Below are 230,686 nucleotides of genomic sequence, written 5' to 3'. Positions count from 1 at the left end.
AAATACAGCTATAGATGCATTGAAGACTACTGTCAAAGATGATTATAATCATCCTATATTTGATAAAATAGGAAATGATAGAATGATTCTTTTAACTGCTCATAGACGTGAAAATTTAGGAAATCCTATGAAGAATATGTTTAGAGCTATTAAAAGGATAATAGCGGAGTTTGATGATATACAGGTTGTTTATCCTGTCCATCTAAATCCAGCGGTTAGAGAAGCTGCTGATGAGGTTTTAGGTGACAACCAAAAGGTACATCTTATAGAACCACTTGAAGTATTTGATTTTCATAATTTTTTAAATAAGTCATATATAATAATGACTGACAGCGGTGGAATACAAGAAGAAGCTCCATCATTAGGTAAGCCAGTTCTTGTGCTAAGAGATACTACTGAAAGACCAGAGGGTGTATCTGCAGGAACTTTAAAGTTGGCTGGTACAGATGAAGAGGAAATATATAAGTTGACAAAAGAGTTGTTAACTAGTGATATAGAGTACAGCAAAATGAGTAAGGCATCTAATCCTTATGGAGATGGAAATTCAAGTAAGTATATAGTAGATGCTATAATAAAAAAGTTTATATAAAACAAAAAAACTTCTAGATTTTAAATCTAGAAGTTTTTTGTGTTTAATTATATTAGTTTAGTTTGTCTTCGTAAATAAAGTCGTGAAGTATTGGTAGGTTAGCATCTTCATCCCATTGTAATACCCATCCATCATTTCCAACTATACCACCAGTACTATGTTCTAATACAGGGAATTGTAATTGTTTTATATCAAACCCTATTTTATATACTGTAAATCCTAAGTTTAGCATTTGTGATGGGCTAAAGCTTGTTTTTACATAAGGAAGTACAGAGTTCATAATATCTGGATATTTTGTAATTGGTGCTGAAGATACTTTCTTCATCATAGATTGTATAACTTCTCTTTGTCTTTCATCTCTACCAAATGCACTATCGTTATATCTTATTCTAGTATAAGCCAATGCTTGATATCCTTTTAGCGTATGAGTACCTTCAGAATCTATATATTCTATAGAATCATTATCTTTATTTTGGTCAAACTTAGAAGATTCTCTAATATACTTATTTAATTCTTTTATTTCTCCAGAATCTACAGTTACATCTACTCCATCTAATGTGTCTATTATATCTATAAATGTAAAGAAGTTAACTATAGCATAACCGTCTATATCTATTTCAAAATTTTGTTCAACAGTATCTAATAAAGTATTTATACCATCATAAGCATATGCATGGGTAAGTTTTTGCATTCCTTGACCTGGGATATCTACATATGAATCTCTTGCAAGTGATGTAAGCTTAAGGCTATTATTAGCTTTATCAATTGTTAGTATCATCATAGAGTCAGATCTACTACCACTTTCATTTAAGTCTCTAGCATCAATACCTACAAGTAATATGTTTGTAATTCCATTTACTTGTTTGAAATCTGTTTCAGTGGATATTCCACCTTCATGCATTGTACCTAATTTATAATATATATATCCAAAACCGGCAGCAGGTATAAGAACAACTAGAGCAAATAGGGTAGCTACAATCTTTTTTAATTTCGACATTTTATCCCTTCTTTCTTTTATATTATGTCTTAACTATATAATTATATTGAAAATCAAAGATATATTCAATACACAATATGAAAAATAAAATATAATTATTGAAATAATATGCTGTATTAGTTTATAATTATAAAGATAATGTAGAATTATATTTGAATTTGTAAAAAAATAATAGTTGTAATTAATGGGAATACTAATTAAGGTGAATATTCCCAAGTAAAAAATAGCGCTAAGGTATTGAGTTATATAGTTTAAGTATGTATAATTTAAAAAGAATTAGCACATGATTATTTAGAAATGTATAAACTTATAATAGGAATGATAAATAATAGGCAAATAATAATTATAGGGGGCCGTTTAATGGAAGATTATAGATTAAAACTTAAAGATGTTAATAATAGATCTGAATTTAATTTAGATTATAGAGAACTTGTATCTAATACTTCAGCTATATACTTATTCTTTAAGAGATTAATTGATATTATAGGATCTTTATTTGGAATTATACTTTTATCACCAGTACTTATAATAGTATCAATATTAATAAAGTTAGAAGATCCTAAAGGTGGTATAGTTTTTGCCCAAGAGAGAAATGGAAAAGATGCCAAAGTTTTTAAAATGTACAAGTTTAGATCTATGGTATATAATGCAGAAGAATTATTAAAAGATTTACAAGATAAAAACGAGATGGATGGTCCTGTATTCAAAATTAAGGATGATCCAAGAATAACTAAGATGGGTAAATTCATAAGAAAGACTAGTATTGATGAGCTACCTCAGTTATTCAATATATTAAAGGGTGAGATGAGCTTAGTAGGGCCAAGACCACCGTTACCTAGGGAAGTAGAGCTATATAATGAATACCAAATGCAAAGATTATCAATTACTCCAGGGCTTACTTGTTACTGGCAAGTAGGTGGAAGAAATGATATAGATTTTGATCAATGGGTAGAACTAGATCTTAAGTATATAAGAGAAAGAAATTTATGGATAGATATAAAACTTATATTCAAAACAGCTCTTGTATTATTTGGAGACAAAAATGCACATTAATTAAATCAAATCCCTTTTGGAAGATTAATTTATCTTACCAAGAGGGATTTTTTTTATTTAAAAAATTTTTTAGATAATTCTAAGAAAATCAATATTGTAAAACAGTGTCGAAATACCGAGACATTAAGTTGTTGAAAAATGTACGATAGTTGGTTATACTTTTAAAGGGGAAAAGGTCGTATTATTTAAAAAAATGTCTGATTTTATATATAAAACTTAAATAGTTATAAATGGAACTAAGAAACATATTCTGTATCTGGGCACCTGGAATATGTGGAGTTAGTGGTGCACCCACCCATTCAAGTTATACTAGTATTACTAGTTTAATTGGATAGGTGGGTATTTTTTTGTGCAGAACTAATGTTTTTTGAAAATAGGGCGATATAAAATAATATAAAGTACTGTATAATTAAAAATTTATTAAAAAATATTATGTGATTTAGAATAGGAGGAAGAATTATGGAAGAAACAATAGACTTAAGAGAATATGTAGACATTATCAAGAAAAGATTTTGGATAATAGCATTGCTAACTGTTGTAGCTGCACTAGTTAGTGGAGTTGTAAGTTTTTATGTATTAGAACCAACATATGAAACTGGTACAACATTAATGGTTAACAAATCTAAAAGTGATGAAAATAAGGAAATTACAAGTGACGATATAATGGTAAATCAAAAGTTAGCATTAACTTATGGTGAAATAGCAAGATCAAGAAAGGTATTAGATAGAGTTAGAAACGATTTAAATCTTAGCCTTACATATGAAGAATTATCAAAAGCTGTTACAATTTCTTCTGTTAAAGACACAGAGATAATAAACATTAAAGTTCAAAATACAAATCCACAATTAGCCTACAAAATAGCAAACAAAATACCTGAAATATTTGCCAAAGAAGTTAGAAGAATAGCCAAGGCAGATAGTGTTGAGGTTTTAGACTATGCTGTAGTTCCTAATGATCCTATTAAACCAAACAAAATGATGAATGTTGCTATAGCAGCAGTATTAGGAATGATGATTGGTTTATTCTTAACATTTTTATTAGAATATATGAACAACAAAATAAAGACTCCTAATGATATAGAAAAATATTTAGATTTACCTGTTTTAGGAGTAGTTCCGAGTATGGAAGGTAAAAGAAAGTAGGGGATGAAGTGAATAATATAACATCTTATGTTGACCAAAAATCTCATGTATCAGAAGCATACAAAACTATAAGAACCAATATAGCATTTTCTAATGTAGATACTAATATCAGAACTATACTTGTAACTAGCGCTCAGCCAAATGAGGGTAAAACTACTACAGTATCTAATTTAGCTGTATCATTTGCAGGACTTGACAAAAAGGTTATAGTTATAGATTGTGATTTAAGAAGACCGTCATTACATAAGCAATTTAATATAAGTAATTTACATGGTTTAACTGATGCACTTATAGGATCGAGACCATATTTCCAGTGTATACAAAAAACTGAGATAGAAAGATTAGATATATTAACGGCAGGTCAAATATCTCCAAATCCTTCAGAAATACTGAGTTCTAATAATATGAAGACGTTAATAAAGGGACTTTCAGAGTACTACGACTATGTTTTTATAGATTCACCTCCAATTGGCTCTGTTACTGATGCAGCTATTATATCTTCTTATGCTGATGGAGTTATATTAGTATGTGCATCTAATGAAGTAGATACTGAACTAGCAAGAGTAGCTAAGGAAAGGCTACAAAGTGTAAATGCAAAAACACTTGGAGTAATTCTTAATAAGTTTGATATTGATACAAGTAAGTATTATGGATATTACTATTATAGCTATGGAGAAGGTGATAAAAAATCAAAGAAAAGAAAGAAAAAATAGTTAGTGAAACAGGGGGGATAAGATGGAAGCGATTAAATCTTTAGAGTATGAAGAAGGCAATCATACCATTGGTAATTTTTTTGATAGATATAGGGTAAGACAACTTGTTTTAGTTACATTAGATATAATCTTGATTAATTTAGTAGCAATAATGTCTATTGTACTTACTTTTAATTTGGCGCCACCTATAGAGTATATTGAACTACTGAAAAAAAGCTTACTTATTTATACAATATTAACTGTATGTGTACTTTATCTATTTAAGTGCTACAAAAGCTTATGGAGATATGCAGGCGTAGAAGAGTTAAACACTATATTTTTAGCAACAATAGCTTGTGCAATTATAATATATCCTTTATCTATAGTATTAGAGTTTAACTTTCCAATAAGTTTTTATATAGTAAATACACTAGGTTTAATTTTGGCAACTGGAGGAGTTAGATTAGGTTATAGAACAATAAGAAGACTAAAGACTAAATATAGCCTATCAAAAACAGCATCTAGGGTTTTGGTTATAGGTGGTGGAAGTGCTGGTGCTATGGTAGTAAAAGAGTTATTTGCTAACCCTCAGATTAATAAGTTACCAGTAGGTATAATAGATGACGATATAAGTAAGGTTGGAAGAAGCATACATAATATACCTATACTAGGTATAAGTAATGATATAAAAGACATAGTAAAACAAAAGAATATTGATGAGATAATATTTGCAATATCTTCGGCATCTCAAAAAGAAAAAAAGAGGATTATAGATATATGCAAAGAGTCTAAATGTAAATTGAAAACTCTTCCAGGTGTATATGAAATTATAGATGGTAAAGTAGATATAAAGAAAATAAGAGATGTAGATATAGAAGATTTACTAGGAAGAGACCCTATAAAGGTAAACTTAGAAGAAATATCTGGGTACTTGACTAACCATGTAGTTTTGGTAACTGGTGGTGGTGGATCTATAGGATCTGAGTTATGTAGACAAATAGCTAAATTTAAGCCAAAGGAGCTTATAATACTTGACATATATGAAAATAATGCGTATGAAATACAACAACAACTTATAAGAAAGTATGGAAATAAGCTAAGTCTTAAGACAATAATAGCTTCCGTAAGAGATACAAAGCGTATGGATGAGATATTTAGCACATACAAACCTAATGTAGTATTTCATGCAGCTGCACATAAGCATGTTCCACTTATGGAAAAGAGCCCAAGTGAAGCAATTAAAAATAATATATTTGGAACGTTAAATGTGGCAAAATTAGCAGATAAATATGAAGTAAAAAGATTTGTACTTATATCTACAGATAAAGCAGTTAATCCAACTAATATAATGGGAGCAACTAAAAGAGCTGCTGAGATGATAATACAAACTATAAACAAAGAAAGCAAAACTGAGTTTGTCGCTGTTAGATTTGGAAATGTCTTAGGAAGTAATGGAAGTGTTATACCGTTATTCAAGAAACAAATTGAAGAAGGTGGACCTATAACAGTAACTCATCCAGATATTATAAGGTATTTTATGACTATATCAGAAGCAGTTCAACTAGTTATACAAGCTGGAGCAATGGCTAAAGGTGGAGAAATATTTGTATTAGATATGGGAGATCCAGTTAAGATAACAGATTTGGCAAAGGATCTTATAAAACTATCGGGATTTGAACCTGATGAGGATATAAAAATAGAATTTACTGGGCTTAGACCAGGAGAAAAGTTATATGAAGAGCTGTTAATGGCTGAGGAAGGGTTGACTGATACTAAGCACAAGAAGATATTTATAGGTAAGCCTATAAATATAGACGTAGAAAGAATAAATATGAATTTAAATGTATTAAGAGAAATAGTTGAAAAACAAAAGGATGATTTAATTGAAGTAGCTATTAAATCGTTAGTACCTACGTACGTAAAGGAGAAAAGAGATGCAAAAGTTTCTTAAAAGATTTATTGATATAATTTGTTCACTATTTGGACTTATAATTCTTTCTCCTATTTTAGTAATTATAAGTATATTGGTTTATACAAAGTTAGGTTATCCTATATTTTTTACACAGGATAGAGTAGGTAAGAATGGCAAAATATTTAAAATGATAAAATTTAGAACTATGATTGATGCTACTGATAAATGGGGCGATCCATTACCTGATGAAGAAAGACTTACTTATTTAGGTAGGTTTTTAAGAAGTACTAGTTTAGATGAATTCCCAGAACTTATAAATGTAATAAAAGGAGATATGAGTCTAGTTGGACCAAGACCGCTTTTAGTAGAATATATTCCTTTATATAGTAAAGAAGAATTTAGAAGGCATGAAGTAAGACCAGGTATAACTGGATGGGCTCAGGTAAATGGAAGAAATAGTTTAAACTGGGAATATAGATTTAAACTAGATGTAGAATATGTAGATAATTGTAGCTTATTTATGGATATAAAGATCCTTTTTATAACAGTATTAAAAGTTGTAAAAAGAGATGGAATAAGCCAGGAAGGTCATGTTACTATGGAAAAGTTTAACGGAAATAACTAGTGGGTGATATTATGAAGAATATAGTCATTATCGGAGCTGGAGGTCATGCTTCAGTAATAATAGGTATTATAGAAAGTATGATTAATCAAGGTAGTAAATTGAAAATAACAGGACTATTAGATGATAGTCAAGGCCAAAAAGAGTTTATGGGATATAAGATATTAGATAAAGTTGATAATGCAAGATTGTATTATAGTAAAGATACTGAATTTATAGTTGCTATAGGAAGTAATCACATTAGAAAAAAAATAGCTGATAAACTAGGTAATATCAAGTATTTTACAGCTATTCATACGACTTCTATTATAGGAAGTAATGTAGATATTGAAGAGGGAACTGTTATTATGCCTAGAGTGGTTATAAATGCTAACTCAACTATAGGAAAACATGTAATTATAAACACAGGTGCTATAGTAGAACATGACAATGTAATATCAGATTTTTCTCATATATCACCAGGAACTGTTCTTTGTGGCCGAGTTCATGTAGGAGATAGTACCCATATAGGAGCAAATTCTACTGTAATACCATGTATAAAAATAGGAAGTAGTAGTATTATTGGAGCAGGATCTACTGTAATAAATGATATACCTTCACATTGTGTTGCAGTAGGAAATCCAGCTAAAATTATAAAAGATTATGATAAATAGAGGGTGAATATTAATGAAGAAAAGAATATATCTTGCTTCACCACATATGGGTGGAGAAGAGTTAAAGTATATAAATGAAGCTTTCGACACAAATTGGATAGCACCTCTTGGACCAAATGTTAATAATTTTGAAAAGGAACTTGCGGAGTATGTCAGATGTAATTCAGCTGCAGCTTTATCAAGTGGAACAGCAGCTATACATTTAGCACTTAAGTGTTTAGGAGTAATACAAGGAGATTTTGTATTTTGTTCAACATTAACTTTCTCAGCTACTGCAAATCCTATAATATATCAAGGAGCAGAGCCAGTATTTATAGACTCAAATTATGAAACTTGGAATATGTGCCCTATAGCTTTACAAAAAGCGTTTGATGATGCAGAGAAAAATAATAAGATGCCAAAGGCTGTTATAGTAGTTAATTTATATGGTCAAAGTGCAGATTATGATAAATTAAAAGCTATATGTGATAAATACAATGTACCTATAATTGAAGATGCTGCTGAATCTTTAGGAGCAACGTATAGAGGAAATCAAAGTGGAACAATTGGTGACGTAGGAATATTCTCATTTAATGGAAATAAGATAATTACTACTTCTGGTGGGGGCATGATGGTTTCTAATAATGAAGAATATACTAATAAGGCTCTTTTCTGGGCTACCCAATCTAGAGAAACTGAGAGACATTATGAACATAAAGAATTAGGATTTAACTATAGGATGAGTAATGTTATAGCTGGAATAGGTAGAGGTCAGCTTAAAGTATTAGACAAAAGAATAGCTAAGAAAAAAGAAATATATGAAGCTTATAAAGAAGCTTTCAAAGATATCGATAATATAGAAATGATGAATATATGTGATTTTGGCGAGCCGAATTATTGGCTATCAGTTATAGCTATAAAGGAAAATTCTAAGGTTAAACCAATAGATATAATGTTAGCTTTAGAAAATGAAAATATAGAATCAAGACCTGTATGGAAACCAATGCATTTACAGCCATTTTTTAAAAAATATAAGTTTTTTACACCTTTAGAAGAAGGAAGTACATCAGAGGACTTATTTAATAGAGGTATATGTTTGCCATCTGATACTAAAAACTCTATTGAAGAATTTAAAATTGTTATAAATATAATAAAAAGAGAATTTGATAAGTAGACAATTAATTTGCTGAGGTGTTTATTGTGAATATACTATTTCTTACTCTAGTTTTTTCAGAATCTAGGGGAATATATACTGACTTAATGAAAGAGATGAAATCTAAAGGAAATGAAGTATATGTAGTTACTCCTATTGAAAAAAGACGCAATATAAATACTAGTTTAGCCGAGATAAATGAATTAAATGTTTTGAAAGTGAAGACTGGGAATATACAAAAAGTTAATAAAATAGAAAAAGGAATATCTACGTTGATGTTAGAAAGACAATTTATAAAAGCTATAGATAAATATTTAAGTCACGTAAGGTTTGATTTAGTAGTTTATTCTACGCCACCTATTACATTCTCAAATGTAGTATCTTATATAAAAAAAAGAGATAAGGCTAGTTCATATCTTATGTTAAAGGATATTTTTCCTCAAAATGCAGTAGATATAGAAATGATGAAAAAAGATGGATTAATATATAAATTTTTTAGAAAAAAAGAAATTAGCTTATATAATGAGTCAGATTATATAGGATGTATGTCTCAAGGAAATGTAGACTTTATATTAAATCATAATGATTTTATATCTGGATATAAAGTAGAAGTATTACCTAATACTATAACTCCGCTGAAGTTAGAAAAATTAAGCAATGGGAATATTTATACAATAAGAAACAAATATAACATACCAATAAATAAAACCATATTTGTTTATGGTGGAAATCTAGGAAAGCCTCAAGGTGTAGATTTTATAATAGATTGTATTAAAGAAAATGAAAAAAGAGAAGATAGTTTCTTTTTAATAATAGGTTCAGGAACAGAGTTTACGAAGTTAAATAATTATGTAAAAGAAAATAATATTAAAAATTCATTAATATATTCATATATGCCAAAAGAAGATTATGATAAAGTAGTTAGGGCTTGTAATGTAGGTCTAGTATTTTTAGATAGGCGATTTACTATACCAAATATACCTTCAAGAATACTAACGTACATGGAATTTGGTATGCCTGTAATTGCAGCTATAGATAAAAATACAGATTTAGGAAGTATATTAGAATCTGGCAAATTTGGACTATGGAGTGAAAGCTTAGAAGTAGAAGACTTCTTTAAAAACCTAGATAAGCTATGTAGTGATAGAACACTATTAAAACAAATGGGGCTTAACGGAAGAAAATATTTAGAACAACATTATACATCTGATATTGCTTACAAAATAATAATAAATAATTTCAAAAAAAGGCTTCAAGAATATAGAGTTAACAAAACTTAATCAACGACTTTAGTAAGGAGATGAAGATATGTTTAAAAACAAGATACTATTAATCACTGGTGGAACGGGTTCTTTTGGCAATGCTGTAATGAAAAGGTTCTTAGATACAGATATAAAAGAAATTCGTATCTTCTCTAGAGATGAGAAGAAGCAAGATGACATGAGAAAACTGTATAAAAATGATAAATTAAAGTTTTATATTGGCGATGTTAGAGATCTAGCTAGCGTAAAAAATGCTATGTATGGAGTAGACTATATTTTTCATGCTGCAGCTTTAAAACAAGTGCCGTCATGTGAGTTTTTCCCACTAGAAGCTGTTAAAACAAATATACTAGGTACAGATAATGTATTAACAGCTTCTATAGAATGTAATGTAAAAAAAGTTATTTGCCTTTCAACAGATAAAGCAGCATATCCTGTCAATGCTATGGGAATTTCAAAAGCTATGATGGAAAAGGTGTTTGTTGCTAAATCAAAAACAGTATCTCCAGATAAAACTTTAATATGTGGAACTAGATACGGAAATGTTATGGCTTCTAGAGGATCTGTTATACCACTATTCATTGAGCAAATAAAAAATGGACAGCCACTTACAGTTACTGATCCTAATATGACAAGATTTTTAATGAGTTTAGCGGAAGCTGTAGAATTAGTTGTTTTTGCATTTAAAAATGCTAAGGCGGGAGATATTATGGTTCAAAAATCCTCGGCTTCTACTATAGGTGACTTAGCTAAAGCATTAAAAGAACTGTTTAATGTAGACAATGAAATCAAAGTTATTGGAACTCGTCATGGAGAGAAAAGATATGAAACTCTTCTTACCAAAGAAGAATATGTGGTAGCACAAGATATGGGAGGATTCTTTAGAGTTCCAGCTGATAAAAGAGACCTTAACTATAATAAGTATTTTGTAGAAGGAAATTATAAACTATCAACTGAAGATGAGTACAACTCCGATAATACAGAAAGGCTAAATATAGATCAGATTAAAGAAAAATTACTTGAGCTTGACTATGTAAGAGAAGAGTTGAGAAATATATCAATTATGAATGAAGCGGCTATGTCCTTCGAATAAGGTGTTAAATGTGTAAGTAAAAATATGACATGAAGGCATATAGATTTATTTTATAGGTTAGAAATTTATATCCAAGCCTAAGACAGATTAAAAGTACTAATGAGTATTTTTATATAAAATTACATAGAGAGTGGTGAAGTCGTGATTTCTATCTTTTCATTTGGAAAAGAACTGCTAGATAAATATCCTTCTTTAACAAATATATCCTCTTTTGCTTATAAATTAACAAGCCTTAATATGACAAGAGTAAAAGGCAACAACAATATAATTAAAAACAATACGAGTTTCTTAAAGAAAACAACTACTATAATTATGGGAAAAAATAATATTATAGAGCTAGGAGATAAGTGTTTTTTAAATAATTGTAGGATATTTATAAATGGTAATAATAACAAGATTATCATAGGAAATAAGGTGTTTTTAAAAGATACTGAATTGCATATGGAGGATGATAATAACGAGATTATCATAGGCGAAAAGACCACTATATTTGGTAAAACACATTTAGCTTGTATTGAGGGAAAAAGCATTAACATAGGAAGTGACTGTATGTTTTCAACAGATGTGGTTTTTCGCACAGGTGATAGTCACTCAATTATTGATTCTTATGGTAAACGAATAAATGTTTCACAAGATATTATAGTAGGAAGTCATGTGTGGATAGGTAATAAGACAATTATAAATAAAGGAGCTCATATAGCAGACAATTCAATTGTAGGGACAGGTGCTATTGTAACAAAATGTTTTGATCAACAAGGAGTAATATTGGCTGGAAATCCAGCAAGAGTTATAAAGGAAGATATTAATTGGTTAAGAGAAAGAATATAAAGAGGTGGTACTATGAAGATACTTATTACAGGTTCAAAAGGATTTGTAGGAAAAAATCTTATTGCTGAGCTTAGAAACCAAGGATACACAGATATTTTTGAATACCATAGAGATACTGAAAAATCACTTCTTAATGAATATACTAAGGACTGTGAATTTATATTTCACCTTGCTGGAGTAAATAGACCTAAAGATGAGAGCGAGTTTATGGAAGGTAACTTTGGATTCACATCAGAATTACTATACTTACTTAAAAAACATAATAATAGAGCTCCTATATTAATTACATCCTCGGTACAAGCAGAAATGAATAACTCTTATGGTAGAAGCAAAAAAGCAGGAGAAGATTTAATATTTGACTATAGCAAAGAAACAGGTGCAGAAGTTTTTGTATATAGATTACCAAATTTATTTGGAAAGTGGAGTAGACCTAATTATAATACAGTTGTAGCTACGTATTGTCATAACATTGCTAGGGATTTAGATATCCAAATAAACAATCCAGATGCAGAATTAGTTCTATGCTATATAGATGACGTGGTAAGTGAATTTATAAAAGGATTAAAAGAAAGTTCTCGAAAAAATGAATTACAACTTGTAAGTATTACAGGTGAATATATAACTGGAGTTAAACAGTATGGATTAAGAGAAAAAAGTTTCTCATATATACCAATAACACACAAAATTAAGCTTGGAGAACTAGCGAAACTTATTAAATCATTTAAAGAAAGTAGGTCAAACTTAAATATTCCTAATATGGAAGATGACTTGACTAAAAAGCTTTATAGCACATATTTAAGCTTTTTACCAGAAGATGAATTTTCATATTCTTTAAAAATGAATTGTGACCATAGGGGTTCTTTTACAGAATTTATTAGAACCTCTGATAGAGGACAAGTTTCAATAAATGTATCCAAGTCTGGAATTACAAAAGGTAACCATTGGCATCACACAAAGAATGAGAAATTTCTTGTGGTGAGTGGTAACGGGGTTATCCGTTTCAGAAAAATTGACTCAGATGAAGTCATAGAATACTTTGTAAGTGGAGAAAAAATGAAAGTAGTAGATATACCAACTGGATATACACATAATATAGAGAACCTTGGAGATACAGATATGGTCACCATAATGTGGGTAAATGAATGTTTTAATTCTGAAAAGCCGGATACTTATTATATGGAGGTATAATTTTTATGAAGAAATTGAAAGTTATGACAGTGGTTGGCACCAGACCAGAGATTATAAGACTGTCGGCTGTTATCAATAAATTAGAAGAATCAAAAGCAATTGAACATACACTTGTTCATACGGGACAAAATTATGATTATGAATTAAATGAAGTATTTTTTGAAGATTTTAAATTAAAAAAACCAGATTATTTTCTAAATGCCGCTTTTGGTACAGCAATAGAAACTATAGGAAATATTCTTATAAAAATAGATCCAATTATGGAAAAAGTAAAACCTGATGCTTTGCTAGTTCTTGGAGATACAAATAGCTGTTTATGTGCTATAGCAGCAAAAAGAAGACACATACCAATATTCCATATGGAAGCAGGAAACAGGTGTTTTGATCAAAGAGTACCAGAAGAAACAAATAGAAAAATTGTAGATCACATATCAGATATAAACTTAACTTACAGTGATATTGCAAGAGAATACTTGTTAAGAGAAGGGATACCTGCAGATAGAGTTATTAAAACAGGAAGTCCGATGTTTGAGGTAATTAATTCGAGAAGAGATGATATTGAGAAATCAGATGTATTAGAGAGACTAAAATTGGAAGAAGGAAAATATTTTGTGGTATCTGCTCACAGAGAAGAAAATATTAACTCTGAAACTAATTTCTTAGACTTGGTCGATACTCTTAATGCAATTGCTGAAAAGTACAATGTACCTTTGATTGTGAGTACCCATCCTAGAACTAGAAATATGATTAATGCTAAGGGTATTAAGTTTAATCCACTGGTAAGAACTATGAAACCTCTTGGGTTTAACGACTATGTAAAACTTGAAATGAAGGCAAAAGCGGTACTTAGTGATAGTGGAACGATTAGCGAAGAATCATCAATTCTTGGATTTAGAGCACTTAATATTAGACAAGCCCATGAAAGACCAGAAGCAATGGAAGAAGCAACTACAATGATGGTAGGCCTAAAAAAAGAAAGGGTACTTCAGGGGCTAGAAGTTTTAGAAATACAAGACAAGGACATGATTAGGCTAGTAAATGACTATAGTATGCCAAATGTATCTGAAAAGGTGCTTAGAATCCTATTATCTTATACTGATTATGTGAATAGGGTTGTCTGGGAGGAGTAAATTTTTGTGAATATTATAGTTTTTGATGTGCCAGCAGAAAATGGAGGGGCGCTATCTGTATTAAAAGAGTTTTTTAAGGAAGTAAAAGAACATAAAGATAAGACGATTAATTGGATTTTTGTTGTAAGTACACCTGAGTTTAAAGAAACAGATAATATAAAAATAGTAAGATATCCGTGGGTAAAGAATAGTTGGTTTCATAGGTTATATTTTGACCAAATTATTGCTCCAAATATAGTGAATAAGTACAAAGTGGATAAAGTATTTTCTTTGCAAAATGTTATAGTTCCTAGAATCAGTGTAAAACAGATAGTTTATATACACCAATCGCTACCATTTGTAGAGTATAAGTTTACATTTAGAGAAAATAAATTATTCTGGATATATCAAAATATAATAAGTAAAAGCATTATTAGATCAATTAGAAAAGCAGATAAAGTTATTGTTCAGACAAGATGGTTTAAGAAAGCTTGCATGGAAAAGGCAAAGGTATCAGCATCAAAGATAGATGTGATACCTCCACAAATTAATATTAATATTGAAAAAAATTTTGAAATGAATAAAGAAAACTGTAATATCTTTTTCTATCCAGCGGGCTCAAGTTTTTACAAAAACCACAGAATTATTGTTGAAGCTAGCCAAATAGTTAAAGAGAAAAGCAAGAAAGACTTCCAAGTGATTTTCACATTAACAGGATTTGAAAATGAACATATATTAAATCTATTTAAACAAGTGGAAAAAAATCACTTGCCTATAGAATTTATAGGAAGCATTTCTAGAGAAGAAGTCTTTCATTATTATACAAAATCAATTCTAATATTTCCATCGTATATAGAAACCTTTGGGCTTCCTATACTAGAAGCAAAACTACATAGAAGCGTTGTTTTAGCCTCAGATTGTACATTTTCACATGAAATATTAGACAACTATGAAAATGCATATTTATTTAATCCTTTTGACAAGTATGAACTTGCTGAATTAATGTTAAGGAGTATAAATAAAAAAATTGAATACAAAAAAACAAATAACTCAAAGACTATGTTGAATTTATCAAAAAAGTCTTTGGTAGATTACGTCATAGATAAAAACCTTCATATAGTTTGATTAGTTAGAAAGAACTAGATACTTTAAAATTTTATTCATAGTAAGTTATGCAAGAAATATATCATATATAAAAAAATTTAGAGTATAATGCAAATGTATTTTATATATGAGATGTTTTATTAAAATGACGTAAGTATTTTGAGAGTAGTAGAATATGGGAGAGTGAGCGTCTATGGAAATTAAAAAATTTGATGAGCGTAAATTTATTTATCTCGTAAAATCATTTGCTGTACTTTCAATTATCTCTGCACACTGTAGTTATATCAGTTCAGACTTTTCATATACCAATAGGATAGTTGCCAATTTAGTTTCTTCAATTGGAGCAATAGGTGTAGGGATTTTTTACCTTATCTCAGGATTTTTAATGGGTAAAAATGAAAAGTCATTTATAGTATTTTTTAAAAGAAAAATAAGTTCAATTATTATTCCATGGGTATGTACTGGAACAATGATTTATTTTTATACAATGACTCGCAAAGATGGAATATCTTTTAGTGGATGGGCTAACTGGATAATAGGAAACGGAAGTTACTTATATTTTTTGACTGTTTTAATTACTTTATACTGTATCTATTTCTTTTTTCTAAGTAAAAATTTATTTTTATTTTTAACAATCATTATATCTATTATAAGCAATATATTGACAAGTCTTGACCAATTTAAAATAGTAGGTTATGAAATTAATGGATATCTAAATCCTTTAAATTGGATGATATTCTTTTCTATGGGGCTCTTAATTTATAACTATAAATTTTTAGGAATTTTTTGTTTGTTCATAAAGAAATATATTATTTATATTGCTATTTTGTTTATAGGATGTTTGAGTAGTATACTTTATTTTGGTGAATTCTTAACTTACAGTAAACTCTACTTTTTACCTGTAGAGTTTTTAGCTATTTTTCTATTTTTTGGATTATCTTTTTTATTACTTTCTAAGAAAACAAATCAGTTAAACATTTGGGGACAAGAATCCTTCTCAATTTACTTGCTTCATATGCCTGTAGCTGGATTGATAACAAATTTGTTTAATCGTTTTGATATTTGGTGGACAACCCTAACAAGGCCTTTTATTGTTTTATATATAACATTATTGTTTATTCACCTATATAAAATTATCATAGAAAAAATAGGATTAGAAAAGATCGGAAATATTGTTATTGGTTCAAATAGGTACACAACTTCAAAATCTAAATATAATTCAATTTTGAAAAGGAATATAGATTATAGCTAAAGGAGGTTAAAATCATTGAAGATATTGTTTGTCACAAATGTGCCATCTCCATATAGAGTGAATTTTTTTAATGAACTTGGAAAATACTGTGAGTTAACGGTCTTATTTGAGAAAAATACTTCTTCTGAACGTCATGAAAGTTGGAAAGAACAAAACTTTATAAACTTTAAGGGAATTACTTTAAACGGAAAATCTTTTTGGGTAGATAAAGCTTTAGATATTAATATTGTAAAGTACTTAAGGAAAAACTTTTACGATTACATTATTATATCAAATCCCTTAACTCCAACGGGCATTATTGCTATTAAATATATGAACTTAAAAAGAATAGAGTATTTAATTGAGAGTGATGGAGGTTTTCCTAAAAGTGGTAAAGGATTTAAAGAGAAGCTAAAGAAACACATCCTAAGTAGGTCAAAAGGGTGGCTCAGCACGGCAAGAACTCACGATGAATATTATCTGGCTTACGGAGCTAATAAGAAATGTATATATAGGTATCCTTTTACATCATTATATAATAGTGATATCTTACAAAGTCCAATCGATAGTTTTGAAAAAAAGAAAATAAGAGATTCATTAGAAATCAAAGAGGATAAGATAGTTCTTGCAATTGGGCAATTTATTTATCGTAAAGGATTTGATGTATTATTGCAAGCATGCTTGAAACTTGAAAATAATATCGGGGTATATATTATTGGAGGTGAACCTCCAAAAGAGTATATAGATATTAAGGAGAAGTTGAGCCTAAATAATGTTCATTTTGTTGATTTTAAGTTGAAAGAAGAGTTATCTAATTATTACAAAGCTACAGATGTATTTGTTTTACCTACAAGAGAGGATATATGGGGTCTTGTGATTAATGAAGCAATGGGTTATGGGTTGCCAGTTATTACTACTGATAAATGTATTGCAGGACTTGAACTTGTAACAGATTATGAAAATGGTTTTATCATACCTGTGAATAATAGTGATATGCTGGCTAAAAGGATAAATGAAATCTTAGAAGATGAAATCTTAGCAGAAAAAATGTCCAGAAGTAGTTTAAATAAAATACAAAGATATACAATTGAAAATATGGCAAAAGTTCATATTTCAATATTGAAAAATATAAAATTTTAGGAATATTAATAAATTTTAAATACAAAACATACGTTATTGTTTTATATGTTTTCTATAAAAATCTTTATTTAGCTATGTGTCATATTAATAAAAACTTTTAAAAACTATTAACTTGTTGGTCGGGGGTGAATTTATTTGAAAATACTTTTTTTAGGCTATGCGGTAAATAAACACATTGCAGAAAATTTATCTGGAGTTTCAATTGCTGGTAATAAAATGCAGTTGAATCTTCTTAAAAATCTAATTAAATATCAGGATATTGAGTTGAAATCTATTACAGTATATCCTGTAGCAACATATCCGTGCGATAAAAATATTTATATAAAAAAAGAAGAAATATCTATATTTCAAAATTTACAATCAACGAGAATAGGATTTTTAAATGTTAAAATAATAAAGCAAATATGGCAAACTTTCTCAGTATACTTTCAAGCAAAAAGATTTGTAGATAAAGATACGATAATATTAACTTTTAACTTGTTTCCACAAGTAGGATTGCCACTTAGATGGCTAAAAAATAAATATGACTGTAAAACTGTTGCTTTACTTGCTGACTTACCTATAGACGATAAAGTTAATAGAAAAGGAGTATCTGTGTTTTTAAGAAGAATTTTTGATAACTTAACACGCAAATCTATATTGAATTGTGATAAATTAATTGTTCTGAATAAATATGCAGCTGAAATTTATGCTCCTAATACTGAATATCTAGTTGTTGAAGGTGGTATTGAAATAAATGAAGTGCAGGAGATGAAAAATTTAAAAAAGGCAAAAAAAAATATTGTATATTCAGGAGCATTAACAGAATATAGTGGAGTTATAAATCTAATAGAATCCATGAAATATTTAAAAGACAATGAAGTATTTCTAGAAATTTACGGAGCCGGACAATTAGAACAATATATAGTAAAATGTTCTAAAGAAATGAACAATGTCTTTTTTTATGGCAGAGTTGATAATGAGACCATGAAAAAAATACAAAGCGAAGCTTATTTGCTAGTAAATCCAAGGCCAATAGAGGATCCAATTTCAATGGTCACATTTCCATCTAAAATATTCGAATATATGACTAGTGGAACACCGGTTTTAACAACAAAGCTGAGCGGATTCACAGAAGAGTATTTAGATAAAATGTTTTTTGTCGAGTCAAATGATCCCATTGAATTAGCAAAAGGTATTGACCAAATTATGAAGAAAAATCCCTCGGAATTGAAAAAGAAGGCTAATGATGCTATTACATTCGTATTAGCCAATAAAACTTGGGATAAACAAGGTGAAGATATATATTATTTCTTAAAGAAATTAGCATATGAACAGTAACTGGTTGGAGTAATGCCATAGAGTATAATATAAATATAAGACGTTATTCACAAAATACAACGAATCAATTGGTTGTAGAGCAATATGAGATAGATATTTAATTGTTTCAAAAAAATATTCGACGATAAAATAATACTCAAATCTTTAGAAATTATAAAAAATGGTTCTTATAAACTTAGTAATCATTGTTATTAATATTTCTAACACAAACGGCTAGCATAATTGAGAACCTCATTATATGATCAGTATCATATGATCACACTTACATGCACGTTCGTATGAGCATCTTTTTATAAAAATAAATATATCGTAAGTTAGAAGTATTGAGGGAATAAGTTTAGTAATATTATGCATTGAGAACCGTGAAAGGAAAAAATATAGGATGAATAAATTAGGAAAGATACCAGTAGGGAATATTTTTGCATTATATATTGTAATTTATTTTTCGTGTAGATTTGCAAGTTTCGTACCGGTTTTTAATATTATTTTTGCTTATGTAGCAGGCTTATTTTTAATAGTAGTAAGTATAAAAAACAAATATTTTGCTTCTCAGATATTTAGTTTTGAGGTTGTTGCTAGTGTATTATTTGTGTTAGTTGGCACATTGATAATTAGTCAAGTGGATTTGAATTATTATTGGCATACTATTGATAATATTATAAAAATTATATTAGTATATGTTATATTTATATATCTAAAATTTGTATCACCGAAATTTAAAATAATTTTATTGAAAACTTCCTTGTTTGGTTTTTTTGTAACCATGCTGTCAACTTTAGTTAATGTAATAATGGACCCAAATATTTTGAGAGCGACAGCTTCGACGCAAGTAAACAGTAAAATCATTCTTGGCTTTGGTGGCTATGATTTTATTTATGGTTTAATTATACTAAACGTAATATTAGAGGTGCTATTATTAAGAGGTATAATAACAAAGAATAGATGTTTTTTCTGGATATTTATTATATTAAACACGCTCACTATTACAGTTTCTGGTTATTCTACCGCATTGTATTTAAATATAATTTTCTTATTTATGTCATTTATGTTTACAAAGAAAATTAACCTAATAATTGGAATTGTGACATTAATTGTACTATTGATGTCTCAAACAATTTTATCAACGGCAATGATTAATTTTTCAAAATTCAATTTATTACCACCAATAGTAAGTGAACGAATGATAGAAGTGGCTCAAACAATTGATGGAACTGATAATATGAGTTATTTAAGCGAAGAAGGGGAGCGTGGAGCTAGATTTAAAACTTCGGTATATTTATTTTTAAAACACCCGCTTTTAGGCAATCTACTTATTGACAAAAACACAGTTTTTGGAATGCATACAGAATGGGTTGACAGATTAGCTCAATATGGAATTTTTATATGTTCATTATTATTAATATTATGGGTAAGTATATATAAAAAATCAAAGTTATACTTATACAAAAAAGATGTGCCCTTAACGACTTTGCGACTGAGTTATTTTTACTTTTTTGTTTTGGGATTTCTTAATCCATCGACATACTCAATGACAGTTTTTCCATTGATTATTTTTGTTCCATACTTAGATGAACTGTTTGAAAGGAGATAGTATGAAGATATTAACTATAAACTGCGTAACTGAGATTGGAAGTACAGGAAAGATAATTTCGGATATCTCCAAGTGTCTGGCAGACAGATGTATGTTTGTTAATTGTTATGAAACTGGACCGAAAACTAATAAGAACAACTATCTTATTGCAAGCAGATACGAACAATTGTTCTATTATATATTAGCAAGAATTTTGGGATTAAAATACTCAACAGGTTACACCTCAACAATACGATTAATCTCTTTTATAAAAAGACAAAAACCAGATGTAGTACACATACATTGTCCAAATATAAATACTATAAATTATTATTGGTTGTTAAAATTTTTAAAGAGGGCTGAAATTCCTACTGTTGTGACAAATCATGCAGAGTTTTATTATACTGGTAACTGTGCTCATTCATACGATTGTGAAAAGTTTTTAACGGGATGTGGAAACTGCTCCATGGTTTTCGATCCATACAGACCGTATATGCATGACAGAACTGCGTATGAATGGAAAAGGATGAAAAAATCATTCGATGGGTTTAAATATATAAAAATGATTGCAGTATCTCCTTGGATGTATGATCGATTAAAAGTGTCACCAATTAGTAAAAAATTACCAATCCAAGTAATACAAAATGGGATTGACACCCGTAATATATTTCATAAAAAGCAAGATTATAATCTGAGAAAAAATCTAGGTATACTTGAAAATGAAAAAATTTTATTACATGTAACTGCTAATTTTACTGATTTAGATGATGATTTAAAGGGGGGGCGATATATAATAGAACTTGCCAAAAACCTCAAAAATATCAAGGTAGTGGTTGTTGGTCCATACAGATTCGAAAATGATACAAAGATTAGCAATAATATTATTTTAATCGGGCCGGTACGTGATCAACAATTGCTTTCACAATACTATTCAATGGCTGACTTAACCGTTATTAGCAGCCGTCGTGAAACCTTTGGGATGGTTTGTGCTGAAAGCTTATCATGTGGAACTCCAGTTGTTGGATTCAAGGCAGGTGGACCAGAGTCAATTTCTATTGCTGAATACAGTGAGTTTGTTGGCTATCCTGATGTTGAGCAATTAACAAATAGAGTTAAACATTGGATAGATAAAAAAGTGCAGATACAAGAAAATCTGCTTAAAGTAGCATCGGTACATTATTCTATGGAAAAAATGGCAGAGGAGTACTATAAAGTTTATTGTGATGTGAAGAAAAAGCAGGAGGTTTTTTAATACTTATAGTTTCAGTACAATTTACAAAAAATATGCTTTGTAATGTATAGCATCAATTTGATGAAAAAAACTAGCGTTGGTTAATATCTAATTTGTAGATTCATTATTATATTAGAGTGATTTCTAAAGATAAATTTAAAAGTGAATAAATTAATTCAAAATTACTTATGTGAAAGATAATACATGCTTCTGACTCTAGGGGTGCAAATATAATAAATAAACTATTATCATAAGATTATATCTGGCTAGGGTAAAAAAATTTTATTTAAATACTTGCGATTATTTTTTTCTAATACACGATATCGTTGTATTTTATTTTATAAAAAAGTCAGATACTAAGCGAACACAAAGTTAATAAAATATCAATGAAGTTAAAGAATTGAGAAACTGAGCGTAACTGTAGGATTTGTGTCTACTTAATTTAATTAGGTTGTGTAAAAATTCAATTAAAAGAAGATATTTTTTTCTATATTCTTTATAAAGCATGTATGGAGGAGTTTTAAGATTTGATTAGCTCAAAAATTTAGGTTTAGTAAGGAGATTGATGACTTATGCGTAAGATTGGAATATTAACATTTCATTATTCAAATAATTATGGTGGTGTATTGCAAGCTTTATCATTACAAAAAGCAATAGAGACAATGGGGTATGATGTAGAAGTAATAAATTTTGTACCATCAAGCTATAGAGCAACTACAATAAAGGATAACTTAGGTCTTCATAATAACCTATTTAGAAACAAAGCGAAAGATTTGAATTTAGCTAATATATTAAAAAAAATTAGCATTATGAAAAAATATAGTGATAGTATAACTAATAAATTTAATGAATTTAGAACAGAAGAGATGAAATTGAGTAAAGAAGTTGATGAAAATTCCTTAGAAACAATACTAAATAATTATGAAACTATCATAGTCGGCAGTGATCAAGTTTGGAATCCGAGCCAAAGAAAGAGCCCAACGTATTTTTTGAATTTTGATGATAGCATTAAAGTAAAGAAGATTAGTTATGCGGCAGACTCTACAATAAAAGATATTGCTATTGAAGATATAGATGATTTAAAGAGGGCTTTAGATGCATTTACTTTTATTTCTGTAAGAAACGTACACAGTTTTGACTTTGTGAAATCTATTACTAATAAAGAAGCAACTATAGTTGCAGATCCTACAATAATTTATGATTTTAAATATAATCCTACTAATATAATGAAAAAAGAGGATTATATTTTAACTTATATATTAGGAGAAGAAATTGAGGGTACACACGTTAAAGCGTTAGAGCGAATTAAAAAAAATTATGGTGATTTACCCATATATTCAATAAAAATACCTACAATGAATTTTGAATTAGCAAATTTTGCAGATAAGGTTTTTTATGATCTTAATCCTAGCGAATGGTTAGATATGTTCAGAAATGCTAAGTTTATTTATACGGATTCTTTTCATGGAGTTTTATTTTCTTTAAAATATAATAAGCCATTTTTAGCTTATTACACCGAGAAGATGAGATCAACACGCTTTATTGACTTAGGCAAAAGGTATAATATTGAAAGATATATTGTGCAGAATGTTGAAGAAATAGATAAAAAGGATAGCATTGGAGTTAAGCCTGATTACAATACTATTGACAAAAAAATAGAAAATCAAAAATATTATTCTTTGAAGTTTTTAGAAAAAGCCTTAGGAAAAATTTAATTTTGAGCAAGGGTAAGGTGAACAGGTTGAGTTCAAATGAAAAAAGTAATCAATTAAAAATGGGAGCTATTTTATCATATATATCTATGGGGCTCGGATATATTATATCAATAGCATATACACCCATTATGCTCCGTTTATTGGGACAAAGTGAGTATGGTCTATATAGTTTAGTGGCTTCTGTAGTAAGCTATTTGGGATTACTTAGTTTTGGATTTGGGAGTGCCTATATGAGGTACTATTCTCGGTATAAGGTCAATAATGAACAACAGAATATTGCTAAGTTAAATGGTATGTTCCTTGTTGTTTTTTTAGTAATTGGATTTATTTCTATATTAGCAGGTACCATACTTGTTTTAAATATAGAGTTAATATTTACTGAGACCCTTAGTGTGAGTGAGCTTTATACAGCTAAGATTTTGATGGCAATAATGGTATTTAATATAGCATTATCATTTCCAGCTAGTGTATTTAATTCACATATTACTGCAAATGAAGAATATATTTTCCAAAAATTGTTACAGGTGATAAAAATTGTAGTAAATCCTTTTGTTATGTTGCCTATCCTATTGATGGGCTATAAGTCAATAGGAATGGTAGTTGTTACAACAATTTTTACTATTATTGTTGAGTTGAGTAATATAGTATTTTGTTTTAAGAAATTAAAAATGAAATTTCAATTTCGCCAGTTTGATTTTACTTTAATGAAAGAAATAACAGTTTTTTCATCTTATATATTTATAAATATGATTATTGACCAAATTAATTGGAATGTAGATAAATTTATATTAGGTAAATTTACAGGCACCATAGCGGTGGCTATATATGGTTTAGCAGCACAAATAAATGGTTATTATTTATCACTATCATCTGCTATTTCAAATGTTTTCATACCTAGGGTTAATAGAATGGTAGTCGTTACCAATGATAATAAAGAATTGACAGATTTATTTACACGTGTAGGTCGAATTCAATTTATGCTACTTTCGATGATTTGTTCAGGACTTGTATTTTTTGGACAGCCATTTATTAATATGTGGGCTGGAACTAACTACAGCGAAGCATACCCAATTATGTTGATACTAATTATCCCAGTAACAATACCGCTAATACAAAACCTAGGAATAGAAATTCAAAAGGCGAAGAATATGCATAAATTTCGTTCATGGGTATATTTAATTATTGCAATAGGTAATGTGTGTTTGAGTATACCACTTGTTAAACTGTATGGTGGTATTGGAGCTGCAATAGGTACAGCAATTTCTCTATTAATAGGTAACGGTATGATTATGAATTGGTATTATCATAAAAGAGTTGGTCTTAATATGAAATATTTTTGGAGTCAAATATTTAACTTTAAAAAAGCTATTGTATTATCTGCGGCAATAGGTACATTAATGAATATATTTGTAGATTTGTACCATATTATACCATTTTTATTATGCGGAATTATTTATGTAATAATATTTTGTGTTTGTATGTGGATATTAGGAATGAATCAATATGAAAAAGACTTGATAGGGAAACCAATATTAAGAATTATAGAAAGACTTACCAGAGGATGCAAAAATGAAAAGTATATCGAATAATCAAAATATTAAAATTTAGGATAGTTATTGGCAATATGTACGAGGAATATGTATAATCTGTGTTGTTTAAATTCATAGTCACAACGGAATAAGTTATTATAATCAATCAATTGGTTCTTGGAATTTTGATTATTGGTTGATACTTAGGCAGGTTATTAATTTTCCGATGGCGATATTTGTTTTTCTTGCAGGATATTTTACGAACATAGAAAATACGAAAAACTATGCTTCTCAATATATATTAAGTAGGGTAAAAAGGCTTCTTATACCATTTATTACTTGATCAGCTTTTTATACATTGATACTGAAAATCTTTTCGAACGGAGATATAAATATTATTAAGCTATTAACCAAGCTTGTGCTAGGTCTATCTTCAGCACAGCTTTATTTTATATTAGTAATCATACAATTAACAATATTAACACCATTCTTAATAAGAATTATAACTCTTAAAGTAAAGGCAAAATATTTGTTTTTATTAACACCATTATATTTACTAGGTTTATACTCTTATGCAATAGTTTTTAAGGTGCAAATTCCTTTTTATCAGACATTTTTTCCAGCTTGGTTTATTTTTTACTATGCTGGTTTGTGGATTAAAATTAGGGTTTATACATCTATATTTAGTAGAAGACCGTTATTAAAGGCTATTGTAGCTATGATATTAGGGTTAACACTAAGTGTTTTTGAAGGCTATATATTATTGAGATTAGATTTTTCTGTTGGCTTTGCATATAGCTAGATAAAAATATCATCATTCTTTTATACATTTTCAATAATAAATATTCTATTTATTATTAAATCTATTTGGAAAAACAAATGAAATGTTAAGTGGTTAGAAAAAATCGGAAATCAATCTTATGGTATATACTATATTCATATGATATTTATTATAATTAGCAATAAAATATTATCTTCTATCGGTATTATAAGAGATGTATTACAACTATATCAATTTGTTCAAGTAGCTATAGTAATAATACTGAGTTGTTGTAGTATTTATTTAGCAAAAAAATAATTGGAGAAAAACTTTCTAAAGTATTTTTAGGGTTTTAATTTGGAGGTGAAAATGATGATAGATATAGAAATTAAAGAAAAAAAAGATTGTACTGGATGCTATGCTTGTAAAAATATATGCACTACAAATTGCATTTTTATGGAAATTGATAGTGAAGGTTTTTGGTATCCGAAAGTTGATTATAATAAATGTATAAAATGTGGTAAATGCATTAAAGTTTGTCCTATTATAAATAAAATAAGTGTTAGTAATAACCCTGTTGCATATTCTTGTATAAACAAAGATGAGTTCATTCGATTAGAAAGTTCTTCTGGTGGTATCTTTACTTTGATCGCAGAACATATAATAGACAGTAATGGAGCTGTTTTTGGGGCAGCTTTTGATGAAAAATTTGAAGTATTACACAGTTATGTAGAAGTAAAGAAAGAACTTGATAAACTTCGTGGATCAAAATATGTTCAAAGTAAGATTAATGATACGTACAAACAGGTTAATGACCTATTAAAACAAGGTAGACAGGTCTTATTTTCAGGAACACCATGTCAGATTAGTGGATTAAAATCTTATTTAGGACAATCATATAGTAATTTATTTTGTATTGATATTGTGTGCCATGGAGTACCATCTCCAAAGGTTTGGAAAAAGTATATATCTTATCAGGAAAATCGAGCGAGAGCAACAATTCGAAAAATCAATTTCAGACAAAAGAATGAAGGATGGAAACGATATTCTGTATTATTCTCATTTAAGAATGACACAGAATATATACAAAGCTTTAATAATGATTTGTATATGAAAGCATTTTTAACTGATATATGTCTTCGTCCTTCCTGTTATGATTGTAATTTTAAAACGTTACATAGGCAAAGTGATATCACACTTGCAGATTTTTGGGGAATCCAGAATGTATTGCCTGAAATGGATGATGATAAAGGAACATCACTTATTTTTATTAATAGTGCTAAAGGAAAATTTATGTTAGAGCAGATAAAGGATAAAATTCTATATAAGAAAGTTGATATAAATCAAGCTGTGTTATATAACTCAGCAGCCATAAAATCTGTTGAATACAATTCGAAAAGAGAGAAATTTTTAAATGAATTAAATCAATTTTCTTTTGAGGAATTGGTTAAGAAGTACTGCATGGATAGTATATTTATGAGAATAAAAAGAAAAGGAAAGTCTGTATTGCATATATTACTAAAAAACACATAAATATTTAATCTAGCAAAGAAATTATTAAAAATTAAAATAAATAACAATACTAATTGAGCTATTAGTTAAATGTAGTTATAAAATAAGGAAAATAAATACAGCTATAGAACTAAATAGTAAATAAATTATATTCTAATAAAGAGTTTATGTAAATAGGAGAAATGAAGGAATTATTTTTAAAAGAAATATTTAATGTTTTAATAATAGAGTTAGAAGTTTTTTCAACAAAATTTTTACTAATAATAGAAAGTAGAAGAAAAATTCTTCCAGGTATTTTACTTGAATCAATCATTGTTATATTACTAGTGTAAGTTTTATAGTTAATATTACTTTGGTATCTTTTATTTTATTTTGCTATTAAGCTAATATTTAATTATTTTAAGTAAATAAAATTATAAGTAAAACTCTAAATAATGGAGGAAAAATATAAAACTATAGTGTAGGAGAGTTGTTGCATTTGCAACTGTCTTAATATAGGGCACTAGAAGTGGAATTGGTAATCTCTAGTACCAAAATAAACTGATTCTAAGTACAGGAATAACAGCGGTTATTGTAAGAACATTAAAGCGTGTTTTTCTAAATTAGAATTCTTATATAGAAAGCTTTAATCACATATTAAGAAAGCATTCTTATTTCTTCATCTATTTTAATCATGATTTTGAGTAATAGTTTCAATGTAATTAGAGTATCTGAAGTCTCAAATCTAATTATGAATTTATTGAATTGATATTTATTTTTATATCGTATTAGGTGGAGTTCATTGGATATCTGCTTAAGGTAGGAATAATATTCAAAAAAAGCAATTATATTTAATATATTATTGGGAATTTTAATTCAATAGTCAATCGTTCAATGGTTAGAAAAATTAAATATATTGTAAATGGATTTATATTAAAAAGTTATATGAAATGAGTGAAATATAATGAATTTTTTATCAGATTTTATAAAAGGGATGGTAATTGGAATAGGAGCTGTTGCTCCTGGTGTAAGTGGAGGAACATTTGCTGTAATACTTGGAATATACAAGAAGCTTACAGATGCAATTGCAAATATCTTCAAGGATTTTAGAAAAAAGGTAATAATGCTTTTACCTCTAGGGCTTGGGGCTGGTATTGGAGTTATATTATTTAGCAAGATTATGAAATATCTATTTGAAAACTATAATACTGAGGTTAAGTATCTTTTTATTGGTCTTATGATAGGTACACTTCCTGCGGTTTTTAAGGAAGCTAACAGAAAGGGATTTAAAAAATCATATATTCTGCCTTGTATAATTACATTTGGAATAACAATATTATTTATAATATTAGAAAATGGTGTTATTAATATAATACATGAAGGAAAACCCGGACTAATTGAGCTTCTTACATATGGTGCAATTACGGGATTTGGGACTATAGTACCTGGAATTAGTTCTTCATTTATATTAATGTATATTGGGGCATATGAAGTTATGCTTGATGCTATTGTAGATTTTGATTTAATGTTACTTATACCTATAGGGGTAGGATTTGCACTAAGTATTTTGATATTTGCAAAGTTAATTAGTTTATTGTTTAAAAGGTTTTATGGGTATACATATTATGCTGTATTGGGATTTGTAATAGGATCGATAATTACTATATTCCCAGGGATAGAATTTAACTTAGAATATTTAATAGGGTTATTGCTTTGTGTTATAGGGTTCTATTTGTCTTTTGGCTTAAGCAAATATACAAAGGATGAAGAACAAGCCAATTATATCTAGTTTTGTAATAGGTTAATAGAGCCTAATTTTACTTCTTTTGCAAAATTGTATAAAGAAATAAGATCCATATAGGACATATTTGTATCTATATATGGTTTTATACTATTAAATATATTTATATAATCACTTGTAGAATAATTAGCTGTTTTATCTAAGTTAGATAAAACAGCTGTAGTTTTTTCTAAATCAATGTTTATGTAGTTTCCACAAGCTTTATTAGAATCTTTAATAATGTTGATATTTTCATTGGTTTTATCTATTTCTAAAGCAAAGGTTGTATTATTAGATAGGTTAACACTTATGGTTTCAATTTCAGATTTGTTGAGCTTATCAGCATAACTAGAATCTAAGCCTTTTAAAAGATATATAGATAGAAAGATAATAAAAAAAGGAAAAAATAAAATCAGTATAGTTTTTTTCATAATTCAGATCCTTTCATTAACAACATATAATTATTAGTTTTAGCTTTCTATATCACTAATTTTTGTATTCTTTAATATTAGATTTGAAAATAAGTTTAGTGAATAAGCAATAAAAGAACCGAAAGTACCACCTGATGTGTTAAGTAATACATCATCTATTTCACAAAATCTATAAGGAATAAATCCTTGTATAAATTCTATACTTAAGGTCATAGCTAGTGACAATAATAAAGCCTTTTTTACACTTTTAAGTTTGCAATAACTAAAAAATCCAAATGGAATAAATAACATAAAGTTGCCTACAGATTGATATAAAAAGTATTCTAATGAGTAATTGGTGTAAATATCAATAAGTACTTTAAATGGAATTAAGTTATATATTTCAAATTCTCTAAATCCTACACCAAGGTTTCTAGGAAGTATAGTTGCTGCTATTATAATTAGGGTAGAAATAAATAAAGAAAGGTTTAAAATTTCTTTTTTTGTATCTATGTAGTTTTTATTTTTATTTATAATAACTCTAAGCAATATATAAAGTAATATAAGTGAACTAATAATTAGTAGGTTAAATCTTAAGATCAAGTTGTTACCTCCATATATAATAGTTTTTGAAAGACTATAACATATGGATTATTGACAAATAAATTAAATATAAACATAGATAAATATAAGGCGTAGCGAAGATTTTAGGTTTAGTAATGTTATATTTAGACATAGTTAAACTAGAAGTAGTATAAAGTAATATTAAAATAATATAAAGGAGAATTGATATGAGGGATAAAAAAAGTATTAAAATTATACTGACTATTATAATTTTTGTTGGAACTATATTTTTTGCTCCAATAGAAGCTAAAGCAGAGGGTTATACAAGTATTAAGGCAGCTGTAGTAAATAAGGTATCTGTACCATCATCAGTAAAAGCAGTATCATCATCGTATAATAGTATTAAAACAAGCTGGGGAGCAGTAACGGGGGCAAATGGATATCAGGTTTATAGGGCAACATCTAGTACAGGAACTTATACTTTAGTATCAACAACTACTGCAACAAGCTATAATAACACTGGACTTACAACAAATAGTACATATTACTATAAAGTTAGAGCATATAAAAATTCTGGAACTTCAAAAGTATACAGTAGTTTTTCATCAGTAGTAAGTTCAAAACCAGTACCATCTGTACCATCATCAGTAAAAGCAGTATCATCATCATATACAAGTATTAAAACAAGTTGGGCAGCAGTAACTGGAGCAAATGGATATGAGGTTTATAGAGCGACATCTAGTACAGGAACTTATACCTTAGTAACAACAACTACTTCAACAAGTTACAATAACACTGGACTTAAAACAAATAGTGCATATTACTATAAAGTTAGAGCATATAGAATGGTTGGAAAAGTAAAAATATATAGTGGTTTTTCATCAGTAGTAAGTTCAAAATCGATAACACCTGTACCAACATCAGTAAACGCAGCATCAGCATCATCAACAGTACAAAAACGTATTAGTGTAAGATGGGATCAAGTAACTGGAGCAGGTGGATATGAGATTTATAGAGCAACATCTAGTACAGGAGTATATACTTTAAAATTGACAACTGATTCAGGACATGAAACACTTTATGAAGATATTGATGTTAAAGAATATAGTACATATTACTATAAGGTTAGGGCATTTACTAGGGTTGGAGATGTAAAATTATACAGTAACTTTTCACCAGTAGTAAGTTCAAAAACAGAAATAACTGTACCAGAATCAGTTAATCTAGTTTCATCATCAAGTAATAGTAATGTTAAGGCTAATATAAAATGGGAGCCATCAATAGGAGCAAGTGGATATGAAGTGTATAGGTTTTCATTCAGTACAGGAACCTATAGCTTAATAGCAACAACTACTTCAACAAGTTACAATGATACTGGACTTAAAATAAATAGTACATATGGCTATAAAGTTAGAGCATACCAAACAGTTGGAACTACAAAAATGTATAGTGATTTTTCGCGTGAATCAACACTAAAAACCCCTAAACATGCTAATGCATTATTTAGGAAAAATGAGGGCGAATATATGGTTGTTCGTACAGATGATCCTTTTCAGGGGCTGCCTGATTTTAGTAGTGATTTAGAAATTTATATAGAGAATTCAAAGGTTTATATTTCATTTTATAATGGAGGTAGCACTTCAACTAACTATTTTAATCTTAATGTAGAAATTGATGTAATGGTACAAGATACAGGAGAGATTCTTTACCACAAAGATAAAACAGGTTTTTTAAAGTAACTGAGAAATTTTATTCATGAAGAATACAAAGAACCTCTAACTTAATTTGTTAATGTTAGAGGTTTTTGTATGCAAAAACAAATAAAAATTGATATAAGATTAATTGGGGATATAACTTTTATTTATATAATGCTATTATATAAATAAAAGTTATAGAGAAAGGGGTTTATCTTGAAAAAGATATTTTATTTTATTTTTATTATTATAGTGATTTTATCTATATACATAATTAATAATAACTTAAATAGTTCATCACAAGGGAAAACAGTGAATTTAATAGTATCTACAAAGAATGTAAAAAGTGAAGATGATATTTATAAATTAATTTTTGATAAATTAAAAACTATAGATTCAAAGGTAGATGTTAAAGTTAAGAAGATTGAGAGCGATACATTTACTGTAGATATAAATACAAAGTTAAATGAAGATAAAGTTATAGATAAGTTATCTAATGTTAAAGATTTTAAATATGTTCAAGTTAACTATGACTTGAAAGCTAAATCAAAATAGGAATTCGGGGGAATTATTATGAGCAATTATTTTAAGAAATTAATTAGTGTATTTATGGTATTTGTATTTGTTTTTATTCAGTCATCTATATCATTATCAAAGATATATGGAGAAGAAAGTAATAACACTTATGAAGATCCTAGTAATGCATTAAACATTGAAATAGGAGATAGTATAGATCAAGATGTAATTGATGGACAAACTTTATGGTTTAAATTTAATCCTAATTTTTACATTGGGAAGCAGACTCATATAAGTTTTGAAGTTACAGGGGTTAATAATGAGATAACTTTTTATAGTAACTATAATAATGCTATCGATAATAAAACAAATAAAGAATATGTAAATAAAAACGATTTAATTGATATTCCAATTGCTTGGGAGGGAACTTATTATATAAAGGTAAATTTACATGGTAACGGAAATATTAATATAAAATCTTCTGTATCTAATAGAGAACCTTCATTGCCAGATTATTCGGATAGCTTTTGCACAGCTGAAGCCTTAGCAACATCTAATACTAGTATAAGAAGTTTGCTTCCAACATTAAGAAAGTTTAGAGACAATGTATTAAGTAACAGTGATACAGGTAGGCATATTACTAAGCTGTATTATGAAACTTCCTTAGAAATTAGTGGAGATATATTATTTAATAGTAAGCTTAGAAGTAGTTTATCTAAAGATATAAATAATATCTCTGGTCTTATGGGTGAACTTAAAAATATATCTGATGATAAAGATAGTAAATATATATTGTCAAGTAATGACTATAATTCACTTTTAGAAATTAAGAACTTAATTACTTCTAATGTAGATGAAGAAGTTAAAATTAAAATTGATAAAATGTGGGATGAGCTTGATATTGAAAATATGGTGGGAAAAGATTTAGATACTATACTTAATATTTATGGACTTGATTCTAATAAATTTTATAATAACGAAGTTATTGTAACTGATAAAACTGTATCTAATATAAATGATATGGAAGAAAAAGTTGAAGATGTATTAGATGAAAAAGGATTAAATACTGATGTTTCAATAGAAGAAGCTGAAAATTCAAAGGTCAACCTAGACGATACATATATAATAAAATTTGATGATCTAAATGTAACTCCTGATTTATTAAAATCTATAAAGAATATAGAAGGATTTAAAAATACTTCTCAAAACTATGAGACTTATTCTTTGGATAACGATATTTCATATGAAAAGCAATGGAATCTTGAAAATAAAGGTCAACAAATACCTTACAAGACATCAAATGGTGAAGAATATGTAGTTGGTACTAAAGGATCAGATATAAATTATATTAATATGAAAAAGTTGCTTAATGGGAAGAATATGCCTAAAACAAGTGTTGCGGTAATTGATACAGGAATAAATTATGAACTAGCTGATTTTTCTGGTGTAGTAGATTATAAAAATGGATATGACTTCATAAATGAAGATAATGATGCTATGGATGACAATGACCATGGTACTCATGTGGCTGGTATAATAGGAGCAAGAAATAACAATGGGTACTCTATTAGTGGTATAAATTCTAATACTACAATACTTCCGATAAAGGCTTTAGATGAAAACGGTGGAGGATCTACTGAAAAATTAGGACTTGCAATAGAGTATGCCGTTAACAAAGGTGCAAAGGTTATTAACTTAAGTCTTGGAATAAGAAAAGAAGATGGATCTCCAGTTCTTCCTAGTGAGGTTCCATTTATTGAAGAAAAATTAAAATATGCTAAAGATAAAGGAGTTACAGTAGTTGTTGCAGCAGGTAATGAAGAGATGGATAATTTATCGTATCCAGCTAATTCATCTTATGTTATAAGTGTTGGAGCAACAAATAATAAAGATAATCTTGCAAATTTCTCAAACTACGGTAAAGGACTAGATATAGTAGCTCCAGGTGTTTCTATACCTAGTTTAATTGCAAACGGAGAAACAGCATATTTAAGTGGAACATCAATGTCTGCTCCACATGTAACTGCTGTAGCAGGTTTGATATACTCAATAAATAAATCAGTTACACCCGATAAGGTTAGAGATATTTTGCATAAAAGTTCAAAGGATTTAGGCACTAAGGGATATGATACTAAATTTGGATATGGAAGATTGGATACAGAAAAGGTTGTAGCGTTATTAATACCTAAGGTAACTAAAGTTACATTGCCATCTTCAAAGACAGTAATTTTGGGGAAATCTATAAAATTAAATGCAACGATACTGCCAAGTAATGCAACAAACAAAACTCTTAAATGGACTAGTTCTAACTCAAAAATTGCTATAGTTGATAAATACGGAAGTGTATCTAGTAAAGGTGTAGGAAAAGTTGTTATTAAAGCAGAAAGTATAGATGGAAGTAAAAAATATTCTTCATGTAATATTAATGTAATTAAGGATATTATAGTTAGCAAGGTGACAAATAAATCAAGCTATATTACTGGAACTTCTCAGTCAGACACTAATATTGAAATCAAAGTAAAAGAAAAGGTTATTGGTAAAGCTAAATCAAGTAGTACAGGATCATTTAACATTAAAATACCAACACAAAGATTATGGACAAAAATATCAGTAGTAGTAAAAGATTCAAATGGAAAGGTAATTAAAACTAAGATTGTTACTGTAGTTAGATAAAAATACGGGGGCGTGAAACACGCCCCCGTGTATTTTTTTATACATTAAATCTAAATAATATAACGTCTCCGTCTTTAACTATATATTCTTTTCCTTCTAGTCTTACTAGTCCTTTTTCTTTTGCTGCATTCATTGTTCCGTGGTTAACTAAGTCATTAAATGCTATAGTTTCTGCTCTTATGAATCCTCTTTCTATATCAGAGTGGATCTTTCCACCAGCTTGTGGAGCTTTAGTTCCCATTTTTATAGTCCATGCTCTTACTTCTTTTGGTCCTGCTGTTAAGAATGACATAAGACCTAGTAATGCATATGAAGACTTTATAAGTTTATCAAGTCCTGATTGTGCTAGTCCTAGTGTTTCTAAGAATTCTTTCTTTTCTTCATCTGTTTCAAGTTCTGCTATTTCTGCTTCTATTTGTGCAGATACAACAACAACCTGTGCTTCTTCTGTAGCTGCGAATTCTCTTACTCTTTGAACGTATGGATTGTCTTCACCTTCGTTTGCAAGATCTTCTTCTGCAACGTTAGTAACATATATAACTGGTTTTGAAGTAAGTAGAGTTAACTGATTAACAAAATTTGTTTCATCTTCTGTAAACTCCATAGTTCTTACAGATTTTCCGTCTTCAAGTGTAGTCATTATTCTATTAAGTATATCAAGCTCTCCCTGAAGTGACTTATCAGATTTAGCACCTTTTTGAGTTTTTTGTATTCTTCTTTCTAATATTTCTATATCAGAGAATATTAACTCTAAGTTTATTGTTTCTATATCTCTAAGTGGATCTACAGAACCGTCAACGTGTACTACGTTTTCATCTTCAAAACATCTAACAACGTGAACTATAGAGTCAACTTCTCTTATGTGAGATAAGAACTTGTTTCCTAATCCTTCTCCTTTAGATGCTCCTCTAACTAAACCTGCTATATCGCAAAATTCTATAGCTGTTGGAACTACTTTCTCAGAGTTGTATAGTTCTTTAAGCTTGTCTAATCTTTCATCTGGAACTGCTACAACACCTACGTTTGGGTCTATCGTACAAAATGGGTAGTTGGCTGATTCTGCTCCAGCTTGTGTTATTGCATTAAATAGTGTACTTTTACCAACGTTAGGTAATCCTACTATACCTAATTTCATAATTTTATCTTCCTTTCATATATATAATATTGTTGTAATATCGTACTAATTTATCTTAAATAGACATACCTATTAATTATACATTATATATAAATAGTGTGCAAATTTTATGTAGTTGGAGGTGATTTTTATATTTAAAAAGATATTACTAGGCTTATGTTTATGTTCTATTTTTATTTTCCGAGGCGTTTTGGAAAATACATTTATAATTATATTTACTTTAGCTATGTATAAGTACATTAAGGATAAAGATACTAAAAATATTGTAGTTTGTTTTATTATTGCTTATTTTATATTAAATATAACTATTACTGGTTTTATGAGGGATAGAATAGACATAGGTAATGTAGAAACTGATTATGATGAGCCTAAGGATGGTACTGCTGTAGTTCTTTTGTTTGAAGGTGAAGACAATACTTATCATTTAAAGGAAAGAGCAAGTGAGATATATCAAACTACTGGATATAGTTCATATTTTGATATGATAGTTAGACTAAATAAGTATAAAAAGGTTTATGAAAGTTTGGGTTCAAGTAATTTTAAAGATACAAGTTATCAAATATCAGATGGACTCCGAAATAAACTTGGTGGGGATTATATAGTTATAAATAGTTATTTATATACTAAGCCATATTTTGAAAATACTTTAGAAGATCTTGTAAGTAAAGGATATAAGAATATTGTTATATGTCCTATGTTTATAACTGAAGGAACTGATTATAAGGTATACAAAAATAGGTTAAATAAATTGCAGCTTGCAAGGTATGAGGTAGATATTGAGACTACAGATGTTTTTTATAAGTCTAATACTTTGGCAAGGGGATATAAAGATGAGGTATTAAAAAATATAAGAGATAAAGATGCAGAAGTTGGAGTTTTGTTAGTTGGCCTTAATAACGAAAATGAACTAGAACAAGACGTACTTTTTAGAGAAAAGATAAAAGAATACATATTAAATGAAAAAAAAGATAATATTCAAATAAAGTTACCTCTTTTAGAAAATAATAAAAAGGATATAATAAAATCAGGAGAAGAATTGTTAGAATATGGAATTGATGCTTTGTATTTGGTTATGCCAACATCTACAATAGAAACTTCGTATATTAGGTATTTGGCTGAACATGTTCTGCAAGAACTCAATACTAGTTCTACTAAGTTTTATTACATAGGGCCTTTAAATGAGGTACACATTATAATTGAAGAATTATATACTAAAATAACTTTATTAAAGTAGGAGGTAAATATGAATAGTGTTGAAAGAATAAATTTAGGTGAAGGTTTGAACCTAACTTTAGTAAACACTGATAAATTCAAAACTAATGTTGTCAGTGTTTATGTTCAAAGAGTTTTAGATAAAGATGAAGTTAGTAAAAATGCATTACTTCCTAATGTTATAACTAGTGGTAGTAAAAACTATCCAAGTTCAAGGGAGATATCTAATAAGTCAGATAGTTTATATGGTTCATCTCTTTATAGTGATATATCTAAAAGAGGTGAAAGACAAATACTTATGTTCAAGCTTATAACTACTAATGAAAAGTATTTAGATGAACCTATATTTGAAGAAGCTATAGATTTCTTAAATGAGGTTATAAACAATCCATTAGTAGAAAATGGTGGATTTAAGAAAGAGTATTTTGAACTTGAGAAAACAAACTTAAAAGATAGAATAAAAAGTAGAATAAACGATAAAGGCAGATATGCACTTGAGAGATGTTTTGAAGAAATGTGCAAAAATGAAAGATTTAGTTTGTATGAATATGGTTATGAAGAAGATTTAGATAATATTGACCCAGTAGAATTATATAATCACTATAAAGATATACTTAAGTCTTCGCCTATAGATATAGTTGTAGCTGGTGAATTTGACAAAGATAAAATAGTAAATACTATAAAAAGCAAATTCAACTTTGAAAGAGGAAATATAAAAGAAGTTCCTAAAGAAGATATAGGCAAGAATGTAAATGCTGTAAAAAATATTGTAGATAAAATGGATGTAACTCAAGGAAAGCTTGCTATGGGTTATAGAACACATATAGATTTCGAAGATGCAGATAATTATTATCCACTTATGGTGTATTCAAGTATATTGGGTGGAGGACCTCACTCTAAGTTGTTCTTAAATGTTAGAGAAAAGGAAAGCTTATGTTATTATGTTTATTCGGCTATAGAAAAGTACAAAGGTATTATGTATATAGCTTCAGGTGTTGAATTTGACAAATATGATAAAACTATTTCTGTAATACAAGATCAATTAAAGACTATACAAGATGGAAAGATAAGTGATGAGGAAATAAGAAACAGTAAAAATTCAATGATAAACTCTCTAAGATCTGTTGCTGATAGTGTAGGCGGATTGGGAGATTTTTATTTCGCTCAATCTATAGGAAAATCTAATGAGACATTGGAAACTATGATAGAAAAAATAGAAAAGGTTAAAATAGATGACGTTGTTAGGGTTTCAAAAAATATAGAATTAGACACTGTTTATTTCTTAAGAAACTAATACGGGAGGTTAAGTATGGAGAAGATAGTAAACGATATACTTAAAGAAGAAGTATATTATGAAAAATTAGATAATGGCCTTGATGTTTACTTTATGCCTAAAAAAGGATTTACTAAAAAATATGCTATGTTTGCAACAAATTACGGATCAAATGAGCTTGAGTTTGTACCACTTGGAGAAAATGAAAAGTTTAGAGTTAATGAAGGTATAGCCCACTTCTTAGAACATAAAATGTTTGAACAGCCTGGAGGTGGAAATGCATTTGATAGATTTAGTGAACTTGGAGCTAGTGCAAATGCATTTACTAACTTTACAGCAACAGCATATTTGTTTTCTGCTACACAAAACTTCTATGAATCATTAGAACATTTAATAGATTATGTTCAAACACCATATTTTACAGAAGAGAACGTTGAAAAGGAAAAGGGTATAATATCACAGGAAATAAATATGTACGATGATGATCCTGATTGGAAGGTTTATTTTAATACATTAAGAGCTATGTATGTAAACCACCCAGTTAGAATTGATATAGCAGGAACTGTTGAGAGTATCAACAAAATAACCCATGAAGAACTATATAAATGCTATAATACATTTTATCACCCGGGAAATATGGTGTTATTTGTAGTAGGAGATTTGGAATACGACAAAGTTATGGATGTTGTGAGAAAAACTGTTAAAAATGGCGAAGAAAAAATGACACATGAGATAAAAAGGTTCTATCCAGAAGAGCCAAAGAAGATAAATCAAAAAGAAATAGTAGATCATTTCCCAATATCTATACCTATGTTTAATATAGGATACAAAGATATAAACGTAGGAATGAAGGGAAAAGAGTTACTTAAAAAAGAATTAGCTACTGAAATACTTTTAGATATGTTGTTTAAAAGAGGTAGTGAGCTATATGAAAAGATGTATTTAGATGGTACTATAAATGAAAACTTTGGAGCTGGATACACTTCTCAAATAGATTATGCTCATACTTTAATAGGTGGAGAGTCAAAAGATCCACATAAGGTTAGGGACACTATAACAGAGTATATAGAAAAATACAAAAAAGAAGGATTAAAGCAAGAAGATTTTGATAGAATAAAGAAAAAGAAAATAGGTAACTTTTTAAAGTACTTCGATTCTGTTGAGTTTATAGCTAACAACTTTGTATCTTATAAGTTTAAGGAAATAAATTTAATAGATTATTTAGAAGGATTAAAAGAAGTAAAATTTGAAGAAGTTGAAGCTAGACTTAAGGAGCATTTCAATGAAGAATTTGCTGTAATGTCTATAGTGCAACCTAAATAAAAGGTGGAGCCTAATGGCTCCATTTTTATTTGCAAGAAAATAATAAAAATATTAAATTTTTAGAAGGAAAAACAATATAATTGTCGAATAGTTAGTTTTATGACAAAGTAAAGGGGATGAATAAATGGAATTATACAAAAATATGTCAAAATTTATAGCTAAAATATTAGTAGCTGCATTATTAATTCTAAACTTTAATGGAATTATATCTTATGCAAATGAAAGTAGTGTAACTCCAACTTTAACAAACTTAGAAGTAAGTTCAAAAGAAGTTAAAATAGGAGATAAATTAAAAGTAAGTGCGAATATAGCTGATAATGGCACAGAAATATATGGAGTTATGGTACTTTTTGTGAAAAGTCCTGATGATATGCCAGAAATAGCTTTATTAACTTATAATACAATAACTGGTAAATATCAAGGAAAAATAAATATTATGGAACCATATCAAGCAGGTGATTGGCATCCAGCAATAGTTGATATTGTGTATGATACGCCTAGCACAAGTGATAATCAGTTATTTATGTATGACAAAAATCTTATTTCAGATGAAGAAATAAAAATGTTTACGGACATATATGAAGATTTTGGAGCTGAATTAGGTGCAGGTGAAATTAAAACTGTTGCAACAGATGGATGGCCAAATGCAAGTTATAATTTCCCAAAGACAGATAATACACCACCTGTATCTCCAACTGTGTATAGTGTATCAGATAAATCAGATACAGTAAAAGGAAAATCAGAGCCTAATGCTCAAATATCAATTATGTTAGATGGAGAAGAAATAGGATATGATTTTGCAGATGAAAACGGTAATTTTGAGGTATCCTTATATACTTATAATGAAGAATATGAAGAAGAAACATTAGTTCTTAAAGCTGGTACACAAATAAAAGTAATTGCAACAGATGAGTGGGAAAATGAAAGTGAAGCAACTATAGTAAAAGTATTAGATAAAACACCACCAACATTAAGTGTAAATGCAATAGATGATAAAGATAAAGTATTAAGTGGAAAAACAGAAGTAGGATCAGTAGTAAGTGTTAAAATAGGAAAAACAACATATAAAGCAACTGTAGATAGCAAGGGTAATTTTAAATCAGTTGCAATACCAGTTCAAAAATCAGGAACAAGTATAACTGTATATTCTAAGGATAAAGCAGGGAATACGACTACAAAAACAGTAAAAGTAATAGATAAAACAGCACCAAAGACACCAATTATATATAAGACAACAACTAAATCTACATGGATAAAAGGTAAAGCTGAAGCAAATTCAACTGTGTATATAAAAGTTGGAAGTAAAACTCATAAAGTAACTGCAACTCCAGAAGGTAGATATGGTCTAAAAATATCTAAGCAAAAGAAACGCACAGGGATAACTGTATATGCTGTAGATAAAGCAGGTAATAAGAGTAATAAGGCAAGTATAAAAGTTAAATAATAATTAAATAAAAATGGAGCCATTGGCTCCATTTTTATTGTATATATAGTTAGAATTGGGTTATAATTAGTATTGAAATATGCAAAGGGGTGAAGTTTTGTCAAAATTTACTAAAACAATAATAGGATTAGTAGTTGGGTTAGTTTTAATAGCTGCAATAGGATTTGGTTATGTATATTCTAAGTTAAATTCTATATATGTAAAAGATGATGTAAAGCAAAGTGAAACTAAAACTGATGAAGAAAAGTACACAAATGTTAAGGGAATAACTAATATATTACTTATAGGAAAAGATGCTAGAAATCTTACAGAAAAAAGTAGATCTGATAGCATGATGATACTTACTATAGATAATGTTAATAAAGATTTGAAACTAACTTCTTTAGCTAGAGATACCTTAGCAAGCATACCTGGTCGTGGAGATGAGAAATTGACTCATGCTTATGCCTATGGAGAAGAAGAATTACTGTTACAAACTGTTGAGGAAAACTTCGATGTAAATATTGATTATTATGTAACTGTAAACTTTTTTAGCTTAATGAATATTATTGAAACTATAGGTGGAGTAGAGGTAAATGTAGAAGCTCATGAATTAAAGATATTAAACGATGCTATACCTTCACATCATGAAATGTATTATAAAAATAGAGATGATAAAAAGCCTGTAGAACTTATAGATAGTACAGGGGTACATAATTTAAATGGATATCAAGCTCTTGCTTATTCTAGAATAAGATATAGTGATAGTGCTTATGCAAGGGATGAAAGACAAAGAGAGGTTGTACAAGCAATAGCTAATAAGTTATCATCTACTTCATTAACTAAGTATCCTGAAGTAATGAATGATTTATTGCCTTATGTTAACACAAATGCAAAACCTGCTGATATTGCAAATTTAGCTTTTACTTCATATAAAATAGGAGTTTCTAATATTAAACAAATGGAATTCCCAGTTGAAGAATATAGAAATGGTAAAAATATGGGTAGTAAAGGTTGGGTAATAGAGTGGGATAAGGAAAAAAACATAAATATATTACATGATTTTATGTTTAAAAATGTAGAATATAAGGCTGCCGAATAATTCAGCAGCCTTTTTGTTGTTATTTGTCAATAATATGATATAATTGCGATAAGTTATATCAAGGATTTAAGGGAATTTAATAGAATTATAATATTAAATAAGTATTAAAATCTAATCATTTTATGTTTAGTAATATAGGGGGTAAAAATATGATAAAAAGAAAGAGTTTAGCAATTATTATGGCTATATCCATAATTTTTTCTTCAAACTTTATGTCATTTGCACAAGGGGAAGAAACACCAGTAGATGTTATTAGTGAAACAGAAACTACAGAAGTTTTAGATGAGATAGCTCCAGTTATTGAAATATTAAATCCAATAGGAGACAATAATACAAAGGTAAGTGGAAAAACTGAGAGAGGTATGTATATTACAATTCAAGTAGGTGCAAATGAATATAAAGGTATGTCAGATGTAAACGGGCGTTTTAATATAGACATAAAAAACAAATTAGTTGCAGGAACAAAGGTAAAAGTAATAGTTAGGGATAATGCTGGAAACATCACAACTAAAGATATGATAGTAGTAGATAAAACAGCTCCAGTTATACAAGTAGTAAATCCAATAAACTATAGCCATACAAGGGTAAGTGGAAAAAGTGAGCCAGGTATAAATGTTATTGTTAAAATAGGTCAAGTTGAATATAAAGGAATTACAGACATAAATGGACGTTTTAATATAGATATAAAAAGTAAAAGAACACCAGGAACTAAGATAAGAGTAAGTCTTAAAGATAAAGCTGGAAATATTTCATATAAGGATATGACAGTAATAGGCAGGATAGATACAAGAAAAGCTAATAGAAATATATATTTAACTTCAGGAAGAACAAGAGTAACTATACCTAAAGGAACAAGTCTTACAGTACAAAATTCAGTAGGTGATAGATGCTTAGTTACATACAAAGGTGTGACAGGATATGTTAATAGTAGATACTTACAAAGTGGATTAGACTATTCTAAATTTAATACAAATATAGATGCTTTTATGAATGAGAATTACATAAAAAGTGATACTAAGTATGCAGTAGTAACATCATTACAGAAAAAAGAAACTTATGTATTCCAAGGTAGTGAAGGAAATTGGAAGAGAATAAAAACTTGGAAATGTACTATAGGAAAGCCATCTACTCCAACTATATATGGAGAGTATGAAGTTGGTGGTAAAGGGAAAAGTTTTGGTCAAGATAAAGGGTTTCAAGCTAAATGGTATACTCAAATATCAGGAAATTACTTATATCACTCTATACTATACAATAAGTCCGGAACTCGTGTTACAGATGGTAGACTAGGTGGAGCTTATAGTCATGGATGTATAAGACTTGCTACAGAAAATGCTAAGTGGATATATGATAATGCATCTAGAGACACTAAGGTAATAATAAAATAAAATATTTAATTATTATGATAAGAGATTGTTTTTCAATCTCTTATTTTTATTCAAATTTCTACATTATATAGTATAATATATATAAAATGTGGGAGATAAGAAAGCAACTAATAGGGGGTCTTTATGAGAAAACTTGATTTTAGAAAAATTTTAAGTCTAATACTTTTGTTATTATTAGCAGTTAATACCTTGGCATTTAATGTTAATAAGGTTTATGCTAACTCTAACGTTAATACGAAATCTACCTTAGCTAATCAAGAAACTACCGAAACTTATACAAATATAAAAACATTTGAAACTCTCAATTCTATAGCGAGTTTTACAACGATTAAAGATGCAAGTAATTATATGCGTCAACAAATGGTTAAAAGAGCTAATGTGATTACATTCGATGTAAGTACGAGTTATTACGATGGAATTGCTAGTGATGTTTTTAACCTAGCTATTGAAGATAGAGATGGATATAGTTCAAGTGAAGGAGACTATTTGTTAGCTCATTTTAGTAGCTATGACTGTAATATATACGGTGATTCTAATAAGATTACATTAACTTATACAATGAACTATTTAACTACATATGAACAAGAACTAAAAGTTAATGCTGAAGTAAAAACTGTATTAGATAGATTAAATGTGTATAATGCAGATGAATATACAAAAATTAAAGCAGTTCACGATTATATAGTTAACAATATTAATTATGATTATAGTTTAAGTAATTATTCAGCGTATAATGCAATTATTGATAAAAGTGTTGTTTGTCAGGGGTTTGCATCTTTAACATATAAAATGTTAAAAGAATTAGATATAGAAGTACGTTATATTACTGGAATAGGAAATGGGGAAAGACATGGGTGGAATATCGTAAATATTGGAGGAACATGGTACAATATTGACAATACATGGGATCAAAATAATTCTACTTATAACAATACAAGCTATGAATTTTTCTTAAAAAATACGGCTGATTTTTATGATCACATAAGAGATGCAGAATACAATACAAGCTCATTTAATGCAAGTTATCCAATTGCTAAAGATTCTTATGTTCTCAATCAACTTAACGATATAATAAATCACTGGGCTAAAGAAAGCATAGAATTATTTATATCTAAAGGATATGTAGGTGGATATGCTGATGGAACATTTAGACCAAATAATTCAATAACTAGAGCTGAGTTTGTAACAATATTTAATAAAGTATTTGGATTAACTACTTCAACTGGAAAGGTATTTAGCGATACTACAAATCATTGGGCTAAAAATGAAATAGATATAGCTGTAAGCAATGGGGTATGTAATGGGAAGTCAGCGACAGAATTTAAGCCAAATGATCCAATAACAAGGGAAGAAGCATCTGTAATGATAGCTAACTATAAAAAATTATCAGATGAAAACTATGATAAAATAAATAATTATATTGATAATAATCAGGTATCTAGTTGGGCTAAGAGTTCAGTAGAAGGCATGATAGAAAATGGGTATATGGGCGGATATAGTGATGGGACATTTAGACCAAAAGGAAAAATAACAAGAGCAGAAGCAGTAGTGACTTTAAGTAGAGTAAAATAGTAAAATGGGGGATGAACCACCAAAGCCCGCAGTAACATTAGTTGATGATGAAAAAACAGAAATTCCTGTTGTTTTAGGTTCTTACTCATGGAAGTCGGAAGTTGATAAAGTAGGTCCGGAAGAATTACTAAAAAAGTATAAAACAGTTGTAGTACCAAGAAATTCTGAAATCAAAGTAAAGTTTGACTATAAACCTAACCCTTCTAGTATTAGAATCAGGGAACGAGATAAAGTTACACAAGATATAATAGTAGAAAAAAAGTTAAATGACAATGTGTTTAATGCTTCAGATGAAGTAGGTGATCATATGTATGAGATTGATGCTAAATGGGGAGAAAAAGGACCACAAGTTGATGGATCGGCTCTTTATTACTTTAAAGTAGAAGTTAAATAAAACATTTATTCAGGAAATAAGAGGTTGGATTAACCTCTTATTTTTTATTTATATTTAGAAAACTTAATATACAATTGTGGGATAAAGGCATAAAGATATATTGTAAAAGATTAATTAGTATATTAAAATCAAATTGAAAGTAATGAAATTTTAAAATTACTTTAATTGTAAATAATCATAAGGGGTGAATAAATGAGTAAACGAAGGTTATTTTTGGTCTTATTATATTTTGTTATTTTATTAACACCTACTTCAAAAGTGTTTGCATATTATGGCCAACAGTATGTAGATTCTAATGGAGTAGTCTACGAAGAAGAGTATGGAGGAAATTATACAGTAACGGGCTATAATGGAACAAGTAATGAAGTAATAATACCTGAAGTTGTTAATGGTAAGATTGTAAATGCAATTGATAGTTTCGCTTTTGATAATAAAACTTCAATTATTGCTATAGGGTTACCAGATACGATAACAAGTATAGGTGGCTTTGCATTTGATGATTGTAGTAATTTAAGAAGTATAAATATACCAGAAGGTGTAAATAGTATAGGTGCCTATGCATTTTCTGAATGTAGTAGCTTAACAAGTATAACTCTACCAAAAGTTGTAACCAGTATCGGTCACAACATATTTTCTAATTGTAGTAGCTTAACAAGTATAACTCTACCAAAAGGTATAACAAGTATAGGTGACTATGAATTTTATAATTGTAGTAGTTTAACAAGTATAACTCTACCAGAAGGGGTAACAAGTATAGGAAACGGTGCATTTAATAATTGTAGTAGTTTAACAAGTATAACTCTACCAAAAGGTATAACAAGTATAGGAAACAGTGCATTTAGTAATTGTAGTAGCTTAACAAGTATAATCCTCCCAGAAGGAGTAACAAGCATAGGAGATTTTGCATTTGATGACTGTAGTAATTTAATCAATATGATTCTGCCAAAAGGAGTAATGAGTATAGGAGACTATGTATTTAATAATTGTAGTAGCTTAACAAGTATAACTCTGCCAGAAGAAGTAACACATGTAGGAAATAGTGCATTTAATAATTGTAGTAGTTTAACAAGTATAACTCTGCCAGAAGGAGTAACAAGTATAGGAAATAGTGTATTTAATAATTGTAGTAGCTTAACAAGTATAACTCTGCCAGAAGGAGTAACAAGTATAGGAAATAGTGCATTTAATAATTGTAGTAGTTTAACAAGTATAACTCTTCCAAAAGGTATAAAAAGTATAGGTAACTACACATTTAATAATTGTAGTAGCTTAGCAAGTATAACTCTGCCAGAAGGATTAACGAGTATAGGAAATAGTGCATTTAATAATTGTGATAATTTAACAAATATAACAATACCACAAGGTGTGGTAAGTATAGGCGACAGTGTATTTAATTCTTGTAGTAGCTTAACAAGTATAACTCTCCCAGAAAGTCTAACAAGTATAGGGGATTTTGCATTTTTTTTCTGTTTTAAATTAACAAACATCACGATACCATGTGGAGTTACTAGTATAGGAGAATCTATAGTTTATAAGTCTAGTAATTTTAAAATCTTAGGTTATACAAATAGCTATGCTCATACTTATGCTGCTGCACAAGGGTATGCGTTTGAATCTATAGGTGATGCTTATGACCAGATTTTTACAGTGAGATTTAATACTAATTGTGAAACTAATATACTTGATAGTTCATTAAAATTTGGTAGTTTAATTACAAATATTCCCGAGTTAGTGAAAGATGGATGGGAATTTAGAGGGTGGTATAAAAATTCTACTTTCTTAATACCTTTTGATATAAATTCTGATAAAGTAAATAGTAATATTACCTTGTTTGCGAAATGGATTGCCAATGTAAATTTCGATACTCAAGGGGGTACTATTATAGAACCTTTACAAATTACTACTAGTGGGAAAATATCACAACCAGGCAATCCAGTTAAAACAGGATATGTCTTTGGAGGGTGGTACAAGGAAGCTAATTGTATAAATCCATGGGATTTTTCAAGTGATGAGATCACAAGAAGTACAACGTTATATGCTAAGTGGATTCCAAATACATATACAGTAAGCTTCGACTCTCAAGGAGGAAGTTTAGTAGATAATAAAAGTGCAGAGTATGATACTTTAATAACAGCTCCGACTGCTCCTACCAAAAAGGGATATACTTTTAATGGTTGGTATAAAGATTCAAATTATACTTTACCATGGAATTTTGAAGGTAGTTTAGTAAAATATGATACAATACTATATGCAAAGTGGACAATAAATAACTATAGTGTAAACTTTAATAGCCAGGGTGGAAGTATAGTAAGTGATAAAAATACAGATTACAATACTATAATAACAGCACCTGCGGAGCCAACAAAGACAGGTTACACGTTTGGCGGATGGTATAAAGAAGCTGCAGGCTTAAACCAATGGAACTTTGCAAAAGATAAAGTAACAGAAGATACAATATTATATGCAAAGTGGATAGCAAATAAATATAGTGTAAGTTTTAATAGTCAAGGTGGAAGTAAAGTGAGTGATAAAACTATAGACTATAACACTATAATAACAGCACCTGTGGAGCCAACAAAGACAGGTTATACATTCGGCGGATGGTATAAAGAACCTGAGTGTATAAATGAATGGGATTTAGTATTAGATAAAGTAACTCAAGATACAACAGTATATGCAAAATGGACAATAAATAAATACACAATTACGTTCAATAATCAAGTCAGTGTTGTTACTGATAAAACAGTCGAGTATGACACTAGCATAACAGAACCTCCTGTGCCTACTAGAACTGGTTATAAATTTAATGGATGGTATACTACACCAAATGGAGGAACAAAAATAATATTCCCTTATACAGTTAAGGATAATAGTACTTTATATGCACAATGGTCTGCCGTTGCCCCAAATAGTCCAACAGGCTTAAAAGCAGAATCGCTAGGTTATAACAGTACTAAACTTACTTGGAGTGCTGTTACTGGAGCAAGTGGATATGAGGTATATAGAGCAACATCAAGTACAGGAACATATACTTTATTGACTAGTACTACAAGTTTAAATTATACAAATGCTGGATTAACAACTAATAGTACATATTATTATAAAATAAGAGCATATAAAACAGTTGGAACGACTAAATTATATAGTGGTTATACAACTGTAGTAAGTGCAAAGCCTATACCTTCGATACCTACAAATTTAGTAGCAAAATCATTAAGTTATAATAGTAATAAACTTACTTGGAGTGCCGTTACTGGAGCGAGTGGTTATGAGGTATATAGAGCAACATCAAGTACAGGAACATATACATTATTAACTAGAACGACAGGTTTAAGTTATACAAATACAGGATTAACAACTAATAGCACATATTATTATAAGATTAGAGCATATAGAACAGTTGGAACAACTAAAGTATATAGTGGCTATACAACTGTAGTAAATGCAAAGCCTACGCTTTCAGTGCCTACAAATTTAGTAGTTAAAAGAGTTAGTTCAACAAGTACAAAGCTTACTTGGGGTTATGTTACTGGAGCAAGTGGATATGAGGTATATAGAGCAACATCAAGTACAGGAACATATACTTTATTAACCAGAACGACAAGTTTAGGTTATACAAACTCAGGATTAAAAGCTAATACTGCGTATTATTATAAGGTTAGAGCATATAAAACTGTTGGAACAACTAAAGTATACAGTGGTTATACAACTGTAGTACTTGTTAAGTAGTAATATAAAATACGACTTCCTTATTTTAGGAGTCGTATTTTTTATTGCTATGAAATATGTGTTTTAGGTAGATATATAAATATGGTATTATTTAGTTAACTATATATTCGATAATAAATTACAAAATATATAAATTTTATACATTAAAGTTATGAAAGGGGCCTTTTATGATAGATATACATTGTCATATACTTCCTGAAATAGATGATGGGGCTAAGACTATAGAGGAATCTATAATGATGGCAAGGATAGCAAGTGAAGAAGGTATAAAAAAGATTATAAGTACTTCTCATTACCATCCAGATTCTAAGTTTATTATGGGGAAAGAGTTAGAAAATAAAGTAGAAAATTTAAATGAGATATTAAGAGAAAATAATATAGATTTAGAAGTTTATATAGGTAATGAACTTTATTATACTGTAGATTTAATGAGTAGATTAGATGAGCTTGATTTTTATACATTAAATAATAGTAAATACATATTAATTGAGTTTTCACCTATAAAGTTTCCAGATAACTTAACCGATATTATATATGAATTTAAATTAAAAGGATACATACCTGTACTTGCCCATATAGAAAGATACGATAATATAATTGAAAATCCAAACTTAGTTTACGAGTATATAAATGAAGGTGCATTAATACAAGTTAATGCAAGCAGTATAGTAGGAAAAAATGGTAAAGAAATAAAAAGACTATGCGATATATTATTAGAGTGTGATATGGTTCATTTTGTAGGAACTGATGCTCATGGAAGTGATAAAAGAAGACCATTAGTTAATGATGCTTATTATTATGCTGAAAAAAAAATAGGGTTAAGAAGAGCTAAGAAAATATTTTTTAGTAATCCTGAAAATATGATAAAAAACGACAAAATAATTATAATAGAACCCAAAAAATGTAAAAAGAAACGTATATTTAGTAGAATATTTAGTAGTTTTTAATGTATAATAATACAATTAAAAGGTATAAAAATACTAAAAACAAGGAGGTCATGATGAATAGCAAAAAATTAATGTCAGTTATAGGAGCAAGTATTGTTGCAATAACCATGAATTATACAGATGTTCATGCAGAATATAAAATGGCAAAGGTAACAGCAACTTCACTTAATTTTAGAACGGGTCCGGGGACTACATATAGTTCAATAACTAGTATAAAACAAGGAACCGTAGTAGAGGTATTAGGATATACTGGAGATTGGGCAAAAATAAAATATAACAATGTAATAGGATATGTATCTAAAATATATTTAACTGAAATAAGTACAAGTACTACTACTAGTCCTACAACAGTTACAAAAATGGTTGTAACATCTAGTACTTTAAATGTAAGATCAGGAGCTGGAACTACTTATAGCATTCTTGGAACTTTAGTTAAAGGGAATACAGTAGAAGTAGTTGCAAAGCTAAGTAATGGATGGAGTAAAATAAAATATGGAAGCGGATATGGATATGTAAGTAGTTCTTATTTACAAACACCAGCAACAAGTACAATACCAACTCCAACACCTACAGTTACAAAAATGGTTGTAACATCTAGTACTTTAAATGTAAGGTCAGGAGCTGGAACTACTTATAGCATTCTTGGAACTTTAGTTAAAGGGAATACAGTAGAAGTAGTTGCAAAGCTAAGCAATGGATGGTACAAAATAAAATACGGAAGCGGATATGGATATGTAAGTAGTTCTTATTTACAAACACCAACAACAAGTACAACACCAACACCTACAGTTACAAAAATGGTTGTAACATCGAGTACTTTAAATGTAAGATCAGGATCTGGAACTACTTATAGCATTCTTGGAACTTTAGTTAAAGGAAATACAGTAGAAGTAGTTGAAAAGTTAAGTAATGGATGGAGTAAAATAAAATACGGAAGCGGATATGGATATGTAAGTAGTTCTTATTTACAAACACAAACAACAAGTACAACACCAACACCTACAATTACAAAAATGGTTGTAACATCTAGTACTTTAAATGTAAGGTCAGGAGCTGGAACTACCTATAGTATTATAGGAACTTTAGTTAAAGGAAATACAGTAGAAGTAGTTGAGAAGTTAAGTAATGGATGGTTCAAAATAAAATACGGAACTGGATATGGATATGTAAGTGGAGCTTATTTAGTTGCACAAAATACTGGAAATGTTGTAGGTGGTGAAACAGTTGTAGTTAAGTATGTTAATTCAAGTACTTTAAATATAAGAACTTCACCTACTGGTACAGTCATAGGAACTTTCAGATATGGAGACAAAGTAGAAGTAGTTAGTATAAGTGGTGAATGGTCTAAAATTAAATATAACAATGGATATGCTTATGTATATAGTAGTTATTTATCTAACGAAGTTGGACAAAGACCACTTCCAGTACCTACAGTTACTCCATATATAGCAGACCCTGGAAAAAATGCTAAACCAACTATAGCTGTTGATATAGGACACAATGTTTCATACAATACTGGAGCAGTATATGGTGTATATAAGGAAGATTATTTAACTAAGGTAGTAGGCGAAAAAGTTATATATAAACTTAGAAGTATGGGATATCATGTAATATCTACACTGCCTACATCTGCAACTAGCCAAGTAGATTCTTTACAAAAAAGATGTGATGCTGCTAACTCAGGTGGTGCAAACCTATTTGTATCTATTCACTTTAACAAAGGTGGAGGATATGGTACAGAGATTTTTTATTCAAAAGAAGCTGGTGCAAAAACTAAAGCTGAAAACGTAATAAATCTTATAGATGATCTTGGATTTAGAAATAGAGGCGTTAAATACGGTGAATATATTGCAGATACACAAAATGGATTATATGTATTAAATCGCACGAGTATGCCAGCTATATTGGTTGAGGGATGCTTCATAGATACTTCTGATATGAATACATTTATAAATTACGGCCCAGCTATATACGATAAAATGGCGGATGCTATAGTAAATGGTTTAATTAAATAGAAAATTAGATAAATATAATGTTATAATAAAAACTAGGCTATAATACTAAAGTCTAGTTTTTATTTTTGGAGGTGTCGTTATGGATCGTATAGCTTTTAGTATATTTGGCATAGACATAATGTGGTATGGAATACTAATGGCAACGGGTATGATAGTGGCCACTATTATAGGTTTGAGAGAAGCAAAGAGACTAAATATAAGCGAAGATGATATACTTAATATAGTTCTTGTAGGAATACCAGCAGGTATAATTGGTGCAAGGTTGTATTATGTTATTTTTGAATGGGATTATTATGGTGCTAATCCATCTCAGATACTTAACTTCAGAGGTGGAGGAATGGCGATACATGGAGCTTTAATAGGTGGATTTTTAGCTGGATACCTATATTGTAGAATTAAAAAATTAAATTTCTTAAAGATGGCAGATACATTAGTTATAGGTATACCTTTAGCACAAGCTATAGGGAGATGGGGAAACTTCTTAAATAAGGAAGCTCATGGTGGTCCTACAAATTTACCTTGGGGCATAATGGTAGATGGTCAAAAGGTACATCCAACATTTTTATATGAATCTATATGGAATATAGGAGTATTTACATTTTTAATGTTATATAGGAAGAATAAAAAATATGAAGGTGAAGTTACCGTTTTATATATAATTGCTTATTCAATAGGTAGATTCTTCGTAGAAGGACTTAGAACTGATAGCTTAATGTTAGGGCCTCTTAGAATGGCTCAAGTTATAAGCTTAGCTGGAATAATAGTTGCTGTAATAATTCATGTATATTTAAGCAAGAAATCTAAAAATATAATAGATAATAAAGAAATAAATGAAAAATAAGGAGAGTTAATATATGGAATTTCATCACGTATCAGTGCTTTTAAATGAATGTATAGATAATTTGGATATAAAACCTGATGGTATATATGTAGATTGTACATTAGGTGGAGCTGGTCACTCTAAGGAAATAGTTAAAAAACTTGGACCTAATGGTCTTTTGGTATGCTTTGATCAAGATATAAATGCTATAAATACTGCAAAAGAAAGACTTAGTGATTATTCTGATAGAGTTAAACTTGTTCATAGAAACTTTGTTCATTTAAAAGAAGAATTAGAAAACTTAGGTATTAATAAAATAGATGGAGTTTTGGCAGACTTGGGAGTATCATCTCATCAACTTGATGAAGCCGAAAGAGGTTTTTCATATATGCAAGATGCTCCACTTGATATGAGAATGGATATAAGAAGTCCACTATCTGCATACGAAGTTGTAAATGAGTATGACGAGAAAGATCTTGCTAGAATAATAAGAGACTATGGCGAAGATAATTGGGCTAAGCGTATAGCACAATTTATAGTACAAGAAAGACAAGAAAAACCTATAGAAAGTACTGGAGAACTTGTTGAGGTAATAAAAAAAGCAGTACCTAAAAAGGCTAGAATGGACGGCCCTCATCCAGCTAAGAGAACTTTCCAAGCTATAAGAATAGAAGTAAACAATGAACTTGGAATAATAAACGAGATGATAGAAGATGCAACTTCAATATTAAATCCTGGTGGTAGAATATGTATAATAACTTTCCATTCTCTAGAGGATAGAATAGTTAAAAATGCTTATAAAGATTTGGCTATTGATTGTATATGTCCACCGGAACTTCCTATATGTCAATGCGATAAAGAATCTCTTTTAAAAATTATAAGTAGAAAACCTATATTACCATCAGATGAAGAAATAGAAGTAAATCCTAGATCTAGAAGTGCAAAATTGAGAGTTGCACAAAAAATATAGAGAAAATAGTCGATTTTTGTTTGCAATAAATCAGAAAAGTGATAAAATTTAAATCAGGATTAAAATTCGATAAAGGCAAATCTAGGGAAACTTAGAGACGCAAAGCTAAAGGGGCTAATTTTATTAATATAATTATGCTAGCCAGTTGCCGAAAAGTCGGCTATGAGTTTTGATTCGCAAGTACGTTAAAGATACAGGAGGTAACTTGTGAAAAATATTATATCCCATTCAGATCCTAAGTCACCTATATCAGAAGCATATAGAAGTATAAGAACTAGTATAGAGTTTAGTAATATAGATAAAAATATAAAAACTATAGTTGTAACTAGTTCAATGCAAGGTGAAGGGAAGAGCACTACAGCTTGTAATTTGGCAGTATCCTTTGCTAACTTAGGAAAGAAAATCTTGGTACTAGATTGTGATCTAAGAAGGCCAAGTATTCATAAGCAATTTGGAATTACAAATATACACGGCTTGATTGATGTTATTTTAGATTATAAAAACCTTGATGAATGCATTCAAAGAACTGATATAGAAAACTTAGATATAATCACATCTGGCCAGATACCACCAAATCCATCAGAGATGTTGAGTTCTAACAAGATGAGGAATTTAGTTAATAGTTTAAAAGATAATTATGACTATATTATATTAGATACTCCACCGGCTGGAATAGTAACTGATGCAGCTGTATTATCTAGTTATTGCGATGGAGTAATAATGGTATGTGCTTCTGGAGAAGTAGATATAGAAATGGCAAAAATAGCTAAAGAGCGTTTAAATAAAGTTAATGCTAAAATACTTGGAGCAGTTCTTAATAAGATGAAAATAGACAAGAATAAGTATTCAAATTATTACTATGGGGAAGATATTCCAAAGAAAAAACGCAAAAGAAACTAAAGAAATCTCCTAAGTCATATTATAATATGACTTAGGAGATTTTTTGTTATACTATATTATTTTCTTATGAACCATACGTGCACCAATTAGAGCAGCAGCTACTGTAGATACAGTAGCTATAGCTATATTTTTATATATTTTATTATAATTATTTATATTCATTTTTATTAGCTAAAGTATCACTAGGTTCAAGCCCACTACCATCTTCACGAACCCAATACCATGGTCCACCTAAATTGGCACCACCTGAAAATTCTCTTTCCTCATCTGTCCAATTTTCCATATTAGGATACTCTCTAGTATGATAGTATTTACGTCCATTAAACTCTTGAATACTGTCACCTTCATAAAAAATAATATCATCGTAATTATTAAAATATTTATATGCATATTCTACAGCTATCTTATCTGTAAATTCTTAATTAGAATTTATAGGTTTAGATGCTATGAAATCCTCCATTGTTCCATCAGGATAATAAGAAACAACTTTTTTAGTATATTTATGTACACATATAGCATCTTCAAATGAGTTGTATTCATTTCCATATATAAACGCATGATAATTATTCTTTATTTCCTTTGGCAATACGTCACCTTCTATAAGAGTATAATTGTACTCATTTCCATTTAAATCCTTCAGTATTTTTAAAGCTTCGTTAACTGTTATCGCTTCTTCAGCGTTTTCCTTCTTTTTAATTGTAGTTATTTTTTCTTCTAGATCGTTTAATTTAGAGTTATATTCTTTAGACAAATCACTATTTTTAGATTTTAATTCTTTTATTAATTTAGTAGCATCATCATATTTCTTATTAGAAATAAATTCTTCAATTTCCTTGATTTTTTTGTTTAAACTTTCTTCACTAATTTTCATTTCTGTTGAAGTTTTATTTTCTTCTTCTTCTGTTATTTTTTCATTTCCTTTACATCCTGTCAGCATTAGAATTACTAAAGTTATTAATATTAAGACTTTTTTTCTCACAGTAAAATCTTCCTCTCTTAAAATAATGTAAAAATATTCCACTGAAATATATTATAAGTGATTTTATTATCTAATGTATAAATTTTTGGAAAAGTTTAGAATATGTAAAAAAATAAAGGAATATAAATAAATATGTAGTAATATGTAAATATAAGGTATATTATAATATTTTTAGGGGGTAAGACAGTGAAGAAAATTTTGACGTTATTAATTTCATTTATTTTATGTTTTACGCAAATATCTTGGGGGCAGACGAAAGTAGTAGATACATCTAAAACTTATACCTACACCCAAATGGAAAGCGATTTATTTGAACTTCAAGAAATGTATCCAGATTTAATAAAGGTAAGTGTAATAGGACAATCGGAATATGGACGCAATATATATGAAGCTAAATTAGGCACAGGAGATGCAATACTTCATATTAACGGATCTCATCATGCTAGAGAGTGGATTAGTACAACACTGACTATGAAGATGCTTGAAGATTTAGCTATAGGTTACAAGAATAATGAAAAATGGTCTGTATACAATATTAGAGAAATTTTAAATAAAACAACTATATCATTCGTTCCTATGGTAAATCCAGATGGAGTTACATTACAACAATCTGGGTTAACGGAGTTTCCAAAGAGCGTTCATCAAAGTATTATTGCTATGAACAATGGCAGTACAAACTTTAAGCGTTGGAAGGCAAATGCAAAAGGAATAGATTTGAATCGTCAATATAATGCAAACTGGTATTCGTATTCAACACCAACTAAACCTAGTTATGCTGGGTTTAAAGGTTATAAACCAGAAGAAGCAAAGGAAGTAATTAGTTTATTAAACTTAGTAAGAAATGATAATCCTGAAATGGTTCTTTCTTATCATAGTTCAGGGGAACTAATATTCTGGAAGTATGGACAAGATGCTGCTAGATTACAAAGAGATCAAGTTTATGCAAATAAGTTAGCATCATTCACAGGATATGACTTAGTAAATAGTGGATATGGTATAAATGATGGTAAAGGTTTTAAAGATTGGTTCGTTCAAACAACTAAAAAGCCAGGATTTACCCTTGAATTAAGCCCATATGTGGGTGAAACAAATGTACCACTTTCAAACTTTAGTACAATATGGAATCAAAATAAATATGTGCCACTTTATTTGGCACAAGAAAGTTATAATCTATATTTTAAGAGAGTTGGAGATATAGAAACAAGTTTTAAAGAATTAAAGGATGTTAATAGTGATTATAGAATGATTATGGATATAACAGAAAATGGTTCAGAAATTAAGGAACCAAGTAGCGTTAAGGCTAAATTAGTAGGACCAAATGGACAAGTAATACAATTAACTCGTAAGTTTAAAGCAAGTACCTATGAGTGGCAATTTGCAATAGAAAAAGACAAAATACCAGCCACTGGAACATATACAATGTATGTAGAGTATAAAGGTATATCTAAAAAAGTAACAACACTAAACTTACAAAAACCACCAATAGATTGGAATTACAGCTTTAAAGACTTAAAAGACATGAATGTTGATTATAGAATGTATGTAGATTTAATTGAAAATGGTTTAGGAATTAAAGACCCAAGTAAAGTTAATGCTAAATTAGTAGGACCAAATGGAGAAATAATACCATTAATTCGTAAGTTTAAAGCGAGCACATATGAGTGGCAATTTGCAATAGAAAAAGCAAAGTTGCCGACAAATGGAACATATGCAATGTATATTAATTACGAGGGTATAGAAAAAAAGATAACAGAACTAAGTTTAGAAAAAGAACAAGTTAATTGGAGCTATAAATTTAAAGCATTACAAAATATGACTGTTGATTATAGAATGTTTGTAGATTTATTAGAAGGTAGTTCAGGTATTAAAGATCCAAGTTATGTTAGTGCTAGATTAGTAGGACCAAATGGAGAAGAAATACCATTAACTCGTAAGTTTAAAGCAAGCACATATGAGTGGCAGTTTGCAATAGAAAAAGCAAAATTACCTACTAGTGGATCTTACAAGCTATATATTAAATATAAAGAAATAGAAAAAGAAGTATCTAATTTTATATTAAATAAATAGTTTTTAGGGAGAGAGTTATGTATAAAAAAACTTATATTTTTCTAATTGTAATATTTATTACTGTAATGTCGGGATTAACGGCTTCTGCAGAAGTGTATTGGAACTATAGATTTATAGAACTGAAAGATATGAATGCTGATTATAGAATGCATGTAAATTTAACAGAAAGTAATTCTGGAATTAAAGATTCAAGTAAGGTCAGCGCTAAGCTAGTAGGACCAAATGGAGAAGAAATACCATTAACTCGTAAGTATAGAGCAAGCACATATGAATGGCAATTTGCAATAGAAAAAGATAAACTCCCAGTAAGTGGAGTTTATACAATGTATATTAATTACACCGGTGTAGAGAAAAAAATAACTACATTAAACTTGGAAAAAGGAAATGAACAAGTAAAAGAAATAGTATATTGGAACTATAGATTCAAAGAATTAAGAGATATGAGCACTGATTATAGAATGTATGTAAATTTAACGGAAAGTAATTCTGGAATTAAAGATTCAAATAATGTTAGTGCTAAATTAATAGGACCAAATGGAGAAGAAATACCATTAGCTCGTAAGTATAGAGCAAGCACATATGAGTGGCAATTTGCAATAGGAAAAGATAAATTACCAGTAGATGGATATTACAAGATGTATATAGATTATGGTAATTTAGAAAAACAAATAACAATATTATCACTTAGTAAAATAATTAATGAACCTGAAATTGCTAAAACAAATACTGCAAAAATTGCAGAACAAATTATAGCAGTTAAACATACTAGTGGATCCTATGCAAAGATCGAAGTATATGAAAAGGTAAACGGCATTTGGAAGACAGTGTTTACTACTACTGGTAGAACAGGAAAAAATGGTGTAACATATGATAAAAGAGAAGGAGATGGAAAATCTCCAGTTGGAGTATTTACTATGTCAAAGGGATTTGGTATAGCAAATAACCCAGGAACAAATTATTTACCTTATACAGTTTTAGGACCTAATGATTATTGGGTAGATGATCCAAATTCACAATACTACAATATGTGGATGAAAGGGCCTGCAGATGGAAGATGGAATAGCGCTGAAGCTTTATATAATTACAAGGAAGCATATAAGTATGCTACTGTAATAGATTATAATACAGAAAGAATACCATATAAAGGCTCTGCAATATTTTTGCATGTTAGTACAGATGGCCCTACTTCAGGATGTATATCTTTAGATGAAAATTCTTTAGTTAAGATTATGAAATGGATAAATCCAAGTAAAGCAAGGATAATAATTGCTCCAGAAAATGATATAATGAATTTTTAAAATTGTAATTAATAAGTTATAAGCGTCTTTATTTAAAGGCGCTTATTTTTATGTAAAAATTTGGAGAACGTTTCTTGGTATTTTTTGAAGGAACGAAAATATAAACGTTGAAATTATAAGTATTGTATTTTTTTATTTTTCTTTTTTATTTGTAGGGGGGAACCATATGAGAGAACGCACTAATGTAAAACATATTAATGAATATAAAACAAAAAAAGTGAATAAGAATAATAATGAAAAGAAAGCAAAAAAGAAGAAACTGAAGAGGAAAATATTTAAAAAAATAGTTAAAGCGTCTTCAATTTTGACAGTTTTGGGTCTTACTATAGCAATTTTGTGCGGATATTCTATAGTTAGTGAACTAAAATACGAATTAAATGCCTTAAACAAAGAACTAGATAAAAAACTAGAGAAAAAAGACAACATTAGAGTTGAATTAGATGTATTGAGTAAAAGTGGGTACATAGAAGAAGAGGCGAAAACAAGACTCAACATGGATAGTCCACAAGGGGATCAAATAGAGTATATAGATGTTGAGTAGGTAATTGGGGGGATGAGTTTTGAGTAAGTTAAAAGGGATAGGTAAAAAGCGTTTGGTAATTGTTTTGGCGCTTGCTTGCTTTGCGTTTTTGGGACTTATATTTCGAACCGGATATATACAACTTGTTAAGGGAACTTGGTTAAACCAACTTGCACTAGCGCAGCAAACCAGGGATATACCTATAGAGCCTAAAAGGGGAGCTATATACGATAGAAATATGAAAGAGCTAGCTGTAAGTGTTACTAAATATACAATATGGTGTAAGCCTGTTGAGGTAAAAGACAAAGAAGAAGCAGCTAAGAAAATAAGTGAGATAATAGGGGAAGATTATGACAAGGTACTAAAGTCTGTAAGTAGAAAAGACATGGCTCTTGTTATGGTAAAAAGATGGGTAGAAGATGATCAAGCTGAAAAAATAAGAACATCAAAGGTACCTGGAATATGGGTAGCTGAAGATAATCAAAGATATTATCCATATGGAAATTTTGCTGCCCATATATTAGGTCACACAGCATCTGATGCAACTGGTATATCTGGTATAGAAATGGAATATGACAAACACCTAAGAGGAACAAAAGGAAAATTAGTTGTAAGTACAGATGCTTCAGGTAGAGAGATACCTTATGGAAGTGAAAAATACTTTGAACCTGTAGAGGGAAATGGAATAGTACTTACTATAGATGAGGTTATACAACATTATATAGAAAAGGCAGTTCAAAAGGCATATGAAATTAATAGTGCCAAAAGGGTTACAGTTATAGCTATGGACCCTAAAACGGGAGATATAGTTGGAATGGCATCAAAGCCAGATTATGATCCTAATAATCCAAGAGAACCTATATATCCTGCATGGGAAGAAGAACTTAATAGCTATAGCGATAAGGATCAAATAAAAGGTTTATTTAAAATGTGGAGAAATCCAGCTATAAGTGATACATATGAACCAGGATCTACTTTCAAACTTATAACATCATCAGCAGCAGTTGAAGAAGGTGTTATAAAAGATGGCGAAAAATTCAACGATCCAGGATTTGTAATGGTTGAAGGTAGAAGAATAAAATGTTGGAGACATTATAGACCACATGGTCTACAAACATTCCCTGAAGCAGTTCAAAACTCATGTAACCCAGTATTCGTTGAACTTGGTCAAAGACTTGGAGTTGCAAAGTTATATGATTATATAGAAGCATTTGGACTTATGAAGGTTACAGGTGTAGATTTACCAGGGGAAGCAAAGGGTATATTATATGCTGAAAAAAATGTCGGTCCTGTTGAACTTGCAACAATATCATTTGGTCAATCTATATCAGTTACACCAATACAGCTTATAACTGCTATATCTGCAATAGCAAATGATGGTGAATTAATGCAACCTAGAGTTGTAAAACAGTATGTTGATAATCAAGGCAATATTACACAGAATATAGATCCTAAAATGGTTAGACAGGTAGTATCTAAAGAAACAGCAAAAGAGATGATGGATGTAATGAATTCAGTTGTTAGCAAAGGGTCTGGTAAGGCAGCTTATTTACCTGGATACAGAGTTGGAGGTAAAACTGGTACTGCACAAAAGGTTATAGATGGTGTTTATGCTCAAGGAAAATATATAACTTCATTTGTAGGTGTAGCTCCAACAGATGATCCTAGGCTTGTAGTATTAGCTATAGTTGATGAACCATCAGGAGTTGCAGCATTTGGTAGTACAACTGGTGGACCTATAATAAAGGAAATAATGGCTGAATCATTAAAATATTTAGGAGTTGAACCTAAATATACAGAAGAAGAGCAAGCTGAGTTTGTAAAAGAACAAGTGGTTGTTCCAGATGTAAGAAATTTAACTTTAGAGGATGCTAGTAAGGTTTTGGAAGAAGCTAGACTTAAACATATAGTGGATGAAGATATACATGTTGATGAAAATGGAAAAATAATTGATATGTTCCCAAAGCCAGGAGTTAAGGTACCTGTAGACTCTGGTATAGTGTTATATTTAAAGCATTAAAGTCACAAACATCTTTAAAAAAGTTATATTTTGTTATATAATTAATAAGTTATAATATGGAGTTTATTGATAAAGGCAATGTATATAAGATATACATTGCCTTTTAATTAGAGGATGAAATAATTTTAGGAGGTAAATGTATGTTACTTAAAGATATAATAAAAAATTTAGATATTATAGACATAAAAGGAAACTTAGATATAGAGATAGATAATGTTCAATATGATTCAAGAAAAGTTGGCCATAATGGACTTTTTGTTTGTGTTAGAGGATTTAATGTTGATGGACATGACTTTATACAAAGTGCCCTTGACAAAGGAGCTATAGCTTACATAGTTGAAGAAGATATGTATGTAGACGGATATACATTTATAAAAGTAGCTGACAGTAGACGTGCTATGGCAAGTGTTGCAGATAATTTCCACAACAACCCAACTAAAGAGTTAAACGTAATAGGTGTTACTGGGACAAACGGTAAAACTAGTATAACAAATTACCTAAAAGATATATTGAACTTAAATGGTGAAAAAATAGGCCTTATAGGTACTATAAAAATAGCAATAGGAGATAAAGAAATAGAATCAAGTTCAACTACTCCAGAAAGTATAGACCTTCAAGGATACTTCAAAGAAATGCTAAATAGCGGGTGTAGATATTGCGCTATGGAGGTTTCATCTCATTCATTAGAATTAAATAGAGTTGACGATAGTGAATTTAAATTAGGCATATTTACTAACTTAACTCCAGACCACTTAGATTTCCACAAAAATTTAGAAGAATATAGAAAAGCAAAAGAAAAGTTATTTTATAAAACTACTTTGGCTAATATTATAAATATAGACGATAAAGGTGGCCAAGAAATATATGAAAATATAAAAAACTTAAAAACTCCTGCTTATACTTATGGTATAGATAATAAAGCTGATTTTTATGCTAAGGATATACAAATAGATTATAAAGGGGTAAAATATACTTTGGTTACTCCAACTTATGAGACTGAAATGTATGTACCAGTTCCAGGAAAATTCACAGTATACAATTCTTTAGCAGTTGCTGCAGCGTCTTATTTACTACAAATACCTAAGGAAATTATAATACAAGGATTCCAAAATACTAAGGGAGTTGCAGGTAGATTTGAAAGTGTTCCAAACGATAAAGAAATAAGTGTTATAGTTGATTATGCGCATACACCAGATGCACTTGAAAATATCTTAAAAACAGCACAAGGGTTTGCAAAAGGAGATATAATAACAGTATTTGGTTGTGGTGGAGATAGGGATAAAAGCAAGAGACCTGTTATGGGTTCAATAGCTCAAGAATACTCAAATTATTGTATAGTAACTTCTGATAATCCAAGAACTGAAGACCCAAAGGAAATAATAAAAGATATATTAAATGGGTTAGACAAAGAAAAATCAAACTTTGAAGTTGTTGAAGATAGAAAAGAAGCTATAAGAACTGCTATAAAAAAAGCTAAAAAGGGCGATGTAGTTATAATAGCAGGTAAAGGTCATGAAAATTATCAAATAATAGGAAAAACTAAATACCATTTTGACGATAAAGAAATTGCTATAGATTGTCTTAAGGAGGTATAGTATGGAATCTTTAACTATTAAAGAATTGTTAATATCTACAAATGGAAATCTTCTTTGTGGAAATGATACCGACAAAATAAATAATGTTGTTATAGATAGTAGAAAAGCAAAATTAGGAGATGTTTTTATAGCTATAATAGGCGAAAGCTTAGATGGACATAATTTCATAAATAGTGCCTATGAAAATGGATGTAAAACATTTATAAAAAACAAAAGTAATAGCATAAATTTACAAATTCAGGACATAAATTTAATAGAGGTAGAAGATACAACTTTGGCTATTGCACATATAGCAAAATATTATAAATCAAAATTCAAAATACCATATATAGGTGTTACTGGAAGTGTAGGAAAGACTACTACTAAGGACATGATATATGCTACATTATCTAATAAATTTAATACATTAAAAAACGAAGGTAACTTTAACAATCATATAGGAGTTCCTTTGACTTTATTTAATTTAAATTCACAACATCAATGTGCTATAATAGAAATGGGAATGTCGAATTTTGGGGAAATAGAGCATTTAGCAAATACAGTTCATCCTAAAATAGCAGTTATATCAAACATAGGACTTTCTCATATAGAAAACCTTGGATCACAAGAAGGTATATTTAAATCAAAAATGGAGATAACTAAAAATTTTGGTCCTGAAAATACATTAATAGTAAATGGAGACGACAAATTCCTAGGTACACTAAAATTGGAAATTCTTAATTACAATTTAAAGACTTTTGGATTTGAAAAAGACAATACTATATATTGTAGTGATTATATTATGGATGATGAGAGTATAACTTTTAAATGCGTTATAGACAATTTAGAAGAAACATTCTTTATACCGACAATAGGAAAACACAATATATACAATGCTATGGCCGGAATACTTGTAGGAATTAACTTAGGACTGTCAATGGATGAAATAAAAGAAGGGCTACGAAACTTTAAAGCTACTAAAATGAGACTAGATATAATAAAAAATGAGAAATTAACTATAATAAATGACGCTTACAATGCTAGTCCAGATTCTATGAAAGCTGCTCTTGACATATTAGGAAGATATAAGGAAAGAAAAGTAGCAATACTAGGAGATATGTTTGAAATGGGAGATATTGCAGAATACGGTCATAGATTAGTTGGTAGTCACTCAATTGGCAAAACTGACATATTAATAACTGTTGGGGAAAATTCAAAATTCATAGGACATGAAGCGATAGATAAAGGACTAAATAAAGAGAATGTATACCATTTTGAAACTCGTGAAGAAGCTATAAACAACATTGATAAAATTATAAAAGATAAAGATGTCGTGTTAGTAAAAGGTTCTAGAGGAATGAAGATGGAAGAGATAGTTCAGTATCTTAACAACAGGAAGTAGCTAACTAAGGGAGAGGAGATTGAATAAATTATGCTAGGAATATCAGAACTAATGTATACCGCAATAGTTGCATTTTTAATAGTGCTTATATTAGGACCAATATTTATACCAATGCTTACTAGATTTAAGTTCGGTCAAACTGTAAGAGAAGATGGTCCACAAACACATTTATCTAAAAACGGAACACCTACTATGGGTGGATTGATAATGATAGTTGCTATACTTTTAACTTGTCTTACAAGAAGTGATGTAAATAATGATATGGTTATTGGGCTTATATGTATAGCTGGATTTGGGTTTGTAGGATTTTTAGATGACTATATAAAAATAGTTATGAAAAGATCTCTAGGACTTAGAGCTTATCAAAAGATAATACTGCAATTAGCTTTAGCTACATTTATATCTTATTATCAATATAAAGTTTCACCAGATGCATCACAATTAGTTGTACCTTTTACTGATTATGTTATAAACATAGGTGCAGCTTATATTCCATTTATGGTGTTCATTATAATTGCAACTGTTAATGCAGCAAACTTAACAGATGGACTTGATGGATTGGCTTCTGGGGTTACTTTAATAGTTATGGCATTCTTTATGTTTCTTGCAACTAGATATGGAAATACAGAAGTAGCTGTATTATGTGCAGCAGTAGTTGGAGCTTGTCTAGGCTTCTTAGGATTTAACTCATATCCAGCTAGGATATTTATGGGAGATACAGGATCTATGGCATTAGGTGGAGCTGTTGTTGCAGCAGCCATACTTACTAATTCTGTACTTGTTATACCTATTGTAGGTGGAATATATTTTGCAGAAGCATTATCAGTTATAATGCAAGTTGGATATTTTAAACTAACTGGTAAAAGAGTATTTAAAATGGCTCCAATTCACCATCACTTTGAACAATGTGGATGGCCTGAAGTTAAAGTAGTTAATAGGTTTTATATGGTAACTATATTACTTGCTTGGATAAGTATAATAGCATTATTTTAGCAACGGACCTTTTAAGGTCGTTGGCGATATGAGCAAAGCGAATTTTTAAGCAAGGTCCCTTTTCTGAGGGATGTTGGCGATATGAGTATAGCGAATTTTAAGCAACGGGCCTGCTTTTCAAGGCTGTTGGCGACATGAGCATAGCGAATTTTTAGATCGGGGGAAATGGTTTATGGAATTTAAAGACAAAAAAGTATTACTTGTAGGATTGGCTAAAACAGGTGTATCAGCTATAAAAAAACTAGTAAATTTAGGTTCAATAGTAACTGTAAATGATGTAAAAAATAGAGAACAATTATCTGAAGTATTAAATGATCTAAAAGAATTTAAAAATGTAGATTATGTACTTGGAGCTCATTTAGATGATGTATCTAATATAGATTTAGCAGTTGTATCACCTGGTGTTCCACTGGATTTACCTTTTATAAAAAAATTATACAATGAAAAAATAGAAGTTATAGGTGAAGTTGAGTTATCTTTCAGATTATCAAAAAATCCTACTTTTATAGGTATAACTGGAACTAACGGAAAAACTACAACAACAAGTTTAACTGGAGAAATATACAAAGCTTGTGGTAGAGATACTTATGTTGTAGGAAACATAGGAACTCCTGTTATAGACGTTGTAGATATAGCAGATGAAAATTCGTTTTTAATTACAGAACTTAGTAGTTTTCAATTAGAAAGTGTAAGTTCTTTTAGACCAAGAGTATCTGCAATATTAAATATTACTGAAGATCATTTAAATAGACACCATACTATGGAAAACTATATAGATGCAAAAGCTAATATATTTAAAAATCAAGAAAAAGAAGATTACACTATATTAAATTACGACGATGAAATAGTTAGAAATTTAAAAGATAGATGTAATTCAAATGTTATATACTTCTCTAGAAAAGTACAATTAGATCAAGGAATATTTGTAGATGAAAATGGAGATATAATAATAAAATTAAATAATGAAAGTATTAAATTAATGAATAAAAATGAAATAAGTATACCTGGAAATCACAACTTAGAAAATGCACTTGCTGCCATAGGTATGAGTATAGTTTTAGGTGTAGAATTAGACGTTATAAGAAAAGTTCTAAAAACTTTTGGCGGAGTTGAACATAGATTAGAATTTGTAAAAGAAATTAATAATATAATGTTTGTAAATGACTCTAAAGGAACAAATCCAGATTCAACAATAAAGGCAATTGAAGCATACGATAGACCTATAATATTAATAGCAGGCGGCATGGATAAATACAGTGACTTCACTGACATGATAAAATCTTTCAATGGTGGAGTAAAGTCTTTGGTGTTACTTGGGGAAACAGCAGAGAAAATAGAAAAAACAGCTAATAAAGAAGGATTTTTCGATTGCTATAGAGTAAATAATATGAAGGAAGCTGTAGCAAAAGCATATTCATTGGCAGTGTCAGGAGATGTAGTATTATTATCACCTGCTTGTGCTAGCTGGGATATGTATCCTAATTTTGAAACAAGGGGTATGGACTTTAAAAATAATGTAGAAAGTTTATAATTTTTATTTTTTTATTTTTAAGTGTAGGGAATAGGGGGTCTGTTAAATGACTAAGGAAGCTGTGAAATCGCGAATCAGGGGGTTAGATAAAAGTTATGACAATTATGTATTTTATACAACCTTGATTTTAGTTTTTGTCGGAATCGTAATGGTTTTTAGTGCAAGTTATGTTCAGTCAAAATTTAAACTAAACGATCCATATTATTTTTTAAAAAGAGATTTAATATATGCAACTCTAGGGTTTGTGGCAATGATGTTTACATCAAACATACATTATAGAAAGTTGGAAAAATACTCTAATATGCTTCTTGTAGTTTCCATAGTATTATTACTTTTGGTTTTAACGCCACTTGGAGTTACAATATATGGTGCTAAAAGATGGCTTGGTGTAGGTGGTTTTACTATACAACCAGCTGAAATAGCCAAATTCGTTTCTATAATATTTACTGCCAAACTTATAGAAAAAAATTACGATAAGATAAGGTCATTGTTTAAAGGAGTGGGACCTATACTTATAGTGCCGCTAATTTTCTTTGGACTTATAATAGTTCAACCTAACTTATCTACAGCAGGTACAATAGTAATGGCTACATTTGCAATGTTATTCGTTGCTGGAATGGACTTAAAAGTAGTTTATGCAATGTTTGGCGCAGGCGCTGGGCTGTTTGCGGCAATGGTTGCAATAGAACCCTATAGATTAAAACGTGTTACTGCATTTCTGGATCCATTTCAAGACCCACTGGGCTCAGGATACCAAGTTATACAATCTTTATATGCCTTAGGGTCTGGAGGATTATTTGGACTTGGATTAGGAAGAAGTAGGCAAAAGTATTTTTACATACCAGAGCCACAGAACGACTTTATATTTGCAATAATAGGTGAAGAATTAGGCTTAATTGGATGTATTATAGTTATAATGCTATTCGTATTTCTTGTATACAGATGTGTTAGAATAGCTCTTAGATGCCCTGACGTATTTTCTTGTATGCTAGTTATAGGTATAGCTGCACAAATAGGAATACAAGCAGCTTTAAACATAGCTGTTGCAACTTCATCTATGCCTGTTACAGGGGTAGCCCTTCCCTTTATAAGTTATGGTGGTACATCGCTTATAATATTTATGTCTGCAATAGGTATAATTCTCAGTATTTCAAGAGGAGTCAAAATGAATTAGACAGGAGATGGTAAAATGAGAGTTTTAATTTCTGGTGGAGGTACTGGCGGTCACGTCTATCCTGCTATAGCCATCGCTAATAAAATAAAAGAAGAAAATCCAGATGTAGAAATTTTATTTGTAGGAACTAAAAATGGAATAGAATCTGAAATAGTTCCGAAATATGGATACAAGTTGGCTACAGTTACAGTTCAAGGTTTTAAGAGAAAAATAGATATTGATAATGTAAAAAGAGTATTTAAGTTAGTTAAGGGATTGGAAGAGTCTAGAAAAGTGGTTAAAAAATTTAAGCCAGATATAGTTATAGGAACTGGTGGGTATGTTAGTGGACCTGTTTTATTTAATTCATCTTTAAATAAGTTCCCAACTATAATACATGAGCAAAATGCATTTCCTGGTGTTACTAACAAAATACTATCTAAAATGGTTACAAAAGTTTTAACTAGTTTTGAAGATTCTCACAAAAGATTTAGCCCTAATGTTCAAGATAAGTTATTTCTAACAGGGAACCCTGTTAGAAAAGAAATACTAACTACTAGAAAAAATTCAGCTAGAAGAAAATTAGGTATAAGTGAAGATAAAAAAATGGTTTTATGTGCTGGAGGTAGTGGTGGTTCTAGAAAAATAAATGATGCTATGAAAACTGTTATAAGAAATCTTATGAATGAAGATATAGCATTTATACATGCTACAGGAAAATACCACTATGACGAATTCATGAAGGACATGGAAGATATAAACCTAAAACCATATCAAAAAATAGTTCCATATTTAGATGATATGGCAAGTGCACTAGCTGCTTCAGATATTGTTATAGGTAGTGCGGGAGCTATATCACTTGCAGAAATAACTGCCATGGGTAAGCCATCTATAATAATACCTAAGGCATATACTGCTGAAAACCATCAAGAATACAATGCAAGAAGTATACAAAACAATGGTGCTGGTGTTGCTATACTTGAAAAAGAATTAACACCAAAATATTTAAATGAAACTGTATTTAGATTATTAGGAGATAGAGAAGCTTTAATATCAATGGAAAATGCCAGTAGATCTATAGGTAAGCCAGATGCTCTAGATCTTATATACAAAGAAATAATGGAAGTTTATAAATCTAATCAAAAACCTGAAAAAGTTAAAAAAGAAAAAATAATAGAAGATAAAAAAATAGATGAAAATAGTGAAGAAAATAAGGAAGAACCTAGAGTTATAGGTATTAAGAAGAAAAAGTAAATATAAAAAGGTAACATATGTTCCCCTTAGTACATAATATTAAATATTATAAATTAATTTATAAGACTACTTTGTACTAGGGGGTGTCCTTTTTGGATAGATTTATCATCAATGGTGGAAATAAATTAGAAGGTAGTATAAAATTAAAAGGTGCTAAGAATTCAGTTTTGCCTATAATGGCAGCAACTATATTAAATGAAGGAAAAAGTATAATTCACAATGTACCTAATATATCAGATGTTCATGTAATGATTGATATATTAAGTAGTATAGGTTGTTATGCCCATTATGAAGGTGGAACATTAATTATAGATAGTTCAAATATAAATTCTGTTGAAGTACAAGAAGAATATGTAAGAAAAATGAGGGCTTCTATAATAATTATGGGAGCTATGATAGGTAGATTTGAATATACAAAAATAAGTTATCCTGGTGGATGTGGAATTGGATCACGTCCTATAGATTTACACCTTAAAGCAATTGGGACATTGGGTATAAGAATAGAAGAAGAATATGGTTATATAAATTGTTATAAAGATAAATTTAGGGGAAATGATATCCACCTCGACATGCCTAGTGTTGGGGCGACTGAAAATGCAATGCTTGCTGCTGCAAAGGCAAATGGAATAACTAGAATATACAATGCTGCTAGAGAACCAGAAATAGAGGATTTACAAAACTTCTTAAATGCTATGGGAGCTAAAGTAAGAGGAGCTGGAAGTACTGTTATAGAAATAGAAGGAGTAGATAAACTAAATGAAGTTGAACACTCTATAATACCCGATAGAATAGCTATAGGAACTTATCTTGTAGCTGGGGCTATAACTGGTGGAAAAATAGAAATTGATCATGTAATACACGACCATGTTAATCCGATAGTTTCAAAATTAAAAGAAGCAGGATGTGAAATAAATTATACAAAAGAAGGACTATATTTAGTTGCGCCTAAAGTTATAAAGGCTATAGATGTAGTTAAAACTTCACCACATCCAGGTTTTCCAACAGATATGCAGTCGCAACTTATGACACTTATGGCACTATCTGATGGTATAAGTATTTTCTATGAAACTATATTTGAAAATAGATTTATGCATTGTCCTGAACTTATGAGAATGGGTGCAAATATAAAAATAATAACTGACAACGTAGCTATGATAAAAGGTGTAGACAAACTTACAGGTGCTAGGGTTAAATCTACTGATTTAAGAGGGGGAGCATCTTTAATATTGGCAGGTCTTATAGCTGATGGAACTACGGAAGTTTATGATATTCATCATGTTGAAAGAGGATATGAAGATATAGAAAATATACTTCGTAGTTTGGGAGCAGATATAAAGAAGGCTCAATAAGCCTTCTTTATTTTAAAAAAACGATGGACAAGTTATCGGGGGGATAATTATGAAATTAAAAAAAGATAAAAATAAAATAAAAAGAAAAACTAGTGTAGTTATATTTGTAACTATATTTTCTTTTGCTCTTTTAGGATATATATTTATAAATACGGAAAACTTTACAGTAAGGGATATAAAAATATTTGGACAAAACGTATTAGATAAAGAAACTATAATAAAAAGTGCAAACATAGAGCTAGATAAAAATATATTTACATACAATATAGGTCAGATAGAAAAGAAATTAGAACAAAATCCATATATAAAAAACGTAGATGTAAAAAGAAAACTTCCAAATGAATTGATTTTTAATATTGTAGAGATAAGAGAAACTGCTATAATACCTTATATGGGGTCTTTTGCTTACATAGACAATAACGGAATTATACTTAAATTAGATGACGAAATAACTAATGACTCTATACCTATCGTTAATGGAATAAATCTTGAAGATGCTATAATAGGAGAAAAATTAGACACTGGAGATAAAAAACTATCTAGTGATATAATAAACTTATTAAATAATTGTAGCAAAAACGATATATCTAGTGAAATACAAAAGATGCAAATAAATAATAAAAAAGATATAACTATATATACTAAGAGAGGTATAGTAGTTGACTTTGGAGAAATTAAAAATATAAATTATAAACTTTCTTCATTAAATCAAGTTTTAACAGATCTTCAAACTAAAGGTATAAGCTCAGGAACAGTAGATTTAAGTTACAATAAATACGCTATATATAAGCCGTAGGGAGTGAAATATTTTGAAAAGAAAAATGCCTTTTGGCGCTTTAATTATATTAAGTACATTACTTGGACTTTTAATAAGTATTCAATTGAAAACTGTAAATATTCAAACAGGTGGATATACAACATCTCAAAGAGGTCAGCAACTTGCATCTCAGCTAAACAAGTTAAATGAAAAAGAAGAAGCCTTAAAAAATGAATTAAGTACACTTGAAGATAACTTGAGTAAATATAAAACTTCAGAGTCAAGTTCAGATGTAGCTTTAAGAGGTATAAATGAAGATATTAAGAAATATGAAAAACTAAGCGGATATACTGATGTAAGTGGCCAAGGTATTAATATGAAAATTATAGGAGTAGGACAAGATCCAAATGCCAATATGCTTATATACAATTATGAGCTTTTGTTATCTGTAATAAATAAATTAAATGCAGCTCAAGCTGATGCAATATCTATAAATGAACAGAGAATAGTTGCAAATACTGCAATAGAACTTTCAGGTGAAAAACTACTTATAAATGATACACCAATAAGTCCACCTTTTGTTGTAAAGGCAATAGGAAATGCTGATACATTAGAATCGGCTCTTAAGCTAAAATATGGAGTTATATGGGAAATAGAAAATTACTATAATGCACAAGTAGATATAGAAAAAAAAGAAACTATAAAAATACCTAGATATTCCAAGGAAATAAAATATAAATATGCTAACCCTGTTGAATAATATAGAGGTGTAAAATGAAAAATAATGATTTAAAAAATATTAAAATTAAGCCTATTAAAATAAAAAATTTAAAACAAAAAACAGTTATATTTTCATGCTTTTTATTGGGAATAATAACATCCATATATTTAAAAAGCTTAGATCCAAACAATATATACCTTTCTTTGGCAAATATAAAGGATATAGAATATAAAATAGATTCAAGGGAAGTTCAAATAGCGAATTTAGAAAATCTTATATCTAAAACAAAAAATGAAAGCGATAAGTATAAAGATGCAGTAGAAAACGACGATATATCTATAGAAGATGTTTTAGATGAAGAAAGAAATAACTTGAAAGCTGTATCAGGAAATGTAGATTTAGAAGGTCAAGGAATAAAAATAGTACTTAAAGACAGTGAGAAAGATGTTACAGAAGGTCAAAATCCTAACGACCTTTTAGTACATGACATGGATGTGCTTAGAATTATAAATGATTTAAAAGGAGCAGGAGCTGAAGCTATATCAATAAATGGAGAACGATTGCTATCAAGTAGTAGAATAAAATGTGCAGGACCTACTATTACTATAAACAAAACTACATATGGGCAACCCTTTGTAATAAATGCTATAGGAGAAAAAGAAGTATTAAGCGCATCAGTACAAGCTCCAGGAAGCTATGGTTATTTACTTAAGGAAGTTTATGGGCTTTATATAGACGTTAAGGAAAATAATACTATAATAATTCCAAAATATAGTGGAAATTAAAAAAAATAATAAGAGGGTGAAAATATGATTTGGGTTTTGGTTGGACTTGCATTAGGCGCAGTAGTAGGATATTATATACCTATAACTTATCCTGGAAGCTATTCTCTTTATATATCTATTATGATACTTGCATGTTTGGACTCAGTGTTCGGCGCAATAAGAGCAGGTCTTGATGGAAAATATAATAATATTATATTTGCTACAGGATTTTTTGGTAATGCATTAATTGCAGGAGTATTGACTTATATAGGTGATAGAGTTGGTGTTCCACTTTATTATGCTGCCATATTAGTTTTTGGTGGGCGATTATTTGACAATGTAGCTATAATAAGACGACATTTAGTTGATAATTTCGTGAATAAAAAAAGAGGAAATTAGAAATTTACGTTGAATTAGTTAAATGTTAACAAATTTGTGTAGAAAATGGTATAATTAAATACATAGATTTATTTTTAATGATGATAATAAGGAGGTTACATAGATGCTAAACTTTGACGTAGATATGGACAACTTTGCCCATATCAAAGTAATCGGCGTAGGTGGCGGTGGAAACAACGCTGTAAATAGAATGGTTGAAGCTCAATTAAAAGGTGTTGAATTCATAGCGGTAAACACTGATAAGCAAGCTTTATATACATCTAAGGCTGAACAAAAGATACAAATTGGTGAAAAATCAACAAGAGGGCTTGGTGCAGGGGCTAATCCTGAAGTAGGTAAAAAAGCAGCGGAAGAAAGTAAAGAAGAGATATTAAAAACTCTTGAAGGTGCGGACATGGTATTCGTAACGGCTGGTATGGGCGGTGGAACAGGTACTGGAGCAGCTCCAGTTGTTGCCCAATTAGCAAAAGAACTAGGAATACTTACAGTTGGTGTTGTAACGAAACCGTTTGCATTTGAAGGCAAAGTAAGAATGAAGAATGCAGAACATGGTATAAAGGAATTAAAGTCAAAGGTTGATACTTTAATAACAATACCTAACGATAGATTGTTACAAATAGTTCAAAAGAATACATCTATGCTTGAAGCATTTTCAATAGCTGATGATGTATTAAAACAAGGTATAGAATCTATATCAGATCTTATAGCAGCTCCAGGTCTTATAAACTTAGACTTTGCAGACGTACAAGCTATAATGAAGGAAAAAGGTTTAGCACATATGGGTATAGGTAGAGCATCTGGTGAAAACAGAGCTATAGAAGCAGCTAGACAAGCTATCCAATCTCCATTACTTGAAACATCTATAAAGGGAGCTAAAGGGGTACTACTTAATATAACAGGTGGGGCAAACCTAGGATTATTTGAAATAAACGAAGCATCTACATTGGTTCAAGAATCATGTGATGAAGAAGCTAATATAATATTTGGTGCTACTATTAAAGAAGAATTAGGCGATGAGTTAGTTATAACAGTTATTTCTACTGGATTTGATGAAAATCATGATATGTCACTAGATCTTAATAAAAAGATTAATGTTACAAAACCTGTAGAAAACAACAATAGATATCAACAGCCACAACAACCAAGTTATAATCAACAGCCAAGTTATAATCAGCAGCAAAATTACAATCAACAACAAAATTACAATCAACAACAAGTAGAACAACAAAGACATGAAGAACAAGTACAACAACAACAATCTCAAGGACCGATAGAGGTTGAAGATATAGAGATACCTACGTTTTTAAGAAGAAGGAGATAATTTTATCTCCTTTTTTCTTTGTTTTTGGGGAAACAATATTATATTCGACTTTCAATTATGACACAAAACCTTATGCAATATACCTTATAATATATTTATAATATTCAAAAAACAAAGGTGGTGTTGCAAAATTATATATGCAGAGTATTACATATTAGAAAACCTGGTAATTAACTATATAATTATCAGTACTACTGCAAAGATATTAAATATACATCATTCTAGGAAAAAAGCAATTATAGGGGCTAGTGTAGGAGCTTTATATTCCCTAGCTTATTTATTTCCAATATTTGAGATTTTATTCACTATTCCATTTAAAATTCTAACAGTGTTCTTAATAACCTTAATATGTTTTAATTATAAGGATCTAAAAAGTTATATAAGGGTATTATCTATATTTTACTTAGTAAATATTTTCATTTCTGGAAGTACCTTCTTTATAATATACTTCACAGGTATTAGTCATATTACAGTTTCTTTTGTTATATTTATATGTTTTATTAGTTCTAAAATATTGAACTTAATCTATAAGGATATAAAGACACATAAGATGATTAAAGAATTAAGAAAGAAAATAAATGTAAAGGTTAGAGACAATATATTTAATTTTGATGCACTACTAGATAGTGGAAACTTACTCAAGGATCCTATATCAAAAGACGATGTAATAATAGTAAGTGCTAAGAAATTAGAAAAATTGCTTCCTAAAGAGCTAGTAAACTATGATTATAAAGATATGAGTTTTGACAAAATAAATAGTTTATTAGATAAACTCGATATTAATTTATCAAGTAGAATTCGTCTTATACCTTGTAAAAAAATAGGAAATGACAATGGATTCGTACTTGGAATAAAAGCAGATTATATTGAAGTTGATGGAAGTAAAATTTCTAGTATAATATTAGGATTATCTAATTTTTCTGATAAAGATGACTATGATGCTATAATGAATCCATGTGTTTGTAATGTTTAATTTATTATTGTAAATATTTGTAGGGGGGATTATCATAATGAAATTATTTAAAAATTTGTTAAGTAAGGCGAGGTCTTATATTGTAGGACTTTTAGTTAAATTTAAAATTGTAAAACACGAAGAGATATACTATTTGGGAGGCGTTAATATACTACCTCCGCCTTTAACCCCAGAAGAAGAGCAAGAACTTTTGCAAAAACTAGAAAAAGATGAAAGTATTAAATCTATACTTATAGAGAGAAACTTAAGGCTTGTAGTTTATATATCTAGAAAATTTGAAAATACAGGATTAGATGTGGAAGATTTAATATCCATAGGTACTATAGGACTTATAAAGGCAGTAAATACATTTAAGCTAGATAAAAATATAAAGTTAGCTACATATGCTTCTAGATGTATAGAAAATGAAATACTTATGTATTTGAGAAAAAATAGCAGAAAAAAGGTTGAGGTATCCTTTGATGAACCTTTAAACATAGATTTAGATGGAAATGAATTGTTGTTATCTGATGTATTAGGTACTGAAAATGATGAAACGTATAAACTTATAGAAGAAGAAATAGATAGAGATCTACTTGTAATGGCTCTAGATAAATTATCCGACAGAGAAAAACAAATAATGGAGCTTAGATTTGGATTGGCTAGGGGTAGAGAAAGAACACAAAAAGAAGTAGCTACTATGCTTGGTATATCTCAGTCTTATATATCTAGACTTGAAAAGAAAATCATATCTAGATTAAAAAAAGAAATGAAAAAATTCGTATAATATGTCAATTAAAGCCGTTCCTTGGGGACGGCTTTTTGGTTGCAATTTGAAGGAATAAGAGTTTTTTTATAGAAAAAATATATATTACCCTTATTTGAGCAACAGACCTGGTTTTTAGGTCGTTGGCGACATGAGCGTAGCGAATTTCACAACAAAGGAAGGTAAAATATATGATTATAGAAAGAATACTAAAAAAGTTTATAAAAAAATTAGTTCCTATAGAAAATAAAAAAGAAGTTAAGAAAAAGAAATTAACTCCTCCTATGAATCTTAAGAGAGATATAATAAATACAGAAATTATAGGTGTAGGAGGATGTGGAAGTAAAATAATTGAAAAAGCACAGGAGAGAAATCTTAAAAATATAGATTTTTTATATATAGATAACGACAACAAATCTTTGGCTAGCTCAACTATAGAAGATAAAATAGTAATAGATAAAGAATTACCTAATATAGACACATTTACCCAAAATAAGGATGTTTTATTTTTTGTAGGTGGTTTTGGAGGAGGGACAGCAAGTAAATTATTGCCAAGTATAAGTAATTCTCTAAGTAAAAATATAATTACATTTGGAATAGTTACTAAGCCATTTGGATTTGAGGGAAATGTAAGAAAAAATAATTACACGAAATATTTGGAGGAGATAAATAAAGACATAGATATATTAATTATTGTGGACAATGATAAATTAATGAAAATGTCTCAAAAAAATACTTCAATGATAGAGGCATTTGATATTTTAAATGATTTTGTAGTTGAGTTTATACAAAAAACAGTAAATATTATTAATAATTCTTTATATATAGGTAAAGAAGATATGGCTATAAAGAGTATAAAAAAATATATGGACAATCCTTTATTTGAAATTATAGAGTCAAAGGATTTTGAGTCTAAGTTAATAGAGTTGTTAAAAAAATCTGTTGTATCCAAAGAAGAAACTGAAGAACTTGAAATACCTAAGTTCTTGATTAAGAATGATTAATTATATGTTTATTTGCATATTTTTCCATGAAATATTTCTGTAGCAAAAGTATAAAAATACCTTATATGTATATAATTCAAACATAGAGATACTTTTGAAGAGAGGACTGAGAAAATCGTGCAAATAAGTAAAGTTGAAATTTGTGGTGTAAATACATCTGAATTACCTGTCCTAAAGAACGCAAAGATGATGGAACTTCTTTTGAAAGTAAAAGGAGGAGACGAAGCAGCTAGACAAGAGTTTGTAAGAGGTAATTTAAGATTGGTCTTAAGTGTCATACAAAAGTTCAATAACAGAGGTGAAAATATAGACGACCTATTCCAAATAGGTTGTATAGGACTTATAAAGGCCATTGATAATTTTGATTTAAGCCAAAATGTAAGATTTTCAACTTACGCAGTCCCTATGATTATAGGAGAAATAAGAAGGTACCTAAGAGATAACAATCCTATAAGAGTTAGTAGATCCCTAAAGGATATTGCGTACAAGGCACTACAAGTAAGAGAAAGCCTTACAAGAACTAATGCAAAGGAGCCGACTATATCGGAGGTTGCAAAAGAACTTGGAGTAGAAATTGAAGATGTAGTTATGGCATTAGATGCTATACAAGATCCTATATCTTTATTTGATCCTGTGTATCAAGACAATGGAGATGCAATATACGTTATGGATCAAGTACAAGATAAAAAAGATACTGATGAAAACTGGCTACAAGAAATAGCTTTAAAAGAGGCTATAAAGAAGTTAAATGGAAGAGAAAAATTAGTTTTGGATTTAAGATTTTACAAAGGAAGAACCCAAATAGAAGTTGCTGATGAAATAGGAATATCTCAAGCTCAAGTTTCAAGAATAGAAAAAAATGCACTTAAAAATATGAGAAAATATATATAATATTATAAGCTATATAACTGTTGCGGAAACGCAGCAGTATTTTTTTTAGAAATTTTTATCATTGCATATAATTAATTGTAAAAGGTTGGAATATATGATAAAATTTTAGTTAGTTATGTAAGATTTTGAATTAAAACATCGAATGTTAAGGGGGATTTTAATGTTAGAGCAACCTATATCAGCATTGTTTATAAGGATAATACCAGAGGGGATTTTGTTATTATATGCAATATCTGTAATTGGAAGTGTTAGAATAAGTTTTAAGAATATAATTTATTCAGGAATAATAATAGGGCTAGTAAATTATTTAGTAAGAATGTTACCTATAAATTTTGGAGTACATACTATGCTAGCATTACTTATATTTATAGGTATATGTTCTAAATTTCATAAAATAAATACTTTTAAATCTATAAAGATATGTCTTACAACTATGGCTTTATTGTTTATCAGCGATGCCTTGCTGATGTTCATATATGTTAATCTTCTTAATGTCTCACAAGAAGCTCTATTTGATAAAACTATAAAAGGAACCTTGTTAAGTCTACCATCTCTAATTATATTTATTTTAATGGTTTCTATAATAAATTTATATAAAAATAAGAAATTAAAAAAGATTACGAATTAGTTAAATTAGATATTAATTTAGGTGAGGTGTAAAATGTATTTTACTGAAAAGCTAGCTTCAAGTATAACATATAGAATATCAAGTAATATAGATATAGATAAAGATAAGGAAGAGATAATACACTATGGAGCAATTATGCTAATTCAAACTATTGCATCAATAGTAGCTACTATAATATCTGGATTAATATTTAAATTGCTAATTGAAATACTTGTTATATCGTTTATATCATCGCTTTTGAGAAAAAACTCAGGGGGAGCTCATGCATCTTCTCCAGGAAGATGTATAATAATAGGGACTACAATATTTACTCTATTGGCATTAATGATAAATCCTACAATAAAAATAAATATAAATACACTAGTAATAGTCACAATAATTACTTTTATATATTCATACTATATAGTAATAAAAAAATGTCCGGTTGATGCACCTACTAAGCCTATTAAAAATATAGAAAAAAGAAAAAGACTTAAAAGGAAGACAATAAATACCTTAAATGTTTATTTTATTACTTGTTGCATATTGTTATATTTTTATTTTAGTTTAAGTAACTTGTTATTTTTAAAGTTAATCATGGGTGTTGTCTTGGGGATATTTTGGCAAACGGTTACTTTAACTACCTTTGGAGGAAATGCTATGCATATCATAGATAATTTCTTAAATAATTTTACAAAAGAAGGGGGAGAAGTTAAATGAAAAAGTTTTTTGCAATAGCTGCTATAGTATGTACTTTTGTAGCTACAACACTATCTGCTTCAGCTTGTTGGTGGGGAGCATATCAACCAGAAGAGCCAAAGGCATTAAGAGATTAGTAGTAATTACAAAGAGTAGGAGGTTAGAGAAATCTAATCTCTTATTTTTTTAAAAAGAATTTTGATAAGATTTGGCAAATATATTATAATAAGGATAAACATTGATAAATTATATTTCTGAATAGGGTGGAGATATGTACAAATTTGAAGACAAAAGAAAAGAAATAATATTTGAGATAATATCAATAGTAAAACTAATATATATATTATTAAGTGCTATAGTTGTATTTAGTGTTTATAAAATAGATTTAAATAATTTAGATAAAATGAAAATGATGAATATAAGTTTTATATTTATAGTTACATTGGTGATTATATATCAGACTTGGGTTTTATCGTCTAAAGACGACGATATTGATAGAAGCCCTAAAATGAAGGACTATATAGAAACTGGATTATTTATTGGATTATTTACATTTTTAATTTGTATATCCGGTTATGAAACTAGCAATTATAAATTTATGTATATATTTATGATATTAATTTCTACTATACAGTTTGGAAAAAAATATGGTATTACTATTGCTATAATAGCCTGCAGTATAATTTTAGGAATAGATATTATAAATATCACTAATGTTGATAATATTAATAAGTATTTTCAATTAGATTTAGTATTGTCTGGAGCATTTATGTTGACTGCATGGGTATTAGGGGTATACGTAAGTGTTGAAAAAGAGCATAGAAATGAAATGAAAATACTAGCAAATTTAGATGAATTAACAGGAGTATACAATCACAGATATTTTCAAGAGTATTTATCATATGCAATAAAAGAAACTGATATCTATCAAAGTGAATTGAGTTTGTTGTTTATGGATATAGATTACTTTAAGTATTATAATGATACCCATGGTCATCAAGCAGGAGATCGTATATTAGAAGAAATGGGGAAAATACTTAAGAAAAATGTTAGAGAAAATGATGTAGTTGCAAGATATGGTGGAGAAGAATTTGCTATTATACTTCCACATACTTCAGAAATAGAGGCTATGAAGATAGGAGAAAGAATAAGAGATAGTATTCAAAATAAGAAATTTTATGGACAAGAAAGTCAACCTAATAAAAATGTAACTATGTCTATTGGAGTTTCATCTTATCCTTCAAAATCAAAATCTAAACATCAACTTATAAATACAGCTGATGATGCATTATATAGAGCTAAGTTTTTCAATAGAAATAGAGTTGAAGTTTATTACAGTGTATTAGAAGAAATAGCAAAAGATACAAATGTTGAACACGATACAATAACTTCTATAAAGGCATTTATAGGTATGATAAATAAAAAGGATAAGTATATGTATGGTCATACTGAGAGAGTAGTTATATACTGTAATTCATTTTCAAAGTATGTAAATCTAGATACAAGAGACAAAAAGACTCTTAGATTTGGAGCATATTTACATGATATAGGAAAAATAGATGCTCCTGAAGAAGTATTAAATAAAAGAGAGAGATTGACTGATAAAGAATTTGATATATTAAAACAACATCCTGTAATGGGAGTAGAAGTTATACAACATATAGATTCATTTAAAGACCTTATACCACTTATATTACACCATCATGAAAGATATGATGGCAGAGGATATCCAAATGGTTTAAAGGGAGAAGAAATTCCTTATTTAGCTAGAATATTGACTATAGCAGATAGTTTTGATGCTATGACATCCAATAGACCATATAATAACAGAAAAAATTATGATGAGGCTATAATTGAACTTAGAAGATGTTCTGGAACTCAATTTGATCCAGAATTAGTAGAATCTTTTATAGAAATGATAGAACTAAATAAAGAAAATTTTTCAGGATATGCAATTAGTTAAAAGATGACCTAAATAGGTCATTTTTTTGTGTGTTTGTACATATTTATTTTTAAGAGGAGGCGATTAATATGATTAGAATATCTGATATAATGGAAAAAGAAGTTATAAATGTAAAAAATGGAAAAAGGTTAGGTTTTATTACAGATATAGAAATAGATTCTAATGAAGGAAAATTAGTATCTTTTACTATTGTAGGAGACGGTGGTAGAGGATTTTTCTCTAGACATGAGGACCAAGTAGTATTTTGGAATGATATATTAAAAATAGGATGTGACACAATAATAGTTAATATAGGATCTGATTTTAATATAGATGAATTAGAAGTTTAGTTATATAATAAAAATTAATAAATACATACAAATGATTTGGAGGTGCGAGCAATGCAATGTCCGTACTGTAAATATGCAGAATCTAAAGTTGTAGATTCTAGACATACAGATGATAATTCTATAAGAAGAAGAAGAGAATGTGAAGATTGTAAAAAGAGATTTACTACTTATGAAAAAATAGAAATGGTTCCTATTATGGTTACAAAAAAGGATAATAATATAGAAATATTTGATAGAAATAAGATACTAAATGGAATAATAAAATCATGTGAAAAAAGACCTGTATCTATGAAGGACATAGAAAATGTAGTTTCATCTATAGAAAACGATATAAATAAAAATATGTCTACAGAAGTAAGAAGCGAAATGATAGGTGAAATGGTAATGGATAAATTGAAATATTTAGATGAAGTAGCATATGTAAGATTTGCATCTGTTTATAGGCGATTTAAAGATATAAATACTTTTTTGTCTGAATTGGAAAATATACTAAAGGAAAAAAGGTGATGAACAGTGGAAAAATATATAGCATTTGATGAAATTAATAAAAAATATCCTTTTGTAAAAATTGCTTTTACAACTAGCAAGGTGGATATGGCAAATAGAGAAGATAGAAAAACTATTTGCGATGAACTAGGATTTAATTATGAAAATATGACAAATAATAAACAAATTCATTCAGGTATAGTAAATACAATAAATAAAGAAGATATTGGTATTATAAAAGATGGCGATGCATTAATTACAAACTTAACTAATGTTCCTCTTATAACATTTGTAGCAGATTGCGTATCTATAGCATTTATAGATCCAGTAAAAAAGACAATAGGTGTAGCTCATGCTGGATGGCGTGGAACATATGAAAATATATGCTCAAAAGTAATTCAAGAAATGAAGAAAAATTATGATTCTAATCCAAAAGATATATTATGTGTCATAGGTGCTTCTATAGGACCATGTTGTTATGAAGTAAGTGATGAGTTAATTCAAAAATTTAACACAAATATTACAATTCAAAATGAAAAATTCTATATAATTAAAGAAGGAAAACCTCATTTAGATTTATGGAAAATAAATGAGATTACTTTGGAAAAGAGTGGAATACTAAGAGAAAATATATTTAACTTAGAGTTGTGTACAAGTTGTAATAAAGATATGTTTCACTCTTATAGAAAACACAATCAAACTTCAAAACGCTTGGGAATGATAATAGGGCTCATATAAGGAGGACACATGAACATAAAAGTACTCGTAGTTGACGATGAGGAACATATAGTAGAATTAGTTAAGTTTAACTTAGAAACAGAGGGATTTGATGTTGAAGTAGCCTACGATGGATTGGATGGTTTTGTAAAAGCTAGGGATACAAAACCAGATTTAATATTTTTAGATTGGATGCTCCCAGGTATAAGTGGAATAGATATACTTAAGAAAATAAGAAGCGATAAAGAATTATCAAATACACCAGTTATAATGCTTACGGCAAAAAATATGGAAAGTGATAAAATACAAGGTTTAGATGTAGGAGCTGATGACTATATAACTAAACCTTTTAGTGTTAAAGAGGTACTAGCTAGAACTAATGCTGTTTTAAGACGATATGGTGGTGTTTCTAAGTCTACAGAGACAGTATTAGTATTAGAGGATATAAAGGTTGATTTACAAAAACACGAGGTTACGAAAAATGGACAAAAGTTAGAATTAACTTTAAAGGAATTTGAACTTCTTAAAATGCTTCTTCAAAATAGAGGAAGAGTTTTATCCAGAAATCACTTATTAGATAAAATATGGGGATATGAATATTACGGCGAAACTAGAACTGTAGATGTTCATATAAGACATCTTAGAAAGAAAATTGAAGATGAATCTAAACATGAAAGGTTTATAGAAACTATAAGAGGTGTAGGGTATAAAATAAACTAAAACTTTTGTAGAAGGTGGACATATGGACGTACAAATATACTTACTTATTATATTGTTAGTAGCTATAGCTTCTATAATAGCTTTTAGGTATATAGCACAAATAAGAAGATATCTAAAAGAATTTATAAATGTATCGAGTAAGGTGAGTCATGGAGATTTAAATGCAAAGATAGATAGTTCATATAAGGGGGAATTTGGAAAATTAACTTCAAATTTCAACTTTATGATAGACAAAATAAACTACACTATAAAAGAGCTAGAAGATAAGAATATACAGTTAACATCTATAGTTACAAGTATATCTCATGGTATTCTTGCTATAGATGTAGATGGCAATATAATGTTAATTAATGAAAAAGCTATTAAAATATTTAAATATAATGATAAAGACAGAGTAGAAGGAAAGCACATAAGGGACGTTATTAGAGAACCTATAATATTGAAAGAAATAGATAATATACTAATAAACAATAAAAATATAAAGAAAGAAATAAAAATAAATGATGATTTATATTATCAACTAAAAATGGACCCTATATATATAGAAGATGGACAAAGGTTGATTATAGGGTCTATTATAAATATAGAAAATATATCTGAAAAAGTAAGGTTAGAAAGAATGAGAACTGATTTCGTTGCTAATGTAACACATGAATTAAAAACCCCACTTACATCTATAAGTGGGTTTGTTGAAACATTAAAGATAAATGAAAATTTGGATGTAAATACGAGAAATAGGTTTTTGTCCATAATAGAAACAGAATCAGATAGGCTAAAAAGACTTATAAATGATATATTATTTTTAGCTTTTGTTGAAAGTCATGAAAAAAAACATATAGAGCCAGTAAAACTTATAGATGTTTTTAATGAAGTACATGATTTGACAATAGGTTTGGCTAAGTCAAAAAATATAAGTTTTAATCACCACTTTTCAAATAATGACATGATTTTAATTACAAATAGAGATTATATAAAACAAATATTCGTAAATTTAATAGACAACGCCATAAAGTATACAAATGATGGTGGCGTTATTAGAGTATACGTTGAAGATGGAATAGATAATATAAAAATAAAAGTAAAAGATACGGGTATAGGAATACCTAAAGAAGATATAAACAGAGTATTTGAAAGATTTTATAGAGTAGACAAAGCAAGAAGTAAGAAAGCTGGAGGAACTGGACTAGGCCTTGCTATAGTAAAGCACATAGTAAAATCTCTAGATGGCTTTTTATATGTTAACAGTGAACTAAATAAAGGTAGTGAATTTATAGTAAATATACCTAAGAGAAAATTTCCTTATTAATTAATAAGGAAATTTTTTTGTTTATAAATTTTTTTTTCATTTTTGCAAACAATAATTACAGTAATAATAAATGTAAAGGAGTTGAAAAAATGAAAGATGCTACCTTATTTAGACATGCATTCCTAACAGCTACATTAGTAGGAATACTTGCAAGAGTCATAATGATTAGAGTAGTAAATAAACAATACCCATCAAGACCTCAAGATTATGTAGAACAGCTTACTCTTTCAATAATTGCATCTTCTCTTGGTGCAATAGCTTTTCCTGCTCTTATAGATAAAGAATATGCAGCACTTACTTTTCTTGCTGTAGCAGTACAACAATTCCAACAAGTTGCAGAGCAAGAAAGATTAACAATGCAAAACGTAGATAATACAGATTTAGTATCTAGAGGATCTATGTATATCGAGGAAGTATCGAGGACATATGAAGTAAGAAGCCATTTAAGTGTGTTTTCTGCCCTTTCTGCATCTATAACGTTTATAGGTCTTAGACTTTATATGGGTATGACCCTTTGGCCTACTGTAATATGGTCATTTGTAGCAGGGGGGATAACTGCCTTTTTATTTAGAAAGATACTCCGAAGAGGGAGTATAGATGATATAGCAGAAGTTATACCAGCTACAATATCATTTGATGGACCTTTGTTAAAGGTAAATGAAGTAGTTATTTCTAATATAGGTTTGGATTCTTCAAAGAAAAGATATCTAGAAAAAGGACTGGCAATTGAGATAAAGCCTAATGATTCAATAGCATCGGGTATATTAAATGATTTAGGTCAAAGACAAGCAATAGTTCATAATATATATATACACATGGGATTGGATAGAGATGTAGATGAGCCAGACTTCATACCTATACCTAGAAGGAGTTCAAAGAATGATTCTATAGTTATACCTTTTGTTCCTTTGGTAAAGGATATAGATGAATTAATAAAAGCTGCTAAAAGTACTCCTATACTCGAACAAGCAAAGGGCAAACATCAAGCTTATTCAAAAGATGAAGTATTAACTCAAGGTAAGTAGAAGGGGTGATTAAATGATAAAAATGATATTCGTAGTTGCCATGGCTACTGGTATATTGTCTAGAATTTTAACTTTAAATTTAGATAGTAAACAATATCCATCTCAACCAAATATTTTGGTATCCCAAATGGTCTTAGCTGTAATTGCATCTGCTTTAGGTGCACTTTTAGTTCCTGCATTAGCTAATCAATCTTACACGTCTATAACATTTTTATCCCTGGCAGCTGAGCAGTTTAGATCAGTTAGAAAAGATCAAAGAAATACTCTTCAAAATTTAGAAGATTTGCAACTTGTAAAAAGAGGAGAATCTTATATAGAAGAAATAGCTAGAACTTATGAAACAAGAAACTATATATGTATATTAACGGCAATAATGACAGGTTTTGTGTATAGATTTGCAACAGTAGAGTTTCATATGACTGAAGGTATAAGTATAACATTAGGAGCAATAATTGGAGTTGCATTAGCTCTTATATTAAAAAAAGTGACTCAACGACAAAGTTTAGGAGATATAGCAGATGTAGTTCCCGCTAAAATAAATTTTGATGGTCCACTAATAAAGGTAGATGACGTAGTAATAAGTAATATAGGACTTGAATCTTCAAAACAAAGATTTTTAGAAGAAGGATTAGCTATTAGAATAATACCTAAAGATGGAGATTATGTAAAGGCAGGAATCATAAATAATCCAGGACAAAGGCAGGCTATAGCCCACACTGCATATATAAGAATGGGAGTTTTTAGAGATGCTGATGAACCAGACTTTACGCCATTAATAAGAAGAGACCCAAATGATCAAAGTATGGTAATGCCATTTGTTCCTCTAAAAAAAGATATGGATAAACTTATAGAAGCAGTTAAAAGCGCTCCTGTTCTTGAAACTGCGAAAGGTAAAAATATTGCACTGAAAAAATACAATACAAATAAGAAAGGAAGTGCTTCTTAATGGGTATAAATATAGGTATAACAGAAGCTGTACTGGCCATAATAACTATGGATAAGAATATGAAAAGTGCAGCATACCCAGTATTTTATGCAGAAAATCAAGAAGAATTACAAAATAGAGCTTTAATAATATCAAAAACTATGGGCGGAATGGTTCATGATGCTTTAAATGGAACTCTTATGATAGTTAAGCACTAATTTAAAAGGTACCTTTAAGGTACCTTTTAGTATATAAATGCCTACTCATTGACGATTTATGTCAAAACGTGGTATTATAACTTGATACATTAAAATAGGTGTGGTGAGATAAATGGAAGTTAATGTAAAAAGTATTAATAATGTAATAAGTAAGGTTTATAATAATAGTATTGCAGAGGAAATTGGAATAGAAGTTGGAGATGTACTTATAAGTATAAATGGTCAAAGAATTCAAGATATTATAGAATATAAATTCTTAATAAGCGATGAATACTTAGAAGTTGAAATACAAAAAATCAATAGAGAAATATACATATATGAAATAGAAAAAGACTATGACGAAGATTTAGGTATAGAATTTTCGAATCCTATAATAGATAAAGCAAAGAGTTGTAGAAATAAATGTATGTTTTGTTTTATAGACCAACTACCTAAAGGAATGAGAGACACTCTTTACTTTAAGGATGACGATTCAAGACTTTCTTTCTTACAAGGAAATTTTATAACTTTGACGAATATGACTGATGAAGATATAAACAACATAATAAAGTATAGAATAAGCCCTATAAACATATCAGTTCATACTACAAACCCAGAACTTAGAGTTAAAATGTTGAGTAATAAAAATGCAGGAAAATTATATGATACAATGAAAAAACTATATGATGCCAATATAGAAATGAATTGTCAAATAGTTTTATGCCCTGGAGTAAACGACAAAGATGAATTAAATAGAACACTAGAGGATTTATCACATTTTTATCCTTACGTTAATAGTGCCGCAGTAGTTCCAGTGGGACTTACAAAACATAGAGAAGGACTATTTGAACTGGATATATTTAATAAAAAATCTTCAAAAGAACTTATAAATCAAATCAGAGAAATTCAATCTATGTATTTAAACAAGTTAGGAACTAGATTCGTATTTTTATCCGACGAGTTTTATATAATAGGTGATGAAAAGCTGTTAGATTATGATGAGTATGAAGGATTTATTCAATTGGAAAACGGAGTAGGACTTATGTGCAAGTTTGAGTCTGAAGTTCATGAGTATATAAAAAATTTACCAAAGAATAAATTAAAAAGCAACAAAAAAGTTTCCATAGCAACAGGATCTTCATCTTATGAATTTATGAAGAAAATAGCAAGTTATATAATGAATAATATAAGTGGACTAGACATAGTAGTATATAAAATAGACAATGTATTTTTTGGAGAAACAATAACTGTTTCAGGTCTAATAACAGCAAGTGACATTGTAAGTCAACTTAAAGATAAAGACTTAGGAGAAAATTTATTTATACCAAGAAGTATGTTAAAAGCTGATGAAGAAGTATTTTTAGATGATATAACTTTAGAAGGATTATCAAAAAAACTAAACATAGACGTAGTGCCTTGTAAAGTTGAAGCAAAAGATTTTATAGATAAACTTTTGAAATAAAAAAGGAGAATGAAAATGAGTAGACCTATAGTAGCGGTAGTTGGAAGACCAAATGTTGGGAAATCCACACTATTTAATAAATTAGCAGGAAAGAGGATATCAATAGTAGAAGATACTCCTGGAGTAACAAGAGATAGAATATTTGCAGAAGGTGAATGGCTTAATAAATATTATACTTTAATAGATACAGGTGGGATAGAACCTGAAAGTGAAGATATTATATTATCTCAAATGAGAAATCAAGCTATGTTGGCTATGGAAATGGCCCATGTAATACTATTTGTAGTTGACGGAAAAACAGGTATTACACCAGATGATAAAGAAGTAGCTCAAATACTAAGAAAAACTAATAGACCTGTAATATTAGTTGTAAACAAAATCGATAATCAAAAATTTAATGATAATGTGTACGATTTCTATGAGTTGGGATTTGGTAATGTAGTTCCTATATCAAGTGTTAATGGATTGGGAATAGGAGATTTATTAGATGAAGTTGTAGAAAACTTCCCAAGAGGATTAGAGACAGAGTATGACGAAGATGTAGTAAATGTATCTATAGTTGGTAAGCCTAATGCAGGTAAATCTTCTATATTAAACAATATATTAGGAGAAGAAAGAGTTATAGTTAGTCCTATAGCAGGTACTACGAGAGATGCAATAGATACTTACTTTGAACAAGGAGATCGTAAGTATTTACTAATAGATACAGCAGGACTTAGAAAAAAGAGTAAAATACATGAAAATATAGAAAAATACAGTGCTATAAGATCAATATCTGCTGTAGATAGAGCAGATATAGTTTTAATAGTTATAGATGCTACTGAAGGAGTTACAGAACAAGATACAAAGGTTGCAGGTCTAGCTCATGATGAAGGGAAAGGCTGTATATTTGTTGTAAACAAGTGGGACTTAATAGAAAAAAATGATAAAACTATGAGTTTATATACTAAAACTATAAAAGAGAAATTCCCATTTATGATGTATGCACCAGTAATATTCGTATCAGCTAAAACTAATCAAAGAATGGCTAAAATATTAGATACTGTAAACTTTGTATCAGAAGAACAAAATAAGAGAATTTCAACTTCAGTATTAAATGACGTTATAGGTGAAGCGGTACTTCTTAATCAACCACCTTCAGATAAAGGTAAGAGACTTAAGATATACTATGCTACTCAAACGGGAGTAAAACCACCTAGATTTACTTTATTTATAAATGATACACAATTAACTCACTTCTCTTATCAAAGATATTTAGAAAATAAAATAAGAGAGAATTTTGGATTTGAAGGAACATCTATACAATTTTCATACAAGGAAAAAGACAAGAAGAGATAGAATAATAACTTATAGGGGGGAATACAGTGATAACTTATATTATTATTGCCTTAATATCTTATTTTCTAGGCAACATATCTACTTCTTATATAGTAGGCAGAAAAGTTGCTAATGTAGACATAAGAACACAAGGTTCTGGAAATGCTGGAGCTACAAATGTTTTAAGAACACTTGGGAAAAAAGCTGCTGCTATAGCCTTTATTGGAGATATACTAAAGGGAAGTATAGCAGTGGTTATAGGACGCTATTTAGCAGGTAGGTATGGACTACAGCCTTTAGATGGAGCTTATGTAGGTGCTGTATTTGTTGTTCTAGGACATAACTGGCCAGCACTTCTTGGATTTAGAGGTGGAAAGGGAGTTGCAACATCTCTTGGTACTATGCTTGCAATATATCCTATTTATGCTTTAATTTGTTTAGCTATAAGTATTTTGATTATGTATAGATCAAAATACGTGTCATTAGGTTCAATACTAGGGATTACATGTTTTCCTGTAGCGATGGTTATTATAGGAAACAATAAAGCTGCTATAGTTGGATTTATACTTACAGCAATTGCTTTATACACCCATAGAGAAAATATAAAAAGACTTAAAAATGGTACAGAAAGAAAATTAGGGGAAAAGAAAAATATTTCTAAATAAATTATTTAGGTAGGTGTTAATAATGGAAAAAATGTGTGTATTGGGTTCTGGAAGTTGGGGGACTGCCCTTGCACTTGTTCTAGGTAAAAAAGGATATAATGTATCTCTTTGGACTTTAAGTGAAGAACAATGTGATAAAATAAATACAACTAGAGAAAATATAGATTATCTTCCAGGTGTTGTAATACCTAGTAATATAAATGTTACTACTGATATAAAAGAGGCTATAAAAGATAGTGTATTAGTAGTTCTTGCTGTGCCATCTCAAGCTGTAAGATCTGTATGCCAAAACATAAAAGGAATAATAAATGACAATCAAGTTTTGGTTGATGTAGCTAAGGGACTTGAAAAAGGAACAGGGCTTAGAATGTCTGAAGTTGTTAAAGAAGAACTTCCAAATAATAAATATGTTGTATTATCAGGACCTTCACATGCAGAAGAAGTTGGAAAAGACATACCTACTACAGTAGTTGCAGCATCACATAACATAAAAGATGCAGAACTTGTACAAGATGCATTTATGACTCCAAAATTTAGAGTTTATACAAATCCTGATGTCATTGGAGTAGAACTTGGTGGAGCATTAAAAAACATAATAGCATTTGGAGCAGGTGTATGTGATGGATTAGGATATGGTGACAATACAAAAGCTGCTCTTATGACTAGAGGAATAAGAGAAGTAGCTAGGCTAGGTGTAGCTATGGGAGCTGAGCCTAATACATTTTCTGGATTGTCTGGTATAGGTGATTTAATAGTTACATGTACTAGTATGCATAGTAGAAATAGAAGAGCTGGAATTCTTATAGGACAAGGAAAGAGTTTGGAAGAAACTTTGGCGACAGTAAAAATGGTAGTAGAAGGTATAACTGCTACTGAGGTAGCTTATGATGTATCTAAGAAGCTTAATATAGATATGCCTATAACTAATGCAATATATTCTGTACTTCATGACGGAGTAAATGCAAATGAAGCTGTTATAGGACTTATGATGAGAAATAAAACACATGAAATGGAAGAAATAGTTAATGATAGACTAGGCTTTTAATAGCCTAGTTTTTATGTTATAATAATTTTTAAATAAAAATTTAATAATAAATAAGAGAATAAGATAGAGGTCGCGTTTTCAAATAGTACTACTGTGGAGCTAAGCACGATGATATAGTGGGAAAGGTGCCAACGCCGAAATGTATAAATGATGCTTTAAGTTTATATGTTGGGGTTGTATATAATATATACAAAACTGTCACGAATATATAATATTTGTGGGGAGCTGTCTTAAGTTTTTAGATACTTATTTTTGTTTTGAATTAGTATTTCTAGAGCTTAAAGATAGTTATTTTTATCTTTAAGCTCTTTTTTATTTATAAGACATCGAGGAGGATATATAAATGAATATAATAGTGCAAAAATTTGGTGGAACATCAGTACAATCTCAGGAAAGAATGAATATGGTAAGTGATATAATACAAAATTATAAAAATGATGGATACGATGTAGTTATAGTTGTATCAGCAATGGGAAGAAAAGGTGATCCATATGCAACTGATACTTTAGTTGGATTATGCCAAAACGTGAATGAAGATTTACCAAAAAGAGAATTAGATATGATAATGCATTGCGGAGAAGTTATATCTGGATCTATATTTGTTAACTTATTAAACAGCAAAGGAATAGATGCAGTATTTTTAACAGGAGGACAAGCTGGAATAATAACAAATGGAGTATATGGAGATAGCAGAATAATAGACATAAGACCAGATAGAATATATAAAGAACTTTCAGAAGGGAAAGTCGTTGTAGTTGCAGGATTTCAAGGTATAACAGAAGATGGAGAAATTACTACTTTAGGCAGAGGCGGAAGCGATACCTCTGCTGTAGCTGTAGGGAAAGCCCTAAATTGTGATGTTGTTGAGATTTATACCGATGTAGACGGTATAATGACTGCTGATCCAAGAATACAACCTTCAGCTAAAGTGTTAAAACATATAAATTACGATGAGGTATTTCAAATGGCAGATAAGGGTGCAAAGGTTATACACCCTAGAGCTGTTGATATAGCAAAAAGTGGAAATATAACTATAAAAGTAAAAAACACTATGAACTTAGAACATGAAGGTACAGTAATAAGCGGCATAAGACCTAAGTTTGAAAATTTTGTAACATATGAAGAAAGTAGCTTAGTAACTTCAATAGCTCACCAAACTGGATTTACACAAGTCATAATAAGAAAATATAAAGAAGAAGATTTTATAAGTATATTAAATGAAATGGAAAAAAATAATGTAACTATAGATATGATAAATTTCTTCATAAAAGAAAAGGCATTTATAATAGATGCTACAAATACGAAAATAGTAAATAACATATTAGAAAAATATAATATAGAGTATGAAATAACACAAAAATGTTCAAAGGTTACTATAATAGGAAGTAAAATATCTGATGTTCCAGGGGTTATGGCAAGAATTGTAATGGTATTATCTAATAATAATATAGAACTCCTTCAAACATCGGATTCTGAGATGACAATATCTTGTTTAGTAAAAGAATCTGATATGATAAAATCTGTTAATTATCTACATGATACATTTGAACTATAAATATATTTTATAGTATGGTGTATTTAATGTTACAGGCTTGCATATATATTATTATGTATTATTTGGGGGAGAAATAATTTGTACTTATTTTAAGCTTTATCATATAAAGTTGTAATAATAACATTTCCCCCTAAATATAATTTAATAAGAAATTATATGCAGGAGGGATAAGGATGAACAACATATATGAAGATATAGCTAGAAGAACCCAGGGCGATATATACATAGGTGTAGTTGGACCTGTAAGAACAGGGAAATCTACTTTTATCAGAAAGTTTATGGAAACTTTGGTTCTTCCAAATATGGATAACGAGTACAAAAAAGAAAGAGCTTTAGACGAAATACCACAAAGTGGTTCAGGAAAGACTATAATGACTGTTGAACCTAAGTTTGTTCCAGCTGATGGTGCAGAAATAAAAATAAGAGACAATGTATCTATGAAGGTTAGAATGATTGACTGTGTAGGATACATAGTTGATGGAGCATTAGGTCACGAAGAAGATGGAAGACAAAGACTAGTTTCAACTCCATGGTCTAGTGAAGCTATGCCATTTGAAAAGGCAGCTGAAATAGGAACTAAAAAAGTTATAAGAGACCATTCAACAATAGGAATTGTTATTATAACTGATGGGACTGTAACGGGAATAGAAAGAAGAAACTACGTATATCCAGAAGAAAGAGTAATAAGCGAATTAAAGTCTCTAAATAAGCCATTTGCTATAGTATTAAATACTTTATATCCAGAAAGAGAAGAAACATTAGAGTTAAAGAGAGGTCTAGAAGAAAAATATGCAATGCCAGTTCTTCCGCTAAACATAGTTGATATGAGCGAATCAGATATAGAAAAGGTTATGGAAACTGTATTATTTGACTTTCCAGTAAGAGAAATAAATATAAACTTACCTAAGTGGGTAGAAGGATTAGAAAAAAATCACTGGGTTAAAAATAATATAATATTCTCATTAAAAGAAAGTATATCTACTATAGATAAAATAAGAGATGTCGATTCTATAGTAAGAAGTTTTATTGATTTAGATTTCTTAGATAAAACTTATTTAGATAATGTAGAATTAGGAGAAGGTATAGTTAATATAAAACTAGAAACAAAACAAGATCTATTCTACAATATACTAGAAGAAAAAAGTGGATTTAGAATAGATGGAGACTATCAATTATTAAACCTATTATCTAAATTAGCTAAAGTAAAAACTGAGTATGATAAGGTAGAGCAAGCTCTAATAGATGTTAGAACTAAGGGATATGGATTAGTTCCTCCATCATTAGATGAGTTGACACTAGCTGAACCTGAAATAGTAAAACAAGGTAAGCAATATGGAGTTAAGTTAAGAGCAACAGCTCCATCTCTACACTTAATAAGAGCTGATATAGCTACTGAAGTTTCTCCAGTTGTAGGAACAGAAAAACAAGGAGAAGAGCTAGTTAAATACTTATTAGATGGCTTTGAATCAAATCCTAGTGAAATATGGCAATCAAACATGTTTGGCAAGTCATTACATGACTTAGTAAAAGAACAATTACAAAATAAGTTATACATGATGCCAGATGATGTTAGAATAAAAATGCAAAAAACATTACAAAGAATAATAAATGAAGGAAGCGCTAATGTTATAACAATAATATTATAGAATAAAAAAAGATGCCAACCACTATGGAAGGCATCTTTTTTTATCGTTAAAAACTTGTCTCAGAAAATATAAAATATTCTAAATATTTTAGTAATTGTATTGCAATTATAGAATTAAACCAGTATAATAATCATATAATCTAATAAGTAAAGAAAATTATGAATATTATTTAAAAGGGGGAAGCTGTTTTATGGAGGGTTTTGTAAATGCGCTCAATAACATCATCTGGAGTAACGCACTTATAATTTTGTGTTTAGGAACAGGTCTTTATTTTTCTTTAAGAACTCGTTTCATGCAAGTAAGACACGTAAAAGAAATGATAATTTTATTATTAAAAGGTGAAAAATCAGAACAAGGGATATCATCTTTCCAAGCAATATGTGTTTCACTTGCTGGTCGTGTTGGTACTGGTAACATAGCAGGGGTTGCAACTGCAATAGCTATGGGGGGACCAGGAGCACTGTTTTGGATGTGGGCTATAGCATTCCTAGGTGCAGGATCAGCATTTGTTGAATCAGTATTAGGTCAGGTATACAAAGAAGAAGCAGACGGTCAATACCGTGGAGGTCCAGCGTACTATATAGAAAAGGGTATGGGGCAAAAATGGTATGGAATAACTTTTGCAGTAGCTACAGTTATAGCAATGGGATTCTTCTTACCAGGTGTTCAATCTAACTCTATAGCAGTAGGTGTTCAAAATGCATTTGGAGTAAGCACAGTTGTAACAGGTGGAATATTAGTTGTATTATTAGCAGCAATAATATATGGCGGGTTAAAAAGAATAGCTTCTTCTGCTGAATTTATAGTTCCTTTTATGGCAGGCGCTTATATATTAATGGCTATAATAATAATAATTCTTAATATAGGTCAATTACCAGATGTTATATCTTTAGTATTTAGATCTGCATTTGGTGGAGAACAAGCATTTGCTGGTATATTAGGTTCTACTATAGCTTGGGGTGTTAAAAGAGGTATATACTCAAATGAAGCTGGTCAAGGTACTGGACCACATGCTGCAGCAGCTGCAGAAGTTAATCACCCAGCTAAACAAGGTTTCGTTCAAGCATTCTCAGTATATGTTGATACATTGTTCGTATGTTCAGCTACAGGCTTTATGATATTAATGACTGGAAGCTACAATGTAGTAAGTCCAAATGGTGGATTTATAACTGAAAACTTACCAGGTGTTGAATTTGGTCCTGCATTTACTCAAATAGCAATAGATAAGTTTATACCAGGATTTGGTGGAGCATTCGTTGCTATAGCATTATTCTTCTTTGCATTTACTACATTAATGGCATATTACTACATGTCAGAAACTAATATAACTTATTTATGTAATAGAGTATTTAAAACAAATAATACAAAAGTAATGACACATATATTAAGATTAGTAATATTAGGATCTACATTCTATGGTACTATAAAAACTGCTGCATTAGCATGGACAATGGGTGATATAGGTGTTGGATTAATGGCATGGTTAAACATTATAGCTATATTAATAATGGCTAAGCCAGCACTAGCTTGTTTAAAAGATTATGAAGCTCAACAAAAAGCAGGTATTCATAGAGATGATATGACTTTTGACCCTATTAAATTAGGTATAAAAAATGCTACTTTCTGGGAAGCAAGAAATAAAAAAGTTAAAGGTAATGACTAATCTTTAAAAATAGTATTATAAATCCTAGGCATTGTGCCTAGGATTTTTTGGCTATATGGAAAATATCTATAATATTGTATTTTTAAAAGGATATGTATATTATATTGAAGAATTATTATAGTTATATATTGTTTTTTGGGGGGAACCTTTTTGAAGAAAAATAAAAAGAAACTAAGGATAAAATACACAAACATTTTTGTTGCAGGAGTTTTTATTTATATAATAGCAAATGTATTTAGCTTTTTTATAAATGGTACAATACCGACTACTATAGCTGAAAATGGAAGTGTAGAAGAGAAGATTACAAAGGAAGCTGTAGTTATTAGAGATGAACAAGTTATATTTGCAGAATACTCTGGAACTGTAAAGCCAAATACAGATGAAGGAAGTAGAATACAAAGGGGTTATAAAGTTGCAACGATATATAAAAAAGACGTAGATGAAAAAGTAGAAACTGAAATAGAAAATCTAGAAAAAGAAATAAAAGATATTAAAAAAGGTTCAAATGGAATTTTATCAAATGATATAGAAAGTATAAACTCTGATATAGAAAGGATAACTAATGAAGTACAATCTAAATCTTTAAGTAAAGATATATTTAATTTGAAAGAGAACAAGGAAGAGATAATATCTTTAGTAAATAAGAAAAACAGTATACAAAACAATAGTGTTGCAGCGACAAATATAGAAAATATGGAATCTGAAAAAGAAATACTTGAAAATAAAATAGATAAATATACAGAATTTGTTTTGGCACGTAATTCTGGAATAGTGTCTTTTAATGCAGATGGATTTGAAGATGATTTAACTTATGAAAATATGGACAAGTTAAATTTTGATATCCTTAAAAATATAGAAAATAAACCTAATTTAATAAAAGAAGACAAAAAAGTAAAGCTAGGCGATCCTATTTTAAAGGTTATAAACAATCACAACTTTTATTTAGCAGTAGTTTTAGATAATAGTGAATTTAAAAAATTCAAAGTAGGAGACAATGTAAAATTAGCAAATAAAGATATTAAATTAGATGCTATGGTTTATGATAAATATAAAGATAAAAATAGTAAAAATATAGCAATATTTGAAATTAGTCAACAAAATAGGAAAATTTATGATACAAGGGTCTTAGAATTTGATATAATATATAAGCAACTGGAAGGAATAAAAATTCCTAAAGATGCCATAATTACAAAGGATAGTAAAAAAGGAGTATATAGAATTTCAGAAACTGGTAATGTTGAATTTGTTGAGTTACAAGGAGTTTCTGGAGAAAATGACGATTTTATTGTGTTGAGTTATTTAACTATAAAATCAAATGGATTAAAAACAGTAGATTTACATGACGAAATACTTTTAAAGCCTAGTAAGGTTAAAGAAGGACAAAAGATAAAGTAGGTGATAAATTGAATTTTTTAAGACAAAACTTAGAAATAGTTAAAGGTGATATAAAAGATGCTTGTGAAAAAGCAAAAAAAGATATTGATAATATCGTATTAATAGGGGTAACTAAAACTGTAGATATACCAGTTATTGAAGAAGCAATAAAATTAGGTATAACTCATGTTGGTGAAAATAAGCCTCAGGAATTAGTAAGAAAGTATGAGGCAATAGGCGACAAAGTAAAATGGCATCTTATAGGTACTTTACAAACTAACAAAGTTAAGTACATAATAGACAAGGTACATATGATACACTCATTAGATAGAAAATCATTGTGTGATGAAATAGAAAAAAGAGCACAAGGTATAGATAGAATCATTAACTGTTTAGTTCAAGTAAATATTTCTAATGAAGAAAGTAAGCACGGCTTAAATAAGGAAGATGTTATACCTTTTATAAAAGATGTTGTATCTAATTACAAACATATAAAAATAAAGGGTCTTATGACTATGGCGATGCATTCTGATAATCCTGAAGAAACTAGATGGGTTTTTAAGGAGTTAAAATCACTTTCAAATGAAATAAAGTCACTTAATATTGAAAATGTAGATATTGATTATCTTTCAATGGGCATGAGCAATGATTTTAAAATAGCAATAGAAGAAGGTTCAAACATGGTTAGGGTTGGAACGTCTATATTTGGGGAAAGAAACTACGACATTTAATAAGATATGAGTATATCTGTTTGTTTAAAGACAATGAGGGAGGTTTTTTAAAATGGGTGAAGGATTGATAACGAAAATAAAAAAGTGGGTAACTGAGGAAGAAGTAGAAGAAATAGTTGAAGACGATTATGAATTAGAAGATGTAGCTGATGATGACTTGGTACCACACTTTAACACACAAAATGCAGGAAAAAATGGCAAAATATTAAATATACATGCTACTACTCAAATGAAGGTTGTAATATTTGAACCAAAGAGTTATGATGAGGCTCCAGCTATAGCAGATCACTTAAAGCACAGAAAGGCTGTTATAGTTAATTTAGAAAATTTAGATGATCCTGAAATGCGTAAGTCTATATTTCACTTTATAAGTGGCGCTGTATACGTTTTAGATGGAAGTATTCAAAAGGTATCTAAGGCAATATTTATATTAGCTCCAAGTAATGTAGATATTGATGCAAATATGAAAAAAGAATTAGAAACAAAAGTTTTATTCCCATGGCAAAATAAATAATAAAGGAGAATAAATATGGAGACTATAAAAAGCGCTTTACGTTTATTTTTAGAGTTTATAGAGTGGATGATAGTAGTTAGAGCCCTTATGTCTTGGTTTCCAAATAGCAGAGGTACTAAATTAAGTGCCTTTGTTTATAAAGTTACAGAACCAATAATAGGTCCTATAAGAGATCTTATGTTCAAGTTTTTCAACAGTCCTATAGACTTTTCACCTGTAATAGCATTATTGCTTTTACAAACTATAGGTAACATTGTACTTCCAATGTTATAGTAGTTTTTATGATTGATAAAAATATACTGACAAATCATATAAAAGATATAGAACTTAAAAATAAAATATATAAGGTTATAGATAAATCTATAGGTGTTTTGAAAAATTACGATTATAGATATAGCGAATTTTTAAATCCATATGAACTTAAAAATGCAATAGCAGCATTAAATGCTATAGATAATATTAGTTATAGTGTATATGGTGGATATGAGAAAGCCGAAAGAAAGCTTATTTATATCTACCCTTTTTATGTTAATGAAGAAGATATAAATAAGCCAATTAAGGCTATTAAAATAAGTGGAAATTTTAAATTTAGAAAAGTGTCTCATAGAGATTATTTAGGTTCTTTACTTGGCCTTGGAATTAAAAGGGAAAAAATAGGAGATATATTAATTCATGAAAACTTCTGTCAAGTTGTAGTTTGTGAAGATATATGTGATTATATAGTTTTAAATCTAGAGAAGGTTGGCAACAATACAATTTCTTTAGAAGAAATAGATTTAGATAATCTTATATATAGCGAACCTGAATACAAGGAAGTTAATTTTACAGCAGCGTCTGATAGACTAGATACTATTATAAGCGGTATTTATAATATATCGAGGCAAGAAAGTTCAAATTATATAAACTCCGAAAAGGTTTTTGTAGATTATGAAAAGATAACTTCTGCATCTAAAAGCATAAAAGAAAATTGTATAATATCTGTTAGAGGCCAAGGAAGAGCTATAGTTTCTCAAATAGGAGATTATACAAAAAAGGGTAGGCTTAAAGTTAAAGCTAAAATCATAATATAAAGGGGGAGTACCCGTGCTAACACCAATAGAAATAGAAAATAAAGAGTTTAAAAAAGGGTTAAGAGGATATAAAGAAGAAGAAGTAGATGAATTTTTAGATATAGTAAAAGAAGATTTTGAAAAATTATACAAAGAAAACCTTGATTTAAAGGATAAGATAAATTTATATCAAGATCAAGTTTCTAGATATAAAAATATTGAAGATACTTTAAAAGCTACTTTAATAACTGCTCAAGGTGCAGCTGAAGATACGTGTAATGCTGCAAATAAAAAAGCTCAAATAATAGTTGAAGAAGCAGAGCTTAGAGCAAGACAAATAATAGAACAAGGCAACAATCAAGTTATAGAAATAAGAAAAGAATATGATTCTCTATTAAAGGAATTTAAAATATTTAGAAATAAATTTAAATCGTTGTTAGAAGATGAAATGAGAAACATAGATGAAATCTTCGATGAAGTAGGATCAAACCTAGGATTAGAGGATAATCGAAATTTAGTTAAAAATGTCGAGTAAATAATATTGACGAACACATAAAAATATCATAAAATTTAAAATACAAACATAAAATAATAAATTAAAAGCTATGATGGAGAAAGTAAACTTTAAATGTTTTTACAGAGAGCTGGGTAAGCTGAGAACCAGTAAATCTATAAAGTTGAAGATCACTCTTAAGCTGCAGGCTGAACGATTATTATAATTCATTAAGCTGTGCCGGTGAAAACCGTTATATTAAATGAGTGTTGTATATAGATAAGCTATACCTATATACAAAATTAGGGTGGTAACGCGAGAATACCTCGTCCCTTTGTGGGGGCGAGGTTTTTTAATGCAAAAAATAAATACAAAGATAAAAGAAAGGGTGATATTATGGCAAGATTTAAACCACTAGTAGATAATTCTGTTAAAGAGGCAGAAGCTAATATCTCAAAATACTGGGATGAAGTTAACATACTAGATAAAACAATAGAAAAAGGAGAAAATGACCCTAGTTTCGTATTCTATGAAGGTCCTCCTACAGCTAATGGTAAACCAGGTATACACCATGTTTTAGCTAGAACGCTAAAAGATTCTGTATGTAGATATAAAACAATGAGTGGATATCAAGTTAAGAGAAAAGCAGGATGGGATACTCATGGTCTTCCTGTTGAAATAGAAGTTGAAAAACAATTAGGACTTTCTGATAAACAAGCTATAGAAAGTTATGGAATAGATAAATTTAATGAGAAATGTAGAGAGTCAGTTTTCTCTTATGAAAAACAATGGAGAGAAATGACTAGACGTATGGCATATGAAATAGATTTAGATAATCCATATATAACTCTAGATAACAACTATATAGAGTCTGTATGGTGGATATTAGATCAAATTAATAAAAAAGGCTTAATATATGAAGGTCATAAAATACTTCCATACTGTCCAAGATGTGGGACAGGTCTTGCATCTCATGAAGTTGCACAAGGATATAAAGAAGTTAAGACTAATACAGTTGTAGCTAAGTTCAAAAGAAAAGATGCAGAAAATGAGTATTTCTTAGCATGGACAACTACTCCATGGACTCTACCTTCAAACGTAGCACTTGCTGTTAACCCAAAGGAAACATATCTAAAGGTTAAGGCAAATGATGAAGTATACTATGTAGAAAAAACTTTAGCTCCTAAGGTTATAGGTGGAGAATTTGAAGTATTAGAAGAAATGAAAGGTCAAGATTTAGAAGGTGTTGAATATGAACAATTAATGCCTTTTGTAAAAACTGATAAGAAAGCATTCTTTATAGGAGTTGCTGATTATGTAACTACTGAAGATGGTACTGGTATAGTTCATACAGCTCCAGCATTTGGTGAAGATGACTATAACTTAGGTAGAAAATATGATTTACCAGTTATACAACCTGTTGATGAAAGTGGTAAGTTTACAACTACTCCATGGGAAGGTAGATTTGTTATGGAGGACGGTTTAGACGTAGACATAATAAAATGGTTACATAGTGAAAATAAGTTATTCAAAAAAGAAAAAGTTGTTCATAACTACCCTCACTGCTGGAGATGTCAAACCCCATTAGTATACTATGCTAAGCCAAGCTGGTATATAGAAGTGACAAAGGTAAAAGATCAATTAATAGCAAACAACAACTCTGTTGAGTGGTATCCATCTTTTGTAGGAGAAAAGAGATTTGGAAACTGGTTAGAAAACTTAAATGACTGGGCTATATCTAGAAGTAGATATTGGGGAACTCCTCTTAATATATGGACTTGTGAATGTGGCCATAAGGAATCTATAGGATCTAGAAAAGAATTAGCAGAAAAAGCTATAGAAAATATAGATGAATCTGTAGAATTACATAGACCATATGTTGATGATATACATATAAAATGTGAAAAATGTGATGGTACTATGACTAGAGTTACTGATGTTATAGACTGTTGGTTTGATAGTGGAGCTATGCCATTTGCCCAACATCACTATCCATTTGAAAACAAAGAAAGATTTGACGAATTATTCCCAGCTGACTATATATGTGAAGGTATAGACCAAACTAGAGGATGGTTCTATTCATTACTTGCTGTATCTACACTTGTTACAGGAAAACCTCCGTATAAGAGAGTTTTAGTTAATGACTTAGTTCTTGATAAAGATGGAAAGAAAATGAGTAAGTCAAGAGGTAATACAGTAAATCCATTTGAATTATTTGATAGCTATGGAGCAGATGCATTAAGATGGTACTTATTGTATGTGTCTCCACCATGGACTCCAACTAGATTTGATTTAGATGGATTAAAAGAAGTTCAAAGTAAGTTCTTAGGAACTATGAAAAATGTATATAATTTCTTCACATTATATGCTAATACTGACAATATAAATCCAGATGAATTCTTTGTTGAATACAAGGATAGACCTGAATTAGACAGATGGATATTGTCTAAATTTAACAACCTAAAGAAATTTGTTCAAGAAAACTTAGATATATTTGAATTAAATAAATCAGTTAGAGCTATACAAGACTTTATAAATGAAGACTTATCTAACTGGTATATAAGACGTTCAAGAAGAAGATTCTGGGCTACAGAGTTAACACAAGACAAAAAAGCAGTTTATAATACAACTTATGAAATATTAACAGATCTTTGTAAAATGATAGCTCCAGTTGCACCATATTTATCAGAAGAATTATATAGAAACTTAACTGGTGAAGTTTCTGTTCATTTACAAAGCTATCCAAGGGTAAATGATGAATTATTAGACTCTAAATTAGAAGAAAAAATGGACTTAGTTAAGAATCTAGTTACACTTGGTAGAGCTTCAAGAGAAGCTACAAGAATAAAGGTACGTCAGCCAATACAAAAAGTATTAGTTGATGGAAAATATGAAACTACTATAGATAATTTAGTTCCATTAATAGCAGAAGAGTTAAACGTTAAAGAAGTTGTATTTGCTAAGGATCTTGGAGAATATATGAACTTTAGCCTAAAGCCTAACTTCAAAGTTTTAGGACCTGTACTTGGATCTAAAATGAAGTTATTTGGAAACGAAATAGCTAAGCTTAATCCAGCTGATGTAGTTCCAAAACTTGAAGCTGGTGGAGTTGTAAATGTTAATATAGATGGTGAAGATTTTGAAGTAAATAAAGATCGTGTTTTAATAAATATATCTGCTAAAGAAGGCTTCAATGTAACTATGGAAAATAACGTGTTCATAATACTTGATACTACTTTAAATGAAGATTTATTAAGTGAAGGTTATGCTAGAGAGTTGATATCTAAAGTTCAACAGTTAAGAAAATCAAATGATTTCCAAGTATTAGATAATATAAAAATATACTTCAATGGAGACGATGAAATAGCTAATGCTGTTGAGAAGCACAAAGATTATATAATGAGTGAAACTTTGGCACTACAAATAAATAAAGTAGACGATGAAACTTTAGAAAAGCATAATTTAAATGATCATATGACAGGATTAAAAGTAGAAAAGGCTAACTAATTATAAAGGTCCCTAAATAGGGACCTTTTGTTTTGAAATTTTTTATGGTAAAATAGTTAAAGTTTGTAAATAATAAGTATATTGATTAAATAGGAGGATGACTATGATAAAAATAGGTATAATAGGTGCTATGGACGAAGAAGTAGATATACTAAAGGAAATAATGGAGATACAGGAAACTGTACAAAAAAGTGGACTAAAGTTTTATATAGGAAAATTAGAAGATAAAGATGTTGTATTAGTAAGATGTGGTATAGGTAAGGTAAATGCTGCACTTTGCACTCAAATATTATTAAGTGAATTTAATGTTAATTCTGTTGTTAATACAGGGGTTGCAGGAGCACTACATAATGAATTAGGTGTTTATGATATAGTTATATCAACAGATGCTATGTATCATGATTTCGATACTACTGTATTCGGAAATAAAATAGGTGAAATACCTAGAATGGATACATCTATATTTAAAGCTGATGGAAAATTAATAGATGCAGCATATGAATCTACTAAAGAAGAAGTTAGAAGTCATAAAGTAGTTAAAGGTAGAGTAGTAACAGGAGATATATTTATAAGTAGCAAGGAATTAAAAGATAAGTTAGTAAATGAACTTGGAGCATATTGTGGTGAAATGGAAGGTGCAGCTATAGCTCACGTTTGTCACGTTAATGAAGTTCCATTTGTTGTTATAAGAGCTATGTCAGATAAAGCTGATGGAAGTGCTGATGTAACATATGAAGAATTCGTACAAGAAGCTGCTCATAACTCAAAGGATATAGTTTTAAATATGTTAAGACATATATAGTAAAAGAAGTCCATATGGACTTCTTTTATAATGTAAATAATTAGAATATATAAAACATATAATTAATAGAATAATATAGAGTTTATAGGAGGGGATATTATGGATATAATAGATTACAATATACTAGGAGATGACATGCAGGTTGTAGAAATAGAGCTAGATCCTAGAGAAGGAGTACAAGCAGAAGTAGGGGCTATGCTTTATATGGAAAATAATATAAAAATGATGACATCTACAGGTGGAGGAATATTAAAAGGATTTAAGAAAATGTTAACTGGGGAAAGCTTTTTTATAACTTCGTTTATTAATGAAGGGATTAAAAGAGAAAAGGTGGCTTTTTCATCTCCTATTCCAGGGAAGATAATACCAATAGATTTAAGAACATTTGGAGGACAATTTATATGTCAAAAGGATTCTTTCTTATGTGCAGCAAAAGGTGTAGATATAGATGTAGCATTTACTAAAAAATTAGGAACAGGATTTTTTGGTGGAGAAGGTTTCATACTTCAAAAACTACAAGGTGATGGACTGGCATTTATAAACTCATGTGGTACTGTAATAGAAAAAAGACTTGAAGCTGGAGAAATTCTTAAAGTAGATACAGGTTGTATAGTTGGTTTTTCACCTGGTATTTATTACGATATACAATTTGTAGGCGGATTTAAAAATGTGCTATTTGGCGGAGAGGGTTTATTTTTAGCTAATCTTACAGGACCAGGGATCGTATATCTTCAAAGTATGCCATTTTCTAAGTTAGTAGACAGAATATATACATCTATGCCAAATTCTTATGGAAAGTCTAAAGGTGGTTTTAATATGAATTTCGGAGATTTCGACAATTAAAATTCGCTGCTCACAAAATAGGGTATCATATTGATACCCTAAGCTTTTTTATATTTATCTTTTTTAAATAAACCTAAAAATTCAACAAATGCTATTAAAATAGCTCCCATAAATACTATTCCGAAGAATGCACCTATTGAGTCTATACCCACATCTTTTAGAGATCCAGCTCTTCCTAATACGTCGAGTTGATGTATTTCATCATAGTAAGCATATATAACCGATGTTATAAATCCGAATAATCCAGATAATGTTATGCTTTTAGTAAAAACATATCCAAATAACATAAGTACAGAGCTTAGACCAAAGTACAATGAAAAGTGGGCTATTTTTCTTATTATATATTCTTTGTTGTATTGTTTCATAAGGCCGAGGTCATCTCTAAAGAATTTTATTCCTTTATCTACATATTTATTTTCGCTTATATTGAATCTATTGTCTATAATTTTAAGATAATGTAGAGCTGAATTAGATTGATTTGATGAAATTTCTCCAGGCTGTGATGAGAACCAAAATATCATAGCCATCCATATTATACAAAATATAAGTAATATCTTTTTCATTTAATCACCCCTTTATCATAAGGTACATTATAACATAATAAAATTGTATTTTAAATATTATATGCTATCATGGTTAATCTAATATTAGGTTTAACTACATAAAAATATGATATAATTAAAATATTAAAATTACATATATAGGAGGAAAATATGAGCGAAAAAAAGATTATATTTAGCGGTGCTCAGCCATCTGGCAAGTTGACACTTGGAAATTATTTAGGGGCTATACAAAACTGGGTTAAGCTTCAAGAAGAATATGACTGCCATTATTGTGTAGTTGATTTACATGCCATAACGGTTCCACAAGAAGCTAAAAATTTAAGAACAAACGTTATGCAACTTTTGGCTTTATATTTGGCTAGTGGTTTAAATCCAGATAAAAATACTATATTTATACAATCTCACGTTAGTGCACATACTGAATTAGCTTGGGTACTTAATACCATGACTTATATGGGAGAGTTAAATAGAATGACTCAATATAAAGAAAAATCTCAGAAAAGTGAGGCAAACTTAAATGCTGGGTTATTTACTTATCCTGTACTAATGGCAGCTGATATATTATTATATCAAACTGACTTAGTTCCAGTTGGAGAAGACCAAAAGCAACATTTAGAATTAGCTAGGGATTTAGCCCAGAGGTTTAATAATAGATATAGCGATACTTTTAAAATACCAGAGCCATACATACCAAAGGTTGCATCTAGAATAATGAGCTTGCAAGAGCCAACTAAGAAAATGTCTAAGTCTGATAGTAATGAAAATGGTTATATATTAGTTGTAGATGATCCTGATACAATAAGAAGAAAAATAAAACGTTGTGTTACAGATTCTATAGGAATAGTTAAAAATAGTGATGAACAGCCTGGAATAAAAAACCTTATAAGCATATATTCAAAACTTGATAATAAATCTGTAGAAGAAATAGAAGCTATGTATGAAGGCAAAGGATATGGAGATTTCAAAGCTGATGTTGCTGAAGTTATAGTGGAAAATTTAAGACCTATAAGAGAAAAATACGATGACTTATTAAAAAATAAAGATTATTTAGAATTAGTTTATGCGCAAGGTGCACAAAAGGCAGAAAAAACTGCTAGAAAGACACTTAGAAAAGTATACAAAAAAGTTGGCTTTATAGAAAAGAAATTTTTATAATAAAAAAGTCCTGATTTTCAGGACTTTTTGTATTTTATAAGACTATTTTTCACATACTAAATCTATAAAATTGGGTACAGTATGGGATGTGATAATTTGGAAAAACATTATAAAGATGGAAAAGAATATGTAAATGGAAAATTAGATAAAGAAGTAGAAATGAGAAATATGAAGGATATAGATGCAAAATTTAGATATGAAAATGAAAAAGCTAAAGGAGAAACTGAATATCTACATCATTTACATGTAGTTGAAAGTAAGTTAGACAATCTTATATTTATGATAGATCACAGTAGAATAAGAGACTATATGGCACTTTTGGAGAGTCCTAGGAGACTATGGATTCTAAATATTATAGCAGGACTTGGGAGAGGTCTAGGTCAAGCTGTAGGACTGACAGTGCTAGCAGCTTTGTTTATGTATTGGATATCTACATGGATGGATATGCCGATAATAGGGAAATATATAGCAGAGATAATGGATATAGTTGATAAATATAGAGCTAGATAAAGGAGATGTTAATATGAATAATAAAGAATTAAACAAATACAAAGAAACACTTATAAAAGAAAAAGAGAGAGTTACAAATTTAATCGATGAATTACAAGATGATACACCTTTTGGAGACCATAAGCATCCTACTAGTCAAAGATATGCTACTGGAGAGTTATCAGCATATGATAATCATCCTGGAGATATGGGAACAGAAGTATTTATGCAAGAGATGCAGATGAATCTTGCCAATCAACATAAATACAGAGCAGATGTTATAGATAGAGCTTTGGATAAAATAGATTTAGGAACATACGGCACTTGTGATGTATGTGGTAAAAAAATAGAAAATGAAAGACTAGAAATACTACCAGAAACTACAGTATGTGCACATTGTTCTAAAGAAATGCCAGAAAATAATATGCATGAGTATAGACCGATAGAAGAAGCATTAATAGACAAAGATGACTATTTTTATTCGGATTTAAATGAGTATCTAGCCGATATAAATAGACCTATAGAACACGATGCAGTAGATAGAGAAATGAGAAAATTTTAATGAAAATATAAAGATAGCTTTTAGCTATCTTAATTTTTTGTGGTATAATCTGTCTATAATGTTATAAAGGGAGGTTGTAGTGTTGATATACATAGGCATAATAATATCTTTAATAATTTTAGATCAGTTATCTAAATACTTTGTCCTAAATTATCTAACACATGTAGGAAGTATACCTATAATAGAAAATATATTTCACCTTACATATGTAGAAAATAGAGGAGCAGCTTTTGGAATGTTACAAAACAATCAAATAATATTTGTAATAGTTGCATCTATTGCTACGATAGGAGGCCTTTATTATTTGTATACTAATAAAGACTTAATTTTTATAGCCAGGGCTTCTATATTACTTATAATATCTGGAGCTATAGGTAATCTTATAGATAGATTAAGATTGGGATTTGTAGTAGACTATTTCGATTTTAGAATATTTTGGGAGTATGTATTTAATATAGCTGATGTATATGTAGTAGTTGGAACAATATTACTATGTATATACGTTATATTTTTTGAAGATAGAAAGTAGGAGATTATATGGAAAATATAAAAGAATTTTTAGTTTTAGAAGAAAATGAAGGAGAAAGACTAGACGTATATCTATCATCTGAACTTGGAGATATGTCTAGAAGCTATATTCAAAAGCTTATAAAAGAAGAAAGAGTGCTTGTAAACAACAAAATTGAAAAATCAAAATATGTAGTAAAAGAAGACGATAGTATAAAAATAGATATACCAGAGCCGAAGCTTTTAGAAGTAGAAGCTGAAAATATACCTTTGGAGATAGTTTATGAAGATAGCGATGTTTTAGTAGTAAACAAGCCACAAGGTATGGTAGTTCATCCAGCACCTGGCAATTATAGTGGAACCCTTGTAAATGCAATCCTTTATCATTGTAAGGACAAGTTATCTTCTATAAATGGAGTTATAAGACCTGGAATAGTTCATAGAATAGATAAAGATACATCGGGGCTTTTAATGATAGCAAAAAATAACAATGCTCATAATTTTTTAGCACAGCAGCTAAAGGATCATAGTATAACTAGAAAATATGAGTTTATATGCCACAGTATTATTAAAGAAGATACTAAGACTGTAAATGCACCTATAGGACGTAATCCTAAGGATAGATTGAAGATGGGGGTTGTATCTGGAGGAAGAGATGCAATAACTCATTTTACGGTATTAGAAAGATTAACTAATTATACTTATGTACAAGCACAACTTGAAACTGGAAGAACACATCAAATAAGAGTTCATAGTGCATATATAAAACATCCTCTTTTAGGAGATCCACTTTATGGTCCTAAAAGCACTAAGTTTAAATTAGATGGTCAAGTGCTTCATGCAAAAACCTTAGGATTTATACATCCTACTACTAAAGAGTACATGGAATTTACAAGCGATACTCCAGAATACTTTAAAAAATTATTGAAAGTTCTTGAATAAATGTCAATATAACTGTATACTATGAGTAGAATATAAAAGTATAGACAAAACTTCCTTAAATTAGTACGGAGATACTACAAGGCGAGTGTACATAGAGATTATATCTCTAATCACTTATGTGAGTACAACTTCTTGCCTTGTGGCGAGAAGTTTTTTTATTATAAGGAAATAATAATTTCCAACATATAAACTTGAGGTGAGCAAATGATGATAGAAAAAGCACAGCTTATGGACGATAAAGCTATGGGAAGAGCTATAACTAGAATAAGTCATGAAATAATAGAAAAAAACAAAGGAATTGAAGATGTTGTTTTAGTAGGTATAAAAACTAGGGGAATTCCTATAGCAGATAGAATATCTAAAAAAATAGAAAGTATAGAAGGCAAAAAGGTAAATACAGGAGAAGTCGATATAACTTTATATAGAGACGACTTAAACGAAATAGATATTGATCCTGTTTTAAATGGCTCTAAGATAGAATTTGATATAAATAATAAAGTAGTAGTTTTGGTAGATGATGTTTTGTATACAGGAAGAACTGTTAGAGCAGCGCTTGACGCTATAATGGATATAGGTAGACCTAATGTTATACAATTAGCAGTATTAGTAGATAGAGGCCATAGAGAATTACCAATAAGAGCTGATTATGTAGGAAAAAATGTTCCAACATCAAAAGATGAAATAGTCCGTGTGAGTTTATGTGAAGTAGATGAAGTAGATTCAGTAACAATAAATCAACTTTCAAAATAAGGTTAATAACCTTTTAATTCAGTACAGAGATACTGGAAAAGGGAGAATTAGTTCTCCCTAATAAAAACAAAGGGAGGCATTTTTATGAAAAAGACAATCTTATCACTTCAACACTTATTAGCAATGTTCGGTGCAACTGTATTAGTTCCAATATTAACAGGGTTTGACCCTTCTTTAGCAATTTTCTGTGCAGGTATAGGTACTTTGGTATTTCACTTATGTACTAAAGGAAAAGTACCAGTATTTCTTGGCTCAAGTTTCGCATTTATTCCGTTAGTATTAGCAGTTAAAGAAGCATATAATGGAGACATAACATATGCCCAAGGTGGTATAGTAGTGGCAGGACTATTATATATAATTATGTCTTTCTTAGTTAAGAAAATAGGAGTAGATAAGATAAGAACATATTTCCCATCTCAGGTTACAGGAGCAATGATTGTAGTTATAGGTCTTAACTTAATACCTACAGCTTTTAATATGGCATCACAAAATGCAATAATAGCAGCATTGACTTTGACAACAGCAATATGTGTAACTAAGTTTGGCAAAGGATTTTTAAAGCAGATATCAATACTTGTGGCAGTAGTAGTAGGATATTGTGTATCCTTATCAATAGGTTTAGTTGATACAAGTGTAATAACTAATGCTCCAATCGTTGCAATGCCTAACTTTACACTACCTAAGTTTAGCTTAGAAGCAATAGTAATAGTAGCACCTGTAGTGCTTGCAGTATTTATGGAACATATAGGAGATATAACTACTAATGGTACTATAGTTGGAAAGGATTTTATAAAAGATCCAGGACTAAATAGAACATTATTAGGAGATGGATTGGCTACTCTTATAGCCGGATTTATAGGAGGACCAGCAAATACTACTTATGGAGAAAATACAGCAGTATTAGCTTTAACTAAAAACTATGATCCATCAGTATTAAGACGTACAGCAATGTTTGCAATAGTACTAGGATGTATAAGTAAAGTTGGAGGATTTTTACAAAGTATACCAGTAGCAGTTATGGGTGGTATAAGCTTAATGTTGTTTTCTATGATAGCTTATATAGGAGCTAAGACTATAAGAGACAATACTAAGGAGTTTAAATTATCTAACATGATAATTATAGCAACTATATTAATAATAGGCCTTGGAACTAGCTACTTACAAAGTAAAGGAATAGTTATAGGAATACCAGTAACACAAACTGTTAAAATAACAGGTTTAAGTTTAGCAGCTATAATAGGTGTTGTACTAAATAGATTGTTAAACAATAATGACTTTAAAGCTAAAGAAATAGAAGTCAAATTTGACGCAAAAGCAGTATAGTATATAATATAAAAAATGCATCTATAAAAAGATGCATTTTTTTATATATCTAGTTTTGAGCAAGGTCCCTGCTTTTAAATGCCGCTTAAGACATGAGCTTAGCGAATTTTAAGTTTTACAACTTCTTCTTCACTAGGAGTTACATATATAGTACTATTAGTTTCATAAATTACCATACCGGGTTTTGCTCCATTTGGTTTTTTTATATTTTTTCTTATAGTGTAATCCACTGGCACTTTAGATGACATTCTAGCTTTGCTATAATATGCAGATAATATAGCACCTTCATTTATAGTGTTTTCAGGGATTTCTCTTCCTTCGCTTTTTATAATAACATGTGATCCTGGAATGTTTTTAGTGTGCATCCAAATATCGTCATTTGATGCTATTTTTAAAGTTAAATAATCGTTTTGTTTATTGTTTTTACCTACATATATTTTGAATCCATCTGAAGATATAAATTCGTAAGGTTTTGTAGTAGATACATTGTTATCTTTTTTATCCTTTTTATCTTTTTTATTTTTAACTTTGGATTTTAAATATCCTGTTTTTATAAGTTCATCTCTTATTTCTTGTATTTCTTCTAGGTTTTCGCAGTTTTCTATACTTAGTAATATGTTTTCTAAATAATGTACTTCTTCATTGGTTATATCCATTTGTATTGTTATTTCTTTTTTTGCATGTTTAAGTTTGTTATATTTTTTAAAATATTTTTGTGCATTTTCTGATGGAGTTAAATTCTTGTTTAAATTTATTTTTATAGTACTTCCTTCTGGATCGTAGAAATTTATTACTTCAACTTCATCCATACCTTTATTTATCATGTATATATATGAAGTTATAAGTTCACCTTTTATTTTATAAATATGTGCATTTTCTGATTCATTTAATTCTTCTTGTTGTTTTTTTAGCTTGTTGTAAAGTCTTTCAAGTTTTGTAGATATACTTTTTCTTGAATTTTGAGTACGTTGATTTATTCTTTCTCTTGCATCTTTGCTTAAGTAGTAGTTTTCGAGCATATTTGATATACTTTCATTTTCAATATATGAGTACTCATTATACATAGTTAGTTTAATGGAACTAAAGTCTATTATTTTATCTATTTTTTTATTTATAACTATACATGGATTATATATATTGTTATTTATTTGATTAAAGGTTCTAGTGAACACATTATAAATATTTTCAAGTTGAGAACTATTTAAATCGTTTATATTTATAGAATCATCTAATTTTGACCTATAGCATACTTCTTTAGCTATAACAGGGCTTATACCTAAAAATGAAGTGTATATAGCTTTATGTAGGGCAGAGTTAGTATTACTTATAGTATTTATAAATATTTCTTTAGTTATATTATGAAGTGGATTTAACTTGTTTTGTGAAGGTGGATAATTATAATCCTGACCTGGTAAAACTTGCCTTTGCCTACTTACACTAATTGGTACTCTTTTTATGGAATCTATTATCTTATTAGTTTCATTGTGAACTACTATTATATTGCTGTGTCTACCCATTATTTCTATTATAATGTCTTTTGTAGCTTTTATTTTAAGTTCATCAAGGGATTCTACAGTTATTTTTATTATTCTTTCAAATTCAGGTTGAGATACATTTAGAATTTTTCCATTTAACAAGTATTTTCTAAGTATCATACAAAACATAGGAGCGCTCATTGGATTTTCTTTTTTATATTTTTGTGTTATGTATATTCTCGGATTTGATGCGCTTGCACTTAATAATAATTTATGATTTTCTTTATTGTTTCTTATAGAAAGTAATATTTCATCTTCTTCAGGTTGGTATATTTTATCTATTTTACCTCCTATAAGTTTTTGTGATAGTTCATTTACTAGCGAATGTATAACTAAGCCATCTAAAGCCATAATAAATCAGTCCTTTCAAAACATATTAATATTTCAATTATTGCACATATATTATATATTGTGAATATATTTTATTCATATAACTCAAATAATAATTTCTTATTTGTGCAAAATATTGTATAATAGTAAGTTGATGATTTAATGCGAATTTTTGGAGGGGAATATATAAAAATGGTAAAAATTTGGAAATTACACGGTGCAGGTAATGATTTTATAGCCATTGATGGAAGATCTAGCGATGTGAATGCTGATTATTATTCTAATCTTGCAAAAAAAGTATGTCATAGACATTTTGGAATAGGAGCAGATGGATTATTAGTAGTCAAAAATTCTGATGTAGCAGATATTGAAATGATGTATTATAATGCTGATGGAAGTAGAGCTTCTATGTGTGGAAATGGGCTTAGATGCTTTTGTAAATACGTATATGATAACCAAATCGTATTTAAAGATAAATTTACAGTAAGTACATTAGATGGTATTAAATATATAGAGTTAAATATTGAAGATAATAATATGCAAAGCGTTAAAGTAAATATGGGTAAACCAAGTTTCAATCCAATTGATATACCAGTAGTTACTAACAAAGATAAATTTATAAATGAAAAATTAGATATTTTAGACAAGACATTTGAAGTAAGTACAATTCTTATGGGGGTTCCCCATACTATAATATATGTAGATGAACTAGACAAAAAAGAAATATTTAAATATGGACCACTAATAGAATCACATAATATATTCCCAAAAAAGACTAATGTAAACTTTGTAAAAATAATAGATGAAAACAATATGGTAGTTTATACTTGGGAAAGAGGTTGTGGATATACACTTGCCTGTGGTACAGGGATAACTGCATGTGTGATACTTTCTAATTATCTAGGAAAAACATCTAATAAAGTAAACGTAACTTCTGAAGGTGGAGAATTGATTATAGAAGTGTTAGAAGATGTATATATGATAGGGCCAGCAGTTAAAATATGCGAAGGTGTAGTGGAGGTATAATTATGGCAATAAGTATGACTGGATTTGGAAGAGGAGAATACAAAGACGACAATATAAGCTTTGTTGTAGAATGTAAAACTATAAATCACAAATATACAGATATAAATATAAGACTTCCAAGAAAGATTTCTTTCTTAGAAGATAAAATAAGAAACTTTGTAAAAGATTATGTTAAAAGAGGTAGAGTAGATTTATACATAAAACTTGAATCATTAAACAACAATGATTCAACTCTAAAATTTGATGAGGAATTGGCTAATCAATATTATAATATACTTAACAACATAAAAGATAAGTTTAATTTATGTGATGAAATAACTATTATGAATATAGCTAAATTTCCTGATATAGTTAAAATAGAAGAAAAAGAAGAAGACGAGACTATAATATGGAATGCACTAAGTAAAGCTTTGGAAGATTGTCTTACAAAACTTAAAGATATGCGTGAAGAAGAAGGTGCAAAACTTTCGTCTGATATAAAAATGAGATGTGATTTATTAAAAAATTATGTTGAAGAAATTGAAAAGTACTCATATAATGTTGTTATTGACTATAAAGAAAAACTAAGAAATAGAATAAATGAATTATTAGAAGGAACTATAGAAATAGATGAAAATAGGCTTACACAAGAAGTCGCTATATATGCAGATAAAAGCAGTATAACAGAAGAAACAGTTAGATTTAAAAGTCATATTGTACAACTTAAGAAGACAATAGATAAAAAAGACTCTATAGGAAGAAAAATAGATTTCTTAATACAAGAGATGAATAGAGAAATAAATACTATGGGTTCTAAATCTTCTGATCTAAATATAACAAATTTAGTTGTAGAAGTAAAAAGTGAATTAGAAAAAATAAGAGAACAAATACAAAATATAGAGTAGTGGAGGATTTATTGTGAGAGTAAGTCTTATAAATGTAGGATATGGTAATGTTGTTGTAGCAAACAAGGTTGTAGCTATAGTAAGTCCAGAATCGGCTCCTATAAAAAGGTTAATTCAAGATAGTAGAGACAAAGGTATGTTAATAGATGCTACTTATGGAAGAAAAACTAGAGCCGTTATAATAACTGATAGCCAATATGTAATATTATCGTCAGTACAACCAGAAACTGTAGCACATAGATTTGAAGACCACAAAGATGAACATATAGATGATTAGAAAGGAAGATATTAATGGAAAAAAAAGGTCTATTAATAGTAGTTTCAGGACCATCTGGAGCAGGAAAAGGAACCATATGTAAAGAATTTTTAAATAATAACGATTCTGTTAAAATTTCTGTTTCAGCTACAACTAGAAAACCTAGAGATGGGGAAATTAATGGAGTAAATTATTTTTTCATATCTAAAGAAAAATTTGAAAATATGATAGAAGGTAATGAGTTCTTAGAATATGCCAGGGTATACGATAATTTCTATGGTACTCCTAAATCTGCTGTTTTGGAAAGTTTAGAAAAAGGAGACGATGTTTTATTAGAAATTGATATCCAAGGAGCTAAGCAAATAAAAGAGGTTTATCCTGAAGGTGTATTTGTATTTATATTGCCTCCATCACTTGAAGAATTAAAATGTAGAATAGTTGGAAGAGGAACAGAAACAATAGAAGATATAGAGAAAAGATTTGGATCGGCATTTAAGGAAATACAGCAAATAGAACACTATAATTATTTTATAATGAATAACGATGTTAAAACTTCATCTAGGGAATTATCGAGTATAATAAGTGCTGAAAAAGATAAGGTAGAAAGATACAAAGAATATATAATACAAATGTTTAAGGAGGAATTATAATATGTTAAATCCATCAATAAATGACGTTTTAAACAAAATAGATAACAGATATTATTTAGTTGTTACAGTTGCCAAGAGAGCTAGAGAAATAATAGAAGGTTCTCCTGTTTATGTAAGTACAAAAGCTGATGATTCAAAACCTGTTACTTTAGCTTCAAAAGAAATTACACATGATAAGATAACTTTTAGACATTTAACTCAAGAGGAAATAAATTATAATGATTTAAAAGAAAAGGAAGCAGCCTTAGAACAAAGACAGGCAAATGCAGAGGAACAGTAATATGTTAAAAGGAAAAACAGTTGTAATAGGTGTTAGTGGAGGAATCGCTGTTTACAAAATATGCGATGTTGTAAGTAGATTAAAAAAGTTGGATGTAAATGTACATGTTATAATGACTAAATCTTCAACAGAATTTGTAGCACCACTTACATTCCAAACCCTAAGCCAAAATTACGTTGTTATAGATATGTTTGAAGATCCAAAAACATGGGATGTAGAACATATATCTTTGGCTAAAAAAGCAGACTTATTTTTAGTAGCCCCTGCTACGGCAAATGTTATAGGTAAAGTGGCTAATGGTATAGCTGATGATATGCTTACAACAACTATAATGGCGACTAAGGCAAAAATAATTTTTGCTCCAGCTATGAATACAAATATGTATGAAAATCCTGTAGTTCAAAAAAATATAAAAACACTAAAGGATTTAGGATATAATTTTGTAGAACCTGAAAGTGGAAGACTTGCTTGTGGAGATATTGGAAGTGGAAAACTTGCATCTCCAGAGGTTATAGTAAATGATATAGTTAAGTTATTGAGTGTAGAAAAAGACTTAGAAGGTAAAAATATAGTTGTAACAGCAGGCCCAACTGTTGAAAGAATAGATCCAGTTAGATATATAACTAATAGATCTACAGGGAAAATGGGATATGCTATAGCTAAATCTGCAATAGAAAGAGGAGCTAATGTTACATTAATATCTGGACCAACCAAACTTACTCCACCAGTAGGACTTAAAAAATTCATACAAATTGAATCGGCAAATGAAATGTATGAAGCTGTTATAGATAATATGGATGAAAGTGATGTAATAGTAAAGTCTGCTGCTGTTGCAGACTATAAGCCAAAAAATGTAGCTGATAAAAAAATAAAGAAAAAAGACGACGATTTATTTATAGAATTAAGCAGAAACAAAGATATTGCACAAGAAATAGGAAAAATTAAAAAGGATAAGGTATTAGTTGGATTTGCAGCCGAAACTAATGACCTTATAGAAAATGCAAAGGGCAAGGTACAAAGGAAAAATTTAGACTTTATAGTTGCCAATGACTTGACATTAGAAGGTGCAGGTTTTGGAGTAGATACAAATATAGTTAAGATAATAGATAAAGAAGGAAAAGTATACCAATATCCTAAGATGAGTAAAGATGAAGTTGCAAATGTTATTTTAGATAAAGTAAAATCTATATTAAAAAAGTAAGCATCTATATAATGTAGATGCTTATTTTTTCATAGATTTCCTAGGAGCTGTAGTTATGAAAATTTATGCAAAATTAATAGTTAGCAATAACTCAAAATACACAGACGATTTGTTTACCTATGAGGTTCCTGATTATTTACAAAAAATCATAGAAGTAGGCCATAGAGTATTGGTTCCATTTGGAAGGGGAAATAAGCCGTTAGAAGGGTTTATATTTGAATTTACAAATGAATTAGAAGATAATATGAAAAATAAGATAAAGTCTATAATGGATATATTAGATGAAGAACCTCTTCTTCGTGATGTAGACATAGATCTTATAAAATGGATGAGAAATAGATATATATGCACATACATGGATGCTATAAATTGTATATACCCAAAAGGGTACAAGCTAGAAAATTATAAAATAGCACAAATTGAAACTCACGATTTTAGTGGACTAGACGATAAGGAATTGTATATAATTCATCAACTCATGAACCATAAAGGTAAGATGAAAATACAAAATATAAAAGATAAAAAAGATATAAATATAAATAGAATATTAAACAACCTTAAGAATAAGGGGATTTTAAGTATAAGTTGGGAATATAAAAGTAGTAAAAATGAGAAAAAAATGTATATTGTGTCCCTTAATATAGATAAAGATGAAATTGATGATGTGTTAAACAACCTTATAAGAAAAAAGGCTCATAAACAAGCTAGGGTAGCACAGTTTTTAAGTAATAATGAGGAAGTTGAAATAAATGATTTGATAGAAATTTTAGATATCAACAAACAAAGTATAACAGCTTTGCATAAAAAAAATATAATAAATATAGAAGAGAAAAATTATTATAGAAAACCTAAGAACTTATATAATTTAGAAAATAAAGATATAAGGCTAAATGATGAACAAGAACATGCATTTAAAAAACTACAAGAAAATATGTTTAACATAGATAAAAAGCCATATTTAATTCACGGTGTTACAGGAAGCGGAAAAACTGAAGTTTATTTAGATATAATACAAAAGGCTTTAGATGAAGGCCTAGATAGCATAGTATTGGTTCCTGAGATATCATTGACTCCTCAGACCATATCTAGATTTAAAAATAGATTTGGAGATATTGTAGGAGTATTTCACAGCCAATTGTCTAGTGGTGAAAGGCACGATGTATATAGATTAGTTAAAGAAGGAAAAGTAAGGATAATAATAGGGGCCAGATCAGCATTGTTTATTCCATGTAATAACTTAGGAGTTATAATTATAGATGAGTTTCATGAGGGAGCCTATAAATCAGAAAAAAATCCAAAGTATAACACAATAGAAGTTGCAAAATATATATCTAAGTCTCAAAATTCACTTTTAATATTAGGATCAGCAACTCCACCTATTGAAGAATACTATAAATCAAAAAATGAAGAATATGAATTGTTAGAACTTACAAAGAGAGCGAATAATAATGAAATGCCCAATATTCATATATCTGATATGAAAGAAGAATTATCAAATGGAAACAAAAGTATATTTAGCAGAAGACTACAGTATGAAATGGAGAATACTTTAGATAAAAAAAATCAAATAATACTTTTCTTAAATAGAAGAGGATATGCAAGCTTCGTATCATGTAGGAATTGTGGATTTGTATTTAGCTGTGACAATTGCGATATATCGTTAACTTATCATAAGTATAAAAAAAGTGGTAGATGCCATTATTGTGGCTACGAAACTATTATTCCAAAAGAATGTCCAGAGTGTTCTAGTCCCTATATAAAAGAATTTGGAATAGGAACTGAAAGAATAGAAGAAGAAGTTAAGGCAATGTTTCCAAATGCCAAAATTATTAGGATGGATAAGGATACAACTTCTAAAAAAGGATCTATTGAAGAAATATTAAATAAATTTAAAAATAAAGAAGCTGACATACTAATAGGAACGCAAATGATAAGTAAAGGCCATGATTTTCCAAATGTAACATTAGTAGGTATATTATCTGCAGATATGATACTTAAGTTTCCGGATTTTAGGAGTTCAGAAACTACTTTTCAACTTATAACTCAGGTTGCGGGACGTGCAGGACGTGCTGATTTAGATGGAAAGGTAATACTACAAACATATGATGTAGATCACTATTCTATAAAACACGCTGTAAACTATGATTATAAGGGGTTTTATGAAGATGAAATAAAAATAAGAAAGTTATTCAGTTATACTCCGTTTAATAATATAATAAGCGTGGTAATATCTAATAATAATGAACAAAAGGTAATTAAAAATATAAAAAATTTACATGAGTCTATAGTATACCTTTTATCAAAAAGAGGATATAAAAACTTTGATTTTATGTTAGGGCCAAATCCATGTCCTATAGCTAAGATAAATCAAAATCATAGATGGCAGATTTTATTTAAAGATGTCGATATTGAAATAAATTTATTAAAGAGTATAATAAAATATATATGTATAACTAAAAGAGATGCAGTATTTGATGAGGATGTCAATATAAGTGTAGATATCAATCCATACAGCATATTATAAATAGGAGGAATAACAATGGCATTAAGACAAATAGTTCAAGTAGGAGACCCTGTTTTAAGAAAAAAATCTAAAACAGTAGAAAAAATAGATTCAAAAATAATACAACTACTTGAAGATATGGCAGAAACAATGTATGAAGCAGACGGTGTAGGACTTGCAGCACCACAAGTAGGGGTATTAAAAAGAGTTGTTGTAATAGATATAGGAGAAGGAATTATAGAACTTATAAATCCTGAGATAATTGAAGTAAGAGGAGAACAATTAGACGAAGAAGGCTGTTTAAGTGTAATAGGTGAATCTGGCCTTGTTAGAAGACCTAATTATGTTAAGGTTAAGGGATTAAATAGATATGGGAAAGAGATAATATTAGAAGGAACAGAATTGTTAGCAAGAGCATTTTGTCATGAAATTGACCATTTAGAAGGAATAATATTCACAGATAAAATAGAAAAAAAGTAAAAACGCACAAAAGAAAAAGAGTACCAAAACACGTTAAGAATAAACTTAACAACATTAGCAGAGGATATAGATTTCTTTAGGAGTGATATAAATGAAAGTAGTATTTATGGGAACGCCAGATTTTTCTGTTCCTTGTCTTCAAGCTATAATAGACGAAGGACATGAAGTTGTTGCAGTTGTAACTCAACCAGATAAACCAAAGGGAAGAGGCAAGAAAATGTCTATGCCTCCTGTGAAAGAATTGGCTATAAAATATGATATAGAAGTATATCAGCCTCAAAGGGTTAAAACAGATGAATTTGTAAATATATTAAAGGATATAAACCCAGATGTAATAATAGTAGTTGCATTTGGCCAAATACTATCTAAGGATATATTAGATATACCAAAGTATGGATGTATAAACGTCCATGCATCTTTGCTTCCAAAGTATAGGGGAGCAGCTCCAATAAATTGGGTTATAATAAATGGAGAAAAAACAACTGGTGTAACTACAATGTATATGGATGTAGGCCTTGATACTGGAGATATGATATTAAAAAAAGAAATGAATATAGAAGTTGATCAAACTGCAGGAGAACTTCATGATAAAATGATGTATGTAGGAGCAGATGTATTAAAAGATACATTAAGACTTATAGAAAACAATAATGCTCCTCGCGAAAAACAAAATGATGATGAATCTTCATATGCTCCTATAATGGATAAAAATCTTGGAAATATAAATTGGGCTAAAAAATCCGAAGAAATATACAATCTTATAAGAGGAACGAACCCTTGGCCAAGCGCTTATACAAAATATAATGATGATACTATGAAGATATGGAAAAGTGAGATATTAGATAAAGAATCTAATAATAAACCTGGAACTATATTAAAAGTAGATAAAGAAGGAATACAAGTAGCTACTGGAAATAAAATTTTATTATTAAAAGAAATACAAATGCCAGGCAAAAGAAGAATGAGCGTTGAAGATTATATAAAGGGTAATGATATAGATACTAACTCAATATTAGGTGAATAAATATGAATGACATAAAAAGATTTTTAATTACAATGGGAGCTTTAGTTGCCTCCCTTGTAATTATACTTATAGGAATAAATCTAACTACAAATAATTTGTTATTTATGGCAATTATATTTATAGATATAATAATAGCAATATTTATAGTTATAATATTATTTGCTATGGCAGTAACGTACAATATATTAAAAGATAAAAAAGTAAATAATAGTATAATGAGGTTGAATTTTAAAATAGTAGGTTTTTTATATCCTATTATAATAAACATAGCCAAGTTATTTGGTATATCAAAAAATGAAATAAGAAAGGTATATGTTAAGCTAAATAATACATATATATATTCTAATAAATATAAATTAAATCCAGAAGATATACTTGTACTACTTCCCCATTGTATTCAAAAGAGTATATGTAAGGTTAAGATTACTAATGATATAAACAATTGTAAGCAATGTGGTATGTGTAATGTAGGTCAATTAATAGATGTACATAAAAAATACAATGTTAAGGTATTTATTGCAACTGGGGGAACTTTGGCTAGGAAGGTTATAATTGATAACAAACCAAAAGCGGTAATTGCAGTTGCATGTGAAAGAGATTTAACATCTGGCATACAAGATGTTACTAAAATACCGGTACTTGGAGTATTTAATAAAAGGCCTAATGGACCCTGTGTAGATACATCACTGGATATGGAAAAGTTAGAAGAAGCTGTTAAATTCTTTATAGGAGAGTGTTGATATGTTTTTTTATGATTCTACAATGATTTTGTTAATACCAGCTATACTATTTACTATATACGCCCAATTTAAGGTAAGTAGTGAAACTAAACGTTATCTAAGAGTTCCAACGCAAATGGGATACACTGGATCGCAAACAGCTAGATATATACTGGATAGTAATGGACTTTCTAATGTAAGTGTTGAATTGACAAGAGGTCATCTTTCAGACCACTACGATCCTAGAAAAAGAGTTATAAGATTATCTGAGGATATTTATTATGGTAACTCAATAGGATCAGTATCTATAGCTGCCCATGAATGTGGTCACGCAATACAACATGCTAATAGATATGCACCACTTCAAATTAGAAGTAGTTTAGTTCCCATAGCTAGTTTTTCAAGTAATGTATCTTGGATACTTATAATGGCAGGATTCGTATTTGGTGGAGGAGGATCATTACTTTACCTAGGTATAACTTTATTTGCATTTGCAGTTTTATTCCAAATTGTAACTCTACCAGTTGAGTTTAATGCTTCTAATAGAGCTATAGTACAACTAGTAGATATGGGTATAATAAATAATGATGAAGTAAGAAGTAGTAAAAAGGTACTTTCAGCTGCTGCACTTACTTATGTTGCAGCTGCATTAACATCTGTTCTAGAGCTTGTAAGACTTATACTTATAGCTAGAGGTGATGATTAGAGGAGATGAGTCCTAGTATATCTAGGACTTTTTGTGTGTAAAAATAGGAGGAAAAATTATGAATTCAAGAGAAGTAGCGCTAAAGGCACTATATGATATAGAAAAAAATAAAAATTATTCAAATATGGCAGTAAATAAGTATTTGAAAAACAGTGACTTAAAAGATATAGATAGAGGATTTGCTACAGAAATTATATATGGAGTTATAGAAAATAAATATTACTTAGATTATATAATAGATAAATTTTCTAAGATAAAATCCAAAAAAATGTCAGTTTATGTTAGAATATTGCTATGGATTGGAATTTATCAAATAATGTTCTTAAACAGTGTATCAGATTATGCAGCTGTAAATGAAACTGTTAATTTAGCTAAGAAATACGATAAAAGATCATCGGGATTTATAAATGCGATACTTAGAAATGTTATAAGAAATAAGGATGATATAAGAGAAGTGGATAAAAAAGATACTGTAGATTACTTGTCAACAAAATATTCTTATAATCCATGGATTATACAAAATTGGACTGAAAATTTTGGAAAAGAATTTACTGAAGAACTTTTAGAATCAAATTCAGAAAGACCAAGCATTTATTTAAGGACTAATACTTTAAAAATAACTAGAGATGAACTTATAAAAAAATTAAAAGAGCAAGGATTAAAATGTGATAAGGTAAGTCTTATTCCAGAAGCTATAAAAGTAGAAAACCTTAAAAATATAGAAAATAATGATTTATTTAGAAAAGGTTATTTTACAATACAAGATGTAAGTTCAATGATTGTAGGACATGTTTTAAATCCAAAGGAAAATTCCCTAGTATTAGACGTATGTAGTGCTCCAGGAGGTAAAACTACCCACGTAGCAACACTTATGAATAATAGTGGGAAAATTGTATCTAGAGATATATTTTCTCATAAATTAAATCTTATAAGACAAACAGTAAATAGACTAGGCTTAACTAATATAGAAATACAAGAGTTTGACGCTCTCAAATTAGATGAGAAAAGTATGAGTAAATTTGATTATGTAGTTGCTGATGTTCCTTGTTCAGGTCTGGGCATAATAAGAAGAAAACCAGAGATAAAGTATAAAAATAAAGAGGAAATAATATCTTTACCTAATATACAAAATGTTATTTTGGAAAATGCATCTAAGTATGTGAAAGTAGGAGGAACTTTGGTTTATAGTACTTGTACTATAGAAGATAGGGAAAATATAGATATAGTAAAAGATTTTTTGAAAAATAACAATAATTTTGAATTAGAACCTATAGAAAATATAAAAATAGATTTAGACAATCAAGAAGACGGCTATATAAAAATATACCCTAATGTACATGGAATTGATGGATTCTTTATAGCTAAATTAAAAAGGACAAGGTAGTGATAACATGAATAAAATATGTTTGAAAAATTTTACCGAAGAACAAATGAAAGAATATATGAAAACTATAGATGAAAAGTCCTTTAGAGGAAGTCAGGTATTTGGCTGGCTATATAAAGGAGCTAAGTCATTTGAAGATATGAAAAATATATCTAATGACTTAAGAAAAAAGTTAGATGAATCATCTTTTATTGGTAATTTGAATATATATAAAAAGTTCGAGTCTAAAATAGATGGAACTATAAAATATTTATTTCTACTTAATGATAACAACATAGTTGAAAGTGTAATGATGAAATATGAACATGGTATAAGTGTATGTATATCTACTCAAGTTGGATGTAGAATGGGATGTAATTTTTGTGCATCGACAATAGATGGCCTTGTTAGAAACTTAGAACCATGGGAAATACTAGATCAAATAATAAAAATACAGGAAGATGTTAATGAAAGAGTTTCAAATGTAGTTTTAATGGGAAGTGGTGAACCACTTGACAATTTTGAAAATGTATCACAGTTCTTAAGGTTGGTAAATGAAAAAAATGGGCTGAATATAGGATATAGACATATAACATTATCTACTTGTGGTGTAGTTCCTAAAATGCATGAACTGGCAGATATGGGTTTACCTATAAATCTAGCATTGTCTCTACACTCACCTTATGATGAAAATAGAAAAGAGATAATGCCTATAGCAAAGGCTTATTCTATAAAAGAAGTTATAGATGCTTGTAAATATTATATAGAAAAAACAAATAGAAGAGTTACTTTTGAATATTCGCTTATTAAGGATGTAAATGATTCAATGGAAGATGCTCAGGCATTGGTGAAGCTTTTAAGAGGTATTTTGTGCCATGTGAATCTAATACCTATAAACAAAATAGAAGAAAGAGAATATGAAAAGCCAGATAAAAATTATATTTATAAGTTTAGAGATATGTTAGTAAAAAATAAAATAGCAGCTACAGTTAGGAGAGAAATGGGCTCAGATATAAGTGGGGCTTGTGGTCAATTAAGAAGAAAACACACAGGAACAGAAGAAAAATAATTGGTAATGGGGGGAGTATTATGAAATACAGCATGGCCTCCGATGTAGGGAAAGTTAGAAAAAACAATGAGGACTACTGTAAGGGAGAGATAATAGAAACTAAAGATGGCGAAATTGGAATATTTGCCATAGCCGATGGAATGGGCGGTCATAAAAAGGGAGAAGTAGCTAGTGAGTTAGCAGTAGAAAATATAATAGACTTCTTAAAAAACAACCTTGTTCAAAATGACAATGTTAAGATATCATATATAACTGATATCTTAAAACAAGCCTATAACGATGTAAATACAATAATATATAGTAGATCTCATACAGATAGTGAATGTAGCGGAATGGGAACTACATTAACTACTGCTGTTGTATATAAAAATAAAATATATATAGGAAATGTAGGAGATAGTAGATGCTATATATTAGAAGATAATGTCATTAAACAAATTACTAAGGATCATTCTTTAGTAGAAGAATTAATGGAAAAAAATATGATAACTGAAGAAGAAGCTAGAAAACATCCACAGAGAAATGTAATAACGAGAGCACTGGGAACTGATAAGATAGTTATAGTTGACATATATGAAAATAATATAGAAAATAAAAGTAAGGTTATTTTAACTACTGATGGATTGACTAACTACGTTACACAAGACCAGATAAAAGAAATATTAAATAACAATGAAAATATAGAAAAAAATTGTGAAAAATTAGTCAAATTAGCAAACGATAAATCAGGAAGAGATAATATATCAGTAATATATATAACAATATAGTTAGGATGGTGATACAGTGGGAGATGCAGTTTTAGGAAATAGATATGAAATATTAGAAAAAATAGGCGATGGTGGAATGGCTTTTGTATATAGGGCTAAGGATAAATCTCTAAATAGAGAAGTTGCTGTAAAAGTCTTAAGACCTGAATTCGTAGATGATGAAGAGTTTTTAATAAAGTTTACAAGAGAAGCGGAAGCTGTTGCAAGTCTTTCACATCCAAATATAGTTAATGTTTACGATGTTGGAGAAGATGGAAAAGTACATTATATAGTTATGGAGTATGTAGATGGACGTAATTTAAAGGATATAGTAAAAAATGAGGGGAAGCTAGATTTATATACTTCTCTTGATATAACAAAGCAAATAGCTTTAGGTCTTGGTTCAGCACACAGAAAAAGAATCATACACAGAGATATAAAGCCTCACAATATACTTATATCTAGAGATGGATTAGTTAAAGTTGCTGACTTTGGAATAGCTAAGGCTGCTAGTAATTCAACTATTACTAATATAGGAAGTATAATAGGTTCTGTTCATTATTTTTCACCAGAACAAGCAAAAGGCAAATATGTAAATAACACTACCGATTTATATTCATTAGGAATAGTTTTATATGAAATGCTACTTGGAAAGATCCCCTTTAAAGGAGATAGCCCAGTATCAATAGCTCTTCAACATATAAATGAAGTAATTGAGTTTTCTCAAGAGGAAAAATTAGAGATACCTCAAAGTGTTAGAAGTATAATAAGAAAATTAACTGCAAAATCATCAGCAGATAGATATCAAAGTGCAGATGAGCTTATTGAAGACATAGAGTACATAGAAAAGAATATAGATTTAGATTTTATAAAGGAATATGACAACTATGCAACTCAAAAATTAGATACAGATGTTATAAATGAAATAAATTCAAAATCTAAAAATTATAAACCTATAGCAGAAAATGTTTCAAAAGAAAATATCAAAGAAGCAATTAAAGACAGTATATATGGAGATCCAGATGAATTAATAGAGGAAGGCATGATGAAAGAAAATAAAAGAAGCAGAAGACATGATAAAAAGAAGAAAAATGAAAAAGAAGATCCTAAGAAGAAAAAATTACTTATAACAGCAGCAGTTATTTTAAGCTTAATATTACTTTTTGAAGTTTTTGCAATGGGTAAATTTTTACTTGGAGGAAATACTGGAGATGTACCACTAACTGCTCCAGACTTTACTAATATGAGTTTAGAAGATGCTGAAAAGCAAGCTGATGAACTTGGAATAAAAGTGGAAATTAGAAGGGATGAATACAATCCAGATATTCCAAAGGATCATATAATATCTCAAACGCCAATACCAGGAACGGAAATTAAAAAAGGTGAAGTTATAAAGGTAGTTATAAGTCGTGGTGGAAAACAAATAGATGTACCTAATGTAGAAGGTATGACTTTAGATGAGGCTGAGAAACAAATAAAAGATAGTGGATTAAATTTAGGAACTATAAAATATCAAGAAAGTGAAAGATATATAGCAAATGTAGTTATATCTCAAACACCATCTTTAGGTACTGTTGATCAAGGAAGTAAGGTTGATTTAATAGTAAGTAAAGGTTCAAAAGTGGAAGAAGAGCCGGAAGAAGAGCCGGAAGAAGAAGAGGAAGAAGTACCAACGCCAACACCGACACCGACACCAACACCGACACCAACACCAACACCGACACCGACACCGACACCGACACCGACACCGACACCGACACCAACACCAACACCGACACCGACACCAACACCAACACCAACACCATAATATATATGAATAATAAGTTAAGTATTAACAATAATAAGAATGTCAAAAAAGTCCAATATTGCTTTTAAGCTTTATCTGGACTTTTATCTTATATTATATAAAGGAGGATATTATGCTCGATGGAAGGATACTAAAAGGCATAGGTGGATTTTATTATATAGATACTAATAATGCAATATATGAGTGTAAGGCTAGAGGTATATTTAGAAAAGATAAAGTAACGCCTTTAGTTGGAGATAAAGTTAAAATAAGTATAATAGATGAAGAAAATAAAAAAGGTGTTATAGAAGAAATAGAAGAAAGACAAACAGAACTGGGAAGACCTCCTATAGCAAATATAAATAAAGCATTAATAGTTTTTGCGATAAAAAATCCAGATCCACATCTTTCCTTATTAGACAGATTTATAATCTTAGCACAAAAATCAGGATTAGAAATAGTAATAGTTATAACGAAGATAGATCTAGATAATGACAATAAATTAGAAGAGTTAAAAGATATATACAAACATGCAGGATATAAGATTATACCAGTAAGTATCAAAAAAAATATAAATATGGATGAAATAAAAAAAGAGCTAAAAGATAATACTATTGTATTTGCAGGGCCTTCAGGGGTAGGTAAATCTAGTTTGTTAAACTCTATAGATTCTAATTTAAAGCTTGAAACAGGAGAAGTTAGTGATAAAATAAAAAGAGGAAAACATACTACAAGACATTCAGAACTTTTAAAACTTGAATTTGGAGGAATGGTTGCAGATACTCCAGGATTTAGTTCATTGACTTTAGAAGATATAGAAGAATATGAGTTAAAGGAATATTTTGTTGAATTTGAAGAGTATGAAGACTATTGTAAGTTTGGAGGAAATTGTCTCCACGAAAATGAACCTAAATGTAAGGTGAAAGAAGCTGTAAAAAATGGTAAAATATCAAATGTTAGACATGAAAGTTATTTACAGCTATTAAATGAAATTAGAGAAATTAACAACAGGAGGTATTAACAGATGATTAAATTAGCACCATCTATATTATCAGCAGACTTTGCAAGACTTTTGGAAGATGTAAAAAAGGTAGAAAATGCAGGATGTGAATATCTACACATAGATGTTATGGACGGACACTTTGTTCCTAATATAACATTAGGGCCAGGATTGGTTAAATCTTTAAGAAAAGATGTAAATATGGTGTTTGATGCACATTTAATGATAGAAAACCCAGATGCATATATAAAGGACTTTGTAGATGCAGGAGCAGATTTAATAACTGTACATCAAGAGGCTTGTATACATTTACATAGAACAATACAAAATATAAAATCTTATAATATAAAAGCAGGGGTTGCAATAAATCCAGCTACTTCTATAGAATCTATCAAGCATGTATTGCCTTTAGTAGATATGGTACTTATAATGACTGTAAATCCAGGATTTGGAGGACAGTCATTTATAGAAAGTATGACAGATAAGATAAAAGAACTAAAGGGTATAATAGATAGACAAAATTTAAACATAGATATTCAAGTTGATGGTGGAGTAAAGCCTGATAATATAAAAAAGGTAGTTGAAGTTGGTGCAAATATAATAGTTGCAGGTTCTGCTATATTTAACAGCGATGATATAGATTCTACGGTGAAGTTACTTAGAGAAAATGCCAAATAGAAGGTGAAATTATTGAAAATAGCTATAATAGTAAATGGTATTATATGCGATTATGATTATCATAAAAGTATAATAGAAAATTGTGATTTAGTTATATGTGGTGATGGAGGAGCTAATCACGCATATAAAATGGATATAATACCAAATTATATATTAGGAGATTTAGATTCTATAGATAATAAAATAAAAGATTATTATGAAAATAAAAATGTAGAGTTTATAAAATTTCCATCTAAAAAAGATAAAACAGATACTGAAATATGTATAGACTATGCACATCATCTTAAAGCAACTGAAGTAATTTTATTAGGAGCTTTAGGCGGTAGAATGGACCATGCTATGGCAAATGTAAATCTACTTTATTATATGTTAAAAAAGGACATAAAAGGAAGTATAGTAAATGAAACAGATTCAATATTTATATGTGATAATGAATTAACGATAAAAGGCAATAAAGGGGAAAATATATCTTTAATACCTTTATATGGAGATGTAATTGGAGTTACTTTAGAAAATTTAGAATATCCATTAAATGATTTTACTATTAAAAAAGGAAGTTCTATAGGCATATCTAATGTTATGATAGATAATAACTGTAGAATAAGTCTAAAAAGTGGTTATCTATTAATATGTAAATCAAAAGATAATAAGGGCCTTTAGGTCCTTTTTTTGTATCAAATATAATAAACATGAATATTATGTATATATGAAGATATATTGGGGGGAGTATTATGAAAAGATGCAACAGAAATGTTATAGGTCTTATATGTATAGCTACAGGTATAACTATTATTTTAGCCCTAATATTACCACATTGGATATGGATGGTATGTTTGGCCCTTATACTTATAGGCACAGGGATAACATTTTTTAGATAGACGGTTTACATCTATTAAGTATAAATAATTTATATTAGTAATATTTATATATAAAGGGGGAATATATATGAGAATCATAACGATTAAGCTTCCAAAATTTTTATCGAGAATAGTATCTGTATTTATAAGAAAGAAGAAATAGGCAGAAATCATATATATCATAAATCTAAATAGAAAAACTAAAAAGCCTACTAATTAGTAGGCTTTTGTATTAAAATTAATATATTAAGCTCTTGTAACCTTACCAGAACGTAAGCATCTTGTACAAACTTTTACTCTTTTTGCAGTTCCATCAACTATTGCTCTTACGTTTCTTAAGTTAGCAGACCAAGTTCTTCTGCTATGTCTGTTTGAGTGGCTGACTTGGTTTCCTGAAACCTTACCTTTACCACATACGTCACATACTCTTGCCATTACATGTACACCTCCTTAAAAGATAACTATTGCGCTAAAAACATATTTATATTAACATAGAAAATAAAGTTTTGCAATAGTAATATTTGTTTACAGATATTGAACAATTTTTCATTATACTATAAAATTATATATATAATTTGCGATAAAGTAAATACTAAAAGCAAATAAAATTAGGGGGGATTATTATGAGTATTCAATTAACAAATCAATTTGGAACAATAACTTACGATAAACAAGTACTTGCTCAAGTAGCATATCAAGCTACTATGGAATGTTATGGACTAGTTGGAATCGGGTATAAATCTAAGGTAAACGGAATTGTTGAACTTTTAAAAGGTGAAAATGTAACTAAAGGTGTTAAAACTGAAGAAATGGAAGATGGAAAAATTTACATAGAACTGTATGTTATCATGCAATACGGAACTAATATATCAACTGTTGCAAATAATGTGATAGATAGGGTAAAATATACAGTTGAAAAAATAACATCTTTAAACGTTGGAAAAATAGATATAAATGTGCAAGGAATTAGAGTTAAATAGTGGGAGGAAGAAGATGATACAGTATATAGATGGTAAGTTGCTCAGGGATATGTTTATATCTGGAGCAAATAATCTCCAAAACAATAAAAATTTAGTCGATAAGCTAAATGTATTTCCTGTGCCAGATGGTGATACTGGAACTAATATGTCTTTAACTATATCTTATGCAATAAAGGAATTATCTAAAGTTAATAACCATAGTATAACTGATATAGGAAAATCTATGTCTAAAGGGTCTTTAATGGGTGCTAGAGGTAACTCTGGAGTTATATTATCTCAGATAATAAGAGGTTTTGCTAAGTCTGTAGAAGGAAAAGATAAACTTACCTCAATGGATTTAGCAATAGCTTTTAAAGAAGGATCTGATACTGCATATAAAGCTGTTATAAAGCCTATAGAAGGAACTATTCTTACAGTTGTTAGAGAAAGTTCTGAACATGGGGTCAAAATTGCTAAAAAAGAAAAAGACATACAAAAATTCCTAGAAGCTTTTATAAAAGAAGCTAATGCTTCATTGAAAAGAACACCAGACCTTTTAATAAATTTAAAAGAAGCAGGAGTTGTTGACTCTGGTGGTAAAGGATTAGTATGTGTATACGAAGGTATGTACTCTGCATTATTAGGTAATATTATTGAACTTAAAGAAATTGATAATACTACAACTACACAACAAGATTTTAAATTAGATTCACATGAAAATATAAATTTTGCTTATTGTACAGAATTTATATTAGAAAGTGATAAAATTGATTATGAAGGTATGAGAGAAATAGTTCAAAATTACGGCGATAGTTTGGTTGTAGTTGGAGATGAAGGCGTAATAAAGGTTCATATACATACTAATGATCCAGGATTAGTTTTACAAGAAGGATTAAAATATGGACAATTAGCTACTATTAAAATAGAAAATATGAAAATACAACATCAAAACATAATATCTGAAGAAACTAAACCAACTAAGAAGTATGGAATTATAGCTACATCTATGGGTGAAGGCCTTGCTAAAATATTTATGGATTTCGGTGTTGACCAGATAATAGAAGGTGGTCAAACGATGAATCCAAGTACAGAAGATTTTATGAAAGCTATAAGCGAAGTAAATGCTGAGAATATATTTATATTGCCAAATAATAGCAATATAATAATGGCTGCAAATCAAGCAAAAGCTTTAAGCGATAAAAATATAATAGTTATACCTACAAAAACTACTCCTCAAGGATTTGCAGCATTATTGGGATTCAATTTAGACTCAAGTGTAGAAGAAAATGAAGAAACTATGATAGAATGTTTACAAAATGTAAAGTCAGGTCAAGTTACTTATGCTGTAAGAGATACTGTAATGAATGATATTGATATAAAAGAAGGCGATATAATAGGCATAGGCGAAAGCAAGATGTTAACTTCTGGAAAAGAAAAGTGCGATGTTACAATTTCACTTATAGAAAAGCTAGTAGATGAAGATAGCGCTATAATAACTTTACTATATGGTGAAGGAATAAGTGAAGAAGATGCAAATGAGTTAAAAGATATGGTAGAAGAAAAATACCCTGATTTAGAAGTTGAACTTTATTATGGAGGTCAACCAGTATACTATTATTTAGTATCAGTTGAATAATATTTGTAAATTCCTATATAATTTTGCTATTATATAATATAGCTAAGTTATATAGGAATTTTTTATTTAAGCAAATTTTTTAAAAATAGGTGATATTATGAATTTAAATCAAGATATACAATTTATAAAAGGAATTGGGCCAAAGAGAAGTAGTAAATTAAACAAATTAGGTATATATACATTAAAGGATTTGCTATATTACTTCCCAAGGAATTACGAGGATAGAAGTAGCTTTAAAAAGATATTTAACCTAATGGATAGTGATAGAGTATCTGTAAAAGGTATTATATACGACACTGATATTAAAAAGCCTAAAAAAGGTATGAGTATAACAAAAATCATTATAAGAGATGAAACTGGTTTTTTGAACCTTATATTTTTTAATCAAGAATACTTATTAAACACGTATAAAAAAGGGGATACTATAATAGCATTTGGCAAAATTAAAAAAGAATTTCAAAAATTAGAAATGCACAATTGTGAAATAGAAGTATATACAAATAATCCGAAATCTATAGGAAGCATAGTTCCTGTATATCCACTTACCTATGGAATTACTAATAAAGAATTGTCTACAATTATAAAAAATGTAATTAAAAATAATGATTTAACTATAGATGAATATCTGCCTATAGAAACTATAAAAAGAAATAAATTATGTGATATAAATTACTCCATAAAAAATATACACAATCCAAAAGACAAAGAAAGCTTAAAAATAGCTTTGTATAGATTGGTGTTTGAAGAATTTTTAATGTTGCAATTAGGACTTTTCTTTTTTAAAAGTGGAATAAGTGAAAAGGTCGGGATAAAATTTGGCATAAATGAGAAATTTGATGATGTAGTTAAATCGTTGCCTTTTAAATTGACAAAAGCTCAGCAAAGATCTCTAAATGAAATATTAGATGATATGAATAGTACCAAAGTTATGAATAGACTTGTTCAAGGAGACGTAGGAAGTGGTAAAACAGTTGTAGCTCTTTTAAGTATTGCCAACGCCGTATTTAATGGATATCAAGGAGCACTTATGGCACCAACAGAAATACTGGCAGAGCAACATTATCATTCATTAACAGAAATATTATCTAAGTTTGATATAAAGATAGAGTTATTAGTTGGAAGTTTGAGAAAAAAGAAAAAAGAAAATATATTACAAAAAATAAAAAATGGAGAAATAGATATATTAATAGGTACCCATGCACTTATAGAAGATAATGTTGAATTTAAAAATTTAGGAGTTGTAATAACAGATGAACAACATAGATTTGGAGTTAGACAAAGAAATAAGCTTTCTGAAAAAGGAACAAATCCTGATATAGTTGTTATGACTGCAACACCTATACCAAGAACATTAGCTTTAATATTATACGGCGATTTAGATATATCTATAATAGACGAGTTGCCTCCTGGAAGACAGCCTATAGAGACAATGGCTATACAAAAGGATAAAAGGGATAGGGCATATAAAAATTTAGTGAGAAAAGAAGTTGAAAAGGGAAGACAAGTATATGTAGTATGCCCTTTAGTTGAAGAATCAGAGGCTATAGAAGCTAAATCAGCCACAGAACTTTTGGAAGAATTACAATATGAATATTTTAGTGACTTGAGATTAGGTCTTTTACATGGTAAGATGAAACCTAGTGAAAAAGAAGATATAATGAGAAAATTTAAAAATAAAGAAATAGATATATTGGTTTCTACAACTGTTATAGAAGTTGGAGTAAATGTACCTAATGCAACTCTTATGATAATAGAAAATGCAGAAAGATTTGGACTTGCCCAGCTTCACCAATTAAGAGGAAGAGTTGGAAGAGGAAGCCATAAGTCATATTGTATACTTATATATTCATCAGAAAATGAGGTATGTAAGGAAAGAATGAGCATTATGGAAGAAACAAATGATGGATTTAAAATTTCTGAAAAAGATTTAGAAATAAGAGGTCCAGGAGAATTCTTTGGAACTAGACAACACGGCTTGCCAGAACTTAAAATAGCAAATATATTTAAACATATGAAAATATTAAAAGTTGCTCAACAAGAGGCTAGGTATATTATAGGAGAAGATGAAAAATTAAATTTTTCTAAAAATAAATATTTAAAAGATGAAATTGCTAAGAAATTTGAGAAGAAGTTAGAAGAAATTTCTCTAAATTAGTATGAATTTGTGATAAAATATAAAAAGGAGGCACTATACACATGAGAGTTATTTCTGGAAGTGCTAGAGGGTTAAAGCTAAAAACTCCTACAAATGAAGATATAAGACCAACTACAGATAGAGTTAAAGAATCTTTATTCAATATAATAAATAATTACATAATAGATAGTAATGTTTTGGATTTGTTTTCAGGTACGGGATCTCTTGGCATAGAGGCTTTATCTAGAGGAGCTATGAAATGCGTTTTTGTAGACCTTAGTAAAGATAGTATGTCAATAATAAAAGATAATATAGAAAAGGCAAGAGTAAAGGATAAAAGTGAAACTATGCTTACGGATTATGTAGGTGCTATAAATCAATTGTCATTTAAAAATGAAAAGTTTGATGTTATATTTATGGATCCTCCTTATTATAAAAATATCTTTATACCAGCACTTGAAAAAATAAGTTCTGCAAAACTTTTAAGAGAAGATGGAATAATAATAGTAGAACATGATTCTAAAGATACACTACCTGACAATGTAGAAAACTTAGTAAAGGATAGAGAAAAAAGATATGGAAAAACTACTTTGTCTTTTTACACTTTGGAGGACTTATAATGGAAAAATCATTTTTAAGAAAAGCAGTATACCCAGGAAGTTTTGATCCTTTAACTAATGGTCATTTAGATTTAATAATAAGAGGATCTAAGTTGTTTGATGAATTACAAGTCGCTGTTTTAAACAATCCTAATAAAAAGTCCTTATTTACTTTTGATGAGAGAGTTAATATTATAAAAGAATGTACAAAAAATTTATATAATGTTAATGTAGTAAGCTTTGATGGTCTGCTTGCAAACTACTGTCATGAAAATAATATAAATGCTATAGTTAGAGGACTTAGAGCTACATCTGATTTTGAGTATGAGTTTCAAATGGCTCATATGAATAGAGAGTTAGCACCTGATGTAGAGACTGTTATGCTAACAACTACAACCGAATATTCTTATATAAGTTCATCACTAGTTAAAGAAGTATTTAAATTTAATGGAGATATATCAAGACTTGTTCCGGAATTTGTTTTAGAAGAATTGATGAGAAAATCACATGGGGGGAAATAATCTATGGAGAGTATAAGACTACTAGAGGAGTTAGAAGGCATAATAAATAGTGGTTCTTCTATACCTTTTAGTCAAAAATGTGGTATAGATAAAAATAAAGCATTAGAAATTATAAAAGAGATAATGTTTAATTTGCCTGATGAAGTAAAGCAAGCTGAATGGATAAATAGAGAAAGACAAAAGATATTAGCTGATGCTAAACACGATTCAGAAAAAATAAAAGTACAAGCACTAGAAGAAGCAGAAAAAATAAAATTACAGGCATATGAAGATGTTGAAGATATGAAAAGAAATTCAGAAGATATGCTTAGAGATTATATAGATTCAAGTGATCTTGTTGTCAAAGCCCAAGAACAAGCCAAAGATATAATATTTAAGGCTGAATATACAGCAAAAGAAATAAAAGTAGGGGCTAGAGAATATGCTGATGATATATTGCAAAGTATACATTATAATTTAAAAGGTTTAATGGATGAAGTTGACCAAAACAGAAGGGAACTAAACCCAAACAAAAAAAGCCGTTAGTTAATCTACGGCTTTTTCTTTATTAACTATATATAATGTACTAACTATATATATTATGAAAAGTATAGGTAAAATTACTTTATAGTGGTATATATATGTAAGCCACAAATCACTTCTATATATAGTTTCATATATAGAAAATGTAGGCATAGAGAAATTATGTTTAAATAAAGGATATAAAATTAAACAATAAATAAAACCAAATACTCCATGCAGAAACTTACTAAATGTATAGATATGAACATTTATATCTGTTTTAGCTAAAAAGTTGTTACATTGGGCAAGTATAGATAAACCGCTAAATGATATAACAAACACAGATAGTGCTAGCTTTATAACTAAAGGAGAATCAGTTACAGCTGCAATGTTATTGCATCCAATAGTAATTTCAAATAAACCGCTTATAAATGCATAAGTTAAATCCTTAGAAACTCCAAACAATGATAACGGCAGATAAATAATATTAGCTAATGTAGATATTATTCCCAGTAAGCTGAATATTTTAAATACAACGGAAAATATTATAACAAAACCGCCAACCATTAATATTGTATTTAATCCACTATAAACAGCTTCTCCGAATATAGTATAAAATCCGTCTTTGTCATTAATTTTTGATCTTATTATTCTTTTAAGTTCATTACTTATATTTAGTTTTTGTGATAATGATTTTTCATTCCCATAGTTTCTAAACAATATACCTACAGTTATAGATCCAAGGTAGTGACATAGTGCTATAAAGTATCCTATATTGCTATTGTTAAACATACCAATAGCAACAGCACCTATCATAAATAAAGGACCTGATGTAGAACAAAATGATACTAGTCTTTGAGCTTCATATTTTGTTAACTCGCCCTTTTCTCTAAGTTCAGATGCGAGTTTTGTACCTACAGGATACCCTGAAAATGTAGACATAGCAAATACTAAAGATCCTTTACCTGAAACGTTAAATATCTTCTGAGTTATAGGATTTATAAATAATCCAATAATATCTACAACTTTTAAATTTACAAGTAGACTAGCTCCGATAATAAATGGTAGTAGTGATGGTATAAGAACATTAACCCATATAGACAACCCATCTTGAGCAGCAGATATAGAATCTTGCGGATATAATATAAGGCCTATTATTAGAGAAAGAACTATTATTGATGGAAATAAAAATTTTAAAATTATATTTTTTTTCATTGCGAATCCCCCTACTGCTACATAAGTAATTTCTAAATATTATATTATTTAAATATTAGGTGTATGAAAAAAACTCAATCTAAATTCATATATAATAATTATATGACATTAAAGGAGGAAAAAATGTTTAATAGCGTTACAAATAAAAAAGTATATGAACATGTAATAGAGCAAATTCAAAATATGATACTGAGTGGAGGCCTTCAAAATGGAGATAAACTACCATCGGAAAGAGACTTATCAGAGAAAATGGAAGTAAGTAGAACTTCTATAAGAGAGGCAATAAGAGTATTAGAAACTATGGGCGTTATTGAAAGTAGACAAGGAGAAGGGAATTTTGTATGTTCTAATATAAATGCATCATTTATAGAACCTCTATCTATGATATTTATGTTGAGCAATGGTGAGCCAAGTGATATTTTGGAATTGAGAAAAGCAATAGAATTAGTAACGGCAAGATTTGCAGCACAAAGGGGTAGTGAACAAGATTTTGAAGAATTAAAAGATATGATAGATAAACTTAAAACATCAGATAGTGAAAGTGAAAGAGTATTAATAGATACAAAGATACATCAAAAAATAGCATCTATGAGTGGAAATTATCTTATAGAAAGTGTATTTATTACTGCAGCAACCTTATTTGAAAGGTTTGTAAAAAATGCCAGAGAAAGCATTTTATATTCTAATGATAGAGTTGATACTTTAATGAAACAACATGAAGATATAGTTAATGCAATAGTAGAAAGAAATGGAGATAAATCTTATCATGCTATGAAAGAACATCTTGACTTTATAGATGATTATATAAACACAATGGAATTAAAATAGATTTCGTTATTAAAATAACGAAATCTATTTTAATTTTCATAAAGTAAAATTTTTATAGCACATGTGTATATGAAGCATTCTTATTATTTCAATATTCTGTATAAAAAATTAATTTGCAAAAATTGTTAATAAAAAAACTAATGTATTAATTTTCAGAACATTATAATATTATTTAATTACAGGTGGTACTACCATTTTATTACAACTAAATACAACTGGTAATACCATAATACCATAACACCAATATTCAAGGGGGATTTCTATGAATACCTATCTATTGTTTTTCATAGCCATAGTACCTATAGTATGGCTAATAGTATCTTTAGGGATACTCAAACTGCCAGCTCATAAAACATGTTTTATTACAATGGTAGCAACGTTTGTTTTAGCAATAGTATTTTGGAAAATGAGATTTATTGATGCTTTTAGTGCAACTGCAGAAGGGGTAGCAATAGGTTTATGGCCAATAATGATAGTTATAATAGCTGCATTGTTTACATATAACCTAGCAGTTGAAACAAAGACAATGGATACTATCAAAAGGATGTTATCTAGTATAACTAAAGACGATAGAATTCAAGTGCTTATATTGGCATGGGGATTTGGAGGATTTTTAGAGGCTGTAGCAGGATATGGTACTGCAGTTGCAATACCAGCTAGTATATTAGCATCCCTTGGATTTAACCCAGTATTTGCAGCTATAATATGTCTTATAGCTAATACAGTACCAACTGCATTTGGAGCTGTAGGTATACCTGTATCAACTTTAGCTACAGTCACAGGACTTGATGTATTACAACTTAGCTATAATATAGGAATCCAGTTAGTAGGATTTATAGTTATAATACCGTTTATTCTTGTTATGATGACAAGAAAAAGTATAAAAGGTATAAAAGGAGTATTTTTTATAACTTTAGTATCAGGCCTTGCTTTTGCTATACCTCAATTAGTAATAGCAAAATACTTAGGAGCAGAGCTTCCAGCATTAATAGGAAGTTTATGTAGTATGGGGGCGACTATACTAGTTGCGAAACTTATGTATAAAGAAGAAACATCAGAAGGTGAATCAGACAACTCATCTCAGGATGGTTCATCAGAGCAAAGTGTTGTATATGAGGAAAAGGTTTCTCTGAAAGAAGGGGTATTAGCCTGGATGCCTTATATACTGTTATGCGTATTAATAGTTTTAACTAGCCCATTATTCCCTGGAATAAACAAATCCTTAGTTTATTTTTCAAGCAAAATAATAATATACACAGGAGAACATGCAAAGGCAGCTAATTTTTCTTGGATAAATACACCAGGTATGATAATAATTATATCTACATTTATAGCAGGCAAAATGCAAGGTATAAGTGTATCACAAATAGTAAGAGTATTTGGAAAAACTGTTAACCAACTTACAAAGTCAATAATAACAGTTTTATCAATAGTCGCTATATCGAAGATAATGGGGTATAGCGGAATGATAAATGATATAGCCGTTGTACTAGTTCAAGTTACTGGAAGTTATTATCCTTTAATATCTCCTGCACTTGGAGCACTTGGAACATTTGTTACAGGAAGTGACACATCTGCAAATATATTATTTGGTTCATTGCAAGGTGAAGTTGCAAAATCAATAGGAGCTGATCCTTATTGGTTAGCAGCTGCTAATACTTCAGGAGCGACAGCTGGGAAAATGATTTCCCCACAAAGTATAGCAATAGCTACTTCTGCAACAGGGCTTATAGGCCAAGAAGGAAAAATATTTGGGTCTACACTTAAGTTTTGTTTAATGTATGTAGCTATATTAGGAGTTTTAGTATATTTAGGAACAATAATTTAGGAGGGAGACTATGGCTATTATAAAAGTACCTTATAGTAAAAATGGTTTGGAAATAAATATTCCTGATGAAAATTTAGTTAAGGTTTTAGAATCAAAGGCTCATGAATATAGAACAGACTTTACAGAATATGAAATAGTTGAAAAAGCTTTAGATAATACTATTGGATCTAAATGTCTAGAAGAAGTTGTCAAAGGCAAAAAGAATATGGTTATTATAACTAGTGACCATACAAGACCTGTTCCAAGTAAAGTAACTTTGCCTATAATGCTTAGAAGAATAAGAAATTCAAATCCGGATATAGATATAAAAATAATTATATCAACTGGTTTTCATAGACCTAGTACAAGAGAAGAATTAATTTATAAAATGGGCGAAGAAATAGTAGATAACGAAAATATTATAATGCATATATCAACAGATGATTCATCTATGGTTAAGGCTGGTGTTTTGCCATCTGGTGGTGATTTCTATGTAAACAAAGAAATACTAGAAACGGAATTATTAATTGCAGAAGGATTTATAGAGCCACATTTTTTTGCTGGATTTTCTGGAGGAAGAAAAAGTGTACTTCCTGGAGTATCATCAGCTAAGACAATAATGTATAATCACTGTTCTGATTTTATAGATAGTCCTTATGCGAGAACTGGTATACTTGAAAATAATCCATTACATGAAGATATGATATATGCTGCTAAAGCTGTAAATTTACAATTTATATTAAATGTTGTTATAGATAAAGATAAGAAAGTTATTGCTGCCTTCGCTGGTGATTGTGAAAAAGCTCATTATGAAGGTTGCAACTTCGTAAAAGATTTATCTCAAATAGAATCTGTAGATGCAGATATAGTTATAAGTACTAATGGAGGATATCCTCTAGACCAAAATATATATCAGGCTGTAAAAGGTATGACTGCTGCAGAGGCTACCTGTAATGAAGGTGGAGTAATTATAATGGTTTCAGCTTGTAATGATGGTCACGGAGGTCAATCTTTTTATGATAATGTGGCTAATGCATCATGCCCAAGTGAAATATTAGAAAAGGTAAGAAAAATTCCAAGGGATAAAACTATTCCAGATCAATGGGAATTTCAAATACTAGCAAGGATACTAGAAAAATATACTGTAATATTAGTTACTGATATGTGTGATCCACAGATGATTGAAAATATGCATATGAAACATGCAAGTAGTTTTGATGAAGCCTTGAACATGGCTTTTGATATAAAAGGAAGAGACTCAAAAATTGCACTTATTCCAGATGGAGTATCTGTAATTGTAAAACAAAAGGGGGTTTAAATATGGAAATATTAGTTTGTGTTAAACAAGTTCCAGGAACTTCAGAAGTTGAAGTTGACGAAAAAACAGGGGTTCTAAAAAGAGATGGAGTAGATTCTAAGATGAATCCATATGATCTTTATGCTCTTGAAACAGCTCTAAAAATAAAACAAGAAACAGGAGCTACAATTTCTGTATTGAGCATGGGTCCACCACAAGCAAAGGAAATAATAGAAGAAGCTTATATGATGGGGGCAGATAAAGGAGCTTTATTATCTGATAGAAGATTTGCTGGAGCAGATGTTTTAGCAACATCTTATACATTATCTCAAGGTGTTAGAAAATTAGGGAATCCAGATTTAATAATATGTGGTAAACAAACTACAGATGGAGATACAGCTCAAGTAGGCCCAGAAATGGCCGAATTTTTAAGCATGCCGCATGTTGCAAATGTAAAGAAAATAGTTGATATAAAAGAAAAATCTATAGTTGTTGAAATGGATATGCCAAATACATTAGAAGTATGCGAAATTAAGTATCCTTGTTTAATAACTGTAGAAAAAGATATATTCCAACCAAGATTGCCATCTTTTAAATTAAAGTTATCTAGTAAAGATAAAGAAGTACCATTTTATAGTTTAGATGATTTTGAAGATAAAGATGAAAAGAGATATGGACTTAATGGTTCTCCAACACAGGTTCTTCGTATATTTCCACCAAGCTCTAATAACGATAAGGAATTATGGAAAGGTGATGCTGAAGAAGTAAGTAATAAATTAACTCAAAAACTAAGAGAACTAAAGGTATTTTAGGGGGGATAAATAATGGCAAAGATAGTTATAAACCAAGATAGATCTTTTGATCTAGATAATGTTTTAGGATTATGTCCATTTAATGCTATAGAGTATAACGATGAAAAGTTAGAAATAAATTCAGGATGTAAAATGTGTAAAATATGTGTAAAAAAAGGACCAGAAGGTTTATTTGAGTTTGTGGAAGAAAAAATACATTCTGTAAACAAAGATGATTGGAAAGGTATAGCAGTTTATGTAGACCATGTAGATGGAGATATACATCCAGTTACATTTGAACTTATAGGTAAAGCTAAAGAAATGGCAGCAAAAATTAATCACCCAGTTTATTGTGTATTTATGGGAAGTAACATAAAAGATAAAACAGAAGAATTGTTAAGTTATGGAGTAGATGAGGTATTTTTATATGATAATGAAGATTTAAAACACTTTAGAATAGAACCTTATACTGCAGTAGTAGAAGACTTTATTAATAGTGTAAAGCCTACAATTGTATTGGTTGGGGGAACAACTGTTGGAAGATCATTAGCGCCAAGGCTTGCAGCTAGATTTAGAACAGGGCTTACTGCTGATTGTACAATACTTGATGTTTCAGAAAATACTGATTTAGATCAAATAAGACCTGCATTTGGTGGTAATATAATGGCTCATATACATACTCCAAATCATAGACCACAATTTGCAACAGTTAGATATAAAATATTTAATGCTCCAGAAAAAATAGAAAATCCTAAAGGCAAAGTTACACTATGTAATATTTGTGACGAAAAATTAAGTTCTAATATAGATGTATTAGAAGTTAAACATAAAGCTGTTGAAGTAGGACTTGAAGAAGCTGAAGTTATAATAGTTGCTGGTAGAGCTATAAAAAAACAAGAAGATATGGAAATGATAAATAAGCTAGCTGATTTATTGGGAGCTAGAATAGCAGGTACTAGACCCTTAGTAGAAGCTGGTTGGATAGATGCAAAAAAACAAATCGGCTTAAGTGGTAGGACGGTCAAACCAAGGCTTATAATAACTTGTGGTGTTTCAGGTGCTATACAATTTGTAGCTGGAATGAATGGATCAGATTGTATAGTTGCTATAAATCAAGATGAAAATGCTTCTATATTTAACGTTGCCCATTATGCAATAGTTGGTGACGTTTATGATGTAGTTCCTAAGTTAATTGAAAAAATAGAAAATGAAAAATGCCAATTAGCAACAACTATAGAATAGGGGTGAAGAATATGTATAAATCTATAGATAATAATGATATAAAATTTTTAATAGATGTTTGTGGTAATGACAATATATTTGTTGGTGAAGATATAAATGAAGATTTTTCCCATGATGAGTTGGGTGGAATTGAAAAGTATCCAGAAGTATTGGTAAATGCACACAATACTGAAGAAGTATCTAAAATAATGAAATATGCTTATGAAAATAATATACCTGTAACTCCAAGAGGCCAAGGGACAGGACTTGTTGGAGCTGCTGTTGCTATAAATGGTGGTATAATGCTTAATTTAAGCCAGATGAACAAGATATTAGAACTAGATGAGGAAAATTTAACACTAACATTAGAACCTGGAGTATTGTTAATGGAAATAGGTAAATATGTTCAAGATAGAGATTTATTTTATCCACCAGATCCAGGTGAAAAGAGTGCTACAATAGGTGGAAATATAAATACTAATGCAGGTGGGATGAGAGCAGTTAAATATGGGGTTACAAGGGATTATGTAAGAGGTCTTGAAGTAGTACTTCCAAATGGTGAAGTTATAGAAGTTGGAGGAAAGGTAGTAAAAAATAGTTCAGGATACAGTATAAAGGACTTAATAGTAGGTTCTGAAGGAACACTGGGTATAATAACTAAGGCTACATTAAAACTTCTTCCATTGCCTAAAAAAGCAATAAGTTTACTTATACCATTCCCTGAACTAGGTATTGCAATAGAAACTGTTCCAAAAATAATAAAATCAAAGTCTATACCAACTGCTATAGAATTTATGGAAAGAGATGTAATTCTTGCATCTGAAGAGTTTTTAGGTAAAAAATTCCCAGATAATACTTCTGATGCATATCTTTTACTTACTTTTGATGGTAATACAAAAGAAGATATAGAAAAAGAATATGAAAAAGTAGCTCATATATGTTTAGAAAATGGAGCATACGATGTATTCATATCTGATACTCAAGAAAGAAATGATTCCATATGGTCAGCAAGAGGGGCTTTCCTAGAAGCTATAAAAGCTAGCACAACTGAAATGGATGAATGTGACGTTGTTGTTCCAAGAAATAGAGTTGCTGAGTTTGTAAGATATACAAATGAACTACAAGAAAAATTAAATGTAAGAATAAAGAGTTTTGGTCATGCTGGTGATGGAAACTTACACATATATGTATTAAAAGATGATATGGATGAACATGCTTGGCATAAAAAATTAAATGAGACATTTGATTATATGTATTCTAGAGCAAAAGAACTTGGAGGTCAAGTATCAGGAGAACATGGAATAGGATATGCAAAAAGAGGATATTTACATGAGTCTAAAGATGAAGAATATATGAATTTATTAAAAAATATTAAATTAGCTTTTGACTCAAAAAATATATTAAACCCAGGAAAGGTATTTTAATAACCCCCTTATATAATAAAGCTCTACGATTAGATGCGTAGAGCTTTGTTAATTTAATCTTGTATGTATGTAGGAGATGTGTAATAATCCATAGGGCCTTTTAAAAGATTTTTATTGTTTTTATAATATATTAAATTGTATAAGTTGGTAGCTTTTATATCATAACTTAAAATTAATTTCATTATTTCATCTTTAGGATATACCTTTGCCAATTTATTTATTATATCTATATCAGAGTTAGTTTTTATTTTTTTTAATATTTCTCTTCCTTTAGTATTAAAGGCCAGTACTCTTATATAAGGAACTTTATTTATAGACTTTACACTGGACATTTCATCTTTTTTTATTCCAAGCATTATATTATTTAATGTCCTTTTTATTTTTGTTAAAGTATATCTTTTTGATTTTATATTCATTTGAAGATCATATAAAGATGTAGATCTAAATAAACTTTCTAATATTTTATTTTCAATTCCTTCGTTTACTTCAAAATAACTGTTTAATATATTTTCATCTCTAAATATAATACCAGACAATATATTGTAAAAGTCTTCGTCATATACAGGATAAAAACCTTGGTTTATCTTATCATTGATAGCTTTATATGTATGATATGGAATAACATTTTCTATATTATATATATTTGAATTAACTTTAAGGCTTTCTCTTATAGCAGTTGCTGAACATATATCGCTGTTTATTTCTTTAGAATTATAATCAGCTTTAACTCGTGTTATGGTATATGGCTTTATATTGCTATTTAATGTTAATATGCTTTTAATATATTCAATACCTAATATATTATTAGGTGAGTTAAGTATATTGAGTATTTCATCTTCAGATATTTTTAGAACATTATATTTATTGATGTATTGAAATAAGGCCTTAGACCTAGCTTTAGGAAATAACATACCTTCATTTAAGTAATTTTTAAAATTTGTTTTAAATTCAAGTGGTTCATTTACTAATAGTTCTCCTATTTTATGTAAAATATCTATATTTCCAACTTCACTACCAAAACAAATACAGTCTATTGAATTTGTTGAATTTAGTGTAGATATTGCACCAAAACTAAATATTTCTGCACTTTGAGATGAAAATAGGGTAGGAAGTTCTATAACTAAATCTACGCCACTATTTATAGCCATTTGTGCTCTAGTGTATTTATCGAATAATGAAGGCTCACCCCTTTGTAAAAAATGACCGCTCATTATAGCTACAGTATGTGTAGCATTAGTTATTTCCTTTGATTTATTTAAGTGATACAAATGCCCATTGTGAAATGGATTGTATTCAACTATTAATCCTAATATTTTCATAATATCCTCCACTGTAGTTTTATATATAAAATTATACAGTAAAATAGAAAATTTATACAAATTTTGCTATAATTTAGAAAGGAATATTGGTAATACCTATAGAATTATAAAAAGTGAGTATTTTTTTATTATAAAAGTTTATGTATGTGTATATAATAATATAGTGTTTTTGAATTATAATTAATTTTAAAATATAAGATTTCTCAAGTATATACTTTTTGAGAAAAAAATGTTATATTATTTAATGGTAAAATTGTGTAATGTATACACAGTGCATAAAATGATTTTTATTAATTTACATATAGGAGGTATACTCAAGATGAGAGTATTAGTAATGAACTGTGGAAGTTCGTCATTAAAGTATCAATTAATAGACATGTCAAATGAATCTGTATTAGCTATAGGTTTAGTAGAAAGAATTGGTATAGAAGGTTCTATATTAAAGCACGAAAAAGAAGGAAGAGATGATAAGTATGTTGTAGAACAACCTATGAAAGATCATCAAGATGCTATAAAATTAGTATTAGATGCTATAGTTCATCCAGAATTCGGTGCAATAAAAGATATGAGCGAAATAGATGCAGTAGGACACAGAGTTGTTCATGCTGGTGAAAAATTTGCAAGTTCAGTGATTATAACTGAAGATGTTATGAATGCATTAAATGAATGTATAGAATTAGCACCTCTTCACAACCCAGCTAACATAATGGGTATAGAAGCTTGTAAGGCTATATTACCAAATGTACCAATGGTAGGAGTATTTGATACTGCATTCCATCAAACAATGCCTAAATCTTCATATTTATATGGAATACCATATGAAATGTATGAAAAACATGGAGTAAGAAGATACGGGTTCCACGGAACTTCTCACTTCTATGTATCTAGAAAAGCAGCTGAAATGTTAGGTAAAAATATAGAGGATCTAAAAATAGTAACTTGCCACTTAGGAAATGGTGCTTCTATAACAGCTGTAGATGGTGGAAAATGTGTAGATACTTCTATGGGGTTCACTCCACTTGAAGGTTTAATAATGGGTACAAGATGTGGTGATATGGACCCAGCTATAGTTCCATTCTTAATGGAAAAAGAAAACTTAGATATAAATGGAATAAATAATTTAATGAACAAGCAATCTGGTGTATATGGTATGACTGGAATATCAAGTGACTTTAGAGATATAGAAGGTGCTGCAGAAAAAGGTGATGAAAAAGCTCAAATAGCTCTAGATTCATACGTAAAAAGAGTTAAAAAATATATAGGTTCTTATGCAGCTGAAATGAACGGATTAGATGCTGTAGTTTTCACTGCAGGTGTTGGTGAAAATGGTATAGACATAAGAGCAAGTATATGTGAAGATATGTGCTTCTTAGGAATGAAGTTAGATAAAGAAGCTAATAAGGTAAGAGGAAAAGAAAGAGTAATATCTACAGAAGATTCAAAGACTAAGATATTATTAATACCAACTAATGAAGAATTAACAATAGCTAGAGATACAGTTACATTAGTAGGAAAATAATAATTGGGTAAAATAACAAGGTAGGTTAAAACCTACCTTGAATTTTGTCCATTATTAAGCCAAGTTTATTCTATCAAGTAAAAATACTTGACAAAGTAAAATATGATTTGTATAATAAACTAGGCAATGTATTGAGGTGATAGACATGAAAATAAATTTAGAGAAGTTATTAAACAGAGAAACAGATAATTTAGACTTGAATTTTTGCGAAAAAATTGATAGTATTAATTATTGTGATAATAGTTATAAGTTGACTACTCCTATGTGTATAGAAGGTAAAATAAGAAATACTAGTGATGGTATATTCTTAGACTGTGAAGTACAATATTCAATAGCAGATAATTGTGGAAGATGCTTAGATGAAGTAGAAGTAGACTTACAATATCCTGTACAAGGATTCATAGTAAAAGAAGAATTAGACGAAGACAAGATAGAAGAATATGATGTATATGTATATACTGAAGAAACAATAAATCTTCTACCTATGATAGAAGATTCTTTATCATTTAATATGCCACAAAGAATATTATGTGATGAGGAATGTGAAGGGCTTTGTCAAAACTGTGGAGCAAACCTAAATAAAAGGGAATGTTCTTGTGATACAGACGCCAATGACGAGGAGTCAATAGATCCCCGTTTAGCTAAATTACAAAACTTTTTTAAAAAAGACTAAGGAGGTGGCATAAATGGCAGTACCAAAGCGTAAAACATCTAAATCAAAAACAAAAATGAGAAGAGCAGCTAACTCAAAAATGGTAGCAACTGGATTTGTAAGTTGCCCACAATGTCATGAGCCAAAATTACCACATAGAGTATGTCCAGATTGTGGATATTATAAAGGTAAAGAAGTTGTATCTAAATAGTTTCCAAAAAGGCATGTAGAGCAATCTACATGTTTTTTTATTTATAGAAAGTAATTAACAAATCCAGTATTTTAGGTATAAGTAGTTTCTTGCGTGTATACAAATAAAATGAATTAGCATATTGATAAATCTTAGTACATATTATATACTAGTATTAGTAGTTGGTACTAATTCCGACTATAAGAACGGAGGTATTATGAAAAAGGTATCAAAAGCGGAGAGACAATCTCGACTTATAGAAATGCTAAATGATGATCCATTTTACACAGATGAAGAGTTGTCGTCTATTTTTGAAGTCAGCATACAGACTATAAGATTAGATAGACTAAAACTAGGAATCCCTGAGTTAAGAGAAAGAATAAAAGAAATGGCAGAAAGCCAAACATCGAAGATAAAAACTCTAGGGGTAAAAGAAATAACTGGTGAAATAATAGATTTATCAGTAGGCAAAATAGGTATATCCATGCTTGAAACTACTAATGATATGACATATTCTAAGACAAATATAGTTAAAGATACATACATATTTGGGTTAACCGAATCTTTAGCAATGGCTGTTATAGATGCTCCTAAAGTAATTATGAGATTTGCTAATGTAAAAAACCTAAAACCTGTACAGGAAAACGACAGGTTAATAGCGAAAGCAGAAATATATAAAGTAAAAGATAAAAAACATTACGTAAAAGCTATAGTAAGCAGTAAAACTCATAATCAGATTTTTAGAGGTAAGTTTATATTTGAAGAGATAGACTAGGAGGAAGACATATGAAAATAGTAGTTGATGGTATGGGTGGAGACAACGCACCTTTTTCAACAGTCCAAGGTATTGTAAATGCTATTAATGAATATAAAGTAGACATAATAGTAACTGGGGATAAAGATATATTAGAAAAAGAATTTAATAAATATGACTTTGATAAAAGCAAATTAGAGATAGTAAATACTACTCAGATTATAGAAAATGAAGATAAACCAGTAAAAGCTATAAGATCAAAAAAAGACTCATCCATGGTAGTTGCACTTAATATGGTAAAAGATAAAAAAGCTGATGCAGTACTATCTGCTGGGAATTCAGGTGCATTACTTGCTGGAGGGTTATTCATATTAGGAAGAATAGAAGGTATAGACAGACCTGCATTATGTCCTGCAATTCCAAATATTAAAGGATCTATGACTCTTATAGTTGATGCAGGAGCAAATACAGAATGTAAACCTAGAAATTTAGTTGAATTCGGTGTTATGGGTTCTATATATTCTAACAAGGTTTTAGACATGAAAAATCCTAAGGTAGCCCTTGCTAATGTAGGCATAGAAGAAGGTAAGGGAAATGATTTAGTTAAAAAGTCTTATGAAGAACTAAAGAAGGTAGATTTAAACTTTATAGGGAATGTTGAAGCTAGGGATGTTATAAATGGATATACAGACGTTATAGTTTGTGACGGATTTACAGGTAATATATTACTAAAGTCTGTAGAGGGAGTAGCTATTTCTGTTCTTGGGTTACTTAAGGAAACTTTCTTGAGTAATATGAAAACTAAGATAGGAGCTATGTTACTTAAAGATGATTTAAAAAAGATGAAAAATAAATTAGATTATACAGAATACGGAGGGGCTCCTCTTCTTGGAGTTAATGGTGGAGTTATAAAAGCCCATGGTAGTTCTGATGGTAATGCTATAAAAAATGCTATAAATCAAGCTATAAAATTTGTAGACGGAAATGTAGTAAAAGACATAAAAGATAAAATAAAAGAAATTAATGTAAGCGAATAAAATAAAAATCTGATTATAACAAAATAAAAATTAGATTATTTGGAGGTCGATTGGGCTCATGAAAAGTGTAGGGATATTAGGAACTGGTAGCTTTGTTCCAGATAAAAAACTAACTAATTTTGACTTAGAAAAGATTATGGATACATCAGATGAATGGATAAAGACAAGAACTGGAGTAAGTGAAAGAAGAATTACTGACGAAGCTACAGCTACTTCAGATCTAGCAACACAAGCAGCTTTAAATGCTATAAAAAGTGCAAATTTAACCCCTGAAGATATAGACTTAATAATAGTTGCGACTGTAACTCCTGACATGTCATTTCCATCTACAGCTTGCATAGTTCAAGCTAATATAGGTGCTAAAAATGCAGCTGCATTTGATTTAGAAGCGGCATGTACTGGTTTTATATACGGACTTACTATAGGAAGATCGTTAATACAAAGTAATATGTATAAACATATATTAGTAATAGGAGCTGAAACTCTAAGTAAGGTAATAGATTATACTGATAGAGGAACAGCTATATTATTTGGAGATGGAGCTGGTGCTGCAGTTTTGGGAGAAGTTGAAGATGGCGGTATATTATCGACTTACTTAGGTGCAGATGGAGTTAGTGGAGGTTACTTAACTTTACCTGCAGGTGGATCTAGAAAGCCAGCTAGTATTGAAACTGTAAATGATAGACTTCATTATGTGAAAATGGCAGGAAGTGACGTATTTAAGTTTGCTGTTAGGGTAATGGGGGACTCATCTACGAAAGCAGTAGATATAGCAGGACTTAAATTAGAAGATGTAGATTATCTTATACCTCATCAAGCCAATATAAGAATAATAGAAGCTTCTGCTAAGAGGCTAAAATTACCAATGGATAAAGTTTATGTGAATATAGATAAGTACGGAAATATGTCTGCGGCATCTATACCAGTTGCTCTTGATGAAGCTTATAGAAGTAATAAAATTAAAAAAGGTGATAACATAGTTATAGTAGGATTTGGTGGAGGATTAACTTGGGGTTCTTCGCTTATCAAATGGAGCATATAGGAGGGCAATTTGATGAATAGATTATGCCAGTTAATAGGTATAAAATACCCTATAATACAAGGGGGAATGGCATGGGTTGCTACAGCTGAATTAGCTGCTGCAGTATCTAATGCTGGAGGACTTGGACTAATAGCCGCTGGGAGCGCGCCAAAAGATGTTATAAAAGAACAGATCAAAAAATGTAGAGAATTAACAGATAAACCATTTGGTTTAAATATAATGCTAATGTCTCCACATGCTGATGACATAATGGATTTAGTAGCGGAAGAGAGAATTCCTGTTATAACTACAGGTGCAGGTAATCCTGGAAAGTATATGCAAAAACTAAAGTCAGTTAAGACAAAAATTATTCCTGTAGTACCGACTATAGCATTAGCGCAAAGAATGGAAAGTTTAGGAGCAGATGCTGTAATAGTAGAAGGAACAGAAGCTGGTGGCCACATAGGTGAATTAACAACTATGGTATTAACTCCACAAGTGGCAGATGCTGTATCTATACCTGTTATAGCGGCAGGAGGTATAGCAGATGGAAGAGGTATGGCTGCTGTATTTGCATTAGGAGCTGAAGGTGTTCAAATAGGCACTAGATTTATATGTAGTGATGAATGTATAGTACATAATAACTACAAACAAATGGTTTTAAAAGCTAGGGATAGAGATGCTATAGTAACAGGTAGAATTACAGGCCATCCTGTAAGAACATTAAAAAATAGATTGGCAAAAGACTTATTAAGTATGGAAAAAAACTGTATAGATCCATCAGAAATAGATAAAAAAGGTGTAGGTTCTTTAAGAATAGCAGTTTTAGAAGGAGACCTTGAACAAGGATCTTTTATGGCAGGTCAAACTGCTTCTATGGTTAAAGAAATCAAATCTTGTAGCGAAATAATAGAAGAGATAGTTTTAAAAGCTAAAGAAGTTATGCCTAATATAAATATAGGTTAGTAGGAGGGGTAAATATGGGAAAAGTAGCATTGGTGTTTCCCGGGCAAGGCTCACAATATGTAGGAATGGGTAAGGAATTATATGAAAATAATGAAGTAGCTAAAAAGGTTATGGATAAAGCTAATGATGCTCTACATATTGATTTACTAAATATAATGTTCAATGGCCCAGATAGTGAGTTAACAAAAACTGAAAATACTCAACCATCTATAGTTACTTTAAGTATAGCTTTACTTGAAGCACTAAAATCAGAAATTGATTTTGAATATCATGGATGTGCTGGATTGTCATTAGGAGAATATGCAGCACTAGTTGCAGCAGATTCGATGGAATTTGAAGATGCTGTAAAATTAGTTAAAAAAAGAGGGAAATACATGCAAGAAGCTGTACCAGTAGGAACTGGTGGTATGGCTGCTGTACTTGGTTTTGATAGAGAGTCTTTAAATGAAGTAGTTAAAGAAGCATCTACTCAAAGTGAAGTAGTGGAAGTTGCAAATTTTAACTCTCCTGGTCAAATAGTTATATCCGGTGAATTAAATGCAGTAAAAAGAGCCGTAGATCTTTGTAAGGAAAAAGGAGCAAAAAAGTCCATTATGTTAAATGTAAGTGCCCCTTTCCACTCATCTATGTTAAAACCTGCTGGAATTAAATTAGGAAATGAACTTGAAGGTGTAAGATTTAGTTCGTTAAAGGTTCCTGTAATTGCAAATGCAAATGCAAATTATTATGAAGAAAATTTAAAAGATTTATTAATAAAACAAGTAAGTTCTTCGGTATTATGGGAAGATTCTATAGAAAAACTTATGGAAGATGGATACGATACCTTTGTTGAAATAGGTCCAGGAAAAACATTAAAAGGTTTTATAAAGAAAATAGCATCTACTAAAAAGGTTGATGTTAAGATATACAATATAGAAGATAGTGAATCACTTAATGAGTTTGTAAAATTAGTGAAAGAGGGTGAAATATAGCATGGATTTTTCAAATAAAGTTGCTATAGTTACTGGAGGTTCTAGAGGAATAGGAAAGGCTATAGCTAAAAAACTTGCAAGTTTTAAAGCTAACATAGTTATAAACTATACTTCAAGTGAAACTGAAGCTTTAAAAGTAAAAGAAGAAATAGAATCTTTAGGTGTAGAATGTATGACTGTAAAATGTGACGTATCTAAATCAGAAGATGTAAATAGCATGGTAAGTGAAGTTATGGATAGATTTGGTAAAGTAGACATACTTATAAATAATGCAGGTATAACTAAAGATGCATTAATTATGAAAATGAAAGAAGAAGATTTCGATAAGGTTATAGATGTAAATTTAAAAGGTGTATTTAATTGTACAAAAGCTGTTACTAAACCTATGATGAAACAAAGAAATGGTAAAATAGTAAATATGGCTTCTGTAGTAGGTGTTATGGGTAATCCTGGTCAAGCAAATTATTGTGCATCTAAAGCAGGTGTTATTGGATTTACGAAAGCTACAGCTAAGGAATTAGCTTCAAGAAATATCAATATAAATGCGGTAGCTCCAGGTTTTATAGAAACAGCTATGACAGATGTTTTAAAAGATGACGTAAAGGAAAGTATGTTATCAGCAATACCTATGAAAAAGTTTGGAACTCCTGAAGATATTGCAAATTTAGTAATATTCTTATGTAGCGACATGAGTACTTATATTACAGGTCAAGTTGTACATGTTGATGGTGGAATGGTTATGTAATTTTATGTAATTATGAATTACTATAAAATATTTAATAAATAATTTAAATTTATATGGAGGTTATTAATATGATATTCGAAAAAGTTAAAGCAATAGTGGTAGATCAATTAGGTGTAGGAGAAGAGACTACTGTAGCTATGGAAACGTCTTTAATGAAAGATTTAGAAGCAGATTCGCTAGATGCAGTTGAAATAATGATGGCTTTAGAAGATGAATTTGGAATAGAAATACCTGATACAGAAGCCGAAAAGTTTGCTAACATAGGTGACATAGTAAAATATATAGAAGCTAACAAATAAGTTAGTTTGTGGAGGTAAAACTCATGAAAAATAGAGTAGTAATAACAGGGCTAGGATGCGTAACTCCTATAGGAATAGGAAAAGAAGAGTTTTGGAATTCTTTGAAAAATGGAGTTGTTGGAATAGATACAATAACAAAATTTGATGCATCTGAATACCCAACTCAAATAGCTGCTGAAGTTAAAAACTTCAACCCAGAAGAATATATGAATAAAAAAGATGCAAAGAGAATGGACGAATTTACTCAATATGCTGTTGCATCTTCTAAAATGGCAATGGATGATTCTGGTTTAGATGTAGATAAAATAAACAAACATAGATTTGGAGTTATAATAGGTTCTGGTATAGGTGGAGTAGGTACATTAGAAGCACAACATAAAATATTATTGGAAAAAGGACCTAAAAGAATTAGTCCGTTCTTTATTCCTATGATGATAGGTAATATGGCGTCAGGGCAAGTTTCTATAATGTTTAATGCTCAAGGACCAAATACTACTGTTGTAACAGCTTGTGCGTCAGGTACTCACTCTATAGGAGATGCTTTTAAATTAATACAAAGAGGCGATGCTGATGTAATGATAACTGGAGGTAGTGAGCACGGTATAACTCCATTATCAATGGCTGGATTCTGCAATATGAAGGCTATGTCAACTAGAAATGACGATCCTAAAACTGCATCTCGTCCATTTGACAAGGACAGAGATGGATTTGTAATGGGAGAAGGAGCAGGTATAGTAATACTTGAAGAATTAGAACATGCATTAAATAGAGGTGCACATATATATGCTGAAGTTGTAGGTTATGGATTAACTGCTGATGCATATCATATGACTACTCCTGCTGAAGGCGGAGAAGGAGCAGCTAGATCTATGGCAATGGCTCTAAAAGATGGAAATGTACCTTTAAATGAAGTAGATTATATAAATGCACATGGTACTTCTACTCCATATAATGATAGATTAGAAACACAAGCTATAAAAAGCGTATTTGGAGACGATGCATACAACCTATGTGTATCTTCAACTAAGTCTATGACAGGTCACTTACTTGGGGCAGCTGGAGCTGTAGAAGCTATAGCTTGTGCTATGGCAATTGAAGAAGAGTTTATACCACCAACTGTAAATGTTCAAGAACAAGATCCTGATCTTGATTTAGATTATGTATTACACAAAGGAAAAGAAAGAGAAGTAAGATATGCACTTTCAAACTCATTAGGGTTTGGAGGACATAATGCTACATTAGCATTTAAAAAATTTGAGAAATAATAAAAGGGCTATGATAAATAGCCCTTTTTTAATTTTTTGAGCAAAGGGAATTTTTTATTGCACATATTTAATTCTTATTTTCATATTATTTTTTAATTCCTTAGGACAAGTATCGAAGCTTAAAAAATAGTATCCGTTATAGTTTTTAGAATACTCTATTTTGCCAGGCTCCCATTCATCAATATCTTCATTATACAATTCAACTAATTGTCCACTAAATATATTCTTATTTTCTTTTTTCAATTTAAAATTATTTCTTGATTTGTTATAAACTAAAATATCTTCCTTGGATGGAGAAGAATATGACTTTAAATCATACAATATTGAATCTATATCCGATAAAAACTTTTCTAGCCTATCGTGCATAGCAGACTCTTCATAATAACTTTCAGTATTATCATCTGTTAACTCTGGATAATCATCTATAATACCGTTTAAAAAGGTCTTAATATTATACAACTCGTGTTGAACTACTTTGTTTATAATTACAGCTCTGTTGTTCATAATTTCTTCTCCTTTCTATTTTAAACATATATCATACATATAGTATTCGATTTTTATTACATATATATAAGTGAAAAAATTTAGAAGTTTGTACAATAAAATATGCATATTTTTTTATTAAATATAATATTATTATACAAATAGGAAGGAGGACAAGATAATGAATAAACTTCCAGAAGAAATTATAAACTCGCTATCACCAAATTTAAGAGAAAAAATATTAAGTATTGACTTGTCTATGTTAAACATAGAAGAAATAAGACTCAGAGCAAATAAGCCACTTATGATTTGTGCAAATAATAAGGATTATTTTTATGATACAAGAAATAGAAAGTTAGATATAAATGCAAATAATTTATACATAGTAAGTAAGGAAGATATAGAACAAACATTTCAACTCATATGTAAATACTCTATACATTCTTTTATTGATGATATAAAAAAAGGATTTATAACATTAAGAGGTGGTCATAGAGTCGGGCTAGTGGGAAAAGCAATAATAGAAGATGGAGAAATAAAAAATATAAAGCATATATCTTCTCTTAATATAAGAATTTCCAGACAGGTATTAGGATGTTCTAATAAGGTTCTAAGACATATATTTAAAGGTTCAAGTCAAATTTACAATACATTAATAATATCGCCGCCTCAATGTGGTAAGACAACTTTGCTTAGGGATATAGTAAAAAATATAAGTGATGGAAATGAAAGGTTAGGTTTTAAGGGGTTAAAGGTTGCAGTAATAGATGAAAGAAATGAAATATCAGGTTCTTATTTAGGGGTAGCACAAATGGATATAGGAATAAGGACAGATATAATAGAAACCTGTCCAAAGGACATAGGAATAATTATGTTACTTAGATCAATGTCACCCAATGTCATAGTAACAGACGAAATAGGAAGCAGTAAAGAAATAAAAGCACTATATACAGCTCTTCATGGAGGAGTCAATTTGATAACAACTGTACATGGCGATGGCATAGAGGATATTCAAAGCAGAAAAGAACTAAATCAACTTCTAGATAAAGAACTATTTAAAAAAGTAATTATATTGTCATCTAAAAATGGTCCAGGTACAGTAGAAAAGATATACGATCTAGAAGAAAAGAGGTGGTACCTTGGAGATTAAAATAATATTAATATTTATGTTAGTAGGGTGTAGTTTTTTATTAGGAGAATATATATACAATACATATAATAAAAGACATAAAGAACTCTGTGATCTCATAAGAATATTAGAGATACTACATATGGAGTTATCATTTGGACTATATACATTAGAAGAAGTTTTTCGTAAGTTAGGAGACAAAAAAGAATATTCATTTAGTGAGTTTTTTAGCAAGATGAGTGAAGATTTATCAAAAAATCAAAGTAGTACATTGGAAGAAATATTGAGAGAAAATATAAAAATACTTCAAAATGAAACTTATCTAGCAAAACGAGAGGAGGATGAACTAAAAAGTCTTATATTAAGTCTTGGTAAAAGTGATATATATTCACAAGAAAGAATAATAAATTTGACGGTTGAAAATCTCAAAAAACTTACAGATAAAACCCAAGATGACATAAATACTAAGGGGTTGGTTTATAGAAAGGTTACAACTATAGTTGGTTTAGTAGTAGGAATTATATTAGTGTAAGGGGGATAAATATGAATATAGCTTTAATATTAAAAATAGCGGGGATAGGATTATTAATATCTATATTAAATATGTTACTTGAGAAAACAGATAGAAAAGATTGGACTACAATGACTACTTTAGCGGGGATAATAGTAGTTTTAGGTATGGTATTAAATGAGATGAATGACTTATTTAATACAGTGAGAACTATGTTTCAACTTTACTAAAGAGGAGGAATTATATTGGAAGTTATGAAGTTAGTAGCGCTGGCTATAATGTCCACTGTTCTTTGCCTTCTACTAAAAAAAGAAAGACCAGAAATGGCAATGTTTATAGCTTTAGCAACAGGAGTTATTATTTTCTTAGGAGCTACTTATAAATTAAACTACATAATAGAAAGCATTCAAGAATTAGCCAATAAAGCTAATATACCAACTATGTACATATCACTTATTATTAAGCTAATAGGCATAGCTTATTTGATGGAATTTGCTATACAAATATGTAAAGACTGTGGCGAAGGAAATATTGCTTCTAAACTTGAATTTGGGGGGAAAATAATAGTTATGGCAATGTCTTTTCCAATATTATTTTCCATTGTAGAAGTAATTATAAATATAATCCCATAGGGGTGGGGGATACTTATGAAAAGAATATTAGTTAGTACTATACTTATGTTAACTGTGATTTTAGGGTTAAGCAGTATATCTTTTGCAAATGAAAATGATAATACAGGTATAAATGTAGATAGATATATAGAAGAACAGTTAGGCAAAATGAAAGTAGATGACATACAAAAATATATAGACGAAGAAGATATGATTAAAAAGGTAGATCTTAAAACATATATGAAAGAAGTAATGACAGGAAAAAAAAATGTACTGGATCTATTTGATAAAGAAGGAATAAAAATGTTTTTATTCAAAGAGTTAAAGTCTAGTTTGAAGATATTTGCTATTATATTAGTTTTAGCATTATTATCATCTATATTAAAGAGCCTAGACAATTCTTTCTCATCTGGAGCAATAACACAAATAACCACCTACGTAGTATTCATTAGCATGGTGTCTCTAACCTTAGTAGGATTTAAAGATGTTTTGAGTATATGTTATACCACAATTGATACAATGATAAATTTAATGCAAGTAGTTATGCCTATTTTAATAGCATTCTTAGTTGTTATGGGTTTTCCTATAACGTCAACTGCATTAAATCCAATATTTTTAGGGGGAATAACCTTTATAAATATAATATTTAAAAATTTCTTATTTGCATCAATAGCTGTGGCATTTTCAGTTTTAGTTATAAATAATTTATCTAAAAATATAAAACTTAAAAAATTATCTTCTTTTATTAAACAAATAAACATAGTTACAATAGGTGCAATGTTTACTATATACTTAGCTCTTGTATCTATTCAAGGACTTTATGTAACTACATTTGATAAGTTTGCTGTAAAAACTGCAAAGTTTGCAGTTGGAAATTTTATACCTATAGTAGGTGGATTTGTATCAGATTCAGTTGAATTATTATTATCATCTTCACAACTTATAAAAAGTGTATTTGGAGTGGTAGGGCTAATAGTTTTAATAGGTATATGTGCTATACCAATTATAAAAATAATATCAATAATTTTAGTATATAAAATGTCTGCAATAGCAATAGAGCCAATAGGAGAAGACGGTATTTGTAATTTTTTAAATGAAATAGGTAATCTAATGACTATAATGTTGGCTTCTATGATAGCTATAACAATAATGTTTTTTGTAACTATAGCTATACTCACATCAATAGGTACAGTATCAGGTATATAAGGAGGGGGGAAGTTATGTTAGTTGCTATAAAAGAATGGTTAGTAAGCGTATTAATAGCGGCATTTATTATAAATATAGTAGATTTAATTCTCCCTTCAGGAAAAATAAAGCCCTATATAAATTTAGTTATGAACTTTATATTCGTATTCATAATAGTTACTCCAATAATAAATATGTTTCAAGGAGAGCTTACACTAGAAGATAGGATACTTAAATCATACAATGAATCAAATCAAAACTATGAGCAAAGTATGAATGACCTATCAAGTAAAACTGGAGCACAAAGCCTAGCATCAAATTATGAGGATTATGTGAAGGAATCTATAAACATGAAACTAGCAGAAAACGGATATGAACTTGAAGATATTGAGTTTAACGGATCTACCATAGAAAATATAAAAATTAAAGAAAAAAATAAAAATAATAGTGATAATTTGGACAAAGAGGTCATAGAATTTAATAAAGATGATTCAAAGCAAGTTTTTAAAGACAAGCAGTCAATAAACACAAAGGATCTAAAAGAAGACTTAAACAATGTATTAGACATATCGATTAAAAAAATAGAAATAAATTAAATAGGGGTTGAGGGTATGTTTAAAAATTTAAATGAAAAAGACAAAAAGAAGATTTACAGCTTACTGTCTATAATAACAGGGTGTGTAGTGTTAATTATAGCATTGTCAAGTATGCCTGGTTCAAGCAAATCTAGCTCCAAAGATGATAAAAAAGAAGTTGCAAGTCAAGAAAGTAAAGATATGTTAAGTGAAGAACAAAGGCTAGAAGCTAGATTAGAAAGTACATTAACTAATATTTCAGGAGTTGGGAAAGTAGATGTTTTGATAACGTTTGAAACTAGTGAACAAATAGAACCAGCATTTAACTCAAATTCAACAACTGAAAAAACCGAAGAAAAAGATTCTCAAGGGGGGGAGAGAGCAGTAACTACAGAAAGTGTAAACAAAACTATGGTAACATCAAACAGTGAAAATCCAATAGTTATAAAAACAACAGATCCTAAAATAAAAGGTGTTTTAGTAGTAGCTGAAGGGGCTAGTGACCCTACAATTAAAGAAAGTTTATATAAGGCAGTTCAAACTTCGCTTCAAATTTCAGGGCACCAAGTTGAAGTATACTCAAAATAAATTAATTTTAAAAATATGAATATTTTAAAAAGCTAGTACGTATAAATGTAACATACATAAAAGTTCAAGGGAAAAATATAAATTATAAATTTGGGGGGTATTAAAATATGAAATTTAATGGAAAGTTCTTAAAAAGCAGAGGATTTATAGTAATGTCTTTAACTTTGATGTTAGTGTTAGTTGGAACAATAAACTACAACTTAAGTAAACAATCTTTACTTGAAACATCTCAAGAGTTACAACAATATGAAGAAGCTTTAAACATAGGTGATGATGAAAAAGCAACTGAAAAAGAAGAAGCAAAGAAAGAAGATACTAAAGTTGTAGATAGCAAAGTAACTAAGGTTGATGAAAAAGTTAAAGAAACTAGTGCAGCAATAGAAAAACAGATAACTTCTAAGAAAAATTTAGCAAAAGCTTCTTATATAGTAGATATGAAAATGAATAGAGAAAAGCAAAGAGCTGAATTAGTTGGATCATTAAATGAAATAGTAAACAATCCTTCTACGAATGAGAATACTAGAGAACAAGCTTCAACTATGAAATTACAATTGGTAAAAGATCAAGAACTTGAATTAAAAATAGAAGATTTATTAAGTGCAAAAGGATTTAATGAGCCACTTGTATATATAAGCAATGGAACAGCTAATGTAGTTGTTAATGAAGAAAAACTAGAAAAAGCAGATGCTGCTAAAGTATTCGACTTAGTAGCTGCAGAAGCCAAAATGGAATACGACAATATAAAATTAATGAACAACAACGCTAAATAATAAAAATAAACCTCAAGTAAATAGCTTGAGGTTTTATTTTTCTTGCAAACTATAGTACTATTTGGTAAAATTGTTTTATTAAGAAATATATACAATTTCTTGTATGGGGGGATTTTATATGATGGAAAATCATAATTTTGGCGAAGTTAAGATATCAGCTGATGTTATAGCCACAATAGCAGGACTTGCTGCTGTAGAAATAGAGGGAGTTGTAACTACAACTTCATTAACAGATAAATTATTAAAAAATAATGGAGTAAAAGTTGTTTTAGAAGAAGATGAAGTAACTTTAGATATTATGATGATAGTAGATTATGGAGTATCTATACCAGATGTAGCTTTTAAAGTTCAAGAAAATATAAAAAACACTGTAGAGACAATGACTGGGTTGAAAGTTTCTCAAGTTAATATACACGTTCAAGGAATCAGCATCAAAAAAGAAAAAGCTGATAAAGTGAACAACCAATAAAGTTAATATAAACCCTCTGAAAAATCAGAGGGTTTTTTTATGCTAGATAGTAAATAATAAAGACTATAAAGGAGGATGCAGCGGATGGATAAGATAAAAAGAATGGTAAGTAGAGAATACATAATGAAACTATTTTACCAATTAGACATGACAAATGAAATAAAAGAAGGTGTATTAACAGAAGACTTATTAATTGAATTTATAGTAAATCATGAGGAAGAAATGATTGCTAGATACGATGAAATAAAACTACAAAATTCAGATGATCCAGAAATTGAAATATTAGGAGAAGAAACCACTTTTGAAAGTGTTACTGATAAAGAGTATATGAAAAACTTATTAAGTAAGTTTTTTGAAAATCAAGAAGTTGTAGATGGTCTAATAAATAAATATGCTAAAAACTGGACAGTAGATAGACTTGCAAAGGTGGACTTAAGTATAATTAGAGTATCTATAACAGAACTTTTATATGTTGAGGACATCCCTAAAAAGGTTTCTATAAACGAAGCGATAGAATTAGCTAAGAGATATTGTGATGAAAAATCTCCAAGTTTTATAAATGGTATATTAGGAAGTGTTGTAAGTGGATGCAAAGAACAAGAATAATATAATATTAGGAATAGATACTAGCTGCTATACTACATCTATAGCAGCTATATCTTTAGACAAAAGTATAATATTAAATGAAAAAATTTTACTTAAAGTCAAAAAAAATACAAAAGGAATAAGGCAAAGTGAAGGTGTGTTTCAGCATATAAATAATTTAGGGTATAATTTTGAAAAAATAAAAGATATACTTTCAAATTACAATATAGTTGCTGTATGTGTATCTACAAAGCCAAGACCTGTGAAAGATTCATATATGCCTGTATTTTTAGCTGGATATAACTATGCAAAAACTATAGCTTCAGTTTTGAATATACCTTTATATGAAACAACACATCAGGAAAATCATATAGAAGCTTCACTTTATAATTCTTATATATCTAAAAAAGAATTTATATCTGTTCATATGTCCGGTGGAACTACAGAAATTTTAAAAGTAAGTAAAAATGGCCATAAATACAATATAGATATAATAGGTGGAAGTAAAGATATAAGCTTCGGCCAGCTTATAGATAGAATAGGCGTTAGTTTAGGCTATGATTTTCCCTGTGGGAAGTATGTAGATGAAAAGGCGCTTAGTTGCATACAAATCATAGAAGAAGGTCTTAAAACATCTGTAAAGGATGGTTATATGAATATATCTGGACTTGAAAATCAGATATATAAAATAATGAATGACTTTGATGATTATTATATATGTAAATTAACATTAGACTCTATAGTTAGAATAATGTATAAATCGCTTATTTATTTGTGTGATAAGTACAATATGTGTGATGTTGTATTTGCAGGTGGTGTATCAGCTAGTAAATATATAAAAAACAATTTAACCTATAAACTAAAAAAACATAAGATAAATTGTTATTTTACAAAGCCTGATTATGCAACGGATAATGCCTTAGGTTGTTCACTAACAGGTCTACAAATGTATTTGGGAGATGAGTAACTATGAAGTTAAGAGCAATTAGCATAAGTGAAGCCAACTCATATATAAAACGAATATTGACAAATGATCCCATACTATATAATTTAAAAGTTAAGGGAGAAATATCAAATTTCAAGGTACATAGCAGTAAAAATGTTTATTTTTCACTTAAAGATGAACATTCTAAGATAAATTGTGTAATGTTTAAAAATAACTATAATCCAAGTATTAAATTGGAAGATGGAGTAAAAGTAATAGCTAACGGATATATTTCTGTTTATGAAAGAGATGGTTCTTATCAATTATATGTAAACTCTATAGAAGTAGACGGAATTGGTAATTTGTATATAGAGTTTAATAAACTAAAAGATAAATTAGAAAAAGAAGGATTGTTTGATAAGAAATATAAAAAACCTATACCATATATGCCACAAAGCATAGGGGTAATAACATCTCCAACTGGAGCTGTTATTAAAGATATTATAAATGTTATAACTAGAAGATATCCAAAAGTAAATATAAAACTGTATCCAGTAGTAGTCCAAGGTCCTAAATCAGCTTCAAGCATATGTGAAGGTATAAACTTCTTCAATACTAATAATAACGTAGATGTTATTATTTTGGGAAGAGGTGGGGGATCTATAGAAGAACTATGGTCTTTTAATGAGGAAATAGTTGCAAGAACTATATTTGAATCTAATATACCATTAATATCAGCAGTAGGCCATGAAACTGATTTTACTATAGCAGATTTTGTATCTGATATGAGGGCTCCAACGCCATCGGCAGGTGCTGAAATAGCTACTCCATCGCTTAAAGATATTTTGTATAAATTAGAAAATATAAAAACTCGTATAAATAAATCTACAAAGAATACTATAGATAAAGACAGATATAAGTTGGATAATATAAAAAATAATATAGTAACTAAATTTTCGAATTATGTTGTAAAAGATAAAATTATACAACTTGATAAGATATATGATAAAATAACTAGTAGTATGGATAGTAAACTAAAGATTAAAAGAGAAAAATTAAATAATATAGGAAGTTTGCTACATAACTTAAGCCCATTAGCTACTATGACTAGGGGATATTGTATAACCCAAAGAGACGGAATAGTTATAAAAAATGCAAATGATTTAAATAAAGATGATAGTGTAGATGTTGTCTTTAACGATGGCCAAATAATTTGTAATGTAGAAAAAATAATTACTAATGAGGGATAATGTTATGAATATTAAATACGAAGAAGCTTATACAAGATTAGAAGATATACTAAGTAAGCTAGAAGACGGAACTACTACTTTAGATGAGTCTTTAAAGTTGTACGAAGAGGGAATAAAACTGTATAGACATTGCAACAATCTTTTAGAAAGTGCACAGTTAAAGATAACTAAGTTTGATGAAAATGGTATAGAAGGAGAATTTAACATAGGGGAGGATTAAAAGTGGATTTTAAAGCAGAAATTAAAAATAGAGCATCATTATTTGAAAATATATTAAAAAAATATATGCCAAGAGAAGAAGGGTACCAAAAGACTGTATTTGAAGCTATGAATTACAGCTTAAGTGCAGGAGGAAAAAGATTAAGACCTTTAATTACATTAGAAGCATGTAAAATTGTAGGTGGAAATGAAGAAGATGCAATGCCTTTTGCTGTAGCTATTGAAATGATTCATACATATTCTTTGATACACGATGATTTGCCAGCCCTTGATAATGATGATTTAAGAAGAGGCAGACCTACTAATCATAAGGTTTATGGCGAATCTATGGCTATACTTGCAGGTGATGCTCTTTTAAATTATGCATTTGAAACTATGTTATCTAACTCTATAAATAAAAAAGACTCTAGTAAGTATTTAAAAGCTATAAATGAAATAGCTAAATCCTCTGGCACTTATGGAATGATAGGCGGTCAAGTAGTTGATATAGAAAGTGAAAATAAAATAATAGACAAAGATAAATTAGATTTTATACATATGAATAAAACTGCAGCTATAATAATTGGATGTATGAGAGCTGGAGCTATAATAGGTGGGGCAAAAGACGATGAACTGGAAAATATAACTAAATATGCTAGAAACATTGGATTAGGATTTCAAATAGTAGATGATATATTAGATATAATTGGAGATGAGTCAAAGTTAGGAAAAAATATCGGAAGTGATATAGAAAATAATAAATCTACTTATCCATCTTTATTTGGACTACAAAAATCAAAGGAACTAGCTAAGGAATTAATAGAAGAGGCAAAGAATTGTGTATCTATATTTGATGATAGAGATAAATTTCTTAAAGGCCTTGCAGATTATATAGTTGATAGAGATTATTAGGAGGAAATATGAGCTTTTTTGAGGGAGTTTTGAGTAATGAAGCTTTAGGTATAAGCCTATTTGCATGTTTTTTAGCCCAATTTTTTAAGATATTTAGTAGAAGTGATAAAAGGGTTGATTTTACAAGAATAGTAAGTTCGGGTGGAATGCCTAGTTCTCACAGTTCATTTGTAACAAGTTTGGCAACTGTAGTAGGAGTTAAAAATGGATTTGAATCTATAGAATTTGCTATGATTACAGTTTTTGCCTTGATAGTAATGTATGATGCTTCAGGAGTTAGAAGAGCAGTTGGAAAGCAAGCAGCCATACTAAACAATATTTTAGACGATTGGCATCATAAAAAACCAATAGAGCAAAAAAGACTAAAAGAATTAGTAGGTCATACTCCAAAGGAAGTATTAGTAGGTGCTTTACTTGGTATAGTCGTTGCTATTGTTTTAGTATAATATAAAAATTAAAGTTTTTGGGATATATGAATTTATGATATAATAACTATGTTTTATAATTTGTTATAAAATGAATATGTCTTAGTCAATACTAAGATATATTCATTTTTTTAATTACTGGAATATATATACTTATGAAAAAAGGTGATACATATATGTACAATTATTTAGATAATATAAATTCTCCAGAAGATATAAAAAAACTAAACTACAAACAATTAGATATTCTATCAAATGATATAAGAAAATTTTTAGTAAGAGCTGTGTCTAATACAGGAGGCCATTTGGCTTCGAATTTAGGGGTAGTAGAACTTACTTTGGCTCTACATTATGTATTTGATAGTCCTAAAGACAAAATTGTATGGGATGTTGGTCATCAATCTTATGTACATAAAATATTAACTGGTAGAAAGGATAAATTCCCTACATTAAGACAACATAATGGGCTAAGTGGATTTCCTAAAAAAAATGAAAGCGAGCATGATGTATTCGATACAGGTCACAGTAGTACATCTATATCAGTGGGAGTAGGCCTTGCATGCTCTAGAGATATAAAAAATGAAAATCATTCTGTTATCTCAGTAATAGGAGATGGGGCCCTTACTGGTGGTATGGCTATGGAAGCTCTAAACCATCTAGGAGATATAAAAACAGATATGATAGTTATATTAAACGATAACGAAATGTCAATTGATAAAAATGTAGGCGGTATGTCTAAGTATTTTTCAAAACTTAGAACAAACAATGCCATAAATAAAGTAAAAGATGAATTTGAAAAAATACTAAGTTATGCTCCAGGTGGGAACCTAATATCTAAAACGGCAAGTAAGGTTAAAGATGGAATACTATATTCATTTATAGCTGAAGACGGGGCATTTTTTGAAGAAATAGGTATAAAATACTTTGGGCCTATAAACGGACACGATATACAAGAGTTAACAGAAGCATTAAAAATGGTTAAGGATCAAAAAGGTCCTGTATTAGTTCATGTTATAACTAAAAAAGGTAAAGGGTATAAATTTGCAGAAGAACATCCTGATAAATATCATGGAGTAAGTCCATTTGATATGAGATGTGGAGTAACTTCAAGTGAAAAACAAAGTATATCATCATTAGTTGGAGAAAAACTTGTAAATATGGCAAATAAAGATCCTAGGGTAATAGCTATAACTGCTGCCATGCCTTCTGGTACAGGCCTAGATAAATTTAGAGATGTCCATCCAAGTAGGTATTTTGATGTAGGCATAGCAGAACAACATGCAATAACCTTTGCAAGTGGACTATCTGCAAATGGGATGAAACCTTATTTTGCTGTATATTCTTCATTCTTACAAAGAGGGTATGATCAAATAATACACGATTTATCTATAACAAAAAAGTCAGTAACATTACTTATAGATAGAGCTGGCCTTGTTGGAAATGATGGAGAAACGCACCATGGTATGTTTGATCTTAGTTTTTTAAGCAGTGTTCCAAATATTACAGTTATGGCACCAAAAGATAGTGAAGAACTTAAGAATATGCTAGATGCTACATTAGATATAGATGGGCCTATAGCTATAAGATATCCAAGAGGTAATAGTTATTTCTTAAATGAAGGAAATTATGAAAAAATACAGCTAGGAAAATGGGAAATTATAAATGAGGGTGTTGACATAGCTATAATTGCAATTGGAAACATGGTAAAGCATGCTATAGAAGCAAAGGATTTATTAAATAAAAAAGGTTTAAGTCCAGCAGTTATAAATGCTAGATTTTTAAAGCCTATTGATAAAGACATGTTGTATAAAGTATCAAAAAAATATAAGTATATAGTAACTATAGAGGATAATGTTATAAGTGGTGGATTTGGAAGCGTGGTAAATAACAATATAATGAACTTTAGAAATAATAATATTGTTACAAATATAGCTCTTCCTGAGAAATTTATACCACATGGAGATATAAATATTTTATATGAAGAATATGGACTATCTCCTAAAAAAATTGAAGAGAAAATATTAAGTATTAAAGAGTAGGAAGGTAGTTTTTTATGAAAAAAAGAATTGATTTATTGTTAGTTGAAAAAGGATATTTTGAGAGTAGAGAAAGAGCAAAAAAGGCTATAATGGCAGGCCTTGTATTTGTTGACAATCAAAGATGTGATAAAGCAGGAACTGATATAGATGAGAATTCAAAGATCGAAGTAAAGGGAAATCCAATACCTTATGTAAGTAGGGGAGGACTTAAGCTTGAAAAAGCTGTTAAAAAATTTGGAGTACAACTTAAAGATAAAGTTTGTATGGATATAGGGTCATCAACTGGAGGATTTACAGACTGTATGCTTCAAAATGGAGCTACAAAAGTTTATTCTATAGATGTTGGATATGGGCAACTTGCTTGGAAGTTAAGACAAGATGAAAGAGTTGTTTCTATGGAGCGAACTAATATAAGACATGTTACAGTTGAAGACTTAGGTGGGCAAGCTGATTTTGCATCTATAGATGTATCATTTATATCACTTAGACTTGTTCTACCTAAAGCTAAAGAGTTAGTTAAGGAAAATGGACATATAATTGCTCTTATAAAACCTCAATTTGAGGCAGGACGAGAAAAGGTAGGTAAAAAAGGGGTAGTTAGAGAAAAATCAACACATATAGAAGTTATAGAAACTATAACTAATTTTGTTTTGGATAATGGTTTTGATATACTAGCTCTAGACTATTCACCTATAAAAGGGCCTGAAGGAAATATAGAATATCTTATATACCTTAAAAATGGTAATGAAAATAAAGAATTCAATAGAGAATTGTTTCAAAATACTATTATTAATGTTGTAAATGATTCACATAATTTAATGTAGCAAAGAGGGGGATTAAAATGATCCTTGAATTGTATATGAAAAACTGTGCTCTTATAGATGAATTAAGATTAAGTTTAGAAGAAGGACTTAATATATTAACGGGAGAAACAGGCTCAGGTAAGTCTATAATAATAGATTCTCTAAACTTGTGTTTAGGGGATAAATACGATAGGACATTTTTAAGAAGAGGTACGAAGAAAGGTATAGTAGAAGCTGTATTTTGTATAGAAAACAATTCTTTGAAAGAAAAACTAAATGAATACGGTGTAGATATAGAAGAAGACAATCAAATAATAATATCAAGAGAAATATTTGCAGATGGAAAAAGTATATCTAGGATAAATGGTAGAAATGTAAGATTATCATTACTTAAAGAAATAAGTTCTTATCTTATAGATATACATGGACAACATCAAAATCAAGTTTTATTTCGCAAAGAAACACATATTGAATTTCTAGATTTGTTTGGCGAAAAAAACTTAAAAGAAGTTAAAGAAGATTATATAAATGTTTATAAAGAATACAACGATTTAAAAAAAGAATTAAATAAGCTAAATGAAAATAAAGATGATATGCAAATTCAAAGAGAAATAGATTTAATCAAATTTCAAATCAATGAAATAGAAAGTGCAAATTTAAACTCCAGCGAATATGAAGAACTTTTAAAACAAAGAGAGATATATAGAAATGGAGAAAAAATATACAATAATTTAAATGATTGCTACTCAAATCTCTATGATGGAGGCATGAATGCAGTCGATTTCATATCAAAAGCTACTAAAGAACTAGGTTCTATAAGCCAATACGATGATAAGTTAAAAGAGTACCATGAAGTTATAGAACGTATAATGTATGAAATTCAAGATATATCTAGGGATTTAAGAAACTATAAGGAAAATATAGATTTTTCTCCCCATCAATTAGAACAAATAGAACAAAGAGTAGATACTATAAATGGTCTAAGAAGAAAATATGGAGAAACAATAGAAGAAATACTAAAATATAAAGAAAAAATAAATTCTAGGTTAGAAGAAATACTAAATAGAGATGAAAAGGTTGAAAAGCTTAAATTTGAGATAGATAAAATAAAAAATTTATTGTCAAATAAGTCATATAATTTAACTAGTATCAGAAAGAAAGTAGCAGATTTGTTAGAAGTTAAAATCTTAAAAGAACTAAAATCTCTAAATATGAAAAATGTATCATTTAAAGTTTGCTTTAAAGATTTAAATGATTTTACTATTTCTGGGAAAGATGATATAGAATTTATGATTTCATTTAACTTAGGTGAAAGCTTAAAGCCTATATATAAGGTAGCATCTGGAGGAGAGATGTCTAGATTTATGCTTGCCTTTAAGACTATACTTTCAGATATAGATAAAATAAACACACTTGTGTTTGACGAAATAGACACTGGTATAAGTGGCATAGCTGCTCAAATAGTAGGTGAAAAACTAAAAGACATATCATATAAAAAGCAAATAATATGCATAACACATTTACCACAAATAGCAGCAAATGCAGATATCCATTTTTCTATAGAAAAAATAACATCAAAAGATAGAACTTATACTACAATACAAAAACTAGGATATGATAATAGAATAAATGAAATAGCGAGACTTATAGCTGGAAGTAATATAACTGAAAAAACTATAGAACATGCAAAAGAGATAATACAATTATCTGTTAAAGGCGCTTAAATAGCGCCTTTTTTTTCATGAAAAACATGAATTTTGAGCAACGGACCTGTTTCTTAAGGTCGTTGGCGACATGAGCATAGCGAATTTTTGTAAAATATTGTATTGGATATAATATTACCTTTCAAGGAAAATTATTATTAATATAAAACTTTAGTCAAAATAAGGATGTGATTTATATGACTAAATTAAATAAAAAGATAATTTTATTTTCCGTACTATCTTTATTTATATTAGTTGTTTCATTTTTTAGCTTCAATATATATATAAAAGAAGCTTATTCCCAACCTAAAACAGAAAAAACATACTTAGTTCCTTTAGGAGGTATAAGTGGTATAACAGCTAATACTGAAGGTGTTTTAGTAATAGGAATAGAAGAAGAAGCTAAATCAAATTTAGGGGTTATAAATGTAGGGGATGTAATAACTTCGATAGAAGGTATAAAAGTAACTAATGAATCTGACATATCAAAAATATTAAAAGATACGAAAAAAAATGTACTAAGCATTACAATAAAAAGAAATGAAAAGTATATAGATATAAATTTTGAACTATTTAAAGATAAGAAAGACTATAAAATGGGGCTATGGGTTAGAGATAAAATATCTGGTATTGGGACTTTAACATATTACAATCCAAATACGAAGGAATTTGCAGCTCTTGGACATGGAATAACTGATATTGACAGTAAAACATTAATAGAAGTAAATGAAGGCGATTTGTATTTACCGACAAAAATAAATATAATCAAAGGAAATATTAAAAAAACTGGAGAAGTTATTGGAGAATTTGATACACAACATTCTATAGGTAAATTTAAATATAATGATGTATTTGGAATAAGAGGAATATTAAATGATGTATCGAATTTTAACTTACCTGAAGCATTAGAAGTAGGTCATTATTATGAAGTAAAAACAGGGCCTGCTAAAATTCTATTCCAAGATAAATACTACGATATAAAAATAGACAAGTTATACAATCACAATACTCCACAAGATAAAAGCATGATAATAGAAATTATAGATAAAGAGTTAATAAACTACACAGGGGGAATAGTTCAGGGAATGAGTGGATCACCAATTATACAAAATAATAAAATAATAGGTGCAGTCACCCATGTATTTATTGATAACCCAAAAAAAGGATATGGTATTTTCATAGACTGGATGATAAAATAAAAATATGGTAAAATACTATGATATTATGTTTTACTATATATTAAAAAATTAAAATTAATAGAAGGAAACGTATTCATAATGTCGAATTTAATTTAATATGATAATAAATAAAAATGTTTTGTTAATTGGGGGGAATTTTAAGTGAAAGAAAAGATCAAAATAGTGTTAGCTGACGATAATAGAGACTTTTGTCAAGTTTTAAAAGAATATTTATCAAATGAGGACGATATAGAAATACTAGGTGTTGCTAAAGATGGATTAGAAGCGTTAGAGTTAGTACAAGAAAAGCAACCTGATTTACTTGTATTAGATATTATAATGCCACATCTAGATGGTTTAGGAGTTATAGAAAAGTTAAATTCTATGAATATAGAGAAAATGCCTAAAATAATAATCTTATCTGCTGTTGGTCAAGATAAAATAACTCAAAGAGCAATAGGGTTAGGTGCGGATTACTATATAGTTAAGCCATTTGATTTCGTTATATTTATTAATAGAATAAGAGAATTAGTTCAAAATAGATCTGTAGCTTTTCAAGAAAGAAGCAAACCTATGATTGAAGTTAGATCTCAAAAAACTGATTTTGTTAAAAATACAGGAAATATAGAAACTGAAATAACTAATATTATACATGAAATAGGAGTTCCAGCTCATATAAAAGGGTACTTATATTTAAGAGAAGCTATAAAAATGGTTATAGAAAATGTAGAATTATTAAGTGCGGTAACTAAGGAATTATATCCGAATATATCTAAAAAATTTAATACTACTCCAAGTAGAGTTGAAAGAGCTATAAGACATGCTATAGAAGTTGCATGGAGTAGAGGAAAAGTAGATACTATAAACCAACTATTTGGATATACTGTTCACAACACTAAAGGGAAACCTACAAACTCAGAATTTATAGCTATGATAGCAGATAAATGAAGATTAGAACATAGAATGGTTAAATAAGAACAAAATACCTCTTTAATAGAGGTATTTTTGTTTTTTTGTATTTTATATGATAAAAAATGGAAAAATAAGTTACAATATTTTTTAGAGGTGTTTTTATGAAATTATATATTCCAGCAAATGTACAAAAAATAATAGATATATTTTATAGTAATGGTTATGAGGCGTTTATAGTAGGTGGATGTGTTAGAGATAGTATATTGGATAAAGACCCTAATGATTACGATATAACCACAAATGCAACACCGCAAGAAGTATTAAATATATTCAGTGAATATAAAACTATACCTACGGGAATAAAACATGGAACTATAACTCTAATAATTGATAATGAGAGTTATGAAATAACTACATATAGAATAGAAGGTAAGTATTCTGATAATAGAAGACCAGATAATGTAGAATATACAAGATCTCTTTTAGAAGATTTAAAAAGACGTGATTTCACAGTAAATTCTATGGCCTATAACCATAAGGTAGGATTAATTGATGAATTTAGAGGAATTGACGATATAAACAATAAAATAATAAGATGTGTTGGGGATCCCTCTACCAGATTTCAAGAAGATGCTCTTAGAATGATACGTGCTATTAGATTTAGCGCCAGACTTAAGTTTGATATAGAAGATAATACTATTAAATCAATATATGAAAATTCTAATCTAATTATAAATATAAGTAAGGAAAGAATAAAAGATGAAATAAATAAAATAATATTATCTGATAACCCCAAAAAATTATACTTACTTTATAATACAAAACTATTTGAGTATATGGGACTTAATATGCCATTAATAAAAGAAGATGATATAAATATATTAAGTAAATGCGAAAAAAATATGTCATTAAGGTTGACGCTTTATTTAAATTATATTAATAATGTAGAAAAATCTATAGATATTTTAAAAATATTAAAATACGATAATAAAACTATAAACAAATGCAAAATTCTTTTAGATAGTATGAATGAAAGTATATTGGATAACAAGCAAAATATAAAAATATATTTAAATAAAATTGGAAAAGATAATTTATATGATTTAATTTATCTTAAAAAAATATACTATAATTATTTTGGGTTAAAAGAAATGTACAATAATATTGATTATGTAGAAAATATATTAAATGAAGTTATAAATACAAAGGAATGTTATGAAATAAAGTCATTAAAAATAGATGGTAACGACTTAAAAAATTTAGGATATAAAGGGCCTATAGTGGGAGAAATTCTAAATAAACTACTTCATACTGTAATAGAAGATCCTTTTATGAATGAAAAACAAAAGTTATTAAGCTTCTTAGAAAAAATTAACTTATAAGCAGGGGAGCCTGCTTATTTTTCTATACGAACAATCTTAATATTTAAATCATGTGTATTTAGTGATATAATGAAATGAGTTTTGAAAAATATGTAAAATGCGGAGGTTTTTAGTAATGAGGATAGAGGCTCCTATCAGAATAGACAGAAAAACCAAAAGGTTAGCAACGAGACTTACTGGAGGAGAAATAGCTGTAATAAATCATATAGACATAGATGAAGTAGCTGCAAATTCTTTGGTAGAAGGCAAAATAAAGGCAGTAATAAATGTAGCACAGTCTATAAGTGGTAGATATCCAAATAAAGGACCTGGAATACTTGCGGAAAAAAATATACCTATAATAGATAATGTAGGCCAAGACGTATTTGATAACTTACAAGAAGGTCAAATAATACAAATAATAGATGGAAAAGTGTATAAGGACGGAGAAGTAATAGGACAAGGAGAAGTTTTAGATAGGGAAAAAGTACAAGAAAAAATAAGGTTGGCTTATGAAAATTTATCTGTAGAACTAGATAGATTTATAGATAATACAATAGAGTATGCAAAAAAAGAAAAGGGATTTATACTTGGAGAAGTAGAAATACCAAACGTTAAAACGGATTATAAAAACAAACACGTTTTAGTAGTCGTTAGAGGTCAAGATTATAAACAAGATTTAAGTACAATAATATCCTATATAGAAGAAGTTCACCCTATACTTGTCGGCGTAGATGGTGGAGCTGATGCACTTTTAGAATTTGGATATACTCCAGATGTAATAGTAGGGGATATGGATAGTGTAAGTGATGAAGCACTAAGAAAGGCAAGAGAAATAGTAGTACATGCTTACCCAGATGGTAGAGCTCCTGGTTTAAAAAGAGTTGAAGAACTAGGACTTGAAGCTATAGTATTCCCGGCACCTGGAACTAGTGAAGATATAGCTATGCTTACAGCATATGAATATGGTGCAGAATTAATAGTTGCACTTGGAACTCATTCTAATATGATAGACTTCCTGGAAAAGGGAAGAAAGGGAATGTCTAGTACTTTCCTAGTAAGACTTAAAATAGGATCGAAACTTATAGATGCAAAGGGAGTTAATTTATTATATAGAAGTAAATTAAAAGTGAAATATATATGGGCTTTAATTATAGCTGCACTTTTTCCTGTATTAATTATCGCTTCATTATCCCCACGTGTTCAACAATTTGTACAGTTATTACAACTTAAATTTAGATTATTATTACAATAGGGAGGACAAAATTCATGCATATAAACATGAAGTACTATATAGTATCTATAGGTGCTATATTTATAGCTTTAGGTATAGGTATATTAGTTGGATTTAACTTAAACTATGATGAAGCTTTAAGTAAGCAACAATCAGATATAATAAAAAATTTGGATAAAGAATTTGAAAATTTAAATTCAAAAAATAATTTCTTACAAGAATCTCTAGATACTACTCAAGAGAAGTACAATGATTTAGTTACTTATATAGATAATAATTATGTATATTTAATACAAAATCAGCTTGAGGGGAAAAATATAGGGGTTATAAGTACTACACAAGATTATGATTATAAAATAGATGTTAGTGATATTATAACTCATTCTGGAGGAAATATTACATTTGATATAACAATAAAAAATGATGTATTAGATCAAAACAAACTAGAACAAGTATCAAAAGAGTTTGATACAGAAGTTAAAAGTACTGTTCAACTTGCAAATTATATAGGAGAACTTTTAAGAGACAATAAAAATAAAACTGCATTATTAAAGTTAGAAGAACTTGGCATAATAAAAATAAACAGTTTTGACGATAGTTATAAAACTTTAGATTCTTTAGTATTAGCTGGGGGAAGTCAGGATTCAAAGGATAATACAAAACTTAAAGGTGTAGATATACCTTTAATAAAATACTTCAAACAAAATAAAGTATATGTACTTGGAGTTGAACAATTAGAAGTTGAGAATTCTTATATAAGTTCATATATAAAAAATAAGATACCAACTATAGATAATATAAATCAAGGAACAGGAAAGATTTCTTTAATTTTAAGTTTACAAAAAAATTTAATAGGAAATTATGGAGTAACTGAAAATGCTCAAAGTTTAATTCCTATTAAATAATAAGGAGTGATAAAATGCCTCACTATATAAGCATTATAATACCAGCTTACAATGAAGAAGATAAGATAAAAGATACATTAATGGGAGTGCTAAGTATACCAGAAATAGATGAAATAATAGTAGTTGATGACGGATCAAGTGATTCTACTTATAATATGGCTTTATCAATGAATAACACTAAAATAAAGTCATATAAATTAGAACAAAATAAAGGAAAGGGACATGCCTTAAATTATGGTCTTAAAGTAGCAATGAAAAAGGCAGATATAATAGGATTTGTAGATGCTGATTTAGGATCTACATCTTCTGATGTAGGAAAACTTTTGAATCCTATATTAAATGATCAAGCAGATGTTACTATAGCTAAATTTCCACCTGCTAAGAAAAAAGGTGGGTTAGGTTTTGTGAAAAGATTGGCAAAAGAATCAGTAAAGGAAATGACAGGAGTAGAACTGGATTCGACATTGTCAGGTCAGAGGATATTTAAGAAAAATGTATTAGAACATTTTAGTGAAATTCCATTTGGATATGGAGTTGAAGTAGGTATGACAATAGATATACTAAAAAAAGGATTTAGAGTACAAGAAGTATTAGTAAATATGACTCATAATGAAACTGGAAGAAATTTAAAAGGATTTATACATAGAGGTAAACAATATTACCATATTAAGAAGGTTTTAAAAGAAAAGAAAAGAGAATGGAGGTAGAACTCCTTGGAATTAATATTGAAAGCATCATTGTTTTTAACTGGAATTGTAGGAACTTATATAATGATTCCTTACTTCAGAAATTTATTAATAGACAGTAATGTTGTAAGGCCAAATTATAAAAAAGATATGATACCTGTAAGTATGGGTATTCTATTTTTGCCTATGTTAGTAATCAATGGAATTATACTCGGGTATTTTACAACATCTAGTTCTAATTTAGTTTATTTATACTTATATTTATTTGGAAGTATATCTATGTCATTTGCAGGAATACTAGATGATTTAATAGGTAACAGGGATGTTTCTGGGCTTAAAGGTCACTTTAAAAGTTTGTTCAAAGGAAAACTTACAACTGGAGGATTCAAAGCTTTATTTGGAGGATTTGTAGGTCTATGTATATCAGTTGGAATATCAAAGGATATAAGTGATATAGTTATAAATACTTTAATAATAGCATTATCTACAAACTTAATGAATCTTTTAGATCTAAGGCCTGGTAGAGCTATAAAAGGATATTTATTTATAACAATAATATTATTTTTTACTGCTGGAACATATCCTAAGTTATTAATATTATTATTGATACCAAGTGTTTTAGCTTATTTTAACTACGACCTAAAAGCAAAATCAATGATGGGCGACGCTGGGTCAAATGTACTTGGGATATCCATAGGAATAATAATTGTTTTGAGCTATTCATTTAATATTAGAATTTCGTGGCTTGCATTCATAGTGCTTATACACGTATTGACAGAAAAATATTCATTAACTAAGATAATAGAAAAAAATAAATTCTTAAATTATATAGATAAATTAGGAAGGTAATATTATGATAAGCAAAAAAATAGGAGTTGTTCATTCGATTATTAGTAAGAATGAACATTTAGAAGAAATAAGAGTAACAATAAATGATAATATAGAAAAAGCTTATAATTATTCAGATATAAATGGAACTGTGAATATAGGAGATAGTGTTGTTTTAAATACCACTGCTGTAGAGCTAAGTCTTGGAACTGGTGGATATCACTTTGTTATAGCAAATTTAGATAACTTGGAATCTAATTTAACTGGTGAAGGCCATATAATGAAGCTTAGATATACTCCACTTCAAATAAAGTGTATGACAGTAGAAGAACAAGATAGCCAGTACCATGATAAAGTAGATAATTTTAAATCTCTTAATAACCTACCTGTAGTAGTAGGAACACTACATAGTATGTTAACTCCATTTGTTGCAGCTTATAAGAAAAACAATTCACATAAAAAAATTGTGTATATAATGACTGATGGAGCATCTCTACCTATTTATTTAAGTAAAAATGTAGAGACATTAAAAGATAAAAATCTTATAGAAAGTACTATTACTATAGGAAATGCCTTTGGCGGAGATTATGAGTGTGTAAATATATATACAGCTCTTATAGCTGCAAAGGAAGTATTAAATGCAGATGTAGTATTTGTAAGTATGGGTCCAGGAATAGTTGGAACAGGAACCAAGTATGGGTTTACTGGAATAGAACAAGGCTATATATTAGATGCCGTATGCAAGTTAGGTGGACGTGCTATAGCTATTCCTAGAATAAGCTTTGGAGATAAAAGAGATAGGCATAAAGGAATAAGCCATCACAGTATAACAGTACTTAAAGAAATAGTTAATAATAAAGTAGAAATAGTTATAAATGTATGTGATGATAAAAATAAAGATATAATAATAAATCAAATAGAGGAAAATAATTTAGATAAATTACACAATATAATATATATAAATAATAAAAATACAGAAGAAGATCTAAAGTACTTCGAACTAAAAGTTAAGAGTATGGGAAGAAATTACGAACAAGATAGGGAATTCTTTGATAGCGCAAGTGGTGCAGCATATTATTTAACGGAGGAATGATATGATAGTAGAAGAGAAAACTATAAGTAGTGATAGAATATACACAGGTAAGATAGTAAGTTTAAGGGTAGATACAGTAGAACTTCCTGATCACAAATATCAAAAAAGAGAAATAGTTGAACATGGAGGAGCTGTAGGTATAGTTGCAGTAAATGATAAAAATGAAATATTACTGGTTAAACAATTTAGAAAACCTATAGAAAATGTATTATGGGAAATACCAGCTGGAAGATTAGAAAAAGGAGAAAATCCTAAGGATTGTGCAATAAGAGAATTAAAAGAAGAAACAGGGTATAGTGCTCAAAACATAAAACTTATACATCAATTTTATACATCTGCTGGATTTTCAAATGAAAAATTATATATATATTTAGCAACTAATCTATCTAAAGGAGATATGAAACTAGATGAAGGCGAATATCTAGATGTCCATACAGTGACATTAGATGAAGCTTTAAATATGGTTTTATCAAATGAGATAAAAGATGCTAAGACAAGTATAGGAGTTTTAATGTGTAGAGAATTACTATAAGTTGTCATAACCCCCTTATTTTTAACATAAGATTATGTAAAGTTAAAAACAAGGGGGTTGTACATTTGAGAAGAATATATAAAAAAACACAGTTTGAAAAATCAACTAAACTAATAATGTTATTCATGCTTATGTTGACTATATCGATTACTTTTGGCGTATATTTAAACAAGCTATTCCCACAAGCACAACAATCTATGGCAGAAAATATAAATTCTACAGTAGATTTTTATAATACGAATATAGATTTAAGTCAGGTTTTATTTTCTAATTTTAAAAGTGATTTAATATTTACATCATCTATCTATTTATCTACTGTATTTTTAGTTACATTTCCTATAGCTTTTTTATCTTTGATGTTAAAAGGAGTATCAATAGGATATACTATTAATACATTTATATTGGCATTTCAATTAGATGCAAGTAAAATAGTTTCATTGACTGTATTTAAAAATATAATATTAATCCCTGGAAGTTTTATATTGCTTTTATTCTCATTAAATTATTTTAAGGAAGCTTTACAAATATATAAAAGTAATAACAAGGACAAGATGAAATTTATAACTAAGAAATATACATTAAGTAGCATAATGTTGATAGCAGCAATAATTATAGTACAAGCTCTAGTAAATGCAATATCAATAGGAGCTATGCAAATACTACTTTAATAGGGGAGCTTACTATGCAGACAATAAATATGTATGTGGAATACATAAAAGGACAAAGAAATTTATCACAAAATACTATAACATCGTATTATCTTGATTTAAAAAAATATAAAGAATATATAGAAAAAAATAATATTATAATAGAAGATTTAAATGAAGGAGATATAATAAATTATTTAATATACTTAGAAAAACAAAATATATCTACATCTAGTATATCAAGGACTATATCGTCAATAAAATCTTTTCACGATTTTTTGTTTTCTAGTAGAATTACGGAGAATAATCCTGCTAAAAATATTAAAAAACCTAAAATAGAAAAGAGCACTATAAACATACTTACAGAAGATGAGATAGAAACTTTATTAAATTCTCCAAATTTAGATAGTTCAATAGGAATAAGAGATAAGGCAATATTTGAGACCCTATATGGTACAGGAATTAAGGTTTCAGAACTAGTAAAAATGGATTTACAAGATGTAAATATAGATATGGAGTATATAGACTGTAGATACAGTAAATGCGGAAGAATAATACCATTATCTAATACAAATAAAAAGTATTTAACTATGTATTTAAATAAATCAAGAGATAACCTTATAAAAGGCAATGGTGAAGAAGCCTTGTTTGTAAATTCTAATGGACATAGATTTACAAGACAGGGACTGTGGAAAGTAATAAAAAAACATGCTCATAAGTGTAGTATAGATAAAAGCATAAACCCTACTATGTTAAGACATTCATTTGCTATACATTTACTAAATGGGGGAGCAAATATAAGTGTTGTAAGCAAAATACTAGGAAACTCTAATTTGGCTAGTTTACAATGCTATTTAAATCATATAAATCAAAATGTAAGAAAAGAAATTAAAGAAAAGCACCCTAGAAAGTAAGTTTATATAAGGAGTTGATAATATGAACAAGAGAGTAATATGGATTATAATAGATAGCGTAGGTATAGGTGCTCTTCCTGACTCTGAAAAATTTGGAGATATAGGAGTAGATACTTTAGGGAATATAATAAAAGCAAGTAATGGAATAAATATACCTAATATGATGAAATTAGGAATAGGGAATATAGATGGTATAAATGGGTTAAAAGGTATAGAAAATCCTATAGGAGTATATGGAAGAGCAGCAGAAGTTTCTCAAGGCAAAGATACTACAACAGGCCACTGGGAAATGTCTGGATTATTTGTGAAAGAACCATTTAAAACTTATGAAAATGGATTTTCAAGAGAAATACTTGATGAATTTGAAAAAAGAACAGGAAGAAAAGTTATAGGAAATAAGCCTGCTTCAGGTACAGCTATACTTGATGAATTAGGAGAAGAACATATGAAAACTGGAGCTGTCATAGTATATACTTCAGCAGACAGTGTATTTCAAATAGCAGCACATGAAGAAATAGTGACTCTAGATGAATTATACAATATGTGTAAAATAGCTAGAGAAATAATGATGGGAGAAAATGCAGTTGCAAGGGTAATTGCAAGACCTTTTGTAGGTACTCCTGGCAACTTTGAAAGAACTTCAAATAGACGAGACTATTCACTAGATCCATTTGAAAATACTGTACTTGATAATATAAAAAATGCAAAACTTGATGTTATAGGTGTTGGAAAAATAGAAGATATATTTAATGGTAAAGGTATAACAGAAGCTATACATACCAAAGACAATATGAATGGTGTTGATGAGACTATAAATTATATGAAGAAAGATAATAAAGGACTTATATTTACCAATTTAGTTGATTTCGATTCAAAATACGGTCATAGAAGAGATGTAGTAGGATATAAAAATGCTATAGAACAGTTTGATGAAAGAATACCTGAAATAATAGAGAATATGAAAGATGAAGATATTCTTATAATAAATTCAGATCATGGAAATGACCCAACATATAAGGGAACAGACCATACAAGAGAATATATACCAATATTAATATATGGTAAAAATATAAAAAAAGGGCATAATCTAGGAACTAGGACTACATTTGCAGATATAGGAGCTACAGTTTCAGATATATTGAATGTTGAATCTCCGAAATACGGAAAAAGCTTTAAAAACGAAATGATGAAATAATAGGAGGACTAATATGAATAACTTATATGAAAAAATACAAGAAAGTGCAAAATATATAGGGTCTAAAATAAATATTAAACCACAAATAGGGCTAATATTAGGATCTGGACTTGGAGTACTTGGAGATGAAGTAGAAAATCCTACTATAATAAAATACAATGAAGTACCTAATTTTCCAGTATCAACAGTTGAAGGTCATGCAGGACAACTTGTTATAGGGAAATTAGAAGGAAAAGATGTAGTAGTAATGCAAGGAAGATTTCATTACTACGAGGGATATCCTATGCAAGATGTAACATTTCCAGTAAGAGTTATGAAGGCATTAGGAGTAGAAACTATAATAGTCACTAATGCTGCAGGAGGTTCAAATGAATCATTTACTCCTGGAGATTTGATGATAATAACCGATCATATAAATTTTGGAGGAAACAATCCACTTATAGGACCAAATGACAATAGATTAGGTGTTAGATTCCCTGATATGTCTAAAGCATATACACCAGAATTAATAGATCTTGCAAGAAATACAGCAAATGAATTAGGAATAAATGTTAAGGAAGGCGTTTATATGTTTTTAACTGGACCAACATATGAAACTCCAGCTGAAATAAAAATGGCTCAAATGCTAGGGGCTGATGCAGTAGGTATGTCTACAGTACCTGAGGTCATAGTTGCATCTCATTCACAGCTTAAAGTACTTGGTATATCTTGTATAACAAATATGGCAGCAGGAATACTTGATCAACCTTTAAATCATGAAGAAGTTATAGAAACTACTCAAAAGGTTCAAAAGGAATTCTTAAGTTTAGTTAAAACTACAATTAAAAATATGTAAATTAATTAAATACTATAGGCCTGATTATATCAGGCCTATATGAGTTGATTAGTAAAAGGTATTGTAAAGGAGATGTAGCTATGAGAATGTACGATATAATAAAGAAAAAAAGAGATAAAAATCCTTTAAGCAAAGAAGAAATAAACTTTTTTATAAGAAAATATTCTAATGGTGAGATACCAGATTATCAAGCATCAGCATTATTAATGGCTATATTTTTAAATGAAATGAACAAAGAAGAAACTGTTTATTTAACAGAAGCTATGATGAATTCAGGAGAAGTAATGAATCTTGAAGATATAAATGGTATAAAGGTTGATAAGCACAGCACAGGTGGTGTTGGAGATAAAACTACAATAGCACTAGCTCCCCTTGTCGCAGCATGTGGTGCACCACTTGCAAAAATGTCTGGCAGAGGCCTTGGTCATACTGGTGGAACATTAGATAAACTAGAATCTATACCTGGATTTTCTATAGAAATGAGTCCAAAGAAATTTGTAGATTCAGTTAATAAGCATAAAATAGCAGTATGTGGTCAAACAGCAACAGTTGCAGTGGCAGATAAGAAAATGTATGCATTAAGAGATGTCACAGCTACAGTTGATAATATATCATTAATAGCGAGCAGTATAATGTGTAAAAAGCTTGCTTCAGGTGCAGATGCCATAGTTTTAGATGTAAAAACTGGTGATGGAGCATTTATGAAAACTTTAGATGATTCATTTGAATTAGCTAAAGAAATGGTAGATATAGGCTGTGGTATGAATAGAGATACAATAGCATTGGTTACTGATATGGATGAACCTTTGGGATTTGCTGTAGGCAATTCACTTGAGGTTATAGAGGCTATAGAAACATTAAAGGGAAGAGGGCCTAAAGATTTTATTGAATTATGTACGTCATTAGGATCTTATATGTTAGTTCTTGCAAAGGAAGCACACTCATATGAAGATGGAGTAAATAAAATAAAAGATGCTATAAGCTCAGGAAGTGCCCTTGATAAATTAAGAGAATTTATAGAAAATCAAGGTGGAAATAAAGATATAGTAGATAACTATGATCTACTTCCAAAGGCATCTAATATTATAGAGATAAAATCTGGTAAGTCTGGGTATGTAGTTAAAATAGAAGCTGAAGAAGTAGGTATATCTGCAATGATGTTAGGAGCAGGTAGAGAAACTAAGGAAGATGAACTTGACTTAGCTGCTGGAATAGTTTTAAATAAAAAGGTTGGAGATTATGTAGATGAGCAAGATACAATAGCTTATATGCATGTAAATGAAATGAAGAAATTTGAAGAAGCAAAGAAAAAACTTATAGATGCATATACTATATCTGAAGAAAAAATACCTAATAAAAAGCTTATATACGGTGTTGTAACTAAAGATAAAATACAAAGATTTTAATATATTATGATTATAAAAGGCCTAACGTGTTAAAAATAACGTTAGGCTTTTTTATGTATAATATGTTTATTTCGACAATTTTATTGAAATTTTTTAATCTTAGTTTTATAATAAAGAATAGATTATTTTTACAAGGAGTAGGTACACAGATGAAGAAAAAAACCAAAAGAGTGGTTTTGTTAAGCTCCATAGCAGTAGTTTTTATTATCTTAATAGCATCTATTTATGTATTAAATGAAATCGGTCCTTATGATGAAAAAAACAATAAGGAAATAATTGTAGAAATACCTAAAGGATCTACTTTAAATAAAACATCTGATATATTATATAAAAATAAAGTTATAAAAAATAAGACTTTATTTAAAGTATTAGGTAGAATTACTGAAGAAGGTTCTAAAATCAAGGCAGGTACCTATACAATTAATCAAAACTATTCAAATAAAGAAATTCTAGACTTATTGTCATCTAATAAAGGCCAAAATATAGGAATAAAAGTAACTATACCTGAAGGATATACAACAAAAGAAATAGTAACTTTGCTAGTATCTAAAAAATTAGGAACTAAAGAAGTTTATGAAGAATTAATAAAAAATCCATCGGCATTTAGTGATAAATTTACTTTTTTAAAAAATCTAAAATCAATTGAAGGATATTTATATCCTGAAACTTATTATTTCGAAAAAGATTTAAGTGAAAAAGAAATATTAAGTGAAATGATTAAAAGCTTTGATAAAATATATACAGAAAAGTTTGAAGAAAGACAAAAAGAACTTGGATTAGATCTAAATTATATAATAACATTGGCGTCTATAGTTGAAAAGGAAGCGGTTTTAGATAAAGATAGATCGGTTATAGCAAGTGTATTTTATAATAGACTTAAAATTGATATGGCTCTACAATCAGATGCGACAATACAATACGTATTTCCAGAAAGAAAAGAAAGAGTAATGTATAAAGATCTAGAGAAAAAATCCCCATACAATACTTATTTAAATAAAGGTCTTCCACCTACTCCTATAGCATGTCCAGGAGTTAAGTCAATAGAATCTACCCTATATCCTGATAACACTAATTATCTTTATTTTGTAGCCAACGTAGATAAAAGTAATGACTATAGTGTTACCTATAAAGAACATCTAAAACATGTTGAAGAAAACAAAAAAGAAAGAGAAAGTATGAAGAATAACTAATAATATTATAAAAGTTTTCCTAAGGGAAGACTTTTTTAGCTTTGCCACCTTAAAGGAGTGAAATAATGAGTAATATAGTAGATAACTTAGTGGAACAATACATTAGAAAAACTTTAATTAAAAGTACAGGACTTTTAGAAGAACTAGAAAATTATGCGAATGAAAATAATGTTCCTATAGTTCATAAAGAAGTAGCAGAGCTACTTAAAGTTATGTTAAAAATACAAAAACCAAAGAGAATATTGGAAGTTGGATGTGCTATAGGATATTCTTCTATACTGTTTGCAAATGCCCTTGAAGGAAACTGTGAAATAACTACAGTTGAGAGAAATGAAGATATGATAAAAGTTGCAAAAGAAAATATAAAAAAAGCAGGATTTGAAAATGTAATAACAATATTAGAAGGAGATGCTGTGGAAAAATTAAATGAAGTAGAAGGACCTTTTGATATGATATTTTTAGATGCAGCAAAAGGGCAATACAAATTATTCTACGATATGGTTATTGATAAATTAAAAATAGATGGTGTTCTTATATCTGATAACATACTTTACAAAGGAATGGTAGCCTCTGATGAGTATGTTATAAGAAGGAAAAAAACTATTGTTAAAAGAATGAGAAACTATTTAGATTATATATGTAGTTGTAATTACTTAGATACATCTCTTCTTCCTATGGGAGATGGAGTAGCAATAAGTTACAAAAAAAATAATGAGGTGAAAGTGAATGAATAAAATTGAATTATTAGCTCCTGCAGGGGACTTAGAAAGATTAAAAATAGCAATAACATATGGTGCAGATGCAGTTTATATAGGTGGAGAGTTTTTGGGAATGAGAGCTGCAGCAAAAAACTTCTCTAAAGAAGATATGGCAGAAGGTGTAAAGTTCGCACATGAAAGAGGAAAAAAGGTTTTTGTTACAGTTAATGTTATACCTCATAACGAGGATTTTGAAGGCATAGAAGAATATTTATTAGGATTAGAAGAAGTAGGAGTAGATGCAGTTATAGTTTCTGATCCAGGAGTACTTAGTGTTGTAAAAGAAGTAATACCTAATATGGAAATACATTTAAGTACTCAAGCTAATAATACAAATTACTTAAGTGCTAAGTTTTGGTACAAGCAAGGGGTAAAAAGAGTAGTAATGGCAAGGGAACTTTCTTTTGAGGAGATAAAAGAAATAAGAAAAAACACACCGGAAGATATGGATATAGAAGCTTTTGTACATGGTGCTATGTGTATGTCTTATTCAGGTAGATGTTTAATAAGTAATTATATGACTGGAAGAGATGCAAATAGAGGAGCATGTGCTCAGCCTTGTAGATGGAAATATAATTTAGTTGAAGAAACTAGACCAGGAGAATATTTCCCTGTTTATGAAGATGAACAAGGTACATTCTTCTTTAACTCTAAGGATTTATGTATGATAGAATATATACCTGAACTAGTAGAATGCGGTATAAGCAGTTTTAAAATAGAAGGTAGAATGAAGACTGCTTATTATGTTGCAACTGTAATAAGAGCTTATAGAGCTGCAATAGATGCTTATTACAAAGATCCAGAAAATTGGAAGTTTGATCCTACTTGGTTGGAAGAACTTAAAAAAGGAAGTCATAGACACTATACAACAGGATTTTATGAAAAAAAACCTGATACTGAAGATCAAAATTACGCTTCAAGTTCATATATAAGAAATTATGATTTTGTAGGGATAGTTAGAAGTTATGATGAAACTACTGGACTTGCTACTGTAGAGCAAAGAAATAAAATGGTTGTAGGAGACGACATAGAAGTAATAGGCCCATATATTGAAACAATGAATGCTAAAATAGAAAAAATATACAATGAAGATGGTGAAGAAATAGAATCAGCACCTCATCCAAGACAAATAGTAAGGCTGAAATTAGATATTAAAGTTGAAGAGAATTATATGTTGAGGAGGGAAATAGAGAGTGGAAACTAAAAAGCCTCTTATAATAGGTATAACTGGAGGTACTGGGTCAGGTAAAAGTACAGTTTGTAAAGCTATAATTGGAAGTACACCTAAAGAAAATATAGCAGTACTAGAACAAGATGCATACTACAAAGATCAAAGTCACTTATTATTTGAAGAAAGACTTAAAACAAACTATGACCATCCTCTAGCTTTCGATAATGATTTATTAAAAAAACATATAAAAGGATTGTGTAATAGAAAAGTTATTCAAAAGCCAATTTATGATTATGAGTTGCATACTAGGAAAAAAGATGAAACTGTAGCTATAATGCCAAAAGATATAATAGTAGTTGAAGGAATAATGATATTAGAAGATGAAGGATTAAGAGATTTATTGGATATAAAAATATATGTAGATACTGAAGATGATTTAAGAATATTAAGAAGAATACAAAGGGATATAAATGAAAGAGGTAGAACTGTAGATTCAGTCATAGAACAATATTTAACAACAGTAAAGCCAGCACATGACCAATTTATAGAACCTTATAAAAAATATGCTGACATAATAATACCTGAAGGTGGTAAAAATGAAGTTGCTATAGATATAGTTATAGCAAAAATAAGATCAGAATTACAAGAAAGACAATTATAATTTATGCATAAGCCCCTTAATATTTGTCAAGAATGACAAGTAGTAAGGGGTGATTTATTATGCGAAACAAAAAAAATGTTATAACCGCAAGAATAAAAAGAAGAGCAGCGTGGATGTTTACAATTATGCTAACAATTTTATTAGGATTAATAGGTAGATTAACTTATATACAATTTATTGAAGATGAGTTTTATCGTAAAAAAGCATATGAACAAAGTCAAGTGAAGGTACAATTAAGCAGTGGTAGAGGTATTATATATGATATAAATAACAAGCCTTTGACGGATACAAAAAAACAAAAAATAATAATAATAAGAAATCCAGATTTTGAACTTAATAATGATGTAATAAAAATGTTAGTGGACATAACTAAAATGAAAGACGAAGAAATATTAGCAGCTTTTGCAGAAAGTAAACTTTTAATAGAATTGCCTGTAAATTATATGAATAGCGAATATGAAAACATATTAAAAGAAAAAGAAGTATTAATAAAAGAAAAGACCTATAGATATTCTGATGAAAATATACTTACCCATATTATAGGATATATAAATGAAGATGAAAATAAAGGTGTAAGCGGTATAGAAAAGTCAAAAGATGATTTTTTTAAAAATAAAAATATAGAGTATGTTGAAGCTTTTATAGCTAGATCTAAAGGTTTAGTTCAAGGAAGTATAAAAACTGAGAAAAGCAACGATGATAAAAATTTAAGATTAACAATAGATTATAATATTCAAAAAATAGTAGAAAAAGCACTAGATTCTCAAAGTAACCCTTCAGCAGTAGTAGTATCAGATGTAGATACTGGTGAATTATTATCTATTTCATCACGTCCTAATTTTGACCCAGATGAGATAGAAAAGTATGTAAATAGCAAAGATGGAGAACTTGTAAATAGAGCACTACAATCTACATATCCTCCTGGATCTATATTTAAAATAGTAGTAGCATATGCTGCGTTAGAAAATAAGGTTATAAAAGATGGAGAATTATTTAATTGCACAGGAGAAATAGATGCAGGAGGACATATAATAAGATGTCCTAAAGAAGGAGGTCATGGAATTCAGACATTTGAGCAAGCATTTGCCAACTCTTGTAATACAACATTTGTCAAAGTTGGACAAAGATTAGGAACACAAAAAATATTAGAAGCAGCAAAAAAACTTCATTTAGAAGGAGCAGTAGGTGTAGGTTTAGATGATGAGGTATCAAAGAAATTACCTCAAAAAACAGATATAGGTAATTTATCTATAGGACAAGGAGAATTAGAATTTACTCCATTACAAATAAACCAACTTACTCAAATTATAGCAAACAATGGTTTATATAGGCCACTTTATTTATACGATGGCATTTTAGATAAGAATATGAATGTTATAAAAAGTTTAAAATCAAGTAAAGAAAAGGATATAATATCACCTTATACTATAGGGAACATAAAAGATATGATGAAATTAGTTAATACTATAGGAACGGCAGATGATTTAAAGGACCTACAAGGAGAATCTGGAGGAAAAACTGGATCTGCTCAAAGTTACGGAGATGGTAAACAACTGACTCATGGATGGTTTACTGGATTTTATCCAGCGAATCGCCCTAAATATGCTATAACTGTATTTGTTTATGATGGGAAGTCTGGTTCGGGATCTGCTGTCCCTATATTTAAGCAAATATGTGAAGATATAAACAAAATTTAATAAGTACAAGTTAATTAAACTCTGTACAGGCAATTTTATAAGGCCACCCTCATATAATTTACAATGATACATCAAATGGGGGTGGCTAATTTGACGACTTCAAAATCTTTTGATAAACCCTTAACCCCTGAAGAAGAAGTAAAATATCTTACAATGTTTAAAAAACAAGGAGATACATTAGCGAAGTCAGTATTAATTGAAAGAAACATGAGACTGGTAGCACATATAGCAAAGAAGTACAATGGGGCAACTGAAGAACAAGATGATTTAATATCTATAGGAACAATAGGATTAATAAAAGCTATAGATACTTATGATGTTGACAAAGGTACTCGCTTAGCTACTTATGCTTCAAAATGTATTGAAAATGAAATACTAATGAATATAAGAACTAATAAAAAAACTAAGTCACAAGTTTCACTTCAAGATCCCATAGGAACGGATAAGGAAGGAAACGAAATATCTCTAATAGATATACTAGGAACAGAAGTCGATTATATACTAGATCAAGTAGAACTGAAAATTCAGATAAGTAAACTGTATGAAAAACTAGAGAGAACATTAAGTCAGAGAGAAAAAGAAATAGTGCAATTAAGATATGGGTTGACTCCTTGCGGCTATAAAACCCAAAGAGAAATTGCGCAAAAATTGAGGATATCTAGATCATATGTATCTAGAATCGAAAAAAGAGCATTAAAAAAATTAAAAAAAGAACTTAAACATGAAAAGAGCCTTACATAAGGGCTCTTTTTCAATTTTTATATTTTTTTTAGTAGGTTACAATAAATGACAAAAAAAATAATAAACCTATGTTAATATATAAATTATATTAACATATTTTGAAATTCGATATTCTAAAATATTTGAGAGGTATATATATGGTGAATAATGTTGCAATTTCTCAGAAAACTAGTGTATTAAAAATTTTAGCATATACGTTTTGTTTATTTTGTTTATCAATAATTGGATATTATAATTATAATGTTTATCATTCTTTGACAATTTTAATAAAAACAGCTGTAAGTTTTCTAATGGCTATAATAGCATTAAATGAATACTATGAAGAGCAAGATAATTACTTTATATTCTTAGGATTAGGATGTATGTTTTCAAATGTATTCGATATAGTCCATGGTTATAGTCTAATACATGACTATAAATTATTTATTGAATCACATATAATATCAGTACTTATACAAAATATATCTTTTTATTTAGTTTTTAAATTTATAGATAAGGAAAGAGTTAATTATAGAAAGATATTTTCCATATATGCTATTTCAACTATTATTTTAATCTTTGTATTATTTAAATTTGCAAATTTAATAGATATGGTTGAATATGAAAAGCCTACTATATCGTATTTAATAATTACTACTATGAATATATTAATAGCAATTAAGGGGTTTATAATATTAAAAAATAAAAAATATTTTATAGAACCAGAAACTTTTAACTATATAAATATAGCATTTTTACTTAACATTGCATATATGGTATTAGCTGTATTTATTACAACATATTATTCATATAATATAACATTAAAGATAATAGCTCATAATATGTTAATTATATATATTTACTATATATATAAATCGATAGTTAAAGAAAATTTAATATCACCTTATACTAATATTGTAAATTTAAACCAAGAGTTAAAGAGCAAATCAGATTTATTAGAAAATACTAATGTTCATCTTGAAAAAATAAATTTTATGAGAAGAAAAATGAAAGAAAATCTTATAAAGAGAGAAGCTTTATTAAATTCAATATTAAATACAACTACTAATGGATGGATAATATTTGATAATGAAAATGAAATAGAATATATGAATAAAGCCTCTAAAGAGTATTTTGGAGATAAGAATTTTTTAAAAGAAAATATAAAATATATATTTAAAAATTATAATAAATTTATAAAAAATATAAACACGGTTTATAAAACTGGAGAATCTATAGAACAAGAACTATATTGTAATAATGGTAAAATATTTAAATGTGTATATTCTCTATTAACATATAGCAACCATACTAGTGAATGTTTATGTATATTTATTGATATAACTGAAGAAAAAAATATTGAAAAAATGTTAATAAAAACTAATAAATCATATAAAAACTTTATAAAGAATATAGACTCTCCAGTTGTTGTAGTTGATGATAAATATATTTTAGAAACAAATGATGCATTTAAAAATATGTTTAAATACAATAAAGATGAAGTTGTAGGAAGAGAATATTTAAAATTTGCAAGAAAATTTATAGCAAAAGAAGATTTGGATTATGTTAATTATATCCTTAATTCAAATTTAAAAACTAATAATAATAATAATAATGAATTGTGCCCAGATGGAATATTTAAATTTAGAGCTATAACTAAAGATGGAAAAATATTATTTATTGAATCACATACTACAATTTACTATGAGAAAGGAAAAAAGTATTATTTAATAACTCATAGAGATATAACAGAATTTGAAAAGGCACAGGAAAAACTTAAAAAGTCAGAAGAAATATACATAAATTTATTAGAAAGTATGCCTGAGGGTATATTTCTAGAAAGTCTAGAAAATGGAAAACTTCTGTATATGAATAAAAAATTGAGGAATATATTGAAAATAGACGCTTTAGATGAAAGCTATACAAATAAAGGTATAGAATATTACCTGAATTTAGATGCACAATATAAAAATGTTGTAAAAACTAGTAATTTAAATTTAAATGATGGTGAAGTTGTTCCATTTACACAAATAAAAATTATGGATAGATTTAGCAATACATTAGATGTAGAAATAGCCAGTACTCTATTGAACTTAGATAATAAAATGTGGAAATTAACTATAATAAGAGATTTAGAAGATATAAAAAAAGCAAGTTTTACAAAAAAACAACTATTACATAGAATACAATACGATAAAATGAAAACAGAATTTTTTGCTAATATTTCTCATGAACTTAAGACTCCACTTAACCTTATATTTAGTTCAAACCAGTTAATAGATATGCTTTATAAAAGTGAAAAAATAAAAGATGATATTGATATATTAGATAGGCACACCAAACTTCTAAGGCAAAATGGGTATAGGCTTTTAAAACTTATAAATAATGTAATAGATGTGACTAAAATGGATTCTGGATTTTATAAGGTATGTTTAGAAAATTGCAATATAGTAGATATAGTAGAAAATATATCATTATCCGTAATTCAATATGCAAATAATAAGGGAATAGATTTAATATTTGATACAGATAGTGAAGAAGTAGTAATGGCAATAGATCCAAATATAATCGAAAGAATAATACTAAATTTATTATCTAATTCAATTAAGTTTACAAATCCAGGAGGAAAAATATATATAAACTTATATAATAGAGAAGGTGGAGTAGAGATAGAAATATGTGACAGTGGAATAGGTATACCTCAAGATAAATTAGATATAATATTTGAGAGGTTTGGACAAGTAGACAAGACATTATATAGAAATATAGAAGGTAGTGGTATAGGATTATCACTTGTAAAGTCATTAGTAGATCTTTTAAATGGGAGTATAAGTGTAGAAAGCGAATACAATATAGGTACAAAATTTAAAGTAAAAGTACCTGTAAAATTAATAGAAACAGATAAACAAATTCAACCCACTTCTAAGCATAATTATAACGTTGAAAGAATACATGTTGAATTTTCTGACATATATTTTTAAGTATAGGGGGGATGTTTTTTGGAAACCCAAGCTATATCAAAATATGAACAAAATAAATACATAAAATATATAACGTATATTATTATAGGACTTTTAATTTCTAAGTTGGCTTTTAGTAATGATAAATATCTTTCAAATGCTTCTATATCAATAATAAATACTGCTATTTTTGTAAGTATATCTATATTATCTTTTGATATATATAAGCTTACGAAAAATAAAAATTTATATTATTTATTTATAATATACTTTTATATATCTTCACTAAGTACAATAGGTGTTTACTTTATATATGCAGATTTACAAAACAATTATAATCTCTTTATTTATGTAAATCTCATAACTTCTCTACTTCAATTGTTTGGAGTAATTATAATGTATACAAATATAAAAGAAAGTAAGATTATCTATTCTCTATATTTAATACCTTTATTGATACTTGCAATTTTATTCACTAAATTATTTATAAATAATAATTTTAATTATTTATATTATATATTAGTTTTTATATGTATTAGCAGTAATATAATGTGTTTGATAAGATTACATAAAGTAAGTAAAAACTTAAATAAAAATACATACTACAAATTGATGTGTTTTTTAGTATTTAATGTGTTATCAATTTTAACATCAAATCTTAATAATAGTATATATTTATGTCTAAGCCTTTTATCTACAATATGTATATATAAATCTAGTGTAGGCCAGGATATAAAAAGTTTTTATGGGTCATTAAATCTTAATCAAAAAAAATTAAACTCAAAATTAAAAAATATAGAAAAAAATAACTATAATATAACTAAAGAAATATTACTTCAAGAAAAAATAAGAGAAGAAATAAGTTTGTTAAATAATGATATAGAAAAATCTATAAAGGAAGTATCAACACCTATATTTTTAATAAATAATGAAAATAAAATAACATACATAAATGAAGCTTTTTATAGGGTATTTGGACAAGAATATAAAATAGATAATGATATAAATATAAGTGATTTTATAAAAAATGTATTTTATAATGTAGATTTATTTATAGAGTCTATAAGTAATATAAAAATAAATGATGAGCACAATTATCATAATTTATATTCTAAAGATGGTAAAATATTTAAATGTACATACTTATTAGATAAAAATGAGGATAATTTAAACTACATAGTTTGTATATTAAACGATATAACTCAAAGTATAACTCTCGAAAGAAAGCTAAAAGAAAGCGAAGCACAATACAAAAATCTTATGGACACTTTAAATGATGCTGTTTTCATACATGATTTTGAAAAAAGCCATTATATAAATAAGGTGGCTAAAAATATATTTAATACTGACGGTAATATTAAATTGAAAGATATAATAGATAAATTTATTCCTGATTATAGAGAAAGTTTATTACAAAATATGAAAGATGTATATTTAAAAAATAAAGATAAATCAAAATTAATAATAAAAACAAATAGTGATAAATATATGGAAATAGTAACTACTTCTTTAAATATAAACAATCAGGAATTGTTTCTTACAATAATTACTGATATTACAAAACGAGAAAAGGCAAAATTAGAAATAGAAGAAAACGAAAAAACTTATAGATATTTAATAGAAGCTTTTCCAGAAGGTGTTTTTATATTAGAAAGAAATACTTTAAAATGCACGTATATAAATAAAGCTATGGCTGAAATGTTAAGTTTAGATAATTTAGAAGATATTTATATAGAAGAAAATCAGGAACAAATAAAAAAAATCTCTAGAGAATATCTAGATTCTAATACTTATGGTAATTTCATAAAGTGCAAGTTAAATATATTAAGTAAAGAAATAGATATATCTATAGCCTTAATAAAATTTGATGATGATGATGGAAGTAACTTAGTTGGAATAGTTAGAAACTTAGAGGAAGAGAATAAAACAAGAGAAATAAAATTAAAATTTAATAAGATTTTAGAACATGATAAAATAAAGACGGAATTCCTAGCAAATGTATCTCAAGAATTAAAAAGACCTCTAAATATAGTTTTTGCTGTTAACCAGTTGTTAGAATCAAAAAATAATTTAATATATAACTCTAATAATATTGAGAATTATAATAGGTTAGTAAAACAAAATTGTTATAGATTAATAAGACTTATAAATAATATAAACGATATAACCCAAATGGAAAATGGATTCTATGAGATAAACCTTAGAAATCACAATATAGTTAGTTTAGTAGAAGATATTGTTTTTTCTGTAAACGATTATATAAGAAATAAGGGGTTAGAAGTAATATTTGATACAGAAGTAGAGGATAAAATAATAGCTATAGATCCTGAAAAAATAGAACGTATAATATTAAACTTATTATCGAATGCAATAAAGTTTACTAATTTAGGCGGGAAAATATATGTAAATATATATATGAAAAATAAAGAAGTATATATATCTATAAAAGATACAGGGGTAGGAATACCTAAAGACAAGTTGAATTTAATATTTGAAAGATTTGGTCAAGTAGATAAAACATTGTCTAGGAATGCTGAAGGTAGTGGAATAGGACTATCTCTAGTGAAATATTTAGTTGAACTTCATTTAGGAAAAATAGAAGTTTGTAGTGAAGAGGGAAAAGGAAGCGAGTTTATTGTAGTATTACCTGATACAATTGTAGACGAAGTAAAATTTGACGAAGAAGATAATAACTATATATCAAACAATGTAGAAAAGATGCATATAGAATTTGCTGATATTTATTTCAATACTAAAGTATAGCTAGTTTCTTAGGGGGCGAAACAACATGTTTTATATAGGATTAGAAATAGCAAGTATATCTATTTGTATAATAATGGGTTTAATATGTATAAACAAATCTAAAGCAACAGCATTAGTAGGGATTTCTTATTTTATAATAGCTATACTAAGCTTAATAAGTGTTATATACATAAAAGATAATACAATATTTAATAGCCTTATATATATACCTTATAGTTTGTTTAGTTTACCTCTATTTATAATTAGTGATACTTACAAAAAACAAAGTAATAGGACTGTATATTTTATGCTGTCATATTATATATTTATGATTATTTACTTTATAGGTATATGCTTTATAAGTAATATATCTAATTATTACATTCTGGTTAATAAGACTAGTATACTAATAAGCTTATATTTTACATATAAATCATATGAAATCCTTAAAACTTCATTAAAGTATAAGCAAATAAAAAAAATATATATATTTTATGCAATTTCACAGTTATCATTGTTATTTATACAAGATGCTAACTCTATACTGTTTATATTCGCTGAAATTCTTAGATTATCATGTTATTATTTTATATACAACATAATGGTTAAATATAATTTAATTAATTCTTATTTTGATTTGAAGGATATAGATTTTGAGCTAAACTATAAGTCTGAAGAGTTAAAAGAAAATTCTCAGCTTTTAGATAGAGAAAAAACTAAAACCAATAAACTTGAAAATGTAATAAGCAATAAGCAATTGATATTAGAAACTATATTAAATGAAAGTCCTATGTGTGTTTTATTAGTTGACAAAAATGGATATATAACTAATGATGACAAAGGATTTATAAAAATATGGGAAGGATATAAAGATGTTAAGTATAGAATAAGAATGCGCGATTTTCTTCATAATCATATACAAAATTTTAATGATTCACTTTTGGATGTACAAAAGGTGTACGCAACAGGAAGAGAAGTATATGGAGAACTTGTAGGAAACGATGGAAGATATTTTGAATGTGTGTATGCTCCATTTATTATAAGGACGGAAATATTAGGAGTTGTATGTGCTATTACTGATATAACTAAAAAAAGAAAATCTGAAATGAAGATATTAGAAAATAATGCTAAATATAAAAAAATAGTAGAAACTATACCTTATGCAATATTAGTATGTAACAACGAAAATGTGATTTATGCAAATAAGGCCTGCGAAAGTGTTTTTGAAATAGAAGATTATAATGCAATGTTAAATAAAGGATTATCATATAAAGCTAAAAAAATGTTGAATAATGATATTAAGTTTGATGAATATGAGTATATATACGAATCTAATAAAAATAATAAAAAATATTTATTTATAAATAAAATAGGTTACTTTGAAAATAATAAAAAATTAACTTTGTTTATAGTTAATGATATAAGTGATTATAAAGATCTTGTAAACAAAGTTAAAAAAAGCCAAAGAAAATATAAAACACTTATAAATACTATACCAGAGGTAATATATATAACTGATGCCAATGAAGGTAAATGTACATATGCAAATGATGCAACATTAAATCTTTTGGGCCTAAATAATATTAATGAGGTTATAGGAAAAAGAGTAAGACATTTTTTAAATTTAAGTCCAAGTGATATAAAATCATGTGAAGATAGAACAGAAGAACTTAAAATTAAAAAGAATACGCCATTTAAAAGATATGAAGCTATTAGATATAATGGAGAAAAAATGTATATAGAATCAGCAGGTACTTCCATAGATATAAATAAACGAAAAAAAATTATAGGTATAATTAGAGATGTAACAGAACAAGTTATGTCAGAGCAACTAGAAGAAGAGATAGAACAAAGAGTATTACAAGACAAGCTTAAAACAGAATTTTTTGTTAATATGTCTCATGAACTAAAGACACCATTAAACGTTATATTTGCAGCAAATCAATTGTTAGAATCTATACATAAAGATGAAATACTAAAAAATCCAAATGGGGATATAGCAAATACGGTTAAATTAGTTAAAAGATATAGTTATATATTGCTTAGACTTGTAAATAATATAATGACTTTAACTAGATTAGATTCAAATTTTTACAAACCTAAGATGGATTTTTATAATATAGTAAATATAATAGAAGATACTGTTATAGAATTTAGTAAATATGTTGAAAATAAGGAAATACAAATAATATTTGATACAGATATAGAAGAAAAAGTTATGAGAGTAGATCCGGAAGATATAGAAAAAATTATATTAAACTTACTATCTAACTCTATAAAATTTGTTAGTGAACATGGTCATATATATGTTAATATATATGATAAAGGAAATCATATCCAAATTAATGTAGCTGATAATGGATGTGGTATTGAAAAAGAAAAATTAGAATTAATATTTGAGACATACAGTAATGTTTTTCAAGGAGGTATGTCAGGTGCTAATATGGGACTACCTTTAGTTAAATCACTAGTAGAACTATACAAAGGAACTGTATATATAAATACATATAAAGACAAAGGGACAGAGTTAATAATAAATCTTCCTGTGAATAAGGATTATTTAGATGTAGAACAAAAAGATAGAAATATAAATGTTGAAAATGTATATGCAGAATATGCTAGTGCTGTATGTGAATAAGGAGGTTTATTAATGAATTATAATTTAGACTTTATTTACAATAGAGTTAGTGTTAGAAAATTTAAAGATATAGAAGTACCTGAAGAAGATATAAAAGAAATCATAAAGGCTGCAACATATGCGCCATCAGGAAAAAATCTTCAAAATTGGCACTTCGTAGTGCTTAGAAATAAAGATATTATAAACAAAATGGGTGATATAGTAGAAAAAAGACATATAGAAATAGCAAATATGGCTGAAGAAGAAAAAACAAGAGAAAAATTTATGAAGTTTTTAAAATACCATACTGCATTTAAAAATGCTCCTGTAGTTATATTAGTTTACTGTACACCATACCCATATTTAGAATATAATATATTAAAAGAAAGTGGTGCCAATGAGGATACTTTAAAGATGTTAAGTGAACCTGCTCCACATATTCAAAATGTAAGTGCAGCTATGGAAAATTTATTATTAGCAGCTTCGACTATGGGATATGGAGGCTGTTGGATGACTGGGCCTAATTATTCAATACCTGAAATAGGTGAACTTCTAGGATTTGAAAAAGAAGGATATAATTTAATGGCTATGACTCCTATTGGAGTACCTGAGGAAAATAAATTTCCGCAACCACCTAGAAAATCGGTTGAAGAAGTAACAACTTTTATAGATTAATTTTAAAATGCCCCTTTGGGCATTTTTTTGTATATATATATTAAATTATGACAATAAAATATATTAGGTATTAATATGAAAATGAAGGGAGTAAATAAAAAGTTTATTTGAAAGGTGATAAATTGAAAAGAAATGGATTTATGCTTTTGGAAAGCATAATAAGTATGGCTATAATAGGTATAATATCTTTTACTATGTTATCTATTATGATAAATAGTTATAGATATACAAAATTAAGTGAAGATGAGATAAATATGACAAGTATAGCTGAAGAATATATAGAAAAAATTAAAAGTAGCAGTTTAGAAAATATTATTAATTACAAAGAAAAAAACTTTTATAATAAGGGATACAATATAGACACTGATGTTATAAATATAGATAATTTAAAAAACTGTATCAAAATAAGTGTAAAGGTTGAAAAAAACAATAAAGAAATACTAATTGAAAGTTATAAGGTGATAAATTGAGAAAAAAAGGTTCATCTCTTTTGATGACTATAATGAGTTTTGGAATGTGCAGTTTAATAATAACTACTGCTATTGCTTTAAGCACTACTAATTACACCATACAAAATTTAGATTATTTATCTACTAAATCTTTTTATATGGCAGAAGGTGGAATTGACATAGCATATGGACAAGTTATTTATGAGGTTGAAAATGCTATAAAGTCTTGTAATGAATCTAATGAAGAATATTATAGTTATTTCCTTGGAAATAACAAACAAAACTTTATAAACTCAATAGAAAATATAAATAGTGACAGCATTAGATTGGATATTATACAAAATAATATTTATCTAGAAGATAATAATATAAAGTTTAAAGTCTCTTCTTCTTATAAACAAGGCAAAATAGAAAAAGATATTTCGGTAAGCTTTAATATTTCTACACCCGAGGGAATAGATTCAAATTCTAAAGATCTAATAAAAATAAATGATTACATGGAGTTGAAATAAAACATGAAAAGAGAAGGAATGTGACTTTAATAGAGGTTATAATAACCCTAGGAATAATTACTATGATATCTTCTATAGTATTATCTAATTTTTACATAGATAGATATAAAATAAATTCATTTACAAAACAATTATGTTCAGATATAAGATACGTAAGAGCTAGAAATATGAGCTCTGATTTCTCTGCATATATATATTATAAAAATGAAGATAATGTAATATCTTATGTTTTGCGAGAAGACGGCAATGATATAAAACAAGTGTCTCTGCCTAAAAATACTAAATTATCTTATGCTATAAGTAAAATTATATTTAAACAGGATGGGACTATAAATGGTATAGGAGAAACTATAACTGTAACATATGAAGGTAAAAAAACAGAAATAACTATAGTTCCATTTAGTGGAAGAGTATTGTTAAAAGAAGGTATATATGAGTAAAAAAAGAGGTTTTTTATTATTAGAAAGTATACTTTACTTAGCTATACTTAGCTTAATAATAAGTATGGTATATAACTTAGTGTTCTTCAATTTAAATTCATTAAATATAGTTCAAAACAATATAGAAATTCAACAGCAAAGTTATACTATTAAAAATCATATAAAGTCTAGATTAATAGTAGCCTCTAATATACAAAGTGTAAAAACTATAAATAATAAAGTGAGTTATATAAGATACAATGTAGATAAAAGAATAGACGAACTTTACTTAAATCCATATACTAAAAAAATATTTTATAGACAAAACTGCTTAGCACCTGGATATGAAATAGGAAATTATATAGATAATATAAAAATAGAAAATTTAGATAATGGTAAGCTTATAAAAATAATATTGTATTTATCTAAAAATAATAATAATATAGAAACTGAGTTCGTAGTTAACTTAAAAAACTATGGGGGTTGATATAGTGAAAAATATAGTAATAATAGGATTTATGGCTGCTGGAAAAACTACAATAGGTAGAGAATTATCTAAAAAGTTAGATTTTAGTTTTATAGATACTGATATAGAAATAGAAAAAAATGAAAAAATGAAAATAAGCGATATATTTGAGGAAAAGGGAGAAGATCACTTTCGAAACTTAGAAACAAATATATTAAAGGATTCCATAAACAAAAAAAATATAATATTATCTACAGGTGGTGGGATAATAGTAAAAAAAGAAAATGTAACTATGTTAAAAAATATAGGTACAGTAGTATGGCTAAATGGAGATAAAAAAACTATAATAAAACACCTAAAATCTAGTAATATAGATAGACCATTACTTAGAGATCCAAGTACTATAGAAGAAAAAATAGATGAACTTTTAAGTAAAAGATATGACATATATAAGCAAAGTTGTGATTTAGAAATAAACATAAATGATAAAAATATACAAGAAGTAACAAGTGAAATACTATTCAATTTAAGTTAATTATGGTATTATATTAATAAAATGGTAAAAAATGAAATTAATGTAAAATATATGAAACCATTTAAGGGGGTCAAACTCATGAACAAAAGAATAGATAAACTTATTCAAGAAATGGAAACGATGAACTTAGATGCTGTATTAATAGAAAATCCTCAAAATAGAAGGTACATATCTGGATTTACAGGAACAGCTGGTATAGTTTTAATAACAAAAGAAAAGAATATATTCTTTACTGATTTTAGATATATCCAACAAGTAAAAGAACAATGTAAGGGATTTGAAATATTAGAAATATCTAGAACAAATCCTGTAACTAATTATTTGAAAAATATGAATATAAGAAACATGGGATTTGAAGATGATCATATGAGTTTTGCATCTTATTCAGCTTACAACTTAGCTTTAGAAAATATAAAATTCATACCTTTAAAAGGTCTTATAACTAATATAAGAGCAGTTAAAGATTCTGAGGAAATAGAAAAAATAGCACAAGCTTCTCAAATAGCAGATGAGGCTTTTGAACATATATTAGGATTTATAAAGCCTGGTATTAAAGAAAAAGATGTAGCATTAGAGATTGAGTTTTTTATGAGAAAAAAGGGTGCGACTGGAGCTTCATTTGATTTTATAGTTGCATCAGGACATAGATCTTCTATGCCTCATGGGGTTGCTTCTGATAAAGTTATAGAAGAAGGTGACTTTATAACTCTAGATTATGGTTGTATATACAATGGATATTGTTCAGATATGACAAGAACAATAGTTGTTGGAAAAGCGTCTGAAGAACAAAAGAAAATATATAACATAGTATTAGAAGCACAAAAGAAAGTCATAGAAGTGGCTAAAGCCGGTATGACAGGTAGCGAACTTGACAAAGTAGCTAGAGATATTATAACTGAAGCTGGTTATGGAGATAAGTTTGGACATGGATTGGGTCACGGTATAGGACTTGAAGTACATGAAATGCCTAATGTAAACTCACTAGGAACTAATAAACTTCAACCAGGAATGGTAACAAGTGACGAGCCAGGTATATATATAGAAGGTTTTGGAGGAGTAAGAATAGAAGATTTAATAGTTATAACAGAAGATGGATGTAGAGTTTTAAATAAATCTCCAAAAGAACTAATAGAATTAGAAGTTAAATAGTTAAAACATAAAAATTAAATAAGAATAGAATAATGGAGGGAACAAGATGGTATCAGCAAGTGATTTTAGAAAAGGTGTTACTTTTGAAAAGGATGGATATCCATGTTTAATAGTTGATTTTCAACATGTTAAACCTGGTAAAGGTGCCGCTTTCGTAAGAACTAAATATAGAAACTTAAAAACAGGAGCTATAAGAGAAGAAGCATTTAACCCAAGTGATAGATTTCCAAAAGCTAATATAGAAACTAAACAAATGCAGTTTTTATATAACGATGGGGACTTATATTACTTCATGGACAATGAAACTTATGACCAAGTACCTTTAAATTATGAACAAGTTGAAGATGCTATAAAATTCTTAAAAGAAAATGACTCTGCTACTATTAGATTTTATCAAGGTCAAGCTTTCCAAGTTGAAGCTCCAAACTTTGTAGAACTAGAAGTAACAGAAACTGAACCAGGAATAAAAGGAGATACTGCTAGTAATGTTACTAAATCTGCTACAGTTGAAACAGGAGCTATAATCCATGTTCCTTTATTTATAAACGTTGGAGACAAAGTTAAAATAGACACAAGAACTGGAGATTACTTGTCAAGAGTTTAATATTTAATGTATAGAAAAGCTTATATGTCTCAATAATAGATATATAAGCTTTTTATTATAATCTACATAAAGAAGGTCTTTATATAATAAAGATTTTTTAAAAAAACCAAGGGAGGTAGTATTATGCAACATTTATATGAAAAAGTAGCTTACCTAAGAGGATTAGCTGAGGGGTTAGATATAAGCAATGAAAGCAAAGAAGGTAAAATGATCAATAGAATAGTAGAAGTTTTAGATGATTTTGCTGATGCTATAGTTGAATTAGATGAAGAACAAGCTGAATTAATGGAGTATGCTGAATCAATAGATGAAGACTTAGCAGATGTTGAAGAAGATTTATATGAAGATGAAGACGAAGATTATGACGATGAGGAATTTGAATATTTAGAAATGGAATGTCCTAATTGTGGAGAAACTGTAGAAATAGATGAAGATTTATTATACGATGACGATGTAGATGTAGTTTGTCCAAGCTGCAAAGGAATAATATTAACTTCAGATGAAATTGATGAAGCAGATTTAGATGTATAATAAAACCGTAATTATTAGTAAGAGTTTATCAATAAAATAATATTAAAAATGGCTGCTATATGCAGCCATTTTTAAATTGAAAAATTTCATAAAACTTTGCAATAATACTTGAAAAATAGTAAACTATAACATAGGAATTGTTTCTTCGGAGGTAAATGATATGAGAAATTATGAAGATATAATAAGAAATGTATCGGAGTTTGAAAACATAATAAAATATGAGTTTTATAATAAAGAATATATAATAGAAGCATTAACACATAGTTCATATTCTAATGAACATAAAAATTTTTCTTTTAATGAAAGATTAGAATTTTTAGGAGATTCTGTACTTGGGATAATAATAAGTGATTATTTATTTAACAATGAAAAAGATCTTCCTGAAGGTGAGTTGACTAAGTTACGAGCTAATATAGTATGTGAAGAATCGCTTAATGAGGCTGCGAAAAATATAAATTTAGGAATTCACATGTTATTTGGAAAAGGGGAAGAAGCAACTGGCGGAAGAGAACGTGTATCGATACTTGCAGATGCATTTGAAGCTATTATAGCAGCCATATATTTAGATGGAGGTATTGAAAGAGCTAAAGAATTTGTTCTTAATTTCATGAAAAGTATAATAGATGACTCTATAAGAGGAAAAATATTTAGAGATTATAAGACTCACTTACAAGAAGTATTACAAAGTAGAGGACAAGTTAATATATCTTATGAAATTGTAGATGAAAAAGGACCAGATCACAATAAAACATTTGTTATGCAGGTAATATCAAATGAAAATATATTAGGTGTTGGTGAAGGTAAAAGTAAAAAAGAGGCAGAACAAGCTGCAGCAAAGCAAGCTATAAGAAGGATGATATAATATGAAAAGAAGGATAATACCTATATTTGTGCCACATAAAGGATGTCCACATGACTGTATATTTTGTAATCAGAAAAAGATAACAGGTGTATCTACGGATGTAACTGGCACTGATGTAGAAAATACTATTAGGGAATATCTAAAAACCATAAATGAAGATACTCATATAGAAGTAGCTTTCTTCGGTGGCAGTTTTACAGCTATAGATATAAATATTCAAAAAGAATTGTTAAGTGTTGCAAAAGGTTATTTAGAAAATGGAGTCATAAAAGATATAAGATTATCTACTAGACCAGACTGTATAAATGATGAAATATTAACTATGCTAAAGGAATACAGAGTTACAATAATAGAACTAGGTGTTCAGTCTTTAGATGAGATAGTTTTAATAGATAGTGTAAGAGGACATAGTGATACTGACGTTGAATTTAGTGCTAATCTAATTCAAAAATATGGATTTAAATTAGGTCTTCAGATGATGATAGGATTGCCTTCAGATACTGAGGAGAAAAGTATTGATACTGCTAAAAAATTTATAAGCTTAGGTCCTGATTTTGTTAGAATATATCCAACGTTGGTAGTTAGGGATACTGGGCTTGAAATACTTCTTAAAAACAATAAATATAAACCTTTAAATATAGAACAAACTATAAATTTAGTAAAAAAGTTACTAGTTTTATTTTATATAAATAAGATAAATGTTATAAGAGTAGGGCTTCAGCCTACAGAAGATATAAGGCTTGGAAAAGAAGTAATAGAAGGACCTTATCATCCAGCCCTTAGAGAACTTATTGAAAGTAGAATGTATAGAGATTATTTAGAATATATAATAAGTCAATATAATGTATCTAAAAATATAGTAGTTAAGGTTAATAAAAAAAATATATCCAAAATTCTTGGAAATAAAAAATCAAATAACGTCTATTTTAAGGGTGAATACGATATTATGTTAAGAACTTTAGAAAGTAATTTCCCTTTAGATAAATTAGAAATTATATTAGACGACAGTAAGAGTATTTTATTAACTGTAGATTGCATATATAAAGAATTATTTAATATGTATAATCTATAGTTTTGACATGAAGGGAGTGCGTATGTTTGTATTTAAAAAAACTAGAACTCAAAGGATTTAAATCTTTTCCAAATAAAACTGATATATTGTTTGAAAATGGTATAACATCTATAGTTGGACCTAATGGAAGTGGAAAAAGTAATATATCAGATGCAGTAAGATGGGTACTAGGAGAACAAAGTATAAAAAGCTTAAGGGGAGATAAGCTAGAAGACGTTATATTTGCAGGATCTGAAAATAAAAAACACATGAACTACTGTGAAGTAGAGCTTACAATAGATAACAAGGATAATATACTAAATATAGATTTTAGCGAAGTAACAATAAAAAGGAAAGCTTATAAAAGTGGAGAAAGTGAGTTTTTTTTAAACAATAAACAATGCAGGCTAAAAGACATAAGAGAGTTACTACTAGATACTGGTATAGGAAAAGATGGATACTCTATAATAGAGCAAGGTAAGGTAGATGAGATACTAAGCAATAATCCATATAATAGAAGAAAGATATTTGATGAAGCTTGTGGAATATCAAAATATAGATATAAAAAACAAGAAGCAGAAAAGAATTTAAAAAATACCAAAGAGAATCTAGATAGGATAAATGATATATATTTAGAAATAGAAAATCAACTAAAACCTGTAGAATATCAAAGGAATAAGGCCTTAAAATATATAGATTTAAAAGAAGATTTAAAGCTACAACAAGTAAATAGTTATATAAAAGAAATTGAGGCTATAAACAGACAATCACAAGAAGTAAACAGCCATAATGAGGTATTACAAGAACAATTAAATTCTCTACAACAAGACAAAAACATTAGAGAAAAAGCAATAAATAATATACAAGAAAATATAAATAAAATAGAAGAAAGTATAAATAATTCTAGTGAGTATATAAATGAAATAAAATCTTCTATAGATAAAAAAGATGCAGATATGGTTTTATTAAATGAAAAAGTAAATAATATAGAAAATGATAAATCGAGAAAAGAAAGTGATATAAAAAATATAAATAAAACTATAGAAGAAAATAAACAAAGTTTAGAAAATATTAAAAATACTAAAGTAGAATTAAGTAAAACTATAAATGAACTTACAAATGAAAGGGATATTATAGCCATATCTAATAATAATTATAAGATTAATTTAAATGACATAAATATAAAAATAGAAAACTTAAAAGATGAAGTAATAGAACTGTTAAATAATAAACATCAATTAAGCAATAAGTTATCAGGATTTAATGCAAATTTAGATAATATAAATAATAGAGAAAAGAATATACAGGAAGAATTACAATATATACAAAGCAAAATAGAAAATAAAGAATTAGAATTAAAAAACTATATTAATTTAAAAATAGAAAATAACAGTGAAATTAAAAAATTAAACTATAACCAAAATAATCAAATACAAAATTCTAACAATATAAAAAATAATATAAAAAATATTGAAAATAATATTAATGATACTAAATTAAAAATAAACGAATACAATTCAAAGTTAAATATATATGTTGAAATGGAAAATCAATATGAAGGTTTTAATAAAGGTGTAAAAGAAGTTCTTAAAAACACGAAACTAGAAGGTATACATGGTGCACTTGGTCAGGTAATAAAAGTTTCAAAAGAATATGAAAAAGCTATAGAGGTTGCACTTGGAGGTTCTGTTCAAAATATTATAACTGAAAATGAAAATGTTGCAAAATCTGCAATTGAGTATCTAAAGAAAAACAACTTAGGAAGAGTAACTTTTTTACCTATTAATATAATAAAAGAAAATAAAATAGATCAAAAAAATGTAAAAGATATAAATGGATATATAAGTTTAGCTTGCGAAATTGTACAGGTAGATAATAAGTATAAAAATATAATTGAAAATATTTTAGGAAGAACTATAGTTGTAAAAGACGTAGATGTGGCTATAAAATTAGGTAAAGCTACACATTATAAATATAAAATAGTGACATTAGATGGAGAAATATTCAACACTGGAGGATCTCTTACTGGAGGTAGTATAAAAACTACAAGTAATATACTGTCTAGAAAACGACTAATAGAAGAATATGAAGTTAATATAGAAAGTGAACAGATTAAATTAGTTCATTTAGAAAAACAAAAATTAGAATTAGAAAAAGAACTAGGTAATAACTTGAATGCTATAAATGAAATACAACATAAATTAAATAAATGCGAAAAAAATAATGTAGCATTTGAGGCAAACATATTTAATAACGAAGAAGAAATAAAATTATTAATAGAGAGTAATTCTAAATTTGAAAAAGAAAACAAAGGATTAAGTGAAAACTTAGTCTATACAGTAGAAGGTATTGAAAAGCTACAAATAGAAATATCTAATTTAGAAAAACAATATGAACAAAAACAAAATGAAATTAAAAATTTAACAGCACAAAGCGAAAACTATAAGGTCATATATGAAGAAGATAAGGAAAAGTTAAATTTATTAAATTTAGAATTAGCTAGAAATAACCAAATTTATGAAAATCAAGTAAAAGAAATAAATAGAATACTAAAGGAATTAGAGTTACAAAATTATAATTTGGAAAATTATAAAAATCAAATAAAATATGATTTGAATAACAAAGATGCTTTAGGTGAAGAGTTAATTTTAACAAAAGTAGAAAAAGAAAACCTAATACAACAAATAAAAGATATACAAGAAAAATTTGAAGATATGAAACTTCAAAGAAATAGTTTAAGAAATGATTTAAATTCTATTCAGTTAGAATTAAGGCATATAGATAGGCAATATATAGAATTAAAAGAAAGTATATTCAAAATACAAAATAGGATGGAAAGAATTAAATCAAATAAAGAAAGCTATCATAATAAGTTATGGGATGATTATGAAGTAAGTTTTGATGAAGCTTTAAAAATAAAAGATGATAATGTAATTATAGATAAAAAGAAAATAGAAAATCTAAAAAACAGTATAAAAAAGCTAGGAAATGTAGATATAGATTCAATAGAAAAATATAAAGAAATAAAAGAAAGATATGATTTTTATAATGAACAAAAAATAGATTTAGAACAATCTATAAATATTATAGAAAAATTAATACAAGACCTAGAAGAAAATATGAAGGCAGAATTTGCCGTAAATTTTGATATAATAAACAACAATTTTAAAGTAGTATATTCAAAGCTATTTGGGGGTGGTTACGGAGAATTAAGAATGAGTAATCCACATAATATACTAGAAAGTGATATAGAGATAACAGCACAACCTCCAGGTAAGAAAATGAAAAATATAAACTTACTATCAGGAGGAGAAAAGGCATTAACTGCCATAAGTATACTATTTGCAATTATTATAGCTAAGCCTACTCCATTTTGTATATTAGATGAAATAGAAGCACCTTTAGATGATGCAAACATACATAGATTTGGAGAATTTCTAAGAGAATTATCTAGTGATACGCAATTTATAATAGTAACTCATAGGAGAGGAACAATGGAAGTTTCAGACTATATATATGGAGTTACTATGGAGGAAAAGGCAATATCTAAAGTTGTTAGTTTAAAACTCGAACAAGCAAGAGAATTAACAGAAGATGCTGTATAGGAGGAATTTAATTGTTTAAAAAAATATTTGGATTTGGAAAGAAAAAAGAAGAATTTACAAATAATGAAGAACTAATAGAAGAAGTAGAAAGTAATTTAGAAGCGGTTATAGAGGAAAATGAGGAAGATATAAAAGAAATAGAAAAAGAAGAAATTATAGATAGTGAAGAAATAAAAGAAGAAGTAGAAAGTAATTTAGAAGCAATTATAGAAGAAAATGAGGAAGACATAAAAGAAATAGAAGAAGAAAATACAGATAGTGAAGAGGTAATAGAAGAGATAGAAACTAACTTAGAAGAAAATAATGAAGAAGAGTCTATAAAAACAAGTTGGTTTAATAGGTTAAAAGAAGGATTATCTAAAACTAAGCAGGGAATTACAGGTAGAATAGATGATGTATTAAAGTCTTACACTAAAGTAGATGAAGAATTACTTGAAGAATTAGAAGAAGTTTTAATAACTGCTGATGTAGGTGTTGATACTACTATGAAAATAATAGAGCAGTTAAGAGATGTAATAAAAACTAAAAAAATAAGTGATGTAGCAGATGTAAGAGGTGAATTAAAAGCAATAGTATCTAATATATTAGAAGATGAAGATAGTAAATTAAATATAGAGCCTAAACCTGCCATAATACTTATGGTAGGAGTAAATGGAGTTGGAAAAACAACTACAATAGGAAAACTTGCTAGTAGATTCAAAAAAGAAGGTAAGAGTGTTTTAGTAGCAGCAGGTGATACATTTAGAGCTGCTGCTATAGAACAGCTAGAAGTGTGGGCAGATAGAAGTGGTGTAGATATAATAAAGCATCAAGAGGGAGCTGATCCAGGAGCTGTTATATTTGATGCTGTAAAGGCAGCTAAAGCTAGAAATATAGATATATTATTATGTGATACAGCGGGAAGACTTCATAATAAGACAAATCTAATGAATGAGCTTGGAAAAGTATTTAAAATAGTAGATAGAGAATATCCGCAAGCTACAAAAGAAATATTATTAGTTGTAGATGCTACTACAGGTCAAAATGCTGTACAACAAGCAAAAACATTTAAAGAAGTTGCAAATATTAGTGGGATAGTACTTACTAAACTAGATGGTACAGCTAAAGGTGGAGTAGTACTTGCTGTTAAATCTGAAGTTGATGTTCCTGTAAAATTAATAGGTGTTGGAGAAAAAGTAGAAGATCTACAGGATTTTAATTCTAAAGCTTTTGCAGATGCACTATTTGGAGAATAATTAGCATTTTATAAATATATGTTGACAAGTTATTATATATAATATAAAATACAATAGTGTAAAGGAAATGACCTTTACAGTATAGTTAAATAGGAAGTGTTAAGATGGATTTAAATAAGGTTGTAGAAATTGGAATACTGTTTGAAAATTATAAAGAGCTATTAACACAAAAACAAAGAGAAATAGTTAGCTTATACTATGATGAAGATTATTCTTTAGGTGAAATAAGCGAAAATTTAGGAGTATCTAGACAAGGAATATACGACACTCTTAAACGATCTGAAAAAATACTTAAAGATTATGAAAGTAAATTAGGATTAGTAGCTAAACTAAATGAAAAAGATAAATTCATCGAAGAAATATATGATAAAATTGTTGACATTAAACAATACTTATTGCAAAATAAAGATTGTGCTAATTTGATCCCTAATATAGAAAATATAGAAGAAATATGTAGGGAGATGTTGAAATGATATTTGAAGGATTAGCAGATAAGCTTCAAGGAGCACTTGGAAAGCTTAAATCAAAAGGAAAACTTAGTGAAAAAGATGTAAAAGATGCTATGAGAGAAGTTAAGTTGGCTCTTTTAGAAGCTGATGTTAACTTCAAAGTAGTTAAAGATTTTATAAAAAAAGTGCAAGATAGAGCTGTTGGGCAAGAAGTAATGCAAAGTTTAACTCCTGCACAACATGTTATAAAAATAGTAAATGAAGAACTGACAAGTTTAATGGGAGATGTTCAGAGTAAAATTATGATATCTTCTAAGCCTCCAACGGTTATTATGATGGTAGGACTTCAAGGGGCAGGTAAAACTACTGCATCTGGTAAACTTGGAAGATACTTCAAAAAACAAGGTAAAAAGCCATTACTTGTGGCTTGCGATATATATAGACCTGCAGCTATAAAGCAATTGCAAGTTGTAGGTGAAAAAATAGAAGTTCCTGTATTTAGTATGGGAGATAAAGAAAGTCCAGTAAATATTGCTAAAGCTGCACTATCACATGCACAAAAAAATAACAATGACTTAGTTATAATAGATACAGCTGGTAGACTTCATATAGATGAAGCTTTAATGGGTGAACTTAAAGATGTTAAATCTGAAGTTAAGCCACATGAAATATTATTAGTTGTAGATGCAATGACTGGTCAAGATGCAGTAAATGTAGCACAAAGTTTCAATGATGCACTTGGCATAGATGGTGTTATTTTAACTAAGCTAGATGGAGATACTAGAGGTGGAGCAGCGTTATCTATAAGATCTGTAACCCAAAAGCCTATAAAATTTGCAGGTATGGGAGAAAAGCTAGATGACTTAGAACCTTTCCATCCTGATAGAATGGCATCTAGAATATTAGGCATGGGTGATGTGTTAAGCTTAATAGAAAAGGCTCAAGAGTCAATAGACTTAGATAAAGCAAAAGAGCTTGAACAGAAATTTAAAAAACAAGAGTTTGACTTTGAAGATTTCTTAGATCAAATGGAACAGTTAAAAAAACTTGGACCACTTAACAAAATACTTGAAATGATACCAGGTATGGGTGGTATGAAGGAAACTCAAGATTTAGACTTTAATAACAAAGAAATAGTCAGGGTAAAAGCTATAATTCAATCTATGACTAAGGAAGAAAGAAGAAATCCTGGAGTATTAAATGCATCTAGAAAGAAAAGAATTGCAAGAGGTAGTGCAACTACTGTACAAGATGTAAATAGACTTGTAAAGCAATTTGAAGAAATGAAAAAGATGATGAAAAAGTTCTCAGGAATGGAAAAAAGTATGAAGAAGAGGGGAAGTTCTGGTGGTTTCCCTTTCTTTAAATAATAGATATCAAAAATTCAGGAGGTATATGACAATGGCAGTAAAAATAAGATTAAAAAGAATGGGATCTAATAAAAAACCTTTCTATAGAATAGTAGTTGCAGACTCTCGTTCTCCAAGAGATGGTAAATTCATAGAGGAAATAGGATTCTACAATCCAGTTTCTCAACCAAAGCAAATAAAAATAAACGATGAAAAGGCTGTTAAATGGTTATCAGTAGGAGCTCAACCAACTGACACTGTTAAGTCTTTATTCTCTAAAAATGGTATAATAGAGAAATTCGAAGCTTCTAAGAAAGCTGAGTAGTTCTCGTTAGGAGTTGAATATTATGAAAGAGCTAGTTTTAAATATAGCTAGAGCTTTAGTAGATAACCCGGATGCTGTTTCTGTTGAAGAAATAGAAAACAATAATGAGATAATTCTTAAATTAAGAGTTGATCAAGAAGATATGGGTAAAGTAATAGGAAAACAAGGCAGAATAGCAAAAGCTATAAGAACTGTAGTTAAATCTGCTGCTAACAGAGAACAAAAACGAGTTACTGTTGAAATAGTATAAGGATTAGGTATATACCTAATCCTTTTTGCCGTATAATAATATTATGTATTGTGGACAAAATATTAAATAAAAAAATATAAGTGGGTGATAATATGACAGAAAAAATAGAATACTTTAAAGTAGGGCAAATAGTAAGTACACAAGGATTAAAAGGAGATATGAGGGTATATACATTAACTGATTATCCTGAAAGATTTGAAGAATTGGATTGGGTTTATATGGAAGGTGATTTTCATACTAAGCATGAAATAGAAAAGGTAAGATACAAGGGTCAACTAGCAATAGTAAAGTTAAATGGCATAGACAATGCAGATGACGTAGAAAAGCTAAGATCTAAATACTTATATGTTCCTCGCGAAAATGCTAGAGAATTAGATGAGGATGAATTTTTTATATCAGATATGTTAGGAATGGATGTATATACAGTTGAAAATGAGCATATTGGAGTTCTTAAAGATGTATTACAATATAGTGCAAACGATGTATATGTTGTAAAAAATAAAGAAGGAAAAGAATATTTAATACCTGCTGTTATGGAATTTGTTCCAACTATAGATATAGAAAATAAGAAAATGATTATAAATCCTATAAAGGGCATGTTAGATTAGCATAATGAAAAGGATGGTTTAAATGAGATTTCATATAATGACGTTATTTCCAGATATATTTAAATCCTATATAAATGAAAGTATAATGAAAAGAGCTGTAGAAAAAAAACTAATAGAGGTTAATATATATAATATAAGGGATTTTTCTGAAAATAAGCATAAAAAAGCAGATGACTATCCTTTTGGTGGAGGAGCTGGAATGGTAATGACTCCACAGCCTATATATGATACATATAAGCATATAGTTGATAAGTTTAATATAAAAGATCCTAAGGTTATATATTTAACTCCAAAAGGAAAAGTACACAATCAATCTATAGCAAGTGAAATGAGTGAATATGAAGATATTATACTTCTATGCGGACATTACGAAGGAATAGATCAAAGGATAATAGATTTAATAGTTACAGATGAAATATCTATAGGCGATTATGTTTTAACAGGAGGAGAATTACCTGCACTTATCCTAATAGATTCAATATCAAGACTTATAACAGGAGTTTTGAATAAAGATGAATCTTTTGAAGAAGAGTCATTTAAAGATAATTTATTAGAATATCCTCACTATACTAGACCTAGAGAATTTATGAATATGGAAGTTCCTGAAGTATTACTATCTGGAAACCATAAAAAAATAGATGAATGGAAACGTATTGAATCAATACATATAACTGCAAAAAGAAGGCCTGATTTAATTAAAGGTGCCAATTTAACAGAAAAAGAAAAAAAATATATCAAAAACATTGTAAGTAAGTAATATTTGTAGTATAATTATGCTTGTTGGAAAAACGGACGTTCCTCTTCTTACACTGGTCGAGTAATTAAGAACGTCTATGACATAGGAGGAAAAAAAATGAACGAAATAGTAAGATCATTAGAGCAAGCTCAATTAAAAAGCGATGTTCCTAACTTTGGACCTGGGGACACTGTAAAAGTACACGTAAGAATAGTTGAAGGTAAAAGAGAAAGAATACAAATATTCGAAGGTACTGTATTAAAGAGACAAGGTGGCGGGGCTAGAGAAACTTTCACAGTTAGAAAAATGTCTTTTAACGTGGGTGTTGAAAGAACGTTCCCTGTACACTCTCCAAAATTAGAGAAAATAGAAGTAACTAGAAAAGGTAAGGTAAGAAGAGCTAAACTTAACTACTTAAGAGATAGAGTAGGTAAAGCAGCTAAAATTAAACAAGCTAAATAATTTACTTTGCTATAAAAAGGGGACTGGTAAAATCAGTCCTCTTTTATTTATAAAAGGATATAATGTTGGATAATATATATATAAAACATATGAAAGAAGTGATAAATATGGATGAAAATTACTTAATGGACGATAAGATGATTATAAATTGGTATCCTGGTCATATGAAAAAGACTAAAGAACTAGTAAGGGATAATTTAAAGCTAGTAGATGTAGTTGTTGAACTTTTAGATGCAAGAATACCTTTTAGCAGCAGAAATCCTGATATAGATACGTTGACAGCTGGAAAACCAAGAGTTGTAGTTTTGAATAAATCTGATATGGCAGATAAAGAAAAACTTAAAATGTGGGTAGACTATTATAAAGAATTAAATATAAAAGCTATTCCAGTAGACACCATAAAAGGATTAGGAGTAAATAAAATAATAGATGAATGTAAAAATGTAACAAAGGAAAAGATGCAGTTATTAATGGATAAAGGAAGAAGAGAAAGACCTATAAGGTTAATGATAGTTGGGGTACCTAATGTAGGTAAATCTTCGTTAATTAATAAGTTAACTGGTAGAAAGAGTACACAAACAGGTGATAAACCTGGTGTTACTAAAGGTAAGCAATGGGTCAAGCTTAAAGGAAATTTGGAACTTCTTGACACTCCAGGTATATTATGGCCTAAGTTTGAAGATGAAAATGTAGCTCTAAATTTAGCTTTTAGTAGAGCTATAAAGGATGAAGTATTAGATGTAGAAACGTTAGCGCTTAAACTTATAGAGAAACTTATGGTAATAGAACCTGAAAAGCTAAGAATAAGATATAAGTTAGAAAACTTAGGAGAAACACCTATTGAAACTATGGATATGATAGGTCAAAAAAGAGGTTTTTATCTAGGTGGACGTGAACTAGACTATACAAGAATAGCTACAACTGTTTTAAATGAATTTAGAGAAGGAAAAATAGGAAATATGACATTAGAAATCCCACAAGATATAAAAGAACAATTAAATAACCAAGATAATAAATAAAAGCTGCTGATAATAGCAGTTTTTTTATTTAACATACATTTAACATAAAATTTACATATCTAATATGAAATTTACGTAATTTTATAATTCATGCAGCATAGATTATATAAATATAAAATTTAAGGGGGTTTTTGTTATGCTAGATAGATTTTTTGACCTTTTAGTTGCAAAGTTGGACCTTGTAATGACTTTTGTAGGTGTATCTATATTTTATCAATTTGCAGGAACAGATTTATTTTCTGCATTTTTATACCCAACAGTTTTAATAATGAGTGCATATGCAATATCTAGCGTAGATGAATTAAAGCAGGAATTATCTAAATCTTAAATGTATTAGTATAAAATTAGTATGTAAATGAAAGACTGAATTCTAGTATGAGTTTGGTCTTTTTTCTATATATAAATAATTTTAAGAAAATAGAAACTATTTGGCATTTTTTTATATATATTGACAAATTTCGCAAAAACTTTAAAATAGTAATATAAAGACAAATATTTAGAAAATTGTCATTTTAAAGAAAGAGGTGTACTTATGAATAAAAAAACTATGGATGTTATCACCGTAGGATTTGCATTATTTGCAATGTTCTTTGGAGCAGGTAACTTAATATTCCCTCCATTCCTTGGTCTTACAGCAGGAGATCAATGGGTAACAGGATTTACAGGATTTGTAATTGCAGACGTGGGACTAGCACTAATAACTGTATTTGCAGCGGCTAAAGCCGGAGGATCTATGAGTGCAATATTAGATCTTGGAGGAAAGCGTCTAGGAGCATTCTTTGGAGCAGCTATAATGATATGTATAGGGCCGCTTTTAGCAATACCTAGAACAGGAGCAACAACATTCGAAATGGGTATAGCACCTGTAATGCCAGGATTTAGCCCAATATTATTCTCAGTAATATTCTTTGGATTAACATTAGTATTAACAATAAAGCCATCAAAAGTTATAGATATAATAGGACAATTTTTAACACCAGCACTTTTAATAGCATTAGCAGTTCTTATAATAAAAGGTATAATAACACCAATTGGTGAAATAAGTCCAGAACCAATGATAGATAATATATTCTCAAATGGTATAGCACAAGGATATCAAACAATGGATGCATTAGCAGCAGCAGCTTTTGCAGCAGTTATAATAACATCACTTGTTCAAAAAGGCTATACAGAAGAAAAAGAAAAATTGAAATTAACTTTAGCTTCATCAGCGGTTGCTGCAGTAGGATTAGTACTTGTATACGGTGGTTTAGCATACTTAGGAGCGACAGTATCTACTATGTATGGAACTGATGTATCACAAGCAGCTTTAGTTGTTACAATAACAGAACATATATTAGGTGGACCAGGTAAAATAATACTTGGAATTATAGTTGCACTAGCATGTTTAACAACTGCTATAGGACTAACAGCTGCAGTTTCAGATTACTTTACAACTGTATCTAATGGCAAACTTAAATATGAACATTTAGTTATAGGGATATGTGTATTTAGTGCTGTAGTATCTAACTTTGGAGTTGATGTTATAATACAATTTGCAGCTCCGATATTAACTATAGTTTACCCAGTAACAATGGTTCTTGTAGTAATGAGTATATTCTCAAATGTAATAAGAAACAGTGCTATTGTTAAAGGTGCAACTTATATAACATTGTTTGTATCTATATTAACTACTGCACAAGGATTTGGAGTAAGTGTTCCATTTATAAATAGCTTACCACTAGCTTCACTTGGATTTAACTGGATAGTTCCAGCAATAGTAGGTGGTATTGTAGGATCTTTCTTCGGTAAAAATAAACAATCTATATAATAATAAAGGAGTCCCAATTGGGGCTCTTTTTTTGTTTACATAAAATAAATACTTATCATGTAAAAATATTTATATGTTTTTTAAAATTTTATATTGACTGAATTAACTAAAAGATTTAAAATATCAATAAGAGGCATAATATTTAGAAAATTGTTGAATTTTGAAAGGGGAGTGTATTTATGAACAAAAGAACTATGGATGTTATCACCGTAGGATTTGCATTATTTGCAATGTTCTTCGGAGCAGGAAACTTAATATTCCCACCATACCTTGGACTTACATCGGGGACTCAATGGGGAATAGGATTTATAGGATTTATAATTGCAGACGTTGGACTAGCATTAATAACAGTTTTAGCAGCAGCTAAAGCAGGTGGATCTATGAGTGCCATAATGAATATGGGAGGAAAACGTTTAGGTGCTATTTTCGGAGCAGCTATAATGATATGTATAGGGCCACTATTAGCAATACCTAGAACAGGAGCAACAACATTTGAAATGGGTATATTACCTTCATTGCCAGGATTTAGCCCAATACTATTCTCAGTAATATTCTTTGGATTAACATTAGTATTAACTATAAAACCATCAAAAGTTATTGATATAGTTGGACAAATTTTAACGCCAGCACTTTTAATAGCATTAGCAGTACTTATAATAAAAGGTGTAATGACACCAATAGGCGATATAAGCCCAGAGCCAATGATAGCTAATGTATTCTCAAATGGTATATCACAAGGATATCAAACGCTTGATGCACTAGGAGCAGCAGCTTTTGCAGCTGTTATAATAACATCGCTTGTTAATAAAGGATATACAGAAGAAAAAGAAAAGATAAAATTAACTTTAATGTCATCAGGAGTAGCAGCAATAGGACTAATTCTTGTATACGGAGGATTAACATATTTAGGTGCAACAGTATCTACTATGTATGGTGCTGATGTATCACAAGCAACTTTAGTTGTTGCAATAACAGAACATATATTAGGTGGACCAGGTAAGATAATACTTGGTGTTATAGTAGCATTAGCATGTTTAACAACTTCTATAGGATTAACAGCTGCAGTTTCAGATTACTTTGCAACTGCAACAAATGGAAAACTTAAATATGAACATTTAGTTATAGGAATATGCGTATTTAGTGCTGTAGTAGCTAACTTTGGAGTTAATGCAATAATAAAAGTTTCAGCTCCAATACTTGTAGTACTTTATCCTGTAATGATAGTTCTTGTAATAATGAATATATTCTCAAATGTAATTAATAATGAAGCTGTTTACAAAGGATCAGTATACGTAACTTTAGTTGTAAGTGTATTAACTGTAGCACAAGGATTTGGATTAAACGTTCCATTTATAAATAGTTTACCACTAGCATCACTTGGATTTAACTGGATAGTTCCAGCAATAGTAGGTGGTATATTAGGATCATTCTTCGGTAAGAAAAAACAATCTGCATAATAAACTATATAACAAAAGAGTCTCAATTTGAGGCTCTTTTTTATTTTTAAATTATATATTTAAAAACGAAGATAATTGGGTATACAAATAAGTATAGGCTTTTGTTAAGGAGGATGTGTATGAAATATATTACTAAAAGAGACGGGAGTTTAGAAAAATTTAATCACATAAAAATATATGATGCTGTATATAAATCTACTTTATCTAGCGAAAAAGGACCTAATGAAGAACTTGCTACATATATTTCTGAATACGTAAAAGACATAGTAGTAAATAATAATAGGACATACAGTGTAGAGGAAATACAAGATTTAGTAGAAGTTGCACTTATGGAATCTAATAGAAAAGATGTTGCCAAAGACTATATATTGTATAGAGAAAAAAGATCGGCTGTAAGAAATAAGCCCTGGGATATGAATGATCTTCAGAAATCTATATGGAGTAATAAGTATAGATATAATAACGAAAGTTTTGATGAATGGATAAATCGTGTTTCAGGAGTAAATACCCGTATAGAAAAATTAATAAGACAAAAAAAGTTTTTATTTGCAGGTAGAATAATTGCAAATAGAGGCCTTTATAAAGACGATATAAAGATAACATATTCTAATTGTTACGTATTAAGTCAACCAGAGGACAATATAGAGAGTATATTTGATACTGCTAAAAAATTGGCTAGGACATATAGTTATGGTGGTGGAGTTGGATTTGATATATCAAAGCTAAGACCTAAAGGTGCTAAGGTAAACAATGCAGCCAGAACTACTACTGGGTCAGTATCCTTTATGGATTTATATAGCATGGTTACAGGACTTATAGGGCAAAAAGGGCGTAGAGGTGCTCTAATGTTGAGTATGGATGTAAGTCATCCGGATATAGGGGAATTTATAGATATAAAAACAGATTTAAATAAAGTAACAAAGGCAAATATATCTGTAAAAGTAACTGATGAATTTATGAAATGTGTTAAGAATAAAGAAGAATACAATTGTACATTTATAGTACAATCGACAGGAGAAAAAATAATTAAAAAAATTGATGCGTATAACTTATTTATTAAGCTTACTAAAAATAATTGGAATTTTGCAGAACCTGGTATATTATTTTGGGACAAAATAGAGAATTGGCATTTAATGAGTGAAGATAAGGAGTTTTATTATGCAGGCGTAAACCCATGTGCTGAAGAGCCTCTGCCATCTGGAGGGAGCTGTTTATTAGGGTCTATAAATTTATCACAATTTATAATACAACCATTTACACAAAATGCAAGTTTCGATTTTAATAAATTTAAATCTTGCGTAAAAGAATGTGTAATAGGATTGAATGAAGTTTTGGATGAAGGATTATCTCTACATCCATTAGAAGAACAAAGGATAAGTGTAGCAAAATATAGACAAATAGGCCTTGGGGTCATGGGAATAGCGGACATGCTTATAAAACTAAACATAAGATATGGATGTGATGAATCTATAAAGCTTTGCGAAGATATAGCAAACACTATGTTAAATTGTGCACTTAAGCAATCTGCATTGCTTGCAAAGGATTTTGGACCTTTTGAAAAATATAATGAAGAAGCTATATTTAACTCTCCATTTTTTATTCAAAATATAGAGCCAAAGGTAAAAGCTTTAGTTAAAAGATATGGAATTAGAAATTCACAACTACTTACAATACCACCAACAGGGTCTATATCTACTATGCTAGGTATAAGTGGAGGAATAGAACCAATTTATAACTTATCTTATGTAAGAAAAACTGAAAGTCTACATGATGAGGATGTTTATTATAAGGTATATACTCCTGTGGTTAAAGAGTATATGGATTTACATGGAATAAGTGATGAAGATAAATTGCCTAATATATTTGTGACATCAATGAACCTAGATTATAAAGATAGAATAAGAATGCAAAAAGCATGGCAAAAATATATAGATGCATCTATATCATCTACAATAAATATTCCTTATGAATTCCCTGTTCAAGGTGTATATGATATCTATATGAATGCATGGGAAAGTGGATTAAAAGGAGTTACTATATATAGAGATGGTTGTCAAAGAAGTGGTGTTCTTATAAATGAAAAATCTAAAAAAGAAGTAACTGTAGAAACATTAGATAAAAATAAAGAAATAACTATAACAGTAGACTATAACGAAAAGATACCATTTAAATGCCCAGAATGTGGATTTGAAGGTATAACTGCTACAGGTGGTTGTACATTATGCCCAGAATGTGGTTATAGTGGATGTAATTAGTATTAAATTACATTAACATACTAGCAAATAATAATTATTTATATGGTGATAATAATTTATGAATAATACAAAAGGAGGAATTATAAATGAAAGATAAGAGCCATATAGATAAAAGTAAATTAGATAAAGTTCCAGCAGGTCATCCATTTGAGTATAGGGACATTGTAAGTGAGGATCTTCCAATGAGTGAACATACTATAGATGGTCGTAGATTCAAAAATGAAGTGCAAAATGGAGAATATAAAAACGTTGAAATTGATGATGAAAATCCAGGTAATAGGATATTGTATAGAAAATTAAAATAAAATTTTTAAAAACCTTGTTAATAAAGTTAGCAGGGTTTTTTTATTGTAACATATATTAATTAATTTTCATATCTTATACTAGCTTATCCAAGAAGGGGGTGACTCTATATGAGATATCACAATCACTATTATGAAGGTATGACAACATTGGATGATGGTCATATTCATTATTATCAAGGAATGACTTCATCAGCACCAAGCGGAATACCCCATGTTCACTATATAGAGGGCGTAACAACTTATAATGATGGACATACTCATTGTTATAAAGTAACAACTGGACCAGATATTCCTACTCCTGATGGAGGTCATACTCATTATATCTACGGTCCAACAGAAGTTAAAGAAAAGCATATACATTATATTATAAACTATACGAGTATTAACTAAAATATAAAAATATAGAGGATAATATAAAACTCTAGCAAAATATTGCTAGAGTTTTTTGTTTTAAATAAAAAATAAATGTCGTAAAAAATTTTCAAATAAATGTATAACATTATGCCATAAAATCATATAATAACTTAAACCAAAAAGCAATAAAATAAAAAAATTTAAAAGGAGTGGTTACTATGGCACCATTTGTAAACAGTATAGCAAAATCAGAAACTAGAGGTTCAAAATGTTCTGTATGTGGTAATGAAGTTAAGGAAAATGAATTTTCAGTAACTTATGACAAGGAAAATTCAAGTTTAGTATGTATATGTAAAGAATGTGAAGAGGTATAAAAATGGAAATCGACATTAGCGACATTAAAAGATTAGATAATACTTAAAAGAGCCCTCTGAATATATAAGAGAAGGCTCTTTTTAAATTTTCAACTTATAAATTTGAGCAAGGTCCCTGTTTTTCAAGGTCGTTGGCGACATGAGTGAAGCGAATTTTATATTAATCCATTAATAAGGTCTTCTATTTTGGCACCAGCCATATAGTCACTAACATCTACCTTTGACAATACCTCATTTATTTCTTTTTCATTATGTCTTATTCCTATTAGTAAATTTTCAATGTCAGAAAGATCAGATTTTCCAAAAAAATCTCCACATATTTTTAAATCAGTTATTACTCCCTTTTCAACATTTAAATAAAATTCTACATTTCCGCCTACATACTTTAACTCGTTAACCAAAGTATATTTAGGTGAGCTTCCAAAATTCCATTCCCAAGTGTTGTACTTCTCGTCATATAATTTTTTTATATTGTTCAAATCTTCTTCTGAGAATTTATAAATCTTATAATCAGTGTTTGTTTGAGAAATGTGTTTCATAATCATATCTTTAAATTCTAATATAGTTAAAGGATTTTTTAGATGTTCGCTAATATTTGTCACCCTACTTGCTACTGATTTTACACCTTTACCTTCAAATTTAGAAGGTTTTACTTTTAGAGCAGAAGAAATATCTGTTATTACTGAAGTAAATAATAAAGTACCATGATGCATAACTTTATTTTTATAATTGCATTGAGCATTTCCAGAGAACTTTCTTCCATCTATTGTTAAATCATTTCGTCCAGAAAACTCTGCGTCTACAGATAATTCTTTTAGTATATCTATTATAGGTTGAGTAAACTTTCTGAAATTATTAAAACTTTTAGCATCATCTGTTGATATGAAGGTAAAGTTTAAATTTCCTAAGTCGTGAAATACAGCCCCTCCACCTGTTAGCCTTCGAACTACTGGTATAGACTTTTCCTTAACATAATCATAATTTATTTCTGATAATGTGTTTTGATTTTTACCTACTATAATTGAAGGTTCATTTCTCCAAAGCATAAAAACATCTTCACTAAAGTTTTTTAGTATGTATTCCTCAGCTGCTAAATTAAAATTAGGGTTTGTGAGATTATTATCAATGAATAGCATGTTTATCCCCCTTGATTATTTATTTTATTAATTCTAAGAAAATACTATCAGATATATTATTAGAATTCAACAGTATATTGTGAACACTTATAAGATTTCAGCATATATAATAATTAGGATTACACTTGTTAAGATATTAATTAGAGTATAATAGTATGAAAATTATAGTATAATTGAATTGTAAAAGGAAAATTTTAGGAACTTAATATTATCAGGTGACATTAACGGGAGATATCCATTTGGATAGCCGAAGAAGCAATAAATTAATGCCGATTAATTTAGAATCTTTCAGGCAAAAGGACCGTTAATTGATGATACTCTGGAAAGTCCCATTAGGGCGCCGAAGAAGAAAAGTAGACTTTTTAAGTTTTACTAAAGCTTTCAGGTAAATATACAGAGATATGAAGGCATATATTATTTATGCTTTCATATCTCTTTTTATTTTATAAAGGGGGTGTATATATGGATAATGGAAAAAAAACTAAACTATATGATGCTCATAAGAGACATGGGGGAAAGGTTATAGAATTTGCTGGATGGCTAATGCCAGTACAGTATGAGGGTATTATTGAAGAGCATGAAGCTGTAAGAAACAATGCTGGATTATTTGATGTATCACATATGGGAGAGGTAGAGGTAAAGGGCAAAGATGCATTTAGATATGTTCAAAACTTAGTTACAAATGATGTAAGCATACTTTTGGATAATCAGGTTATATATACATTTATGTGTTATGAAGACGGGGGAATAGTCGACGACCTTTTAGTTTATAAATTCGACGAAGAACATTACTATTTAGTTATTAACGCTGGCAATATAGAAAAAGATTTTGATTGGATGATAGAAAATAAAGGATGTTATGAAGTTGAGATTTTAAATATATCTAGTGAAGTTTCTGAAGTTGCAATACAGGGGCCAAAAGCTCAGGAAATACTTCAAAATTTAACAGATTTGAATTTAGATGAAATAGAATTTTTTTACTGTAAAAGAGGTGTATTAATAAACGGGATTAAATGTCTTGTTTCAAGAACAGGTTATACAGGAGAAGATGGTTTTGAAATTTATACTGAAAATCAGCACATTGAAAAAATCTGGGATAGTATATTACAAGCAGGGAAATCTTGTGGTATTAAGCCAGCTGGATTAGGCTGTAGGGATACATTGAGATTTGAAGCAGCTCTACCTTTATACGGAAATGAAATTTCTAAGGATATAACACCGTTAGAAGCAGGATTGGGGTATTTTGTAAAACTAGATAAAGATAGTTTTGTAGGTAGAGAAGCTCTTCTAAAACAAAAGGCAGAGGGTTTAAAAAGAAAGCTTGTTGGTTTTGAATTAAAGGGAAGAGGCATTCCAAGACATGGTTATGCAGTCGAAGTTAATGGTGATAATATTGGATTTGTAACAACTGGTTATTTTTCACCAACTCTTAAAAAGAATATAGGCTTAGCTATTATAGATTCTAAATATACTGGTTTTGGAACAGAAATAAATATTTTAATTAGAAATAAACCTGTAAAAGCAGAAGTTATTAATAAAAAGTTTTATAACAAAAACTATAAAAAATAAACTATGGGGGTATTTATTATGAAAGTTTTAAAGGGGTTACTTTATAGTAAGGATCATGAATGGGTAAAGGTAGATGGGGATAAAGCTTATATTGGAATTACTGATTTTGCTCAACATGCCTTAGGAAGTATTGTTTATGTTGAATTACCTGAAGTAGACACAGAGTTAAGTGCTGAAGACATATTTGGTGCTGTAGAGTCAGTTAAGGCAGCGTCTGATTTATTTATTCCACTTGATGGCAAGGTAGTTGAAGTAAACGAAGTCATAGTTGACAATCCAGAGTTATTAAATGAAGATGCTTTTGAAAATTGGATGATTGTTCTTGAAATATATGATAAATCTCAGCTGGAGGATTTATTGTCAGCTGAACAATATGAAGAGTTCTGCGTTAAGGAGGCATAATATGTTTCCTTATATACCTAATACTGATTTAGAGCAAAAAAAGATGCTTGAAATTATCGGAATAAGCACTGTTGAAGAATTGTTTAAGGATATACCTGATAACTTACAGTTGAATAGAAGACTTAATCTTAATGAACCTATGTCAGAACTTGAGGTAAGTAAGGAATTAAAAAATATTTCAGAGAAAAATCTAAGCAATGAAGATTTAGTTTGCTTTCTTGGAGCAGGTGCGTATGACCATTATATTCCTTCGGTTATAAGTCATATTACATCTAGATCAGAATTTTATACTGCATATACTCCTTATCAGCCAGAAATAAGTCAAGGAACTCTTCAAGTAATTTTTGAGTATCAAACAATGATTGCAGAGCTTACAGGCATGGAGGTCTCGAATGCTTCTATGTATGACGGTGCTACAGCTTGCGCTGAGGCTGCTATGATTTCTATGGGAAGCACTAAGAGAAAAAACATAGTGGTTTCTAAAACTGTAAATCCTGACACTAGAAAGGTATTAGAAGCCTACATGAAATTTCATGGAGGGGTAATCAAAGAGGTAGATTTCAAGGATGGAGAAACAGATATAGAAAATTTGAATAAATTAGTAGATAAAAATACTGCTGCAGTTATAGTTCAAAATCCAAACTTTTTTGGAGTAGTAGAAGATTTAAGTGAAGTTGAAAAAATAACTCACTCAAATAAGGCATTGTTAATAATGAGTGTAGATCCAATATCTTTAGGTGTTTTAAAAACCCCTGGAGAAATCGGAGCAGATATTGCTGTAGGTGAAGGGCAATCCCTAGGAAATGCTATGAATTTTGGAGGACCATATTTAGGATTTATGGCATCTACTTCAAAACTTATGAGAAAAATGCCAGGAAGGATTATAGGGCAGACAGAGGATATCGATGGAAAGCGAGCTTTTGCTCTAACTCTTCAAGCAAGAGAACAACATATAAGAAGAGAAAAGGCAACGTCAAATATATGCTCAAATCAGTCATTAAATGCTCTTGCAGCTGCTGTTTATATGTCTGTTATGGGTAAAGAAGGTATTAAAGAAGTAGCTCAGCAATGTATGAAAAAATCTCACTATGCTTACAATGAATTAATAAAATCTGGAAAATGTAAGCCTGTTTTCAATAAACCATTTTTCAAGGAATTTGCAGTAGAATCTATAGTAGATCCAAATATAGTTAATGATGAGCTTTTAAAGGAAGGTATTTTAGGTGGATATTCCTTAGAAAAAGACTATCCTCAATTAAAGAATTCTATTTTATTCTGTGTAACAGAAAAGAGAAATAAAGAAGAAATAGATAACTTAGTTAAGTTGATGGAGGGGATAGTATGAAGGAATATAATAAATTAATATTTGAAGTATCAAAAGAAGGAAGAAAAGCTTATTCACTTCCAAGCTGTGATGTACCTGAATGTAATTTCGAAGAATTAATTCCAGATGAGCTACTTAGAAAAAAGGATTTAGAATTGCCAGAGGTTAGTGAGGTAGATGTTATAAGACATTATACTTTATTATCAAATAAAAACTATGGTTTAGATTCTGGTTTTTATCCACTAGGTTCTTGTACTATGAAATATAACCCTAAGATTAACGAAGATATGGCTTCAAATCCAAATTTTACAGGAGTTCATCCATATCAGCCAGAAAAGACTACTCAAGGCTGCCTTGAACTTATGTATAATTTAGAAAGAAAGCTTGGAGAAATAGTAGGAATGGATGGATTTACATTACAGCCAGCAGCAGGAGCACATGGAGAGCTAACAGGGCTTATGGTTATGAAAGCTTATCATGAAAGCAGAGGAGACTATAATAGAAAAAAAATAATAGTTCCGGATTCTGCACATGGTACTAATCCTGCTAGTGCTGCCGTTGCAGGCTTTAATATTGTAGAAATAAAATCTGATGAAAATGGAGCCGTAGATTTAGAAAACCTAAAGGCTGTTTTAGATGAAGATACAGCAGGGCTTATGCTTACTAATCCAAGCACTCTTGGCTTATTTGAAACTAATATAAGTGAAATAGCAAGTCTTGTTCATGAGGCGGGGGGATTATTATATTATGATGGTGCTAATACTAATGCTATCATGGGTATAACAAGACCAGGCGATATGGGCTTTGATGTTGTTCATCTAAACCTTCACAAGACATTTACTACTCCTCATGGTGGCGGAGGTCCAGGAAGTGGCCCTGTAGGAGTTAAAAAAGAGTTAATACCATATCTTCCAGTACCTATTATCGAAAATGTTGACGATGAGTATATATTGAACTATAATAAGCCTCAATCAATAGGCAAAATAAAAAGCTTCTATGGGAACTTTGGAATATTAGTAAGAGCTTATACCTACATTCTTACTATGGGTGCAGAAGGGCTTAAAAAAGCAAGTGAAACAGCAGTTTTAAATGCTAATTATATGAAGGAAAAACTTAAGGATTATTATGTAGCGTCAGACACCGTATGTAAGCACGAGTTTATTTTAGGGGGATTAAAGGACCGTGGTGATAACGTCACAACATTAGATGTGGCAAAGAGAATTATAGACTATGGATATCATCCGCCTACTATATACTTCCCATTAATAGTAGATAGTGCAATCATGATAGAGCCTACTGAAACTGAGAATATTGAAACTCTTGATGCTTTTGTAGAGGCTATGATAAATATTGCAAAAGAAGCTTTAGAAAGTCCAGAACTACTTAAAAATG

Annotated in this window: 223 protein-coding genes, 5 riboswitches and 1 other annotated feature (2 of these 229 running past the window's edge); of the genes, 210 read left to right on the top strand and 13 right to left on the bottom strand. The window is 29.0% G+C overall.

Translation table 11 applies throughout. The features are described 5' to 3' along the window. A protein-coding gene (gene wecB / locus ACUSRV_RS02495) for a non-hydrolyzing UDP-N-acetylglucosamine 2-epimerase (RefSeq protein WP_490140332.1) crosses the window boundary here: on the top strand, positions 1-589 show its 3' portion. 518 nt of this gene lie to the left of the window's left edge; only the last 589 of its 1,107 coding nucleotides appear in the window; its start codon lies beyond the left edge, outside the window; it ends in the stop codon at positions 587-589. Positions 590-641: 52 nt separating this feature from the next. On the opposite strand, the gene ACUSRV_RS02490 is transcribed toward wecB (ACUSRV_RS02495), so the two are convergent. Next, positions 642-1,586, bottom strand: coding sequence for an LCP family protein (locus tag ACUSRV_RS02490; RefSeq protein ID WP_490140331.1), 945 nt, complete (start codon positions 1,584-1,586; stop codon positions 642-644). Between the two features lie 360 nt (positions 1,587-1,946). On the opposite strand from ACUSRV_RS02490, the gene ACUSRV_RS02485 reads away from it, so the two are divergent. The 22 genes from ACUSRV_RS02485 (at position 1,947) to ACUSRV_RS02380 (ending at position 29,153) form a co-directional block, all read left to right on the top strand. Then, positions 1,947-2,639, top strand: coding sequence for a sugar transferase (locus tag ACUSRV_RS02485; RefSeq protein ID WP_490140330.1), 693 nt, complete (start codon positions 1,947-1,949; stop codon positions 2,637-2,639). Positions 2,640-2,862: 223 nt separating this feature from the next. Beyond that, positions 2,863-2,945, top strand: a riboswitch (cyclic di-GMP riboswitch). Between the two features lie 153 nt (positions 2,946-3,098). After that, positions 3,099-3,782 (top strand): YveK family protein, encoded by a 684-nt coding sequence (locus ACUSRV_RS02480; protein ID WP_490140329.1) that lies wholly within the window; start codon positions 3,099-3,101, stop codon positions 3,780-3,782. 8 nt (positions 3,783-3,790) lie between these two features. Continuing rightward, positions 3,791-4,495, top strand: coding sequence for a CpsD/CapB family tyrosine-protein kinase (locus ACUSRV_RS02475; protein WP_490140328.1), 705 nt, complete (start codon positions 3,791-3,793; stop codon positions 4,493-4,495). A gap of 22 nt (positions 4,496-4,517) precedes the next feature. Next, on the top strand, positions 4,518-6,425 hold the full coding sequence (locus tag ACUSRV_RS02470; protein WP_490140327.1) for a polysaccharide biosynthesis protein: 1,908 nt from the start codon (positions 4,518-4,520) through the stop codon (positions 6,423-6,425). Continuing rightward, positions 6,409-7,011 carry a sugar transferase gene (locus ACUSRV_RS02465; RefSeq protein ID WP_490140326.1) on the top strand — a complete coding sequence of 201 codons (603 nt, stop codon included), beginning with the start codon at positions 6,409-6,411 and terminating at the stop codon, positions 7,009-7,011. Before ACUSRV_RS02470 ends, ACUSRV_RS02465 begins: the two co-directional genes overlap by 17 nt. A gap of 11 nt (positions 7,012-7,022) precedes the next feature. Beyond that, positions 7,023-7,661, top strand: coding sequence for an acetyltransferase (locus ACUSRV_RS02460; protein WP_490140325.1), 639 nt, complete (start codon positions 7,023-7,025; stop codon positions 7,659-7,661). Between the two features lie 13 nt (positions 7,662-7,674). Next, positions 7,675-8,814, top strand: coding sequence for a DegT/DnrJ/EryC1/StrS family aminotransferase (locus ACUSRV_RS02455; protein WP_490140324.1), 1,140 nt, complete (start codon positions 7,675-7,677; stop codon positions 8,812-8,814). A gap of 26 nt (positions 8,815-8,840) precedes the next feature. After that, positions 8,841-10,073, top strand: a complete 1,233-nt coding sequence (locus tag ACUSRV_RS02450; RefSeq protein ID WP_490140323.1) for a glycosyltransferase family 4 protein — start codon at positions 8,841-8,843, stop codon at positions 10,071-10,073. Between the two features lie 28 nt (positions 10,074-10,101). Continuing rightward, on the top strand, positions 10,102-11,148 hold the full coding sequence (locus ACUSRV_RS02445; RefSeq protein WP_490140322.1) for a polysaccharide biosynthesis protein: 1,047 nt from the start codon (positions 10,102-10,104) through the stop codon (positions 11,146-11,148). Between the two features lie 141 nt (positions 11,149-11,289). Next, positions 11,290-11,976, top strand: coding sequence for an acyltransferase (locus ACUSRV_RS02440; protein WP_490140321.1), 687 nt, complete (start codon positions 11,290-11,292; stop codon positions 11,974-11,976). Positions 11,977-11,988: 12 nt separating this feature from the next. After that, a complete protein-coding gene (locus ACUSRV_RS02435; RefSeq protein WP_490140320.1) occupies positions 11,989-13,164 on the top strand; it encodes a capsular polysaccharide biosynthesis protein CapF in 1,176 nt (391 codons plus the stop codon). 5 nt (positions 13,165-13,169) lie between these two features. Continuing rightward, a complete protein-coding gene (gene wecB, locus ACUSRV_RS02430) occupies positions 13,170-14,294 on the top strand; it encodes a non-hydrolyzing UDP-N-acetylglucosamine 2-epimerase (protein ID WP_490140319.1) in 1,125 nt (374 codons plus the stop codon). 6 nt (positions 14,295-14,300) lie between these two features. Next, a complete protein-coding gene (locus ACUSRV_RS02425; RefSeq protein ID WP_490140318.1) occupies positions 14,301-15,398 on the top strand; it encodes a glycosyltransferase in 1,098 nt (365 codons plus the stop codon). A gap of 172 nt (positions 15,399-15,570) precedes the next feature. Further along, on the top strand, positions 15,571-16,629 hold the full coding sequence (locus tag ACUSRV_RS02420; RefSeq protein ID WP_490140317.1) for an acyltransferase family protein: 1,059 nt from the start codon (positions 15,571-15,573) through the stop codon (positions 16,627-16,629). A gap of 15 nt (positions 16,630-16,644) precedes the next feature. Further along, entirely contained in the window at positions 16,645-17,748 is a 1,104-nt protein-coding gene (locus ACUSRV_RS02415) for a glycosyltransferase family 4 protein (RefSeq protein ID WP_490140316.1), read from the top strand. Positions 17,749-17,883: 135 nt separating this feature from the next. Continuing rightward, a complete protein-coding gene (locus ACUSRV_RS02410; RefSeq protein WP_490140315.1) occupies positions 17,884-19,068 on the top strand; it encodes a glycosyltransferase in 1,185 nt (394 codons plus the stop codon). Between the two features lie 382 nt (positions 19,069-19,450). Beyond that, positions 19,451-20,659 carry a hypothetical protein gene (locus tag ACUSRV_RS02405; RefSeq protein WP_490140314.1) on the top strand — a complete coding sequence of 403 codons (1,209 nt, stop codon included), beginning with the start codon at positions 19,451-19,453 and terminating at the stop codon, positions 20,657-20,659. A gap of 1 nt (position 20,660) precedes the next feature. Then, complete coding sequence (locus ACUSRV_RS02400; protein ID WP_490140313.1) at positions 20,661-21,890, top strand: glycosyltransferase; 1,230 nt, start codon at positions 20,661-20,663, stop codon at positions 21,888-21,890. A gap of 551 nt (positions 21,891-22,441) precedes the next feature. Further along, positions 22,442-23,584: a polysaccharide pyruvyl transferase family protein gene (locus tag ACUSRV_RS02395; RefSeq protein ID WP_490140312.1), complete on the top strand. Its 1,143-nt coding sequence runs from the start codon at positions 22,442-22,444 to the stop codon at positions 23,582-23,584. A 26-nt stretch (positions 23,585-23,610) separates the two neighbouring features. After that, positions 23,611-25,173 (top strand): lipopolysaccharide biosynthesis protein, encoded by a 1,563-nt coding sequence (locus ACUSRV_RS02390; RefSeq protein ID WP_490140311.1) that lies wholly within the window; start codon positions 23,611-23,613, stop codon positions 25,171-25,173. Between the two features lie 1,069 nt (positions 25,174-26,242). Then, positions 26,243-27,406: a Coenzyme F420 hydrogenase/dehydrogenase, beta subunit C-terminal domain gene (locus ACUSRV_RS02385; protein WP_490140310.1), complete on the top strand. Its 1,164-nt coding sequence runs from the start codon at positions 26,243-26,245 to the stop codon at positions 27,404-27,406. A 922-nt stretch (positions 27,407-28,328) separates the two neighbouring features. Beyond that, positions 28,329-29,153 (top strand): DUF368 domain-containing protein, encoded by an 825-nt coding sequence (locus ACUSRV_RS02380; protein ID WP_490140309.1) that lies wholly within the window; start codon positions 28,329-28,331, stop codon positions 29,151-29,153. Here the strand turns inward: ACUSRV_RS02380 and ACUSRV_RS02375 are convergent. Next, positions 29,150-29,575: a hypothetical protein gene (locus ACUSRV_RS02375; RefSeq protein WP_490140308.1), complete on the bottom strand. Its 426-nt coding sequence runs from the start codon at positions 29,573-29,575 to the stop codon at positions 29,150-29,152. The two genes, ACUSRV_RS02380 and ACUSRV_RS02375, sit on opposite strands and share 4 nt — an antisense overlap. Positions 29,576-29,614: 39 nt before the next feature. Continuing rightward, complete coding sequence (locus ACUSRV_RS02370) at positions 29,615-30,157, bottom strand: VanZ family protein (protein WP_490140307.1); 543 nt, start codon at positions 30,155-30,157, stop codon at positions 29,615-29,617. Between the two features lie 188 nt (positions 30,158-30,345). Here ACUSRV_RS02370 and ACUSRV_RS02365 point away from each other — a divergent pair, with 188 nt between their 5' ends. The 3 genes from ACUSRV_RS02365 (at position 30,346) to ACUSRV_RS02355 (ending at position 35,001) form a co-directional block, all read left to right on the top strand. Beyond that, entirely contained in the window at positions 30,346-31,857 is a 1,512-nt protein-coding gene (locus ACUSRV_RS02365; protein ID WP_490140306.1) for a fibronectin type III domain-containing protein, read from the top strand. A gap of 171 nt (positions 31,858-32,028) precedes the next feature. Then, positions 32,029-32,367 (top strand): hypothetical protein, encoded by a 339-nt coding sequence (locus tag ACUSRV_RS02360; RefSeq protein ID WP_490140305.1) that lies wholly within the window; start codon positions 32,029-32,031, stop codon positions 32,365-32,367. Positions 32,368-32,385: 18 nt separating this feature from the next. Further along, the gene (locus tag ACUSRV_RS02355; protein WP_490140304.1) at positions 32,386-35,001 is read left to right on the top strand and encodes a S8 family serine peptidase; all 2,616 of its coding nucleotides are present in this window, start codon (positions 32,386-32,388) and stop codon (positions 34,999-35,001) included. A gap of 37 nt (positions 35,002-35,038) precedes the next feature. On the opposite strand, the gene ychF is transcribed toward ACUSRV_RS02355, so the two are convergent. Next, positions 35,039-36,136: a redox-regulated ATPase YchF gene (gene ychF, locus ACUSRV_RS02350; protein WP_490140303.1), complete on the bottom strand. Its 1,098-nt coding sequence runs from the start codon at positions 36,134-36,136 to the stop codon at positions 35,039-35,041. 190 nt (positions 36,137-36,326) lie between these two features. On the opposite strand from ychF, the gene ACUSRV_RS02345 reads away from it, so the two are divergent. The 14 genes from ACUSRV_RS02345 to ACUSRV_RS02280 all read left to right on the top strand — a co-directional run bounded on the left by ACUSRV_RS02345 (position 36,327) and on the right by ACUSRV_RS02280 (position 55,204). Beyond that, positions 36,327-37,370, top strand: coding sequence for a CbiX/SirB N-terminal domain-containing protein (locus ACUSRV_RS02345; RefSeq protein ID WP_490140302.1), 1,044 nt, complete (start codon positions 36,327-36,329; stop codon positions 37,368-37,370). Positions 37,371-37,379: 9 nt separating this feature from the next. Next, complete coding sequence (gene yfmF / locus ACUSRV_RS02340; RefSeq protein ID WP_490140301.1) at positions 37,380-38,642, top strand: EF-P 5-aminopentanol modification-associated protein YfmF; 1,263 nt, start codon at positions 37,380-37,382, stop codon at positions 38,640-38,642. Between the two features lie 15 nt (positions 38,643-38,657). Next, positions 38,658-39,944: an EF-P 5-aminopentanol modification-associated protein YfmH gene (gene yfmH, locus ACUSRV_RS02335; RefSeq protein ID WP_490140300.1), complete on the top strand. Its 1,287-nt coding sequence runs from the start codon at positions 38,658-38,660 to the stop codon at positions 39,942-39,944. A gap of 124 nt (positions 39,945-40,068) precedes the next feature. After that, a complete protein-coding gene (locus ACUSRV_RS02330) occupies positions 40,069-41,388 on the top strand; it encodes an Ig-like domain-containing protein (protein WP_490140299.1) in 1,320 nt (439 codons plus the stop codon). Between the two features lie 97 nt (positions 41,389-41,485). Next, a complete protein-coding gene (locus tag ACUSRV_RS02325; protein WP_490140298.1) occupies positions 41,486-42,469 on the top strand; it encodes an LCP family protein in 984 nt (327 codons plus the stop codon). Positions 42,470-42,618: 149 nt separating this feature from the next. Beyond that, positions 42,619-43,857, top strand: a complete 1,239-nt coding sequence (locus ACUSRV_RS02320; protein WP_490140297.1) for an Ig-like domain-containing protein — start codon at positions 42,619-42,621, stop codon at positions 43,855-43,857. A 123-nt stretch (positions 43,858-43,980) separates the two neighbouring features. Beyond that, positions 43,981-45,429: an S-layer homology domain-containing protein gene (locus ACUSRV_RS02315; protein ID WP_490140296.1), complete on the top strand. Its 1,449-nt coding sequence runs from the start codon at positions 43,981-43,983 to the stop codon at positions 45,427-45,429. A gap of 4 nt (positions 45,430-45,433) precedes the next feature. Beyond that, positions 45,434-45,823, top strand: a complete 390-nt coding sequence (locus ACUSRV_RS02310) for a hypothetical protein (protein WP_490140295.1) — start codon at positions 45,434-45,436, stop codon at positions 45,821-45,823. 192 nt (positions 45,824-46,015) lie between these two features. After that, positions 46,016-49,552, top strand: a complete 3,537-nt coding sequence (locus ACUSRV_RS02305; RefSeq protein WP_490140294.1) for a leucine-rich repeat protein — start codon at positions 46,016-46,018, stop codon at positions 49,550-49,552. A 167-nt stretch (positions 49,553-49,719) separates the two neighbouring features. Then, a complete protein-coding gene (locus ACUSRV_RS02300; RefSeq protein ID WP_490140293.1) occupies positions 49,720-50,499 on the top strand; it encodes a tyrosine-protein phosphatase in 780 nt (259 codons plus the stop codon). Between the two features lie 53 nt (positions 50,500-50,552). Beyond that, on the top strand, positions 50,553-52,514 hold the full coding sequence (locus ACUSRV_RS02295; protein WP_490140292.1) for an N-acetylmuramoyl-L-alanine amidase: 1,962 nt from the start codon (positions 50,553-50,555) through the stop codon (positions 52,512-52,514). Between the two features lie 79 nt (positions 52,515-52,593). Beyond that, the gene (lgt, locus tag ACUSRV_RS02290) at positions 52,594-53,355 is read left to right on the top strand and encodes a prolipoprotein diacylglyceryl transferase (RefSeq protein WP_490140291.1); all 762 of its coding nucleotides are present in this window, start codon (positions 52,594-52,596) and stop codon (positions 53,353-53,355) included. Positions 53,356-53,368: 13 nt separating this feature from the next. Then, positions 53,369-54,304 carry a 16S rRNA (cytosine(1402)-N(4))-methyltransferase RsmH gene (gene rsmH, locus ACUSRV_RS02285; protein WP_490140290.1) on the top strand — a complete coding sequence of 312 codons (936 nt, stop codon included), beginning with the start codon at positions 53,369-53,371 and terminating at the stop codon, positions 54,302-54,304. 64 nt (positions 54,305-54,368) lie between these two features. Beyond that, a riboswitch (cyclic di-GMP riboswitch) is annotated at positions 54,369-54,457 on the top strand. 54 nt (positions 54,458-54,511) lie between these two features. Beyond that, positions 54,512-55,204, top strand: coding sequence for a CpsD/CapB family tyrosine-protein kinase (locus ACUSRV_RS02280; protein ID WP_490140289.1), 693 nt, complete (start codon positions 54,512-54,514; stop codon positions 55,202-55,204). A gap of 148 nt (positions 55,205-55,352) precedes the next feature. Here ACUSRV_RS02280 and ACUSRV_RS02275 read toward each other — a convergent pair whose 3' ends face one another. Beyond that, complete coding sequence (locus ACUSRV_RS02275) at positions 55,353-55,487, bottom strand: hypothetical protein (RefSeq protein WP_490140288.1); 135 nt, start codon at positions 55,485-55,487, stop codon at positions 55,353-55,355. A gap of 135 nt (positions 55,488-55,622) precedes the next feature. Next, positions 55,623-56,183 (bottom strand): hypothetical protein, encoded by a 561-nt coding sequence (locus tag ACUSRV_RS02270; protein WP_490140287.1) that lies wholly within the window; start codon positions 56,181-56,183, stop codon positions 55,623-55,625. Positions 56,184-56,369: 186 nt separating this feature from the next. Here ACUSRV_RS02270 and ACUSRV_RS02265 point away from each other — a divergent pair, with 186 nt between their 5' ends. The 48 genes from ACUSRV_RS02265 to ACUSRV_RS02030 all read left to right on the top strand — a co-directional run bounded on the left by ACUSRV_RS02265 (position 56,370) and on the right by ACUSRV_RS02030 (position 106,559). Beyond that, positions 56,370-58,250 carry a M14 family zinc carboxypeptidase gene (locus ACUSRV_RS02265; protein WP_490140286.1) on the top strand — a complete coding sequence of 627 codons (1,881 nt, stop codon included), beginning with the start codon at positions 56,370-56,372 and terminating at the stop codon, positions 58,248-58,250. 17 nt (positions 58,251-58,267) lie between these two features. Further along, positions 58,268-59,548 (top strand): L,D-transpeptidase family protein, encoded by a 1,281-nt coding sequence (locus tag ACUSRV_RS02260; RefSeq protein ID WP_490140285.1) that lies wholly within the window; start codon positions 58,268-58,270, stop codon positions 59,546-59,548. 166 nt (positions 59,549-59,714) lie between these two features. Continuing rightward, positions 59,715-60,089: a septum formation initiator family protein gene (locus ACUSRV_RS02255; protein ID WP_490140284.1), complete on the top strand. Its 375-nt coding sequence runs from the start codon at positions 59,715-59,717 to the stop codon at positions 60,087-60,089. A 19-nt stretch (positions 60,090-60,108) separates the two neighbouring features. After that, positions 60,109-62,088 (top strand): stage V sporulation protein D, encoded by a 1,980-nt coding sequence (locus ACUSRV_RS02250; RefSeq protein ID WP_490140283.1) that lies wholly within the window; start codon positions 60,109-60,111, stop codon positions 62,086-62,088. Between the two features lie 140 nt (positions 62,089-62,228). Beyond that, positions 62,229-63,683 (top strand): UDP-N-acetylmuramoyl-L-alanyl-D-glutamate--2,6-diaminopimelate ligase, encoded by a 1,455-nt coding sequence (locus ACUSRV_RS02245; RefSeq protein WP_490140282.1) that lies wholly within the window; start codon positions 62,229-62,231, stop codon positions 63,681-63,683. A gap of 1 nt (position 63,684) precedes the next feature. After that, positions 63,685-65,064 (top strand): UDP-N-acetylmuramoyl-tripeptide--D-alanyl-D-alanine ligase, encoded by a 1,380-nt coding sequence (locus ACUSRV_RS02240; RefSeq protein WP_490140281.1) that lies wholly within the window; start codon positions 63,685-63,687, stop codon positions 65,062-65,064. Positions 65,065-65,091: 27 nt separating this feature from the next. Next, positions 65,092-66,057, top strand: coding sequence for a phospho-N-acetylmuramoyl-pentapeptide-transferase (gene mraY, locus ACUSRV_RS02235; protein ID WP_490140422.1), 966 nt, complete (start codon positions 65,092-65,094; stop codon positions 66,055-66,057). Positions 66,058-66,229: 172 nt separating this feature from the next. Continuing rightward, positions 66,230-67,588, top strand: a complete 1,359-nt coding sequence (gene murD, locus ACUSRV_RS02230; RefSeq protein ID WP_490140280.1) for a UDP-N-acetylmuramoyl-L-alanine--D-glutamate ligase — start codon at positions 66,230-66,232, stop codon at positions 67,586-67,588. A 46-nt stretch (positions 67,589-67,634) separates the two neighbouring features. After that, on the top strand, positions 67,635-68,762 hold the full coding sequence (gene spoVE, locus ACUSRV_RS02225) for a stage V sporulation protein E (RefSeq protein WP_490140279.1): 1,128 nt from the start codon (positions 67,635-67,637) through the stop codon (positions 68,760-68,762). A gap of 15 nt (positions 68,763-68,777) precedes the next feature. Beyond that, positions 68,778-69,995: an undecaprenyldiphospho-muramoylpentapeptide beta-N-acetylglucosaminyltransferase gene (gene murG, locus ACUSRV_RS02220; protein WP_490140278.1), complete on the top strand. Its 1,218-nt coding sequence runs from the start codon at positions 68,778-68,780 to the stop codon at positions 69,993-69,995. Positions 69,996-70,087: 92 nt separating this feature from the next. Next, positions 70,088-71,344 carry a UDP-N-acetylglucosamine 1-carboxyvinyltransferase gene (gene murA / locus ACUSRV_RS02215; protein WP_490140277.1) on the top strand — a complete coding sequence of 419 codons (1,257 nt, stop codon included), beginning with the start codon at positions 70,088-70,090 and terminating at the stop codon, positions 71,342-71,344. A gap of 49 nt (positions 71,345-71,393) precedes the next feature. Beyond that, on the top strand, positions 71,394-72,140 hold the full coding sequence (locus ACUSRV_RS02210; RefSeq protein ID WP_490140276.1) for a cell division protein FtsQ/DivIB: 747 nt from the start codon (positions 71,394-71,396) through the stop codon (positions 72,138-72,140). Between the two features lie 13 nt (positions 72,141-72,153). Beyond that, positions 72,154-72,861, top strand: a complete 708-nt coding sequence (locus ACUSRV_RS02205; RefSeq protein WP_490140275.1) for a DUF881 domain-containing protein — start codon at positions 72,154-72,156, stop codon at positions 72,859-72,861. A 14-nt stretch (positions 72,862-72,875) separates the two neighbouring features. Then, on the top strand, positions 72,876-73,607 hold the full coding sequence (locus ACUSRV_RS02200) for a DUF881 domain-containing protein (protein WP_490140274.1): 732 nt from the start codon (positions 72,876-72,878) through the stop codon (positions 73,605-73,607). Positions 73,608-73,631: 24 nt separating this feature from the next. Beyond that, a complete protein-coding gene (locus tag ACUSRV_RS02195; RefSeq protein WP_490140273.1) occupies positions 73,632-73,985 on the top strand; it encodes a small basic family protein in 354 nt (117 codons plus the stop codon). 103 nt (positions 73,986-74,088) lie between these two features. Then, entirely contained in the window at positions 74,089-75,306 is a 1,218-nt protein-coding gene (ftsZ, locus tag ACUSRV_RS02190; protein WP_490140272.1) for a cell division protein FtsZ, read from the top strand. 79 nt (positions 75,307-75,385) lie between these two features. Then, positions 75,386-76,279, top strand: a complete 894-nt coding sequence (locus tag ACUSRV_RS02185; protein WP_490140421.1) for a sigma-E processing peptidase SpoIIGA — start codon at positions 75,386-75,388, stop codon at positions 76,277-76,279. 37 nt (positions 76,280-76,316) lie between these two features. Continuing rightward, complete coding sequence (gene sigE, locus ACUSRV_RS02180; protein ID WP_490140271.1) at positions 76,317-77,045, top strand: RNA polymerase sporulation sigma factor SigE; 729 nt, start codon at positions 76,317-76,319, stop codon at positions 77,043-77,045. Between the two features lie 170 nt (positions 77,046-77,215). Continuing rightward, positions 77,216-78,028 carry an FtsZ/tubulin family protein gene (locus tag ACUSRV_RS02175; RefSeq protein ID WP_490140270.1) on the top strand — a complete coding sequence of 271 codons (813 nt, stop codon included), beginning with the start codon at positions 77,216-77,218 and terminating at the stop codon, positions 78,026-78,028. Positions 78,029-78,145: 117 nt separating this feature from the next. After that, positions 78,146-78,919 carry an RNA polymerase sporulation sigma factor SigG gene (gene sigG, locus ACUSRV_RS02170; RefSeq protein ID WP_490140269.1) on the top strand — a complete coding sequence of 258 codons (774 nt, stop codon included), beginning with the start codon at positions 78,146-78,148 and terminating at the stop codon, positions 78,917-78,919. Positions 78,920-79,079: 160 nt separating this feature from the next. Beyond that, positions 79,080-79,547: a hypothetical protein gene (locus ACUSRV_RS02165; RefSeq protein WP_490140268.1), complete on the top strand. Its 468-nt coding sequence runs from the start codon at positions 79,080-79,082 to the stop codon at positions 79,545-79,547. Between the two features lie 33 nt (positions 79,548-79,580). Further along, positions 79,581-80,246: an accessory gene regulator ArgB-like protein gene (locus ACUSRV_RS02160; protein WP_490140267.1), complete on the top strand. Its 666-nt coding sequence runs from the start codon at positions 79,581-79,583 to the stop codon at positions 80,244-80,246. After that, entirely contained in the window at positions 80,243-80,362 is a 120-nt protein-coding gene (locus ACUSRV_RS02155; protein WP_490140266.1) for a cyclic lactone autoinducer peptide, read from the top strand. Before ACUSRV_RS02160 ends, ACUSRV_RS02155 begins: the two co-directional genes overlap by 4 nt. Before the next feature lie 134 nt (positions 80,363-80,496). Further along, a complete protein-coding gene (locus ACUSRV_RS02150; protein ID WP_490140265.1) occupies positions 80,497-82,188 on the top strand; it encodes a bifunctional diguanylate cyclase/phosphohydrolase in 1,692 nt (563 codons plus the stop codon). 68 nt (positions 82,189-82,256) lie between these two features. Further along, the gene (locus ACUSRV_RS02145; protein ID WP_490140264.1) at positions 82,257-82,517 is read left to right on the top strand and encodes a YlmC/YmxH family sporulation protein; all 261 of its coding nucleotides are present in this window, start codon (positions 82,257-82,259) and stop codon (positions 82,515-82,517) included. A 51-nt stretch (positions 82,518-82,568) separates the two neighbouring features. Beyond that, positions 82,569-83,024, top strand: coding sequence for a transcriptional regulator NrdR (gene nrdR, locus ACUSRV_RS02140; protein ID WP_490140263.1), 456 nt, complete (start codon positions 82,569-82,571; stop codon positions 83,022-83,024). A gap of 6 nt (positions 83,025-83,030) precedes the next feature. After that, positions 83,031-83,741 carry a peptidoglycan editing factor PgeF gene (gene pgeF / locus ACUSRV_RS02135; RefSeq protein WP_490140262.1) on the top strand — a complete coding sequence of 237 codons (711 nt, stop codon included), beginning with the start codon at positions 83,031-83,033 and terminating at the stop codon, positions 83,739-83,741. Positions 83,742-83,750: 9 nt separating this feature from the next. Then, the gene (locus ACUSRV_RS02130) at positions 83,751-84,440 is read left to right on the top strand and encodes a winged helix-turn-helix domain-containing protein (protein WP_490140261.1); all 690 of its coding nucleotides are present in this window, start codon (positions 83,751-83,753) and stop codon (positions 84,438-84,440) included. Between the two features lie 22 nt (positions 84,441-84,462). Continuing rightward, entirely contained in the window at positions 84,463-85,746 is a 1,284-nt protein-coding gene (locus ACUSRV_RS02125; RefSeq protein WP_490140260.1) for a sensor histidine kinase, read from the top strand. 89 nt (positions 85,747-85,835) lie between these two features. Next, a complete protein-coding gene (locus ACUSRV_RS02120) occupies positions 85,836-86,771 on the top strand; it encodes a YIEGIA domain-containing protein (RefSeq protein ID WP_490140259.1) in 936 nt (311 codons plus the stop codon). Positions 86,772-86,784: 13 nt separating this feature from the next. Next, a complete protein-coding gene (locus tag ACUSRV_RS02115; RefSeq protein WP_490140258.1) occupies positions 86,785-87,717 on the top strand; it encodes a YIEGIA family protein in 933 nt (310 codons plus the stop codon). Beyond that, on the top strand, positions 87,717-87,914 hold the full coding sequence (locus ACUSRV_RS02110; protein ID WP_490140257.1) for a capping complex subunit for YIEGIA: 198 nt from the start codon (positions 87,717-87,719) through the stop codon (positions 87,912-87,914). The genes ACUSRV_RS02115 and ACUSRV_RS02110 overlap by 1 nt, the downstream gene beginning before the upstream one ends. 112 nt (positions 87,915-88,026) lie before the next feature. After that, on the top strand, positions 88,027-89,355 hold the full coding sequence (locus tag ACUSRV_RS02105) for a DUF512 domain-containing protein (protein ID WP_490140256.1): 1,329 nt from the start codon (positions 88,027-88,029) through the stop codon (positions 89,353-89,355). Between the two features lie 9 nt (positions 89,356-89,364). Further along, complete coding sequence (gene der, locus ACUSRV_RS02100) at positions 89,365-90,693, top strand: ribosome biogenesis GTPase Der (RefSeq protein WP_490140255.1); 1,329 nt, start codon at positions 89,365-89,367, stop codon at positions 90,691-90,693. A gap of 26 nt (positions 90,694-90,719) precedes the next feature. Next, positions 90,720-91,337 carry a glycerol-3-phosphate 1-O-acyltransferase PlsY gene (gene plsY / locus ACUSRV_RS02095; RefSeq protein ID WP_490140254.1) on the top strand — a complete coding sequence of 206 codons (618 nt, stop codon included), beginning with the start codon at positions 90,720-90,722 and terminating at the stop codon, positions 91,335-91,337. Positions 91,338-91,359: 22 nt separating this feature from the next. Continuing rightward, complete coding sequence (locus ACUSRV_RS02090; protein ID WP_490140253.1) at positions 91,360-92,382, top strand: NAD(P)H-dependent glycerol-3-phosphate dehydrogenase; 1,023 nt, start codon at positions 91,360-91,362, stop codon at positions 92,380-92,382. A gap of 56 nt (positions 92,383-92,438) precedes the next feature. After that, positions 92,439-92,618: riboswitch (Lysine riboswitch) on the top strand. A 107-nt stretch (positions 92,619-92,725) separates the two neighbouring features. After that, entirely contained in the window at positions 92,726-93,937 is a 1,212-nt protein-coding gene (dapG, locus tag ACUSRV_RS02085) for an aspartate kinase (RefSeq protein ID WP_490140252.1), read from the top strand. A 173-nt stretch (positions 93,938-94,110) separates the two neighbouring features. Then, positions 94,111-95,583 carry a stage IV sporulation protein A gene (gene spoIVA / locus ACUSRV_RS02080; protein WP_490140251.1) on the top strand — a complete coding sequence of 491 codons (1,473 nt, stop codon included), beginning with the start codon at positions 94,111-94,113 and terminating at the stop codon, positions 95,581-95,583. A gap of 190 nt (positions 95,584-95,773) precedes the next feature. Then, entirely contained in the window at positions 95,774-97,246 is a 1,473-nt protein-coding gene (locus ACUSRV_RS02075) for an alanine/glycine:cation symporter family protein (RefSeq protein ID WP_490140250.1), read from the top strand. A gap of 150 nt (positions 97,247-97,396) precedes the next feature. Continuing rightward, on the top strand, positions 97,397-98,641 hold the full coding sequence (locus ACUSRV_RS02070; protein ID WP_490140249.1) for a hypothetical protein: 1,245 nt from the start codon (positions 97,397-97,399) through the stop codon (positions 98,639-98,641). An 8-nt stretch (positions 98,642-98,649) separates the two neighbouring features. Further along, complete coding sequence (locus ACUSRV_RS02065) at positions 98,650-99,351, top strand: YggS family pyridoxal phosphate-dependent enzyme (RefSeq protein ID WP_490140248.1); 702 nt, start codon at positions 98,650-98,652, stop codon at positions 99,349-99,351. 52 nt (positions 99,352-99,403) lie between these two features. Beyond that, complete coding sequence (locus ACUSRV_RS02060; protein WP_490140247.1) at positions 99,404-99,865, top strand: cell division protein SepF; 462 nt, start codon at positions 99,404-99,406, stop codon at positions 99,863-99,865. Positions 99,866-99,880: 15 nt separating this feature from the next. Then, positions 99,881-100,138 carry a YggT family protein gene (locus ACUSRV_RS02055; protein ID WP_490140246.1) on the top strand — a complete coding sequence of 86 codons (258 nt, stop codon included), beginning with the start codon at positions 99,881-99,883 and terminating at the stop codon, positions 100,136-100,138. An 8-nt stretch (positions 100,139-100,146) separates the two neighbouring features. Further along, entirely contained in the window at positions 100,147-100,935 is a 789-nt protein-coding gene (locus ACUSRV_RS02050) for a YlmH family RNA-binding protein (protein WP_490140245.1), read from the top strand. A 13-nt stretch (positions 100,936-100,948) separates the two neighbouring features. After that, complete coding sequence (locus tag ACUSRV_RS02045) at positions 100,949-101,449, top strand: DivIVA domain-containing protein (protein WP_490140244.1); 501 nt, start codon at positions 100,949-100,951, stop codon at positions 101,447-101,449. A gap of 61 nt (positions 101,450-101,510) precedes the next feature. Then, positions 101,511-101,744: a binding site (T-box leader), on the top strand. 59 nt (positions 101,745-101,803) lie between these two features. Next, a complete protein-coding gene (gene ileS / locus ACUSRV_RS02040) occupies positions 101,804-104,914 on the top strand; it encodes an isoleucine--tRNA ligase (RefSeq protein WP_490140243.1) in 3,111 nt (1,036 codons plus the stop codon). Between the two features lie 103 nt (positions 104,915-105,017). Then, positions 105,018-105,716 (top strand): 5'-methylthioadenosine/adenosylhomocysteine nucleosidase, encoded by a 699-nt coding sequence (locus tag ACUSRV_RS02035; RefSeq protein WP_490140242.1) that lies wholly within the window; start codon positions 105,018-105,020, stop codon positions 105,714-105,716. A gap of 99 nt (positions 105,717-105,815) precedes the next feature. Then, positions 105,816-106,559 (top strand): TIGR00266 family protein, encoded by a 744-nt coding sequence (locus tag ACUSRV_RS02030; RefSeq protein WP_490140241.1) that lies wholly within the window; start codon positions 105,816-105,818, stop codon positions 106,557-106,559. 38 nt (positions 106,560-106,597) lie between these two features. Here the strand turns inward: ACUSRV_RS02030 and ACUSRV_RS02025 are convergent, their stop codons facing one another. Then, on the bottom strand, positions 106,598-107,122 hold the full coding sequence (locus ACUSRV_RS02025; RefSeq protein ID WP_490140240.1) for a VanZ family protein: 525 nt from the start codon (positions 107,120-107,122) through the stop codon (positions 106,598-106,600). 150 nt (positions 107,123-107,272) lie between these two features. Between ACUSRV_RS02025 and trpS the strand changes: the two genes are divergently transcribed. From trpS to ACUSRV_RS01990, 7 genes are all read left to right on the top strand, one after another. Then, positions 107,273-108,277 (top strand): tryptophan--tRNA ligase, encoded by a 1,005-nt coding sequence (trpS, locus tag ACUSRV_RS02020; protein WP_490140239.1) that lies wholly within the window; start codon positions 107,273-107,275, stop codon positions 108,275-108,277. Between the two features lie 96 nt (positions 108,278-108,373). Beyond that, on the top strand, positions 108,374-108,787 hold the full coding sequence (locus ACUSRV_RS02015) for a DUF5665 domain-containing protein (protein ID WP_490140238.1): 414 nt from the start codon (positions 108,374-108,376) through the stop codon (positions 108,785-108,787). Between the two features lie 13 nt (positions 108,788-108,800). Next, positions 108,801-109,328 carry a TraR/DksA C4-type zinc finger protein gene (locus ACUSRV_RS02010; RefSeq protein WP_490140237.1) on the top strand — a complete coding sequence of 176 codons (528 nt, stop codon included), beginning with the start codon at positions 108,801-108,803 and terminating at the stop codon, positions 109,326-109,328. A gap of 82 nt (positions 109,329-109,410) precedes the next feature. Then, positions 109,411-109,857 (top strand): signal peptidase II, encoded by a 447-nt coding sequence (gene lspA / locus ACUSRV_RS02005; protein ID WP_490140236.1) that lies wholly within the window; start codon positions 109,411-109,413, stop codon positions 109,855-109,857. An 8-nt stretch (positions 109,858-109,865) separates the two neighbouring features. Then, positions 109,866-110,777 carry an RluA family pseudouridine synthase gene (locus tag ACUSRV_RS02000; RefSeq protein ID WP_490140235.1) on the top strand — a complete coding sequence of 304 codons (912 nt, stop codon included), beginning with the start codon at positions 109,866-109,868 and terminating at the stop codon, positions 110,775-110,777. Positions 110,778-110,984: 207 nt separating this feature from the next. Continuing rightward, the gene (gene pyrR / locus ACUSRV_RS01995; protein WP_490140420.1) at positions 110,985-111,527 is read left to right on the top strand and encodes a bifunctional pyr operon transcriptional regulator/uracil phosphoribosyltransferase PyrR; all 543 of its coding nucleotides are present in this window, start codon (positions 110,985-110,987) and stop codon (positions 111,525-111,527) included. An 84-nt stretch (positions 111,528-111,611) separates the two neighbouring features. Beyond that, the gene (locus tag ACUSRV_RS01990; RefSeq protein WP_490140234.1) at positions 111,612-112,850 is read left to right on the top strand and encodes a uracil-xanthine permease family protein; all 1,239 of its coding nucleotides are present in this window, start codon (positions 111,612-111,614) and stop codon (positions 112,848-112,850) included. A gap of 98 nt (positions 112,851-112,948) precedes the next feature. Here ACUSRV_RS01990 and ACUSRV_RS01985 read toward each other — a convergent pair whose 3' ends face one another. After that, entirely contained in the window at positions 112,949-114,736 is a 1,788-nt protein-coding gene (locus ACUSRV_RS01985) for an Rqc2 family fibronectin-binding protein (protein WP_490140233.1), read from the bottom strand. Between the two features lie 171 nt (positions 114,737-114,907). On the opposite strand from ACUSRV_RS01985, the gene dapF reads away from it, so the two are divergent. From dapF to ACUSRV_RS01890, 19 genes are all read left to right on the top strand, one after another. Next, the gene (gene dapF, locus ACUSRV_RS01980) at positions 114,908-115,741 is read left to right on the top strand and encodes a diaminopimelate epimerase (RefSeq protein ID WP_490140232.1); all 834 of its coding nucleotides are present in this window, start codon (positions 114,908-114,910) and stop codon (positions 115,739-115,741) included. 2 nt (positions 115,742-115,743) lie between these two features. Next, positions 115,744-116,625 (top strand): YicC/YloC family endoribonuclease, encoded by an 882-nt coding sequence (locus tag ACUSRV_RS01975; RefSeq protein WP_490140231.1) that lies wholly within the window; start codon positions 115,744-115,746, stop codon positions 116,623-116,625. Between the two features lie 13 nt (positions 116,626-116,638). After that, on the top strand, positions 116,639-116,902 hold the full coding sequence (gene remA, locus ACUSRV_RS01970) for an extracellular matrix/biofilm regulator RemA (protein ID WP_490140230.1): 264 nt from the start codon (positions 116,639-116,641) through the stop codon (positions 116,900-116,902). A 14-nt stretch (positions 116,903-116,916) separates the two neighbouring features. After that, positions 116,917-117,531, top strand: a complete 615-nt coding sequence (gmk, locus tag ACUSRV_RS01965; RefSeq protein ID WP_490140229.1) for a guanylate kinase — start codon at positions 116,917-116,919, stop codon at positions 117,529-117,531. 1 nt (position 117,532) lies between these two features. Then, positions 117,533-117,811, top strand: coding sequence for a DNA-directed RNA polymerase subunit omega (gene rpoZ / locus ACUSRV_RS01960; RefSeq protein WP_490140228.1), 279 nt, complete (start codon positions 117,533-117,535; stop codon positions 117,809-117,811). A 1-nt stretch (position 117,812) separates the two neighbouring features. Then, complete coding sequence (coaBC, locus tag ACUSRV_RS01955) at positions 117,813-119,012, top strand: bifunctional phosphopantothenoylcysteine decarboxylase/phosphopantothenate--cysteine ligase CoaBC (RefSeq protein WP_490140227.1); 1,200 nt, start codon at positions 117,813-117,815, stop codon at positions 119,010-119,012. 55 nt (positions 119,013-119,067) lie between these two features. After that, a complete protein-coding gene (priA, locus tag ACUSRV_RS01950) occupies positions 119,068-121,536 on the top strand; it encodes a primosomal protein N' (protein ID WP_490140226.1) in 2,469 nt (822 codons plus the stop codon). A 15-nt stretch (positions 121,537-121,551) separates the two neighbouring features. Further along, complete coding sequence (gene def, locus ACUSRV_RS01945) at positions 121,552-121,995, top strand: peptide deformylase (RefSeq protein WP_490140225.1); 444 nt, start codon at positions 121,552-121,554, stop codon at positions 121,993-121,995. A 91-nt stretch (positions 121,996-122,086) separates the two neighbouring features. Beyond that, the gene (fmt, locus tag ACUSRV_RS01940) at positions 122,087-123,019 is read left to right on the top strand and encodes a methionyl-tRNA formyltransferase (RefSeq protein ID WP_490140224.1); all 933 of its coding nucleotides are present in this window, start codon (positions 122,087-122,089) and stop codon (positions 123,017-123,019) included. A gap of 2 nt (positions 123,020-123,021) precedes the next feature. After that, complete coding sequence (locus tag ACUSRV_RS01935; protein WP_490140223.1) at positions 123,022-123,759, top strand: DUF116 domain-containing protein; 738 nt, start codon at positions 123,022-123,024, stop codon at positions 123,757-123,759. Between the two features lies 1 nt (position 123,760). After that, positions 123,761-124,444: a zinc metallopeptidase gene (locus ACUSRV_RS01930; protein WP_490140222.1), complete on the top strand. Its 684-nt coding sequence runs from the start codon at positions 123,761-123,763 to the stop codon at positions 124,442-124,444. A gap of 58 nt (positions 124,445-124,502) precedes the next feature. After that, the gene (rsmB, locus tag ACUSRV_RS01925; protein WP_490140221.1) at positions 124,503-125,828 is read left to right on the top strand and encodes a 16S rRNA (cytosine(967)-C(5))-methyltransferase RsmB; all 1,326 of its coding nucleotides are present in this window, start codon (positions 124,503-124,505) and stop codon (positions 125,826-125,828) included. Positions 125,829-125,835: 7 nt separating this feature from the next. Beyond that, positions 125,836-126,876: a dual-specificity RNA methyltransferase RlmN gene (gene rlmN, locus ACUSRV_RS01920; RefSeq protein WP_490140220.1), complete on the top strand. Its 1,041-nt coding sequence runs from the start codon at positions 125,836-125,838 to the stop codon at positions 126,874-126,876. A 20-nt stretch (positions 126,877-126,896) separates the two neighbouring features. Next, a complete protein-coding gene (locus tag ACUSRV_RS01915) occupies positions 126,897-127,643 on the top strand; it encodes a Stp1/IreP family PP2C-type Ser/Thr phosphatase (protein WP_490140219.1) in 747 nt (248 codons plus the stop codon). Between the two features lie 16 nt (positions 127,644-127,659). After that, complete coding sequence (pknB, locus tag ACUSRV_RS01910; RefSeq protein ID WP_490140218.1) at positions 127,660-129,429, top strand: Stk1 family PASTA domain-containing Ser/Thr kinase; 1,770 nt, start codon at positions 127,660-127,662, stop codon at positions 129,427-129,429. A gap of 112 nt (positions 129,430-129,541) precedes the next feature. Further along, positions 129,542-130,429, top strand: coding sequence for a ribosome small subunit-dependent GTPase A (gene rsgA / locus ACUSRV_RS01905; RefSeq protein ID WP_490140217.1), 888 nt, complete (start codon positions 129,542-129,544; stop codon positions 130,427-130,429). A gap of 3 nt (positions 130,430-130,432) precedes the next feature. Next, on the top strand, positions 130,433-131,086 hold the full coding sequence (gene rpe, locus ACUSRV_RS01900) for a ribulose-phosphate 3-epimerase (protein WP_490140216.1): 654 nt from the start codon (positions 130,433-130,435) through the stop codon (positions 131,084-131,086). 12 nt (positions 131,087-131,098) lie between these two features. After that, entirely contained in the window at positions 131,099-131,746 is a 648-nt protein-coding gene (locus tag ACUSRV_RS01895; protein WP_490140215.1) for a thiamine diphosphokinase, read from the top strand. 71 nt (positions 131,747-131,817) lie between these two features. After that, complete coding sequence (locus ACUSRV_RS01890) at positions 131,818-131,964, top strand: 2-oxoglutarate translocator (RefSeq protein ID WP_490140214.1); 147 nt, start codon at positions 131,818-131,820, stop codon at positions 131,962-131,964. Positions 131,965-132,189: 225 nt separating this feature from the next. Here the strand turns inward: ACUSRV_RS01890 and rpmB are convergent, their stop codons facing one another. Further along, positions 132,190-132,378, bottom strand: a complete 189-nt coding sequence (gene rpmB, locus ACUSRV_RS01885; RefSeq protein WP_490140213.1) for a 50S ribosomal protein L28 — start codon at positions 132,376-132,378, stop codon at positions 132,190-132,192. A 188-nt stretch (positions 132,379-132,566) separates the two neighbouring features. Here rpmB and ACUSRV_RS01880 point away from each other — a divergent pair, with 188 nt between their 5' ends. The 6 genes from ACUSRV_RS01880 to ACUSRV_RS01855 all read left to right on the top strand — a co-directional run bounded on the left by ACUSRV_RS01880 (position 132,567) and on the right by ACUSRV_RS01855 (position 138,317). Continuing rightward, positions 132,567-132,923: an Asp23/Gls24 family envelope stress response protein gene (locus ACUSRV_RS01880; RefSeq protein WP_490140212.1), complete on the top strand. Its 357-nt coding sequence runs from the start codon at positions 132,567-132,569 to the stop codon at positions 132,921-132,923. A 13-nt stretch (positions 132,924-132,936) separates the two neighbouring features. Continuing rightward, on the top strand, positions 132,937-134,538 hold the full coding sequence (locus tag ACUSRV_RS01875) for a DAK2 domain-containing protein (protein WP_490140211.1): 1,602 nt from the start codon (positions 132,937-132,939) through the stop codon (positions 134,536-134,538). Positions 134,539-134,635: 97 nt separating this feature from the next. Continuing rightward, entirely contained in the window at positions 134,636-136,693 is a 2,058-nt protein-coding gene (gene recG / locus ACUSRV_RS01870; RefSeq protein WP_490140210.1) for an ATP-dependent DNA helicase RecG, read from the top strand. A gap of 41 nt (positions 136,694-136,734) precedes the next feature. Beyond that, a complete protein-coding gene (rsmD, locus tag ACUSRV_RS01865) occupies positions 136,735-137,292 on the top strand; it encodes a 16S rRNA (guanine(966)-N(2))-methyltransferase RsmD (protein ID WP_490140209.1) in 558 nt (185 codons plus the stop codon). After that, entirely contained in the window at positions 137,292-137,792 is a 501-nt protein-coding gene (gene coaD / locus ACUSRV_RS01860; protein ID WP_490140208.1) for a pantetheine-phosphate adenylyltransferase, read from the top strand. Before rsmD ends, coaD begins: the two co-directional genes overlap by 1 nt. Positions 137,793-137,795: 3 nt before the next feature. Next, positions 137,796-138,317: a hypothetical protein gene (locus ACUSRV_RS01855; RefSeq protein ID WP_490140207.1), complete on the top strand. Its 522-nt coding sequence runs from the start codon at positions 137,796-137,798 to the stop codon at positions 138,315-138,317. Here ACUSRV_RS01855 and ylbJ read toward each other — a convergent pair whose 3' ends face one another. Beyond that, complete coding sequence (ylbJ, locus tag ACUSRV_RS01850; RefSeq protein ID WP_490140206.1) at positions 138,318-139,508, bottom strand: sporulation integral membrane protein YlbJ; 1,191 nt, start codon at positions 139,506-139,508, stop codon at positions 138,318-138,320. It lies immediately after the preceding gene. Positions 139,509-139,631: 123 nt separating this feature from the next. On the opposite strand from ylbJ, the gene ACUSRV_RS01845 reads away from it, so the two are divergent. The 6 genes from ACUSRV_RS01845 (at position 139,632) to ACUSRV_RS01820 (ending at position 146,876) form a co-directional block, all read left to right on the top strand. Further along, complete coding sequence (locus ACUSRV_RS01845) at positions 139,632-140,336, top strand: FadR/GntR family transcriptional regulator (protein WP_490140205.1); 705 nt, start codon at positions 139,632-139,634, stop codon at positions 140,334-140,336. 262 nt (positions 140,337-140,598) lie between these two features. Beyond that, positions 140,599-142,164: an L-lactate permease gene (locus tag ACUSRV_RS01840; RefSeq protein WP_490140204.1), complete on the top strand. Its 1,566-nt coding sequence runs from the start codon at positions 140,599-140,601 to the stop codon at positions 142,162-142,164. Between the two features lie 10 nt (positions 142,165-142,174). Continuing rightward, complete coding sequence (gene larA, locus ACUSRV_RS01835; protein WP_490140203.1) at positions 142,175-143,461, top strand: nickel-dependent lactate racemase; 1,287 nt, start codon at positions 142,175-142,177, stop codon at positions 143,459-143,461. A gap of 2 nt (positions 143,462-143,463) precedes the next feature. After that, on the top strand, positions 143,464-144,252 hold the full coding sequence (locus ACUSRV_RS01830) for an electron transfer flavoprotein subunit beta/FixA family protein (protein ID WP_490140202.1): 789 nt from the start codon (positions 143,464-143,466) through the stop codon (positions 144,250-144,252). 12 nt (positions 144,253-144,264) lie between these two features. Continuing rightward, positions 144,265-145,473, top strand: coding sequence for an FAD-binding protein (locus ACUSRV_RS01825; protein WP_490140201.1), 1,209 nt, complete (start codon positions 144,265-144,267; stop codon positions 145,471-145,473). 11 nt (positions 145,474-145,484) lie between these two features. Next, the gene (locus ACUSRV_RS01820) at positions 145,485-146,876 is read left to right on the top strand and encodes an FAD-binding oxidoreductase (protein ID WP_490140200.1); all 1,392 of its coding nucleotides are present in this window, start codon (positions 145,485-145,487) and stop codon (positions 146,874-146,876) included. Positions 146,877-146,929: 53 nt separating this feature from the next. On the opposite strand, the gene ACUSRV_RS01815 is transcribed toward ACUSRV_RS01820, so the two are convergent. Continuing rightward, complete coding sequence (locus tag ACUSRV_RS01815; RefSeq protein WP_490140199.1) at positions 146,930-148,195, bottom strand: nucleotidyltransferase; 1,266 nt, start codon at positions 148,193-148,195, stop codon at positions 146,930-146,932. A gap of 319 nt (positions 148,196-148,514) precedes the next feature. Between ACUSRV_RS01815 and ACUSRV_RS01810 the strand changes: the two genes are divergently transcribed. The 11 genes from ACUSRV_RS01810 (at position 148,515) to fabF (ending at position 157,614) form a co-directional block, all read left to right on the top strand. After that, positions 148,515-149,714, top strand: coding sequence for an acetate kinase (locus ACUSRV_RS01810; protein ID WP_490140198.1), 1,200 nt, complete (start codon positions 148,515-148,517; stop codon positions 149,712-149,714). A 145-nt stretch (positions 149,715-149,859) separates the two neighbouring features. Then, entirely contained in the window at positions 149,860-150,387 is a 528-nt protein-coding gene (locus tag ACUSRV_RS01805) for a YceD family protein (protein ID WP_490140197.1), read from the top strand. Positions 150,388-150,400: 13 nt separating this feature from the next. Then, on the top strand, positions 150,401-150,577 hold the full coding sequence (rpmF, locus tag ACUSRV_RS01800; protein ID WP_490140196.1) for a 50S ribosomal protein L32: 177 nt from the start codon (positions 150,401-150,403) through the stop codon (positions 150,575-150,577). A gap of 196 nt (positions 150,578-150,773) precedes the next feature. Beyond that, positions 150,774-151,331 (top strand): transcription factor FapR, encoded by a 558-nt coding sequence (gene fapR, locus ACUSRV_RS01795; RefSeq protein ID WP_490140195.1) that lies wholly within the window; start codon positions 150,774-150,776, stop codon positions 151,329-151,331. 11 nt (positions 151,332-151,342) lie between these two features. After that, a complete protein-coding gene (gene plsX / locus ACUSRV_RS01790) occupies positions 151,343-152,347 on the top strand; it encodes a phosphate acyltransferase PlsX (protein WP_490140194.1) in 1,005 nt (334 codons plus the stop codon). 58 nt (positions 152,348-152,405) lie between these two features. Beyond that, on the top strand, positions 152,406-153,389 hold the full coding sequence (locus ACUSRV_RS01785) for a beta-ketoacyl-ACP synthase III (protein ID WP_490140193.1): 984 nt from the start codon (positions 152,406-152,408) through the stop codon (positions 153,387-153,389). Positions 153,390-153,401: 12 nt separating this feature from the next. Next, positions 153,402-154,334 (top strand): enoyl-[acyl-carrier-protein] reductase FabK, encoded by a 933-nt coding sequence (fabK, locus tag ACUSRV_RS01780; RefSeq protein WP_490140192.1) that lies wholly within the window; start codon positions 153,402-153,404, stop codon positions 154,332-154,334. Positions 154,335-154,348: 14 nt separating this feature from the next. Then, complete coding sequence (gene fabD, locus ACUSRV_RS01775) at positions 154,349-155,305, top strand: ACP S-malonyltransferase (protein WP_490140191.1); 957 nt, start codon at positions 154,349-154,351, stop codon at positions 155,303-155,305. 1 nt (position 155,306) lies between these two features. Continuing rightward, positions 155,307-156,050, top strand: coding sequence for a 3-oxoacyl-[acyl-carrier-protein] reductase (gene fabG, locus ACUSRV_RS01770; protein WP_490140190.1), 744 nt, complete (start codon positions 155,307-155,309; stop codon positions 156,048-156,050). Positions 156,051-156,121: 71 nt separating this feature from the next. Beyond that, the gene (acpP, locus tag ACUSRV_RS01765; RefSeq protein WP_490140419.1) at positions 156,122-156,349 is read left to right on the top strand and encodes an acyl carrier protein; all 228 of its coding nucleotides are present in this window, start codon (positions 156,122-156,124) and stop codon (positions 156,347-156,349) included. A gap of 23 nt (positions 156,350-156,372) precedes the next feature. After that, entirely contained in the window at positions 156,373-157,614 is a 1,242-nt protein-coding gene (fabF, locus tag ACUSRV_RS01760) for a beta-ketoacyl-ACP synthase II (protein WP_490140189.1), read from the top strand. Positions 157,615-157,668: 54 nt separating this feature from the next. Here fabF and ACUSRV_RS01755 read toward each other — a convergent pair whose 3' ends face one another. After that, a complete protein-coding gene (locus ACUSRV_RS01755) occupies positions 157,669-158,118 on the bottom strand; it encodes a DUF5348 domain-containing protein (protein WP_490140188.1) in 450 nt (149 codons plus the stop codon). Between the two features lie 160 nt (positions 158,119-158,278). On the opposite strand from ACUSRV_RS01755, the gene spoIIIAA reads away from it, so the two are divergent. The 69 genes from spoIIIAA (at position 158,279) to ACUSRV_RS01410 (ending at position 224,863) form a co-directional block, all read left to right on the top strand. Further along, the gene (spoIIIAA, locus tag ACUSRV_RS01750; protein ID WP_490140187.1) at positions 158,279-159,247 is read left to right on the top strand and encodes a stage III sporulation protein AA; all 969 of its coding nucleotides are present in this window, start codon (positions 158,279-158,281) and stop codon (positions 159,245-159,247) included. Further along, positions 159,237-159,758, top strand: coding sequence for a stage III sporulation protein AB (locus ACUSRV_RS01745; RefSeq protein ID WP_490140186.1), 522 nt, complete (start codon positions 159,237-159,239; stop codon positions 159,756-159,758). The genes spoIIIAA and ACUSRV_RS01745 overlap by 11 nt, the downstream gene beginning before the upstream one ends. 11 nt (positions 159,759-159,769) lie before the next feature. Further along, positions 159,770-159,967, top strand: coding sequence for a stage III sporulation protein AC (gene spoIIIAC / locus ACUSRV_RS01740; RefSeq protein WP_490140185.1), 198 nt, complete (start codon positions 159,770-159,772; stop codon positions 159,965-159,967). A gap of 24 nt (positions 159,968-159,991) precedes the next feature. Further along, positions 159,992-160,369, top strand: a complete 378-nt coding sequence (gene spoIIIAD, locus ACUSRV_RS01735; RefSeq protein WP_490140418.1) for a stage III sporulation protein AD — start codon at positions 159,992-159,994, stop codon at positions 160,367-160,369. A 15-nt stretch (positions 160,370-160,384) separates the two neighbouring features. Further along, the gene (spoIIIAE, locus tag ACUSRV_RS01730) at positions 160,385-161,554 is read left to right on the top strand and encodes a stage III sporulation protein AE (protein ID WP_490140184.1); all 1,170 of its coding nucleotides are present in this window, start codon (positions 160,385-160,387) and stop codon (positions 161,552-161,554) included. Positions 161,555-161,568: 14 nt separating this feature from the next. Next, on the top strand, positions 161,569-162,129 hold the full coding sequence (locus ACUSRV_RS01725; protein WP_490140183.1) for a stage III sporulation protein AF: 561 nt from the start codon (positions 161,569-161,571) through the stop codon (positions 162,127-162,129). Between the two features lie 15 nt (positions 162,130-162,144). Next, positions 162,145-162,696 (top strand): stage III sporulation protein AG, encoded by a 552-nt coding sequence (locus ACUSRV_RS01720; RefSeq protein WP_490140182.1) that lies wholly within the window; start codon positions 162,145-162,147, stop codon positions 162,694-162,696. 107 nt (positions 162,697-162,803) lie between these two features. Then, positions 162,804-163,466: a SpoIIIAH-like family protein gene (locus ACUSRV_RS01715; RefSeq protein WP_490140181.1), complete on the top strand. Its 663-nt coding sequence runs from the start codon at positions 162,804-162,806 to the stop codon at positions 163,464-163,466. 121 nt (positions 163,467-163,587) lie between these two features. After that, entirely contained in the window at positions 163,588-163,935 is a 348-nt protein-coding gene (locus tag ACUSRV_RS01710) for an Asp23/Gls24 family envelope stress response protein (RefSeq protein ID WP_490140417.1), read from the top strand. An 84-nt stretch (positions 163,936-164,019) separates the two neighbouring features. Continuing rightward, positions 164,020-164,541: a transcription antitermination factor NusB gene (gene nusB, locus ACUSRV_RS01705; protein WP_490140180.1), complete on the top strand. Its 522-nt coding sequence runs from the start codon at positions 164,020-164,022 to the stop codon at positions 164,539-164,541. Next, complete coding sequence (locus ACUSRV_RS01700; RefSeq protein WP_490140179.1) at positions 164,519-165,487, top strand: tRNA (adenosine(37)-N6)-threonylcarbamoyltransferase complex transferase subunit TsaD; 969 nt, start codon at positions 164,519-164,521, stop codon at positions 165,485-165,487. Before nusB ends, ACUSRV_RS01700 begins: the two co-directional genes overlap by 23 nt. A gap of 2 nt (positions 165,488-165,489) precedes the next feature. Next, positions 165,490-166,695, top strand: coding sequence for an exodeoxyribonuclease VII large subunit (xseA, locus tag ACUSRV_RS01695; protein WP_490140178.1), 1,206 nt, complete (start codon positions 165,490-165,492; stop codon positions 166,693-166,695). 4 nt (positions 166,696-166,699) lie between these two features. Beyond that, positions 166,700-166,915 (top strand): exodeoxyribonuclease VII small subunit, encoded by a 216-nt coding sequence (gene xseB / locus ACUSRV_RS01690; RefSeq protein WP_490140177.1) that lies wholly within the window; start codon positions 166,700-166,702, stop codon positions 166,913-166,915. A gap of 2 nt (positions 166,916-166,917) precedes the next feature. Next, positions 166,918-167,805: a polyprenyl synthetase family protein gene (locus tag ACUSRV_RS01685; RefSeq protein WP_490140176.1), complete on the top strand. Its 888-nt coding sequence runs from the start codon at positions 166,918-166,920 to the stop codon at positions 167,803-167,805. Positions 167,806-167,813: 8 nt separating this feature from the next. Then, positions 167,814-168,251, top strand: coding sequence for a divergent PAP2 family protein (locus ACUSRV_RS01680; RefSeq protein WP_490140175.1), 438 nt, complete (start codon positions 167,814-167,816; stop codon positions 168,249-168,251). A gap of 155 nt (positions 168,252-168,406) precedes the next feature. Next, positions 168,407-170,269 carry a 1-deoxy-D-xylulose-5-phosphate synthase gene (dxs, locus tag ACUSRV_RS01675; RefSeq protein ID WP_490140174.1) on the top strand — a complete coding sequence of 621 codons (1,863 nt, stop codon included), beginning with the start codon at positions 168,407-168,409 and terminating at the stop codon, positions 170,267-170,269. 14 nt (positions 170,270-170,283) lie between these two features. Then, positions 170,284-171,093 carry a TlyA family RNA methyltransferase gene (locus ACUSRV_RS01670; RefSeq protein WP_490140173.1) on the top strand — a complete coding sequence of 270 codons (810 nt, stop codon included), beginning with the start codon at positions 170,284-170,286 and terminating at the stop codon, positions 171,091-171,093. Positions 171,094-171,110: 17 nt separating this feature from the next. Then, positions 171,111-172,796: a DNA repair protein RecN gene (recN, locus tag ACUSRV_RS01665; protein WP_490140172.1), complete on the top strand. Its 1,686-nt coding sequence runs from the start codon at positions 171,111-171,113 to the stop codon at positions 172,794-172,796. A 176-nt stretch (positions 172,797-172,972) separates the two neighbouring features. Then, positions 172,973-173,974 (top strand): SpoIVB peptidase S55 domain-containing protein, encoded by a 1,002-nt coding sequence (locus ACUSRV_RS01660; protein WP_490140171.1) that lies wholly within the window; start codon positions 172,973-172,975, stop codon positions 173,972-173,974. Positions 173,975-174,115: 141 nt separating this feature from the next. Further along, positions 174,116-174,901 (top strand): sporulation transcription factor Spo0A, encoded by a 786-nt coding sequence (gene spo0A / locus ACUSRV_RS01655; protein ID WP_490140170.1) that lies wholly within the window; start codon positions 174,116-174,118, stop codon positions 174,899-174,901. A gap of 125 nt (positions 174,902-175,026) precedes the next feature. Further along, a complete protein-coding gene (locus tag ACUSRV_RS01650; RefSeq protein ID WP_490140169.1) occupies positions 175,027-176,247 on the top strand; it encodes a CCA tRNA nucleotidyltransferase in 1,221 nt (406 codons plus the stop codon). A gap of 115 nt (positions 176,248-176,362) precedes the next feature. Further along, a complete protein-coding gene (steA, locus tag ACUSRV_RS01645) occupies positions 176,363-177,481 on the top strand; it encodes a putative cytokinetic ring protein SteA (RefSeq protein ID WP_490140168.1) in 1,119 nt (372 codons plus the stop codon). A gap of 14 nt (positions 177,482-177,495) precedes the next feature. After that, positions 177,496-178,365 carry a copper transporter gene (locus ACUSRV_RS01640; protein WP_490140167.1) on the top strand — a complete coding sequence of 290 codons (870 nt, stop codon included), beginning with the start codon at positions 177,496-177,498 and terminating at the stop codon, positions 178,363-178,365. A gap of 14 nt (positions 178,366-178,379) precedes the next feature. Then, complete coding sequence (locus tag ACUSRV_RS01635; RefSeq protein ID WP_490140166.1) at positions 178,380-179,072, top strand: glycosyltransferase family 2 protein; 693 nt, start codon at positions 178,380-178,382, stop codon at positions 179,070-179,072. A 63-nt stretch (positions 179,073-179,135) separates the two neighbouring features. Continuing rightward, a complete protein-coding gene (locus ACUSRV_RS01630) occupies positions 179,136-179,900 on the top strand; it encodes a glycosyl transferase (protein WP_490140416.1) in 765 nt (254 codons plus the stop codon). A 4-nt stretch (positions 179,901-179,904) separates the two neighbouring features. Further along, a complete protein-coding gene (locus ACUSRV_RS01625; RefSeq protein WP_490140165.1) occupies positions 179,905-180,972 on the top strand; it encodes a DUF3866 family protein in 1,068 nt (355 codons plus the stop codon). 1 nt (position 180,973) lies between these two features. Continuing rightward, positions 180,974-181,504, top strand: coding sequence for an NUDIX hydrolase (locus ACUSRV_RS01620; protein ID WP_490140164.1), 531 nt, complete (start codon positions 180,974-180,976; stop codon positions 181,502-181,504). 65 nt (positions 181,505-181,569) lie between these two features. Beyond that, complete coding sequence (locus ACUSRV_RS01615; RefSeq protein ID WP_490140163.1) at positions 181,570-182,172, top strand: stage II sporulation protein M; 603 nt, start codon at positions 181,570-181,572, stop codon at positions 182,170-182,172. A 14-nt stretch (positions 182,173-182,186) separates the two neighbouring features. After that, positions 182,187-183,065 carry a tyrosine-type recombinase/integrase gene (locus ACUSRV_RS01610; RefSeq protein ID WP_490140162.1) on the top strand — a complete coding sequence of 293 codons (879 nt, stop codon included), beginning with the start codon at positions 182,187-182,189 and terminating at the stop codon, positions 183,063-183,065. Positions 183,066-183,087: 22 nt separating this feature from the next. Beyond that, a complete protein-coding gene (locus ACUSRV_RS01605; protein ID WP_490140161.1) occupies positions 183,088-184,260 on the top strand; it encodes a phosphopentomutase in 1,173 nt (390 codons plus the stop codon). A 13-nt stretch (positions 184,261-184,273) separates the two neighbouring features. Further along, positions 184,274-185,095 carry a purine-nucleoside phosphorylase gene (locus ACUSRV_RS01600; protein ID WP_490140160.1) on the top strand — a complete coding sequence of 274 codons (822 nt, stop codon included), beginning with the start codon at positions 184,274-184,276 and terminating at the stop codon, positions 185,093-185,095. An 80-nt stretch (positions 185,096-185,175) separates the two neighbouring features. After that, positions 185,176-186,501, top strand: a complete 1,326-nt coding sequence (locus ACUSRV_RS01595; protein WP_490140159.1) for a pyrimidine-nucleoside phosphorylase — start codon at positions 185,176-185,178, stop codon at positions 186,499-186,501. 149 nt (positions 186,502-186,650) lie between these two features. Next, entirely contained in the window at positions 186,651-187,691 is a 1,041-nt protein-coding gene (gene mltG, locus ACUSRV_RS01590) for an endolytic transglycosylase MltG (RefSeq protein ID WP_490140158.1), read from the top strand. A 65-nt stretch (positions 187,692-187,756) separates the two neighbouring features. Then, positions 187,757-188,425, top strand: a complete 669-nt coding sequence (locus tag ACUSRV_RS01585; RefSeq protein WP_490140157.1) for an O-methyltransferase — start codon at positions 187,757-187,759, stop codon at positions 188,423-188,425. Further along, on the top strand, positions 188,418-189,653 hold the full coding sequence (locus ACUSRV_RS01580; RefSeq protein WP_490140156.1) for a peptidase U32 family protein: 1,236 nt from the start codon (positions 188,418-188,420) through the stop codon (positions 189,651-189,653). The genes ACUSRV_RS01585 and ACUSRV_RS01580 overlap by 8 nt, the downstream gene beginning before the upstream one ends. Then, complete coding sequence (gene udk / locus ACUSRV_RS01575; protein WP_490140155.1) at positions 189,643-190,281, top strand: uridine kinase; 639 nt, start codon at positions 189,643-189,645, stop codon at positions 190,279-190,281. Before ACUSRV_RS01580 ends, udk begins: the two co-directional genes overlap by 11 nt. A 59-nt stretch (positions 190,282-190,340) precedes the next feature. Beyond that, positions 190,341-191,978: a peptidoglycan D,D-transpeptidase FtsI family protein gene (locus tag ACUSRV_RS01570; RefSeq protein ID WP_490140154.1), complete on the top strand. Its 1,638-nt coding sequence runs from the start codon at positions 190,341-190,343 to the stop codon at positions 191,976-191,978. An 81-nt stretch (positions 191,979-192,059) separates the two neighbouring features. Continuing rightward, positions 192,060-192,719 (top strand): RNA polymerase sporulation sigma factor SigK, encoded by a 660-nt coding sequence (gene sigK / locus ACUSRV_RS01565; RefSeq protein WP_490140153.1) that lies wholly within the window; start codon positions 192,060-192,062, stop codon positions 192,717-192,719. Between the two features lie 137 nt (positions 192,720-192,856). Beyond that, the gene (locus ACUSRV_RS01560) at positions 192,857-195,679 is read left to right on the top strand and encodes an ATP-binding protein (RefSeq protein ID WP_490140152.1); all 2,823 of its coding nucleotides are present in this window, start codon (positions 192,857-192,859) and stop codon (positions 195,677-195,679) included. 18 nt (positions 195,680-195,697) lie between these two features. Beyond that, positions 195,698-198,421 carry a PAS domain-containing sensor histidine kinase gene (locus tag ACUSRV_RS01555; RefSeq protein WP_490140151.1) on the top strand — a complete coding sequence of 908 codons (2,724 nt, stop codon included), beginning with the start codon at positions 195,698-195,700 and terminating at the stop codon, positions 198,419-198,421. Positions 198,422-198,446: 25 nt separating this feature from the next. Then, entirely contained in the window at positions 198,447-201,038 is a 2,592-nt protein-coding gene (locus tag ACUSRV_RS01550; protein WP_490140150.1) for an ATP-binding protein, read from the top strand. A gap of 12 nt (positions 201,039-201,050) precedes the next feature. Then, positions 201,051-201,692: a nitroreductase family protein gene (locus tag ACUSRV_RS01545; RefSeq protein ID WP_490140149.1), complete on the top strand. Its 642-nt coding sequence runs from the start codon at positions 201,051-201,053 to the stop codon at positions 201,690-201,692. A gap of 122 nt (positions 201,693-201,814) precedes the next feature. Then, on the top strand, positions 201,815-202,162 hold the full coding sequence (locus ACUSRV_RS01540) for a hypothetical protein (protein ID WP_490140148.1): 348 nt from the start codon (positions 201,815-201,817) through the stop codon (positions 202,160-202,162). Continuing rightward, positions 202,159-202,653 carry a hypothetical protein gene (locus ACUSRV_RS01535; RefSeq protein WP_490140147.1) on the top strand — a complete coding sequence of 165 codons (495 nt, stop codon included), beginning with the start codon at positions 202,159-202,161 and terminating at the stop codon, positions 202,651-202,653. The genes ACUSRV_RS01540 and ACUSRV_RS01535 overlap by 4 nt, the downstream gene beginning before the upstream one ends. 20 nt (positions 202,654-202,673) lie before the next feature. Beyond that, entirely contained in the window at positions 202,674-203,093 is a 420-nt protein-coding gene (locus ACUSRV_RS01530; protein WP_490140146.1) for a hypothetical protein, read from the top strand. Then, a complete protein-coding gene (locus ACUSRV_RS01525) occupies positions 203,086-203,559 on the top strand; it encodes a type II secretion system protein (protein WP_490140145.1) in 474 nt (157 codons plus the stop codon). Before ACUSRV_RS01530 ends, ACUSRV_RS01525 begins: the two co-directional genes overlap by 8 nt. Positions 203,560-203,563: 4 nt before the next feature. Further along, positions 203,564-204,073 (top strand): shikimate kinase, encoded by a 510-nt coding sequence (locus tag ACUSRV_RS01520; RefSeq protein WP_490140144.1) that lies wholly within the window; start codon positions 203,564-203,566, stop codon positions 204,071-204,073. Between the two features lie 78 nt (positions 204,074-204,151). Then, complete coding sequence (locus tag ACUSRV_RS01515) at positions 204,152-205,222, top strand: M24 family metallopeptidase (protein WP_490140143.1); 1,071 nt, start codon at positions 204,152-204,154, stop codon at positions 205,220-205,222. A 46-nt stretch (positions 205,223-205,268) separates the two neighbouring features. Then, a complete protein-coding gene (efp, locus tag ACUSRV_RS01510) occupies positions 205,269-205,826 on the top strand; it encodes an elongation factor P (protein ID WP_490140142.1) in 558 nt (185 codons plus the stop codon). 123 nt (positions 205,827-205,949) lie between these two features. Further along, on the top strand, positions 205,950-206,357 hold the full coding sequence (locus ACUSRV_RS01505; RefSeq protein ID WP_490140141.1) for a CD1247 N-terminal domain-containing protein: 408 nt from the start codon (positions 205,950-205,952) through the stop codon (positions 206,355-206,357). 160 nt (positions 206,358-206,517) lie between these two features. Further along, complete coding sequence (gene rnc, locus ACUSRV_RS01500; protein WP_490140140.1) at positions 206,518-207,219, top strand: ribonuclease III; 702 nt, start codon at positions 206,518-206,520, stop codon at positions 207,217-207,219. Position 207,220: 1 nt separating this feature from the next. Then, the gene (locus tag ACUSRV_RS01495; RefSeq protein ID WP_490140139.1) at positions 207,221-208,291 is read left to right on the top strand and encodes an elongator complex protein 3; all 1,071 of its coding nucleotides are present in this window, start codon (positions 207,221-207,223) and stop codon (positions 208,289-208,291) included. Between the two features lie 26 nt (positions 208,292-208,317). Then, complete coding sequence (gene smc / locus ACUSRV_RS01490; RefSeq protein WP_490140138.1) at positions 208,318-211,875, top strand: chromosome segregation protein SMC; 3,558 nt, start codon at positions 208,318-208,320, stop codon at positions 211,873-211,875. Positions 211,876-211,886: 11 nt separating this feature from the next. Then, a complete protein-coding gene (ftsY, locus tag ACUSRV_RS01485; RefSeq protein ID WP_490140137.1) occupies positions 211,887-213,110 on the top strand; it encodes a signal recognition particle-docking protein FtsY in 1,224 nt (407 codons plus the stop codon). Positions 213,111-213,214: 104 nt separating this feature from the next. Next, on the top strand, positions 213,215-213,583 hold the full coding sequence (ylxM, locus tag ACUSRV_RS01480; RefSeq protein ID WP_490140136.1) for a YlxM family DNA-binding protein: 369 nt from the start codon (positions 213,215-213,217) through the stop codon (positions 213,581-213,583). Further along, on the top strand, positions 213,580-214,929 hold the full coding sequence (ffh, locus tag ACUSRV_RS01475) for a signal recognition particle protein (protein WP_490140135.1): 1,350 nt from the start codon (positions 213,580-213,582) through the stop codon (positions 214,927-214,929). The genes ylxM and ffh overlap by 4 nt, the downstream gene beginning before the upstream one ends. 31 nt (positions 214,930-214,960) lie before the next feature. After that, the gene (gene rpsP, locus ACUSRV_RS01470) at positions 214,961-215,233 is read left to right on the top strand and encodes a 30S ribosomal protein S16 (RefSeq protein ID WP_490140134.1); all 273 of its coding nucleotides are present in this window, start codon (positions 214,961-214,963) and stop codon (positions 215,231-215,233) included. 22 nt (positions 215,234-215,255) lie between these two features. Continuing rightward, complete coding sequence (locus tag ACUSRV_RS01465; protein WP_490140133.1) at positions 215,256-215,483, top strand: KH domain-containing protein; 228 nt, start codon at positions 215,256-215,258, stop codon at positions 215,481-215,483. A gap of 92 nt (positions 215,484-215,575) precedes the next feature. Beyond that, positions 215,576-216,091, top strand: a complete 516-nt coding sequence (gene rimM / locus ACUSRV_RS01460) for a ribosome maturation factor RimM (protein WP_490140132.1) — start codon at positions 215,576-215,578, stop codon at positions 216,089-216,091. A gap of 22 nt (positions 216,092-216,113) precedes the next feature. After that, a complete protein-coding gene (gene trmD / locus ACUSRV_RS01455; protein ID WP_490140131.1) occupies positions 216,114-216,848 on the top strand; it encodes a tRNA (guanosine(37)-N1)-methyltransferase TrmD in 735 nt (244 codons plus the stop codon). Positions 216,849-216,944: 96 nt separating this feature from the next. Continuing rightward, entirely contained in the window at positions 216,945-217,289 is a 345-nt protein-coding gene (gene rplS, locus ACUSRV_RS01450; protein WP_490140130.1) for a 50S ribosomal protein L19, read from the top strand. A gap of 107 nt (positions 217,290-217,396) precedes the next feature. Further along, positions 217,397-218,308 carry a ribosome biogenesis GTPase YlqF gene (gene ylqF / locus ACUSRV_RS01445; protein WP_490140129.1) on the top strand — a complete coding sequence of 304 codons (912 nt, stop codon included), beginning with the start codon at positions 217,397-217,399 and terminating at the stop codon, positions 218,306-218,308. A gap of 136 nt (positions 218,309-218,444) precedes the next feature. Next, positions 218,445-218,636 (top strand): hypothetical protein, encoded by a 192-nt coding sequence (locus tag ACUSRV_RS01440; RefSeq protein WP_490140128.1) that lies wholly within the window; start codon positions 218,445-218,447, stop codon positions 218,634-218,636. Between the two features lie 204 nt (positions 218,637-218,840). After that, the gene (brnQ, locus tag ACUSRV_RS01435) at positions 218,841-220,118 is read left to right on the top strand and encodes a branched-chain amino acid transport system II carrier protein (protein WP_490140127.1); all 1,278 of its coding nucleotides are present in this window, start codon (positions 218,841-218,843) and stop codon (positions 220,116-220,118) included. 179 nt (positions 220,119-220,297) lie between these two features. Continuing rightward, positions 220,298-221,575, top strand: coding sequence for a branched-chain amino acid transport system II carrier protein (brnQ, locus tag ACUSRV_RS01430; protein WP_490140126.1), 1,278 nt, complete (start codon positions 220,298-220,300; stop codon positions 221,573-221,575). A gap of 119 nt (positions 221,576-221,694) precedes the next feature. Further along, positions 221,695-223,830 carry an adenosylcobalamin-dependent ribonucleoside-diphosphate reductase gene (locus ACUSRV_RS01425; RefSeq protein ID WP_490140125.1) on the top strand — a complete coding sequence of 712 codons (2,136 nt, stop codon included), beginning with the start codon at positions 221,695-221,697 and terminating at the stop codon, positions 223,828-223,830. Between the two features lie 86 nt (positions 223,831-223,916). After that, positions 223,917-224,135, top strand: a complete 219-nt coding sequence (locus ACUSRV_RS01420; protein WP_490140124.1) for a hypothetical protein — start codon at positions 223,917-223,919, stop codon at positions 224,133-224,135. 108 nt (positions 224,136-224,243) lie between these two features. Continuing rightward, entirely contained in the window at positions 224,244-224,525 is a 282-nt protein-coding gene (locus ACUSRV_RS01415; RefSeq protein ID WP_490140123.1) for a YmaF family protein, read from the top strand. A gap of 182 nt (positions 224,526-224,707) precedes the next feature. Continuing rightward, complete coding sequence (locus tag ACUSRV_RS01410) at positions 224,708-224,863, top strand: hypothetical protein (protein ID WP_490140122.1); 156 nt, start codon at positions 224,708-224,710, stop codon at positions 224,861-224,863. A 155-nt stretch (positions 224,864-225,018) separates the two neighbouring features. Here the strand turns inward: ACUSRV_RS01410 and lplA are convergent, their stop codons facing one another. Then, the gene (gene lplA / locus ACUSRV_RS01405; protein ID WP_490140121.1) at positions 225,019-225,999 is read right to left on the bottom strand and encodes a lipoate--protein ligase; all 981 of its coding nucleotides are present in this window, start codon (positions 225,997-225,999) and stop codon (positions 225,019-225,021) included. A gap of 215 nt (positions 226,000-226,214) precedes the next feature. Beyond that, a riboswitch (glycine riboswitch) is annotated at positions 226,215-226,313 on the top strand. A gap of 3 nt (positions 226,314-226,316) precedes the next feature. Continuing rightward, a riboswitch (glycine riboswitch) is annotated at positions 226,317-226,398 on the top strand. 63 nt (positions 226,399-226,461) lie between these two features. Here lplA and gcvT point away from each other — a divergent pair. The 4 genes in view from gcvT to gcvPB are tightly spaced (at most 18 nt apart) and all read left to right on the top strand, a layout consistent with a single transcriptional unit that may run on beyond the window. Then, complete coding sequence (gcvT, locus tag ACUSRV_RS01400; protein ID WP_490140120.1) at positions 226,462-227,568, top strand: glycine cleavage system aminomethyltransferase GcvT; 1,107 nt, start codon at positions 226,462-226,464, stop codon at positions 227,566-227,568. Positions 227,569-227,586: 18 nt separating this feature from the next. Next, entirely contained in the window at positions 227,587-227,970 is a 384-nt protein-coding gene (gcvH, locus tag ACUSRV_RS01395) for a glycine cleavage system protein GcvH (protein WP_490140119.1), read from the top strand. Between the two features lies 1 nt (position 227,971). Then, entirely contained in the window at positions 227,972-229,315 is a 1,344-nt protein-coding gene (gene gcvPA, locus ACUSRV_RS01390; protein ID WP_490140118.1) for an aminomethyl-transferring glycine dehydrogenase subunit GcvPA, read from the top strand. After that, on the top strand, positions 229,312-230,686 hold the 5' portion of the coding sequence (gene gcvPB / locus ACUSRV_RS01385) for an aminomethyl-transferring glycine dehydrogenase subunit GcvPB (RefSeq protein ID WP_490140117.1). The gene runs 77 nt beyond the window's last position; 1,375 of the gene's 1,452 nt are visible here — the first part of the coding sequence; its start codon is at positions 229,312-229,314; its stop codon lies beyond the right edge, outside the window. The genes gcvPA and gcvPB overlap by 4 nt, the downstream gene beginning before the upstream one ends.

The sequence above is a fragment of the Sporacetigenium sp. TC11 genome, from assembly GCF_058146105.1.
The sequence above is the reverse complement of the archived record's forward strand: the minus strand, read 5'-3'. Positions and strand labels throughout refer to the sequence as shown.

What these genes read in the sequence shown, in the direction of transcription:
- rlmN (WP_490140220.1), top strand. Translation starts at nt 125,836, where the DNA reads ATGAATAAAATATGTTTGAAAAATTTTACCGAAGAACAAATGAAAGAA.
- ACUSRV_RS02035 (WP_490140242.1), top strand. Translation starts at nt 105,018, where the DNA reads ATGATAAAAATAGGTATAATAGGTGCTATGGACGAAGAAGTAGATATA.
- xseA (WP_490140178.1), top strand. Translation starts at nt 165,490, where the DNA reads ATGAAGTTAAGAGCAATTAGCATAAGTGAAGCCAACTCATATATAAAA.
- ACUSRV_RS01785 (WP_490140193.1), top strand. Translation starts at nt 152,406, where the DNA reads ATGAAAAGTGTAGGGATATTAGGAACTGGTAGCTTTGTTCCAGATAAA.
- ACUSRV_RS01425 (WP_490140125.1), top strand. Translation starts at nt 221,695, where the DNA reads ATGAAATATATTACTAAAAGAGACGGGAGTTTAGAAAAATTTAATCAC.
- ACUSRV_RS01560 (WP_490140152.1), top strand. Translation starts at nt 192,857, where the DNA reads ATGGTGAATAATGTTGCAATTTCTCAGAAAACTAGTGTATTAAAAATT.
- ACUSRV_RS02055 (WP_490140246.1), top strand. Translation starts at nt 99,881, where the DNA reads ATGGAGACTATAAAAAGCGCTTTACGTTTATTTTTAGAGTTTATAGAG.
- ACUSRV_RS01755 (WP_490140188.1), bottom strand. Translation starts at nt 158,118, where the DNA reads ATGAACAACAGAGCTGTAATTATAAACAAAGTAGTTCAACACGAGTTG.
- yfmH (WP_490140300.1), top strand. Translation starts at nt 38,658, where the DNA reads ATGGAGAAGATAGTAAACGATATACTTAAAGAAGAAGTATATTATGAA.
- ftsZ (WP_490140272.1), top strand. Translation starts at nt 74,089, where the DNA reads ATGCTAAACTTTGACGTAGATATGGACAACTTTGCCCATATCAAAGTA.
- pyrR (WP_490140420.1), top strand. Translation starts at nt 110,985, where the DNA reads ATGATAGAAAAAGCACAGCTTATGGACGATAAAGCTATGGGAAGAGCT.
- lgt (WP_490140291.1), top strand. Translation starts at nt 52,594, where the DNA reads ATGGATCGTATAGCTTTTAGTATATTTGGCATAGACATAATGTGGTAT.
- ACUSRV_RS02380 (WP_490140309.1), top strand. Translation starts at nt 28,329, where the DNA reads ATGAATTTTTTATCAGATTTTATAAAAGGGATGGTAATTGGAATAGGA.
- rsmH (WP_490140290.1), top strand. Translation starts at nt 53,369, where the DNA reads ATGGAATTTCATCACGTATCAGTGCTTTTAAATGAATGTATAGATAAT.
- trpS (WP_490140239.1), top strand. Translation starts at nt 107,273, where the DNA reads ATGAGCGAAAAAAAGATTATATTTAGCGGTGCTCAGCCATCTGGCAAG.
- spoIIIAC (WP_490140185.1), top strand. Translation starts at nt 159,770, where the DNA reads ATGAATATAGCTTTAATATTAAAAATAGCGGGGATAGGATTATTAATA.
- ACUSRV_RS02375 (WP_490140308.1), bottom strand. Translation starts at nt 29,575, where the DNA reads ATGAAAAAAACTATACTGATTTTATTTTTTCCTTTTTTTATTATCTTT.
- def (WP_490140225.1), top strand. Translation starts at nt 121,552, where the DNA reads ATGGCATTAAGACAAATAGTTCAAGTAGGAGACCCTGTTTTAAGAAAA.
- rpe (WP_490140216.1), top strand. Translation starts at nt 130,433, where the DNA reads ATGATTAAATTAGCACCATCTATATTATCAGCAGACTTTGCAAGACTT.
- brnQ (WP_490140127.1), top strand. Translation starts at nt 218,841, where the DNA reads ATGAATAAAAAAACTATGGATGTTATCACCGTAGGATTTGCATTATTT.
- ACUSRV_RS02105 (WP_490140256.1), top strand. Translation starts at nt 88,027, where the DNA reads ATGGAAGTTAATGTAAAAAGTATTAATAATGTAATAAGTAAGGTTTAT.
- ACUSRV_RS01890 (WP_490140214.1), top strand. Translation starts at nt 131,818, where the DNA reads ATGAAAAGATGCAACAGAAATGTTATAGGTCTTATATGTATAGCTACA.
- ylxM (WP_490140136.1), top strand. Translation starts at nt 213,215, where the DNA reads ATGGATTTAAATAAGGTTGTAGAAATTGGAATACTGTTTGAAAATTAT.
- ACUSRV_RS02305 (WP_490140294.1), top strand. Translation starts at nt 46,016, where the DNA reads ATGAGTAAACGAAGGTTATTTTTGGTCTTATTATATTTTGTTATTTTA.
- der (WP_490140255.1), top strand. Translation starts at nt 89,365, where the DNA reads ATGAAAATGAGTAGACCTATAGTAGCGGTAGTTGGAAGACCAAATGTT.
- ACUSRV_RS02000 (WP_490140235.1), top strand. Translation starts at nt 109,866, where the DNA reads ATGGAAAATATAAAAGAATTTTTAGTTTTAGAAGAAAATGAAGGAGAA.
- ACUSRV_RS01880 (WP_490140212.1), top strand. Translation starts at nt 132,567, where the DNA reads ATGAGTATTCAATTAACAAATCAATTTGGAACAATAACTTACGATAAA.
- ACUSRV_RS01830 (WP_490140202.1), top strand. Translation starts at nt 143,464, where the DNA reads ATGGAAATATTAGTTTGTGTTAAACAAGTTCCAGGAACTTCAGAAGTT.
- ACUSRV_RS01570 (WP_490140154.1), top strand. Translation starts at nt 190,341, where the DNA reads ATGCGAAACAAAAAAAATGTTATAACCGCAAGAATAAAAAGAAGAGCA.
- recG (WP_490140210.1), top strand. Translation starts at nt 134,636, where the DNA reads ATGAATTTAAATCAAGATATACAATTTATAAAAGGAATTGGGCCAAAG.
- ACUSRV_RS01650 (WP_490140169.1), top strand. Translation starts at nt 175,027, where the DNA reads ATGAAATTATATATTCCAGCAAATGTACAAAAAATAATAGATATATTT.
- ACUSRV_RS01985 (WP_490140233.1), bottom strand. Translation starts at nt 114,736, where the DNA reads ATGGCTTTAGATGGCTTAGTTATACATTCGCTAGTAAATGAACTATCA.
- ACUSRV_RS01550 (WP_490140150.1), top strand. Translation starts at nt 198,447, where the DNA reads ATGTTTTATATAGGATTAGAAATAGCAAGTATATCTATTTGTATAATA.
- ACUSRV_RS02175 (WP_490140270.1), top strand. Translation starts at nt 77,216, where the DNA reads ATGATTATAGAAAGAATACTAAAAAAGTTTATAAAAAAATTAGTTCCT.
- fmt (WP_490140224.1), top strand. Translation starts at nt 122,087, where the DNA reads ATGAAAGTAGTATTTATGGGAACGCCAGATTTTTCTGTTCCTTGTCTT.
- spoIIIAD (WP_490140418.1), top strand. Translation starts at nt 159,992, where the DNA reads ATGAAGTTAGTAGCGCTGGCTATAATGTCCACTGTTCTTTGCCTTCTA.
- ACUSRV_RS02300 (WP_490140293.1), top strand. Translation starts at nt 49,720, where the DNA reads ATGATAGATATACATTGTCATATACTTCCTGAAATAGATGATGGGGCT.
- ACUSRV_RS02395 (WP_490140312.1), top strand. Translation starts at nt 22,442, where the DNA reads ATGCGTAAGATTGGAATATTAACATTTCATTATTCAAATAATTATGGT.
- ACUSRV_RS01545 (WP_490140149.1), top strand. Translation starts at nt 201,051, where the DNA reads ATGAATTATAATTTAGACTTTATTTACAATAGAGTTAGTGTTAGAAAA.
- ylqF (WP_490140129.1), top strand. Translation starts at nt 217,397, where the DNA reads ATGGATGAAAATTACTTAATGGACGATAAGATGATTATAAATTGGTAT.
- trmD (WP_490140131.1), top strand. Translation starts at nt 216,114, where the DNA reads ATGAGATTTCATATAATGACGTTATTTCCAGATATATTTAAATCCTAT.
- priA (WP_490140226.1), top strand. Translation starts at nt 119,068, where the DNA reads ATGAAAATTTATGCAAAATTAATAGTTAGCAATAACTCAAAATACACA.
- rsmB (WP_490140221.1), top strand. Translation starts at nt 124,503, where the DNA reads ATGAATTCAAGAGAAGTAGCGCTAAAGGCACTATATGATATAGAAAAA.
- ACUSRV_RS02330 (WP_490140299.1), top strand. Translation starts at nt 40,069, where the DNA reads ATGGAATTATACAAAAATATGTCAAAATTTATAGCTAAAATATTAGTA.
- mltG (WP_490140158.1), top strand. Translation starts at nt 186,651, where the DNA reads ATGAAGAAAAAAACCAAAAGAGTGGTTTTGTTAAGCTCCATAGCAGTA.
- larA (WP_490140203.1), top strand. Translation starts at nt 142,175, where the DNA reads ATGGCTATTATAAAAGTACCTTATAGTAAAAATGGTTTGGAAATAAAT.
- steA (WP_490140168.1), top strand. Translation starts at nt 176,363, where the DNA reads ATGAGGATAGAGGCTCCTATCAGAATAGACAGAAAAACCAAAAGGTTA.
- ACUSRV_RS02275 (WP_490140288.1), bottom strand. Translation starts at nt 55,487, where the DNA reads ATGGAAAATTGGACAGATGAGGAAAGAGAATTTTCAGGTGGTGCCAAT.
- gmk (WP_490140229.1), top strand. Translation starts at nt 116,917, where the DNA reads ATGGAAAAAAAAGGTCTATTAATAGTAGTTTCAGGACCATCTGGAGCA.
- ACUSRV_RS01610 (WP_490140162.1), top strand. Translation starts at nt 182,187, where the DNA reads ATGCAGACAATAAATATGTATGTGGAATACATAAAAGGACAAAGAAAT.
- ACUSRV_RS02310 (WP_490140295.1), top strand. Translation starts at nt 45,434, where the DNA reads ATGGGGGATGAACCACCAAAGCCCGCAGTAACATTAGTTGATGATGAA.
- ACUSRV_RS01720 (WP_490140182.1), top strand. Translation starts at nt 162,145, where the DNA reads ATGTTTAAAAATTTAAATGAAAAAGACAAAAAGAAGATTTACAGCTTA.
- ACUSRV_RS02200 (WP_490140274.1), top strand. Translation starts at nt 72,876, where the DNA reads ATGAAAAATAATGATTTAAAAAATATTAAAATTAAGCCTATTAAAATA.
- ACUSRV_RS02050 (WP_490140245.1), top strand. Translation starts at nt 100,147, where the DNA reads ATGATTGATAAAAATATACTGACAAATCATATAAAAGATATAGAACTT.
- ACUSRV_RS02195 (WP_490140273.1), top strand. Translation starts at nt 73,632, where the DNA reads ATGATTTGGGTTTTGGTTGGACTTGCATTAGGCGCAGTAGTAGGATAT.
- ACUSRV_RS01605 (WP_490140161.1), top strand. Translation starts at nt 183,088, where the DNA reads ATGAACAAGAGAGTAATATGGATTATAATAGATAGCGTAGGTATAGGT.
- rnc (WP_490140140.1), top strand. Translation starts at nt 206,518, where the DNA reads ATGAGAAATTATGAAGATATAATAAGAAATGTATCGGAGTTTGAAAAC.
- plsX (WP_490140194.1), top strand. Translation starts at nt 151,343, where the DNA reads ATGAAAATAGTAGTTGATGGTATGGGTGGAGACAACGCACCTTTTTCA.
- ACUSRV_RS01725 (WP_490140183.1), top strand. Translation starts at nt 161,569, where the DNA reads ATGTTAGTTGCTATAAAAGAATGGTTAGTAAGCGTATTAATAGCGGCA.
- ileS (WP_490140243.1), top strand. Translation starts at nt 101,804, where the DNA reads ATGGCAAGATTTAAACCACTAGTAGATAATTCTGTTAAAGAGGCAGAA.
- ACUSRV_RS02115 (WP_490140258.1), top strand. Translation starts at nt 86,785, where the DNA reads ATGATAAAAATGATATTCGTAGTTGCCATGGCTACTGGTATATTGTCT.
- ACUSRV_RS01415 (WP_490140123.1), top strand. Translation starts at nt 224,244, where the DNA reads ATGAGATATCACAATCACTATTATGAAGGTATGACAACATTGGATGAT.
- ylbJ (WP_490140206.1), bottom strand. Translation starts at nt 139,508, where the DNA reads ATGAAAAAAAATATAATTTTAAAATTTTTATTTCCATCAATAATAGTT.
- rpmB (WP_490140213.1), bottom strand. Translation starts at nt 132,378, where the DNA reads ATGGCAAGAGTATGTGACGTATGTGGTAAAGGTAAGGTTTCAGGAAAC.
- ACUSRV_RS02125 (WP_490140260.1), top strand. Translation starts at nt 84,463, where the DNA reads ATGGACGTACAAATATACTTACTTATTATATTGTTAGTAGCTATAGCT.
- ACUSRV_RS01420 (WP_490140124.1), top strand. Translation starts at nt 223,917, where the DNA reads ATGAAAGATAAGAGCCATATAGATAAAAGTAAATTAGATAAAGTTCCA.
- ACUSRV_RS01505 (WP_490140141.1), top strand. Translation starts at nt 205,950, where the DNA reads ATGCAACATTTATATGAAAAAGTAGCTTACCTAAGAGGATTAGCTGAG.
- coaBC (WP_490140227.1), top strand. Translation starts at nt 117,813, where the DNA reads ATGTTAAAAGGAAAAACAGTTGTAATAGGTGTTAGTGGAGGAATCGCT.
- ACUSRV_RS02400 (WP_490140313.1), top strand. Translation starts at nt 20,661, where the DNA reads ATGAAGATATTAACTATAAACTGCGTAACTGAGATTGGAAGTACAGGA.
- rpmF (WP_490140196.1), top strand. Translation starts at nt 150,401, where the DNA reads ATGGCAGTACCAAAGCGTAAAACATCTAAATCAAAAACAAAAATGAGA.
- ACUSRV_RS02260 (WP_490140285.1), top strand. Translation starts at nt 58,268, where the DNA reads ATGTATAAAAAAACTTATATTTTTCTAATTGTAATATTTATTACTGTA.
- dapF (WP_490140232.1), top strand. Translation starts at nt 114,908, where the DNA reads ATGGTAAAAATTTGGAAATTACACGGTGCAGGTAATGATTTTATAGCC.
- nrdR (WP_490140263.1), top strand. Translation starts at nt 82,569, where the DNA reads ATGCAATGTCCGTACTGTAAATATGCAGAATCTAAAGTTGTAGATTCT.
- rpoZ (WP_490140228.1), top strand. Translation starts at nt 117,533, where the DNA reads ATGTTAAATCCATCAATAAATGACGTTTTAAACAAAATAGATAACAGA.
- ACUSRV_RS01930 (WP_490140222.1), top strand. Translation starts at nt 123,761, where the DNA reads ATGTTTTTTTATGATTCTACAATGATTTTGTTAATACCAGCTATACTA.
- rsgA (WP_490140217.1), top strand. Translation starts at nt 129,542, where the DNA reads ATGCTCGATGGAAGGATACTAAAAGGCATAGGTGGATTTTATTATATA.
- rsmD (WP_490140209.1), top strand. Translation starts at nt 136,735, where the DNA reads ATGAGAGTTATTTCTGGAAGTGCTAGAGGGTTAAAGCTAAAAACTCCT.
- ACUSRV_RS01495 (WP_490140139.1), top strand. Translation starts at nt 207,221, where the DNA reads ATGAAAAGAAGGATAATACCTATATTTGTGCCACATAAAGGATGTCCA.
- dapG (WP_490140252.1), top strand. Translation starts at nt 92,726, where the DNA reads ATGAATATAATAGTGCAAAAATTTGGTGGAACATCAGTACAATCTCAG.
- ACUSRV_RS02455 (WP_490140324.1), top strand. Translation starts at nt 7,675, where the DNA reads ATGAAGAAAAGAATATATCTTGCTTCACCACATATGGGTGGAGAAGAG.
- fabF (WP_490140189.1), top strand. Translation starts at nt 156,373, where the DNA reads ATGAAAAATAGAGTAGTAATAACAGGGCTAGGATGCGTAACTCCTATA.
- ACUSRV_RS01585 (WP_490140157.1), top strand. Translation starts at nt 187,757, where the DNA reads ATGAGTAATATAGTAGATAACTTAGTGGAACAATACATTAGAAAAACT.
- ACUSRV_RS02090 (WP_490140253.1), top strand. Translation starts at nt 91,360, where the DNA reads ATGGAAAAAATGTGTGTATTGGGTTCTGGAAGTTGGGGGACTGCCCTT.
- ACUSRV_RS02010 (WP_490140237.1), top strand. Translation starts at nt 108,801, where the DNA reads ATGAATAATAAAGAATTAAACAAATACAAAGAAACACTTATAAAAGAA.
- ACUSRV_RS02490 (WP_490140331.1), bottom strand. Translation starts at nt 1,586, where the DNA reads ATGTCGAAATTAAAAAAGATTGTAGCTACCCTATTTGCTCTAGTTGTT.
- rplS (WP_490140130.1), top strand. Translation starts at nt 216,945, where the DNA reads ATGAACGAAATAGTAAGATCATTAGAGCAAGCTCAATTAAAAAGCGAT.
- ACUSRV_RS01680 (WP_490140175.1), top strand. Translation starts at nt 167,814, where the DNA reads ATGAGCTTTTTTGAGGGAGTTTTGAGTAATGAAGCTTTAGGTATAAGC.
- ACUSRV_RS01670 (WP_490140173.1), top strand. Translation starts at nt 170,284, where the DNA reads ATGAAAAAAAGAATTGATTTATTGTTAGTTGAAAAAGGATATTTTGAG.
- ACUSRV_RS01660 (WP_490140171.1), top strand. Translation starts at nt 172,973, where the DNA reads ATGACTAAATTAAATAAAAAGATAATTTTATTTTCCGTACTATCTTTA.
- ACUSRV_RS02485 (WP_490140330.1), top strand. Translation starts at nt 1,947, where the DNA reads ATGGAAGATTATAGATTAAAACTTAAAGATGTTAATAATAGATCTGAA.
- ACUSRV_RS01595 (WP_490140159.1), top strand. Translation starts at nt 185,176, where the DNA reads ATGAGAATGTACGATATAATAAAGAAAAAAAGAGATAAAAATCCTTTA.
- ACUSRV_RS01525 (WP_490140145.1), top strand. Translation starts at nt 203,086, where the DNA reads ATGAGTAAAAAAAGAGGTTTTTTATTATTAGAAAGTATACTTTACTTA.
- ACUSRV_RS02160 (WP_490140267.1), top strand. Translation starts at nt 79,581, where the DNA reads ATGTATTTTACTGAAAAGCTAGCTTCAAGTATAACATATAGAATATCA.
- ACUSRV_RS01805 (WP_490140197.1), top strand. Translation starts at nt 149,860, where the DNA reads ATGAAAATAAATTTAGAGAAGTTATTAAACAGAGAAACAGATAATTTA.
- ACUSRV_RS01990 (WP_490140234.1), top strand. Translation starts at nt 111,612, where the DNA reads ATGAAAAAGACAATCTTATCACTTCAACACTTATTAGCAATGTTCGGT.
- gcvPA (WP_490140118.1), top strand. Translation starts at nt 227,972, where the DNA reads ATGTTTCCTTATATACCTAATACTGATTTAGAGCAAAAAAAGATGCTT.
- xseB (WP_490140177.1), top strand. Translation starts at nt 166,700, where the DNA reads ATGAATATTAAATACGAAGAAGCTTATACAAGATTAGAAGATATACTA.
- ACUSRV_RS02210 (WP_490140276.1), top strand. Translation starts at nt 71,394, where the DNA reads ATGAAATTAAAAAAAGATAAAAATAAAATAAAAAGAAAAACTAGTGTA.
- ACUSRV_RS02480 (WP_490140329.1), top strand. Translation starts at nt 3,099, where the DNA reads ATGGAAGAAACAATAGACTTAAGAGAATATGTAGACATTATCAAGAAA.
- ACUSRV_RS02150 (WP_490140265.1), top strand. Translation starts at nt 80,497, where the DNA reads ATGTACAAATTTGAAGACAAAAGAAAAGAAATAATATTTGAGATAATA.
- ACUSRV_RS02460 (WP_490140325.1), top strand. Translation starts at nt 7,023, where the DNA reads ATGAAGAATATAGTCATTATCGGAGCTGGAGGTCATGCTTCAGTAATA.
- lplA (WP_490140121.1), bottom strand. Translation starts at nt 225,999, where the DNA reads ATGCTATTCATTGATAATAATCTCACAAACCCTAATTTTAATTTAGCA.
- ACUSRV_RS02145 (WP_490140264.1), top strand. Translation starts at nt 82,257, where the DNA reads ATGATTAGAATATCTGATATAATGGAAAAAGAAGTTATAAATGTAAAA.
- ACUSRV_RS01635 (WP_490140166.1), top strand. Translation starts at nt 178,380, where the DNA reads ATGCCTCACTATATAAGCATTATAATACCAGCTTACAATGAAGAAGAT.
- nusB (WP_490140180.1), top strand. Translation starts at nt 164,020, where the DNA reads ATGGATAAGATAAAAAGAATGGTAAGTAGAGAATACATAATGAAACTA.
- ACUSRV_RS01640 (WP_490140167.1), top strand. Translation starts at nt 177,496, where the DNA reads ATGCATATAAACATGAAGTACTATATAGTATCTATAGGTGCTATATTT.
- recN (WP_490140172.1), top strand. Translation starts at nt 171,111, where the DNA reads ATGATCCTTGAATTGTATATGAAAAACTGTGCTCTTATAGATGAATTA.
- ACUSRV_RS02385 (WP_490140310.1), top strand. Translation starts at nt 26,243, where the DNA reads ATGATGATAGATATAGAAATTAAAGAAAAAAAAGATTGTACTGGATGC.
- sigE (WP_490140271.1), top strand. Translation starts at nt 76,317, where the DNA reads ATGAAATTATTTAAAAATTTGTTAAGTAAGGCGAGGTCTTATATTGTA.
- ACUSRV_RS01840 (WP_490140204.1), top strand. Translation starts at nt 140,599, where the DNA reads ATGAATACCTATCTATTGTTTTTCATAGCCATAGTACCTATAGTATGG.
- spoVE (WP_490140279.1), top strand. Translation starts at nt 67,635, where the DNA reads ATGACTAAGGAAGCTGTGAAATCGCGAATCAGGGGGTTAGATAAAAGT.
- fabG (WP_490140190.1), top strand. Translation starts at nt 155,307, where the DNA reads ATGGATTTTTCAAATAAAGTTGCTATAGTTACTGGAGGTTCTAGAGGA.
- ACUSRV_RS01620 (WP_490140164.1), top strand. Translation starts at nt 180,974, where the DNA reads ATGATAGTAGAAGAGAAAACTATAAGTAGTGATAGAATATACACAGGT.
- ACUSRV_RS02120 (WP_490140259.1), top strand. Translation starts at nt 85,836, where the DNA reads ATGAAAGATGCTACCTTATTTAGACATGCATTCCTAACAGCTACATTA.
- ACUSRV_RS02320 (WP_490140297.1), top strand. Translation starts at nt 42,619, where the DNA reads ATGATAAAAAGAAAGAGTTTAGCAATTATTATGGCTATATCCATAATT.
- efp (WP_490140142.1), top strand. Translation starts at nt 205,269, where the DNA reads ATGGTATCAGCAAGTGATTTTAGAAAAGGTGTTACTTTTGAAAAGGAT.
- spoIIIAA (WP_490140187.1), top strand. Translation starts at nt 158,279, where the DNA reads ATGAATAAACTTCCAGAAGAAATTATAAACTCGCTATCACCAAATTTA.
- ACUSRV_RS02465 (WP_490140326.1), top strand. Translation starts at nt 6,409, where the DNA reads ATGCAAAAGTTTCTTAAAAGATTTATTGATATAATTTGTTCACTATTT.
- ACUSRV_RS02240 (WP_490140281.1), top strand. Translation starts at nt 63,685, where the DNA reads ATGGAATCTTTAACTATTAAAGAATTGTTAATATCTACAAATGGAAAT.
- coaD (WP_490140208.1), top strand. Translation starts at nt 137,292, where the DNA reads ATGGAAAAATCATTTTTAAGAAAAGCAGTATACCCAGGAAGTTTTGAT.
- ACUSRV_RS02075 (WP_490140250.1), top strand. Translation starts at nt 95,774, where the DNA reads ATGGAGGGTTTTGTAAATGCGCTCAATAACATCATCTGGAGTAACGCA.
- wecB (WP_490140319.1), top strand. Translation starts at nt 13,170, where the DNA reads ATGAAGAAATTGAAAGTTATGACAGTGGTTGGCACCAGACCAGAGATT.
- spoIIIAE (WP_490140184.1), top strand. Translation starts at nt 160,385, where the DNA reads ATGAAAAGAATATTAGTTAGTACTATACTTATGTTAACTGTGATTTTA.
- rimM (WP_490140132.1), top strand. Translation starts at nt 215,576, where the DNA reads ATGACAGAAAAAATAGAATACTTTAAAGTAGGGCAAATAGTAAGTACA.
- ACUSRV_RS02420 (WP_490140317.1), top strand. Translation starts at nt 15,571, where the DNA reads ATGGAAATTAAAAAATTTGATGAGCGTAAATTTATTTATCTCGTAAAA.
- ACUSRV_RS02405 (WP_490140314.1), top strand. Translation starts at nt 19,451, where the DNA reads ATGAATAAATTAGGAAAGATACCAGTAGGGAATATTTTTGCATTATAT.
- ACUSRV_RS02365 (WP_490140306.1), top strand. Translation starts at nt 30,346, where the DNA reads ATGAGGGATAAAAAAAGTATTAAAATTATACTGACTATTATAATTTTT.
- ACUSRV_RS01820 (WP_490140200.1), top strand. Translation starts at nt 145,485, where the DNA reads ATGTATAAATCTATAGATAATAATGATATAAAATTTTTAATAGATGTT.
- ACUSRV_RS01465 (WP_490140133.1), top strand. Translation starts at nt 215,256, where the DNA reads ATGAAAGAGCTAGTTTTAAATATAGCTAGAGCTTTAGTAGATAACCCG.
- ACUSRV_RS01630 (WP_490140416.1), top strand. Translation starts at nt 179,136, where the DNA reads ATGATTCCTTACTTCAGAAATTTATTAATAGACAGTAATGTTGTAAGG.
- ACUSRV_RS01815 (WP_490140199.1), bottom strand. Translation starts at nt 148,195, where the DNA reads ATGAAAATATTAGGATTAATAGTTGAATACAATCCATTTCACAATGGG.
- ACUSRV_RS02295 (WP_490140292.1), top strand. Translation starts at nt 50,553, where the DNA reads ATGAATAGCAAAAAATTAATGTCAGTTATAGGAGCAAGTATTGTTGCA.
- ACUSRV_RS01810 (WP_490140198.1), top strand. Translation starts at nt 148,515, where the DNA reads ATGAGAGTATTAGTAATGAACTGTGGAAGTTCGTCATTAAAGTATCAA.
- fapR (WP_490140195.1), top strand. Translation starts at nt 150,774, where the DNA reads ATGAAAAAGGTATCAAAAGCGGAGAGACAATCTCGACTTATAGAAATG.
- ACUSRV_RS01440 (WP_490140128.1), top strand. Translation starts at nt 218,445, where the DNA reads ATGCTAGATAGATTTTTTGACCTTTTAGTTGCAAAGTTGGACCTTGTA.
- ACUSRV_RS01625 (WP_490140165.1), top strand. Translation starts at nt 179,905, where the DNA reads ATGATAAGCAAAAAAATAGGAGTTGTTCATTCGATTATTAGTAAGAAT.
- ACUSRV_RS01845 (WP_490140205.1), top strand. Translation starts at nt 139,632, where the DNA reads ATGTTTAATAGCGTTACAAATAAAAAAGTATATGAACATGTAATAGAG.
- ACUSRV_RS02030 (WP_490140241.1), top strand. Translation starts at nt 105,816, where the DNA reads ATGGATATAATAGATTACAATATACTAGGAGATGACATGCAGGTTGTA.
- ACUSRV_RS02355 (WP_490140304.1), top strand. Translation starts at nt 32,386, where the DNA reads ATGAGCAATTATTTTAAGAAATTAATTAGTGTATTTATGGTATTTGTA.
- ACUSRV_RS02130 (WP_490140261.1), top strand. Translation starts at nt 83,751, where the DNA reads ATGAACATAAAAGTACTCGTAGTTGACGATGAGGAACATATAGTAGAA.
- ACUSRV_RS01600 (WP_490140160.1), top strand. Translation starts at nt 184,274, where the DNA reads ATGAATAACTTATATGAAAAAATACAAGAAAGTGCAAAATATATAGGG.
- ACUSRV_RS02245 (WP_490140282.1), top strand. Translation starts at nt 62,229, where the DNA reads ATGTTACTTAAAGATATAATAAAAAATTTAGATATTATAGACATAAAA.
- ACUSRV_RS02165 (WP_490140268.1), top strand. Translation starts at nt 79,080, where the DNA reads ATGTTAGAGCAACCTATATCAGCATTGTTTATAAGGATAATACCAGAG.
- ACUSRV_RS01580 (WP_490140156.1), top strand. Translation starts at nt 188,418, where the DNA reads ATGAATAAAATTGAATTATTAGCTCCTGCAGGGGACTTAGAAAGATTA.
- ACUSRV_RS02255 (WP_490140284.1), top strand. Translation starts at nt 59,715, where the DNA reads ATGAGAGAACGCACTAATGTAAAACATATTAATGAATATAAAACAAAA.
- ACUSRV_RS01875 (WP_490140211.1), top strand. Translation starts at nt 132,937, where the DNA reads ATGATACAGTATATAGATGGTAAGTTGCTCAGGGATATGTTTATATCT.
- murG (WP_490140278.1), top strand. Translation starts at nt 68,778, where the DNA reads ATGAGAGTTTTAATTTCTGGTGGAGGTACTGGCGGTCACGTCTATCCT.
- ACUSRV_RS01710 (WP_490140417.1), top strand. Translation starts at nt 163,588, where the DNA reads ATGGAAAATCATAATTTTGGCGAAGTTAAGATATCAGCTGATGTTATA.
- ACUSRV_RS01915 (WP_490140219.1), top strand. Translation starts at nt 126,897, where the DNA reads ATGAAATACAGCATGGCCTCCGATGTAGGGAAAGTTAGAAAAAACAAT.
- ACUSRV_RS01975 (WP_490140231.1), top strand. Translation starts at nt 115,744, where the DNA reads ATGGCAATAAGTATGACTGGATTTGGAAGAGGAGAATACAAAGACGAC.
- gcvH (WP_490140119.1), top strand. Translation starts at nt 227,587, where the DNA reads ATGAAAGTTTTAAAGGGGTTACTTTATAGTAAGGATCATGAATGGGTA.
- ACUSRV_RS02025 (WP_490140240.1), bottom strand. Translation starts at nt 107,122, where the DNA reads ATGAAAAAGATATTACTTATATTTTGTATAATATGGATGGCTATGATA.
- ffh (WP_490140135.1), top strand. Translation starts at nt 213,580, where the DNA reads ATGATATTTGAAGGATTAGCAGATAAGCTTCAAGGAGCACTTGGAAAG.
- ACUSRV_RS01715 (WP_490140181.1), top strand. Translation starts at nt 162,804, where the DNA reads ATGAAATTTAATGGAAAGTTCTTAAAAAGCAGAGGATTTATAGTAATG.
- ACUSRV_RS01410 (WP_490140122.1), top strand. Translation starts at nt 224,708, where the DNA reads ATGGCACCATTTGTAAACAGTATAGCAAAATCAGAAACTAGAGGTTCA.
- ACUSRV_RS02155 (WP_490140266.1), top strand. Translation starts at nt 80,243, where the DNA reads ATGAAAAAGTTTTTTGCAATAGCTGCTATAGTATGTACTTTTGTAGCT.
- ychF (WP_490140303.1), bottom strand. Translation starts at nt 36,136, where the DNA reads ATGAAATTAGGTATAGTAGGATTACCTAACGTTGGTAAAAGTACACTA.
- fabD (WP_490140191.1), top strand. Translation starts at nt 154,349, where the DNA reads ATGGGAAAAGTAGCATTGGTGTTTCCCGGGCAAGGCTCACAATATGTA.
- ACUSRV_RS02435 (WP_490140320.1), top strand. Translation starts at nt 11,989, where the DNA reads ATGAAGATACTTATTACAGGTTCAAAAGGATTTGTAGGAAAAAATCTT.
- ACUSRV_RS01825 (WP_490140201.1), top strand. Translation starts at nt 144,265, where the DNA reads ATGGCAAAGATAGTTATAAACCAAGATAGATCTTTTGATCTAGATAAT.
- yfmF (WP_490140301.1), top strand. Translation starts at nt 37,380, where the DNA reads ATGAATAGTGTTGAAAGAATAAATTTAGGTGAAGGTTTGAACCTAACT.
- spoIVA (WP_490140251.1), top strand. Translation starts at nt 94,111, where the DNA reads ATGAACAACATATATGAAGATATAGCTAGAAGAACCCAGGGCGATATA.
- brnQ (WP_490140126.1), top strand. Translation starts at nt 220,298, where the DNA reads ATGAACAAAAGAACTATGGATGTTATCACCGTAGGATTTGCATTATTT.
- ACUSRV_RS01515 (WP_490140143.1), top strand. Translation starts at nt 204,152, where the DNA reads ATGAACAAAAGAATAGATAAACTTATTCAAGAAATGGAAACGATGAAC.
- murD (WP_490140280.1), top strand. Translation starts at nt 66,230, where the DNA reads ATGGAATTTAAAGACAAAAAAGTATTACTTGTAGGATTGGCTAAAACA.
- ACUSRV_RS02110 (WP_490140257.1), top strand. Translation starts at nt 87,717, where the DNA reads ATGGGTATAAATATAGGTATAACAGAAGCTGTACTGGCCATAATAACT.
- ACUSRV_RS01935 (WP_490140223.1), top strand. Translation starts at nt 123,022, where the DNA reads ATGAATGACATAAAAAGATTTTTAATTACAATGGGAGCTTTAGTTGCC.
- ACUSRV_RS02445 (WP_490140322.1), top strand. Translation starts at nt 10,102, where the DNA reads ATGTTTAAAAACAAGATACTATTAATCACTGGTGGAACGGGTTCTTTT.
- ACUSRV_RS01855 (WP_490140207.1), top strand. Translation starts at nt 137,796, where the DNA reads ATGGAGAGTATAAGACTACTAGAGGAGTTAGAAGGCATAATAAATAGT.
- rpsP (WP_490140134.1), top strand. Translation starts at nt 214,961, where the DNA reads ATGGCAGTAAAAATAAGATTAAAAAGAATGGGATCTAATAAAAAACCT.
- ACUSRV_RS02315 (WP_490140296.1), top strand. Translation starts at nt 43,981, where the DNA reads ATGAGAAAACTTGATTTTAGAAAAATTTTAAGTCTAATACTTTTGTTA.
- ACUSRV_RS02470 (WP_490140327.1), top strand. Translation starts at nt 4,518, where the DNA reads ATGGAAGCGATTAAATCTTTAGAGTATGAAGAAGGCAATCATACCATT.
- ACUSRV_RS02060 (WP_490140247.1), top strand. Translation starts at nt 99,404, where the DNA reads ATGGGTGAAGGATTGATAACGAAAATAAAAAAGTGGGTAACTGAGGAA.
- fabK (WP_490140192.1), top strand. Translation starts at nt 153,402, where the DNA reads ATGAATAGATTATGCCAGTTAATAGGTATAAAATACCCTATAATACAA.
- gcvT (WP_490140120.1), top strand. Translation starts at nt 226,462, where the DNA reads ATGGATAATGGAAAAAAAACTAAACTATATGATGCTCATAAGAGACAT.
- dxs (WP_490140174.1), top strand. Translation starts at nt 168,407, where the DNA reads ATGTACAATTATTTAGATAATATAAATTCTCCAGAAGATATAAAAAAA.